We start from the raw sequence: 224,745 nt of genomic DNA, 5'->3' as shown, positions 1-224,745 counted from the left end.
GCGCCCATCGCGATCGTCGACGAGGATCATTCCCAGCTCTCCGATCGCATGGTCGGCGCGTTCTATCCCCCTTATTTCACGCCGCCGGCCGTGGTCAGTCAGGACGCGGTCGACGGCGGCATGGATGCGGGCGAATACACCTTCGCGGTCGATATCCCCCCCGATCTTCAGCGCGACGTGCTGGCCGGCCGCCGACCGACGGTGCAGGTCAATGTCGACGCCACGCGGATGAGCCAAGCGTTCAGCGGCGCCGGCTACATCCAGCAGATCCTCGGCGCGGAGGTCCTGGAGTTCGTCCAGCGTCATCGCGGCGCGACCGCGTCGCCCGTCACTCTGGCGCTGCGCGCCCGCTTCAATCCGACCCTGGCCGAGGCGTGGTTCGGCTCGGTGATGGAGGTGATCAACAACGTCACGATGCTGTCGATCATCCTGACCGGCGCGGCCCTGATCCGCGAGCGCGAGCACGGCACGATCGAGCATCTTCTGGTCATGCCGGTCACCCCGCTGGAGATCATGGTCAGCAAGGTCTGGTCCATGGGGCTGGTGGTGCTGGTGGCCTGCGGCCTGTCGTTGTTGATCATGGTTGAAGGGGTGCTGGGCGTGCCGATCGAGGGCTCGGTGGCGCTGTTTCTGTGCGGCGCCGCCCTGCACCTGTTCGCCACCACCTCGATCGGCATCTTCATGGGCACCATCGCCCGTTCGATGCCGCAGTTTGGGCTGTTGCTGATGCTGGTCCTGCTGCCGCTGCAGATGCTGTCGGGCGGCATGACGCCGCGCGAAAGCATGCCGTCGTTCGTTCAGACCGTCATGCTGGCCGCGCCGACCACCCATTTCGTCAAGCTCGCCCAGGCCATCCTCTACCGAGGCGCGGGTCTGGAGGTGGTCTGGCCGCAGTTCCTGGCCATCGCAGCCATCGGCGCGGTGTTCTTTGTCGTGGCCCTGACCCGCTTTCGCAAGGCGATCGGTACGATGGCCTAGGCTGGGACGGCCCGATCAAGGCGGTGCGCGGTCGGTGCGCGGCTATCCATCTTCCGCGGTCACTCGGTTCCGGTGGGCGCCTCAACTGGAGTTATGTGATGAAGCCCTTCAACATCGCCATGGCGGCCGTCGTCGTGTTGGCTGGCCCGGCGACCCTGGCTGCGGCCGCGCCGCGCGCCCAGCCCTCGGCTACCGCGCGATTGTCGGGGGATTCGGTGGCCTTGGGTGTCGGCTATGGCTGGGGAAGGGGGGTGTTGTCCTTCCAGGGCCGCAACACGCCCTTCACGCTCACCGGCGTGACCCTGATCGAGGCTGGCGCCGATCGCGTCGAGGGTGAGGCGGAGATCTACAATCTCAAACGCGTGGAGGACTTTCCGGGTCTCTACGCCGTCGCCGGCCGGAGCGGGGCGTTCGTGACCATGGGGGGCGGGACAGCCGTTCTGCGCAACGCCAAAGGCGTCGAAATCAGGCTCCACACCCAGAGCCAGGGCCTGAAGATCGCCCTGGCCGCAGGCGGTGTGAGCATCGCCCTGCGCTGAGCTCAAGGACGCGCCCGTGACGTCCCAAGGGGGCTTTGCGGGCGCGCCAATTTTCAGGCGAGCGTTTCGAGCGCCAGGGCGACGCCCTGGCCGCCGCCGATACAGAGGGTGACGACGCCGCGCCTTAGCCCGTCACGCTTCATGGCGTGTAGCAGGCGCGTCGTCAGGATCGCCCCGGTGGCGCCGATCGGATGGCCATGGGCGATGGCGCCGCCTTCGACATTGACGATGTCCTCGGCAAGCCCAAGCTCGCGCGTGACCGCGAGCGCGATGGCGGCGAAGGCCTCGTTGATCTCGATTCGCTCGATGTCGCCGACCGTCCACCCGGCCCGCGCCAAGGCCTGCCTGACCGCAGGGACGGGGCCGATGCCGAACAGGCCGGGCTCGACCGCCGCCACGCCATAGGAGACCAGTCTGGCCATGGGCGTTAGGCCGTGGGCCTCGGCAAAGGCGCGTTCGGCGACGATCATCGCCGCCGCTCCAGTATTGAGGCCGGGCGCGTTGCCCGCCGTGATGGTTCCATCCGTCCGGAAGGCGGGCCTTAGCCTGGCCAAGCTCTCAAGCGTGGTGTCGGGACGATTGTGCTCGTCGCGCGAAAACGGCTCGGGGCCCCTTTTGCCCTTGATATCGACGGCGACAATCTCAGCATCGAATCTCCCCGCCGCCTGCGCCTGCGAAAAGCGCTGCTGCGAGCCCGCCGCCCAGCGGTCCTGATCGTCGCGGCTGATTTGATATTTCGTGACCAGATCCTCGGTGTGCCACCCCGAATGCTGATTGGAAAAGGCGTCGTTGAGTCCGTCATGGAGCATAGCGTCGTAGATCTGGGCGTCTCCCATTCGGTAGCCCCAGCGGCCGCTCGTTATCAGGTAGGGGGCGGCGTCCATGTTCTCCATGCCGCCCGCGACGCCCGCTTCGACGAAGCCAAGCAAGACCTCTTGCGCCAGGGAAACGATCGCCTGGGCCCCCGATCCGCAAACCCGGTTGACCGTCATGGCGGGAACCTCGACCGGCGCGCCGCCAAGTATGGTGGCCTGACGGGCAGGGTTCATCCTGTTGCCGGCCTGAACGACATTACCCATGACCACGCTCTGCAGGCGGTTGGGATCGAGCTTGGACCGCTTGAGCGTTTCGCGCAGCACCGTTGCGCCAAGCTCGACGGCCGGGACGGACTTCAGGCTGCCGTTATAGGTTCCTATGGCGGTCCGGACAGGATCGCAGAGCACCACTTCTCGTCTAGCCACGTTTCACCTCTTTGCTATTGACGTCACGATCTAGAATTTCCTCCTTGCGCCAAGCAGGCCTCCCGTCGCCGCAGCTCAAGGCCACATCGCTAAGCCAGACCCCGGGCGATGCAAGCCGCCGAGATCGGAGGACTAAGGCGCTCGGCCTTGCGCGTTCAAACCCAAGGTGCTGATCGTCTGGAGGGCGATCATGCGTTCCTCGTCGGTTGCCATGACCCGCACGGCGACCTTGCTGGCCGGTGTGCTGATCAGCGCGGCGTTGGCTTGGTTGGCGGCAGGCTCGATCACGATCCCCGCCCAGGCCAGCCGCTGGCAGATCAGCGCGCGGATGGCCGGATCGTTCTCGCCGATGCCGGCCGTGAACACCAGGCCGTCGAGTTCCGGCCAGCGAGGAGATCAGGCCGCCGACTTCCCGCGCCACGCGCCAGGCGAAGAGGTCGATGGCTTCGGCGGCGCGCGGATCCTGGCTCTGGTGAAGCGTGCGCATGTCGCTCGAAACGCCCGAAACGCCCAGCAGACCACTCTGGGTGTAGAGCAGCCGTTCGACCTCGGCGATGCTCATGCCCTCTTGCGACAGCAGATGCAGCACCACGCCCGGGTCGACCGCGCCGCAGCGTGTGCCCATCACCAGACCATCCAGCGCGGTGAAGCCCATCGTGGTGTCCAGGCTTTTGCCGTCGTGCATCGCGCACAGGCTGGCGCCATTGCCAAGATGGGCCATGATCACCCGGCCGCGGGCAAGGTCCGGATCGATCTGGCCAAGCGTACGGGCGATATAGTCGTAGGACAGGCCGTGGAAGCCGTAGCGGCGCACCCCCTTGTCATGCAGCGCGCGGGGTAGGGCGAACCGCGTGGCGATCTCGGGCATCTGATGGTGAAAGGCGGTGTCGAAGCAGGCCACCTGCGGCAGGTCCGGCGCCAGGGTCTGGATGGCGCGGATGGCGGCCAGGTTGTGCGGCTGGTGCAGCGGCGCCAGGGGGCAGAAGGCGTCCAGTGCGGTCAGGACCTGATCATCGACCCGCACGGGAGCGGTAAACCGTCCGCCGCCATGCACGACCCGGTGTCCCAGCCCGACGATCTCGCGGCCTTCCAGGTGCGCGCCGGCCCAGGCGAAGAGATCCTGCAGCAGTGCCTCATGATCGAGATCCGCGCCACCGTCCCAGGTGCGATCGACCAGAACGTCGCCGTTCAGATCGCGGGCTACCAGATGGGGCGCCGTGCCGACGCCCTCCAGCTTGCCGGCCGCCACGCGGCTTGGGCCATCGCCTGTCAGGACGAACAGGGCGAACTTGATGCTCGACGAGCCGGCATTGAGGCTGACGATGGCGCGGCTCATGTCAGGCGCCCGCCGTCAGGCCCGGCGCCGCCTTGGTCGCGGCCCGAGCCATCAGCACGGCGACCGCGCAGGAGGCCAGGCGTGTGCGCAGGCTGTCGGCGCGGCTGGTGAGGATGATCGGCACGCGTGCGCCGAGCACGACCCCCGCCGCGTCAGCGCCGCCCAGAAAGGTCAGTTGCTTGGCCAGCATGTTGCCGGCCTCAAGGTTGGGAACGACAAGGATTTCCGCCCGCCCGGCGACCGGGGAGACGATCCCCTTTTCCTTGGCCGCCGCCTCGCTGATGGCGTTGTCGAAGGCCAGCGGGCCGTCCAGCAGGCCGCCGGTGATCTGCCCCCGGTCGGCCATCTTGCACAGCGCCGCCGCATCCAGGGTCGAGCGGATGGTCGGGGTCACCGTTTCCACCGCCGAGAGGATCGCGACCTTGGGCTGCTCGATGCCGATGACATGGGCCAGGTCGATCGCGTTGCGGATGATATCGGCCTTGTCCTCCAGGGTGGGCTCGATGTTGATCGCCGCGTCGGTGATGATCAGCAGCGTCGGGTGGCCCGGGACGTCCATCACATAGGCATGGCTGATGCGTCGCTCGGTTCGCAGGCCGGTCGCTGACGGGACGACCGCGCCCATCAGTTCATCGGTGTGCAGCGATCCCTTCATCAGCAGTTGGGCCTCGCCCGAGGGCACCAGCGCCACCGCCTGGGCCGCCGCCGCGTGGCTGTGCGGCGCCGCGACGATACGATAGGCCGTGATGTCCTTGCCGGCCGCCTCGGCGGCCGATCGGATCTTGGCCTCCGGACCCACCAGGATCGGCGCGATGAGTCCGGCCTCCGCAGCCTCGACGGCGGCGGTGATCGCCGCGGCGCTGCAGGGATGGGCGATGGCGGTGGGCACGGGATGGTGTCCCGTCGTCAGCGCCATCAATTGGCGATAGGCGTCGTGATCGGAAAGCTGGACATCGGGCAGAACGACGCGGGGACGGCGCACCTTCTCCGTCGGAGCGACCACCTCAGCCTGGCCAGTGATGACGTCCTGGCCATTCTGATTGGTGCAACGGCAGTCGAGCCTGACGCGATGATGCTCCGCCAGTTTTTCGACCACTGTCACCGTCGCGGTGATGGTGTCGCCCAGGCCCACGGGATGCACGAACTTCAGGCTTTGGCTGAGATAGATCGCGCCGGGGCCGGGAAGTTCGGTGCCCAGCACCGCCGAGATCAAGCCGCCGCCCCACAGTCCATGGGCGATCACGCGGTGGAACATGTCGGTCGCGGCGTAGGCGGCGTCCAGATGCGCCGGATTGACGTCGCCCGACATCAGGGCGAACAATTGGGTGTCCCGCTCGGCGAAGGTTCTTACGACGCTGGCGGCGTCACCAACGGCGATCTCGTCGAAGGTGCGGTTCTCGATCATGTCCGGAGCGCTCATGGATCAGTGTTCCAAGACGTACTGGCCTGGAGCGTCTTCCAGCGGGGCGTAGCCCTTGTCCGCCGCGCCCATTGGCGGGGGCGAGACCGGGGCGCCGGAGTGTTCGTCCAGCCACGCGCCCCAGGCGGTCCACCACGAGCCCTCCTGAACCGGCGCCCGAGCGGTCCATTCGTCCGGATCAAGGGCTGGTCCCCCGGCTTCGCGGGTCAGCAACCGGTACGAACGGTGGGCGTGGCCCGGCTCGGAGACGATCCCGGCATTGTGTCCGCCGCTGGTCAGCGCGAAGCAGATCTCGGCGCCGCACAGGCCGTGAATCTTATGGACCGACCGCCAGGGGGCGACGTGATCGCGCTCGGTGCCAACCACGAACATCGGCCCGCGCAAGGCCGACAGCGAGATGCTTCGGCCACCGACCTTGTAGTGGCCCTCGGCCAGGTCGTCTTCCAGAAACAGATGGCGCAGATACTGGCTGTGCATGGCGTAGGGCATGCGCGTGCCATCGGCGTTCCAGGCCATCAGATCCGACATCGGCTCGCGCTCGCCCATCAGGTAGGTGCTCAGCACCCGAGACCAGAGCAGGTCGTTGGAACGCAGGATCTGGAAGGCGCCGCCCATCTGCGAACTGTCCAGATAGCCCCGGGTCCACATCATGTTCTCGAGCAAATTGAGCTGGGCCTCGTCGATGAACAGGCCAAGCTCGCCCGGTTCGCTAAATTCGGTCTGGGCGGCCAGCAGGGTCAGGCTAGCCAGGCGCTCGTCGCCGTCGCGCGCCATCGCCGCCGCCGCGATCGACAGCAGGGTGCCGCCAAGGCAATAGCCGACGCCGTGAACGGCGCTCGCCCCGGTGATGGCGCAGACGGCGTCGAGCGCCGCCATCGGTCCCAGACGGCGATAGGTCTCCATGTCGAGGTTGCGATCCTCGCTTCCGGGATTGCGCCAGGAGACCATGAACACCGTATAGCCTTGGCCCACCAGCCAGCGGACCAGCGAGTTCTCCGGCCGCAGGTCGAGGATGTAGTACTTCATGATCCAGGCCGGCGTGATCAGCACCGGCTGGGGTCTCACCAGCTTGGTGCTGGGCTCGTATTGGATCAGTTCGATCAGGTCGTTGCGATAGACGACCTTGCCGGGCGTCGTCGCCAGCACCTCGCCGACGCCGAAGGCTTCGGTCCCTACAGGAGGCTCCCCCCGAACCATCCGCTGCATGTCTTCGAGCAGGTGCTTGCCGCCTTCGATCAGGCATTGGCCTCCAGACTCGATGATCCGCTTCTGCAGTACGGGATTGGTGAGGGGGCTGTTGGTCGGGGCGAAGACATCCAGGATTTGCCGGGTCGTGAACTGGACGACGTCCTGATGGTGGCGGCTGACGCCCGCCACGCCGGTGGTCGCGGCATGCCACCATTGCTGGTTTAGCAGAAAGCCCTGAGCCAGGAGGTTGAACGGAGCCTGCTTCCAGGCGGGATCGTCGAACCGATGATCCTGGGGCAGGGGGTCGATCGCGGGCGTGGCGGTCGGTTCGCTTGCGGACCGCAGCGCATAGTCGCCAAGGCGCGCGTACTTGCGCCCAGCCTTGGCCGCCAGTTGCATCTGCTTGCCCGGCGCTAGCGCCAGATGCATCGCCCAATCCGAGAAGGACTGCATCATCGTCGCTGGCGAAAGGCCGTGGAACGTTTGGGCCAGGGTCGCCGTGGCGGCCCGGTCGAGCATCTCGGCGATACCGTTCGAGGGGGTCTGGGGGCGGCAGGGGGGCGAGGGCGGCGGTCATGACCAAACTCCTGATCGGTTACCTTGGAGCGCGACCGCGAGCGGACCGCGCCCATCCTTGCATCCGTTGATGACGACCCGGCGGCGCCCTCAACTTTCTAGCTGACGTCGCTCCCGCACCTGTAAGGTAACGGTAATGGTTAGGGAAGTTATTTAGGTCCCGACGCCCTCCTGATTATCCCTTAAGGAGCGAGGGATATCGCCAGCGTCGTCGGCCGAGCACACGCATCGACCGGCCGCCTTACCGTTTGGAGCACGCATGAAAGTCGCCCCCTTGCCGGTCGCCCTCAATGTCACCGGCGTAGCGGCGGCCCTGGCGCTGCTCTATGTCTTCAGGGCCTTGTTGTGGCCGCTGGCCATGGCTTTCGTGTTGGCGGTCCTGATAAACGCCCTGGTCAGGGTGATCGTTCACGCCTGGCCCTCGGCCGGCCGGTTGACGGTCATGGTGCTGGCCAGCGCGGTCGTCGCCGGCTTGCTCATGGTCGGCGTCGTCGTCGTTGTCAGCGGCGCGGCCGAGTTGGCCGGTCAACTGCCGCAGTTGGCGGTTCGTCTCAACGCCCTGTTCGAGCGGGCCGGCCAGTTGGTGAAGCTGGAGGGGGTGAGCTTGACGAGCCTGGCGTCCGGCCTGGATCTGCCCTCCCTCGCCGCCAGGGTCCTGAGCAGCCTGCAAGGCGCGGTTTCGGGGATGCTGCTGACGGTCCTGTTCCTGATCTTTATCCTCACCTCACGACATCTGATCCGAAACAAGATGCAGATCATCGCCAGCTTCCGACGCCCAACGGGAATGCCCTCGGTGTTGGAACGAACGGTAAAGGGTGTCGAGACCTATGTCTGGATCCAGACGGTAACCGGCCTGATGATCGCCGCCGCCTCGGGGGCGATCATGGCGCTGGCGGGCCTGGACAATGCGCTATTCTGGACCTTGGCGCTCTTTATGCTCTCCTACATACCGGTGCTGGGCGTTGGCGTCGGCAGCCTCGCGCCAGCCCTATTCGCATTGCTGCAGTTTCCCACAGTGTGGCCGGCGCTCGCCATCTTCTTGGGGATACAGGCTGTCTCATTCCTGGTCGGCAATCTCGTCCTGCCCAAGATGCAGGCCGCCAGCCAGAATATCGACCCGACCATCGGACTCTTGACTGTCGGGGTGTGGAGCGTTCTTTGGGGCATTCCAGGCGCCTTCCTGGCCATTCCGCTGACCTTGGCTCTGATGCTGCAGTTGGCGCAGTTCGAGAGCCTGCGCTGGATCGCCGTCCTGATCTCCAACGACGGTCATCCGATCAGCGACACCTTGGCCGTCGAAGTCGGGAGCCGGCCTGTCCCATAGGGCGCGGCGTGAGCTCGGCTTGGCCAGACGGCCCGCAAGCGCCGCCGTCGGCCAGGGGGCAGAACGCGCGCTGACATAGCAATTTGCCTTATGGCGAAGAGTCTAGCCGGCCGCCCAGCCCCCGTCCGAAGGCAGGACGACGCCATTGATGTTTTCGGCCTCGTCGCTCAACAGCCAGAGAATATTGGCGGCCAGCGAGCCTGGCTCCGCCACGGGCGGCGCTTGGGCCTCCAGAAGCGGAGCGATCCGCGACCATCCATGGTCAGACCGACTGGCGCCGTTGATCGAGGTCCGCACGGGCCCCGGCGCGATAGCGTTTACCCTCACCCCCTTGGGCCCGTACATGAAGGCGGTGCTCTTGGTGAACCCTACCAGGGCATGTTTGGACGCGGTGTAGGCCACGCCCGCCGCCGAGCCGCGGAGCGAGGCCTCGGAGGCGACATTGACGATGGTGCCGCCACCGGCGACGAGCATCACCGGAAGGGCGGCTCGGGTCAGTCGCATGACGGCCGTGACATTGACGGCGAAAACCCGCTCCCAGGTCGCATCATCGACTTCCGCCGCGGGCAGGAAGCCGTCCATGACGCCCGCGACATTGGCCAGCCCATCAACGCGCGCCTCGCACGCGGCGAGGACGCGCTGCACGGTTTCTTCACGGGAGATGTCTCCGGCGATCGTCACGAGCGCGCTTGAGGACGTGGCGGCCGTCAAAGCCGCCAGCCGGCCTTCGGCCACGTCGCTGGCGATGACGCGCGCCCCTTCCTCCAAAAGCCGGGAGGCGGTGGCCCAGCCGATCCCAGCTCCCGCGCCCGTGACAATGACGGTCTTGCCGGCGAACCGGCCTTGGATGGGCGTCATGATTGATCTCCTTGAGTATCCCCCGCGATCGGGGATCGAGCTCCGATCGCGCGGATGGTCCCTTGCAGCCTGCCGCTAGAGTGTTCGATCTTTTCGAGGCGATGGCGGCGATGCCTTGGCCGGCGTGCAATCGATCTTGGCGCAAAACCGCCGCTCCACATCGGCGGCGACTTGCGGGGCCACGTCGTCCACCGCCTTTTCGAGCACCGGCAGCATGATCACCCGGCCTTTTTCGAGCCACGCCTTGCCCGACGAGCTGACATAAAAGCGATTGATATCTTCCAGTTCGACCTTGGTGAAGGTCAGGGCGCAGGCTTCGACCAGCTTGTCGATGACCGGAGCCTTGGCGGCCAGGAGAGCGCCCGACAGGGCGTCCCGATAGGCCGTCACCGCCGCGTCGCCCGGAGGCGACACGGCGATGAGCCGATCATAGGTTTCCTCGACCGCTTGGTTGATCTGCTTGTCCATGTCGCTTTCCAGGCCTGACAAGCTCACCGACTGGGCGCAGAGCGACCGGCGCGCGGCAAGATCGGCCGGTGAGGGGGGCTGGGCCCGCGCCGCTCCGCTAGTGATGGCGAGGAGAGCGAGCGCGCCCAGCGAAAGGCGAGCGCTGATTAAGCCAAAGCGAGGCACTGGGTTTTCCTGTCTGGATGAGAGAAGCACAGATCGGGGTCAGGACTTTGAGGGGCGGTTGGCTTCGATCCAGCGGCGTGCTTCGTCGAGCCACGCCTGGACTTGAGCGGCGGCCTCTTCCTTGCTGATTTGGTAGCGCGCCTGCAAATCGGTGATCAGATCCCCGGTGTTCGCCTCGACCACCTCGCGCAAATCTTCCGCCTTGGCGCGGCCGTCTTGCAAGCGGACGCGAAGGTCGGTCCAGCGATCCTGCAGGACATCGTTGAAGCGCAGCCACTGCGCTTCGATCAAGGCCTTGGGCTGAGCGTCCGCGCGCCAACGGTCGAGTTGTTTTTTCGCCTCGTCGAGCGTCAGGCCGAACTCGCGCTGCAGGAGGCCGGCGATTTCGGTGAGCTCGCCCTTGATCGCGCCTTCCTTGCTATTGAAAGCCTCCGACCAGAGTTGGTGAATGCGGCCCGAGATGATCTTCCACTGGCCTTCGATCTCATGCTTGTTGACCATCTTATGCTCCTGGAATGGCGGTTAGGGCGTTTGCGGGCGGTCGAGCTTCAGGGCCGACCGCGGAAAATCGATTGGCGGGCGAAGCGGTGGTCATGATCCGTCCGTGCTCGTGAAGATCATGGCGCGTGTCAGGGCGCGCCGAGTCGCTGCGCCGCAGTCGCCGCTCACGCCGCGGAGCGGCGGGGCGGCGACTGCGGTGCCCTCGGGGAGGAGGTGTTGAGCTTGTAGGATAACGGTAACGAATAGGGAAGTTATTTAGGGGTCTGGCCGGCTCAAATTCTCCCTTAAGGACATTCGAAAGGCGCCGAGGCGAAGCCGAGACGTAAAGCGCGCAGGGCAGACCCAGGACAACCACGACGGAGGCGGCGGCGGCGCAACAAGACACCCAAGCGCAAGGTCAAAGCCAAGCTGCGTGAGGACCGTCAACCGGCCTCCCGGCCCAACGACGTCTGGGCTATGGACTTCCTGTGACCTGCTCCTGAAAAACTGGACCGGTTTGAGCTAGAATTTTCTCGTTTTGCGGCATGGGCCACGGAGCGAGGAGCGACCATGAAGAGGTCGAAGTTCAGTGAGGCGCAGGTAGCGTTTATCCTGCGACACGCTGGGCGAGATCGCCAAGGCAACATCCTGCTCCATCGTTCATCTCCTAGATGCCAAGCCCGCGCCCACGGCCAATGCCGAGGTATTCCGACAGCCCCTGCCCGACGCTGCGTCCCATGTTCGAAGGCAGGCCAAGCTCGGCCCGCCGCCCGCGCAGCAGCGACTCCACCTGCGGGTCGCGCTCCAGGCTCTTGGCCATGGCGCCCATGCTTTCCTTGACCTGCCGGGCGCCGCTCATGTCGCCCTCGCGGTGCAAAGCGGTGCGCTGCCGTTCCAGGCCCTGCCAGCGCTGGACGAAGCGATCGGCCCGCAGGCTCGGATCGGACCGAACCTCCGCCTCAAGCTGAAGGACCCTGATCGCCCGTTGCGTCCGTCCCGACGCCGCCTCGTTGGCCAGATCCGGCTTTCGCATGTAGGCCCGTTCCAGATCCTTGGCCGCGTGCGGGCCGATCTTGCTCAGCGCCTCGCGCGCCTCTTCGAGCGCCCGCCGCTGGTGAGCGAGCACCGGCAGGCCGCGGTCGTTCATCCGCATGACGTCGACCGCGGCGCGGGCGTGACGCTCGATCACGCGGTGCTGGTCGAACTGGCCGACCTCCCGTGCCGGCGCCACCGGCTGCCGCGTCGGGCTGGCGGGCTTGAACCCATCGAACATCCCGCGCTGGCGCTGCGGCGGGTCTTTCGTCCTTATCGACGCTGGCACGTGGATGTCGCGCCGCTCGGCGAAGTCGCTGGCCATGTCCTTGGCTCGCTCGCGCGACAGGAGGAGGGTCAGCTTGCCCAGATCCTCGAACTCGTCGCGGCCGTAGTGGATCTGCACGCTGTCGCGGTGCCGCGAGAGGGCGACGTAGGCGCCGTGACGATCCATGCCCGGCGTCGCCAGCACATGGGTCCGATCAACCGTGACGCCCTGGCTCTTGTGGATGGTGGCGGCATAACCGTGATCGACCTGGGCGTAGTCCTTCAGGTCGAAGACGACCGATCGCCCTGCGTCGAGCCGCACGGTCATTTGGGTGGGCGAGACCTGCTCGATCTCGCCGAGCATGCCATTCTTCACGCCCAGCCCGCGATCGTTCTTCAAGAACATCAGCCGATCGCCAGTCGCGAACGCGCGGTCGCCGCGCTCGGCCTTGACCGTCACATCCTCGCCCAAGGTCCCGGCCTCACGCAGTCGCTCGCGAGCCGTCAGATTGAGCTCGCGCACTTCGTCGTTGGTGTGGGTGAGGATGATCCGGCTTTTGCGCGGCTCGGCCACGCGCTCACGGTCCCAGCGCTCGACAAGATCGTCGCGCGCCTGGTCGCGGGTCTCGGCGCCGTGGACCATGCCGCGCGTCTCATAAGCCGCCAGCGCCTCGCCAGTCCGGCCGGTCGCCAGATGCCGCGTGGCGTCGCGCTGCCAGTCCTCATTCTGGCGACGAACCTGGGTGATCTCGACGTGGCTATGACGCTCGGCGATCGACCGAAACGCCGCCCCTGCCTCGATCGCCTGGAGCTGCTCGGGATCGCCGACCAGCACCACCTTGGCCCCAGCGCTCGTGGCGGCCGACAGCAGGCGCTCCATCTGCCGCGAGCCGATCATGCCAGCCTCGTCGATCACCAGCACGTCGCTGGCGTCCAGCAGCTCCCGGCCCTGACTCCACTGATGCTCCAGACTGGCGATGGTGCGAGACGCGATGCCCGATCCGCCCTCCAGGTTCTCAGCGGCGATGCCCGACAAGGCTAGGCCCTGAACGCGATGGCCGGCGTCCTCCCAAGCCTCCCGCGCCACGCCCAGGAGCGCCGACTTGCCCGTGCCGGCGTAGCCGACGATGACGCCAAGGTCCCGGCCCTCGGTGACGTGCTGGAAGGCTGCCTTCTGTTCGCCGGAGAGGACAAGACCGCGCTGCGCGGCGCGCGCCAATGCGCGACGCTGCTCGAGGTCGCTGACGCCGTGCGCCCGACGCTGCGCCATCAATTCGCCGGCGCGATGCAGCCGGTTTTCGACGGCGATCATCTCCCGGCTGGTGAACCGATCCTGCCCGCGCCCGTCCTGGCCCAGCGCAACGAAATCGGGCGAGGCCTGCACTGCGCCCATGGCCCGATCGAACTGCTCCTTGCCGTCCGAATGTCGGTGGATGAACTTCGCCAGATCGTAGCGGGTGAAGGTCGCCTGCTGGTGGGTGATGGCGTCCAGCGCGATGCGCGGATTGGCGATGATCTTGTCGCCATTCTCACGGGCGATGCGGTGATGATCTTCCAGCCGCTCGGTCTCGACGCCTTCGCCGGCCATGCGTTCGGCGGCCGGGCCGATCTTATGCTGCGGCTCCAGGTCGATGCCTTGGTCTTCCAGGCTGCGGTGATCGATCCGCGCGTCGATGTCGAGCTGCGCCAACCGCTCGTTGACGTGGTCGGCCCAGGCCTCACGCCAGTGCTCCACCAGTTCGGTGCGGTTCCAGTCGCGGACCTTGGCGCCGAAGCCATCCTCACCCACCTCGCGCATGGTAAGCATGACGTGTGCGTGGGGCTTGGCTAGACCGTCAGGGCCGATGTCCCAATGCACATTGAGATCGGCGACCATGCCGCGATCGACCATCTCGCGCTGCACGAAATCACGGGCCAGGTCGATCCCCTGCGCCTGGTCCATCTCGCGCGGAATGGCGAACTCGACCTCTCGGGAGAGCTGGGCGTCCTTGCGCTTTTCGCCGGCCTCGACCGCGTTCCACAGCGTGGCGCGGTCGGAGAGCTGCTCGGGGGCGCCGTCCGGCAGCATGATCTCCGAGTGGACGACACCGCTCTTGTTGGTGAAGTCGTGGTCGCGATCCAACCGCTCGTCGTGCAGCCGGCTGGCGGAGCGATAGGCGGCCGAGGCCACGGCGCTGGCCCCGGTGGCGCGGCTGATGACTTTGACGCTGAAGTGGTAGATCGCCATGGCGACAGACCACTTACGCCCTCAAGCGCACGTCGGCACGACGTATAAGCGCGCCCTCCAAGATTAAAATCTCGGGAGGGACCGGACCGTCCCAATGTGTTCCGGCGACGTTACAGCATTTCCGGACGCCCTGTTCTACGATCAGCGTATCATCGAAATCTGGAGACTTGGGATGCGCAAACCACGAGACTTCGACGCTGAACTGAAGAGCCTCGAAGACAAGGCCAAGACCCTGAAGGATCGTAAGGTTCGGCAGCTTGGCGAGCTGGTGATCGCCACGGGCGCCGACGCCCTCGATATCGACACCCTGGCGGGCGGGCTTCTCGATTTGGCCGATGCTGGGAACGCCGCTCGCAAGGAAGGTTGGAGGAAGCGTGGCGCCGGATTCTTTCGCGGCGGGAAGGATGGCGCTCCGCCAAGCGCTGGCGGCCAGCAATGACGCCGAGCGCCGGGCCGGGGCCGCACGCCATCGCTTGGAGGCGCAGCGAGCCAGGCTCGATACGCGGGCGTGGGTGCTGAAACGGCGCGAGCGCACCCGCCACCTGATCGAGCTGGGCGGCCTGGTTCAGAAGTCCGGCCTCGTCGAACTGACCCGCGATGATCGCGCCGCGCTCTACGGGGCCTTCACGTTCCTGGCGACCATGTTGAAGGCCGACGACGCCGAGCACACCCTGGCGCTCTGGCGGCGCGGCGGAAAGCGGGCGTTCGAGGCGGAGGCTCGCTCCACGTCAGACACCTGCTGAGAGATCGTCAGGCCTTGTCGGCGCCTTCGTCGGCCATGGCGCGGACGAGATCGAGGACCTGACGACGGACCCGGCCCCGACCGATCTTTGGGAACGTTTCGGCCAGTTCCAGGCCTTCGGGCGTGTTAAGGAACTCGGTGACGACGCGCTCGGCAGCGGCGCCAACTTCGTCGACCTCATTGGTCATCGGGTCAGCCAGACCGTCGAAGAAGAACGACACCGGGACCTGGAGCGTCTTGGCAATGTCGTAGAGCTTGCTGGCGCTGATGCGGTTGGCGCCGCGCTCGTACTTCTGGATCTGCTGAAAGGTGAGCCCCAGCGCATCGGCGAGCGTTTCCTGGCTGACGCCAAGCATCTTGCGGCGCATGCGCACGCGGCCTCCGACATGGATATCGACGACATTCGGCGTGCGGGCTTCAGGCGTATCGGTCACGAAAGGCTCCATGGTCGGTTCGCCGGCAACGCCGACGATCCCGGAAAGTGCTTGCGGCGCAGAAACGCCTCGAAGCGTGGCTTTTCAAGGTCGTTCTCCACTCGCGCTAGTCGCGTGTGGATTCGACGTGTCCGGATCAATCGGCGATGCTGCGGGAATGTCCAAGTACGTTGGGGTGGACGGCCCCTGCACGGCATCGAAATGCTGGACCGAGGTTGTCGCCAACCTCTAGCAAAAGGAGACCGTCCATGGAGAAAATCGCCCGCATCGGCTTGGATACCTCAAAGCACGTCTTCCAACTTCACGGCGTGAACGGCGCTGAGCAGACCGTGCTGAAGAAGAAGCTCCGGCGCAGCGACCTGGCCCCATTCTTCAAGGCCCTCGCGCCCACGGTTGTTGCGCTGGAAGCCTGCGGAGCCTCGCACCATTGGGCAAGGCTGTCAAACGGCGTTGAAAATTGACCCCCTATCGGCGTCCAAAATTGACCCCTCTGTTGGTTGTCCTGGGCTGGCGGCGAGGCGCGTAGCCATCAGCTAGCGCAGCGCGTCGCCGCCGGGTGAGCCGCGTGAGATTCAGCTGCCCGGAGGGGGTCTGGGGGAGGTTGAATAGATTGTGGATCAAGCCCTGGTCTTGAGACGCCAGCTGTCGTTTCCGGTCTCGACGATGTCGCAGTGATGGGTCAGGCGGTCGAGGAGCGCCGTGGTCATCTTGGCGTCGCCGAAGACGGTGGGCCATTCGCCGAAGGTCAGGTTGGTGGTGATGATCACCGAGGTGCGCTCGTAGAGCTTGCTGATCAGATGGAAAAGGCGCTGGCCGCCGGACTGGGCGAAGGGCAGATAGCCCAGCTCGTCGAGGACGACGAGATCCAGGCGCGAGAGCTGGGCGGCCAGAGCGCCGGAGCGGCCCTGGCGGGCTTCCTCCTCGAGCCGGTTCACCAGATCGACGGTGTTGAAGTAGCGCCCGCGCGCCCCGGCCCGCACCACATTGGCGGTGATGGCGATGGCCAGGTGGGTCTTGCCGGTGCCCGTTCCGCCGATCAGGACGATGTTGCGGTGATCGGCCAGGAATGAGCCGCCATGCAGGGCGCGCACGAGGCTCTCGTTGATGGGCGAGCCCTCGAAGTTGAAGCGCGCCAGGTCCTTCATCGCCGGCAGCTTGGCGGCGGTGATCCGATATCGGATGGAGGCGGCCTGACGATGGGCAGCCTCGGCCTTCACCAGATCGGCCAGGATCTCCATGGCGGTGCGCTTGCGCTGCAGGCCCGTGGTGACGGCGTCGTCGAAGGCGCCGGCCATGCCCTTGAGGCCCAGCTCGCCCAGGGCCTGGATCATCTCATGCCGCTGCACGGGAGCCTCGCAGCAGGTCGTAGCGCGCGCAGTCGGCGATGGGCGGATGGCTCAGGGCCAGAGCCTGGGAAGTGGTGATCGCCTCGGGGCGGGGCGGTTCGCGCCGGCGGGCCAGGATGTTGAGGATTACCTCGTCGCTGGCGACGCCGGCGTCGAGCGCCTCCTGGACGGCCTGGTCGACAGCGTCGAGCCCATCGTCCAGCACCGCCGCCAGCACCCGTACGAAGCGCCGATCGGCCTCGTCGCCCGAGCCCAGCCGCTTGCGCAGCCGATTGAAGGCGGGCGGCAGCGCCCATTCCTGGAAAGGCGCGCCGTTGCGCAGCGCTCCGGGCTTGCGGGCCAGGACGGGCAGATAGTGCCAGGGATCATAGACGGTGTGGTCACGGCCAAAGCCGCGCGGGTGATCGGCCACCACCTCGCCGTCGCACAGCACCAGGATCCGGTCGGCGTAGGCGCGGATCTGGACGGCCCGACGCGCGGCCTTGGCCTGCACCGAGTAGCGGTTGCGGTCGAAGGTGATCAGGCAGGTGGCCTGGGCGACGGCCTCGATCTGGTGGAAGCCGTCAAAAGGGCCGGCGAAGGGCGCTAGGAACGGCCGCTCAGCCTCGTAGACGTCCCAGACAACGCGGTCTCGGTGCTCGGGATGGCGATCATTGCGCGCCCGGCGCACGCACTCGGCCTCCAGCCAGCCGTTGAGCTCCTCCAGGCTATGGAAGCGCAGGCGCGGCTTGAAGATGTTGTCACGGGCGTAGCCGACCTGGTTCTCCACCTGGCCCTTCTCCCAGCCCGAGGCCGGCGTGCAGGCCACCGGCTCGATCAGGTAGTGCGAGCACATCTGCTCGAAGCGCCGGTTGAAGCGGCGGGTCTTGCCGGTGAACACCGCTTCAACGGCGGTCTTCATGTTGTCGTAGATGCCTCGCCGCGTGACGCCCCCGAACGCCTGGAAGGCCCGGGCGTGAGCATCGAACACCATCTCCTGGGTCTCGCGCGGATAGGCTCGGATGTAGAACCGGCGGCTATGGCAGAGCCGCACGTGCGCCACCTTCACCGTCAGCGGCGTGCCGCCGATCTCGACCTGCTCGTGGCTCCAGTCGAACTGGTAGGCGTCGCCCGGCGCAAAGCTCAACGGCACGAAGGCCTCAACCGGAGAGCTCACGCCCCGGCGTTGGACCGACCAGCGTCCTGCATAGCGCCGCACCGCGTCGTAACCGCCGTCATAGCCCTCCCGGCTGAGCAGATCGGTGATCCGCATCAGCGTCAGCCGATCCTTGCGCGCCCCTGACGCATTGGCCTCCAGCAGCGCCTCCAGCCGCTCGATGAACGGACCTAGCTTCGGGTGCGGCTGCTCGCGCCGCTCGTACTCCGGCGCCGTATCACCCGACCGCAGGATCTTGCGCACCGTGTTGCGCGCCAGGCCCATCTCCCGCGCGATCGTCTTGACGCCCTTGCCCCGCGCGAAGTGCTCGCGCCGGATCTTCGCCACCGTCTCCACTACCAACATCCCCGTCTCGATCCGCGGCTACACAAGCCGCCGATCTGGCCATCAAAGCCTCAAGGACAGGGGGTCATTTTTGGACGCCGATATCCCCGAGATGGGGGTCATTTTTGCAAGCCGAAACACAGGCAAGGCTACTGGGTTCGCTGGGGCATGAGGTCAGACTGATCGCCCCGTTGCTGGTGCGGCCGTACGTCAAGCGCGGGAAGAACGACGCTGCCGACGCCGAAGCGATCTGCGAGGCAATGAGCCGCCCGACAATGCGCTTCGTGCCGGTGAAGAGCTCGGAACAGCAGGCCTCGCTGATGCTCGTTGGCGTCAGGCAGCAGCTGGTCAGAATGCGAACCCAGCTGGCCAACGCAATTCGCGGCTATGCTGCCGAGTTCGGCCTCATCACGCCAAGAGGCATGTGCAAAATCGAACCGCTCCTAGACCGAGTTGCGGGCGATCCGGGCATCCCGGAACTGGCGCGTGACTTGTTCGCCCTGCAGGCCCAGCAGTACGCGGCTCTGCAGGAAAAGCTGGAAGCACTCGAGGCCAAATTGAAGGCATGGCATCGCGCCAACGAATGTAGCCGACGCCTGGCGGAGATTCCTGGCGTGGGTCCCATCGGAGCGGCGCTGCTCCAAATGAAAACGCCAGCGCCTCAGCTATTCGCCTCCGGCCGGCAGTTCGCCGCTTGGATCGGACTTACACCGAGAGATCACTCGACCGCTGGAAAGGCGAGGCCAGGCGCCATCACGCGCGCCGGCGATGAAATGCTCAGGGCCAATCTCGTGTCCGGCGCCACCGCCCTATTGCGGCAAGTGCGTGCAGGACAAATCCGCGGCGCCCCTCGCTGGGTGGTTGAACTGCTCCAACGCAAGCCGCCGAAGCTGGCGGCCGTGGCAATGGCCAACAAGATCGCTCGCATAGCCTGGAAACTGATGATCAGCGGCGATCGATACGTGAGGGAGGCCGCGCCAGCTGTAGCGTCGGCTGCCGCCTAGAAGATCCGTCGACCTGGTGCGCCAAATTTCAAAGCGACCTGGTTGATCTGGTGCCTGAACTTGCAAGAACGAGGAGATGGCGTGATCGATCGATCCCTGACAGGGAGCGGCTCAAAAGAGGATCTTGGCCCGAAGAGGCCGCAAGTACGTTTGAGCACCTTGTCGCGGAGCCCATCTTGGCCAGCGTTCTACCGAGCGCACCAACAGGCCGGACATACGAACGCAAGCGATCAGATCATGTTCTCAGTCGTCTTGCAGGGAGGGGGCCGTCCACATACGATCCCCTGTCGGGTCATCTGCGTCGCCAGCGTCAAGACGAACTCGAACTGACCTTCGCCGAGATCGAGCGCATCCTCGGCGCCATGCTCCCCAAAAGCGCAGCCCGACAACAGTGGTGGGCCAACACCACCGATCCATACACCAGCCAGGTGCAGCGTAAGGCGTGGGGCGACGCTGGCTACGACGCCTTCCTCATCGCCGGCAAGGACCGTGTTCGCTTCAAGCGCGTACGCTGACGGGTCCGCTTGGCTGGGCCTATCCGGCCGGCCACCGAGCACGCGGCCACCGACCATCTTCGCTTGGAGACAAGACGCCCTGGATCGCTTGGTGGAACAAGGGCCGGACGGGCTGGTGCGCGTCAAGGGGACGCCCTGCGGGCGTCTCGCGGAGCGACGGCGAAGCCGCCCTTGACCCGCACCAGCCCGCCCGGCAGACGCTCTCCAAGCGCTCCAGGGCGAGCACCGACCGTTCCCGTCCTGGCTCTCGCAGGTTGTGGTGGGCAAGGCGGTTGCCGGAGGAGGCGCGGCTAGCGCTTGCAAACGGGCGCCCGCAGTTTGTGCAGCGCGCGGTGCGTAGCTCCTCCATCGTCGCCTTGAAGAGATCATAGCCGTCGCCCTGCTGGTGAACCATGACGCGCAGCGCCACTTCCAGCTTGGCGACGACGCCGTAGATGTCGGTGGCGCGCAAAGTGGGTAGAGCCTCCAGCCACGCCTCCCGCTTCTCGAACAGCGGTTCCATCTGCTTGTCGATGGCGGCCATCTCCTCGGAAGGCAGTAGCTCCCCGCGTTCCTCGGGCGTCATTCGTTCCCATCGCTTCTGCCGGACCAAGATGGTCTCCAAGTCCGACCAGCGCAGGCCTAGACGGTCGATCTCAGCGTCAAGCGCAGCCACTCGGCGCAGCGGGTCACGGCCGGGTCCGCGAGTGCGCCGCCGCCCGCGCCGGCAGCGACAGGTGCGGCGCTGGCGGCGCCAATCACGACACGCCGGGACACGGCGAATGGCCCCTTGTCGTCAGACATTAGGATGCTCCGCTCTGGACAGTTTGGATTGAGGACGGGCGCGCTCGATCAGATCAACCGTGCGCGAGATCTCGAAGAGCGCCTCGGCGAGCCGAGCCTGGACATCGGCGACAGACAAACCGAGGTGACGCGCGATCAGCGCGTAGTCGAGCGCCTTGATGTGGTTGAGCAGGAAAACGTCTCGCGTCTCCTGGCGAAGCCGCAAGACCGCATAGGACATGACCTGCTGGCTGTTGTGAGGATCGAAGGTCCGGCCCCGCCAGAGGCTAGGATGTCGCCAGCGCCACCACTGGCTGACGACAGAGGGCCAAGGCAGGCGAAGGCGGGCCATCACGCTGCGCCTTCTCGACGACCATCCGCCCCGGCAGCCTCGACGACGGTGCCGATGAGCGCGCCGACAGTTTCGCAAGCCTCCGCCCAGCAGACCGATCCGATGGCTTGCGGCGACATCTCTGAGATGGCGTGGACGCTATAGTAAGGGCTGAGAAGCGCGGCTAGTTCGGGCAGCTTGGCGGGAGCGTCGGTAAAGCCGGCGCGTCGTGCAAACCGGAGCACCTTGACGAGGTCGTGCCGGAGGTAGACGCGGTTCCAGTCGTCGCTGATCCCTCGGTCGAGCAGGTACGCTTTCAGCGCCAGTTCGATGGCGATGGCCAGGAAGTAGCGGGCGCCTTCGTGGTGTCGCGTCAGCACCGCCTTGGCGCCTTGGTGGAAGCCAGCGGCGTTACGGAGAAACGTTGCCGCAAGAGTGCGGTCGGTGCCGTCGCGTCGCCGGGGAACGCGGCGGGTCACTTTCCACCGGAGAAGGCGGCGAGGTCGCGGACCGCGCGGGTGATCAAACCGTGTGCCTCGGGATGATCCTCCACGAAGATCAGGCGCGCCGCCACTGACAGGTTGGCGATGACGGCCTCGACGCTTTTGGCTGGCCTCGGCCGCATGGCCTTGAGGAGGGCGTGTCCCTCGACCTCCAGCACATTGAGCCGTGCGTCGATTTCGGCGAGCCTGGTGCCTTCGCGGATTTCGGCCTGCTGGGCGGGCGCGAGTTTGTACCAGCTGCGATGGGTGATCAGCCAGCCTTCCAGCATGCCCCATTCAAGTTGGAGGCGGCGCTGTTCAGCGTCGATGGCGAGCCAGCTAGCGCACCTCGCGACCTCAGGGTCGGTATCACCGGCGGCGGCGCCAGTGACAAAGGGTGCTGCGGAGCCGCCAGCGAGCACGAAGCGCCGGGATGGTCGGCGCGCGCGCACGTCCGCACTCTCCGCCTGAAGGCGCGAGTCCATGACATCTAGTCCTGAATGTGCATTACTCCTTTAGTATCACCAACGACGCTATTCGGCAAGCGAAAAATATCGTGCGCTTTACTAATAATAAAACGACATGCTGACGGCCGCTCAAATTCGGGCCGCGCGAGCCCTAGTGGATTGGAATGGCCCAAAGCTTGCGGAGGCCGCAGGCCTATCGCTGCCGACAATCCGGCGGATGGAAAGTGCGGTCGGGCCGGGTCGTAGTTCTGTCGATAACGTCGAGGCTGTGCGCCGCGCACTTGAGGCAGCGGGCGTGATCTTCCAGATGGCCGATGAAACTGCAGGCCCTGGTGTTCGGCTTAAGAAGTAGGGCGGTAGCGCCGCAGCGAACCCCGCCCAACCTCATTGGAGTACGCAGCCGGCGTCATGGAGGTACGGTTTCACCTTCGCTAGAGGCGCCTAGGGCCTGTCTTTGTTTCCCAGAGTACGATCTGGCCCCGCGAGGCCTTGCCGCCAGAGGCAAGCAATCCAATTCTGGCCCATCGAATGCCTTCAGATCCCAGTCTGTGGAGCTTGAAACGATGGCCGACCTCGACCGCATCGTTCGCCTCAAGACCGTGCTGGCGCGCACGGGGCTGAGCCGATCGAACTCTCTACCGCAAGATCGGTGAGGGCACGTTTCCTCGCCAGGTACCGATTAGCGTCCACGGCGCGGGATGGCATGAATCCTCTATCAATCGCTGGATCAACGACCCTGCCGGTTTTCGCGTGGACGAAAGGGGAAGATAGGCGCCACGGAAATCAGGGCTGCTGCATTATCGCCGCAAGCTCCGATAGCTAATTTGACTTGGTCTTTGGGGACGTGGCCAGATAGTCAGCCCAAGCCTGCATCAGCTTGCGTCGCTTTTCGAAAAAGTCCGTCCGGCGATAGGCGGCTTCGACCCGATCTGGAATCTTGTGCGCCAGCGCCTTGTCGGCGACCTCCTTGGGGAAATCAGTCGTCTCCGACGACCAGTCGGTGAAGGCGCTGCGGAAGCCGTGAACGGTCACGTTCTCGATCTTCATGTCGCGGAGCACCTTGGACATCGTCATGTCGCTGATGGGCTTGACCCCATTTGGAGAGAACAGGAGTTCATCGTCGTCCACCCGATCATCGTGCATTCGCCGTAGGAGGGCGAGGGCGGGCTTCGATAGCGGGACGGCATGGGCCACCTTCATCTTCATGCGCTCGGCCGGAATCGACCAGACGCCCTTGTCGAGGTCAAATTCACTCCAGACCGCAAACCGCGTCTCGTTGGAGCGCACAGCCGTGTAGACGGTCAGTTGCAGAGCATCCCGACCAAGGGTTGGCGGCATCGCCGCAACTGCTTGGAGGAAGGCTGGCACATCCTGATAGGGCATCGCCGCATAGTGCGAGCCAGTGTTATTCTGGCGCGGAAGTCCCTTGCGGACCGATCGCAGGGAAACTTCATTACTAATCCAGCCCTTGATGTGCGCGAAGTCGAGAACCGCATTGATCCGCTGAAGCACCTTATTGGCGGTATCAGGCACCGTCAGCCAAATCGGCTCCAGAACATCTCGAACAACGAGCGCATCGACCGTGTCCACGGGCTTAGACCCGATCATTGGAAAAACATGCCGCTCGAAGCTGGCGATCCAAATACCCTGCCGGCTATCCTTCCAGCCCGCCTTCAAGGTCTCGTAACAGGCGCGGGCAGCGGACTCGAACGACGGAACGGACCGACGAGCGCTTCGACGTTCGGCGGCTGGGTCACCCCCGCTCCTGACTTTCCGACGCATCTCGGCCGCCGCGATCCGCGCGTCGGCGAGGCAAACGTCCCGCACGGAGCCCAAGCCGAAATCGCGACGCACCCCCTGGAACTGGATACGGAAAAGCCACGACCGCGATCCACTGGGCTGAACATCGAGATACAGGCCGCGCCCGTCGCAATGGCGACCGGCTTTCGCGTTCTTCACCTTCAGGGCTGTAAGCGACAAGTTAGAAGTCCCTGTTCTGGAGCCTCCGATTTTCCCCTCGTTTTCCCCACACTTTTGATGCGGATTTCAGGGGACAAAGTGAGATTACCTGAAACGGGAATATCGATCAACTATATGAAGATAAACATGTTTTGGGACGGAATGAGACGTCCTGGTTAGATCCCTAGATCATCCTCGGCTCCACCAAGGACTCCATTCAAGACATTGTTTTCGAGGATCTTCAGCTCGAAGCAATGTCGATCGCGCCAGGTTTTTCCTCACATTGAGCATGGACTTCGCGGGCCAAGCGAGCGGCCTCGTCAGTCAATGACCGCGCTCCTTTGCTCCTCGCCGGCGGGATTCAGCGTTTCGACCAGATTGGGGAACGAAGCCGAGGCCGCTTCCGATCGGGAGCGGCGATTTCACCGGAGCCCGAATCCGTCGTTCAGATCGGACGGATCGTCTTCTTTCCGATTCTCTATCTGTTAGCCGCCCGCAAGACCTCCGGGGCCAGGCTTGGCAGCGGCGCGATCCGATCCACGCACCCGCGCGCGATGGCTTCCTTGGGCATGCCAAACACCACCGAGGTCGCCTCGTCCTGGGCGATCGTGTAGGCGCCGGCCTGCTTCATCTCTTCCAGACCGCGCGCGCCGTCGTCGCCCATGCCGGTCATGATCACGCCCACGGCGTTGGAACCCGCCGAGCGCGCGCCCGAGCGGAACAGCACATCCACCGACGGGCGGTGGCGTGAGACCAGCGGGCCGTCCTTGACCGAGACATAGTAGCGGGCGCCGCTGCGCTCCAGCAGGGTGTGCTTGTTGCCGGGCGCGATCAGCACCCGGCCCCGGCGCACGGTGTCGCCGTCCTCGGCCTCCTTGACCTCGACCGCGCACAGGCTGTCCAGCCGCCTGGCGAACGAGGCGGTGAACTTTTCGGGCATGTGCTGGACGATGACCATACCCGGCGAGTCCGGCGGCAGCGCCTCCAAAAGCACCCGCAAGGCCTCGGTGCCGCCCGTCGACGCACCGACGCACACGACGCTCTCGGTGGTGCGCGCCATCGCCTGGACCCCTTTGGGGGGCGGCAGCATGGCGTCCGCGGTCAGCTTCTTTTCGGGTTCGTGAAGGGGCCGCGGCAGTTGCGGGATCAGGCGCTTGGAGCCCTTCAGTCTGGCGCCGGCCGCGGCCTTCACCGCGTCGCAGATGCGGATCCTGGATTCCGTCAGGTGATCAGCCACCCCGACCTTTGGCTTCAGGATGATGTCGACGGCCCCGGCCTCCAGGGCCTGGAGCAGGGTTTCCGACCCAGCCTCCGTCAGGGACGAACACATGACCACCGGGATCGGCCTTTGCGCCATCAACTTGCGCAGGAAGGTGATGCCGTCCATGCGCGGCATCTCGACATCCAGCGTGATGACGTCGGGGATTTCCTCGGAAATCCGCTTGGCGGCCACGAACGGATCCGAAGCGACCCCGATCACCTCGATCTGCGGATCAGACTCCAGGACCGCCGCGAGCGTCTGCCGCACGGTGGCCGAGTCATCGATGATCAGAACGCGAATCTTGTCGGAGCGGCGCATGGCTTCTACCGCTTCTGAAAGACGGTGTTGGCGATCTGGACGATCGGCAGATCGATGCCGACGATCGACTCCGAATGGCCCAGGAACAGATAGCCGCCGGGCGCGAGATGGCCGCACAGCCGGGTCAGCACCTGGGCCTGGGTCGGTTTGTCGAAATAGATCAGGATGTTGCGGCAGAAGATGATGTCCATGCCGGTCTCGACCGGATAGGCCTCGTCCATCAGGTTCAGGCGGGCGAAGGCCAGCTTGCCGCGCAGGTGCGGCTTGATCCGCACCTCGTTGCGCGTGGCTTCCCTGGCGCGCATGAGGTGCCGCTTGCGACGCGGCATCGAAACCGGCTCGATCATCTGCTCCGGGAAACGCCCGGCGATCGCCTGCTTCAACACCTCGGTGCAGATGTCGGTGCACAGGATCGAGTAGTCGACGCCGCGCTGGCTGGCGCAAAACTCGTCCAGGATCATGGCGATGGTGTAGGGCTCGGCGCCGGTCGAGCACGCCGCGCTCCAGATCTTGATCTCGCGCTTGCCCCTGGCGGCCAGGGCCGGCAGCGCCTTGGCGACCATGAAGTCGAAATGGGCCGGCTCGCGGAAGAACTCGGTCTTGTTGGTGGTCACCGCATCGATCAGATGGATGACCTCGCTGTCCATGCCGTCTTCCTCGAACAGGTAGTGGCAATAGGCGTTGACGTCATCAAGCCGGATGGTCCGCATGCGGCGGCGCAAACGGCCCTCCAGCATGGTGCGCTTTTGGGCCGGCATCTTGATGCCGCTGTAGTCCTGGATGAATTTGGCTAGGCGCTGAAAGTTCTCGGCGCTCAGCTGTTCTTCGGCAGGCGAGGCCTGCGTGGCGACGGCTAGAGACACGGGCTTCTCCGGTTGCGGCGCTTCGCGCCGCGCGGCGAGGGTCGGTCCTTTCCGGACCGCCCCTCGCGCTGGGTCAGGCGGCTTGGCTGAAGGCGGCGGCGTCCTGGCTGGTCAGCAGGCGCGCGAGATCGAAGATCACGACGAAACGCCCCTTCTCCGTGGCGCTGTCGCGACGCACGACGCCCTGAATGTAATCAGAGCGCCAGGGAACGCCGATGTCGGGCGAGGTTTCGATCTGTTCGGCCGTGAAGGAGACGACCTCGATGACCCGATCGGCGACCAGGCCCAGCGACAGGACCCGGTCGTCCAGCGGCACGTCGAGCACCAGGATGCGCGTCGCCTGGGTGGTCTCGATCAGAGGCAGGCCCAGCTTCAGGCGCAGGTCGATGGTGGGCGTCCCGCGCCCGCGCACGTCCGTCAGGCCCAGCAGATAGGGAGGCCCCTCCGGGATGGCGAAAGGGGCCCGATAGTCGAGGATCTCGCGCACATGCGCGACCGAGACCGCGAACACCTCATCGCCGAGGCCCAGGGTGACGAATTCTCCGTCGGAAGCCTTGCCCATCAGCCGTACTCGCGGAAATCGGCGTCCGCCGCGTCGGGCCCGCCCTGGGTGAGGTCGAGGGCGAAACCCGAGGCGCGCGCTTGTTGAGCCGCCACGGCCTGACGCTTGGGCGCCGCCGCCGGGGCCTTTCGCGGCGCGGGCGAAGCGGCGCGCTTGGCTTGAATCGGCTTGGAGACAGGCTTGGACGGCGACACGCCGACGCCGCGGCTGTCGATCCGGAAGTAGGCGATCGAGGTCTGCAGCTCCTCGGCCTGGGCGGCCAGTTCTTCCGAGGTGGCGGACATCTGCTCGGACGCCGAGGCGTTCTGCTGGGTGACCTTGTCCAGTTGCTGGATCGCCTCGTTGATCTGCGAGGCCCCGATATCCTGCTCGCGGCAGGCGGCGCTGATCTCCGAGACCAGTTCGGCGGTCTTGCGGATGTTCGGCACCAGGCTGGTCAGCATCTCGCCGGCCGACTGGGCGGCCTTGACCGTGTCGGACGACACGGCGCCGATCTCGGTGGCGGCGACTTGCGAGCGCTCGGCCAGCTTGCGCACTTCGGAGGCGACGACGGCGAAGCCGCGGCCGTGCTCGCCGGCCCTGGCGGCTTCCACCGCCGCGTTCAGGGCCAGAAGGTCGGTCTGACGGGCGATTTCCTGAACGATGCTGATCTTCTCGGCGATGGTGCGCATGGCCTCGACGGCGCGGTTGACCGCGTCGCCCGACACCTCGGCGTCCTGGGCCGACTGTCGGGCGATCTTCTCGGTCTGGGCGGCGTTGTCGGCGTTCTGCTTGATGTTGGCGGCCATCTCTTCCATCGAGGCCGAGGCCTGTTCGGCGGCGGACGCCTGCTCGGTGGCGCCCTGCGACACCTGCTCCGAAGCGGCCGAGAGCTCCTGGCTGCCGCTTGAGACATTGTCCGACGCCGAGAGCGCGTCGGCGACCACGCCGCGCAAGCGGTCGACCATGCGTTCCAGGGCGATGCCCAGGGTGTCCTTCTCGGACAGCGGCTTGGGTTGAACGGTCAGATCGCCATCGGCCACCTTGTCGGCGAGGGCCGCGGTGATCCGCAGGTTCGCCGTCATCCGGTTGACCGTGTCGACCAGATCCTTGATCTCATCGTTGGTCGTCACCACGACGTCCTGTTCCAGGTCGCCGATCGCCACCGCGTCTATGGCCACGCCAACCTTGCGCAGGCCCAAGGTGACGGTCCGGGAAATCCACAGGGCCGCGATCGAGCCGACGACCAGCGCCAGGATCACCAGTCCGATGAACAAGGTCCGCGCGTCGGCGAACACCTTGTCGCCTTCGGCGCTGGCGGCCGCGCCGCCATCGATGTTCAGATTGACCAGCTTGAGCAGGTCCGCCGACATGTCGTCGTACAGCGCCTTGTTGTCGTTCAAGGCCTGAACAGCGGCGACATTTTCATTGTTGCGCGACAGCGCGAGCATGCGCTCAGAGTCGCGGAGATACCGTTCGTACTTTCCGGAAAACTGGCCGTACAGCTCCCTTTCCTTGTCGGAGGAAATCAGCTTTTCGTATCGTGCGCGGTCTTGCTTGATCATCTCAAGCGTCGCGCTGATTTCCTTGTCCTCGTTCGCCATCGCTACCGGATCGGTCGAAGCGACGTGGACATATTGCTGAACCCGCAAGTCGGACGTGGCGGTATTGATGCTGTGAATCGCATCGATACTCGGCATCCAGTTCTCAGAAATCGTCGTCGACTGCTCGTTTATCGAGCTCATCTTCATGATGCCGACGGCGCCCATGAGCGCCAAGATCAGTAAGACGGTGGCGAAGGCGCCAGCCAGTTTCATCTTAATAGTTGCGCGCATGGAGAAAATCCTAGTTCGGCCCAGCATTGGAGCGAGGAAATTTATGTGATGGACGCGAAGGACTAGCCTCGGGTCGCGAAGATCTGCTCGAGATCGGGGATGACGATGAGATCGCCGCCTCTCCGCGCCAGCAGTCGAATGAAATCAGGCCGCCAGCTCATGCCGACGCGCGGAGCCTGTTCGGTGGTGTCGCGGGTGATGGTGGTCACCTCGTGAACCTTGTCTGCGCGCAGGCCGATGAGGGCCTGTTCGCCGTCGAGAACGTATTTGATGACGACGATGCGGCTGTCGATGGTGGGGGCTCCGGCGCTCATGTCGAACGCCAGGCGTAGATCGACGAGCGGGATCACCCGGCCGCGAAAGTTGATCACCGCGCCGACGAAGGGCCGCGCGCCGGGAACCGGCGTCTCGGGCAGCAGGTCCAGGACCTCTTGCACCAGTCCCGCCTCGAGGGCGAAGGTCTCGCCTTGCAGGTCGAAGGTCAGGGCCTCGATCGGCGCGTCGGAAGCTATCATGGTCGGTTCTCCCATCAGCCCGCCGCCCGCATTTGCGTCTCGGCGCGTTGGCCGGAGGCCACGAGGTGGCCTATGTCCAGGATGAGGGCGACGCCGCCGTCGCCCATGATGGTCGCGCCCGAGAAGGCCCCGACATCGGCGTGGAAGCTGGACAGCGGCTTGATGACCGTCTGGTGGTCGCCGAGGATCTGGTCGACGACCAGGCCCACCCGGTCCTGGCCGGTGGCGACGACGACGATCTTCTGGTGCGGATCGGGCGGGGTTCCCGTCGCGAACTGCTCGCGCAGGCGGATGAACGGCACCAGTTCGTCGCGAAGCGTGATCAGGCTGCGCCCCGTGGAGCGCAGGTCCTGGGTCGGGGTCAGCTCGACGCATTCCTCGACCGTGGCCAGCGGAATGACGTAGCGGCCCGAGCCGACGCGGACCAGCAGGCCGTCGATGATCGCCAGGGTCAGCGGGATGCGCAGCGACACAACCGAACCCTCGCCGGGCGTGCTGGCGATCTCGATTGAACCGCGCAGGCCCTCGATGGTCTTCTTGACCACGTCCATGCCGACGCCGCGGCCCGACAGGTTGGTGATCGCCGCGGCGGTCGAGAAGCCGGGGGCGAAGATCAGCTGCAGCAGCTCGTTGTCGCTCAGCGTCTGACCCGGCTGGATCAGGCCGTTCTCCTCGGCCTTGGCGCGGACGCGGGCGCGGTCGACGCCGCGGCCGTCGTCGGTGATGGTGATCACCACCTCGGCGCCGGACTGGCGGGCGGCCAGCATGATCTTGCCCACGGTCGGCTTGCCGGCGGCGGCGCGTTGCTCGGCGCCTTCCAGGCCGTGGTCCGCCGAGTTGCGGATCAGGTGGATCAGCGGATCGGCCAGGCGCTCGATCACCGTCTTGTCCAGCTCGGTGGTCTCGCCTTCGGTCGACAGCTCGATCTGCTTGCCGGTGTCGCGCTCCAGGTCGTGGATCAGGCGCCGGAAGCGGCCGAACAGCTGGGCGATCGGCACCATGCGCACGACCATCATGGTGTCGCGCATCTCGCTGGCCAGGCGCTCAATTTCCTCGGCGGCGGCGCGCAGGGCGATGTCACTGCTGGAGTTCGCCAGTTGCTTGAGGCGCGACTGGGCGATGACCAGCTCGCCCACCCGGTCCATCAGTTCGTCCAGGCGCTCGGCCGGAACGCGGACGGTGTCGCCGCTGGCCTTGGCCTGCCGACCCTCGCTGGCGACGACCGGCGCCGCATCGTTGGCGATCACGAACCGCGGCGCCGCGGCGGCGCTGTCGATGGCTTCCATGACCGCGACTTCGGTCCGCGCCGAACCGACCTCCTGGATATCCAGCGTCATCTCGTCGATCACGAAGATGAAGACATCCTCGATCGCGTCGCGGCCGTGGTTGGTGACCAAGGTCACGTCCCACGCCAGATGGCATTGGGTGGGAGCCAGGTCTTCCAAGGTCGGGACCGCGTCGGTCACGGCCACGACCTGGCAGTCGCCAAGCTCGCGCAGTTCGTCCAGCAGCGGCAGCGGGCGCAGGCCATTGACCAGCGCGTCGGTCGGCAGGCTGAACCTCACGCGCCAGACATGGGGGGCGGGCTCGGCGGACGCCTCGGCGGGCTCGACCTGGCCGGCGCTCTCCACCACCCTGTGCAGGTCGGCCAGCAGCGTCTGGCCCGTCGCTTCCGAAGCCGGACGGCCCTCGGCCAGGGCGCGCATGTGATCCTGGCAGGCCAGCACGGCGCCGACCAGTTCGGAGGTGGCGGCGACCTCGCCCTTGCGGACGCGGTCGAAGGCGGTCTCGCAATGGTGGGTGAAGGCGGCCAGGGCGTCGAAGCCGAACATGGCCCCGGAGCCCTTCAGCGTGTGGAGCCCGCGGAACACCGCATTGACCAGGTCCCGGTCGCCGGGGCGGCGCGCCAGATCAAGCAAGCCCTGCTCGATCCCCTCGAGCAGATCCTGGGCTTCCTGACGGAAGACTTCGATGGGGTTCTGACCGCTCATTTGGCGAGGACCTTCTTGACGACCCGGATCAGCTGTTCGGGATCAAAGGGCTTGGTGAGCCAACCGGTCGCGCCGGCGGCCTTGGCCCGAGCCCTGATTTCGGTGTCGGACTCGGTGGTCAGGAACAGGACGGGCGCGCCCGCACCCGCGCCGGCGGGGCGATTGCGCAACGCGCGGATCATCGCCAGCCCGTCCATGATCGGCGTGTCGACGGTGAGGAGGCTGGCCATGTTCAGGCCTCCTCGCCCAAACGCCAGAACTCCCGAAGGTCGTCGCCTTCCAGCAGGCCGCCTCGTCCAAGCAGGGTGGCGAAGGCCTCGGTCGGAGCCCTGGCCAGCGCCAACTGCTTGCCTTGCGCCGCGGCGCTAGCGCGCGCGGCCAGCAAGATCTGCACGCCCCGACAGATCGACCTCGTCGATCGCTTGGAGATCGATCTCGACCCGGGAGGCCGAAGCCATCAGTTCGAGAAGTTCGCCGCGCCGCTCGGCCGCGAACGGCAGGGTTAAGTCTCCCCGTGGAGCCCAGGTGACGGGATCCTCAGCCTCACTACGAGCGCGCATATAGCCTCCGCCGGACGCCGCGTTTTGTTTCGCGGCGCTACATGGCGAGCATCGTGGGATCCGAGGGTGAATGCAGTTTTAAGCTTGGTTGCGACAAAGTTTCACATACCGAAGGTGGAGTTTGTCTGCATTAGAGCTTTTATGATCTCATAAAGATCTGTTTATTATGGGATTGTCGATAATTTCTGAATCTTGTTCATGCATTCTAGTTATTCGAAATATATCGCGCTCAGATCTTGACCCTAGCGTTCTCTTCGGGCGCGGCTGCGGCCCCGTGTCGCAGGCGCTGCAGAGGCAGCGCCAGGTGGCTGGCCTGGAAGCCCCGTGACCGCTGACGATATCAGGCGCTCCGGGTCAGAGCGCGCGCCTCCGCTTTTGGAGCTCTTCGCGCGTGACTTCGCGCTCCAGCGGCGTGCGACGACGCGCCACAGGCCGGGTTTACCGGATGGCGCCCCTTTCCGGCGACAACGGTCCCGCCCGATCGAATGTCGGGTCAGCGGGGGCGAAAAATGCGCCAGACCACGACCAACCGATCCATTAATCTTGTGGCCGCCGCGGCGCTCGCGATCGCCGCCGGGGGCTTCGCCGCCCAGAGCGCGCGGGCCGACGGCCGCGCCTTCAAGCTGAGCGGCAGCTACACGGCCGATCTCGCCGGAACGGTGAGTGGCGGCCTGGCCAAGCGCGGTCGCGTGCTCGACGACCTGCAGGTCTTCGGCGACCTCGATCTCGACAAGGCTGTCGGCTGGAAGGGCGCCAGCGCCCACTTCGAGCTGCTGAACAACAGCGGCGCCATGCCCAATGACGACGCCGGCACGTTGCAGGGCGTCGACAACATCGAGGTCACCCGCCAGCGCGCCCGCCTGTTCGAGGCCTGGGTCGAGCAGGGCTTTGGCGACAAGGCGTCGATCCGCGCCGGCCTCTACGATCTCAACAGCGAATTCTACGCCAACGACAGCGCCGGCCTGCTGCTGGCCCCGGCCTTCGGCATCGGCTCGGAGCTGGCCGCCACGGGTCCGAACGGTCCGTCCATTTTCCCCTCCACGGCCCTGGCGGTGCGCGTGCGCTGGACGCCGAACGAGCATGTCTATGCCCAGGCGGCGGCCCTGAACGCCAATGCCGGGGTGCTGGGGGATCCGGGCGGCGTCAGGACCTCGTTCGACAACGGTCTGCTGTTGATCGCCGAGGCCGGCTGGCAGGGGCGCGGCAAGGTGGCGTTCGGGACCTGGCGCTACACCGACAAGCAGGACGATATCCGCTTCCTGGCCCCGTCCGGCGACCCCGCCCCCGGCGACGGCGCAGGGCGCCTATGTGCTGCTGGAGCGCCACCTGACCGGCGAGGTCGACGTACGCAAGACGACCGCATTCGCGCGCCTGGGTGTCTCCGACGGCGACACCACCGCCTTCAGGGGCGGCTGGCAGGCGGGCGTGCTGGTCGAGCATGTGTTCGAGAAGTCGGCCCGACAGCGCCTTTTCGATCGGCGTCAATCAGGTCTTCCTGTCGGGCAAGTACCGCGACAACGCCATCGACGCTGGCCTGGGCCTGAGGCGTTCGGAAAGCGCGATCGAAGTGACCTATTCGGACAAGATCGGGCCGGTGACGATCCAGCCCGATCTGCAATATGTGAAGGATCCGGGCGCTGACGGCGGCGTCGGCCACGCCCTGGTGGCGATCCTGCGAGTTGGGGTGGAGTTTAGGCTCCACCCCTTTCAGGATCAGGCGCTGGCGGCTTCCGCGACGGCCTCGGCGGTGATGCCGAATTCCTTGTAGAGGCGCTCGAACGGGGCCGAGGCGCCGAAGCTCTTCATGCCGACGAACTTGCCGTCCTCGCCGATGAAGCGCTCCCAGCCCGATCTTAATGCCCGCCTCGACCGCCACGCGCACCGGCGCCTTGCCGATGACCGAGGCCTGGTAGGCGGCGTCCTGCTGGGCGAACAGTTCCCAGCAGGGGGTCGAGACGACGCGGGTCGGCTTGCCCTGGGCCTGGAGGATGTCGCGCGCGGCCACGGCGACGCCGACTTCCGTGCCCGAGGCGAAGATCGTCACCTGCGCTTCACCGCCCTCGGCCGCCAGCAGTTCGTAGGCGCCCTTGGCGCAGAGGTCGCCGCCGCTGGCGCGGACATGCGGGGTCTTCTGGCGCGACAGGGTCATCACCGACGGCGTGCGCGGATGCTGCAGGGCGACCTTCCAGCACTCGGCGGCTTCCACCGCGTCGGCCGGGCGGAAGACCAGCAGGTTCGGGATGGCGCGCAGGGAGGCGACCTGTTCGACGGGCTGGTGGGTCGGGCCGTCCTCGCCCAGGCCGATGGAGTCGTGGGTCATCACGTGGATGACGCGCGTTTCCATCAGGGCGCCCAGGCGGATGGCGGCGCGGCTGTAGTCGGCGAAGGCCAGGAAGGTGCCCGAATAGGGAATGACGCCGCCGTGCAGCGACATGCCGTTCATGGCCGCGGCCATGCCGAATTCGCGGACGCCGTAGTGAACATAGCGACCGGTGTATTCCGGAGCGTCGAACGCGCCCATGCCCTTGACCAGGGTGTTGTTCGAGCCGGTCAGGTCGGCCGAGCCGCCGATCATGTCCGGGATGGCCGGGATCAGCTGGTCCAGGGCCGAGCCGGAGTGGACGCGGGTGGCATTGACCGGCTTGGTCTCCAGGGCCTTGGCGATGTGGGCGTCCAGGGCCTCGAAGGCGCCGGCGGGAAGCTCGCCGGCCATGGCGCGCTTGAAGTCCGAGGCGTGGGTCGAGGCGGCGAGCTTGGCTTCCCAGGCCTTGCGGACCTTGGCGCCGCGACGGCCGACGCTCTTCCAGGCCGTGGCGATGTCGCCCGGCACGGTGAACGGCTCGGCGTCCCAGCCCATGGCGACGCGGGCGTCGCGGATCTGGTCGTCGAACAGGGTGTAGCCGTGGCTGTGGGGGTCGCCTTCTTTCGGACCCGCGCCCTTCGAGATCAGTGTCTTGCACGCGATCATGGTCGGACGGTCCTGCTTCGTCGCCCAGCGCAGGGCGGCGGCGATCTTGCCGTGGTCGTGGCCGTCGACGACCTTCACGGCCCAGCCGGCGGCCTTGAAGCGCGCGACCTGGTCGCCGGTCTCGGCGATGGTGGCCTCGCCGTCGATGGTGGTGTTGTTGTCGTCGAACAGCACCGTCAGCTTCTTCAGCTTCAGGCGGCCGGCGATGCTGATGGCCTCGTGGCTGACGCCCTCCATCAGGCAGCCGTCGCCAGCGATCACCCAGGTGCGGTGGTCGACCAGATCCGGACCGAAGCGGGCGGCGAGGTGGGCTTCGGCCATGGCCATGCCGACGGCCGTCGCCAGACCCTGACCCAGCGGGCCGGTGGTGGTCTCGACGCCGGGGGTGTGGTGGACTTCCGGGTGGCCGGGGGTCAGCGAACCCCACTGACGGAAGTTCTCGATCTCCTTCATCGTCATGGCCTTGAAGCCGGTCAGGTGAAGCAGGGAATAGAGCAGCATCGAGCCGTGGCCGGCCGACAGCACGAAGCGGTCGCGGTCGTGCCAGTTCGGCTGGCTCGCGTCGAACTTCAGGAACTTGCCCCACAGGACCGTGGCCACATCGGCCATGCCCATCGGCATGCCCTGGTGACCGGACTTGGCCTTGTGCACGGCGTCCATGGAAAGGACGCGGATCGCGTCGGCCATCTTGATGGGCGAAACGGGCATGGGGACTTCCGTCTTTTCTATGTTTTGCGGAGCTGCGCGAGGGGCGCACTCGCATGGGTGCGCCCGGGGGTCAACCCGCGCGGGGCTTCTGGCGACATGTTGAGGACGCTATGCAACATCGTCCGGGGGCGTTATAGGTGGAGCCCGACTTATGCTCAATTTCAGCATAACCCTGAAAGGCCGGTTCCTTGGGTAGTCCGTCGTTCTTCTCGCCCTATCGCCACGGCTTCGTCCGCGTGGCCACCGCCGTACCGAAGGTGAAGCTGGCTGATCCGGCGACCAATGCGCGGAGCGTGCTGGCTCTGGCCCAGGAGGCGCACGAGTCCGGCGTGGCGGTGATCGTGTTCCCCGAGCTTGGCCTGACCGGCTATACCGTCGATGACCTGCTGCAGCAGGAGGTATTGCTGGACGCGGTAGAGGCGGCGATCGCGACCTTGGCCGAGGCCAGCGCCGACCTCGCGCCGATGATCGTCGTCGGCGCGCCGCTGCGCGATGGCGGCCGGCTCTACAACACCGCCGTGGCGATCCAGGGGGGCAGGGTGCTGGGCGTGGTCCCCAAGAGCTTCCTGCCCAACTACCGCGAGTTCTACGAGCGACGCTGGTTTACGCCCGGCGCGGGCGTGACCGGCAAGACTCTGGCCCTGGCCGGGCAAAGCGCGCCGTTCGGGACCGACGTCCTGTTCCGCGGCGAAGGGGTGACCCCGTTCACCGTCGGCGTCGAGATCTGCGAGGACGTCTGGACCCCGACCCCGCCCAGCACCGCCCAGGCGATGGCCGGAGCTGAGATCCTGCTGAATCTATCGGCCAGCAACATCACCATCGGCAAGTCCGAGACTCGCCGCCTTCTGTGCGCCAGCCAGTCGTCGCGGATGATCGCGGCCTATGTCTACGCGGCGGCCGGGGCGGGCGAGAGCTCGACGGACCTGGCCTGGGACGGCCATCTGGACATCCATGAAATGGGCGCCCTGCTGGCCGAGACCGCCCGGTTCTCCACCGGCCCGGCGTGGACCTATGCCGATGTCGACGTGGAGCGGATCCGCCAGGAACGCATGCGGGTCGGCAGTTTCGGCGACGCCATGGCGCTGAACCCGGCCAAGGTTCCGTTCCGCGTCGTCCCGTTCGTCTTCACGCCGCCGGCTGGCGATCTGGCCCTCGCGCGCGTCGTCGAGCGCTTCCCGTTCACGCCGTCGGATCCCGCCAAGCTGCGCGAGAACTGCTACGAGGCCTACAACATCCAGGTCCAGGGCCTGGCCCGGCGGCTCGAGGCCTCGGGTCTGAAGAAGCTGGTGATCGGCATCTCCGGCGGCCTCGATTCGACCCAGGCTCTGCTGGTGGCGGCCCGCGCCGTCGATCAGCTGGGCCTGCCGCGCGCCAACATCCTGGCCTACACCCTGCCGGGCTTCGCCACCTCGGATCGCACGAAGGACAATGCTTGGGCGCTGATGCGGGCCATGGGCGTGACGGCCGCCGAGCTCGACATCCGGCCGGCCGCGACCCAGATGCTGAAGGATCTCGACCACCCGTTCGGACGCGGGGAGCCCGTCTATGACGTGACGTTCGAGAACGTGCAGGCGGGTCTGCGCACCGACTATCTGTTCCGCCTGGCCAACCACAACGCCGCCCTGGTGGTCGGCACCGGCGACCTGTCCGAGCTGGCCCTGGGCTGGTGCACCTACGGCGTCGGCGACCACATGAGTCACTACAACCCCAACTGCGGGGCGCCCAAGACGCTGATCCAGCACTTGATCCGCTTCGTGGCCCATTCCGGCGATGTCGATGCGACCACGACGGCGCTGCTGGAGGACATCCTGGCCACCGAGATCTCGCCGGAGCTGGTGCCGGGCGAGGCGACCCAGGCGACGGAGAGCTTTGTCGGCCCCTACGCCCTGCAGGACTTCAATCTCTACTACCTGACGCGCTACGGCGTGGCGCCGTCCAAGATCGCCTTCCTGGCCTGGAGCGCCTGGCATGACGCGGGCAAAGGCGGCTGGCCGGCGGGTCTGCCCGATAGCGCGCGCCGCGCCTATGACCTGGCCGAGATCAAGACGTGGCTGGAGCTTTTCCTGAAGCGGTTCTTCGCCAACCAGTTCAAGCGCTCGGCCGTGCCGAACGGACCCAAGATCTCGTCGGGCGGCGCCCTGTCGCCGCGCGGCGATTGGCGAATGCCGTCCGATGTCACCGCCGACGCCTGGCTGGCCGAACTGCACGCGGGGACGCCAAGCTGACGAAAACTCTTCGTTCCATCACGCTTTGCCTTTAAGCACCCTTCGCAATAAGGCCCTATCAAGGGTCAAAGACTAAGACGTGGTGGGGTTTATCTTGGCATCGATCTATCCGGTGATCCTGTGCGGCGGCTCGGGCACGCGCCTCTGGCCGGCTTCGCGCAGCGACCAGCCCAAGCAGTTCCTGAAGCTGGTCGGCGACCGTTCGTCTTTCCAGGAGACCGTCCTGCGGGTGAAGGACATCCCCGGCGTCGCCGAGATCGTCATCGTCACCGGCGAGGCCATGGTCGGCTTCGTCGCCGAGCAGACCGCCGAGATCGGCGTCTTCGTCACCATCCTGGTCGAACCCGAGGCTCGCGACAGCGCCCCGGCCGTGGCCGCCGCCGCCGCCTATGTGCAGAGCCAGGATCCGGACGGCGTCGTGCTGATGCTGGCCGCGGATCACCACATCGCCCAGCCGGAGATCTTCGGCGAAGCCGCGGTGATCGCCGCGCGAGCCGCCGAGAGCGACCTGATCGTCACCTTCGGCGTGCGGCCGACCTCGCCGGCGACCGGCTTTGGCTACATCCGTCCCGGTGAGCCGCTGCTGGACGGCTCTGTCAACGCGGTCGCCGCCTTCGTCGAGAAGCCCGACCGCGAAACCGCCGAGCGCTATGTGCTCGAGGGCTACCTCTGGAACAGCGGCAACTTCGCCTTCAAGGCCGCGACCTTGATGGGCGAGTTCGAGGCCTTTGAACCGACCGTCGCCGAGGCCGCCAAGGCTTGCGCCGCCGCTCTGACGCTGGAGGCCGGGATCGGTCGCCTGGACCGCGAAGCCTTCGGCCAAGCCAAGAAGATCTCCCTCGACTACGCGGTGATGGAGCGCACCCAGAAGGCCGCCGTCGCGCCCGCCGCCTTCGCCTGGTCGGACCTGGGCGCCTGGGACGCGATCTGGGAAGCGTCGATCCGGGACCATGACGGCAACGCCCATGACGGCGACGTCGACCTGCACGGCGCCACGAACGTCCTGGTCCGCACCACGGGACCCTATGTCGGCGTGATCGGCGTCAGCGACATCGTCGTGGTGGTCGAGGCCGACGCGGTTCTCGTCTGCCACCGCAAGGACAGCCAAGCGGTGAAGACCCTGGTCGATGGCCTGAAGGCCAAGGGCCGTTCGATCGCCTCGCGCAAAAGCGCCGCGCCGAACGGGACCGAGACCCTGGTTTCGACCACCGGCTTCGATGTCGAGTTGCGCCGCGTCCCGGCCGGCGAGACGATCGTCGTGCCGGTCTCGACCGTGCAACTGCTGGAGGGCGTGCTGGAGATGGACGGCGACGTCTACGCCGCCGGCGCCCTGATCCCTCTGGACGCCGAGATCCGCGCGCGGGCCATCGGCGCGGCGACACTCCTGGTCACGAAGCCGCGATAGACTTGCTGGCGCGCATTCTCGCCGCCGAACTGCTCACCCTTCGGCGGGATGCGCGCTGACCGCCCGGTCGAACTCCGCGATGGCGCAGGTGATGTGATAGAAGGAGCTGGCCGGGGCCGGCTCCTCCACGAAGGTCTCGTCGGGCAGGTACTTGTCGCGCCAAAGACCGGGGACGGGCGTGCGCAGATAGGTCATCAGGCCTTCCGCGCCTGCCGCGGCCATGTCCCACCAGCGGTCTTCGCCGGTGATCTGGGCGGCCAGCACAGAAGCCTTGATCCGCTCGGTCTGGGGCCACAGGCGCGCGCTGTCGTCATGGATCGCGTAGTCGTCCAGCAGGGCGTTGATCGCCACGCCGCGCGCCAGGTCGATGCCGTGCGTCTCGCCAGCCTCGATCATCTTCAGGGCGGCGGCGATCGCGTCGTCGCGGCCCGCCAGCTTGCCCCAACGCAGCAGCAGCCAGCCCCATTCGAACTGGTGGCCCGGCTCGCAGATGCGGCCCTCGACGCCCGGCGCTGGGTTCCAGTCAAGATCGAAGAATTCGCGGATCTGACCGCTTGCCGCGTGAATGAACCTGGTCAGGGCCAGGTCGCCGATCTCGTCGGCCAGGGCGCGCCAGGCCGGATCGTCGTCGACCTCGTTCCAGGCCAGCATCGCCTCGAACAGGTGCATGTGCGGGTTCGACTGCAGCGGCGTGGTCGGCGGGTTGGTCTGGTGGAAGCCGCCCAGGGGGTGCTTGCGCTCGGCGCGGAGCTTCTCGAGCACATGGACGGCGATCGCCTTGGCCTCGGCCTTGCGGTCCGGCAGCGCCTTGGCCACGGCCGCCAGGGCGAACATGGCGAAGGCCTGGTCGTAGGGATCGGCGGTGTCGTCGAGGCTCTCGCCGTTCGGTCCGACCAGGGCGCGGAACAGGCCGTCGGGCCGGCGGTAGGCCTTCAGATAGAAGGCCAGGCCGTGCGCGACCGCCTCGCGCCACGGGCCTGTCCAGCCCAGCTCGCCGGCCAGGGCGTAGGAGAAGATCTGCCGGGGCAGGACGCGGCCGCGGCGCGGACCGTCCACCGGCTGGCCGTCGAGATCGATCTTCTCGAAGAAGCCGCCCTTCACATGGTCGGCGCCCGTCTCCCACCACAGCGGGTAGGCTGCTTCCAGAGCCCAGGTCTTCAGGCGGTCGCGCAGGCGGGCGGCGTCGGCGAAGGCGGTCATCGAGAGCTCCAGAGGATCACCTTCTTCTAGGGAGCTTGCGCGACGAGGCCAAGACGGAGGCGTGGCGTTTCGCAGCCGGTCGGGGTAGTGCTCGCGTCATGACCAGTCCTGCCGCCCTCCCTCCTCTGAAGGCCGTGTTCCTGGATCGGGACGGCGTGCTGAACGTCGACCACGGCTATGTCTCCGACCCCGCCAAGCTGACCTGGATCGACGGCGCCCGCGAGGCGGTGGCGGCGATGACCCAGGCTGGCCTCAAGGTGCTGGTGGTCACCAACCAGTCGGGCATCGGCCGGGGCTATTTCGATGAGCCGGCGATGGACCGGTTCCATGCCGCCATGCAGGATCAGTTGGCCGAGCTGGGCGGCCGGATCGACGCCTTCTACCATTCGCCGTTCCATGAGACGGCCATCGTCGAGGCGTATCGGGTCGCCGACCATCCGGACCGCAAGCCCAATCCCGGCATGATCCTGCGCGGCCTGGCGGACTGGAGCCTCGCGCCGGACGAGGCGGTGATCATCGGCGACCGCCATATCGACGTCGAAGCCGGCAACCGGGCGGGCCTTCCGGGCTACCTGTTCAGGGGCGGCAGCCTGCGAACCTTCGTGGGTCAGGTTCTGGGCGAGCGCGTCCCGGCGTTGAAATGAGGATCCTGCAGTTCGGCCGGACGGGCCAGGTCGCCACCGCCGTCCAGGCCGCCGCCGGCGGGACCGTCGAGGTCATCGCCCTGTCGCGCGCCGATTGCGACCTGCAGGACCCCGAGGCCGTCCGCGCCGCGATCCTGGCCGCCGACTGCGATCTGGTCCTCAACACCGCCGCCTTCACCCATGTCGACCCCGCCGAGGAGCGACCCGACGAGGCTTTCGCGGTCAACGCCGCCGCCCCAGGCGTCATGGCCGCCGCGTGCGCGGAACGCGACCTGCCGTTCGTGCACCTGTCGACCGACGCGGTGTTCGACGGCGTGACCGATCGTCCCTATGTCGAGACCGACGCGGCGCGGCCGATCAACGTCTACGGCCGCTCCAAGCTCGCCGGCGAGCAGGCGGTTCTGGTTCACCCCAAGGCGGTGGTCTTGAGGATCTCGTGGGTCTTTTCCCGCTACGGCCGCAACTATGTCAGCTTCATGCTGCGCCTGGCCCGTGAGCGCGAGGTGCTGAAGATCGTCGCCGATCAGTTCGGCACGCCGACCGACGGCGAGGCCCTGGCCGCCTTTCTGATCGCGACCGCGCCGCGCTGGGCCGCCGCCGCGAACGGGGATCCGGCGTTCGGCCTCTTCCACTTCGCCAACGCCGGCGAGACCAGCCGTTTCGACTTCGCCAAGGCCGCGATCGACCGCGATCCGCTGGCCAAGGCGTGCTTGGAACGGACAAGCCAGGCCGCCTTCGCCGAGCCCGCGCCGAGGCCGCCGCGCTCGCCTCTGGACACGGGCAAGCTTCAGAAGGTGTTCGGCTTCCGGCCCGAACCCTGGCGGACGGCGGTCGAGCGCACGGCCGACCGGCTTGTCGCCGACCCCGCCGCGCGGGCCTGACGAGTCTGGCGTGAAGCCGCCGCTCGGGCTAAACCGGCGCAACTCCCGACATAAAAGAGCAGCGCGAGCGACCATGCAGATCTTCCTCGACAGCACCGACACCAAGGTCATCGCCGATCTGGCCTCGACCGGCCTGATCGACGGCGTCACGACCAACCCGACCCTGATCGCCAAGTCGGGCCGTCCGATGCTGGAAGTGATCGCCGAGATCTGCGACATCGTTCCGGGCCCGATCAGCGCCGAAGTCGCCGCCACCACGGCGGACGCCATGATCGCCGAGGGCCAGAAGCTGGCCAAGATCGCCCCGAACGTGGTGGTCAAGATCCCGCTGACCCGCGACGGCCTGATCGCCTGCGCGGCCTTCGCCGACGAAGAGATCAAGACCAACGTCACCCTGTGTTTCTCGCCGACCCAGGCCCTGCTGGCCGCCAAGGCCGGCGCGACCTACATCTCGCCGTTCATCGGCCGCCTGGACGACTACGGCTTCGACGGCATGGACCTGATCCGCGATATCCGCGCGATCTACGACAACTACGGCTACGAGACCGAATTCTGGCCGCCTCGGTGCGCAACGCCGCCCACGTCAAGGAAGCCGCGATCATCGGCGCCGACGTCGTCACCATTCCGCCGGCCGTGTTCGCCGATCTCTACAAGCACCCCCTGACCGACAAGGGCCTGGAGCAGTTCCTCAAGGACTGGGCCTCGACGGGCCAGTCGATCCTCTAAGGCTGTCCTGTAAGGGATTGCGCGTTCCCGGGCGGGCTTTCACTCGCCCGGGAGGCGATCAAGTGATCACAGTTTATTTCGCAGTGGCGAAGATGGTTCGCAAACGCGAACTCGTGCGTTAAGTCTTGGTCCGTCCACAGAGGGCCACGCACATGGTTCCGACTGCCGCCGAGACCGAAGTCCGCCTGGCCGGCCCCGAAGAGGCCGACCGCTTCTCGCGATTCCTCCAGGGCTTCCTCTCCGCCAATGGTTTTCCATTCGTGATCGTGCACGACACACCCGAGTTCCTGGGTCAGCTGCGCCGGGTCGTGTTCGAGGACGTCTGTCTGTCCCGAAAGTTCGCCAGCGAATGGGTGAACCAGCGCGGCACGGCCGGGACGGCCTGACCTCAAGCCGAGAGGCGAGCTTGGACCTCGGGATGGTCCTTCCAGGCCGGCATCTTGGACATGTAGACGATGGTCTCGGTTTCAGCCTGGGCGCGCGGGCTGCCGCGCCGCTCCTGCCACTGCACCATGCGCTCGAAGCGCGTGGGGAAGTCCTGCAGCGCGCCGGCCTCGTCGACGCAGTACTGGCAATAGGGGCCGGACTCGATCGGCAGGCCGCAGCTCTCGCAAGCGTGGCTCATGGGCGGGTTCCTTTCAGGTGGGCGACGAAGTCTCGGAAATGATCGATCAGCGTCTGGCGCTGCTCGGGTGTCAGTCTGGCGCCGGCGGCGGCCAGGACATCGAGGTCCAGGACGTTGCGGCTCTCCAGCAGAGCGGCTTGGCCGGCGTCGGTCAGCCAGATCAGGCTGCGGCGGGCGTCGGCCGGATCGCGGTCGCGGGTCAGCAGGTCCTTCTCGACCAGATGATCGACCATCTCGGTCAGGGTGCTGGGCGCGCGGTCGACGTGGCGAGCGAGTTCGCCGGCGGTCAGCGGACCCGCGGCGGCCAGGTGGTCAAGCAGCGCCACGGTCTCGGGCGACAGCCGTTCGCGCTTGTCCCTCAAACGCCGGACCGCGGCGCGGTAGGTCGCGCGGAACAGGTCCTCGAAATCAGCGGCGAAGGCGTTCGTCATGAAGCGACGCTACGAGGGGGCCGATCCTTCGTAAATCCCGAACGAACACCCCATATCCGACGGCCCTGGCCCTCTTCCCTTCGTTCGTCAAACGGGCCTAGCTAGGGGAAATCGTTTCACCAGGCTGCGGAGCTGCGCCATGAACGACCCTAAATCAGGCCTTCCGAGCATCGCCGGTTCCGCTCTCGATCTGATCGGCCGTACGCCCATGGTCGAGGTCAAGCATCTCGACACCGGTCTTTGCCGGCTGTTCCTCAAGCTGGAGAACCAGAACCCCGGCGGCTCGATCAAGGACCGCGTCGCCCGCTCGATGATCGAGGCGGCCGAGGCCGACGGCCGGCTGAAGCCGGGCGGCACGATCATCGAGGCCACGGCCGGCAATACGGGCCTGGGCCTGGCGCAGGTGGCGGCCCTCAAGGGCTACAAGCTGATCCTGATCGTCCCCGACAAGATGGCGCGGGAGAAGATCCTGCACCTGCGGGCCATGGGCGTGGACGTGCGCCTGACCCGCAGCGACGTCGGCAAGGGCCACCCGGAATACTATCAGGACATGGCCCAGGCCCTGGCCCAGTCGATCCCCGGGTCGCTCTACGCCAACCAGTTCGAGAACCCGGCCAATCCGTTGGCGCACGAGACCACCACGGCGCCCGAGCTGCTGACCCAGATGGAGGGCGACATCGACGCCGTCGTCGTCGGCGTCGGCTCGGGCGGCACGCTCACCGGCATTGGCCGCTACATGAAGGCCCACTCGCCCAAGACCAGGATGGTGCTGGCCGATCCGGTCGGCTCGATCCTGCGCGACTATGTGGAGACCGGGACCTTCGGCGAGGCCGGCAGCTGGATCGTCGAGGGCATCGGCGAGGACTTCATCCCCGACAACGCCCAGATGGACCTGGTCTCCCAGGCCTATTCGATCAGCGACCGCGAGAGCGTCGACACCGCCCGACTGTTGCTGAAGAAGGAAGGGATTCTCGGGGGCTCGTCCTCGGGCTGCCTGCTGGCGGCGGCGCTGAAGTACTGCCGCGAGCAGACCGAGCCCAAGCGCGTCGTGACCTTCGTCTGCGACACGGGCGGCAAGTACCTGACCAAGATGTTCAACGACTTCTGGCTGGCGGCGCACGGCTTCGACGGCCGCGAGCTGCACGGCGACCTGCGCGACCTGATCGCCAAGCGCTACGCCGAGGGCGGCGTGATCGCCATCGGACCCGATGACACGCTGCTGACCGCCTATAACCGCATGCGCTCATCGGACATCAGCCAGCTGCCCGTGGTCGATCATGGCAAGCTGGTCGGCATTCTCGACGAGAGCGACGTGCTGGCCGCGGTGGAGGCGGGCGAGGAGGCCCCGCGCTTCAAGACCCTGGTCGGCGCGGCCATGACCCGCGCGGTCAACACCCTGCAGGCCCATCAGAGCGTCGACGACCTGCCCGAGGTGTTCGATCGCGACGAGGTGGCCCTTGTGGTCGACGGCGAGGAGTTCCTAGGTGTGATCACCCGGGTCGACCTGATCAATCACCTGCGGCTCAGCGCCTGAAGGACCTTTCATGACCGACATCCCCGGCAAGAACCGCCTGGACTTCGCCACGCGGACTATCCACGGCGGCCAGTTCCCCGACCCCACCACCGGCGCGGTCATGGTGCCGATCTACGCCACCTCGACCTACGCCCAGGCCAGTCCCGGGGAGCACAAGGGCTTCGAATACAGCCGCAGCCACAACCCGACCCGCTTCGCGTTCGAGCGCTGCATCGCCGATCTGGAGAGCGGGACGGCGGGTTTCGCCTTCGCCTCGGGCCTGGCGGCGGCCTCGACGATTCTGGAAACCCTGGACAGCGGCGCGCACGTGATCGCCAGCGACGACCTCTATGGCGGCTCGTTTCGGCTGTTCGACAAGGTTCGCAAGCGCTCGGCCGGCCTGACCTTCAGCTTCGTCGACATGGCCGATCTGGCGGCCGTTCGAGGCGGCGATCACCCCGGCGACGCGGATGATCTGGGTGGAGACGCCCACCAACCCGATGCTGCGCCTGGCGGATCTGGCGGCGATCGCGACCCTGGCCAAGACGCATAACCTCGTCACCGTCGCCGACAACACCTTCGCCAGCCCCTTCATCCAACGGCCGCTGGAGCTGGGCTTCGACATCGTCATGCACTCGGCGACGAAGTACCTGAACGGCCATTCCGATGTGGTCGCCGGCGTGGCGGTGGTCGGCGACAACGCCGCCCTGGCCGACCAGATGAGGTTCCTGCAGAACGCCGTCGGCGGGGTGCTGGGACCGTTCGACAGCTTCCTGGCCTTGCGCGGGGTGAAGACCCTGGCCCTGCGCATGCAGCGCGCCTGCGATAGCGCGCTGGAGATCGCCCGGTGGCTGGAACAGCACCCGGCCATCGAGCGGGTGATCTATCCCGGCCTGGAGAGCCACCCGCAGCACGACCTGGCGAAGCGCCAGATGACGGGCGGTTTCGGCGGCATCATCTCGGCCGAGGTGAAAGGCGGACTGGCCCCCGCCCGCAAGATGCTGGAACGCACACGCCTGTTCACGCTGGCGGAAAGCCTGGGCGGGGTCGAAAGCCTGATCGAACATCCGGCGATCATGACCCACGCCTCGATCCCGGCTGATCAGCGCGCGGCTTTGGGCATCTCGGACGGCCTGATCAGGCTTTCGGTGGGGATTGAGTTCTTGTCGGGACCTGATTTCCGATCTCGACGCGGCTTTATCAGGCTGAGCAGGTGATGGTGTTCGCCCTCGCCCGGCATGACGGGCGAGGGGTCCTTGGCCTTGGTCGGGCGGGGCGGCGGGAGATCCGTGCGCGTCGGGTCCTCGGCCAGCAGGTGAGCGGCCAGCATCAGGTCGGTCTTGACGGGGCCGAAGTCGGCTGAAGCGGTCCAGGCGCGGATCGCGGCCTGGGCGAAGGCTTCCGACAGGTCGACGACCTCGATCATCACCGCGGGCTCCTTGCGGATGCGGGCGTCGCTTTCGGCGCGCTCGCGCAGGCGTTTGAGCACCATCACCAGATCCGTCTTCAGCGGCACCTTGAACAGCACATCGGCCCGCCGGCTGCGGTGGGTCGAATAGTTCAGGATCACGTCGCCGAACACCTTGCTGTTGGGGATCATGACCTTGACGTTGTCGGGGGTGGCGATCTCGGTGAACAGCAGGTCCAGCGATTTCACCGTGCCGTTGCGGGTCGCGGTCTCGATCACGTCGCCGACCCGATAGGGGCGAAACAGCAGGATCATCATTCCGGCCGCCACGTTCGACAGGGCGCCCTGAAGGGCAAGGCCGATGGCCAGCGAGGCCGCGCCCAGCACCGCGATGATCGAGGTCGTCTGCACCCCAAGTTGCTGCAGCACCGCCACCAGGCCGACGGCGATCACCGCGTAGCGGGCCAGCGAGGCGCTGAAGCTCTCCAGGGTCGGATCCGGCGTGTTGCGATGAACCCGGGCCAGGGTCCGGCTCATGAACCGGGCGGCAAGGCCCGCCAGCCAGAAGGTCACGACCAGGATCAGGGCGGCGACCATTAGGTTCACCGCCAGCTTGCCCAGCCAGTCCAGGAAATGCCCGAGCATGGTCTCGTCGGCCTTTACGTTGGCGAGCGACGGCAGGGACGCATCCGCCGGGATGATGCTGGGCTTGGTCTTCATAGGAGTTCTCGATAGGCGCCCCGCCGTGTTCGGTCAACGACAAGGCGCGCCGACGGTTCCGCTTGACCGTCCTTGTGGCGAGGAAACAGTCGGTTACATCAATTGGCTCGAAATCGTCGCGATCGGACACTAGAGGCTGCGCTCATGAGCATGCCCTTCATCGACCTCGCCGCGCAGCAGCGCCGGATCCGCGACAAGATCGACGCCGCCATCGCCAAGGTGCTGGACAGCGGCGCCTACGTCATGGGCCCACAGGTCCGGGAGTTCGAGGCCAAGCTCGCCGAGTTCGGCCAGGCTAGGCTGGCCCTGTCCTGCGCCAACGGCACCGACGCCATCGCCCTGCCGCTGATGGCCTGGGGCGTGGGCCAAGGCGACGCGGTGTTCTGCCCCTCCTTCACCTTCGCCGCCACGCCGGAAGTCGTGCCGTGGGTCGATGCGACCCCGGTGTTCGTCGACGTGCTGCCGGACACCTACAATCTCGATCCGGCCAAGCTGGACGCCGCCATCGCCGCGGTGAAGGCCGAGGGCAAGCTGACACCGAAAGTGGTGATCGCCGTCGACCTGTTCGGCCAGCCCGCCGACTACCCGGCCATCAAGGCGATCTGCGACCGCGAGGGCCTGAAGCTGATCGCCGACAGCGCCCAGGGGTTCGGCTGCACGCTGCACGGCCATCACCCGCTGCATTGGGCCGATGTCGCCACCACCAGCTTCTTTCCGGCCAAGCCGCTGGGCTGCTACGGCGACGGCGGGGCGGTGCTGACCAATGACGCCCATCTGTGGGACCTGATGGACAGCTACCGCGTCCACGGCAAGGCGGTCGGCCCGGATCTCGAGGGCAAGACCTTCGACCACGACCCGAAGTACCTGAACACCCGTATCGGCATGAACTCGCGCCTCGACACGATCCAGGCGGCGATCCTGATCGAGAAGCTGGCGATCTTCGCCGAGGAGATCGCCCTGCGTCAGGGGGTGGCGGACCGCTATGCGCGGGGCCTCAAGGGCGCGGTGATCTCGACTCCGGCCGTAATCGAAGGCGGCGTCTCGGTCTGGGCCCAGTACGTGATCGAGCACGCCAACCGCGACGGCCTGGCGGCGCACCTGAAGACACAGGGCGTCCCGACGGCGGTCTACTATCCCGTGCCGATGCACCTACAGGCGCCGTACGCGGCCTTCCCGCGCGGCGCGGGCGGCCTGCCGGTGACGGAAGCCAAGGCCGAGACCGTGCTGGCCCTGCCGATGCATCCCTACCTGGCAGAAGCCGACCAGGCGAAGATCATCGAGGCGATCCGGGCCTTCAACGGCTGATCGAGGCCATCAGGTCTGGCGTCTCGCGCGCCAGGCCCTATATCCGGCGCACATGCGTCTCGTGGCGGGGCGTCAGTCCGCGCGAGAAAATCCATGTCCGACACCAAGCCATCGCCGCACCCCGGCATGGGCTTTGGCCAGTTCGTCGCCCTGATCGCGGCGATGATGGCCACCAACGCGCTGGCCATCGACTCCATGCTGCCGGCCCTGCCGCGCATCGGCGAGGCGCTGGGCGTTCACGATCCCAACGCCCGCCAGTGGGTGATCACCTCTTACCTGCTGGGCTTCGGCGTGGCGCAGCTGGCCTATGGTTCGCTGGCCGATCGCTATGGCCGCAAGCCGGTGCTGATGATCGGACTGACGCTCTATACGCTCTTCGCCGCCCTCTGCGCCTTCTCGACCTCGTTCGAGATGCTGCTGATCGCCCGGTTCCTGACCGGCCTGGGCGCGGCGTCCACTCGGGTGCTGTCGGTGTCGATCGTTCGCGACTGCTATGCCGGCCGCCAGATGGCGCGGGTGATGTCGCTGGCCTTCATCGTCTTCCTGGCCACCCCGATCATCGCGCCGTCGCTGGGCCAGGGGATCATGCTGTTCGCCTCGTGGCGCTGGATCTTCGGCGTGCTGTCGATCTTCGGCCTGGTCGTCATGGCCTGGGCGGCGGTCAAGCTGCCCGAGACCCAGCATCCGGAGGACCGGATCCCGATCTCGGTCGCGGGCGTCACCTCGGCCTTCAGGATCGCCCTGACCGACCGGATCGCCATGGGCTACACCATCGCCGCCGCCCTGGTGCTGAGCGGCCTGTTCGGCTTCCTCAACTCGGCCCAGCAGGTGTTCGCCGAGGTGCTGGGCGCGGGCGATCTCTTCCCGCTGATCTTCGCGGCCATCGCCGGAAGCATGGCGGTCTCGTCGCTGCTGAACTCCCGGATCGTCGGCAAGCTGGGCATGCGCAAGGTCTCGCACTGGGCGTTGATCGGCTTCATCGCCTTCGCCGCCGCCCACGCGGCGATCGCCATCACCGGCCATGAAACCCTGTTGAGCTTTTCCCTGATGCAGGCCGGCATGATGTTCTGCTTCGGCCTGGTCATGTCGAACTTCGGGGCCATCGCCATGGAGCCGCTGGGTCACGTCGCCGGCGCGGCGGCCTCGATCCAGGGCTTCATCACCACGATCGGCGGTGCGCTGTTCGGTTTCGTCATTGGCCAGATGTACGACGGCACGACCGTGCCGCTGACCCTTGGCTTCGCCGGCTTTGGCGTGGCGGGGCTGATGACGGTGCTGGTCACCGAGAAGGGCAAGCTGTTCCAGACCGGCGTGGCTGCGCCGGCTCCGGCCGTCGCTCACTAGTCAAGCGGCGGTTTTCGACCGAGCGCGGTCCAGCGCCGCGTAGAGAGCCCGGATATCCAACGGCTTGGCCAGCCAGTCGGTCATGCCGGCTTCGCGACAGGCCTGAACCTCGTCGTCCGCCACCCCAGCGCTGAAGCCGATCACCGGGGTGTCATGATTGAGGCCACGACCCGCCCGCAGGCGGCGCGTGGCCTCGCGGCCGTCGAGACCGGGCATGTTGACGTCCATCAGCACCACGTCGAAGGCCCGGGTCTCCAGCTGCTTCAGCGCCTCCAGTCCGTCCAGGGCGGTGGTCAGCTCCACCCCCAGAGGCTCCAGAACCAGGGCGAGCGTCCGGCGGTTCACCTCGTGATCGTCGACGGCGGAGGATTCGCAGGGCGCCGATGTCCGGCGTCGCGCCCTCGGGCTGGACGATGGGGCGCGGGGCCTCCTGAGCCTGGCCGGCGGGCAGGAGCAGAGCCAGACGGAAGATCGCGCCGCGTTCCGGACCAGGACGGGCGTCCAGCTCACCGCCCATCAGCCGGGCTAACTGGCGGCTGACCGCCAGGCCCAGACCCGTGCCGCCATAGGTCCGGGCCGTTTCCTGCGAGGCCTGGGTATAGGGCGTGAACAGCCGGCTCATGGCGTCCTCGGTAATGCCGGGACCGCTGTCCTCGACCTCGACAACCACCCGCACCCGACCGTCCTCGGCGGGCTGGGCGTGGAGACGCAGCGTGATCACCCCTTCCTCGGTGAACTTCACGGCGTTGGACAGCAGGTTGTTGAGGATCTGGCGCAGGCGGAAAGGGTCGCCGCGCACCCAGGCCGAGGGCTGCTCGCCGGGGGGCTCGCGCAGGGTCAGGCCCTTGGCGCGGGCGTTGGCGCTCCAGAAGCGGGTGGCGTCGCGGATCGCGCCAAGGACGTCGAAGTCGCGGTTCTCCAAGCTCATGGCCCGGGCCTCGATCTTGGCCTGATCCAGCATGTCGGTCAGCAGGCCGGTCATCAGGTGGCCGGCGTCGACGATCAGGTCGGCCGTGGCGCGCGTCTGGGCCGGAGTGGTTCCCGTGCGGATCATGTGCGCGCCGGCCAGGATCGCCGACAGCGGCGTGCGCAGCTCGTGACTGACGATGGCGGCCATGGCGGTGCGTTCCGACAGGGCCTCCTCGGTCTGGACTCGGCGGCGGTCGGCTTCCTCGCGGGCGGCGACCACGGCGCGGCGGTCGTTGTGCATCCGGCCCCAGATCGTGTGGACGGCCAGCATGAAAAAGCCGACGCACACCGCCAGGATGGTGACCTGCTCGTGGGCGGAGCTCCAGGCCAGGGCCGGCATGGCGGCCATGCTCAGCGCATAGGGCGTCGCGCCCAGATAGAACAGCGGCCGGCTGTCGACGCCCGAGGCGACATTGTTCAACGCCCCGCCGACCAGAACCATCAGGGCCAGGGCCATCAGCGGCGGCTGGCCGCTCTGCCAGAAGATCAGCACCGCGCCCGCGTGCACGGAGGCCATGGCCACCATGGCGACCAGCATCAGCACGATCCGCGCCTGAAGATGGCGCTCGGGCAAGCGGTCCTTGACGAACGGCCGGACGGCGAAGAACTCCAGCGCCTGCACCGACAGGCTGGCGGCCAGCCATAGCGGGATAAGGTCGGCGCGGCCGATCAGGCTCAACGCCCAGCTCAGCAGCGCGGTCAGGCCGACGCGGGAATAGACCTGGCGGTAGCGTTCGGTGGCGTTGACCCGCAGATGCGGCAGCAGGGACGCAAGGAAGGGGGACATCGGCGTACTCCTCGCAACCTTGCGTAGGGGTACATGGCAAACGAGAGGTGAACGCCGATCATGGATCGAGCATGGACTCCAATGTTTTGAGTTCGTCGGCCTCTCGCGAGGGCTTGTCCCAGCGGATGCGATTGATGCGCGGGAAGCGCATGGCGACGCCCGATTTGTGCCGCGTCGACCGTTGCAGCCCTTCGAAGGCGACCTCGAACACCAGGCCGGACTCCTGGTCGGCGCGGACCGAGCGCACGGGACCGAAGCGCTCGATCGTGTGGTCGCGCACGAACTTGTCGATCCGCTTCAACTCCTCGTCGGTGAAGCCGAAATAGGCCTTGCCGACCGGTGTCAGGGCGCGGCGACCCTCCTCGTCCTCGCGCCAGACGCCGAACGTGTAGTCGGAATAGAAGCTGGATCGCTTGCCGTGGCCGCGCTGGGCGTACATCAGCACCGCGTCGATCAGGTGCGGGTCGCGCTTCCACTTGAACCACGGACCCTTGGGCCGGCCCGGTTCGTAGACGCTGTCGCGGCGCTTGAGCATCAGGCCCTCGGAAAGGCGGGCGTCGCCTTCGGGCGGATCCAGGCGCAGGGCGGCCAACGTCTCCCAGGTCTCGAAGGGTTGAAGGGGCGACAGGTCGATGCGGAGTGTGGAGAGGCGCGCCACGAACGCCTCCAGCCGGGCGCGGCGTTCGACGAAGGGCAGGGACCGGACGTCCTCCTCGCCGTCCAGCATCAGGTCGTAGGCGCGGATGCCGGCCGGGAACGCCGCCAGCTGCTTGCCGTCGACCGTCTTGCGGTTCAGCCGCTGCTGCAGATCCCCGAACGGGGCCAGGGCGCCGTCGCGCAGCACCAACAGTTCGCCGTCGATCGCGCCTTCGAAGTCCAGGGCTTCGACCACGTCCGGGAAAGCCGCGGAGATGTCGTCGCCGGTGCGGGTATAGAGCCGCCGCTCGCCGCGCTCTGATACGGCCTGGACGCGGATGCCATCCCACTTCCACTCGGCGACGTAGTCGGCCGGATCCAGCTTGGCGAAGTCGACGGCCTCGTCGATCGGCTGGGCCAGCATCACCGGCCGGAAGCGGCCCGGCGCGTCGGGCGAGGGGCGCTCGGAGCGGCCTTCCAGCCAGGCGAAGAGGTCGCCATAGGGCGGCTCCATCGCGTGCCAGACCTCCTCGATCTCGCCGATCTCGACGCCGCCGAAATTGGCGCAGGCCTGCTTGGCCAGGCGCGAGGAGACTCCGACCCGCAGGCCGCCGGTCATCAGCTTGAGCAGCGCCCAGCGGCCGTCGGGGTCCAGCGCGTCCAGCCACCCCTCGATCAGCCGCTGCACCTCGGCGCGCGAGGCCGAATGCAGCGCTTCGATCACTTCGGACAGCTCCGGCGGCCGGTTGGCCCCGGGCTTCTCCGGCCAGACCAGGGCGACGGTCTCGGCGAGATCGCCGACATAGTCGTAGGACCAGGCGAACAGCTGGGCGTCCATCCGCGCTTCGACCGCCTTGCGGATGAAGGCCGGCTTGGCGGCGTTGAACGACAGCGCCCCGGTCAGGGCCGCCAGGGCGTAGCCGCGATCGGGGTCCGGGGTGTCGCGCAGGTGGTCGGCGATCAGGGTCAGCTTGGCGTTGCGCGAGCTGGTCAGGGACAGACGGTCGAGCAGGTGGGCGAAGGCGCGCATGGACATGGAATGTCGGCCGGCCCCTTTCCGTTCAGCTACGCGCCATAACGCGATGCGCCGGCCCCTCGCGCAAGGGGTCGGTCGATGCTAGATTGAAACAGCTGTTTGAAATTTCCCGAGACCAGCATGGACGAGATCCCCGAGGGCTTCGTCGCTCACAGCCGCAAGAGCCCGCTCACCGATCCGTGGGAGCCGCTCTATGCCCGCTCCATGCCGGACCGGCTGGTGCTGGGCGTGCGCGTCCGGACCGAGCACTGCAACTCGCGGAGCATGCCGCACGGCGGCTTTCTGGCCGCCCTGGCCGATAATGGCATGGGCCTTTCGGTCGGCATGAACCTGACGGCCGCGGGCCAGGCGGCAGGCGGCCTCGTCACGGTCTCGCTGGCTCTGGACTATCTGGGTTCGGCCAAGCTGGGACAGTGGCTGGAGTTCGACACCGACTTCGTCAAGCTGGGCCGCTCGATCTGCTTCGCCGAGGCCACGGTGCGCGCAGATGGCGTTCCGGTCGCCAGGGCGCGGGCGACGTTCAAGCCGCTGGAGACCAGGGCGACGCCCTGAACGAAAGCCGCCGCGAAGGCCGAAGCCCTCGCGGCGGTCTCCATTTCAGAATGTCAGGCTGATCAGGCCCGCTCGTGCACAGCTTGCTCGGACGCCAGCGGCTGGGGCAGGCGGCTGATCATTTCCTTCGGGCAGACCTGCCAGAACTGATCCCGCACGCGATCCCAGTCGCGCAGCAGGGTTTCGGCGAACACCGAATCCGTTTCACGAGCGTGCTCGGCGATCAGCGAGCGCAGCACGCCTTCCCAATAGGGCGAGGCCAGGCGCTGCACGACGATGCTGTCGGGATTGATGTTGTCCTCGAAGCGGTCGTGCTGGTCGAGCACGAAGGCCATGCCGCCCGTCATGCCCGCGCCGAAGTTGCCGCCCGTCGGGCCCAGGATCACCACCTGGCCGCCAGTCATGTACTCGCAGCCGTTGGCGCCGCAGCCCTCGACCACGGTGGTGGCCCCGGAGTTGCGGACCGCGAAGCGCTCACCGGCCTGTCCGGCCGCGAACAGCCGGCCCGAGGTGGCGCCGAACAGCACGGTGTTGCCGATCAGGGTGTTGGTTTCCGGGGCCGCGAGGCCGCGCGCCGGCTTGATCACGATCGTCGCGCCCGACAGGCCCTTGCCGACATAGTCGTTGGCCTCGCCGGTCAGTTCGATGCGCAGGCCCTGGACCGCGAAGGCGCCCAGGCTCTGGCCGGCCGAGCCCTTGAGCTGGACGGTCAGGTGACCCGCGGGCAGGCCCTTCATGCCGAACTTGCGGACGATGTGGCTGGACGTGCGCGTGCCGATGGTGCGGGCGGTGCTGCGGACCGTGTAGGTCAGCTGCATCTTCTCGCCACGTTCCAGCAGCGGGGCGGCGTCGCGGACGATCTGGGCGTCCAGCGTGTCCGGCACCGCGTTGCGGCCGACGACGGTGTTGTAGGGCTTGTTCGCGCCCGGGTCGGCGCGGACCAGCAGCGGGTTCAGGTCGAGGTCGTTCGAGGTGCTCTCCGCCGCGGCTGACCTGCGCCAGCAGATCGGTGCGGCCGACGATTTCCTGCAAGGATCGGAAGCCCAGGCCCGCCAGGATCTCGCGAACCTCCTCGGCCACGAAGGTGAAGAGGTTGATGACCTTGTCCGGCGTGCCGGTGAACTTGGCGCGCAGGGCCTCGTCCTGGGTGCAGACGCCGACGGGGCAGGTGTTGGAGTGGCATTGGCGGACCATGATGCAGCCCATCGCCACCAGCGAGGCGGTGCCGATGCCGAACTCTTCGGCGCCCATCATGGCGGCGATGACGATGTCGCGGCCCGTGCGCATGCCGCCGTCGGCCCGCAGGACGACGGAGTGGCGCAGGTTGTTCAGCGTCAGCACCTGGTTGGCTTCCGAAAGACCCATCTCCCACGGACCGCCGGCGTACTTCACCGACGTCTGGGGCGAGGCGCCCGTGCCGCCGACGCCGCCGGCGACCAGGATCACGTCCGCCTTGGCCTTGGCGACGCCGGCGGCGATGGCCCCGATGCCGGTGGCGGCGACCAGCTTCACCGTGACGCGGGCGACCGGGTTGATCTGCTTCAGGTCGTAGATGAGCTGGGCGAGATCCTCGATCGAATAGATGTCGTGGTGCGGCGGCGGGCTGATCAGCATCACGCCGGGCGTGGCGTGACGCAGGCGGGCGATCATCTCGGTGACCTTGAAGCCGGGCAGCTGGCCGCCCTCGCCGGGCTTGGCGCCCTGGGCGACCTTGATCTCCAGCTCGACGCACTGGTTCAGATATTCGGCGGTGACGCCGAAGCGGCCCGAGGCCACCTGCTTGATGGCGCTGTTGGGGTTGTCGCCGTTGGGCAGCGGCTTGTAGCGCGCGCTATCCTCGCCGCCCTCGCCCGAGACCGACTTGGCCCCGATGCGGTTCATGGCGATGTTCAGGGCGCCGTGGGCCTCCGGGCCGAGGGCTCCCAGGCTCATGCCGGGCGTGACGAAGCGCTTGCGGATCTCGTTGACGCTCTCGACGTCGTCGGTCGAGATCGGGTTGCGGTCCGAGCGCCAGTCCAGCAGGTCGCGCAGCTGGATCGGCTTCTGGGTGCGAAGGCCGTTCGACCAGCGACGATAGAGCTCGTAGTCGCCGGTGTCGCACGCTGTCTGCAGGGTGTGCATCAGGCGGGCTTCGAAGGCATGGGCCTCGCCCGAGCGGCGCGCCTTGTAGAGGCCCCCGACCGGCAGGGTGACCGCCGTCAGACCCCAGGCCTTTCGGTGCAGTTCGACCGTCTTGCTCTCGATGCCGGCCAGGCCGATGCCGGAAATGCGCGAGGGCATGCCGGGGAAGAACTCGGCGGCCAGGGCGCGCGACAGGCCGACGGCTTCGAAGTTGTAGCCGCCGCGGTACGAGGAGATGACGCTGATGCCCATCTTCGAAATGATCTTCAGCAGGCCGCCCTCGATGGCGCCCTTGAAGTTCAGGCACACGTCCTTCAGCGACTTGTCGCCGAGCAGGCCGCGCTCCAGGCGGTCCTGGAAGCTTTCCTGAGCCAGATAGGCGTTGACCGCCGTCGCCCCCACGCCGACCAGAACGGCGAAATAGTGCGTGTCCAGGCACTCGGCCGAGCGGACGATGATCGACACGTACGAGCGCAGGCCCTTGCCCACCAAGTGGGCGTGGACGCCGCCGGTGGCCAGGATCATCGGCAGGGCGACGCGGCTTTCGGCGCTGGCCTCGTCGGTCAGGACGATCGCGCCGCAGCCGCGCAGCACAGCGTCCTCGGCCTCGGCGCGGATACGGTCGAGATTGGCGCGCAGGGCGTCGCCGTCCCGGGCTTCGGGCGCGGGCAGCGGCATGGTGCAGTCGATGACCGCGACGTTCTTCTCGCCCAGCAGGCCGTGGATCCGCTCGTACATGCCGGTGGTCAGCACGGGGCTTTCCAGCACGTAGACGTCGGCCTGGGCCGCGTCCTGGGCCAGGATGTTGCCGAGGTTCTTGAAGCGGGTCTTCAGGCTCATCACCCCGGTCTCCCGCAGGGGGTCGATCGGCGGGTTGGTCACCTGGCTGAAGTTCTGGCGGAAGTAGTGGCTGAGCGGACGGTACTTCTCCGACAGCACCGCCAGCGGCGTGTCGTCGCCCATCGAGCCGACGGCTTCCTTGCCCTCCTCGACCATGGGGGCGAGGATCATTTCCAGATCCTCGAGGCTATAGCCGGCGGCGGCCTGGCGGCGGGTCAGCTCCTCGCGGCCGTACTTGCGCGGCTCGGGACCGGGGCCGATCTGCTTTTCGAGATCGACCATGTTGCCCAGCCATTCCGTGTAGGGGTGGCGTTCGGCCAGTTCGTCGATGATCTCGTTCTCGCCGTACAGGCGGCCCTCGGCCAGGTCGATGGCGATCATCCGGCCGGGCGAGATGGCCAGCTTGCGAGTGATGCGGGCTTCCTCGACGCCGCACATGCCGGCTTCCGAACCCATGATGACCAGGCCGTCGTCGGTATAGGCCACGCGTAGCGGGCGCAGGCCCGAGCGGTCCTTGCCGGCCACGACCCAGCGGCCGTCGGTGGCGCACAGGGCGGCCGGACCGTCCCACGGCTCCATCACGGCGTTGCAGTAGGAATAGAGCGCCTTGTGGGCGGCCTTCATCTTCGGATTGGCGGCCTCCGGCACCAGCAGCGCCTTGGCCATCGGCGCGTCACGGCCGGCGCGCACCAGCACCTCGAAGGTGTTGTCGAGGTTGGCGCTGTCCGAGCCGCCCGGCTGGATCACCGGCTTCACGTCGTCCCCGAACTCGCCGAAGGCCTGGGCGGCCATCTTGATCTCGTGGGACTTCATCCAGTTGACGTTGCCCTTGATCGTATTGATCTCGCCGTTGTGGGCGAGCATCCGGAAGGGCTGGGCCAGGCGCCATTGCGGGAAGGTGTTGGTCGAATAGCGCTGGTGGAAGATCGCCACGGCGGCGGCGAAGCGCTCGTCCTTCAGGTCGGGATAGAACTCGTCGATGTGCTCGGCGAGGAACATGCCCTTGTAGATCAGCGACTTGGCCGACAGCGAGCAGATGTAGAAGTCGCTGATGTTCTGGGCGTGGACGCGCTTTTCGATGCGCTTGCGGCACAGGAACAGGGCGCGCTCCAGCGCCTCGCCTTCCAGGCCGGCCGGACCGGCCAGCATGATCTGCTCGATTTCCGGACGGGTGGCGTTGGCCTTCTCGCCGATCACCGAGGTGTCGACCGGCACCTGGCGCCAGCCGTAGATGTAGAAGCCAAAGCGCAGGGCCTCGGCCTCGAACGATCGTCCGACAGGCCTCCTGGGCGCCCAGGTCGGTGCGCGGCAGGAAGATCTGGCCCACCGCGATCGGGCCCGACCGCAGGGCGTGGCCCGTGCGACGCACCTGATCGATGAAGAAGTCCTGGGGAACCGAAACCAGAACGCCGGCGCCGTCGCCGGTCTTGCCGTCGGCGTCGATCGCGCCCCGGTGCCAGAGGGCCTTGAGGGCCTTGATCGCCAGTTCGACGACCTCGCGGCGCGGCTGGCCGTCGATGGCGCAGACCAGGCCGACGCCGCACGCGTCGCGCTCGGTCGAGGGGTCGTAGGCGTGGCCGTCGATCAGGGCCTGACGGTTCTTCAGATAGAGGTCCATCTCGCTCATGGTTCTAGATCCTCTCTCTTATTCCGCCGCGATCAGCGCGGGCGCGCCGATCTTGGCCTGCAGGTAACGGTGGATGGCGTCGGCGGCGTCGCGGCCGTCCTTGATCGCCCAGACGACCAGCGAAGCGCCGCGGACGATGTCGCCGGCGGCGAACACGCCGTCCAGATTGGTCATCTGATTGCGGACGTCGGCCTTCACCGTGCCCCAGCGGGTGACCTTCAGGTCCGGGGCCGACCAGGCTTCCGGCAGGTTCTCGGGCTCGAAGCCGAGGGCCTTCAGCACCAGCTGGGCGGGGCGGTCGAAGTCGCCGCCGGGGATTTCCTCGGGGCTCTGGCGGCCCGAGGCGTCCGGCGCGCCCAGGCGCATGCGGATGGCGCGCAAGCCGGTGACGGCTTCGGCCTCGCCCGACAGGGCGCGCGGCGCGGCCAGCCATTCGAAGGTGACGCCCTCTTCCTCGGCGTTCGAAACCTCGCGCATCGAGCCCGGCATGTTGGCCTTGTCGCGGCGATAGAGGCAGGTGACCGACTTGGCGCCCTGGCGGATGGCCGTACGGACGCAATCCATGGCGGTGTCGCCGCCGCCGACCACGACCACGTCCTTGCCCTCGGCGTTCAGTTCGCCGGAACTCGTAGGCCGGCACGCTGTCGCCCAGGCCCACGCGGTTGGAGGCGATCAGATAGTCCAGGGCGGGCGCCACGCCCTTGCTGCCGCCGCCCGGAACGGTCAGGTCGCGCGCGGCGTAGACGCCGACGGCGATCAGCACCGCGTCGTGCTTTCCGCGCAGGTCCTCGAGCGTGGCGTCCTTGCCGACCTCGAAGCCCAGCTTGAACTCGACGCCGCCTTCGGCCAGGCGGCGGGTGCGGCGCTCGACGACGTCCTTCTCCAGCTTGAAGCCGGGGATGCCGTAGATCAGCAGGCCGCCGGCGCGGTCGTGGCGGTCATAGACGGTGACGTCGTAGCCAGCCTCGCGCAGCATCTCGGCCGCCGCCAGGCCGGCGGGGCCCGCGCCGATCACGCCGACCGACTGACCGCGCGCCTCGCCGGCGACCAGCGGCTTCACCCAGCCCATCTCCCAGGCCTTGTCGGTCAGGTAGCGCTCGACCGAGCCGATCGTCACCGTGCCGTGACCGGATTGCTCGATAACGCAATTGCCCTCGCACAGGCGATCCTGCGGGCAGATCCTGCCGCACACTTCCGGCATGGAATTGGTCGCCTGCGAGAGGGCGTAGGCTTCTTCCAGGCGGCCCTCGGCCGTCATTCTCAGCCAGTCGGGGATGTTGTTGTGCAGCGGGCAATGGGTCTGACAGAAGGGCACGCCGCATTGCGAGCAGCGCGAGGCCTGCTCGGTGGCTTTCGCGTCGATGAAGTCCGCGTAGATCTCGTGGAAGTCGCCCGAACGCTCAGCGGCCGCGCGCTTTTCAGGCGTCGTGCGGGCCACAGTCGTGAATTTCAGCATGCGTTCGGCCATGCGACTTCCCTCGTCTCCCTGACGGGAGAAAAATTGCTCTCGACGGCCTCATACGGACTCTTTCAGGCAAGAAGAATGTCATAGTCAAATAAATAGACTTATATATCCATGTTGGGGGTGCGGTCTTTGAGATCGACTCGCAAATCGTCCTCATAATAGTCCACTTTGTGGATTTACGACCTATTTACCGTGTCGGGCGCAGGCCAGTACGGGATTTTGGAGCCGAACGATGCCTGACTGGCTGAGCGCGATCATTCTGGGTCTGGTCGAGGGGCTGACGGAGTTCATACCCGTCTCCTGACCGGTCACCTGCTGCTGGCCAAGGAGGCCCTGAGGCTGAAGGACCCGTCCTGGGACACCTTCATCGTGCTGATCCAGCTGGGCGCGATCCTGGCGGTGGTCGCCCTCTATTTCCAGAAGCTGTGGGGCGTGCTGATCGGCCTGCCCACCAAGCCCGAGGCGCGGCGCTTCGCGCTCAGCGTCATCATCGCGGTGATTCCGGCCTTCATGGCGGGTCTGTTTCTGCACGACGTGATCAAGACGTTCCTGTTCGAGAGCCCGCTGATCATCTGCTGGTCGCTGCTGATCGGCGGGGTGATCCTGCTATTCATCGACAAGAAGGCGCCGCCGGCCGTCGATCACGACGCCATGAACCTGCCGCTGCACAAGGTGCTGATCGTCGGCCTGTTCCAGTGCCTGTCCTTGGTCCCCGGCGTGTCGCGCTCGGGTTCGACCATCGTCGGCTCCATGCTGTTCGGCATCGAGCGTCGGGCCGCCGCCGAGTTCAGCTTCTTCATGGCGATCCCGATCATGGTCGGGGCCTTCGCCCTGGACGTCTACAAGAACCGCGACGCCCTGGACGCCGGCCATGTCGGCGTGGTGGCCATTGGCTTCGTCGTGTCGTTCCTGTCGGGCCTGGTGGTCGTGAAGTACATGCTCGACTTCATCGGCAAGCGCGGCTTCGCCCCGTTCGCCTGGTGGCGGATCGTGGTGGGGGTCGGCGGCCTGGCGGTGCTTTACCTGCGCCCCTGATCCAACCGGCGACGCCGGCGAAAGAAAAAGGGCGGACGCCGCGCGGCGTCCGCCCTTTGTCGTCTTGGTGAGGCGCGTGTCGCCTAGAACGCGCCCGCGGGGGGTCTCGGCGTACTGGCCGCCCTTACGATAGCGGTAGAGATAGGTCGGGACCACGGCCTCGACGCTCGTGCCGACCACGCCGGCCTCGGCCAGGCCCGGCAGGCCGTGCTCGGCGACATTGTCGACCTTCAGCATCTCGACCTGGTCGCTGGTCAGCGGCGGCGGCAGGATTCCGGCGACCGTGTCGCCCAGCGCGCCGATCAGCGAGGCGACGGGCCACGGCAGCGGGACCAGCGGCCGGGCGCGGCCGGTCTCGGTCAGGATAAGCTGCATGATCTCGCGCATCGTGTAGACGGTCGGGCCGCCCAGTTCATAGGTCACGCCGACGGCCGCGGGGCTGGCGGCGGCCTTGGCGATCACGGCGGCGACGTCGGCGACGAACACCGGCTGGACGCGGCTGTCGCCGCCGACCAGCGGCATCACCGGCGACAGGGCGGCGATCTGGGCGAACCTGTTGAAGAACTTGTCATCGACGCCGAACACCAGCGACGGGCGGACGATGGTCGCGCCCGGGAAGGCGGCGCGGACGGCGGCCTCGCCCTCGGCCTTGGTGCGGAAGTACTTCGACTCCGACTCGGCGTTGGCGCCCAGGGCGCTCATGTGGACCAGATACTTCACGCCGGCCTTGGCGGCGGCCTGGGCCACGTTCTGGGCGGCCATGACATGGATCGACTGGAACTTCTGGCGACCGCTCTCCCAGAGCACGCCCACCAGATTCACGCACGCCTCGGCGCCGTCCAGGGCGCGGGCGATCGAGGCCGGGTTGCGGACATTGGCCTGGACCACCTCGATCTGGCCGACGTCGCCCAGCATCCGCATGCGATAGGCGAGATTGGGCTGGCGCACGGCCACCCGCACGCGATGGCCCGCCTTGGCGAGCGCCCGCACGACCTGGCCGCCCACGAAACCGGAGCCGCCGAACACCGTGACCAGACCTTGCATCTTCATTCCTCGTCGCATGCGATGACTCTACCGCGATAACGGGGGAATTAGACGACTGAGCGCGGCTTCGCAATGAAATCGCGACTTATCGATTTTTGTCTGTTGACGGCGTCAGAAGCTTTCCCTAAACGTCCCGGCCTCGCAGCGACCTACCCGGTTGCGCAGCGGGCCCAGGTGGCGGAATTGGTAGACGCGCTGGCTTCAGGTGCCAGTGACCGAAAGGTCGTGGAGGTTCGAGTCCTCTCCTGGGCACCACCCCTTTACCGAGCTTCTTTCGAGAAGCGGGGGTGGCGCCAAAAAATCCTCCGGATGCTAATTCGTTCATCGTGAGTATAAGTGTCGCGCGTTCCAATCGGGCGCGTGGTTGAACGCGCTCGCGCGGGCGCGATGTGATCGCCGGAGTTTGAGACTTGGCTAATTTCGTTCACGAGGGCGATCTGCCCGACGGCGTTTTCGCGGGCGCCGGCGTCATCGCCATCGATTCGGAGACCATGGGTCTGCGCCTGGGCCGCGATCCGTTGTGCGTGGTCCAGCTGTCGGCGGGCGACGGCGACGCGCACGTGGTGCGCCTGAATCGCGCGACCTATGACTGCCCGAACCTGAAGGCCCTGCTGACCGATCCGGCCGTGCTGAAGCTTTTTCACTTCGGCCGCTTTGATATCGCCATGTTCGAACTCCATCTGGGCGTGGTGACCGCGCCCGTCTACTGCACCAAGATCGCCTCGAAGCTGGCCCGCACCTATACCGACCGCCACGGCCTGAAGGACGTGACGCGCGAGCTGCTGGGCGTGGAGCTGTCGAAGGTGCAGCAGTCGTCGGACTGGGGCGCGCCGTCGCTGAGCGCCGACCAGGTGGCCTACGCCGCCTCGGACGTGCTGCACCTGCACGCGCTGCGCCTGAAGCTGAACACCATGCTCGAGCGCGAAGGCCGCATGGCCCTGGCGCAACACGCCTTCGACTATCTCCCCCACCGCGCCTCGCTCGACCTGGCCGGCTGGGAAGAGATGGACATCTTCGCCCACAGCTGACGGACGCGATGCAACCGACCGCGGTCATGACCGGACGAACGATGAGCGCCGACCTCGCGCGCTGGCGTCGCCGCTCGCGCCGCGTTCTGGCCGCGCGCATCATCCTGCCGGCCGCGATCGCGGGCCTGTTGCTGATCGTCGCCTCGCAGGTCGGCTGGCGAACCTACATGGCCGCCACCCACCCGCCGAGCGAGGCCAAGACCGAGATCCGCCTGATCACCCCGCGCTTCTACGGTCAGTCGACCGATGGCCGCAGCTTCATGATCACGGCGCGCTCGGCGATCCGCGACGACAACGACCCGCGCCGCATCATCCTGGACGAGCCGGCGCTGACCCTGGACCTGGGCTCGCCCACGCCGACGCGGATGACCGCCAAGCACGGCGTCTACCGCCAGGACAATTTCGGCCTGAGCCTGAAGGACGATGTCCGTCTGGACGATGGCGCCGGTTATCGCTTCGCGTCCGAGGAGTCGTTCGTCGACACCAAGACCGGCGATGTCACCGGCGAGACGATAATGAACGGCGAAGGCCCCAGCGGGCAGGTGCAATCCAACGCCTACTCCGTATATGACAAGGGCGATCGCGTCATCTTCCGGGGTGGGGTTCGCGCCCGGTTCGAACGGCAGTAAAGAAGATCAATGGCGCAGGTTCGCTTTGGATGCGGCCGCGACGGATGAGGACATGGTTCTGATGAAGCGATGGACGGCGGCGGCGGTGACGACCGCGTTGATCCTTGGTGGGATTGGGGCCAGCGGCGCGGCCTACGCCCAAGACTCGAGCACGCCGGTCGATGTTTCCGCCGACAACCAGGAAACCATCAACAGCAAGTGCATCACGATCTTCACGGGCAATGTGGAGATCCTGCAGAACCGCTCGCGCCTGCGCGCCCAGAAGGTGACGGTGTATAGCGCCCGCAAGGCCGGGACGACGGCGGACGGGGCCAACGCCTGCGGCGCGGCCCAGCGCATGGAGGCCGAGGGCGGCGTCTATATGGTCAGCGACACGCAGACCGCCCGCGGCGACCGCGCCGTCTACACCTTCGACAACAATATCGCGATCGTCACCGGCGACGTGGTGCTGGTGAAGGGCAAGGACGTGGCGCGCGGCGACAAGTTGACGGTCAACACCAAGACCAACGACGCCCGGCTGGAGTCGAACAGCGCCAGCAAGAGCCAGCGCCGGGTGCGGGCGGTGTTCTATCAGGACGACAAGAAGACCGACGCGCCGGCCGCGCCCGCCCAGCCCGCCGCCCCGCGCTAGGATCCTCCATGACCCTGACCTCCAACGACATGGACGGCCTGTTCGTCGATTCCGTGGGCAAGTCGTTCGGCGACCGTCCGGTCGTCAAGAACGTCTCCCTGCGCCTCAAGCGCGGCGAGGTCGCCGGCCTGCTCGGCCCGAACGGCGCGGGCAAGACGACCTGCTTCTACATGGTCACGGGTCTGATCGCCGCCGACTACGGCGCGATCTATCTCGACGGCGAGAACATCACCGCCCAGCCGATGTTCCAGCGCGCCCGTCTCGGCGTCGGCTATCTGCCGCAGGAAGCCTCGATCTTCCGGGGCATGACGGTCGAGCAGAACGTCATGGCCGTCGTGGAGATGCGCCAGAAGGACCCGCGCAAGGCGCGCGAGCAGGTCACCAGCATTCTGGAAGAGCTGCGCATCACCCACATCCGCAAGTCGCCGGCCGTCGCCCTGTCGGGCGGTGAGCGCCGCCGCGTGGAAATCGCCCGCGCCCTGGCCTCGGAACCGTCGTTCATGCTGCTGGACGAGCCGTTCGCCGGCATCGATCCGCTGGCCATCGCCGACATCCGCGACGTGATCGGCTATCTCAAGAGCCGCGGCATCGGCATCCTGATCACCGACCACAACGTGCGCGAGACGCTGGACATCATCGACCGCGCCTCGATCATCCACGCTGGCGAGGTGCTGTTCGAGGGCTCGCCGCGCGAGATCGTCGAGAACCCGGAAGTAAAGCGCGTCTATCTGGGCGACAGCTTCAGCGAACCCCGCCTCGGGGATTAAAAGAGACGAGGCGATCAAGGCGCGCGGGAGTTTAGGAAAGGCTTCCGTGTTCTGCCTCCGCGCCTGGGTCAAGCCCTTGGCCCGCAAGGGTTAAGGCCTCTGGCACGATATTTTCCGAGACGGAACGTCGCACCGGCCCAAGAATTGCAGGCGTTGGCGACCCGTTAACCAAACAGGCCCTTCAATGGCGATCGAAGTTTTCGATTTGTCAGGAGGGCGCATTGGCGCTCAGCCACCGCCTCGAGATCCGTCAGGGTCAGGGCCTCGTCATCACTCCGCAGCTGCAGCAGGCCATCAAGCTGCTGCAACTGTCGAACATCGAGCTCGACGCCTTCGTCGAGGCGGAGCTGGAGCGTAACCCGCTCCTGCAACGCGACGAGGGTGAGCACGAGCCGGCTGGCGAGGTCGAGGCCGTCCGCGACGCCAGCCTGACCCATGTCGACGCCGTGGCCGACACCACGGCCGGTCGCGAGATGGATACGCCGCACGAGGATGTCTCGCCGGGCGAACGCGCCACCGGCGACGGCGCGGAAGCCGGCGCCGAGCACGCCGGCGGTCAGATCGACTGGTCCCGCGCCGGCGGCGGCGGCTCCTTCGAAAGCGACGACGGCTACGAGCGCGCCCTGACCGACGTCCCGACCTTGGCCGCCCACCTGCGCGCGCAACTGGTCCAGGCGGCGCTCAGCCCGGCCCGCAACGCCGTCGCCGAGATCCTGATCGACGCCGTCGACGACGGGGGTTATCTGCGTCTGGACGTCATCGAGCTGGCCGAGCGCCTCGGTTGCCCGCTGGAGATGGTCGAGGAGACGCTCGTCATCCTGCAGGGCTTCGAGCCGGTTGGCGTCTTCGCCCGCGACGTCCGCGAGTGCCTGGCGCTGCAGCTGAAGGATCAGAACCGCTACGACCCCGCCATGGCCGCCATGCTCGACAATCTCGAGCTGCTGGCCAAGCGCGACATGGTCGCCCTGCGGCGGCTGTGCGGCGTCGACGACGAGGACCTGCGCGAGATGGTCGCCGAGATCCGCGCGCTGAACCCGCGCCCCGGCGCGGCCTATCACAGCGAACCGGCCGAGACCCTGGTGCCCGACGTCATGGTCCGCGAGGGCCTGGGCGGCATGTGGCATGTCGAGTTGAACACCGACACCCTGCCGCGCGTGCTGGTCGACCAGCGCTACCACGCCCGCGTCGCCAAGGGCGCGCGCACCGATCAGGAGAAGACCTTCGTCTCGGACTGCATGGCCACGGCCAACTGGTTGGTGAAGAGCCTGGACCAGCGCGCCAAGACCATCCTCAAGGTCTCCAGCGAGATCGTCCGCCAACAGGACGGCTTCCTGGCCTACGGCGTCGAGCACCTGCGCCCGCTGAACCTGAAGACCGTCGCCGACGCCATCGGCATGCACGAGAGCACGGTCAGCCGCGTCACCTCGAACAAGTACATCGCCACCCCGCGGGGCGTGTTCGAGCTGAAGTTCTTCTTCACCTCGGCCATCCAGTCGTCGGAAGGCGGCGAGGCCCACTCGGCCGCCAGCGTCCGCCACAAGATCAAGGGCCTGGTCGACGCCGAGAAGACGGAGGCCGACGTCCACTCCGATGACGCCATCGTCGAAATTCTCAAGGCCGCCGGGGTCGACATCGCCCGCCGGACCGTGGCCAAGTACCGCGAGGCCATGCGGATTCCGTCATCGGTGGAGCGTCGCCGCCAGATGAAGGAAGCGGTCTAGTCCCCTTCCGCGTTTACTGTCGCCTGGAAGGTTGGAATGCACGAGAAGTCGCTCGCGGATGTCATCGAGGGTTTCGGCGAGGACTGTCGGCCGGTCCTGACCGTGGGCGAGATGCTGGAGGCGTTCGACAGCCGCGCCTTCGGGGCGATGCTGCTGGTTTTCGGCCTGCTCAACACCCTGCCGCTGCCGCCAGGCTCCTCCACTATCCTGTCGCTGCCGATCCTGTTCCTGGCGCCGCAGATCGCCATGGGCGCGGATACGCCGTGGCTGCCCAGGGGGCTGATCGAGAAACCCTTGAAGCGCGACGACCTGCGCGGGCTCTTCCGCCGACTGGCGCCGATCGTGCGCAGCATGGAGCTGATCACCCGTCCGCGCCTGCGACCGATGTTCGCACCCCTGGGCGAGCGGGCGATCGGCGTGGTCTGCACCGTGCTGGCCTTGGTGCTGGTTCTGCCCATCCCGTTGGGCAACCTGGCGCCCGGCGCGACGGTCGCCGTCCTGGCTCTCGCGCTGCTCCAGCGCGACGGCGTTCTGGCCCTGCTTGGCTACCTGATGGCCATCGGCAGCGGGGCGCTTCTGTTCGTCAGCGCGCACGTCGTCGTGATGGCCGTGCGCAAGCTCCTGAGCGTCTTTTCGGGGCTTCTCTGAGGTCGTCCACAGGCCTTTAAGGCGCCGCTTGACACCCGCCTGCGACAGGCGCGTTGTAGTCACATGCAAGTCCAAGTCTCCGGCAAGCATGTCGACGTTGGTGAGGCTCTGCGAGTGCGAGTCTCCGACGAAATCGCTCTGAGCATTGGGAAATACTTCGATCGCGGCGGCAACGCCGAGGTCGTGGTCAGCAAGGATGGCTACGCCTTCCGTGTCGATTGCTCGGTAAAGCTGGCTTCGGGTCAGCAGCTTATCAGTCATGGATCGGGAGGCGACGCGCACGCCGCGTTCGACTCGGCCCTGGCCAAGATCGACACCCGCATCAGGCGGTACAAGCGGCGGCTGAAGAGCCACTCGCCGGCGGCCACGGCCAAGCAGGTCGAGAACGCCGCGATGTTCGTCCTGAAGGCCCCGGAAGTCGACGAGGGCGAAGAGCACGACTGGGAAGTTGACGCCGACCACCCGACGGGCGCGCCCGCGGCGATGGTCATCGCGGAGACCCAGGCCGCAGTGAAGACAATGACCGTTTCCATGGCTGTCATGGAACTGGACTTGACCGCATACCCGGCAATCGTGTTTAGGAACGCCGCCCACGGCGGGTTGTCCGTGGTCTATCGGCGTCCAGACGGGAATATCGGCTGGATCGACCCCGAACGCACGAAGTCGCTGAACGGGCACGGGTCAACCGCGAGCTAACCGGATCCTTCATGGTCTGGCGCCGTCGCGGCGGATTCGCGGCGACGGCGCCAAGGCGGTCGGCATCTAGCGAGCTTTGTACGTCCATGACCATTGGCGATCTTCTGGACCCCGGAGCGGTGGCGCTGCGCGCTGGCGCGCCCGGCAAGCGCCAGGCTCTTTCCCTGGTCGCCGATGTCGCCGCCCGCGTGTTGGGCGTAGACGCCCACACCACCCTTGAAGGCTTGATGGACCGCGAGGCCGCCGGCTCGACCGGCGTCGGCGAAGGCGTGGCTATTCCGCACGCGCGCGTGGACGGCCTGGATCGCGTTCGCGCGGTCGTGGTGCGCCTGGATACGCCAGTGCCCTTTGACGCCCTGGACGACAAGCCTGTCGATCTTCTGGTGGCTCTGTTCGCGCCCCGCGACGCCAGCGCCCAGCACTTGAGGGCCTTGGCGCGGGTGGCGCGGATGATGCGTCAGCCCGAAACCCGGGCGGCGTTGCGCCAGGCGCGTTCGGCCGACGCCATTCATGTGCTGCTGACCGACGAAGCGACCAGCACGGCCGCCTGAAAGGCCGCCCCGGCGGGGCGGCCCTCCAAGTCTCTAGTGGACGGACACCGGCGCCAGTTCGTGGGCGAGGGCGGCGGCGATGGCGGTGTCACGGTCGATCATCACGGCCAGGCGCGCGCCATCCGCGCGGCACACGGCATAGAGGGTCTGGTCGGGCGCCAGGTTGAAGTCCTGCACGCCCTCGGGGACGTCGGCGAGGATCTCGGCCGCCTTGATCGGCCGGACATAGACGAGGTCGGGCGCGCCAAGGGCAGCGAAAGCTTCGCTGGTGAAGAGCGGGCTGCTGTAGTGCGTGTTGGGCGTCATGATGACCACCTCCTTGATTAGGGAACGCGCCTTTCTCCGGCCGGTTCAGAGCCCAGATCGGCGGGGCGGGTTCCGCGCGGCGTTTCAGCCCGCGCTGCGAATGGGAATTCTCTTCACGAGACGCTCGGGTTCGGGCCGGGCCAGATCGATGTGCAGCAGGCCATGCTCCAGGGTCGCGGCGGTCACCTCCATGCCCTCGGCGAGGATGAAGGTGCGCACGAAGCCCCGCGCGGCGATCCCGCGATGCAGGAAGGCCCGCTCGGCCTCGCCGCGGCCGTCGGCGCTGTCGCGCTTGCCGGCGACGACAAGCTGGCCGCCCTCGACCGTCACCTGCAGCTGGTCGGGCGAGAAGCCCGCCACGGCTAGGGTGATGCGCACGCCGCCGTTGTCGGCCTGCTCGACATTGTAGGGCGGATAGCTTTCCGACGCGGCCTTGGCGGCGCGCTCGATCAGGTCTCGAGTGTGCTCGAAGCCCAGCAGGAAGGGGCTGTCGAACATGATGGTCCGGTTCATCGCGAAGTCCTCGCTCAAGCGACTTCGTTCGCGGAGATAAACCCGAGGATCGGCGCCGATCCCCACGACACGACTTCAGATGTGGAGGCCGGGGGCGATCACTTCAAGGGGAAGGGGGCCAAGGCGGCGGGGCCCGGAAATGGACAAGGCCCGGACGTTTCCGTCCGGGCCTTGATGGTGGAGCTAAGCGGAGTCGAACCGCTGACCTCTTGAATGCCATTCAAGCGCTCTACCAGCTGAGCTATAGCCCCAAATTTTTCTTCGAGAACCCGGAGGTAACTCTCGGAAATCCTTGGTCTCTTCGGCGTTTCCGACTTGCGTCGCCCCCCGAAGAGGCGCGGAAACTAGTCCGGGATTTTTTTCGGGATCAAGCCTCTTCTCGAACTTTTTTCGAGAAAAGTGTCGCACCCCGGAAAACCCCTGTGGATAGCCGGGTTCGGGGATCCGAACCCGGCTATCCATCACGTGGCCGACCTCAAGGATCAGTCGTCGTCGCCCTCGCCGGGCAGGCCTTCGATCTCGTCGTCGAGATTGTCGTCGTCGTCCTCGTCCTCCAGGAACGGAACGTCGTCGGCTTCGTCCTCGGCGAGATCCTCGTCCTCGGCGAAGTCGACGCCCAGGTCGTCACCGCCCGCGGGGGCGGCCGGGCTCGACGTCTTCGTCGTCGGTCTCGATGACGTCCGGCTCGACCTTGTCGATTTCCGGCGTTTCATCGACTTCGTCCTCGAAGCCGTCCTCGTCCTTGGGCGCGGGGGCGGGCTTCTCGTCCTCGGCGTCATAGTCCGGCGTGATCGAACGAGCGCGGACGCGGCGCGACTTCAGCGCCTCTTCCGGGTCGAACGACTCGCCGCACTTGGGACACACGGCCGGACGGCGGCCGAGATCGTAGAATTTGGATTGGCAGTTGGGGCAAATTTGTTTTGCGCCCAATTCGGGATTGGCCAAGTGGCGACCCTTTGATCCGGATGGGAAAAGCGGCCGGTCACTTGCCATGACGAGAGCCCGCTGTCAAAAGCAAACCCCTTCGCGAAAACCACCAAGCACCAAGGAGCCGGTTTCGGCATGTCGTCGGCTGGATTAAAGAGCGCACCCGCAGGCGCTCTGCGAGGGATCGTGCGGGCCCCGGGTGACAAGTCCATTTCCCACCGATCGATGATCCTGGGCGCGCTGGCGACCGGGACGACGACGGTGGAAGGCCTGCTGGAAGGCGACGACGTGCTCGCCACCGCGCGGGCCATGCGGGCCTTCGGCGCGCGCGTCGAGCAGGAAGGCGCTGGCCGCTGGCGCATCGAGGGCAAGGGCGGGTTCGAGGAGCCGGCCGACGTGATCGATTGCGGCAACGCCGGCACCGGCGTGCGCCTGATCATGGGCGCGGCGGCGGGCTTTCCGATCTGCGCGACCTTCACCGGCGACAGTTCGCTGCGCAGCCGTCCGATGAGCCGGGTGCTGGATCCGCTGGCCCGCATGGGCGCGACCTGGCTGGGTCGCGACAGGGGCCGTCTGCCCCTGACGCTGAAGGGCGGCAATCTGCGCGGCCTGAACTACACCCTGCCGATGGCCTCGGCCCAAGTGAAGTCGGCCGTGCTGCTGGCCGGCCTTCACGCCGAGGGCGGCGTCGAGGTCATCGAGCCGGAAGCCACCCGCGACCATACCGAGCGCATGCTGCGCGCCTTCGGGGCCGAGGTGATGGTCGAGGATCGGATCGTCGGCGAGAAGACCTTCCGCCACATTCGCCTGCCGGAAGGCCAGAAGCTGACCGGCGCGCATGTCGCCGTTCCGGGCGACCCCTCGTCGGCCGCCTTCCCGCTGGTCGCGGGGCTGATCGTCCCCGGCTCGGAAGTGACGGTCGAGGGCGTGATGCTCAACGAATTGCGCACCGGCCTCTTCGCGACCCTGCAGGAAATGGGCGCGGACCTGGTGATCTCGAACCGGCGCGTCGCCAGCGGCGAGGATGTCGGCGACATCACAGCCCGCTATTCCAAGCTCAAGGGCGTGATCGTCCCGCCCGAGCGCGCGCCGTCGATGATCGACGAATATCCGATCCTGGCCATCGCCGCCGCCTTCGCGGAAGGCGAGACGGTGATGCGCGGCGTAGGCGAGATGCGCGTCAAGGAAAGCGACCGCATCGCCCTGACGGCGGCGGGTCTCGAAGCCTGCGGCGTCGACGTCGAGGAGGAGCCGGAGGGCTTCATCGTCCGCGGGACCGGCCAGCCGCCGCGGGGCGGGGCGACCGTCGAGACCCATGGCGACCACCGGATCGCCATGAGCCACCTGATCCTGGGCATGGCCGCCCAGGCTCCGATCGCCGTCGACGAGCCGGGCATGATCGCCACCAGCTTCCCGGGCTTCGTCGACCTGATGCGCGGCTTGGGCGCGACCCTGGCGGAAGCCTGACGTGGCGGGCTTCGTCATCGCCGTCGACGGCCCCGCCGCCTCGGGCAAGGGCACCATCGCCGGACGCCTGGCGGCGCTTTATGGCTATCCCCTGCTCGACACCGGCCTGTTGTACCGCGCCGTGGGCGTGGGCGTGCTCGCCGGGGCGGGAGACCTGGACGACCCGATCGCGGCCGAGAGCGTGGCGCGCGCCCTGGACCTTTCGGACCTGGACCGCGCCGAGGTGCGGACCCGTGCGGCCGGCGAGGCCGCCAGCCGCGTGGCCGTGCATCCCGGCGTTCGGGCGGCCCTGTTCGACCTGCAGCGCGACTTCACCCGCCGCGAGCCCGGCGCGGTGCTGGATGGGCGCGACATCGGCACGGTGATCGCCCCCGGCGCGCCGGCCAAGCTGTACGTCACCGCGCGTCCCGAGATCCGCGCCGAGCGGCGCTGGAAGCAGCTGACGGGCCAGGGCGAGGTCGTGGATTTCGAGGACATCCTGGCCGATATCCACAAGCGCGACGCGCGAGACGGCGGCCGCAAGGACGCGCCGATGACTCAGGCGCGAGACGCCGTCTTGCTCGACACGTCGGAAATGACTATAGAGCAGGCCTTCGATGCGGCCCGCCGTATCGTCGAGGACGCGCGCGCCCATCATCGGCTCTAGCCGGTAGGGCAAATCCACCGCCGACCTCGCCGCGATAGAGAGAACGTCGCGGGACCGCAGAAAACCCACTTCATCCGGAATCCCGAGAACCGCTTTCTCCGGCGGCGCTCGCCATAGGGCTTCCCCCAACCTACGAGACTAAAGATCAGCATGGCTGACGATATGAGCTTCAACCCGACGCGCGACGATTTCGAAGCGCTGCTGAATGACTCGATGGGCGGCCGCGATTTCGCGGAAGGCACCGTCGTCAAGGGCAAGGTCGTCGGGATCGAAAAGGACTTCGCCATCATCGACGTCGGTCTGAAGACCGAAGGTCGCGTCCAGCTGAAGGAATTCGGCGTCGACGAGAACGGCAAGGCCACCATCAAGACCGGCGACACCGTCGAAGTCTTCCTGGAACGCCTCGAAAACGCGATGGGCGAAGCGGTCATCAGCCGCGAAAAGGCCAAGCGCGAAGAAGCCTGGACCCGTCTGGAAGGCGTCTACGCCCGCAACGAACCCGTCATGGGCGCCATCGTCGGCCGCGTGAAGGGCGGCTTCACCGTCGACCTGGGCGGCGCCTCGGCCTTCCTGCCGGGCTCGCAAGTCGACATCCGTCCGGTCCGCGACGTCGGCCCGCTGATGGGCAAGGAACAGCCCTTCGCCATCCTCAAGATGGACCGTCCGCGCGGCAACATCGTCGTCTCGCGTCGCGCCATCCTGGAAGAAGCCCGCGCCGAGCAGCGCACCGAACTGGTGTCGCAGCTGCAAGAGGGTGAAATCCGCGAAGGCGTCGTCAAGAACATCACCGACTACGGCGCGTTCGTCGACCTGGGCGGCATCGACGGCCTGCTGCACGTCACCGACATGAGCTGGAAGCGCGTCAACCACCCGAGCCAGGTGCTCGCCGTGGGCGACACCGTGAAGGTCCAGATCGTCAAGATCAACCCGGACACCCAGCGCATCAGCCTCGGCATGAAGCAGCTGCAGTCGGATCCGTCGGGATGGCGTTGAAGCCGAGTACCCGGTCGGCGCCAGTTCACGGGCCGCATCACCAACATCACCGACTACGGCGCCTTCGTGGAGCTGGAAGCCGGCGTCGAAGGCCTGGTGCACGTCTCGGAAATGTCGTGGACCAAGAAGAACGTCCACCCCGGCAAGATCGTCTCGACCTCGCAGGAAGTCGACGTCGTGGTCCTGGACGTCGATCCGTCCAAGCGCCGCGTCTCGCTGGGCCTGAAGCAGGCCCTGGCCAACCCGTGGGAAGCCTTCCTGGAAGCGCACCCGGTCGGTTCGACCGTCGAAGGCGAAGTCAAGAACGCGACCGAGTTCGGTCTGTTCGTCGGCCTCGACAACGACATCGACGGCATGGTTCACCTGTCGGACATCGACTGGAGCGTCCCGGGCGAAGAAGCCATGGCCCGCTACAAGAAGGGCGACGTGGTCAAGGCGAAGGTTCTCGACGTCGACGTCGAGAAGGAACGCATCTCGCTGGGCATCAAGCAGCTGGCTGGCGACCCGATGTCGGGCGACACCTACCGCAAGAACCAGACCGTGACCGTCACCGTCACGGAAGTCACGTCGGGCGGCATCGAAGTCCGCTTCGGTGAAGACGACGCTCCGATGACCGCCTTCATCCGCAAGTCGGACCTGTCGCGCGATCGTCAGGAACAGCGCCCCGAGCGCTTCGCCGTGGGTGACCGCGTCGACGCTCAGATCACCAACATCGACAAGGCGGCTCGCCGCGTGTCGCTGTCGATCAAGTCGCTGGAAATGGCCGAAGAGAAGGAAGCCATCGAGCAGTTCGGCTCGTCGGACTCCGGCGCTTCGCTGGGCGACATCCTGGGCGCCGCTCTGCGCGAGCGCGCTTCCAAGGAATAGTCTTCTTCCCCTTGTGGGTTGAAGTCAGCGGCGGCCGGAGCGATCCGGCCGCCGTTTTCTTTTGCCGGGCAGTTCGTGGTCATCCGCGCGGCGAAGGGTTGGCGAAGGGCGGCCGTTAACCGAACCCCGTTCGAGAATCTCACGCAACCCCTTGAAGACTCAGCCATCGTTGGGCAAAGGTCCGCTCGCGCCTTTCTCCTCCCAAGGGCGTTCCGGGGATATCGATGATCAAGTCTGAACTCATCGCCAGGCTCGCGAATGAAAATCCGCACCTGACGCAGAAAGACGTCGAACGCGTGGTCGGCGTGATCCTTGAGCGCATGATCGGAGCCCTGGAGGACGGCGGCCGCGTCGAGCTGCGCGGTTTTGGGGCCTTGTCGGTCCGCTCGCGCCCCGCTCGCACCGGTCGTAACCCGCGCACCGGCGAGGCGGTGGACGTCCGCGCCAAGCACGTGCCGTTCTTCAAGAGCGGCAAGGAACTGCGCGCCCGCCTCAACGCCGACGGCGACGAATAACAACAATCGTGACCCGGGGTTGACCCTGGACGGCGAACGCCTTCAGCCTTCGCGCCGTATTCGAGGCAGCGAGAGTTTTGTCATGAGCGTCGTCAAGGAATTTCGCGAGTTCATCGCCCGGGGCAACGTCATCGACCTGGCTGTCGGTGTGATCATCGGCGCGGCGTTCAACGGCATCGTCAAGAAGTCTGGTCGACCAGGTGATCATGCCGCCGATCGGGCTGCTGACCGGCGGCCTCAACTTCTCCAAGCTGGAATGGGTGCTGCGGCCCGAGGATCCGGCGACCGAGGCGGTCGAGAAGGTCTCGATCATGTACGGCGCCTTCATCAACACCCTGATCCAGTTCTTCATCGTGGCGATGGTGGTGTTCCTGCTGGTCAAGGTGGTCAATGGCATCCGCCGCCAGGACGCTGAGCAGCCCGCGCCCAGCGCCCCGCCGGCTCCGACGCCGGAAGAGAAGCTGCTGACCGAAATCCGCGACTTGCTGGCCAAGCCTAAGGCTTGAGGCTCTCGATAGCCGCCCGCGCCGCCGCCTGGCCCGTCAGCCAGGCGCCGTGGGCGGTGGAGAAGAAGTTGGGGCTGCAGGCCTCGCCGGCGAAGAACAGGCGCTGGTCGACCGGCGCGGCCAGCACGGCCCTTGCGCCGGCATGGCCGGGCAGGGCGTGGGAATAGGAGCCGCCGGCGAAAGGGTCGGCGGCCCAGTGCGTCTCGGCGATCACGTGGACCTTCGATCGGATGCCGCCGCCGTACACGCCGACCAGCCCGTCGACAGCGAAGGCCGCCGCCGCGCCGGGTCCCTGGCCCTCCAGCGCGCGGGCGTGGGCGCCGCCCAGGAACACCTCGATCATCGGCCTGTGCAGCGGCCGTAGGTGATAGGCGCCGGTCGCCGTGACGCGAGGGTCGGAATAGAGCTGGGTCTCCGGCGGGACCATGTCCGGCTCGTCCAGCTTCAGGAACACCTTGTCGGCCAGGCCCAGCGGCAGGCCGGCGGCGGCGTCCAGCTTGTCGGGCAGGGCGGGCATGAACCGCAGGGCGCCGGTGGCGAGGATCGGCGTGGGCGCGCAGACGATGACGGCCCTGGCCGAGACCGTCCCCAGCGCCGTCTCCAACTCCACCCGCGGGCCGTCGTGGCGGATCATCGAGACGGGGCAGGAGCAGGTGCGTCGGCAGATCGCCGCCCAGCCGCGAGATGGCCGTCCCGTAGCCCTCGGCCACCCGCCAATTGACCTCGGTGTCCTCATAGGCGGCGTAGTCGTGCAGCGAGACCTGGTCGAATTCCGCGCCGTTGTAGAAGGCGCTGAAGGCGTTCAGCAGCGGGGTCCAGCGACTGTCCGGATCCAACAGGTTGGACGCCGGCCGGTCGGGTCCGCCGTCCCGGGCCGCCGCCTCGATCCGCGCGTCCAGGGCCTGGAACGCCTCGCCGAATTCGGCGCGCGCCTCGCGGCTGAAGACCGGGCTGTCGGCGATATTGGCCCAGGGCGGCGGGGTCTTGTCGAGGGTCAGGCCAAGCGCTTCGACCTTGGCGACCAGCGGGTTCACGTCGGCCGAGTGTAACCACTCGCAGCCCAGGTCGATGGGGCCGAGGGCGCTCTGGATCGTATGGGCGCGCCCCCCGAGGCGGTCGCGGGCCTCCAGCAGGACGCCCCGCAGCCCGCTGGCGGCCACGGCCTCGGCGGCGGCGAGCCCGGCGGCGCCGGCGCCCACGATCGCGATGTCGACCTCGTCCATGGAGACCTCAATCGGATCGTGGGCTTTCGTCGTCGCTACTTTTGCAGGCTTGGCGCGTCGAGGTCCAGCTTGTCGGCCGGGATCACCGTGGCGTTCGGCGCGGCCTTGGCCAGGTCAGCGCCCATGGCCTTGGCGTCGCCGGCGACGATGACGCTCATCTGGGCCGGGTCCAGTTTGGCCTTGGCGAAGGCCTGGACCTCTTCCGGGGTCACGGCCTCGACCTTGGCGGCATAGCTCTGGATCTCGGTCAGCGGCACGCCATAGACGGCGTAGTTGCCCAGGATGTTGGCCAGGCCTTCCGAGGTGCCGAGATCACGCCCGAAATTGCCGACCAGCACCGATTTCCGCGCGGCCAGTTCGCCGGCCGAGGCCGGCTCGGCGCCCAGGCGGCTCAGCTCGGCGCGGGTCAGGGTGACGACCTCGCCAGCCGAGGGGTTCTTGGTCTGCACGCGCGCCGAGAAGCCGCCGAAGCGGCCTTGCGGCGTCAGGCTGGAGCCCGCCCCGTACGACAGGCCGCGCTTGATGCGAATTTCCTGGTTCAGGCGCGAGCTGAAGCCGACGCCCAGCACCGTGTTGGCGACCACGCCCTGGTAATAGTTCGGGTCGGCGCGGGTGATGGCCGGCTTGGCCAGCACCACGGCCGCCTGCCCGGTGCCGGGTAGGTCGATGACGACGTTGCGCGGCGCGTAGCCGGTCGGGGCGGCCGGCGGGGCCGGCGGCGGCGTGGCCGGCTTCTTCCACGATCCAAAGGCCTTCTCGGCCAAGGCGAAGCCGGCCTCGGGCGTCAGGTTGCCGGTCAGCACCAGCACGGCGTTGTCGGGACGCCAGTAGGTCGCATGGGTCTTGGCCAGATCCGCGCGCTTGATCTTCGGCAGCGAGCCGGGCGTGCCGCCGGCCACGTGGCCATAGGCCGATCCGGCGTAGAGCACGGGCGCGGTGGCGAAGGCGGCCAGCGTGCCCGGACGCTGGAACGAGACCGACAGGCCGTCCAGGGTCTCGGTGCGGACGCGGTCCAGCTCCTCGGCGGAGAAGGTCGGGTGCTCGGCGACGTCGGCCATGATGGCCATGGCGGGCGCGGCGTTGTTGGCCGTGACGCTGAGGGTCAGCGAGGAGGCTTCCCAGCCCGAGCCGGCTTCGAGATTGGCGCCCAGGGCTTCGGTCTCGCGAGCGACCTGGGTGGCCGAGCGCGTGGTGGTGCCCTCGGTCAGCAGCTCCGAGGTCAGGTTCGACGTACCGGCCAGACCGGCGGGATCCGAGCTGGCCCCGCCCTTGACGGTCAGGTCGGCGGTGATCAGCGGCAGGTCGCTGGACTTGGCGACGATGACCCGCAGGCCGTTGGCCAGGGTCTTCTCGGCCGGGCTGGGCATCACGGCCGGCACCGGCGCGCCGATGGCGGGCGGCGTCTCGCGTTCGCCTTCCGGCGCGAGCGTGGTGACCGCGCCGTCGAACTTGACCGAGGCGACCTTCGGGATCGGCGGCGTGGCGTCCTTCTCGCCGGCCGGGCGGTCCTTTTCCGGCAGGTAGCGGATCACCGTGCGGCGGTCGTCGGCCAGATACTTCTTCGCCACGCGCTGGATGTCGGCGGCGGTGACGGCCTGCAGCTTGGCCAGGGCGGTGTTGGCGACGGCCGGATCGCCCTCGGTCTCAAGGGCATAGCCGAGCGCGAAGCCGCGGCCGTCGATCTCCTCCCGGCGGCGGACGGCGTCGGCCAGCAGGCCGGCCTTGGCCTCGGCGAGCTCTGCGGGGGTGACCAGGCCATCGCGGACGCGGGCGACCTGGGCGCGCAGGGCCGCTTCGCCTTGGGCCACCGTCTTGCCGCCGGCCATCACCGCGCCGACATAGAACAGGCCCGGCTGGGCGTTGTTGGGGGCGCTGGAGAACACCGACTGGGCGATCTTCTGGTCGTAGACCAGGCTGTCATAGAGCCGCGAGGACTTGCCGGCCGACAGCACCGCGTCCAGCACCGTCAGGGCGGGGGGTGTCCTTGTCGGCGGCGGCCGGGGCCAGCCAGGTGATGGCCAGCGCCGGCAGCGGCACGTCGGGACCGTAGGTGTTGACGCTCTTGGGGCCGGTGCGGGGCGGCTCGACGACGGTCACCTTCGGGATCGTTCCGGCCGGCGTCTTCAGGGGGCCGAAATACTGGTCGATCATCGCGTCCAGCTTAGCCTGATCGAAATTGCCGACGACGATCAGGGCCGCGTTGTCCGGCCGGTAGTAGGTGGCGTGGAAGGCGCGGACGTCGTCGACCGTCGCCGCGTCCAGCTCCTCGATCGAGCCGATGCCGGGGCGCTGGTAGGGGTGGGTGGTGAACGACTGCTGCGGGATCGATAGCGCGAAGAAGCGGCCGTACGGGTCGGCCAGGACGCGCTGGCGCAGCTCTTCCTTCACGACGTCGCGTTCGGAGGCGAACACCGCTTCGTCGATGACCAGCGACTTGAGGCGGTCGCTTTCGGCCCAGAGCAGACGCTCCAGGTGGTTGGCCGGCGCGACCTCGTAATAGTTGGTGAAGTCGTCCCAGGTGGAGGCGTTGTTGAAGCCGCCCACGTCCTCGGTCAGGCGGTCCAGCGTTTCGCTGGGCATGTTGCGGGTGGCCTTGAACATCAGGTGTTCGAAGAGGTGCGCGAATCCCGACCGTCCGCGCGGGTCGTCCTTGGAGCCGACGCCGTACCAGACCTGAACCGAGACGTTCGGCGTGGTCGTGTCGCGCGAGGTGTAGACCTTCAGGCCGTTGGCCAGCACGCGCTGCTGGTAGACGATCGGCGGCACCGTGATCGGCGGACGCGCCGCGGCGACGGCCGGCCTCGCCTGAGGCTTGGCCTTCGTGGCCGCCATGGCCATCGGCGCCCATCCCAGCGTGGAGAGGGCCGTGGTGGAAAGGGCCGCGGCCACGAGGGCCAGCTTGGCGGTGCGGATCATGCGAGAAGATCTCCTGAACAGTCGGGCTCGACCCTAGCATCGCGCCCGACGTGGTAAACCTTACTGTCCTGTCATGTGGGCGGAACCAATCGGCGACGTCGGTGTTACGACGGATTGTGTCGCCCCTTCCGCGTGACGGGTTCGATCCGGCTGGGGGAAATTTGTCCGAAAGTTCGCTTCGCGACCGCCTGCGCGCGGCCACCTCCGAGAGCCATGCCGCTCTGGACGCCCAGGTCGCCGCCTGGCGTATCGAGACGACTGTGGGATATGGCGCGTTCCTTTCGGCTTCGGCCCTGGCCATAGCGCCGCTGGAACGGGCTCTGGAACGGGCCGGGGTCGCCGAATGGCTGCCCGACTGGCCCGGGCGCGTCCGCCGCACCGCCCTGGCCGGAGATCTCGCCGCCCTCGGCCTGGAAATCCCGCCGTTCGCCACGGCTCTCGTTCCATCGCCGGACTTCGGAGCCGGCCTGCTCTATGTCCTGGAAGGTTCGCGTCTGGGCGCCCGCGTCCTGGCCCGCCAGGTCAGCGCGTCCGGCCACGACCTGCCCCTGGCCTATCTGACCCAGGGCGAGGGCGATGACCTCTGGCGAACATTTCTTGCTTGGCTTGAGAAACCCAATGTCGGGACTCGGACAGACGAGGTAGAGGCCGGAGCGCGATATGGCTTTCAGTACTTCTCGGACGTGTTCGAGACGATAGTCCCGCCCGGAGCCCTGAATGTCCGAACCGGCGCCCATGTCCGGGTTTGAAGTCGACCTGACCAACTGCGATCGGGAGCCGATCCACATTCTCGGCTCGGTGCAGCCGTTCGGCTTTCTTTTGGCGGTCAATTCCGACTGGCTGGTGATCCATGCCTCGACCACCACCCTGCGCTATCTGGGCCTGGCCCCCGCCGACCTGATCGGCAAGCCCCTGAGCCAAGTGCTGGGCGGCCACGCCCTCCACAACATCCGCGGCCGCCTGCAGATCATGCGCGGCGCTGACGCGGTCGAGCGGATGTTCGGCCAGCCCCTGGTCGACGGCGGCGAGGACTTCGACCTCGCCCTGCACTATTCCGGCCGTCTGCTGATCATCGAGGGCGAGCCCAGCCATCCCGATGTCCTGATCGAGGCCGCCTCGGCCGTGCGCTCGATGACGACCCGCATCGCCGCGCGACCGACGTTCGAGGACTTTTGCCACGAGGCCGCCCGCCAGGTGCGGGCCCTGACCGAATTCGACCGGGTGATGGTCTACCGCTTCGCCCATGACGGCGCCGGCGAGGTGATCGCCGAGTCGGTGCGGCCGGGCATTGGCTCGTTCCTGGGCCAGCGCTACCCGGCCTCGGACATCCCCGTGCAGGCCCGCGCCCTCTACGAACGCAACTGGCTGCGGATCATCGCCGACGTCGACGCCGAGGTCTCGCCGATCATCCCGCCGACCAGCCCGGCGGGCGAGCCCGTCGACCTGTCGATGAGCATGCTGCGCGCGGTCTCGCCGATCCACATCGAGTATCTGCGCAACATGGGGGTGGCCGCCTCGCTGTCGATCTCGATCCTGCGCGACGGCAAGCTGTGGGGCCTGTTCGCCTGCCATCACTACGCGCCCAAGCACATCAGCTACGAGCGCCGCACGGCCGCCGAGCTGTTCGGCCAGCTGTTTTCCCTGACCCTGGAGAGCCGCGAGCGCGAGATCGAGACCCGGCGCATGGCCGAGGCGCGCAACCTGCACGACCGGATGATGAGCGCCGTGGTCAGCGCTCCCCAGGGGGCGGACAGTCTGATCCCGTTCCTCGAACGACCTGTGCCGCCTGGTCGGCTGCGATGGCCTGGCCCTGTGGCTCGAGGGGCGGCTGACCCTGCGCGAACTCCACGCCAGACGCCAGCGACGTCCACACTCTGCTGCGCATTCTGCGGGAAAAGGACACCCATTCGGTCTTCGCGACCAACGAGATCGCCGGCCTGCTGCCCTCGGCGACCGTCTGGTCGCAGAAGGCGGCGGGCATGATGGCCGTGCCGCTGTCGCGTACGCCGCGCGACTACCTGATCTTCTTCCGCAAGGAGGAAGCCAAGACTGTGGTCTGGGCCGGCAAGCCCGCCAAACTGGTCCAGGTCGGCCCCCTGGGCGACCGCCTGACCCCGCGCAAGAGTTTCGAGGCCTGGGAAGAGACGGTGCGCGGCCAGAGCCGGCCGTGGACCACGGTCGAACGTTCGCTGGCCGAGAGCCTGCGGGGAGCCTGCTGGAGATCGTCTTCCGCCTGACCGACCTGGCCGACGAGGAGCGCCAGCGCGCCAACCAGCGCCAGGAGCTGCTCATCGCCGAGCTGAACCACCGGGTGCGCAACATCCTGGGCCTGATCCGCGGCCTGATCAGCCAGAGCAAGGCCGGGGTCTCGACCGTCGAGGCGTTCGCCGAGGTCGTCGGCGGCCGCGTCCAGGCCCTGGCCCGGGCTCACGACCAGATCACCCGCCACCAATGGGGGCCGGGGGCGCTCAGCGACCTGATCACCGCCGAGGCCGAGGCCTATCTGTCCACCAAGGCCGACCGGGTTCGCCTCAAGGGCGCGCCGATCGCCCTGGCGCCGGACGCCTTCTCGATCCTGTCCCTGGTCATCCATGAGCTGATGACCAACTCGGCCAAGTACGGCGCTCTGTGCGACCAGCGCGGCCACGTGGCCATCGACTGGACGCGCGACGTCAAGGGCGACCTGATCATCGACTGGCGCGAGCGCGACGGTCCGCCGGTCAAGCCGCCGACCCGCCGGGGCTTTGGCTCGACCATCATCGAGCACTCGATCCCCCACGACCTGAACGGTGAGGTGGCCCTGGACTATCGGACCGAGGGTTTGCAGGCCCGCATCCGCATTCCTGGCCGCTACGTCTCCAGCGAGAGCGCGACCGCCGCCGTGAGCCAGCCGCGCCGGGCCGACACGCCGGTGCGGGCGCCCGAGCGGATGCTGGTGCTCGAGGACAACATGATCATCGCGCTGGATCTCGAGGACATGCTGGTCCGGCTGGGCGTCAAACAGGTCATCGTCGCCTCCAGCGTCGCCCAGGCCTTCGAGGCCATCAACGACGAGAAGCCGCCGTTCGCGATCCTGGATGTCAATCTGGGCCAGGAGACCAGCTTCCCGGTGGCCGAGGCCCTGCAGGACGCCGGCGTGCCGTTCGCCTTCGGCACCGGCTTCGGCGACAGCGCCGCCTTCCCGGAACGGTTCCGGGATACGCCCGTGCTGCAGAAGCCCTACAGCGCCGAGAGCGTGGCGGCGTTGTTCTAGACGACCGATTTCAGAAAAGTTCGTAGGGCCTGCCTCCAAACGACGGCGCTAAAGCCTCTAACGGGAGGAGACCGCTTTCCGACGCCGGTCGGCATGCTCCGATCATAGATCAGCGCCGGCCGAAAGGCTGGCCGATCGCTTCAGTCGTGGGGCATGCATGAACTTTCCGAGTGCGTTGACGGCCGCCTTTTTCACCGCCGCCCTCCTGTGGGGGCCCGTGGCGTCCGCCGCGCCCGTTCCCGGCCCGGAAGCCAGGGACATCGATGTCTTCACGCGCAAGGCCCTGGCGCGAATCGGCGTCGTTCCCGGCCTTTCTCTCGCCGTGGTCCGCGGCGAAGAGCCCGTGATCACCGCCGGATTCGGGGCCGCCAATGTCGAGACGGGCGTCGCGGTCGACGCCGACACCCGCTTCTACGTCGCCTCCGCCACCAAGTCGTTCACCGCGCTCGCGATCGCGGCGATGGCCGCCCGCGGCGCGGTGGACCTGGATACGCCCGTGGCGGATTGGGCCGGATCAACCAAGCTCCCGCCCGACATCGCCCGGTCCATCACCCTGACCGATTTGCTCAGCCACCGATCCGGCGTCGAGAACGATCCGATCGCCTTCCGCGCGGCGATGTCCGGCGATCATTCGCCAAGGCTGATGCAGGCGCTCCTGGCCGAGACGGTGAAGAGCGCCGACACGCCCCATGGGACGTTTCGCTACACCAACACCGGCTACAATCTCGCCACCACCCTGATCGAGCGGCGCTTCGGCCCCGACTGGCGGGCCCTGGTGAGCCGGGAGGTCTTGGTCCCGGCGGGCCTGACCCAGACCACGGCGTGGGTTTCGCGAGCGCGGAGGGGCGGCGTGGTCGCGGTGGGCCATACGCCCGGCCCCGACGGCGCCTCGTCACCCAGTTCGCTGCAGAAGTCGACGCCACGATGCAGTCGGCGGGCGGCCTGATGTCCAGCGCCAACGACATGGCCCGCTGGCTGGAGCTCCAGATCAATGATGGCGTGCTGGATGGCCGGCGCGTGTTCCCCGCCGGGCTGGTGGACGCGACGCACCGCCCGCGCGTCGCCCAGAAGGCCGTGTTCGGCCCCTATAGCCGCGACGGCTATGGCCTGGGATGGCAGACGGGGCGCTATGGCGACGACGTGCTGATCCACCACTTCGGCAACTTCGCCGGCTCAAGGACCCACGTTTCCTTCATGCCCGGCCGGCGGCTGGGCGTGGCGATCATGGCCAACGAGGACTTCATGGCCGGAGAGCTGGTCGATCTGCTGGCGGACTATGTCTATGACCGGTTCGCCGGGCGTCCCGATCTGGAGGCTCACTATGACGCCGAGCTGGCCGCTCTGGCGGCGCGCCGCGACAAGCGCCTGGCGGGCCTGTCGGCGAGCCGCGCCGAGCGCGCGGCGCGACCCTGGCCGCTCTCGCGGCCGACCAGCGCCTATGTCGGGACCTATGTCGACCCGGCCATGGGACGGATGGAGATCTCGGAGGCGAACGGCCTCATGAAGGTCCGGATCGGCGTCATGTCGGCCCTGGCCGAGGCCTTCACCAAACCGGAGACCATCCGCGTGGAGCTCTCGCCGCTTCAGGGTGAGGCGATCACGTTCGCGGGACCCGACAGCCTCGTCTTCGAAGGGCGGACCTTCCTCCGGGCGCCCCGTTAAGGACGGCTTTTCGAATCCTCCAGATCCAGCACGAACCGCCCGCGCTGCTCCGGTGTCGGAACCCTGCAGCGGTCCCTCCTGCCCGTCAGCCGGTAACGGTTGGCCGCGATCCAGTCGTAGGCCGCGTCCATCGGCCCTCTCGGCAGGCGATCGATGACGGCGAGCCAACGCCAGGGGGCGCGCAGCCGGCGCAGCAGCGCGCCGATGGCGGCGGTCTTGGTCAGGGGACGGCCGTTGTCGAGGAACAGGAAGCTCGCGGGCGTATCGGGATCCAGGCCATGCCGAGCGGCCAGCACCCGGCCATAGGGCGACTGGATCGGGGTGAAGCGGATCGCGCCTTGGCGGTCCAGGCGCAGCACCGTCCGGACGGTCCCGTCGCAGAGCGCGCAGACGCCGTCGAACAGCATCAGGCCGTCCTCGCTCATCGTCCCTCGCACTCTCGTCGCAGGGCCTTCAGGGATTGGGGCACGTCGCGGCGCATCATGGCGCTGATCAGGCCGGCGGGCGCGGCGAAGGGCGCGGTGGCCCACAGGTCGTAGGTGACGCGCGTGCGAGCGCCGCCATCCAGCGGCTCCAGCCGCCAGGCCCCCTCGCAGGCCCGGATGTCGCCGCCGATGCAGGTGAAGCGGATCAGCCGGTCGGGCTCCAGGGTGACGCGCGACGTGGAGCGCAGGCTCGGCAGGAAGAAGCTCCACTTGACCGTGTGCTCGCGGATCTCCGTCCCGTCCGCCGCGCGCGAGACGACGCGGCAGCTCTTGACGCCCGGGCTCATGCGGGCCGCGCGGTCGCAGTCCAGGATGACGCGGAACACGACGGCCGGCGGCGCGTCGATCTCGACATTGGCCCGCACCATGCCGCGCCCGTGGTTGTCGGCGTGGGCCTCGACCGCGATGCCGTCGCCCTTCGTCTCCCACTCGGCGTCGGCCCGGGCGGGCCCCGCCAGGGCGATGAAGAGGGCGAAAGGGACCAGCCGGCGCATCATGCTGAAGCTAACGCGCCGATGTGGCTTTCGTCAGGCGCCGTCACCGCCTTTTTGGCGATGACGGTCGGCTTCAGGCCCCGGCTCGATTTCTGACGAGATCATCGACGACCGACGGATCGGCCAGCGTGGAGGTGTCGCCCAGGCTGCCCAGTTCGTTCTCGGCGATCTTGCGCAGGATGCGGCGCATGATCTTGCCCGAGCGGGTCTTGGGCAGGCCGGGGGCCCACTGGATGACGTCGGGCGCGGCGAACGGGCCGATCTCGTGACGGACCCACAGGACCAGGGCCTTGCGCAGGTCCTCGGTCGGCTCGACCCCGGCGTTGAGGGTGACATAGGCGTAGACGCCCTGGCCCTTGATGTCGTGGGGATAGCCGACCACGGCGGCCTCGGCGACGGTCTCGTGGGCCACCAGGGCGCTCTCGATCTCGGCGGTGCCCAGGCGGTGGCCCGAGACGTTGATCACGTCGTCGACCCGGCCGGTGATCCAGTAGTAGCCGTCGGCGTCGCGCCGGCAGCCGTCGCCGGTGAAGTACTTGCCGGGATAGGTCGAGAAATAGGTCTCGAAGAAGCGCTGGTGGTCGCCATAGACCGTGCGCATCTGGCCCGGCCAGCTGTCGGTGATGACCAGATTGCCCTCGGTCGCGCCGTCCAGCACGCCACCCTCGGCGTCGACCAGCTGCGGCTTGACGCCGGGCAGGGGCTTGGAGGCCGAGCCGGGCTTGAGGTCGGTGGCCCCGGGCAGGGGGGTGATCAGCATGCCGCCGGTCTCGGTCTGCCACCAGGTGTCGACGATGGGCAGCTTCTCCTTGCCGACCACGCGGTGGTACCAGAGCCAGGCCTCGGGATTGATCGGCTCGCCGACGCTGCCCAGCACGCGCAGGGACGACAGATCGTTCCGGGTCACGTAGTCGTCGCCCTCGCGCATCAGAGCCCGCAGGGCCGTGGGGGGCGGTGTAGAAGATCTCGACCCTGTGCTTGTCGATCACCTCCCAGAAGCGGCTGGGGGTGGGATAGTTGGGCACGCCCTCGAAGATCAGGCTGGTCCCGCCATTGGCCAGGGGGCCATAGACGACATAGCTGTGACCGGTGACCCAGCCGACATCGGCCGTGCACCAGAACACCTCGCCCGGCTTGTAGTCGAACACCGCCCAGAAGGTCCACGAGGCCCAGGCCAGGTAGCCGCCTGTGGTGTGCAGCACGCCCTTGGGCTTACCCGTCGAGCCCGAGGTGTAGAGGATGAACAGCGGATCCTCGGCGTGCATCGGCTCGGGCGGGCAGTCGGTCGACACCGCCTCGCGGACATCCTGCCAGACGATGTCGCGGTTCTTGACCAGGGGCACGTCGGCGCCGGTCCAGCGGACCATCAGCACCTTGCCCACCCAGGGGCAGTGCTTGAGCGCCTCGTCGATATTGGCCTTCAGCGGGATGCGCTTGCCGCCGCGCTTGCCCTCGTCGGCGGTGATCACGAAGTGGGAGGCGCAGTCCTGGATGCGGCCGGCGATGCTGTCGGGCGAGAAGCCGCCGAACACCACCGAATGGACCGCGCCGATCCGCGCGCAGGCCAGCATGGCGACGGCGGCGATCGGGATCATCGGCAGGTAGATCGTCACCCGGTCGCCCTTCTGGACGCCCTGGACCTTGAGGACGTTGGCCATGCGGCAAACCTCCTCGTGCAGCTGGCCATAGGTCAGGGTGTCGGAGGTCCCCGGCTCGTCACCCTCGAAGATCAGGGCGATGTCGTCCTTCTTGGCCGGCAGGTGACGGTCGAGGCAGTTGGCGCTGACGTTCAGCACCCCGTCCTCGTACCAGCGGATGCGGAAGTCGTCCTTGTCGTAGGAGACGTCCTTGATCTTGGTCGGCGCCTTGATCCAGTCGAGGCGGGCGGCGATGTCGCGCCAGTAGCCCTCGGGGTCGGCCTCGACCTGGGCCACGGCGGCCGCATAGGCGGCGGCGTCGATGTGCGCGTGCTCCGCCAGCGCCTTTGGAACCGGGAAAACCTGTCCGTCACTCACCAGCCGCACTCCCTTATATCGTTGGTCGCCGGAATAGGCGAAGCCAGCCGCCCGGCGCAAGAAGACCATTGTGGTTTCTCGCGCTCAAGCGACTGGCGGACGGTTATTGGTCGGGATCAGAAAAAGCCCAACGCCTTGGGGCTGTAGCTGACCAGCATGTTCTTGGTCTGCTGATAGTGGTCGAGCATCATCTTGTGGGTCTCGCGGCCCACGCCCGACTGCTTGTAGCCGCCGAAAGCCGCGTGGGCCGGATAGGCGTGGTAGCAGTTGGTCCAGACGCGGCCGGCCTCGATGCCCCGGCCGAAGCGGTAGCAGCGGTTGGCGTCGCGGCTCCACACGCCCGCGCCAAGGCCGAAGGCGGTGTCGTTGGCGATGGCCAGCGCCTCCTCTTCGGTCTTGAAGGTCGTGACCGCCAGCACCGGGCCGAAGATCTCCTCCTGGAAGATCCGCATCTTGTTGTGGCCCTCGAACACGGTCGGCTCGACATAGTAGCCGTCGGCCAACTGGCCCGGCAGGACCTTGCGATGGCCGCCGGCCAGCAGCTTGGCGCCCTCGTTCCGGCCGATGTCCATATAGCCGAGGATCTTGTTCAGCTGCTCTTCGGAGGCCTGGGCGCCGATCATGGTGGCCGGATCCAGCGGACTGCCCTGGACCACGGCGTTGACGCGCTTGAGGGCCTTTTCCATGAACTTCTCGTAGATCGACTCCTGGACCAGCGCCCGGCTGGGGCACGTGCAGACCTCGCCCTGGTTCAGGGCGAACATGGTGAAGCCCTCCAGGGCCTTGTCGAGGAAGTCGTCGTCTTCCCGCGCCACGTCGTCGAAGAAGATGTTCGGCGACTTGCCGCCCAGTTCCAGCGTCACCGGGATCAGGTTCTGGCTGGCGTACTGCATGATCAGCCGGCCGGTGGAGGTCTCGCCGGTGAAGGCGATCTTGGCGATGCGCGGGCTGGAGGCCAGCGGCTTGCCGGCCTCGACGCCGAAACCGTTGACGATGTTGAGCACGCCGGCGGGCAGCAGGTCGCCGATCAGCTCGGCCCAGACCATGATCGAGGCCGGGGTCTGCTCGGCGGGCTTGAGCACCACGCAATTGCCGGCGGCCAGGGCCGGGGCCAGCTTCCAGCAGGCCATCAGCAGCGGGAAGTTCCACGGGATGATCTGGCCGACCACGCCCAGCGGCTCGTGGAAGTGATAGGCGACGGTGTCGTGGTCGATCTCGGAGATCGAGCCTTCCTGGCCGCGCAGGCAGCCGGCGAAATAACGGAAGTGGTCGATGGCCAGCGGGATGTCGGCCGCCAGGGTCTCGCGGATCGGCTTGCCGTTATCCCAGGTCTCGGCGGTGGCCAGAACCTCGAGGTTCTCCTCCATGCGGTCGGCGATGCGCAGCAGGATCCGCGAGCGGTCGGCGGCGCTGGTCTTGCCCCAGGCGGCCTTGGCGGCGTGGGCGGCGTCGAGGGCGCGCTCGATGTCGACATCCTGCGAACGGGCGATCTCGCAGATCTTGCGGCCGTGGATCGGCGAGCTGTTGTCGAAGTAGCGGCCGTCGGCCGGGGCGACCCATTGGCCGCCGATGAAATTGTCGTAGCGCGCCTTGAACGGCGGACGCGCCAGCGACTCGATGAATTCGGGTTTGGTCATGAGTTTCCTCCATGCGCCTGACGGCGTCTTGGAGGCGAGACTGGCGCGGCGCGGGCGCGATGGCGCATGCCGACCGGCGCACGGCGAGCCGAGTGTCTCAGATCTGAGACAGCTTCAGTGGAATTCCCGTCCGCGCGCCAGGTCCAGGCGCTTGAGCTTGCGGTTGAGGGTGGCGCGCGACAGCCCCAGCAGGCCGGCGGCGGCCGAGACATTGCCGCCGGCCTGGGTCAGGGCGCGGCGAACGGCGGCGCGTTCCGCCCTATCCAGATCAAGCGAGGCAAGATCGGCGGAGCGATCGGGCGAGGGCAGGCCGCGCTTCAGGGTCTCATCGGTCAGTTTCAGGGCTACGCGCGCGGCGCGGGTGGCGCCGATCACCACGTCGTCGCCGTCGACCGCCAGCATCGGGACGGACGCGCGATCGGCCGAGCTCTCGGGCAGCAGGACGATCCGCGCCTGGGGGAAGGCCTCGCGGAAGGCGCGGGCCTCGATGCGGCGGGCCGCGTCGGTGACGGCGCGCTCGACGAGGCCGGTCAGGCCCTCCAGACCCGAACGGCACGAGGAGACGTCCAGCGCCCCGGCCAGGCGTCCGGTCGGGTCGAACAGCGGCGCGACGGTGCAGGACAGGCCGATGTTGCGGGTGTGGAAATGCTGGTCGCGATGGATGGTCAGCACCCGCTGCTCGGCGAGGCAGGTGCCGATGCCGTTGGTGCCCTCGCGCGCCTCGCTCCACACCGCGCCGTTCCACAGGCCCCAGCGGCGGAACACCGGATCGTCGGCCGCCACGCCACGGCGATCGACCGGCACGCCCTCGGCATTGGTCAGCAGCACGCAGCAGCCGCCGTCGCCGACGGCCTGGAAGAGCGCGTCGAGATTGTCCTGGGCGGCGGCCAGCAGCGGGCCCATCCGGTCCTGGGCCTCGCGCAGCTCCGCGCCGGACAGGGTCTCGGGCGGCCTGCGGTTCTCGGGGTCGAGGCGATGCTGGGTCAGGCTGCGGCGCCACGAGGCGGCCAGCGGCGTCGCCGCGCCGTCGCGCAGCACTGACAGAACCCGTTCGGCATGGCCCGGTTCGGCCATCGCGCTTCCTCCACGGCCGGATTTCATCCGCCTCTTGTCGAAACATGACGCCACGACAAGCTCCGGCGCAAGTGCGGCATTTTGCGGTCGGCGCATTGAGGGTGGCGCGTGGCGAGCGCTGCGGCCGCTCACACTTTCGGCTGCCACGCTCGCGCGTTTGGGCGTAAAGCCGGGACGTTGCTGTTGAAGGAGCGTCCCATGCTGCTGGCCCTGTCCACCTGGTCCGAGATCGAAGCCCGCCTGCGGAGCAGCACGAGCGTGGTGGTGCCGATCGGCTCCAACGAGCAGCACGGTCCGACGGGTCTTCTCGGCACCGACTGGCTGTGCCCGGAGATCATCGCCCACGAGGCCAGCAAGCGGGCGAGCGACAGGATCCTGGTGGCCCCGACCTTCAACATCGGCATGGCCCAGCACCACCTGGCCTTTCCAGGCACCATCTTCCTGCGCCCGTCGACCTTCATCGCCGCGATCGGCGACTGGGTGCGGTCGCTGGGCGCGCACGGCTTCACGCGGATCTATTTCCTGAACGGCCACGGCGGCAACGTCGCCTCGATCGAGGCGGCCTTCTCGGAGATCTACGCCGAGTACAGCTTCCGGAAAGAGCGGGCGCCGTTCGCCCTGAAGCTGAAGAACTGGTGGGATCTGGCCGGCGTCAACGCCCTGGCCAACCGCCAATTCCCCGTCGGCCACGGTTCCCACGCGACGCCCTCCGAGATCGCCGTGACTCAGTGGGCCTATCCGGAGACGATCAAGACGACGGCCTATGAGCCGAAGATCGCGCCGTCGGGGCCGATCCGCGAGGCCCTGGACTTCCGCGCCCGCTACGCCGACGGCCGCATGGGTTCCGACCCGGCCCAGGCCACGCCCGAAAAGGGCGGCGAGCTGGTCGACATGGCGGTCAACGCGCTGCTGGAGGACATCGCCGCGTTCGGGGCCGAGACGGCGCCGGCCTAGGCTTCAACCGTCCGTCGCGCCAAGGCCGGTTGGCCATGCCGCGTGGCCATGATCTCGCCGATCACCGCCACGGCCACTTCGAACGGCGCCTTGCCGCCCAGGTCCAGCCCGATCGGCGCGCGCAGCTTGGCCAGGTCGCGGTCGCTCAGGCCGGAGGCCCTCAGCCGCGCGATCCGCTCCGGCAGTCGCCGCCGCGCGCCCAGCAGGCCGACATAGGGGGCGGGCGAGGGCAGGGCGGCCATCAAGGCGGCGTGGTCGATCTCCAGGTCGTGGCCGCAGACGGCGACGGCCGTCCAGGCGTCGAGGCCGATCGCGGCCAGGGCCTCGTCGACGGCCTCGCGACGATAGGCGACGTCCGGCAGGGGCGGCGGCGCGGCTGGACCCTTGGGGCGCACCAGATGGGTCTCGAAACCGGACTGAACGCCCAGGCTCGCCACCGCCAGCGCGGTGGGGTCGCCGCCCAGCACCACCAGCCGCGGGGCTGGGTCATGGGCGCGCTCGAAGGCTCCGGGCCACGGGGCCTGCGGCTCCTCGAACGCACAGCCGGTGCGCGCCGTCGCTGATCCAGAAGGCGGGCGCGCGGGCGTTGGCCAGGTCCAGCAGGGTCCGGGCGGCCGGGTCGTCGGGGGCGATCTTCTCGACCAGGATCTCGATCCGCGCGCCGCACAGCAGGCGGATGTCCGGCCAGGGACTGCCCTCGCCGTAGACGAGGCGGCGCGGCTGGCCGTCGGCCAGGCAGGCCCGCGCGTGGATCTCGACGTCCGCCTCGATGCAGCCGCCCGACAAAAAACCCGAAAGAATATTTTCGCCGAACACCATCTGGGCGCCGACCGGACGGGGTCCGCCGTCGCCCAGGGCGATGATGGTGGCCAGGGCCGCCGGCCCTCGGCAAAGCGCCGCCGCCAAGGCGGGACGGGCGTCGTCGGCCATGCCGTGCATGGGCCATGGGTCGGCATTGGCGTCGTCTGAGCGGTCGGTCGTCATCGGTGTGACTTTAACCCCTCGGCAAGGTTCCAGAAACCGGATGTTCAAACCTTGGCGCGTACCGTCGCGGTCTGTTGATGTTTTCGCGCACGGATGGCGATGTCCATTTCGGTCTCAAAACTCGGTTTGGCTGCGGCCCAGTTCGGCCTCGACGGCGGTAGCTCGTCGGCGCCGCGTGGTCGCTCGCCCGAAGCCGAAGCGCGCGACATTCTCAATATCGCCGCCCGCGCCCGCCTGTCGGTGCTGGACGCCTCGGGCCTGTTCGGCCGCGCCGAGACCCTGCTGGGCGACCTGATCCCGCGCCCAGTGCCCTTCCGCGTCTGCCTGGCCACGGCCCGCGCCGATCGCGGGCCCGACCATGTGGAGACCGAGGCTCGCGCCGCCCTGCGCCGAATCGGCGTCGAGCGCGCCGATTCGATCGTCGTCCACTCGCCCTCGGAACTGTTCGGCGCGCACGGCGCGGCCCTCTGGGATCGGCTGCTGCGTCTCAAGGACCAGGGCCTGTTCGCCAAGGTCGGCATCGCCGCCCACGCCACGGACGACCCGGTCGGCGTCGCCCGTCGCTTCAAGCCCGATATCCTGCAGGCTCCAGCCAGCCTGCTCGACCAGCGCCTGCTGGCCGACGGTTCGCTGCAACGCATCGCCGGCATGGGCGTCGAGGTCCACCTGCGCTCGATCTTCCTGAATGGCCTGCTGTTCCTGCCGCCCGATCGCGTCCCGGCCCAGCTGAAGGGCGCCTCGGGCCGTCTGTCGCGCGTGCGCCGGATGATCGCCGAGGGCCGCTCGGATCCACTCCAGGCCGCTCTGGGCTTCGCCCTGTCGCGCCCGGAAGGCTCGGCCGTGCTGGTCGGCGTCAACTCGGCCGCCGAGCTCTCGGCGGTGGTCGCCGCCGCCTCCAGCCCGCCGCCGGACCTCGACTGGGACGAGATGGCGATCGACGATCCCGTCGCGCTCGACCCGCGACGTTGGGTCGCCTGACGCCCACCCGGAATCAATCCCGACAATAGGTCATGCTCGAGGACGGGCGCGATTTCGCGCGTCGTTGAGCTTCGATTAAGCCTGCCGATTAATCTCGCGTAAGGTTCTGATTCATCGGGGTTTTATGAATATTGTCTAGTTTCCTCTCAACGAAGGGAGACGCGTCATGATCCTCGCCGTGCTTCAGGCCCGCATGGGTTCGTCCCGACTGCCGGGCAAGTCGATGGCCACCCTGCGGGGCGAGCCGATGATCGTGCGCCAGCTGGAGCGCCTTCGCGGCGCCCGCTGCCTGTCCAAGATCATCGTGGCGACCAGCAGCGAGACGGTCGACGACGCCCTGGCCGGCTTCCTCGTCTCGCGCGGCCACACCGTCCATCGCGGGGCCGGCGCCGATATTCTGGCCCGCATCGCCCGCTGCGCCGAGGCGATCAGTTCGGTCAGCCATGTGGTGCGGCTGAAGGGCGACGCGCCGTTCATGGACCCGGGAATCATCGACGACGCCGTCCGCATGGCCCTGTCCAGCGGCGCCGACTACACGTCCAACCGCGTGCATCGCACCTTCCCGGCCGGTCTCGAGGTCGAGGTGATCACGGCCGCCGCGCTGCGCGCCGCCGCCGCCGAGGAACGTGACCCGCAAGCCCGCATCTCGCCGACCGCCGCCATCCGCAACCAGCCCCAGCGCTGGAGCCAGGCCCACCTGAAGGCCCCGCGGGACTGGTCGCGCCTGGACTGGCGGGTCAAGACCGCCGCCGACCTGGCCTTCGCCCGCTCGGTCTACGACGCCCTGCACCCGGTCGACCCGGACTTCCGGATGACCGACGTGTTGGACATGGTCGAGAGCCGCCTGGACATCGCCCGCTTCGCGGCGTGATCCCAAGGCGCGAATACAGGAAGGGCGCCGTGCGAAGCCGCGCGGCGCCCTTTCACGTTCTGGACTACTTCCAGGCCCCGTAGGGATCGACCGAGGTCTTGCCCAGCGCCTCGGCCACGGCCGGATGGGTCAGTTCACCGTTCAGGACGTTGAGACCGCGCGCCAGATGGACGTTGGCCTTCAGGGCGTCCAGGCCCTTGTCGGCCAGGGCCAGGCCGAACGGCAGGGTGGCGTTGCCCAGGGCTTCCGACGAGGTGCGCGGGGCCGCGCCCGGCATGTTGGCCACGCAGTAGTGGACGACGCCGTCGACCGTATAGGTCGGTTCGGCGTGGGTGGTCGGCTTGCTGGTCTCGAAGCAGCCGCCCTGGTCGATCGAGACGTCCACCAGCACCGAGCCCGGCTTCATCTGCTTCAGGTGCTCGCGACGCACCAGCTTCGGCGCGGCCGCGCCGGCGGTCAGCACGGCGCCGATGATGACGTCCGCCTTGAGGATCTCGTCCTCGACGGCGGCGAAGGTCGAATAGCGGGTCAGGATGCGGCCCTGGTACAGGTCATCCAGTTCGCGCATGCGCGGGATCGAGCGTTCCAGCACCACGACCTCGGCGCCCAGGCCGGCGGCCATGCGGGCGGCGTTGCTGCCGACCACGCCGCCGCCCAGCACGACCACGCGGGCCGGCGGCACGCCGGGCACGCCGCAGAGCAGCAGGCCCATGCCGCCATTGTGCTTGAGCAAGGTCTCGGCCGCCGAGAACACGGCGATCCGGCCGGCCACTTCCGACATGGGGGCCAGTAGCGGCAGGCCGCCCTTGGCGTCGGTGACGGTCTCATAGGCGATGGCCGCGCAGCCGCTCTTCAGCAGGCCTTCGGTCTGGGCGGGATCCGGCGCCAGATGCAGGTAGGTGAAGAGGATGTGGCGAGGCTCGAGCTTTTCCCACTCGACCTTCTGCGGTTCCTTGACCTTCACGATCATGTCCGCGCCAGCGAAGACCGCCGCAGCGTCGGGAGCGATTGTCGCGCCGGCTTTGACATAGACTTCGTCGGCATAGCCAGCGCCCAGGCCAGCGCCCGACTGGACGAGGACGGTGTGGCCGTGGCCGACATATTCGCGGACGGCCGTGGGGGTCAGGCCCACCCGGTGTTCGCCCGGTTTGATCTCGGAAGGGACGCCTACGCGCATGGTGCTTTCCTCCAGAAGCGATTTGACGCCGGTTTACGCCTCGCGGCCCGCAGGTTCCCTGGGGATTTCATGCAGCTAGAACCGTGGTATGCAGGAATCCTGCGTGAAAGGTATGTTCAGGTGAAGAAACCTCCTGTGAACCTCGACGGCTTCGACCGGAAGCTTCTCCGCCTGCTTCAGCGGCGGGGCCGCGCCAGCTATGTGGAAATGGGTGAGGCGGTGAATCTTTCCGAGTCCGCGTGCCTGCGTCGCGTGCGGGCGCTGGAGGAGGCCGGGGTCATCGGGCGCTACGCGGCGGTGATCGACGAGCGGGCGGTGGGCCTGCCGCTCAGCGTCTTCGTCACGGTGACCCTATCGTCGCAGGCGGAGGCCGCGCTGAGCGCCTTCGAGAAGGCCATCGCCAGTGTTCGCGAGGTGGCGGAGTGCTACCTGATGACCGGCGGCTCGGACTACCTGCTGCGACTGGTGGTGCGCGACGTCGACGACCTGGAACGGGTCCACGCCCAGGAACTGACCCGGATCCCGGGCGTGGTGCGCGTCAGCAGCAGTATCGCCATGCGAACGGTCGTTAAGCGCGTCGAACTGCCGCTGTGAGACTTCGAGCTGCTGTTAATCCCGGTTAACCGAAACCGGATAGGCTCTCCGCCGACATCAAGCCACGTCGGGGGACGAAATGGTTTCGAGACGACTTCTGCTGGGCGCCCTGGCGGGCTTGGCCGCGCCGGCCCTGGCCTTCGCCGAGGGCGATGGTCCGGCCCATCCCAGTCTGCTGACCAAGAAGGGGCGCCGGACCTCCAGCGCCCTGAAGCACCAGGCCGCCGACAAGGCCGCGCTCGACAAGGCCATGGCCAGCGTCAAGCCGCTGGAGGCCGATCCCGCTCACGCCCCGGCCGCACACGCCGGGCCCGGGCAGGAGATCGCGCCCGACGAGGCGCTGGGCCGCCTCAAGCAAGGCAACGCCATCTTCGCCCGCGGCGGCGCCAATCTGATGCTGCCGACCCTGGCGCGCGTGGCCGAGCTGTCCAAGGGCCAGAAGCCGTTCGCGGTGGTGATCGGCTGCGCCGACAGCCGCGCCGCGCCGGAGCTGATCTTCGACTGCAATCTGGGCGAACTGTTCGTCGTGCGCGTGGCCGGCTCGACCGTCGGCCGCGAGGGTCTGGGCTCGATCGTCTACGCCGTCGAGCACCTGGGCGCGCCGCTGATCGTCGTGCTGGGTCACACCAAGTGCGGCGCGGTCGGCGCGGCGGTCGACGTCGCCAAGAAGCACGCCGACCTGCATGGGGCGCTGTACGAGATGGTGCTGCCGATCATCCCGGCCGTGCTCGAAGCGGACGAGACACACCCGGTCGATCTGCAGGACGCCGCCATCCGTCGGAATGTCCGCGACATCGCCGGCCGCCTGAAGGTCGCCGACGGCATCCTGGCCGAGCGGATCGAGGAGGGACGGCTGAAGGTTGTCTCGGCCTGCTACGACCTCTCCACGGGCGTGGTGGCGTTCGACGCCTAGAGCGGGGCTGGCCGCCGCTTTGGCGGAGCGAGCGACGCTGAGCGATCGCCCGCAAGCTTGAGCATCGGTCGTGACTGTCATTCGACCGCCGTTGACCCCTGATCGCGCTTAGGTTCAATTCGCCTGAACCAAGCGCAAATCAGTGGGAGACAACGGATGTCGACGGACGAGACGCCGCCGGAAGGCGGTCCCGACATCCAAGGTACCCGGCAAAACACCTGGCGCGATCGCTGGGAAGGCTTTCGTCGAACCGTGTCGGAGCGCTGGCCCGCCGCGCTGAAAGGCCCGGTGGCCATCGCCGTGGCGGGGGCGTTGGTCCTCGGTTTCGGCGGCGGCTTCGCGGTCGGCAAGGGCGGCCTGTTCTTCGGCGGCGGCAAGCCGGCTGGCGCGACGGCGGTCAAGGGCGAGGCCTGGTCGCTGTTCGGCAAGCCCCGCTCGGCCAACGCGCCCCGTCGCGGGATTTCCCAAGCCCGAGGGTTTCGCGGTCTGGCAGACCCGTGTCGACAGCAGCGGTTCCGATCCGCTGGCCTGCATCCGCATGAGCAAGGACCTGGATCCGTCCAAGGCCTATGCCGACTTCGTGCTGGTCTCGCCGGATCTCGGCCGCCAGCCCTCGGTGCGGGTGAAGGGCGACGAACTATGCCTGGGCGGGGTCGGTTTCACCGATCACCGAATCACCCTGCTCAAGGGCCTGCCCGCCAAGGGCGGCGAGACGCTCGGCGCCAATGCCGACGTCGACTTCACCTTCGGCGAGAAGCCTCCGTATGTGGGCTTCGCCGGCGATGGCGTGATCCTGCCGCGCGAGGAGTCGGACGGCGTCGGCATCGAGACGATCAACGTCCAGGCCCTGGCCATCGAAGTCTGGCGCGTGCCGGACCGCAATCTGGTCCGCAAGTCGATCACCGCGCCGGATCCGACCGGCGAGGGCGACTGGGCTGGCGACTATGGCGAGGACGCCGTGGGCGACGACGGCCGCCGGGTCTGGAAGGGCGTGGTGCAGGTCACCGGCGGCGCGACCGGCCAGAAGGCCACCACCGTCTTCCCGTTGGGCGCGGTGCTGAAGGAGATGAAGGCCGGCGCCTATGTCATCAAGGCGCGCGACGCCTCGGGCGGCCGCGACCCCGACGACAGCGAGAACAATCCGGCCCAGGCCCGCCGCTGGATCGTGTTCACCGACATGGCCATGCTGGCCTATGACGGCTCGGAAAGCCTGGATGTGGTGGTCCGTTCGCTGAAGAGCGCCAAGACCCTGTCGGGCGTGACCGTCAACCTGGTCGCCGCCGACGGCGAGCCTCTGGCCGAGGCCAAGAGCGACGCCGACGGCCGGGTGCGCTTCCTGCGTCCGCTGCTGAAAGGCCAGGGCGCCGAGCGCGCCAAGATGGTCATGGCCTATGGTCCGCAAGGCGACCTGGCCGTGCTGGATCTCGACCGCTCGCCCGTCGACTTGTCCAAGCAGGGCGTGGGCGGCCGCACCGAGGGCGGCGTCGACGGACGCAGCGTGGCGGCCGATATCGACGGCTACCTCTATGCCGACCGCGGTATCTATCGGCCCGGCGAGACCGTCCACCTGACGGCCATGGTCCGCGACCGGATGGCGAAGGCTGTCAGCGACCGCAAGGGCGAGATCCTCGTCAAGCGGCCGTCGGGCGTCGAGTTCAAGCGCTATCCGTTCAGCCAGGCCAATGCCGGCGCCGTGCTGGCCGATATCGCTCTGCCGCGATCGGCCCCGCGCGGCCGCTGGACCGCCGAGCTGCATATCGAGGGCATCGAGGAGGCGACCGGCAGCCTGTCGTTCTCGGTCGAAGACTTCGCGCCGCAGCGCCTGGCGGTCACCGCCACGGGCCAGGAACTCCGTCGCCCTTGGCGCGGGCGAGGCCCGCAAGGTCGACGTCTCGGCCCGCTTCCTCTACGGCGCGCCGGGCGCTGGCCTGCAGACTCAAGGCGAGGCCCGCCTGCGCGCCGATACCGACCCGTTCCCGGCCTACAAGGGCTTCGAATGGGGCGATCAGTCCAAGCCGTTCGACGAGAAGTATCTGGATCTCGGCTCGACCGTCACCGACGGCGAAGGCCACGCGATCCTGTCGGTGTCCACCACCGACGCCGGCGACACCGCCCAGCCGCTGGTGGCCTCGGTCACCGCCTCGGTGTTCGAGCCGGGCGGCCGTCCGGTCCGCGAGGGGCTGGAGCTGAAGGTGCGTCCGAAGTCGATCTATTATGGGGTCAAGGTCGACCAGGGCGAGGCCGGCAAGGGCGATCCGCCCGTCAGCCTCGACATCATCGCCGTCAACGCCGCCGGCCAGCGCATCGGCGCGACCGCGACCTACACCCTGGTGGCCGAGCGCTGGGACTATGACTGGTTCCAGCAGAACGGCCGCTGGCAGTGGCGGCGCAGCAGCCGCGACGCCATCGTCGCCAAGGCGCAGGTCAATATCGGCGCCGGTTCGCCGGCCAGGTTCACCCGCCGCCTGGGCTGGGGTGACTACCGCCTCGAGGTCGAGGGCGCGGACGGCGCCAGGACCGTCACCCGCTTCTCGGCGGGCTGGGGCGCTCCGGCCCGTGAAGGCGAGGCGCCGGACGTGGTCCGGGTGTCCGCCGGAACCCGAGACCTACGCCCAGGGCGACACGGTCGAGATCACGCTCAAGCCGCCCTATGCCGGCGAGGCGCAGATCGCGGTCGCCACCGATCGCCTGATCGATCTCAAGACCGTTTCGGTCGGCGAGAACGGGACCACGGTGCGCCTGAAGACCTCGGCCGCCTGGGGCGGCGGGGCCTATGTCATGGTCAGCGTCATCCAGCCGCGCGACCCGGTCGCCTCGCCCAAGCCGCGTCGCGCCCTGGGTCTGGTCTATGTCCCGATCGATCCCAAGAACCGCAAGCTGACGGTCGACCTCGGCACGCCCAGCAAGATCGACAGCAAGGCGCCGGTCGAGATTCCGGTGAAGGTCAGCGGCCTTGGCTTTGGCCAGAAGGCCAAGGTCACCATCGCGGCGGTGGACGAGGGCATCCTGCGCCTGACCCACCAGGACAGCCCCGATCCGGTGAAGTGGTACTTCGGCAAGCGCGCCCTGACCCTGAACTATCGCGACGACTACGGCCGTCTGCTCGACCCGAACCTGGGCGCGCCGGCCAATGTCAATTTCGGCGGCGACGAGGTCGGCGGCGAGGGCTTGACCACCACCCCGATCAAGACCGTGGCCCTGTGGTCCGGGATCGTGGAGACCGGTCTCGACGGCAAGGCGGTGATCAAGCTGCCGGCCGCCGACTTCAACGGCGAGCTGCGCATCCAGGCGGTGGCCTGGACCGACACGGCCGTCGGCTCGGCGTCCAAGCCCCTGACCGTGCGCCAGCCGGTGGTGGCCGACCTGAACCTGCCGCGCTTCCTGGCGCCGGGCGACCAGGCCTACGCCACGCTGGAGCTGCACAATGTCGAGGGCAAGCCGGGCGCCTATACGGCCGAGGCCTTCTCGACCAACGGGCTGAAGGTGGCCTTCAAGAAGGTGTTCCAGCTGATCCTGGGCCAGCGAATCGCCGAGAAGATCCCCTTCCTGGCCCCGGATGTGACCGGGATCGGCAAGATCGGCTTCAAGGTCGCCGGCCCGGGCTTCCAGACCCAGAAGGACTATCCGATCCAGACCCGCCTGGGCTGGGCGACATCGTGCGCACCACCACCGAGATCCAGAAGCCGGGCGAGAGCTTCACGCCCTCGTATCCGCTGCTGGCGGGCCTGGCGGCGGGCGACGTGACCCTGCAGGTCAGCTACTCGCCGATCCGGGGCTTCGACCCGTCGGCGATCGCGGTGGCCTTGCAGCGCTATCCGTATGGCTGCACCGAGCAGCTGGTCTCGACGGCCTATCCGCTGCTCTACGCCCAGACCTTCTCCAATGATCCGAAGCTGAAACGCACGCCGGCGGCTCTCGCGGGCGCAGTGGGCAAGCTGCTGGACCGCCAGACCCTGGACGGCGCCTTCGGCCTGTGGCGGGTCGGCGACGGCGAGGCCGATCCGTGGCTTGGCGCCTATGTCGTCGACTTCCTGCTGGAGGCCAGGGCGCAAGGCGTGGCCGTGCCCGACAACGCCATCGACAAGGCGGTCGGCGCCATGCGCCAGGTCAGCCGGCCCGAGGGCTTCTCGTCGGTCGCCTACCGCATGGAATATCCGGGCTGGTGGGCGAGCAACGAGGACGCCTCGAAGAAGGCGACGGAGCGCATGCGCCGCCGCGCCTCGGCCTACGCCCTCTATGTGATGGCCAAGGCCGGCAAGGGCGACCTGGCGCGCCTGCGCTGGTGGCATGACGTGCAGATGAAGGACGAGAGCCAGCCGATCGCCAAGGCCTATGTCGCCGCCGGCCTGGCTCGCATGGGCGACAACGCCCGCGCCCGCTCGGCCATGCGCCAGGCGGTGTCGAGCCTCGGCTACAGGGACGAGCAGGACTGGTACCAGACGCCGCTGCGCGACACGGCCGTGCTGACGGCGCTCGCCGCCGAGTTCCGGGATGATGGATGTGGCCCGCCAGCTGCAAGGCCGGCTGGAGAACGTCAGCAAGGATCCGGACGCCCTCAACACCCAGGAACAGGCGGCGCTGCTGCACGCGGCCAACGCCCTGATCCGGGCCTCGGGTCCGATCTCGATCACCGCGACGGGCGCCACGCCCTTGCCGCCGGCCGGCGGCGCGCCGCGCTGGGCGGTGGGCAAGCTGACCGACGCCCACTTCGTCAACGCCGGCAAGGGCGCCCTGTGGCGGACGGTCAGCGTGCGCGGCACGCCGGTCTCGGCCCCGGGCGCCTCGGCCAGCGGCCTGTCGGTGTCCAAGCGCCTGCTGTCGATGGGCGGCGGGGCGATCGATCCGGCGACCATCCGCCAGGGCGACCGGATCATCGTGCTGGTCTCCGGCCGCTCGATGCAGGCCCGCTCGACCGCCCTGGTGGTCGACGACGCCCTGCCGGCCGGTTTCGAGATCGAGACCACGCTTGGCGCCGACGACGCCCAGAACGGTCCGTTCAAGTTCCTCGGCGAACTGACCGCCGCCGACGTCCAGGAAAGCCGCGACGACCGCTTCATCGCCGCGCTGGACCTGGAAGGGAACAAGGGCTTCGCCCTGGCCTATGTGGCCCGGGCCGTGACGCCGGGGAGCTTCTTCCTGCCCGGCGCCGTGGCCAAGGACATGTACCGCCCGGCGGTGAACGCGCGCTCCGAGGCTTCGCGCGCGACCATCGCGCCGGGGCCGTGATGGCGTCGAGCTATCGAGAGGCCTTCTTCCCCCTCCGGGGGAGGAGGGCCGCCAGGCCCGGAGGGGGCCAGTAGGTGCAGGAATCCGATGTTTCCGGTGGGGCGCTAACTCGCCCCCCTCCGGATGCTGCGCATCCGCCTCCCCCGGAGGGGAAAGAAGGGCGATCACGTCCCCCCGCCTGACCAAAATCCTCGTCGGCGTCCTCGCCGCCGAGGTCGTCCTCGCCACCCTCGGCGCCGTGTTCCCGCCGGACATGACCCGCGCCCGGCACTCCTCGCCGGTCACCCTGGACCGTCGCGGCGCGTGGCTGCGGGCCCTGCCGGTCGAGGATGGCCGCTGGCGGATCCGCGCCGACCTCTCGCGAACCGATCCCACCTTCCAGAAGCGCCTGATCCGCACCGAGGACGCGAGGTTCTGGTGGCACCTGGGCGTCGATCCGCTGTCGCTGGTCCGCGCCGTCGGCTCGGCGGTGGTCCATGGCCACGCCACCTCGGGCGCCTCGACCCTGACCATGCAGACCGCGCGCCTGCTGGAGCCCCGCCCGCGCAATCTCGGCTCGAAGCTGATCGAGATGGTCCGCGCCGTGCAGCTGAAGTCGCGACTGTCCAAGCGCGAGATCCTGGCGCTGTACCTGACCCTGGCCCCCTACGGCGGCAATCTGGAAGGCGCGCGGGCGGCCAGCCTCAGCTATTTCGGCCACGAGCCGTCCAGCCTGACCGACGGCGAGCAGGCCCTGCTGATCGCCCTGCCGCAGTCGCCGGAGGCGCGCCGTCCGGATCGTCGTCCCGACGCCGCCAAGGCCGCCCGGCGCGGGGTGTTGGACAAGATGGTCCGTGCCGGGACGATCACCGAGGCCGCCGCCTTCGAGGCCGAGAACGAGCCCCTGCCGCGGCGGGCGCCGTTCCCGACCCTGGCCTGGCACGCGGCGGGCGAGTTGGCCCGCGATGCTCCGCAAGGCCAGGCCAGCGTGGTCTCGACCCTCGACGCCGACCTGCAGTCGCGGCTGGAGCCCATGGCCGCCGCCGTGGCGGGCGCTCAGGGCCCCGACGCCACCGCCGCCATCCTGGTGGTCGAGATCAGGAACCGCGCTGTCCGCGCCTCGGTCGGCTCGGCGGGCCGCGACCGGGCCGGAGGCTGGGTCGACATGACACGGGCGCTGCGTTCGCCCGGCTCGGCCCTGAAGCCGTTCATCTACGCCATGGCCATGGACGACGGCCTGGTCGCGCCCGACACCCAGCTGCAGGACAACGCCACCCGCTTCGCCGACTACCAGCCCGAGAACTTCGACCGGGTGTTCCACGACAAGGTGACGGTGCGCGAGGCGCTGGCCCACTCGCTGAACGTGCCGGCCGTCGCCACCCTGGAGAAGCTGGGTCCCGAGGCCTTCGCCGGCCGCATCGAGGCCGCCGGCGCGCATCTGGCGCGACCCAAGGCCCAGCTGAAGGAGGCCGGCCTGGCCCTGGCGCTCGGCGGAGAGGGGATCACCTGGCGCGACCTCGTCATGCTGTACGCCGCGTTGGGCGACGGCGGCATCGCCAAGCCGCTGGCCTGGACCGAGGACGAGGCCAAGGCCCGCGAGCGCTCCGGCGGGACGCGTCTGGTCCGGCCCGAGGCGGCCCGGCAGGTGCTCGATATTCTCCGCGAAGCCCCGGCGCCGAGGGGCCGCGCGCCCTCGGCCCTGACCCGCGGCGGACCGTCGATGGCGTTCAAGACCGGCACCTCGTACGGCTTCCGCGACGCCGTGGCGGCCGGGGTGGTCGGCGGCTATGCGATCCTGGTCTGGACGGGTCGGGCCGACGGCGGCGCGCGTGGCGGGTTGACGGGACGCGACGCCGCCCTGCCGCTGCTGTTCGACGTCGCCGACGCCATCGGAACCCAGTCCTCGGCGCCGCGCCCGATCGCGCCGAAGTCCGCCCCGCTCGCCTTGCGGACGTTGCGCGCCGCCGCCGAGGGGCCGCGCCTGATCTTCCCGCCCGACGGCGCCTCGGTGCAGGTCGACGCCCTGGGCGCCCGGGGGCGGGGCCTGGTGCTGGCCGCCGAGGGCGAGGGCCTGAGCTGGTACGTGGAAGGCCGGCCGCTGGGCCTGGATCCGGTCAGCGGCCGCGCGATCTGGAGGCCGGCCGCGCCGGGCTTCTACAAGCTGTCGGTGGTCGACGCGCAAGGCCGCAAGGCCCAGGCGCGGGTGCGGATCAGGGGCGGTTAGAGTCCGCCATCATCCGCTCGTAGTCCGCCAGGCTGCTGATGCCGATGTTGAGATCGTTCACCAGGCCGTCGTGCAACGAATAGACCCAGCCGTGCACCGACAGGTCCTGGCCGCGCGCCCAGGCGTCCTGGACGAAGACGTCGGCGGCCACGTTGCGCACCTGCCGGGCGACGTTCAGCTCGGTCAGGCGGTCGAGCATGGCGCGCTGCTCGGGGATCGCTTCCAGTTCGTGCTTGTGCTCGGCGTGGATCTCGCGGATCGGGTGCAGCCAGTGGTCGACCAGGCCCCGGCGCTGGCCGTCGATGGCGGCCGCCACGCCGCCGCAGCCGTAGTGGCCGACGACCATGACGTGCTTGACCTTCAGCACCTCGACCGCGAACTGCCAGCACGGACAGATAGTTGGCGTCCTGCGGCGGGGCCAGGTTGGCGACGTTGCGGTGGACGAACAGTTCGCCCGGATCCAGGCCGACGATCTCGTTGGCGGGCACGCGGCTGTCGCTGCCAGCCGATCCAGAGATATTCCGGGCTCTGCTGACCTTCCAGGCGCTTGAAGAAGTCCGGATCGACCTGGGTCTTGCGTTCCGACCAGGCGGCGTTGTTGGCTTTCAGGTCCTCAAGCATCTAGCGCTCCGGTTGGTGGTCGGGGTGGGCGGCTTCGATGGCCGGGTGCTTGGCCGCGCGGGCGGCGGCGTTGGTGATCGCCGGGAACGGCGACAGGTCGACGTTGAAGCGGCCGGCGTTGAACACCTGCCGGCACCAGCAGGCAGTCGACGAGGCCCGGCGCGTCGCCATAGGCGAAGCCGCCCGAATGCGCGGCGACCATCGGCTCCAGGGCCCGGAAGCCGTCGCTGATCCAGCGGGCGACCCAGGCGTTGCGGTCGGTCTCGCCGATCTCCAGGGCCGTCAGCTGGCGCAGGACGCGCAGATTGTTCAGCGGGTGGATGTCGCAGGCGATGATCTCGGCCATGCCGCGGACGATGGCCCGCTCATAGGCCGTGTGGGGCAGCAGGGCAGGCTCTGGCGAGACCTCGTCCAGCCACTCCAGGATGGCCAGGCTCTGGGTCAGCGGCCGGCCATCGACCTCGAGCGTGGGCACAAGGGCCTGGGCGTTGAGCGCGCGATAGCTGGCCTCGTGATGGCCGTTGGCCACCAAGTCGACGGGGCGCAGCTCGTAGGGAAGGCCCTTGAGGTTAAGGCCGATGCGCACCCGATAGGGCGCGCTGGCGCGCTTGGCGCTGTGCAGGACCAGCTTCATCGAAGCGTTCTCCTAGACGAGCGTGAACTCAAGACGTCCGACGCCTTCGACCTCGCCGACGACCTTGTCGCCGCGGGCGATGGCGCCGACGCCTTCGGGGGTGCCGGTGAAGATCAGGTCGCCGGCGGCCAGGGTCCACAGTTCGCTGGCCTTGGCGATCACCTCGCCGACGTTCCAGATCATGTCGCCGACCTCGCCGCGCTGGCGTTCCTGTCCGTTGACCGACAGGGTGACGGCGGCCTCGGGCGGCGGGGCGTCCATCACGCGGATGGCGGTGATCGGCGCGCTTTCGTCGAAGGCCTTGCCGGCCTCCCAGGGTTGGCCCTTGGCCTTGGCCGCGCCCTGCAGGTCGCGGCGGGTCAGGTCGACGCCGACCGCGTAGCCGAACACCGTCTCGAGCGCCTGCTCGACCGAAAGGTTGGCGCCGCCGCTCTTGAGGGCCACGACCAGTTCGATCTCGTGATGCAGATCGCCGGTCGCCGGCGGATAGGCGATCTGGCCCTTCAGCGGGGCCACCGCGTCGGCGGGCTTGCTGAAGAAGAACGGCGGATCGCGGCTGTCAGCGCCCATCTCGCGGGCATGGGCGGCGTAGTTGCGCCCCACGCAGAGAATCCGGCGAACGGGGAAGGCCGCGTCCGATCCCTCCACCGGAACCGTCGGAATGGCGTGCGGGGGAAAGGCGTAGGTCGTCATGGCGCCTCGTTTAGACCTAAAAGCCGCTGCCCAAAACCCCTGTGCGGCTCAAACGACGCCGATGAGCGCCAACAGCCGCAAAGTGGCCGCTGTTCAGAAATCCCGCGGTTGAACCCATGGCCTAAACGTTCTTTCACTTGCCCCAATCGTCGCCGTCGAGTCATGTCGGCGATGGGGTATTGGGCGCGTTTTTTTTCTGGGGGCTGTTCATGCTGATCATCGAGAACCTGACCCATGTCTATGGCAACGGCACGCGGGCCCTGGACGAGGTCAGCCTGACGATCCCGCGCGGCATGTACGGTCTGCTGGGGCCGAACGGCGCCGGCAAGTCCACCCTGATGCGCACCATCGCCACCCTGCAGGCCCCGACCTCGGGCCATATCCGCTTCGGCGACATCGACGTGCTGAAGACGCCCGAGGAATTGCGCAAGACGCTGGGCTACCTGCCGCAGGACTTCGGCGTCTATCCGCGGGTCTCGGCCTACGACATGCTCGACCACATGGCCGTGCTGAAGGGCATCTCCGGCGCCAAGGCGCGCAAGGAGACGGTCGAGAACCTGCTGAACCAGGTCAATCTGTGGAACGTCCGCAAGAAGGCCATCGCCGGCTTCTCGGGCGGGATGCGCCAGCGCTTCGGCATCGCCCAGGCCCTGATCGGCGATCCGCGCCTGATCATCGTCGACGAACCCACGGCGGGCCTCGACCCCGAGGAGCGCAACCGCTTCCTGAACCTGCTGGCCGAGATCGGCGAGAACGTGGTGGTGATCTTGTCGACCCACATCGTCGAGGATGTCAGCGACCTCTGTCCGGCCATGGCCATCATCTGCGACGGCCGCATCGTGCGCGAAGGCGCGCCGATGGATCTGGTCGGCCAGCTGAAGGGCCGGATCTGGAAGAAAATCATCGACAAGGCCGAGCTGGAGGCCGCCAAGGCCCAGTACAAGGTCATCTCCACCCGCCTGCTGGCCGGCCGCACGGTCATCCACATCCTGTCGGACGACAACCCGGGGAACGGCTTCACGCCGGTCGAGGGCGGGCTGGAGGATGTCTACTTCTCCACCCTCTCGACCACCCGGCGGGCGGCCTGACGGGGAGCGGCGGCATGTTTCGCAAGATCGCGGGCTTCGAGCTCCGCTACCAGCTGAAGTCGCCCGTCTTCTGGGTGGTGGCGACCATCTTCTTCCTGCTGACCTTCGGGGCGGCGACGATCGACCAGATCCGTATCGGCGGCGGCGGCAACATCCACAAGAACGCGCCGTTCGCGATCGCCCAGACCCACCTGATCCTGTCGATCTTCTACATGTTCGTGACCACGGCCTTCGTGGCCAATGTGGTGGTGCGCGACGACGAGACGGGCTTCGGGCCGATCCTGCGGTCCACGCGGATCCGCAAGTTCGACTATCTCTATGGCCGGTTCACCGGCGCCTTCCTGGCCGCCGCGATCTCGTTCCTGGCCGTGCCGCTGGCGATCTTCATCGGCTCGTTCATGCCGTGGATTGATCCCGAGCGCCTGGGTCCGAATGACCTGCACGCCTATCTGTTTTCCTATTTCGCCCTGGCCCTGCCGTCGATCCTGCTGACCTCGGCGCTGTTCTTCGCCCTGGCCACGATCACCCGCTCGATGATGTGGACCTATGTCGGCGTGGTCGCCTTCATGGTGCTGTGGATCATCGCCAACATCGCGCTGGACAAGCCCGAGTTCGAGAAGATCGCCGCCTACTGGGAGCCGCTCGGCACCGCCGCCTACGGCCTGACGACCAAGTACTGGACGGCCAGCGAACGCAATACGCTCGTCCCGCCGCTGTCCGGAGGGCTGCTGTTCAATCGCCTGTTCGCGGTGGCGCTGTCGGCCGGCTTCCTGACTCTGGCCTACAGCCTGTTCCGGTTCCAGTCGGCCGACCTCTCTGGGCAGCGCAAGGTCAAGAAGGGCAAGATCGACGACAACGCCGCGCCGGCGCCGTCGGGCGGCCCGCTGCCTCAACCGAAGTTCGACCGCGCCACGGCCTGGGCCCAACTGGTGGTCCGCACGCGCCTCGACATGGGCCAGGTGTTCAAGAGCCCGGCCTATTTCGTGCTGCTGTTCCTGGGCCTGGCCAACGCCATGGGCGCCCTGTGGTTCGCCACCGACGCCGGCCGCTATGGCGGCGTGATCTATCCGGTCACCCGCGTGCTGCTGTCGCCGCTGCTGGGCTCGTTCGGCCTGATCCCGATGATCATCGCCATCTACTATTCGGGCGAACTGGTCTGGCGCGAGCGCGAGCGCAAGACGCACGAGATCATCGACGCCACCCCCGTGCCCGACTGGGCCTTCGTGGCGCCCAAGACCCTGGCGATCTCGCTCGTTCTGATCTCGACCCTGCTGGTCAGCGTTTTCGCCGCCATCCTCAGCCAGGTCTTCCACGGCTATTTCAAGCTGGAGCTCGACAAGTACCTGATCTGGTACGTGCTGCCGCAGGCGGTGGACTGGATCCTGCTGGCGGTGCTGGCGGTGTTCCTGCAGGCGATCAGCCCGCACAAGTTCATCGGCTGGGGCCTGATGGTGATCTACCTGGTCACCACCATCACCTTCGTGAACCTGGGCTTCGAGTCCAAGCTCTACAACTACGGTTCGACCACCGAGACGCCGTTCTCGGACATGAACGGCCTGGGCAAGTTCTGGATCGGCGCCTGGTGGCTGCGCGCCTACTGGACGGCCTTCGCGGTGGTGCTGCTGGTGCTGGCCTACGGTCTGTGGCGGCGCGGAACCGAAAGCCGCCTCCTGCCGCGCCTGCGCCGACTGCCCGTTCGCCTGAACGGCGGGGCCGGCCTGCTGCTGGTCGCCGCCCTGGTCGCCTTCGTGGGCATCGGCGGGTTCATCTACGTCAACACCAATGTCTGGAACGACTACCGGACCAAGATCGACAACGAGAAGTGGCAGGCCGACTACGAAAAGACCCTGCTGCCGTTCGAGAACACGCCGCAGCCCAAGATCGTCGCCATGACCCTCGACGTCGATCTGAAGCCGCATGAGCCCAGCCTCGAGACCAAGGGCTCCTACGTCATCGAGAACAAGACGGGCGCGCCGCTGAAGGAAATCCACGTCCGCTTCGACCGCGACCTGCGGGTCAAGGGCCTGTCGATCGAGGGCGCGCGACCCAAGAAGACCTTCGAGCGCTTCAACTACCGCATCTTCGCCTTCGACACCCCGATGCAGCCGGGCGAGCGGCGCAAGATGAGCTTCATCACCCTGCGTTCGCAGCGCGGCTTCCCCAACAGCGACCAGGAAAGCCGGGTGGTCGACAACGGGACCTTCGTCAACAACCTGGAGATCGCGCCGATCCTGGGCATGGCCCGCGACGGCCTGCTGCAGGACCGCGCCAAGCGCCGCAAGTACGGCCTGCCCCCCGAGCGCCGCATGGCCAAGCTGGGCGACGTTCCGTCCCGCCAGTTCAATGGCCTGCGCAAGGACGCCGACTTCATTACCTCGGACATCACCGTCGCCACCGAGGCCGACCAGACCCCGATCGCGCCGGGCTACAAGGTCTCGGACACGGTCAAGAACGGCCGCCGCATCGCCCGCTTCGTCACCGAGGCGCCGATCATGCCGTTCGTCTCCATCCAGTCGGCCCGCTACCAGGTCGCCGAGGAGAGCTACAAGGGCGTGAAGCTGGCGGTCTATTACGACGCCCAGCACCCCTGGAACATCGAGCGCATGAAGACCGCGATGAAGCGGTCGCTGGACTATATGGGGACCAACTTCAGCCCGTATCAGTTCCGGCAATTGCGCTTCCAGGAGTTCCCGGACTACGCCCAGTTCGCCCAGTCGTTCGCCAACACCATTCCGTGGTCGGAGGGAATGTTCTTCATCTCCGACTATCGCGACCCGACCAAGATCGACATGGTCACCTATGTCGGGGCCCACGAGATCGGCCACCAGTGGTGGGCCCACCAGGTGATCGGCGCCGACCAGCAGGGCGGGGCGATGCTGTCGGAGACCTTCGCCCAGTACTCGGCCCTGATGGTGATGAAGCACACCTATGGCGAGGCTCAGATCCGCAAGTTCCTGAAGTTCGAGCTGGACAGCTATCTGCGCGCGCGCGGCGGCGACGTGATCGACGAGCAACCGCTCTACAAGGTCGAGAACCAGCCCTACGTCTATTATCGCAAGGGCTCGCTGGTCATGTACCGGCTGCAGAGCGAGATCGGCGAGGAGACGGTCAACCGCGCCCTGCGCAAGCTGATCGCCGACCACGCCTTCAAGGGCGCGCCCTATCCGATCACCACCGACTTCCTGACCGCCCTGCGGGCCGAGGCTCCGGCCGACAAGCAGGCCCTGATCACCGATCTGTTCGAGAAGATCACGCTCTACGACCTGAAGACCAAGAGCGCGTCGGTCAAGAAGCGGGCGGACGGCAGGTTCGACGTGACAATCACGGTCGACGCCCAGAAGAAGTACGCCGACGGCAAGGGCAAGGAGACCAACGCCGCCCTGAACGAGGCCATGGACATCGGTCTCTTCACCGCCAAGCCGGGCGACAAGGGCTTCGACGCCAGGAACGTGGTGCTCTACGAGCGCCGGCCGATCCGCTCGGGCGTGCAGACCTTCACCTTCACGACCGCCAAGGCGCCGACGTTCGCGGGGATCGATCCGTACAACACGGTGATCGACCGCAACGGCGACGACAACACGATCAAGGTCGGCGGGTGAGCGAACCGCTGATCCGGATGAACTCGGCGGCGCTGAACGCGTTCCTGCGCTCGGCCTTTCCGGAGGCCGACGCCGAGCACATGCCCTCCGTCGTGGAGGTCGAGGCCGGACGTGTCCTGTTGAAACTGCCGTACCTGACCCGGCAGCTGCGGCCGGGCGGGGTGATCTCGGGACCGACCCTGATGACGCTGGCGGACACGGCGGCCTATGCCCTGGTCCTGGCGCACATCGGCGAGGTGGCCATGGCGGTGACCACCTCGCTCAACATTCATTTCCTGAGAGGCTGCCAGCCCGGCGATCTGTACGCCGAGGGGACCCTTCTCAAGCTCGGCCGCCGCATCGCGACGGCCGATGTCCTGATGTGGACGGAAGGGCGCGAGCGAGCCGCCGCCAAGGCGACGGTCGCCTACGCGATTCCCTAGGGCTTACTGACGGGCCTTGGCGACGTCTTCGCCGGTGTCGAAGCCCTTCTTCAGGCCCTCGGCCATGTTCAGGTGCTCCTGGACCTTCGGCGCCGTGGCGGCGGCGAAAGCCTTGATGGCGGGAGTGTCGCCGTCCTGGGCGTAGCGTTGCAGCAGGTTCAGCGCCGCCTGGTGAGCGTCGACCATGTCGTCGGCGTACTTCTTGTCGAAGTCCTTGGCGTCGGCCTTGTTCAGGTCGTCCAGGTCGTCCTGAGCGTCCTTCGACAGGGTCGTCGGCAGGGTGATGGCCGCGCCCGAGGCGGCGATGGCCGACTTCAGCTCGGCGGTGCTGGCCATGTGGGCCTTCTCCATCGCGGCGGCGAACTTCTTCACCGAAGGATTGGTCGAGCGCGTGGCGGCCAGCTTGGCGGCGGCGACTTCGAACATGTCGCTGTCCGCGGCCTTCATGGCGAAGACGTCGGCCTTGGTCTCGTCCGCCGGGGTCGGGACCGTGGCGGCGGGGTTGGCGTCCGGGGTCGCGGCCTGTTCGGCCGGGGTGGCGGCGCCCTTGGTCTCTTCGGCCTTCTGGCCGCAGGCGGCCAGGCTGAGGGCGGCGATGGCGGCGGCGCCGAACATGATATGACGGTTCATGGCTCTGTCTTTCCCTGTGCGTTTTTCTTAGAGGTTCGTGGACAGGCGACGCGTGCGGCGCCGTGTGGACAACAAAACCTCACGGGGCCGTGAACGGTTCCGGCGAAGGTGGGGGAGAATGGCATGACGCAGGGTCCGCTGGCCGGATTGCGGGTGATCGAGATGGGCTCGCTGATCGCCGGGCCGTTCTGCGGCCAGGTGCTGGGCGACTTCGGCGCCGAGGTCATCAAGCTGGAGGATCCCAAGGTTGGCGACCCCATGCGCCAGTGGGGGCGCTCCAAGCCCCAGGGCCTGTCGCCCTGGTGGCCGGTGATCGGCCGCAACAAGAAATCTGTCACCGTCGATCTGCGTACGGACGAAGGCCGGGACATCGCCCGCGCGCTGATCGCCAAGGCCGACGTGGTGGTCGAGAACTTCCGACCCGGCACGCTGGAAAAGTGGGGCATGGGCTATGAGGCGTTGGCCGAGACCAATCCGGGCCTGGTCATGGCGCGGGTGTCGGGCTTTGGCCAGACGGGGCCCTATGCCAGTCGCGCGGGCTACGCCCTGGTCGGCGAAGCCATGGGGGGCTTGCGCCACATCACCGGCGAGCCCGACCGGCCGCCGGCCCGGGCCGGCATCTCGATCGGCGACAGCCTGTCGGGCCTGAACGCCGCGCTCGGCGTGATGATGGCGCTGCACGCCCGCCAAAGCACCGGCAAGGGCCAGGTTGTCGACGTGGCGATCTATGAGAGCGTGCTGACGGTGATGGAGAACCTGATCACCGAATACGACCTGACCGGCTATGTCCGCGAGCGCTCGGGGGCGGTGCTGCCCGGCATCGCGCCGTCGAACGTCTATCCGACCAAGAGCGGCGAGCTGGTCCTGATCGGCGCCAACCAGGACACCCTGTTCAAGCGGCTATGCGACCTGATGGGCCGGCCGGATCTGGCCGACGACGTCCGCTACCGAGATCATGCCGCGCGCGGCGCGCACCAAGCTGAACTCGACGCCCGCATCGCCGCCTGGACGGCCGACCAGGAGATCGACGACCTGCTGCCCAAGCTGGAGGCTGCGGGCCTGGCCACCGGCCGGATCTACCGCGCGCCCGACATGATCGCCGATCCGCAGTTCGCCGCGCGGGAGTCTATCGTCACCACGCCGCACCCGGTGTTCGGCCAGATCAAGATGCAGAACGCCTTCCCGAAGCTGACGGAGACGCCGGGCGGGGTGCGCTGGACCGGGCCGACGCTGGGCGAGCATACGGAGGCGGTGTTGACGCAGGTGGCCGGAATGAGCGCTGAGGCGGTGCAGGGGCTGCGGAAGCGGGGCGTGATCTAGACCCTAAGCCCGCCCCGTGACCCCCGCCACGGCCCGCGCGATCTGGTGCACGTTGTAGGGCTTGCGCACGATCGGGGCGTCGAAGCCCATCGGCGCGGCCTTGTCGGCATAGCCCGTGGCGAAGACGAACGGCCGGCCCATGGTGCGCAGGATCTCGGCCACCGGCGCCACCGACTGGCCGTTGAGGTCGGCGTCCAGCACCGCGACGTCGAAGTCCATCTCGACCATCGACAGCGCTTCGCTGAGCTCGGCCGCGCAGCCGACCACCACGACGCCGGCGTCCTCCAGGCCCGCTTCCAGCTCCAGGGCCAGCAGCAGCGAGTCCTCGAACGATCAGCACCTTGAGGCCGGCGATGGCGCCCGGGCGGACGGTCTCGTCGGCGGCGACCACCGTCTCGACGATACGCTCGGGAGCGACTTCGGCCGGCTCGATCGGCGGCGCGTCGGCCAGGGCCTCGGCCGCGCCCTGGATCATGGCGGTGACGCCGCTGGAGCGGTAGTTGATCTTGGCCGAACCGCCCAGTTCGCGGCCGGCGACGTCCTCGATCAGGGTGGCGCCGAAGCCCTTGGCGACCGGCGCGGTGGCTGGCGGGCCGCCAGTCTCCAGCCATTCGAGGGCGAAGCCGCCCTCCGGCGTGCGCCGCCAGACGACCTCGACCTTGCCGTTCTCGGTCGATAGCGAGCCGTAGCGCATCGCATTGACCGCCAGTTCGTGCAACGCCAGCGATAGCGCCGAGGCCGCGCGCGGCGTGAGGAACAGTTCCGGCCCGTCCCAACGGGTCTGGGTGGGCGCCAGACCGCCAAGTTCGGCGGCGGCGATCCGCGCCAGGGTCGCCCCGCGCCAGCGAGCGGCGGTCAGGAGGTCGTGGGCCGAGCTCATCGACTTCAGCCGCGCGGCGAAGGTCTTGAGGAACACGTCCAGCGAGGCCGACTTGCGCGCCGACTGGGCCGCCACCGACTGGACGACGGCCAGCAGGTTCTTGATGCGGTGGTCCAGTTCGGCGACGAGGTTTTCGCGCTGGTCCTCTTCGGCTCTGCGCTCGGTGATATCTTGGACGACGCCGATCAGATAGGCCGGCTCGCCATGGGCGTCGCGCACGATGACGCCCGAGCCGTGGTTCCAGATTTCGCGGCCGTCGGGGCCGTTGGGCCGGCGGTATTCGGCCTCGTAGCGATCGCTTTCCGCCAGCTGCTCGTTGATCGATTCCCTCAGCCAGTCCCGATCGTCGGGATGCAGGTATCGATAGAGGGCCTCGCCGTCCTCGGCCGGAATCTCGCCGGGCTCGATGTCCGAGATCTTGGCCAGGCGGGGGCTGATCTTGAAGACGTCGCGCTTGATGTCCCATTCGAACTCGCCGAGGCTGGCGGCCGAGATGGCCAGGTCCAGGCGTTCGCTCTCGAGGCTGCGGGCCAGGCATGGCTGGTCGGCCAGGCCTTCCGCGGCCAGGTCGGCCAGGTCTTCCAGCGCCCGCAGATCCTCGTCGGAGGCGGGGCCGCTCGCGCCCGGGCCTTCCACCACCAGGGCGCCCAGCACATGACCCTGCTTGTCGCGGATCGGCGCGCCGAGGGCGACGGGGCCGTTGGCGGTCACGATCTGGTCGGCCAGGTCGCCGGCGCGCGGGCCTTCGGGACCGGGATAACCGACAAAGGCCTTGCGCCAGACCCTGTCCTCGTCGACCAGGACGACGGCGGCCTTGGGCGTGTCGAACAGTCGGGCGGCCAGACGCGCGAGGCGCAGGAAGCGAGGCTCGTTGACCGCGCCGTCCAGGATGTTCAAGGCCTTCAAGGCGTTGAGCCGGGCGGCTTCCTGGCGCTCGTCGCTGACGATGGGGGCGTCCTCCATGATTCGACCTTAGACCCGCTTCGCGTCTAGCGCGAGCGCCTTTGGACGCTTCTTTTTCGGGCCTCTTACGCGCTCAACCGGGGATTCCACGGTGGTGAAGCTTGGGCCCTTGCGCTAACGTGGAACTCCGACGTCGAGCAGACGTTGACGAGGCGCAGCTTCAGCGCCCCAGGTCGGTCGCGTCGCGAACAGGAGATGATCATGCCCGCCAGTCCCGCCGCCGCCAAGGAAGCCGAAAAGGCCAAGTCGGCCACCCTCGAGGCTGTTGAACACGCCGAGCGGAGCTTCGCCCATGCTGCCGACGCCGCCCGTGTCTCGCTGACCGAAGCCGCCAAGCGCGTCGAGAAATCCGTCGCGGAAGGCTTCGAGACCCTGCGCGCCCAGAGCCGCACCTATACCGACACCGCCGGCCAGCAGATCGAGGACGCCCAGCGCTACGTCTCCGAGCGCGTGCGTGAGCGTCCGATCACCGCCACCCTCGCCGGTCTCGGCGTCGGCGTGCTGATCGGCCTGCTGCTCTCCGGCGGCCGCAGCAACAACCGGTGATCTTCGAAAAAACTCTGATGACGCTGGCCGCGGCCGCGGCGATCGCCGCCGCCGCCGCGGTGGCCGTCGTATCCGCCGCCTTCGCGATCTACGCCGTGCTGGTTCCGCTCGTCACGGCGGCCGGCGCCGCCGCGATCGTCTCGGCCGTCGCGGCCCTGATCGTCGCCGTCGCCGGCATGATCGCCGCCCGCAAGGTCGAAGGTCGTCATCACAACAGCCAGCAGGCCCCGCAACAGGGCTTCGACATGACCAGCAAGGTCGTCGAGATCGTGCGCGACAGGCCGCTGATGTCGATCGGCATCGGTCTGGCCGCGGGAATCTTCGCCCTGAAGAACCCTGGCCTGACCGCTTCGCTGGCCAAGGCCTTCCTGGACCCGAAGCCGCCGCAGCGCTGATCACGTCAATCTTGTTCAAGACCGACGCCACCGGATCCGTTCGGTGGCGTTTGTCTTGGAGCGTTGTTCTTCGGATTCCCGGAAACCCTAAGTTTTCAAGGGAATTTATCTCGAAAATTTGAGCACGCCTGGGCGGCTTGCGGCGGTGAAACCGCTTACGCTTTGTCCTGGCGCGCTCTAGATGCTTCCCGCGCGTTCCCTCCTCCCTGGAACGCCTTCCCATGGAGTGAACATGACGTACAAGCTGCCGGACCTGCCCTACGCGTACGACGCGCTGGAGCCGACGATCTCCGCCAACACCCTCCATTTCCACCATGACAAGCACCACGCGGCCTATGTGACCGCGCTGAACGGCCTGCTGAACGGCGACGACAAGGGTTCGCTGGAAGCCGTGATCAAGGGCGCCGGCCCGGGCAAGGTGTTCAACAACGCCGCCCAGGCCTGGAACCACGCCTTCTTCTGGGACGGCCTTTCGCCCACCAAGACCGCTCCGGGCGCCGACCTGGCCGCCGCCATCGACTCGACCTTCGGCGGCCTCGCGGCCCTGAAGGAGAAGTTCGTCGCCGAAGGCATCGGCCACTTCGGCTCGGGCTGGGTGTGGCTGGTCTCGGACGCCTCGGGCGCGCTGAAGGTTATCTCGACCCACGACGCCGAAAGCCCGGTCACCCAGGACCTGACGGCCCTGGCGGTCGCCGACGTCTGGGAGCACGCCTACTATCTGGACTACCAGAACCTGCGGAAGGGCTTCCTGGAAGCCGTGTTCGACAACCTGCTCAACTGGACCCTGGCCGACAGCCAATACGCCGCGGCCAAGTCGGGCCAGCAGGGCTGGGCCTATCCGGCTCCGGAATAGGGCCTGAATTTCCGGAACGCCCGGGAGTCGGGTGCGTTTTCTCCAAGCGGGGCCATGGGCCTTGATTAAAGACAACGCCCCGGCTCGAAAGGCCGGGCTCATCCGGAGAGACCCATGCTGAACTGGGCCGTTACCTTCCTGGTGGTCGCTCTGATCGCCGCCCTCCTGGGCTTCACCGGCATCGCCGGGACCGCGATCGGGATCGCCAAGATCCTGTTCTATGTCTTCCTGATCCTGTTCCTGGTGTCGCTGGTCAGCCACCTCTTCCGAGGCGGCCGCGGCGCGCCACGCTAGGCGTCAGCACGGCGAGACAATGAAAACGGCGCGGCCCTCGGGTCGCGCCGTTCTTGTTTGTCAGGGGACGCGCCGATCGCAGGCCCAGGTCCGCCAGACCTCGAACTTGCCGTGCGCATAGGCCAGAGCCTGCACGCGCACGCAGCCCGGCTCGACCTCGATGACGTTGAAGCCCGGCGCCGCGCCCCGCTCTCGATGCGAGAGGGTGCCCGAGCCGATCGCCTGGGTCTTGCCGTCGCCGAATGGGACGGCGGTGACGAACGGCAGGTGGATATGGCCCGACAGGATGATGTCGGCCCCGGCCTGTACGAAGCGGTTGGCCGCGTCGACCCCGCCACGGACCTTGGCGGTCATCGGTCCGCCCAGAACCTCCATGAGGGGATGGTGGCAGACCACCACCCTGAGGTCGCCGGCGGGGGCGGCCTCCAGTTCGCGGACGACGCGACGGATCTGGCCGCGCGACACCGCGCCCTTCGACCAGTTCCAGCGCGCCTGGGCGGCGCGGGCGGTGTTCAGCGAGGTCACGGTGATCCCCGGCGTCCGCCAGGCCGCGCCGTCCTCGTCGCCGAACCGGTCCCGGAACCGACGCCAGGCGCGGGTGAAGCGCTCGACGAGCTCGCCGAGACCGACGAAGGGTGTGTCGTGGTTGCCGGGCACGACGATCATCGGGTCGGGCAGGCGCTTCAGCCAGGCCGCCGCGGCGTCGAACTCGGGGACCTTGCCGTCCAGGGTCAGGTCGCCGGCGACGACCACCAGGTCGGGCCGGGCCTCGGTGATCCAGGCGGTCGCGGCCTCGACGGCTTCCTTGTTTTCGCCGCCGAAATGGATGTCGGAGAGCTGGACCAGCCTCATTCAGCGGTCTCGTCCGGCGGGACCAGGGCGCGGAAGGCCTTCGGGCGGAAGCGGATCGACACCTCGGGATCGAACCGCGCCGGCTCGCCGTCCAGGATCGCCGGGATTCGGCCATGGGCGCGGACCTTGCCGGTGCGGCAGCGCCCGGCGTTCACCGAGGGATCCTCTCGCCAATGGCCCCGGGCGGCGTTGAACCCGAGGCGGAAGACGTCGAGCGCGCTGGATGGATCGAGCGCCGCGGCCTCCAGGGCCCGCTCCTCGGCGTCCAGGGCGGTCGAGACCAGCGGGCACATCAGGGTCAGGGCCTCGGCCTTGATCTCGGGCCGCCCATCCAGCGAGAAGCGCAGGCGCCCGGAGAAGGCGTTGCGGAAGGCGCGGCGGGCGCGGGCCAGGGCGATGTTGAAGCGGCCTTCGCGGGCCGCCTCGCGCGCGGTGGCCCACAAGGCCGGGCTGCCCAGGATGGCGGCGACGAAGAACAGGCGTCCGCCGACCTCGCCGCCGGAGATGGTCCGCGCCTCGCCGCTCTCCAGGCAGGCCTTCATCGCCGCCTGCCAGTCGCGGTCGCCGTAGAGGGCGCGCGGCAGCATGTTCATGGTGCCGCCGGGCAGGGGAGCGATCAGGGGCCCCTCCGGTCCGGCCATTTCGGCGGCGGCGCGGGCCGTGCCGTCGCCGGCCAGGACCAACACCGCGTCCGGCGCGCTGTCGATCACCGTCCTCAGGCAGTCGACCAGCTCGCCCGGTTGCGGCGCGTGGACGACACCGGAGACGCCGTATTCCGCCAGCAGTTGTTCGGCGATCCGCGGCGCGTCCGGGCCAACGGATCCGGACGCGGTGTTGGCGACGACCTCGATGCGCTTCACGCGCTCCCCTTTTCTCGTCAAAACTCGCCGACGCAACGGGCGGAGCTCGGCCGTGGTTCCCCCGCCAAACGGAACCGTCGCGCTTGGGAGTCGTTTGCTGCAGCAGGGGACAGGAAGCTTGGAACGGAGAGCCAGGATGAAGATGACCATGATCGCCCTGATGGGCGTGGGCGTGCTCGCCGCGGCGTGCACCTCGACCGGCAATGTGGAGCGCAACGCCGCTGGCGGCGCGGCCATCGGCGCCCTGGCCGGCGCCGTGATCGGCAACAATGTGGGCAGCGGCAGCGCCGGCACGGGGGCCGCGATCGGCGCGGCCATCGGCGGCACCGCTGGGGCCATCAAGGGCTGCCGCGAAGACGGCGGCTGTGGCGCGACGGACACCAACCGCCGCCAGTATTATGACGAGCGCGCGGGCCGCTACTACTACTACGACTCTCGCAGCGGTCGTTATTACTGGGAAGATGGCGCGCCCCGCTACTAAGCTGGACGGGACGCGACGACGCCCAACGAAAGGCGATCGGCCCAGCCGATCGCCTTTCTTGTGTTCGCAGGTTCGAGGAGGAGGGTTCGAATGAAGACGATGAAGATCACCAACGCCGTGCAGGCCATCAGCGTGGCGGGCGTGGTCCTGGCGCTGGCGGGCTGCGCCACGTCCGAGAGCCCCTGGCGGGTGTTGCGCAAGCCCGTGGCCGCCGCGCCGCCCGCCTGCGCCGATTTCCAGTCCTCGGTCTATTTCGAGCAGGACAGCGCCGAGCTGACGAAGGAGGCCCGCATGCTGCTGTCCAACGCCCAGACCCAGGCGAGAGGTTGCGCCGTGAAATCTGTGCGGGTGACCGGCCTGGCCGACGCGGTCGGGACCTCCGAGGCCAATCTGGCCCTGTCCAAGCGTCGCGCCCAGACGGTGACCTCGGCCCTGGCCAAGGCCGGTTTCGGCAAGGTCGACATCGATACGGCCGCCGTCGGGGACGCCGGGGCCGTGGCGGCGTCGGGCGCGTCCGCGCCGCTGCGCCGACGGGCGGACATCCTGTTCGATCTGGAAAGCAAGTAGGCCGGGATGGGCGGGCCTTCCAGGCCTGTCGCACCCATCGGAAGGAAAGGCGGGCCGGTCGTCCGGTCCGCCCAAGTTCGCATCAACAAAGGGGGTGCGAAGGCGGCAGGCTGACTATCGCCAGCCTCAAGTCGGGGGGGCGTCGCCGCCTTCGCAAAAATAGAAACGACGTCCCGGGCGAACGGTTCCGGCCTCGCGCGATTTTTTTCGCGAAGGACCGAAACGGGCGGGCGGCGGGGAACGGTGGTGTCCGGAACACGTTGAAATCCCAGGCGGACATGTGGTCCGCCGGGGCAGGGAGCAACGTCGTGATCCGGACTTATCAGGCCGAACATGGCGGTACGGTTTTCGTCTCGACGCTCACGCAGCGTCAAAGAAGGGTGCGCTCGCGCGTCATGGCCTTGGTCGTGATCGCGGCGGTCGGAGCCTCCGCCGGGATGGTGCAGGCTTTCAGCGACCGCGACCGCGCGGACGCCGCCCGTATCTGGACGCCATAAGGAGGTATGACATCATGCCCGCCGACATTCATCACGACGTCGCGCCCGACACGCGCGGCCCACGTCTGAACGCCACCCGCGCCCGCCAGGGCCGTTGGGGACGCCACGTGTTCTGGGTGCTGATCATCTCCATCGTGCTCGCGGCGCTGGCCCTGTTCGGGGCCTGGACCTTCCGCGCCAACGACCTCGCCGCCGTCGAGGTCAATAACGGCGCCAAGACGCCCGCCGAGGCGCAGCGCTATGACACCCAGCAGGCGCCGGTGCGCCAGACGCCGTAACGACCGCTACGGTCCAAACGCTCACGCCTTCGCGAGAGAGCGATGGCGTGAGGGCCAAGATCAGAACCGCCGCGACAGCCTGACCGTTGTCGCGGCGGTTTCGTCTTCACGATCCCTCATCCGCCCCGGGGCGATAGGGCTCGCAAGAGTCCGACGCACCGCCAACGAAAAACGGCCCTCCTTTCGGAGAGCCGCTTCACGGGTCTATCGGGACAACCCTGAGATCAGGCCGCCTTGGCGGTCCGGCGCGGGTGGAAGAACAGCGCCTGGCCGATCGCCGCCTTCACCGTTTCCGGCTGGAAGGGCTTGGTGATCAGGAAGGTCGGCTCCGGGCGCTCGCCGGTCAGCAGGCGCTCGGGGAAGGCGGTGATGAAAATCACCGGCACGTCCATCCGGCCCAGGATGTCCTTGACCGCGTCGATGCCGGACGAGCCATCGGCCAGCTGGATGTCGGCCAGCACCAAGCCGGGCTTGCGACGGGCCACGGCCTCGACCGCCTCGCCGCGGGTGGCGGCGATGTCGGTGACCTGGTGGCCCAGTTCCTTGACCAGGGCCTCGATGTCGGCGGCGATGACCGGCTCGTCCTCGATGATCAGAACTTCGGTCGCCAGCTCGGCGTCGATCTCGGCCTGGGCGTCGGAGATCAGGCGTTCGACCTCGCCGAAGTCACAGTCGAGGATCTGGGCGGCTTCGGTCGGCGTGAAGCCCTCGAGCGCGGTGAGCAGGAAGGCCTGCCGCGAACGCGGAGCGATTCGCATCAGGCGCTGGGCGGCGTCGTCGCCGGCCGTCAGGCCTTCGTCGCGACGGGCCTCGAGTTGGGCGCCGGAACTCGAGCCAGATGGCGTGGAAGACGCGATAGAGCGCCACGCGCGGCGACAGATCGTCGTCCAGCGAACGCTCTCCGGCCGCCAGGGCCTCGAGGGCTACGCGGACATAATGATCGCCCGTCGACTGATCGCCGGTGAGGGCGCGGGCGTAGCGGCGGATGTAAGGCAGATGCGGCGCCAGCCGAGCAAGAAGACTCATGACCCCTCCCGATGCGGTGTCTTCGGAAACTAACTAACGAACGGCAAAGCTATGCCGTTCCGTCGATGGTCGATAACGCCGCCTCAACTGAGCGGTTCCGTCCGTTGCGAATTTTTGACATCTTAAGCCCAAGCTTAGGGAACCGGGCACGGAAAACCACGTTGTCGTCTGGCGGAAAGACATTCGGCCAAAGGGGGCGGACGCCGATGCACATGCACTTCGGTGTCGAGGACATGATCGAACACGTACCCATGGAAGACAAACGCAAGAGCGCCGCGGCGCTGGATGAAGCGCGTCTGCGCCAGCAGGCCATCGGCGTGAAGCTGCGTCAGATGTTCGACGAGGTCGTCAATGAGGCGGTGCCCGACGAATTCCTCGAAATTCTCCGCAAGGCCGAGCCTCCGAAGGGAGAGCGCTGAGCATGAGCGAACCGCAAGTCGGCCGCTCGCCGCCCGACCCCGTCCGTGACAACCAGTTCAAGCGCGAACTGGTCACCCTGATTCCGCATCTGCGCGCCTTCGCCCGCACCCTGACCGGCGACCCCACCGCGGCCGACGATCTGGCGCAGGACGCCATGATGAAGGCCTGGGACGCGCGCGCCAGCTTCCAGTTGGGCACCAACATGAAGGCCTGGACCTTCATGATCCTGCGCAACCAGTTCTATTCGGAAAAGCGCCGCAGCTGGCGCCAGAGCCAGCTTGACCAGGAAGCCGCCGAGCGGACCCTGGTGGCGGTCGACGATCCCGAGGCGCCCGTCGCTCTGGACGAACTCCGCCTGGGCCTTGGCATGCTTCCCGCCGAGCAGCGCGAAGCCCTGATCCTGGTCGGGGCCGGCGGCTTCGCCTACGAAGAGGCCGCCGAGATCTGCGGCTGCGCCGTGGGCACCGTGAAGAGCCGTGTCAGCCGCGCCCGCCGGGCGTTGCAGGCCATTCTCGAAGCGGGGGCCTATGATCGTGACGGCGCATCGGCGGGTGACGCCATGCATGCGATCCTCGCCGACGCGGAGCGATTGAGCTCCCCGCGGTGAAGACTTTTGCCGGCCGCGCCGAGCAGGCCGTAACATCCATCCGAGTCCGCCTGGCCTTCGCGCTGTGCGTCGCTCTGCTTCCGGTGCTGGTCATCGGCGGCGCGCAGTCGATCTTCGCCTTCCGGGCCGAGGCCGATTCGCGCCGCCAGAGCCTGGAGCTGGCGGCTGGACAGAGCGCGGCCAACGCCCGCGCCCGTATCGAGGCGGCCGGGGTGCTGCTCCAGACCCTGGGCCCCGGCTCGGTCGGGCTGGAATGCGCTCAGCGCCTGGCCGACGTACGCGCCCGCCTGCCAGGCTACGCCAATCTGATCCGCTTCGACTCGCGTGGCCGCGTGGTCTGCGCCGCGGCGACGACGCCGTTTGACGCCGAGCGGAGCCAGAGACCCTGGTTCCAGGAACTGCGCGCCGGCGCGAGCATGGTCGTGGCCTCGGCTCCCGGCGCGGTCTACGCCAACGAGCCTGCCGTCCTGGCCGCCGTTCGCGCCGGCCCGCCGGACAAGTTCGAAGGCGCGATGGCCGCTGTCCTGAACCTGCGCGACCTCAAGGTCGGCACGGTCAACCGCTTCATGCCCGATGGGGCCGAGGTGGCGCTGGCCGATTCGAACGGCGCGATCTTCGCCGCCACCGACCCTTCGGCCTTCTCGACGCCGCCGCGCGGTTGGCGCGAGCGCGCGGCCAAGAGCGGCGCGGCGATCTGGAGCCACGAGGACGCGGCCCATCACGAACGCACCTATTCGGCCGCGCCGCTGGTCAGCGACGATGTCTTCGTGGTGCTGTCGGCGCCCGCGCCCGGCCTGGTGTCCTGGGCCTGGATCAACCCGATCTCGCGCCTGCTGCTGCCGCTGCTGGCCTTCTTCCTGGCCTTGGGCGCGGTGCTGATCGTCTCCGAGCGGGAGGTGATCCGCTGGATCGTCTACCTGCAGCGCGTGGCGGCGATCTATGCGCGCGGACGCTTCACCGTCCGGCCGCTGCAGGCCGAGCGGGCGCCGCCGGAGATCCGCGAGCTGGCGGCGACCCTCGACGCCATGGCGGGCGGCATCGTCGCCCGCGACGCCTCGCTGCTGGACAGCCTGGCCGAGAAGGACGCGCTGATGCGCGAGATCCATCACCGGGTGAAGAACAACCTGCAGATCATCACCTCGCTGCTAAACATGCAGCAGCGGGCCCTGGCCGATCCCGCGGCCAAGGCGGCGATGAACGACACCCGCCAGCGGATCACCGCCCTGGCCCAGATCTACCGGGCCCTCTACCAGGGGCCGGATCTCAAGCGCGTCGATCTGCGGCCGTTCCTGGAGGAGCTGACCGCCCAGCTGCTGGCCAACGACATGTCCACCTCGCCCCTGGTGCGCACCGAGGTCCACGCCGATCCGCTGGTCATCGATCCCGACCGGCTGGCCCCGATCGCCCTGTTCGCGGTCGAGGCGATCACCAACGCCCAGAAGCACGCCTTCGGTCCGGCGGGCGGCATGCTCAGCGTCGGCTTCCACGTGCGGGGCGAGGAGGCCGAGCTCTCCATCAGCGACGATGGTCCGGGCGCGCCCGACAGCGTCGGCGGCGGCGTCGGCCGCACGCTGATGACCGCTTTCGCCCGACAGCTGCGCGGCAAGGTGACGTTCGAGACCCACGCGCCGCGCGGCCTGACCGTGCGCCTGACCTTTCCGACGCCGCAGGCCGTGATTCCGCCAACCTAGAGCGTGGGGGCCGGAACCGAGCTTCGCCGCTGACGTTCTTGAGGGGCAATCGTTGCAGCGCCCCTTCCCCATCCCTTCCGGGGGCGAACATCGGAGAAGAAAATGCGTAAGCTCGTGATTATCGCCGCCGCCCTGGCGTCTCTGTCGGTCGCCGCCTGCAATACCGTCGAGGGCGCTGGCAAGGACGTCTCGTCGGCCGGCAAGGCCGTCAGCGAGACGGCCAAGGACGTCAAGTAAGCGTTCAGACCTGATCTAGCGAAAGGCCCGCCGGTTCCGCCGGCGGGCCTTTTTCGTTTACGGCGATAAACGTCACAGTGTTGCGTCAGTGCAACCTTGAGCGGTCCCGCCGATATCCTAACGCAAGATCGCCAAGCCAGGCTCGGTCCCTGTCGAGGGGCGCGCCTGTTGTCACACACTCACACCGTCTTCGTACACAGCGGCTGGCGTTGCTCCAGCACCTATGTCTGGCATCGCTTCAGGGCGCTGGCGGGCGTGCGCGCCTATTACGAACCCTGGCACGAGCAACTGGCCCGGCTGACGGCGCGGACCATCGATGTGGAAACTCCCGAAAATAGCGGTTTGCGCCATCCGGGCGGGGACCGAGCCCTATCTGAAGGAATTCGAGGTCGTCCTCGACCCCGCGGGCGGCGTGCGGCGCTTCGAGCCCGGCTTCGCCCTCGACCGCTTCTGGATCGAGCCCGAGGCCAGCGACCTGGCTCAGCAGGCCTATGTCGAGGAACTGGTCGCCGCGGCCCGGGCCCGGGGCGAGACGCCGGTTCTGGCCTGCTGCCGGACCCTGGGCCGGGCGGGATGGCTGAAGCGCCGGTTCGGCGGCTTCCATGTGGTGCTGATCCGCGACCCGGTGCAGCAATGGCTGTCGTTCTATTCGCTGCGCAAGCGACCGCGGCCGACCTATTTCGAGCTGTGCCACTATGTTCTGCTGTCCGAAATGGCCGGCTGCGGCGATGTCGCCCGGACCTTGCTGGGGCATGAGTTCGACGGGCGTGGAACGCTCGATGATCGCGTCGCCGCCGTCCGCCGGCATCTGAAGCGCGCCCCGGCCAGCGTCTCGTTCCAGGCCTTCCTGGCGGTGTGGCTGCGCTCGTACCTGAAGGCCCTGCCGGACGCCGACCTGGTGGTCGATGTCGATCGCCTGGCCCGTGACCAGGCCTATGCCCGAGAGGTGGAGACGGCGATCGAGGCCGGCTGCGGGCTGAAGCCCGACTTCTCGGACTGCCGCGCCCCGGCCCCGCACGGCATCGCCCCGCCGATCGCGTGGCGCAAGGCCGCCCGTCAGGTGGTGGATCTGATGGACCTGCATGGCGCCATCGTCGGTCCGCAAGCGCCGCCGATCCTGTTCCGCAAGCTCGCGCCCGCCTTCGCGGCGGTGACGCCGGCGCCGGTGGGCGGATTGACCAGGCTGGGAGAGGCGCTGGGCGGTCTCGTCGGCGGGGCGGCGGTGGCGCGCGCGCCTGCCAAGGCCTACGCCGCCGCGGCGACCCGCACGGACGGATCGCGCAGATAGATGCCGGCCCCGCCCGGCGCGGCGGTCAGCACGTCGTCGAACTCCGAGACGTCGTCTTCCGGATCCAGGGCCAGCACGCCGTCGGCCGGCAGCAGCGCCACCAGGGCCTGGACCACCTTGGCCCGCAGCGAGGCGTCCATGTTTCTCAGCACGCCGCGCAGCAGGATGACGTCGAAGCGGCCCATGACGGACAGGTCGGACAGCAGGTTGATCCGCTTCCAGCGCACCATCTGCCGGATGCGCGGCGAGATCGCCCAGGTGTCGTCCTGGTTCTCGAAATACTTGATCAGCATCCGGATCGGCAGGCCGCGCTGGACCTCGAACTGGGTGTAGATTCCCGCCTGGGCCTTCTCCAGCGAGCGCTCGGAAAGGTCGGAGCCGAAGAACTCGAACCGCGTCCCGGTGGCCAGGGTCGTGGCTTCGTTGGCGGCGATGGCCAGCGAATAGACCTCCTGGCCGGTGGCGCAGGCCGCGCTCCAGAGGCGGATCGGCGCCTCGGATCGGCGATGCGACAGGGCGGGCAGCACCTCGTCGCGCAGCTGGGCGAACGCCTCGCGGCCGCGGAAGAAGGCGGTGTCGCTGCGGCACAGGGCCTCGACCACGGCCCAGATCAGCCGGTCCTCGCGCTTGGCCCGCAGGGCGGCGATCAAGGCGTCGATCGAGTCGTAGCCTTCGCGTCTCGCCAGCGGCGAGAGACGGCTTTCGACCAGATAGGGCTTTTCGGTCTCGACCCGCACGCCGGCGCGAGCGCGGCCCAGGGCCGCCAGCAGGTCCATGTCTTCGGGCGTCACAGCAGGCCGGCCTCGGCGAACTTCGCCTCGATGATGTCGCCGTCGAACGGCTTCATGATGTACTCGTCCGCCCCGGCCTCGATGGCGGCGCGGATGTGGTCGGGACCGTTCTCGACGGTGCAGAAGACGACCTTGGGCGTCGCGCCGCCGGGCTCGCGGCGCAGCTGGCGCAGGAAGTCGATGCCGTTCATCACCGGCATGTTCCAGTCGAGCAGAACCGCGTCGGGCATGGCCGCGCGGCACCACGCCAGGGCCTCCATGCCATCGGCGGCCTCGGCGATCTCGAAGCCGATGTCCTCGAGGACCCGGCGGGCGACCTTGCGGATCACCCGGCTGTCGTCGACCACCAGACAGGTCTTCACGGCATGCTCCAGTTCAGGCCGCCATCGTGGGAGCGGTCTGGTTAAGGAGCGGTTTGCCTAAACCCGGATCGGGGTGCGGCAAATGTAACTTTTATGGCGAAGATTGAGCGGCGCGGCCGTCTAGGCCGGAACCCAGGCGGCGATGCTGGCGCGATCCTCGCCGATCTCGACGGCGATCTGGCCGCCGGCCGCGCGGACCAGGGCGTTCAGATAGGCCGCCTGGACCCACGGACCGCCCAGGCCCTCGGCCAGGGGCTCGCCCTTCAGGCCGGCCAGCACTTCCGGGCGCAGGCGGGCGCGGGGACCGACCGAGTCGGCGATGATCGAGAAGCGGCCGTCGGCCGCGACGCCCTTGACCGTGGCCACGCCGCCGGCCGGCAGGGCGCTGGCGGCGATCTGGGCGATGTTGAGGATGGCGCGCGAGGACGGCTTGTTCATCGCCTGAGGCTCGATCTGCCAGTCCAGGGTCGGGCGCACGTGGGCGAACACCCCCTGGGCCAGCTTTTCCAGCTCGCGCGAGTCGAAGTTCTCGGCCGAGGCCGAGGCGCCGAACGCCACGCGGGTGAACTGCAGCAGGTCGGCCAGCTTGCGGGCCGACGAGGCGATCAGGTTCATGGCGTCGTCGCGCATGTCCTGGGCCGCCGGATCGTCCAGCAAGTCGAGGCCCGAGACGATGGCGCTGGCGGGGCTGATGAAGTCGTGGCACAGGCGCGCGGCCAGCATGGCGGCGAAGTCGGGGCCCTGGACGTCCGTTTCGGGGGACGCGGGAGCCGGGGCCGCAAGGGAGGTCTCTGGGACGATATCGGTCATGGCGGCGGACTCTGCCGTGATTTGAGGCTTTGGCAAACGGGGCCCGCCGCTCTAAACGAAGCCCGTGGTCGATCCGTTTCTAGAGCCCGGCGTTTTGGTGCGCCACCCCGGCCAGCCCGACTGGGGCCTGGGGCAGGTTCAGTCCGTGATCGGACACCGCGTGACCGTCAATTTCGAAGACGCCGGCAAGCAGACCATCGACGCCAGCCGCGTGCGTCTGGTCTTCGTCGGCGACGACCCCAGAGGATCGGGGTGAGGGGGCAAGAATGACCAGCGAAAATCTCACCGCCAAAGATCTTGCGGAGTGGGGCCGCGCCCTGGCCGGGATCACCGAAGAGGCGGCGACGGTCATCCTGCCGTTCTGGAAAACCGAACTGGCCGTGGCCCAGAAGGCCGACGAAAGCCCGGTCACCGAGGCCGACCGCGCCGGCGAGCGCCTGATCCTGCGGCGACTGGCCGAGCTCTATCCGGACGTGCCGGTGATCTCCGAGGAGCACGCCAGCGAGTTCGGGACGCCCGACGCCGTCGGTCCGCGCTTCTTCCTTGTCGATCCGGTCGACGGCACCAAGGCCTTCGTGCGCGGCGACCCCAATTTCACGGTCAATATCGGCCTGATCGACCATGGCGTCCCGGTCGCCGGCGCGGTCTGCGCCCCGGCCACGGGCGAGCTGTGGTTCACGACGGCGCAAGGGGCGGTGAAGCGCTCGGGCCCGGACGGGGCCGAGACGCCGGTCCGCGTGCGTTCCTGGCCCACGGGCGCGGCCTTGGGCCTGGTCAGCCACACCATGCGCGAGGAGAAGGCCGCCGAACTGGCCGCCCAGTACGGCTTCGACCTGCGCGCGCCCATGGATAGCTCGATCAAGATGTGCCGCATCGCCGAGGGCTCGGCCGACATCTATCCGCGCCACGGCCCGACCTCGGAGTGGGACACCGCCGCCGCCCATGCGGTGGTGGTCGCGGCCGGGGGAACCTTCACCCAGCCGGACGGCTCGCCCTTCACCTACGGCAAGGCCGACCAGGGCTTCCGCAACGGCTGGTTCGTGGTGCGCGGGGCGCCGGCGGCCTAAGGGGCGTCCTCGACCATCGGTTCGGCGGGCGTCGTCATGATCGTCCCGGCCGAGGCCGCGACGATGGCGGCGATGGCCAGCCACTGGGTCGCCGCCAGATGTTCGCGCAGGATCACCAGTCCCGCCACGGCCCCGGCCGCGGGCTCCAGGCTGAGCATCACGCCAAAGCTGCGCTTGGGGATGGCGCGCAGGGCGATCATCTCCAGCGAATAGGGGATGGCGCTGGACATCACGGCCGCCACAAGGCCCAGCGCGATCAGCCTGGGCTGGAAGAGCGCGGTCCCGGCCGAGGCGACGCCGATCGGCACGACGATCAGGGCCGCGGCGACCATGCCCAGCGCCACCGAGCGTCCGGCGTGCAGGTGGCCGGTCCGCTTGCCCAGGATGATGTAGAGCGCCCACATCACCGCCGCGACGCACGCGAAGCCGACGCCGACGGGATCCAGCGGCCTGGCGCCGGGATCGATCGGCAGCAGCAGGGCCAGGCCCAGCACCGCCAGGCCGATCCAGACGAAGTGGATCAGCTTGCGCGAGCTGGCGACGGAAACGGCCAGCGGCCCGATGAACTCGATGGCCACGGCCACGCCCAGCGGCACCGTGCGGATGGCCATGTAGAAGCTGAGGTTCAGCACGCCCATCACCGCGCCGTACAGCGCGACCCGGCCCAGGTCGGCGCGCGAGATCGGATGGTTCCAGGGCCGCCAGACCAGCATCAGGATCAGCGCCGCGAAGCCGACCCGATAGGCGCTGGTCCCCTGCGCGCCGACGATCGGAAACAGGCCCTTGGCCAGCGACGTGCCGACGCACAGCGTGACGATCGCCCCGATCAGGGCCGCATAGGGCAGGAGCAGCGGACGGGCGGCGGACATCGGCCGCTTTTAGGCGGGGAGATCGACAGACGCTAGGATTGCCGGATCCAATCTTCGCTCGCGTGGCGCACGCGCTGGATAAGGATATCCGGGCCATCGAGCCGATAGATGATGATGTGGCTTCGATAGGTATGGACGCGCGATAAACCCTTCAGTTCGGTGCGCACCGCCGCGGCGAACGGGAAATCCGACAGGAAATTGAGGGTTTGCTCCAAACCTTCATAATAGCGCTCGGCCTGGTCGACCCCAACATCTCCACGCCTGTCACGTAGATCTGAGTGATGTCGTCTTCGGCCTTGAGGCTGAGCCTATAGGCCACGCCGGCCGCCGGCCTTTTCGCGCGCCGCGGTCAGGATTTCGCTCATCGACTTGGCGCTGACGCCGCCAGCTTCGGCTTCGTCGATAAGCCGCTGCATGGTCGCGATCTTGTCGGCGCGTTCCTGATCTCGGCGGATCAGGTCGCGCACATAGTCGCTGGCGTTGCTGTAGCGACCGGTCTCAGCCTGCCCTTCAACCCATATCTTCATGGCGTCGGGAAGAGACACGTTCATCGTCGCCATGGCTCACCTCTAAAGTGAGAATGGCATTCTTTGGCAAAGATTGCCATTCAAAATGGGCGAAAGTGGAGGGGCTAGACAGTCAAGCCGCCTAGCCCCGGTCGTCGTTACTTCTTCACCCAGCCGCCATCCAGCGGCTTCCAGTACTGGCCGGGCGCCAGGCGGCTGTAGAGCTGTTTGGCGGTGGCCTGGCCGGCCGCTTCCGCGGTCACGCCGGTCTTGGCGGCGATGTCCTTGTAGGCGGCGGCGCGGCCGGTGTTGATCTCGGCCACCGAGGCGCGCAGCGACGCGTCGCCGCCGGACACGATGCCCAGATAGCCGTCGGCCTGCTCGCCGACCGTGCCAGCGGCCTTGCCGGCGTCCACGGCGGCCTTGGCGGCGGCCGATTGGGCCATGGCCAGGTTGGCGCCGGCGGCGGTCATCGCCAGGCCCAGGGCCAGAACCGTCATCGTCTTGCGGATCATGTCGGCTCTCCTTCTTAGAACAGGTTGGGGTTTTGCTGGATCAGCGACTGGACTTCCTTGTCCAGCCGCACGCGCACGTCGGCGTCCAGCTTGGCGTAGATGTTGATCGGGTCGACCTTCACGCGGACGGTAGGCGTGCAGGCGGCCGCGCCGAGCGCTCCCGTCGCGGCGAGGGCTAGTAAGAGGGCGCGCGTCTTCATGCGTGAAGTCTCCAGTTCGTATTCAGCTTGGCGGGTCAAGGTTGAACCGCGCCTGAACGGGTTTGGGCCGGCTTCGAGAAGGCGAGCTTCCAGGCGTTGAGAAGCTCGTCGAAGTTCAGCGACGTGTCGAGGGTCAGATCGACCGGCGTCTTGGCCGGCAGGGCGATACGCTTGTCGAAGGCGCGGCCGCGCAGGAGGTCCAGGATCCCGACACGGGCCTTTTCGGGGACCTTGGGATCGTGCCGGCCCTTGATGTGGAAGATCACGCCGAGGCGGCCATTGTCGGTGCTGTTCACCCCGGCCTCCAGCTGTTCGAAGGCCAGGTTCTCCATGGCCTGATAGGCGAAGTCCTGGATGGCGTTGACCTGAGCCGGCGCCGGTGGCGGCGCGCCCGGGCTGTCGGCGGGGCTGGCCGCGACCCCGGTCAGGGCGGTGCGCGACAGCTCGACCCCGGCCGGGCTGGATGGCGGTGATCCTGCCTTCGTGGAAGCGCAGGCCCTCGGGACCGAAGGTGAAGGGCAGGCGGCCGTCAACCACGGCCTGGACCTTGACCTTCTCGGCCAGGGACGTGGCGGCGATGACTTCGCCCAGGTCGAGATGCTCGATGACGATGGTCCCGCTGAGCGTCTTGTCCAGGCCCAGGGGCACGTCGATCGGCTCGATCGAGATTCGGCCCTTGGCGGCCTCGAACGTGGCCTTGGAGAGCTTCAGGCTGTCGGCGGCCAGCTGGAACTCGGATTCCACGGCGGTCAGCGGCACGATGGAGTCGATCTTGGCGATTCTCAGCGCCTGGCCGGGAGCGGTGGTCAGCGGCGCCAGGCTGTCGAAGTCGACGGCGCCGTCCAGGGTGGCGACCAGGCCGATCGGGCTGGTGAAGTCGATGTTGTCGGCGACCAGGCGGCCGCGACTGGTCGCGCCCTTGGCGTTCCAGGCGAAGACGCCGGTGAAGCTGGCCGGGCCGCGCGCGTCGGTGGCGAAGGCGGCCATCGGCGACAGGTCGGCGGGCTGCAGGCCGTCCTTGGCGAAGGCCAGTTTCGAGGCGTCGATGTCGGCCTGGCCGACGCCGGTCGCCACCACGTGGCGCAGGCGGATCTCGCCCAGCGGCGCGCCGACCGGCGTCGCGGCCTGGAAAGTTCCGTTCCACAGGCCGCCCGACAGCCCCAGTTGACCCTTGGCGAGGACGGGGTTGAAGCGGCGCTCGGGGGCGGCGTCGGTGACGGCGGCGCTGGCGACCTGAACGCTGGCGCGCTCGAACCCGTGAACGCCGCCCAGCGTCGCCTCGCCCTTGACGCCCTGGAGTCTGGCCTGGGCCACGGCCAGTTCGCCCTTGGCGTCCTGGAAGCGCAAGGCCGCGCTCCAGCCCTGGGCGCCGGCCGTGACCAGCGGGACCTTGGCCGGGCACAGGGTCGCCTGGATCGCGGTGACGGGGGCGTCGCCGAGGGCGTAGGCCTTGGCGGTGATCGGCGCGCATTTGGGCGTGGTCAGGGTGAAGCGGCCGCCGGCGATCCGCGCCTGGCCGTCGATCTGGCCGGTCACGCCCTGGATCGGCGGCAGGTCGAAGTCTTCGGTGGCGATGGACAGGGGCGAGGTCATCACCCCGCCCGAGGCGCGCCAGTCGCTGGCCGTGATCCGCACGGTGGGCAGGCGTCCGCCCGACAGCGAGGCTCGCAGCGCGCCGCGCGCGCCGTTCGGGCCCGCGTCCAGCAGCAGGCTATTCGGCGCGGCGGCGGCCAGCACGACGCCGTTGGGCGCGGACAGGCGCGCCTCGCGGGAAGGGTCATCTTCACGCGCGCGCCGCTGATCGCCAGCCCCACGGCGGGCAGGGTCAGGTCGAAGGTCCGCAGGGCCTGGCTCAGCGGCTTGCCATAGTCCGGATTGGGGATCAGGGCCGCCAGGCGCTCGGCGTCGGGGCCCGAGATGGCGCTGTGGCCGCCCGCCGAGCCGTTCAGGGTCAGGAACAGACCCTTGGCGCCCTGGTCGATGCGGCCGCTGGCGTTGAGCCGCGCCGAGGCCAGGGCCAGCGCGCCGGCGGCCAGACGGTCGGCGCCGGCCTCGATCTTCAGCGGTCCGTTGACGCTCATGCCGCTCGAGTCGGTCGCCAGGCCCAGATTGTCGGAGGTCGCTCGAGCCCGAAGCGCACGGAGCGCGGTCCCGGCGGCCACGGCCTCGCCCGTTCGCAACTCCGCGCTGGTCGCGCCGCGCAGGGTCAGCCGGCCGTCCTGGCGACCGCCGGCGACGCGGGAGAGGTCCAGGGCGAGACTGGCGTCGCGGGCGTCCAGAGACGGCGCCGACAGTCGCCCGCCGCGCAGGGCCGCGCGACCCTTGCCCAGGAAGGCGAAGCGCTCCAGCCCGCCGTCCACGCGCCCGGTCAGGGAGAGGTCGCCGGTCACCGACTCGCCCTGGGCGTCGCCGAACCGGCCGTCCGCGGCGCGCAGGGCCAGCCGCGCCTCCAGCGGGCCGTTGGCGGTCATCCTGGCCAGGTCCGGATAGGGCAGGTCGGCGGAGAGCTTGGCGGTGGCGCCGGCCAGGTCGGCGGCCTCGGCCTCCAGGCTGTCGAGGGCCAGCGAGACGTCGATGGTCAGGCGGTCGCCGCGCTTGCGCGCCGTGACCGTCGCGCCCCGGGCGTCAAGGGCCAGGTTCTGAGTGGCGTAGCGCAGCGGCGCCAGGCGGCCGTCGAAGCGCAACAGCTGGCCGTCGTCCAGGCTGGCGTCGCCGGTGATCCGCGCGCGGCCGCCGGGGGTGATCAGGTCCAGTCGCGCGTCCTCGACCAGCACGGCCGGCCCCGGAACGTTCGGTTTCCTCGGCGACTTCAGGAATTCGTCGAGCAGCGGCTGCAACGCCCCGAACCGCACCTGGCCCTTGTCGTCGATGCTGGCCAGCACGCGCGGGCGGACGAGCCGCACGGCCTTGGTCTGGATGCTGAACGCCTCGCCGTTCCACGGGGCGGACAGGTCGTAGGCCACCTCAAGCCGGTCGGCGGCGAAGACGGGATTGTCGCGCGAACCCAGGCGGACCTTGCCGGTGAAGCCCGTGGCGTCCAGATCGTCCAGTTCGACGGCGGCCTCGACGCCATGCTCGCGCAGCCAGGCCTCGGCCAGCTCGCGGCTGATTTCGCGTCGGCCGGACCAGACCACGAGGCCGGTGGCGATCAAGGCTAGCATCGACAGCGACAGCGCCTCGAGGCCGAGGTCGATCACGCGCGCGCGATCCCAGGCTTTTCGGGGCGTCTTGCTGGATTCTGGGGCGGTCGAGGGCTCGGCCATCAGGTCCTTGGCGGTTCAGATCCTACAGAAAGCCCCCCGGCCTAGCTTAGATCCCTACTTCGAAAAGCCTAGCACGTCCTGCATGTCGTAGAGGCCCGGCGGCTTGCCCTTGACCCAGACGGCGGCGGCGATCGCCCCGCGCGCGAACAGGCCCCGGTCGATGGCCGAGTGCGACAGGGTCAGGCTCTCGGACTCGCCGGCGAAGATCACGCTGTGTTCGCCGATGATTCCGCCGCCGCGCACGACCGAGAAGCCGATCGCGCCCTCCTTGCGGGGACCGGTGACGCCGTCGCGGGCGCGGTCGGCGACCTGGCCCAGGCCGACCCCGCGCCCTTCGGCGGCGGCCTCGCCCAGCATCAGGGCCGTGCCCGACGGCGCGTCGATCTTGCGCTTGTGGTGGGCTTCGAAGACCTCAATATCCCAGTCCTGCGCGGGCAGGGCGGCGGCGGCCTGGCGCACCAGGCCCATCAGCATGTTGACGCCCAGCGAATAGTTGCCCGAGCGGACGATGGCGATGGTCTTGCTGGCTTCGTCGATGCGGGCCAGCTGCTCGTCGGAGAAGCCGGTCGAGCCGATGACCAGGGCCGGTCCGTTGTTCGAGGCGGCGATTTCCGCGAGGTCGACGGAGGCTTCCGGCAGGGTGAAGTCGATCGCCACCTGGGCCTGAGACAGCGCGATCTCTCGCGAGACGAGATCAGGGGCGTCCACGCCCGGACGTTCGAAGCGCGCGGTCACGACCGCGTCGGCGCGGCCCTCCAGCGCCTTGGCCACGGCCTGGCCCATGCGGCCGTTGGCGCCGGCGATCGCGATCTTCACGGGCTGGGACAAGTCGGGCTCCAGTACAAAATGTACTTGAGGCAAATCGCCCAATCCGGCCCCTCGGGTCAACCTCTCCCGGCCTTCCCGAACGTCAGCGACGTTGACGCAAGGCCAAGTCCAACAAGCGTTTGCTGGGATTTTCGCGTCCTTCCCCGGTTGTGACGCTCGGCGCCCCTCGCTACGGTGATCTCACATAAGGGCGCGTTCGCATCGATCGGCGCGCCCCTTCTTCGACTTGCGCAGCAGGAATGGGAACGCCGGATGAGCGACGCGGAACGCAAGACCTTCACGGACGAGGAGGCCTTGGCCTTCCACCGTCACCCCCAGCCAGGCAAGCTGGAGGTGACCCCGACCAAGCCGATGGCGACCCAGCGCGACCTTAGTCTCGCCTATTCGCCCGGCGTCGCCGTGCCCGTCCACGCCATCGCCGCCGATCCGGACATGGCCTACGAATACACCTCCAAGGGCAACATGGTCGCCGTGATCAGCAACGGCACCGCGATCCTGGGCCTGGGCGACCTCGGCGCGCTGGCCTCGAAGCCGGTCATGGAAGGCAAGGCCGTCCTCTTCAAGCGCTTCGGCGACGTCGACAGCATCGATATCGAGATCAGCTCCAAGGATCCCGACGAGATCATCACGGTGGTCAAGAACATCGGGATCTCGTTCGGCGGCATCAATCTGGAGGACATCAAGAGCCCCGAGTGCTTCCGCATCGAGACCGAGCTGCAGGACCTGCTCGACATCCCGGTGTTCCATGACGACCAGCACGGAACGGCCATCATCTGCGCCGCCGGCCTGATCAACGCCTGCCACATCACCGGCAAGAAGCTGGAGGACGTGAAGGTCGTGCTGAACGGCCCCGGCGCGGCGGGCATCGCCTCGCTGGAGCTGATCAAGGCCATGGGCGTCCACCCGGCCAACGTCATCGCGGTCGACAGCAAGGGCGTGCTCTACGAGGGCCGCACCGAGGGCATGAACCAGTGGAAGAGCGCCCACGCGGTCAAGACCGACAAGCGCACCCTGGCCGAGGCCGTGGCCGGCGCCGACGTGCTGCTGGGTCTTTCCGCCAAGGGCGCCTTCACGCCCGAGATGATCGCCAGCATGGCGCCGAACCCGGTCATCTTCGCCATGGCCAATCCCGATCCGGAGATCACGCCCGAGGAGGTGCACGCCGTGCGCCCCGACGCCATCATGGGCACGGGCCGCAGCGACTATCCCAACCAGGTCAACAACGTCCTGGGCTTTCCCTACATCTTCCGCGGCGCGCTGGATGTCCGCGCCCGCCGCGTCAATCACGAGATGAAGATCGCCTGCGCACAAGCGCTGGCCATGCTGGCCCGCGAGGACGTGCCGGACGAGGTCGCCGCCGCCTATCACGGCCGCCAGCTGAAGTTCGGCCCGCAATACATCATCCCCTCGGCCTTCGACCCGCGCCTGATCTGGTACGTGCCGCCGTTCGTGGCCCAGGCGGCGATGGACACCGGCGTGGCCCGCAAGCCGATCGCCGACATGGACGCCTATCGCGCCGGCCTGGCCCAGCGCCTCGACCCGACCGCCGGCTTCCTGCAGAAGATCTCGGGCGCGGTGCTGGCCAATCCCAAGCGCATCGTGTTCGCCGAGGGCGAGGACCCCAGCGTCATCCGCGCCGCCTACGCCTATCAGACCGGCGGCTACGGCAAGGCCATCCTGTGCGGCCGCGAGAACCTGGTGCACGAGAACATGAAGCTGGTCGGCCTCGATCCCGAGACCGTCGGGCTGGAGATCGTCAACGCGCGCCTGTCCGACCGCAATCCGGACTATGTCGACGCGCTCTATCACCGCCTGCAGCGCCAGGGTTACCTGAAGCGCGACGTCCAGCGCCTGATCAACCAGGACCGCAACAGCTTCGCCGCCTCGATGGTCACGCTTGGCGAGGCCGACGGCATGGTCACCGGCGTCACCCGGAGCTTCGACCAGGCCCTGGAAGAGGTGCTGCGCGTCGTCGATCCCGCGCCCGGGGGCCGGATCATGGGCATGTCGGTGGTGCTGGCCAAGGGCCGCACGATCTTCGTGGCCGACACCAACGTCACCGAGCTGCCCGAGGCCGAGGAACTGGTCGAGATCGCCTGCGAGGCCGCCCGCGCCGTCAAGCGCCTGGGCTTCAAGCCGCGCGTGGCCTTCATGAGCTATTCGACCTTCGGCAATCCGATGGGCCTGCGCTCGGAGAAGGTGCGCGAGGCCGTGGCCATGCTCGACGAGATGGATGTCGACTTCGAGTACGAGGGCGAGATGCCCCCCGAGCTGGCCCTGGATCCGGAAAGGCGCGCCAACTATCCGTTCATGCGCCTGACCGACAGCGCCAATATCCTGATCATGCCGGCCATCCACGCCGCCTCGATCTCGACCAAGCTGGTGCAGTCGCTGGGCGGGGCCACGGTGATCGGGCCGGTGCTGCTGGGCCTGTCCAAGTCGGTGCAGATCGCCCCGCTGTCCGCCTCGGTGTCGAGGATCCTGAACATGGCGATGATGGCCGCCTACGATCAGCCGGAGGAGGACCCGGCCGAGTAAGCTTCGCCGGGCGCCGCCGCGTCAGGGCGTCACAGGGCCTTTTGGGCCCGTCTGGCGTACCCATCTTGTTCTCGTCGGCGACAGTAAGCCGACGCGTAAGCCCTCCGGCCGGCGTCATCCCCTTGCGACGCCGGCCGGCCCTTACGCGACAGCGCCCCCCGGTCGGGGGAGGGTTCACGGGGATCGAGCCCGCTCAATCCCCGGCGTTCGCGGAACCGAACCCCACGAAATCAACCACTTGTCGATTTTTCGCGCCGCTGAATGATCCGCGTTGAATCCGCCGCGATAATCAATGCATCCCCGTCGCGGGGGAGGGCGTTTGGATCCGGCCCAAAACGGCGGCGGGGGTAGGTTGAGCGGGGCCGCTGGCGGTTCCTGGAGATTCGAAAGTCGCCCCGTCCGTACTCTTCAGGCGGATCGGTCGGCGAACGGGTAGTTTCCGGGATCAAAGCCGACAGCGGATCGACAGGGCGGTGATCGTATAAGCCGCCTATCGTGGATCGTCGGGGTCGAGACGGATGTAGCCGATCGACTTGATCCGCGCCCGTCCGGGGGTAAACGGGGACCCGAGCAGACAACGCTCACGCCTCCCGACCTCACGGGCAAGAACAGCCTGGCGGAGCGGTCAGCGAGCCGAAACAAAAACAAACCTCACGGTCCCCGGGTTCGCCCGGCCGCTCCGTCGCCTCCCCACCCAAACTCGCAGCCGCTCAGGCGCGAGGACGCTGAAACACGTTCCTTCCCCCATCCAGGGGAAGGGGCCGCCATCAGAATCCCTGGGCTTGCCTCTTTCCTTCCCCGGACGTAACTCCCGCTCGATCAGCATTTCCGCCCCTGGGGCCAGATCTGCGGACTGTCGACGCCCGAGACGGTGAAGGCCGCCTTCGACGGGGGGGCGGCGTTCCTGGGGTTCGTCTTCTTCGACAAGAGCCCGCGCAACCTCGCGCCCGAGACCGCCGCGCGGCTGGTCGAGCCGGCCAAAAGCGAAATGTGGCGCGGTCGCGGCGTGAAGACGGTCGCCGTCACCGTCGATCCCGACGACGCCCTGATCGACCGCCTGATGGCCACGATGCGCCCCGACCTGATCCAGGTTCACGGCAAGGAGACGCCCGCGCGGGTCCGCGAGATCGCCGCCCGGACCGGTGTCGGCGTCATCAAGGCCTTCTCGGTGTCGTCTTCGGCCGATGTCGACCAGGCCAGGGCTTTCGACGGCGTCGTCGAGCACCTGATGTTCGACGCCAAGCCGGTGGAAGGCTCGGCCCTGCCCGGCGGCACCGGAGCCCGTTTCGACTGGGGACTGCTGGACGGCAAGCGCTTTTCCCGCCCGCATTTCCTGGCTGGCGGCCTCGATCCGTGGAACGTGGCGGACGCGATCCGGGTCTCCGGCGCGCCCCTGGCGGACGTTTCCTCTGGCGTGGAGCGCGGTCCGGGCCTAAAGGACCCGGCTCTGATCACGGCGTTCCTCGACGCCGTCAAACGCGTCTAGCTGTTGGATGAGCCTGTGAACGCCCCTTCCAAGCCCAACGATTGGTCGGCCTATCCCGACGCCAAGGGCCGCTTCGGCGACTACGGCGGCCTCTATGTGGCCGAGACGCTGATGCCGCTCGTGCTGGAGCTGGACCGCGCCTACACGGAAGCCAAGAACGATCCGAGCTTCCAGAGCGAGCTCAAGGGCTATCTGACGCACTATGTCGGCCGGCCCAGCCCGCTCTATTTCGCCGAGCGCCTCTCCAGGCATCTCGGCGGCGCGAAGATCTACTTCAAGCGCGAGGAGCTGAACCACACCGGCGCGCACAAGATCAACAACTGCATGGGCCAGATCCTGCTGGCCCAGCGCATGGGCAAGACCCGGATCATCGCCGAGACCGGCGCGGGCCAGCACGGCGTGGCCAGCGCCACCGTCACCGCCCGCTTCGGCCTGCCCTGCGTGGTCTATATGGGCGCGGTCGACGTCGCCCGGCAGAAGCCCAACGTCTTCCGCATGAACCTGCTGGGCGCCGAAGTCCGCCCGGTGACCTCGGGCGCGGCGACCCTCAAGGACGCCATGAACGAGGCGATGCGCGACTGGGTCACCAATGTCGACGACACCTATTACATGATCGGCACCGCCGCCGGCCCGCACCCCTATCCGGCCATGGTCCGGGATTTCCAGGCGGTGATCGGGACCGAGACCCGCGAGCAGATCCAGGAGATGGAAGGCCGGCTGCCCGACGCGGTGGTCGCCTGCGTCGGCGGCGGTTCGAACGCCATCGGCATGTTCCACCCGTTCCTGGCCGACGAGAGCGTCAAGATCTACGGCGTCGAGGCCTCGGGCCACGGCCTGGAGACCGACAAGCACGCCGCGTCCCTGACCGGCGGACGCCCGGGCGTGCTGCATGGCAACAAGACCTATCTGCTGCAGGACGAGGACGGCCAGATCCTGGACGCCCACTCGATCTCGGCGGGCCTGGACTATCCCGGTATCGGTCCCGAGCACTCGTTCCTGCACGACATCGGCCGGGCCCAGTACCTGACCTGCACCGACGACGAGGCCCTGAAGGCCTTCCAGCTGTGCGCCGAGCTCGAGGGCATCATCCCGGCCCTGGAAAGCGCTCACGCGATCGCCAAGCTGCCGCAGCTGGCCAGGGAGATCGGCGAGGGCGGCGTGATCGTGCTCTGCCTGTCGGGCCGGGGCGACAAGGACATCTTCACCGTGGCCGACGCGCTCGGGCGCACCATCTAGGCCATGGCGATCTAGGGTACAGACCACTTGACCAAAGACCGCATCGACCGCCGTTTCGCGGCGCTGAAGGCCGAGGGCCGCGCCGCTTTCGTGGCCTATGTGATGGCCGGGGATCCGGACGCGGCGACCGCGCTCGAGATCGTCAGGGGCCTGCCGGCCGCCGGCGCCGACATCATCGAGCTGGGCTTTCCATTCTCGGACCCGATGGCCGAGGGCCCGACCATCCAGCGCGCCAGCCAGCGCGCCCTGGCCCAGAAGATGACGCTGAACGGGACGCTGGACATCGTCCGCGCCTTCCGCGAGGGCGACCAGGACACGCCGGTGATCCTGATGGGCTATCTGAACCCGCTGGTGAACCGCGGCTTCGAAACCTTCGCCAAACAGGCCCATGACGCTGGCGTCGACGGCCTGATCGTCGTCGACTGCCCGCCGGAAGAAGCCGACCCGCTGTCGGACGCCCTGGAAGCCGAGGGGCTGGCGCTGATCCGCCTGGCCTCGCCGACCACCGACGACAAGCGCCTGCCGGCCGTGATTCGCCGCACCTCGGGCTTTGTGTACTACGTCTCGGTCGCTGGCGTGACCGGCGTGAAGTCGGCCGACGCCGCCGATGTCGCGCCCGCCGTCGAGCGCCTGCGCAAGGCTTCTGGCCTGCCGGTCGCGGTAGGCTTCGGCATCCGCACGCCCGAGCAGGCCGCCGCCGTCGCCCGCGTGGCCGACGCGGCCGTGGTGGGCTCGGCGCTCGTCGACGAAATCGAGTCGGCGGCCAAGTTGAACGAAAACGTGACCGAGAAGGTTCTTCTCAAGGCGTCGGAGCTGGCTAAGGCTGTGCGTTCGGCGCGAGTCGGGACGAAGTGAGGCTCTAAGGCTATGGCTATGGCTGAACCCCAGGACCCGAAAAAGGGCGACAAGAAAGTGGCGACGGACCGCCGAGGCGGCTGGCTGTCGCGAATCGCGCCGGGCGTGCGCGGGGCGTTCGCCAAGCGCGAGACGCCCGAGAACCTCTCGGGTCAAGTGTCCCGACACGGGCGAGATGATCTTCCGCTCCGACCTGGAGGCGGCCCTGTGGGTCACGCCGGCCGGTCGCCACATGCGGATCGGGCCCGAGGCCCGCTTCAAGTTCACCTTCGACGACGGCCAGTACGAGGCCCTGCCGACCCCGTCGGTCGCCGAGGACCCGCTGCATTTCTCGGACGGCAAGCCCTACAAGGATCGCCTCGCCGCGGCCCGCAAGGCCACCGGCGAGCCCGACGCCATGGCCATCGGCTATGGCAAGGTCGCCGGCGTCGACGCCGTGGTGCTGGTCCAGGACTTCGCCTTCATGGGCGGTTCGCTGGGGCATGGCCGCGGGCGAGGGCTTCATCGCCGCCGCCAAGGCCGCGCTCGAGCGTGAAGTGCCGATGATCGCCTTCACCGCCGCCGGCGGCGCGCGGATGCAGGAAGGCGCGCTGTCGCTGATGCAGATGGCCCGCACGACCCTGGCGATCAACGAGCTGAAGGACGCGGCCCTGCCCTATGTCGTGGTTCTCACCGACCCGACTACCGGCGGCGTCACCGCCTCCTACGCCATGCTCGGCGACATCCACCTGGCCGAGCCGGGCGCCCTGATCGGCTTCGCCGGTCCGCGCGTCATCGAGCAGACCATCCGCGAGACCCTGCCGCCGGGCTTCCAGCGTTCGGAATATCTGGTCGAGAAGGGCATGGTCGACCGCGTCACCCATCGCAAGGACCTGCCGCAGGTGCTGGGTTCGATCCTGGGCACCCTGATGATGGGCCGCAACCGCAAGGCGGCCTGAGTCTCCTTGTGAGCGACCACCTCCGCGCTCACGACGCCGCCCTGGCGCGGCTGCAGGCGCTGCATCCCAAGCTGATCGACCTGTCGCTGGACCGGATGCGGCGGCTTTGCGCGGCGCTGGGCGATCCCCAGGACCGCCTGCCGCCGGTGATCCACGTGGCCGGCACCAACGGCAAGGGCTCGACGGTCGCCTACCTCCGGGCCATGGCCGAGGCGGCGGGCCTCAAGGTCCACGTCTTCACCTCGCCGCATCTGGTCCGCTTCGCCGAACGGATCCGCCTGGCGGGGACCCTGATCACCGACGACCATCTGGCCGATGTGCTCGACCGCGTCGAGGCGGCCAATGGCGGCCTGCCGATCACCTTCTTCGAGATCACCACGGCGGCGGCCTTCGTCGCCTTCGCCGAGGTCCCGGCCGATCTGTGCATCGTCGAGGTCGGGCTGGGCGGCATCCTGGACGCCACCAACGTCATCCAGAGGCCGGCGGTCTGCGTCATCGCCCCGGTGGACATCGACCATCGCGAGTTCCTGGGCGACACCATCGCCAAGATCGCCGTCGAAAAGGCGGGGATCATCAAGCCGGACGCGCCGGCCGTCTCGGCCCGCCAAGATCCCGAGGCCGAGGATGTGATCGACACGGCCGCCGCCCTGGCCGGCGTCGAACTGACCCTGATGGGCCGCGATTTCGACGCCTGGAACGAGCGGGGCCGGCTGCTGGTCCAGATGCAGGACCGTCTTCTGGACCTGCCGGCGCCCTCGCTGCCCGGCGAGCACCAGTTCGCCAATGCCGGCCTGGCCGTCGCCGCCCTGCTGGCCCTGGCCGATCCGCGCATCGACGAAGCCGCCATGGGGCGCGGGATCGCCGGCGCGGTCTGGCCGGCCCGCTTCCAGCGCCTGACCGCCGGGCCCCTGGCCGAGCGCGCCAAGGCGGCCGGGGCCGACCTCTGGCTGGACGGCGGCCACAATCCGCACGCCGGCCGGGCCGTCTCCCCGCGCCGTCGCCGATCTGGCCGCCCGCGACGGCCGGCCTGTGGCGCTGATCTCGGGCCTGCTGGCCAACAAGGACGCGCCCGCTTCTTCGGCCCGTTCCGGGGCGTGGCGGCCAAGGTCTTCACCGTCACCTTCGAAGGCCGCGCCGCCGCCAGCGCCGCCGATACGGCCGCCGCCGCCGAGCTGGCCGGCTTGCGAGCCCGCGCCTGCGCTTCGGTCGAAGACGCCCTGGAGCGGGCGCTCGACCTGGAGCCGACGCCTCACGTCCTGATCTGCGGCTCGCTCTACCTCGCCGGCGAGGTGCTGGCGATGAGCCCAGAGACTTGGCCGACCTAAACGCGTAAGGCTGAGCCCACGCCGATAGGGCGGCGCGGCCCGCTGGACATCCTCGGCGAGCGCACCCGTCCTGGCAGGAACCGCCGATGGCCAAGGGTCAGAAGAAGTCGAACAAGGAAGTCCGCAAACCGAAGGCCGAGAAGAAGGCCCCGCCGGTCTCGGTCTCGCCGTTCATCGTGACGCCGAAGAAGTAAGGCGACACGAAAAACGCCCGCCCCGGAAACCGGAGCGGGCGTCTTCAATTCAAGGCCTGAAAGCCGTCTAGACCGGTTGAACGCCGGCCTCGTTCAGCCATTCCAGGATCTTCTGCTTGGGCATGGCGCCGACCTTCATCGAGGTCATCTGGCCATCGCGGAACAGCATCATGGTCGGAATGCCGCGAACGCCATAGCGCGACGGCGTCGTCGGGCTGTCCTCGATATTGACCTTGGCGACGGTGACCACGTCGGCCAGCTCTTCGGAGATCTGCTCCAGGGCCGGAGCGATCTGCTTACAGGGACCGCACCATTCGGCCCAGAAGTCGACCAGCACGGGCTTGCCGGCCTTCAGGACGTCGGATTCGAAGGTGGCGTCGGTCACCACAACGGTGCTCATGGCTTGCTCCAGTCTGGCGTCACGCGTTCGGCGCGGAGGACGCGATAAGGTCAATGTGCCCGGATTCGTTCCGGTCGCTTGCGAAAGATGTAGGAGGACGTTGGCCGTCCGGCAACGGGATTAGGTCAGGCGGGCCAGCGCCTGGGCCATCACCTTTTCTGGAACCGGCATCAGTTTGGGGCCGTCCGTCCAGACCAAGGCCGCTTCGACGGTCCGTCCTGGGAACACCTCGCGCAGCACGGCGGCATAGACCGCCATCTGGGCCAGATAGGCCGGGTCGGCGTCCTCGATCCGGTCCGGCGAAGGGCGATTGGTCTTGTAATCGACCACCAGCACCCGGCCTTCGTCGACCACCAGACGGTCCACGCGACCCGAGACGGCCAGCCCTTTCGGCAGATGGGCGCTGGTCCCCGCCAGGGCGACCTCGGCGCGAGAGCCGGGGCCGAACACGGCGGCGAAGCGCGAATCGTCCAGAACGCCAAACGCGGCCTCCGCCATCTCCTGGCGCTGTTCGTCGGTCAGGTCGCGCTCGGCGGCCAGCAGGCGTCGGGCGGCGGTGGAGCGTTGGTCCGGCGCGACCTCCGGCAGCAGCTGCAGCAGTTTGTGGACGATCTCGCCCCGTCTGTAGCGGCCCAGGCCCGAGACCTTGGCCAGCGGCGAGGGAGCCGGGACACGGGCGTTGTCCTCGATCCGCGACGGCGCGGCGTAGCGGGCTGCGGCGGGCTCGGGCGGGGCTTCGACCTTGATCCAGGTCGGCGCGGACGCTGAATCGCGGACGGTCTCCTCAAGGCGCGGGGCGCTGACTGGATCGGGACCGTAGCGCAAGAAGGCGGTCTCTCCCTCGCCTATCGTCCGCACCTCAGGGGCGATGTCGGCATGGCCGAAGGCGGCGCGGGCGGCGGCGTACCAGCCGCCGACCTTGTCGTCCTTGGTCCGGGCATCGATGCGGCCGCACAGGACCAGCCGGTCGCGAGCCCTGGTCAGGGCGACGTACAGCAGGCGCAGGGCCTCCTGACTTTCCTTGTCCTCGCGCAGCCTGCGGGCCTTGGCCGAGGCGTCGCAGTCGCCCTTGCCGCTCGCGCACCACAGCAGGCCGCCGTCCTCGGTCACCAGCAGCGGCGAGCCCCCGGCTCCGCGCTTCACCGTGGTCTCGGGCAGGAAGACGATCGGCGCCTCCAGGCCCTTGGACCCGTGGGCGGTCATCACCCTGACCTCGCGCCGGGCGCCTTCCATCTCGCGCTTGACGACGATGTCCAGCGCCGCGAAGTCGGCGACCAGGGCTTCCAGGTCGCGGACGCCGCGCTGCTCGGCCTCCATCACCTGGGCCAGGAACTCGTCGAGCGCCTCTTCGGCCTCGGCGCCCAGACGGGTCAGCACCTTGGCCCGGTGCGAGCGGCCGCTGGCGTCGGCTAGGCCCAACCAGCCGGCGAAGAACTCGAATGGCTGGCGCTTGCGGCCTTCCGTAAGCGCCCAGTCCAGCACGGTCCGCGCCGTGGTCCATTCCGGACGTTCCTCGGCCCGGCGGCGCAGTTCGGCCCACAGGGTGGCCCTGCGGCCCTTGGCCAGGGCGTAGACGTCCTCGTCGGTCAGGCCGCAGAAGGGCGACTTGAGCAGCGCCGCCAGGGTTAGGTCGTCATCTGGGAACAGGATGAATCGCCCGAGCGCCAGCAGATCCTCGAAGGCGATGTGGCTGGACAGCGACAGCCGGTCGGCCCCGGCCACCGGCACGCCGCGTCGCTTCAAGGCCCGGATGATCTCCTCGAACAGCACCTTGCGGCGGCGGACGAGGACAAGGATATCGCCGGCATGGGCGGCGCGATGGCGGCCAATGTCCTTGTCGAAGACGGCGTCGCCTCGAGCCAGGATCGCGGCGGTCTCGGCGGCGATGGCTTCGGCCAGCCGGCGGTTGGCGCTGCGTTCGCCTTCCGAATCGACGGGCGCCTCCCAGGCCTCGCGCTCCTCGCCGGGGAGTTCGCGGGTCAGAGGCCACAGGTCGACGCAGCCGGGATGACCGTGACGGAAAAGCTCGTGGCGGACCAGGTCCTGGCCGACCGGCGGCGGCACGCCCTCGCGGGTTTCGGGATCGGAGAACAGCGCGTCGACGAAGCTCAGCACCTCTCGGGTCGAGCGGTATGACACCGTCAGCGGCACGCCCTTGCCGACCGCGCCGACCGCTTCGATGCGAGTGATGTAGGCCTGTGTCTCCTCCAGAAGCCGCGTCGGATCGGCGCCCTGGAACGAATAGATCGACTGCTTCTCGTCGCCGACCACGAACAGGGTCCGCTCGGCCCGGCGGCCGCTCCAGCCCTCGGAGGTCTCGCCCACGAAGAAGTCGGCGGTCAGGGCTCTGAGGATTTCCCACTGCTCCGGGGCGGTGTCCTGGGCCTCGTCGAGCAGGATGTGGTCGATGCCGCCGTCCAGCTTGTAGAGCACCCAGGCGGCCTCGACCTTTTCGGTCAGCAGCACGCGGGTCTTGTCTATCAGGTCGGTGAAGTCCAGCGCGCCCCGGGCGTCCTTTTCGATGCGGTGGGACTCCACATAGAGCACCGCCAGCCGCAGGGCGTTGGCGGTGTCCTCGGCCACCTTGGCGGCGCGGACCCGCTCGCGAGCGACCTCCAGCTTGACCTGGTCCAGCAGCAGGGCCTCCCGAAGGTCCTCGCGGCTCTTCAGGCCCGACGTTTTTCCGGGCCAGGTCGCCGGCGCGCCCTCGCCGCCCTCGGTGAACAGGGCGCGCAGAGCAAGCTCTAGCGTGGCGTCCGGGTCGCGGGCCACGGCCGCCAGGGCTTCGGCATATTTGGCGTCCTGCTTGCCGCCGCCGTCGAACAGCACGGTCGCGGCGGCGCGCCAGGCTCCGAGGTCGAGCCGCGCCATCGCCTGGGCGGCGAGGTCCGCGGCCGAGGTCGGATCGTCGAAGCCGCAGCGCGTCCAGGCGTCGGCGACCGCTTCGGAAAGGCCGCCGCAGCGCCGGACATAGTCCATGATCTGCCCGCGCCGCGCCTCGAAGCCGGCGAACATGTTCTCGAAGCTCTGAAAGTCGAGCGCCACCGAGAAGCGGGCATAGGCCTCCGAGAAGGCGTCTTCGTGCGTATCGACCCATTGGGCCGTGGCGCGGCGGGCGGCGCGGGCGATGGCGGCGCCGGCCTGATCGTCCATGACCGTGAAGCCGGGCGAGACACCGGCCTCCAGAGGGAAGCGCCGCAGCAGCTTTTCGCAGAAGGCGTGGATCGTCTGGATTTTCAGGCCGCCCGGAGTCTCCAGCGCCTTGGCGAACAGGGCGCGGGCGTCGGACAGGCCCTTGGCGTCGTAAGCGGCGTCCGTTTCGCCCACGAGCTTGATCAGCTCGGCCCGCAGGTCGGCGTCGCTGGTCACCGACCACTTGCCCAGCCGCTCGAACAGGCGGCGCTGCATCTCGGCGGCGGCGGCCTTGGTGTAGGTCACGCACAGGATCGCCTGCGGCTCGACCCCGGCCAGCAGCAGGCGCGCGACCCGGTCGATCAGGGTCTTGGTCTTGCCCGAGCCGGCATTGGCGGTGACGAAGGCCGAGATCGTCGGATCGGCGGCGATGCGCTGATGATCGGGCGCGCTCATTCGCCATCCCCGTCGTCGCCGCTGGTCGACCATTCGAACACCCGCGCCAGGTGGGCGTAGTCGCCGGGATGCTCCTTGACGAACTGCGGGGCGACCCGTGAGCGGTAGGGCTCGTCCGGATCATCATAACGGGCGATCAGGGTCGAGAGGCCGTCCAGCGCCTTGGTCGCGGCGGCGGCGCTTTCCTCGCCAGCCAGAGCGCGGACCTGCTCCTCGCCCGCGGGGCGACGGCCCGTGACGCGGACATAGGTCAGGTCACCGGGCGTCGGCTTGCCCAGGTCCGGGAAGCCGCCGTGCATCAGGATCGCCGCCGTCAGGGTCAGCTGCGGCGAGAAGCCGGTGTCGACCTGCTTCTGCGACGGGGCGGCGCCAGTCTTGTAGTCGAGAATGTGGGCGGTCCCATCGGCGGTCGGCTCGATTCGGTCGGCCTTGGCGGTCAGGGTGAAGGGGCGGCCATTGATCGACAGCGACAGTTCGCCGGCCGCCTCGACCACGACCTTGCGGGCCGTGGTGCGGCGATGGCGCTCCCAGTCGGCGACCCACAGGGCGGCCTCGCGAGCCAGGGCCCTTTCGCGGGCCAGGGCGGTCGGTGGCATGCCGGCCTTGATCAGGGCGTCGATGTAGAGGCGCTCGAACACGCTGGCGGCCTCGACCGGCACGGCGTCGGGATAGGTCTCGGCGAATGTCTCGAACGCCGCATGGATGGCGGTGCCCCGGGCGCGGGCCTCGACCGGCTCGTCGGGGCGCTCCAGCGGATAGAGCTTGAGAATGTCGCGGGCCCAGACGGCGTAGGGGTCGCGGGTCAGGGCCTCGATTCGGGTGACGGCCATCCTGCGCGGACGGTCCTCGACCGGCGGCGTCGGGGCCGGGCGGCCGATCGGCGCGTAAGGGTCAGGCGCGTCCAGGGCGCGCACCCAGTCCAGTACGTCGTCGCGACGGGGCAGGGCGAGCCCCGCGCCGGCGGCCAGGGTCTTCAAGCGCCACAGCCAGCGGGACTCGACGGCCGGCGCGCCGCCGCGTCGCTCGCAGTGGACCAGCACCACGTCCGGCGCGCTGGCGGCCTGGGCGAAGTCGTGGGCCGTCAGGCCGATCTTGCGTTCTGGCGGCGGCAGGCCGAGCCGGCTCCGCATGGGGCGCGACAGGAACGGATCGATCGGCGCCCCCTGCGGCCAGACGCCCTCCTCCAGTCCCGCCAGCACAAGGCGGTCGGCGCGGACCAGGCGGGCCTCGATGGCGCCCAGGATGCGCAGGCGCGGATGGGTGGCGCCGCCGACGCGGACGGTCTCCTCGTTGACCAGTCGGTCGAGGATGTCGGCGAAGGCCTGGGGCGAGGCGTCGGGCAGGGGCTCGCCGTCCTGGATCAGGGCCGCCATCAGGGTTCCCAGGCATTCGCCCGCGCCGCCGGCCCAAAGGCGGTGTGGCGCGATCAGGCCTTCCAGCGCCTCGACCAGGGCCTGGGCGGCGCGGCAGGGCGGCGCGAAGCCGTTGGCATAGGGGCTGGCGGCATGGTCGATGGCCGCCAGCACACGGTCGCAGAGCGCGAGCGCGTCGGGCGCGTCGCTCAGCCGGGCGCGTAGTACGGCCTTCGAGCCGGGCGCGGCGCCGCGCAGTCCCTTGCGTTCGAGCACGGCGGCGGCCGGCGTTTCGTCTTCGCCCAGCACCAGCGGATGTTTGGCGAAGGCCAGCAGGCGGACGGGATCCAACGGTTCCTCGACCAGACGCGCAAGATGCAGGGCCAGGATCGCCGAGCCGGCGGCGGCCAGCGGCGCGCCGGCCGAGCTGTCGGGGATCACGCCCCAGCGTTGCAGGCGGGTCATCACCCGGCGGGCCAGGGTCTGGTCGGGCGTGACCAGGGCCGCGGTCTTGTCCGGCGTCTCCAGCGCCTCGCGCAGCAGCAAGGCGCAGGCCCCGGCGGCCTCCTCCTCGGCGCGGGCGGCGATGACCGAGAAGCCGGTCAGGCCCGCGGCCACGGGGTCGAGGTCCGGCGCCTCGGCGCGCAGGGCTGCGATCTGAGCCAGCCAGTCGGCGGTGGCCTCGGCCGGACGCAGGGCCTCGTTGACGATCCGCCGTCGCCAGCGCCCCCCGGCTGTCGACATCGGCGACCCAGGCGCGGACCTCGGAGCGGGCGACGCCAGCGCGATCCAGCAGGCGCTTCATCGCGCCTTGCGGATGCTGCTCGCCCTGCGAGCCCTCGATCTGGGTCCAGGCGCTGTCGGCCAGGTCCTCGTCGAGGCCTGGCAGCACCACGGCGCCCTTCGGGGCGGCGGCGATGACGCGCAGCAGATCGGCGGTCGCCGGCGCCGTGCCGGTCGAGCCGGCGGCGACCAGAACCTCGGTCGGCGGGTTCTCGGCCCACTGCTTTTCCAGGGCCCGCAGCAGCTTCACCCGGCGTTCGGAGACGTCGATCAGGCCCAGAGCTTCCAGGCGCTTCGGCCAGGCGGTCAGCACGCCTTTCAGGAAGCGGGCCGAGACCTGCCAGTGCTGGGCCAGGTCGCCCTCGGCAAGGCCGTCCAGCTTGTCGGCGAACGGGACCTCCTCGATCTGGCAACTGTCGAGGAAGTCCGACAGGGCCTTGGCCAGTTCCAGAGCCTGGACCGGGCCAGGCTTGAACGACAGCTTGTCGCCGTGGTCGACGACCAGCCGCGCCAGCTCGAACCGACGACGGCGCGACGAGATGGCGGGCGGGAAGTCGAGGGACAGTTCCCCGGGTTCGAAGGGCGGCTCGCCTTCGTCCAGGTCGCCCAGCGGCCGGATCTGCGGCAGCAGCAGCGCTCGCCCGCCGCCGACCGCCAGGAAGGCGTCGGCCAGGGCGCGGGCGCCGCGACGGGTCGGGGTCAGGACGGTGGCGCGGGGCAGGGCCTCGGGGCCCAGCGGTTCCAGCGTGTTCAGCAGGCCGCGCGCCAGGTCGTCGACGAACGGCCGATGGGCGGGGATCGAGAACCAGCGCGGCCCCGGTCTTTCGAAGAAGGGGGCCGGTCCGCTCATCGTTCGGCCAAATCGCCCTGGGAGAGCCTGGCTTCGGCCGCCAGCCTGGCGTCGGGATCGCCGACGTGCATCCAGAGGCCGTCTGGCGCGACGCCGTGGACGCGGTGGTCGGCGGCCAGGCGTTTCCACAGCGGCAGCAATGAGAACGGACCCTCGGGGCCATCGGCGGTGATCGCCGGCTTGCAGATATGGACGCCGACATAGACCAGCGGCGCGATCTCGCCGGGATCCTTGAAGCGCACGACGCCGTCTTCGAGAAACACGTCGCCGCTGTCGTGGAAGCCGAGTGAGCCCGAGGTCGAGGCCAGCATCAGGCAGACGTCCATGGTCTCGGGATTCCAGGCGGCGGCCAGGGCGTCGACGGCCGCGCCGCCGTGCTCGATCCAGATCGAATCGATATTGGCCACGAAGACCGGATCCTCGCCGAGCAGCGGCAGGGCGTGCTTGACACCGCCGCCGGTCTCCAGGGCCTGGGCGCGCTCATCGGAGATGACGATGCATGGGCCAAGACCCTTGGCCTCGCGAGCCTTCAGGTGGGCTTCCACGAGGTCGGCGAAATAGTGGACATTGACCACGGCCGTTTCGACCCCGGCGGCGGCCAGGCGGTCCAGCATGTGGTCGATCAGCGCCTTGCCATGCACCTCGACCAGGGCCTTGGGCCGGTCGTTGGTCAGGGGTCGCATGCGGGTGCCGAGGCCGGCGGCCAGCACCATCGCGACCTTCGGCCCGATTGGGGGGAGCGCTCATCGGCGGGCCTCGGCGGGAACGTAGCGATCGAACCAGGCCTTGAGAGCGCCCATCGCCGGATCGTTCAGGTTTCGCTCCAGGTAGCGCCAGGTGCGCGGCATGAAGGCCTCGTACTGGCGGCGACCCAGCAGGGCCTGGCGGGCGAAGACCCGGCCCAGGATGCGGGCCGCGTTCGAGGCGGCCAGGGCGCGATAGTCGGCGATAAAGGCCTCGCGCTCGACGTCGGGGCGGGCGGCCAGATAGCGGTCCAGCATGGCCGCCTCCAATTCCGGCGACACGTCGCGGCGGGCGTCCTGCAGCAGGTGGGTCAGGTCCCAGGCGGGGTGGGCGCGCAGGGCGTCCTGGAAGTCCAGCAGGCCGACGCGGGCGACGCCGTCGCGCTCGGGCAGCCACAGCAGGTTCTGGGCGTGATAGTCGCGGTGGCTGAAGACGCTGGCCCCGGCCTCGCCGCGCACCCAGACGGGCGCCCACAGCGCGTCCCATTCGTTTACGGCTTCGGGGCTGAAGGCCGGGATGCCGGCGAACTGCGGCCACCATTCCAGGAAGGTGTCGGTGGCGTATTTCAGGGCCAGGGTGTCGTAGGTGAGCAGCGGCCAGTGGATTTCGTCGACGACCAGAACGTCCGGCGGCGTCTCGGCGTGCAGGGCCACCTGCAGATCGACGGCGGCCTCGTACAGCGGGCGCTCGTCCTGGCCTTCGGCGATCAGGGTCGCGTAGAGGCCGTCGCCCAGGTCTTCCAGCACCGCCAGACCCTGGGCGACGTCATAGGCGAAGATGCGCGGCGCCGAGAGGCCGCGCTGGCGCAGATAGTCGGCGGTGGCGACGAAGGCGGCGACCGAGCCGGCGGCCAAGCGCGCGGCGGCGTTGTAGCCCAAGGCCAGGCGCTCGGCCTCGGTCGCGCCCGGCGGACAGACGACGCTTTCCAGCGCCGGCGGCTGGTCCATGAAGATGAAGCTGGCGCCGTCATTCCGGCGCAGCCGTTCATACGACCGCGTCGAGGCGTCGCCGCCCAGGTTCTCTCGGCGGACGTCGCCGAAGCCGTGGGTTTCCAGGAACGCGGCCTTCGCCGTCTCGCGCTCAGAACTCAAGATCACGTCCCTCGAAATCGCCGTGCCGTGTGATGACGGCGCGCCGTGCGTCGCCGTCGAGGGCGATGTCTATATCGAGCCGAGTCGCGGGCAAACGCCCTTCGAGCCGTTGCGGCCATTCGATCAGGGCGACGCCGCTGTCCAGGGCCTCGTCCAGCCCGATCTCGTAGGCCTCGTCGGGGTCGGACAGGCGGTAGAGGTCGAAGTGCGCCAGCGGGAAGGCCGGCGTCTCGTAGAACTGCACCAGGGTGAAGGTCGGGCTGGGCACCTCCTCGTCCGGGGTCGTCAGGGCCCTGATGAGGGCCCGGGCCAGGGTCGACTTGCCGGCTCCCAGCGGACCGGTCAGGCACACGGCGTCGCCCGCGCGCAGGGACGCGGCCAGCGTTCGGCCCAAGGCCTGGGTGGCGGCCTCGTCGGGCAAGTGGAGGATGTTCATTCTCCTCCCATAGCGCTTCGCTCCCTTGATGTTGAGAGGCGCAAGGCCCTTCCCCCCGCGCCGCTCACGCGCTAACCGCAGTCCCGATGCCGACTTCTCTTCGCACCGCCTATCGCGAGCGCCTGGCTCAGGGCGAGATCCGGCCCGACGTGGCCCAGGCCGCGGCCGTCGACGCCCTGTCGCGGCTGGAGGCCGATCTCGACAACGCTGGCGAGCCCGGGTTTTCGCTGTTCGGTCGCAAGCCCAAGAGCCAGCGCGGCGTCTATCTGTGGGGACCGGTCGGGCGCGGGAAGTCCATGCTGATGGACCTGTTCTTCGACAGCGCGCCGATCGGCAAGAAACGCCGCATCCACTTCCACGCCTTCATGGCCGAGGTCCATGCCGACATCGACGCCTGGCGCAAGGGCGACGCCGCGGCGCGCAAGGCGCGCTTCGGCCAGTCCAAGGGCGACGATCCGATCGCCCCGACCGCCGAGTTGATCGCCACGCGCGCCCGCCTGCTGTGCTTCGATGAACTGCAGGTCACCGACATCGCCGACGCCATGATCCTGGGTCGCCTGTTCGAGGCCCTGTTCGCGCGCGGCGTCACTCTGGTGGCCACCTCGAACCGGCCGCCGGACGACCTCTACAAGGACGGCCTCAACCGCCAGCTCTTCGTCCCCTTCATCGACATGCTGAAGAGCGCCATGGACGTCGTGGCCGTGCGCGGGCCGGTCGATTTCCGCCTGGATCGTCTGCGCGCGGCCCGCACCTGGCTGGCGCCGAACGACAAGGAAAGCCAGGCCGAGTTCGAGCGGCTGTGGTCCGAGATGCTGGATGGCGCGCCCGAGACCGGCGCGACGCTGGAAGTGCTGGGCCGCAAGATGCGCCTGCCCCGCGCCGCCGGCGGGATGCTGCGCTCATCCTTCGCCAGCCTGTGCCAGCAAGCCCTGGGGCCGCAAGATTACCTGGCCGTCGCCGAGCGGTTCCACACCATCTTCCTGGAAGACGTGCCACGCCTGACCCCCGCCCGGCGAGACGCGGCCAAACGGTTCAACACCCTGATCGACGCGCTCTACGAAGCCGACGCCAAACTGGTGGCCCTGGCCGACGCCGAGCCGGAACAGCTTTATCCCGAAGGCGACGGATCCTTCGAGTTCGAGCGCACGGTCTCGCGCCTGCAGGAAATGCGCTCGGCCGACTATGTGGCGCGGGTGCGGGACTAAGGAGAAGGCGATGAGCGTCAAGGATCGTGTCCGCGTCCGCGAGACCAAGCTGCTGTCCGACAATTGGTACGTCCTGAAGACGACCACCTTCGACTGGAAGCGGCGGGACGGGACCTGGCAAACCCAGCATCGCGAGCACTACGACAGGGGCAATGGGGCGGTGTTGTTGCCCTACAATCTGGAAAGCCGGACGGTGCTGCTGGTCCGGCAGTTCCGATGGCCCGCCTTCGTCAATGGCTATGACGACCTGCTGATCGAGGCGGCGGCTGGTCTTCTGGACGACGCCGAGCCGGAGGTTCGCATCCGCGCCGAGGTCGAGGAGGAGCTGGGTTACCGCCTGGGCGACGTGCGTAAGGTGTTCGAAGCCTTCATGAGTCCGGGCTCGGTGACCGAGATCCTGCACTTCTTCGTCGCGGAGTACGATGCGGCCATGCGGATCGGCGACGGTGGCGGCCATCCTGACGAGGGTGAGGACATCGAGGTGCTGGAGCCGACCATCGACGAGGCTCTGGCGATGATCGCCGACGGCCGCATCCGCGACGCCAAGACCATGATGCTGCTGCAGCATCTGGCCCTGACGGTGTTCCGCGCCTAGCTGAAATCCCGGGCTAGCGGCACGCTGAATCGGGTCACCAGTCCGGCCTCGCCATAGTCGGCGTCGATCTCACCCTGAAGCTCACCGGTGATGCTGCGCTCGATCAGCCGGGAGCCGAAGCCCCGACGCTCGGGGTGTTTGGCCGGTGGGCCGCCGGTCTCTCGCCATTCGAAGCTCAGCACTTCGCCGCCGCCGGTCAGGCTCCAATCCAGCAGCAGCCGGCCTCCCATCGAAAGAGCCCCGTACTTGGCGGCGTTGGTGGCCAGCTCGTGGAAGACCATGCCCAGCGAAAGGGCCACGCGCGCCGGCAGGTGAACGTCCGGGCCGTCCATGACAATGCGCTCCGAGCCATAGGGTCCAAGCTCCTGGATCAGAATCTGGCGCAGACCCGCTCCGGCCCACTGGCTGTCGGTCAGGGCGTTGTGCGTCTGGGACAGGGCCAGCAGCCGAGCCTCGAACGCGGCGGCGAAGGTCTCGGGCGTCGTTGCGCCGCGCAGGGTCTGCTGGGCGATGGCCTGGACCGTGGCCAACGTGTTCTTTACGCGATGGTTCAGCTCGTCGAGCAGCAGGCGCTGGCGGTTGTCCGCCTGGACCTGATCCGTCATGTCCACGCCTTCGACGAAGACGCCCGAGGCCGTCCCGTCCGCCTCGATGATCGGCTGATAGACGAAGTCGAGATAGCGCTCTTCCAGCGCCGCCCCGGCGTTGCGCTGCAAGGCGATCTTCACGCGCCGGCCCACGAACGCCTCGCGGGTCGCCAAGACCCGATCCAGCAGATTGATGAAGCCCTGGTCGACGACCTCGGGAAGAGCGCTCCGGACCGGGAGGCCGGTAACCTCGCGGTGGCCGATCAGTTGTGTGTACGCGTTGTTGGCGAGGTCGAAGACGTGATCGGGACCGCGAAGCACGGCCATGAAGCTGGGGGCCTGCATGAACAGGCTGCGAAGTTGTCGGCTCTGGGTCTGCACGGTCTGGGCCCGCCGGAGCACTTCGTCGCCGAGCATGGTCGCGGACCGCGCGCCAAAGGCCGCATCCTTGAGGCGCTGGATCGCGGTGACGTCCTGGGTGTGCTGCAGGATGTAGCGGGTGACGCCGGCTTCATCGGGGATCGGCGTGTGGGTCGCGCTCCAGATCCGGTCCTCGAACCCGCCGCCCAAGTGGGCCGGTCTTTCGATCGCGTAATGGATCAGCGGCAGTTCGGTCACTTCGCCTCGGTCACGGGCGTGGGCCAGGGAGGCTTCGAGCTGGGCTCGCGTTTCGCCTTCCGAGGGAAAGGCGTCGAAGATGTTGCGCTGTTCCAGCTCGCCCCACCCGCGCTGCACGGTGTGCAGATAGGCGGCGTTGGCGGCCACATACCGAAAGTCGCGGTCGAGCAGCATGTAGGGCGAAGGGATGCGATCAAAGATCGCGCCGAAATCGATCGGACCCGTCATGCGCACGCCTTGCTCCCCTAAGCGACAGACCGTAACGCAACCTTGGCCTTGGGAGTTCCTTAACCAACCCGGAGCGGTACTGAGAACGTTTCTCAACAGGCGTCGCTTTAATTGACACCCCCGCCCTCACGCTTAAAAGCATCCCGCAACGCACAAAGGCTACTGGGGTTGGACCTCTCATGACCGACACGAGCCGGGGGCTGCCTGAGCGCCCGATGTCGCCACACCTGCAGGTGTGGCGTTGGCATATCACCATGGCCTGCTCGATCCTCCACCGCGGCTGCATCGTCGGCCTGTGGGTCGGCGCCGTGATCCTGGCCGCCTGGGCCGCCGCCCTGGCCGCCGGCCCGGACGTCTATGCCGGCCTGCTCGGCGTGCTGGGCTCGCCGATCGGCAAGCTGGTGCTGCTGGGCGAGACCTTCGCCGTGTTCTTCAACATCGCCTACACGATCCGCCAGACCTTCTGGGACACCGGCAAGGGTTTCGCCCCGCGCATCGCCGACATGACGGGCGCCATGGCGATCGCCTTCGCGGTCGTGGCGACAATCGTCACCTGGGTCATCGCCGGCGCGAACGGAGCGTTCTGATCATGAGCAAGAACGACATCTTCCAGCCCATCCAGTTCCGCACGCCGTTGTCGCGCGCTCGCGGCATGGGCGCCTCGCGCCACGGCGTCAGCCACTTCATCACCGAGCGGGTCTCGGGTCTGGCCCTGGCGCCGCTGAGCATCTGGGGCGTGTTCGCCGCCCTGAAGCTGGTCGGCGCCGACCAGCACACCGCCGCCGCCTGGATCGGCCAGCCGGTCAACGCCGTGCTGCTGAGCCTGCTGCTGATCTCCGCCCTGATCCACCTCTCGAACGCGGTCCAGGTGGTGATCGAAGACTACATCCACCGCTTCACGAGCAAGTCGGCCCTGGTGATCGGCAATCTGTTCGTCTGCGTGCTGGCCGGCGCCGTGGGGGTCTTCTCGATCCTCAAGGTGGCCCTGACCGTGACCGGAGCCCATTGATGTCGGCCTACAAGTTCATCGACCACAAGTTCGACGTCGTCGTCGTCGGCGCCGGCGGTTCGGGTCTCCGCGCCGCCCTCGGCGCCGCACAGGCCGGTTTGAAGACCGCCTGCGTCACCAAGGTGTTCCCGACCCGCAGCCACACCGTGGCGGCGCAGGGCGGCATCTCGGCCTCGCTGGGCAACATGGGGCAGGACGACTGGCGTTGGCACATGTTCGACACCGTCAAGGGATCGGATTGGCTGGGCGACCAGGACGCCATCGAGTATCTGACCCGCAACGCGCCGGCGGCGGTCTATGAGCTTGAGCACTGGGGTGTGCCCTTCTCGCGCACGGCCGACGGCAAGATCTATCAGCGCGCCTTCGGCGGCATGACCAAGAACTACGGCGAAGGCCCGATCCAGCGCACCTGCGCGGCGGCCGACCGCACCGGTCACGCCATGCTGCACACGATGTACGGCCAGTCCCTGGCCCATGACACCGAGTTCTTCATCGAGTACTTCGCCCTCGACCTGATCATGGACGACGGCGTCTGCCGCGGCGTGACGGCGTGGAAGCTCGATGACGGCACCCTGCACCGCTTCCAGGCCCAGACGGTGATCCTGGCCACGGGCGGCTATGGCCGCGCCTACTTCTCGGCTACCTCGGCCCACACCTGCACGGGCGACGGCAACGCCATGGCGCTGCGCGCCGGCCTGCCGCTGCAGGACATGGAATTCGTGCAGTTCCACCCCACCGGCATCTACGGCGCCGGTTGCCTGATCACGGAAGGCGCGCGCGGCGAGGGCGGCTATCTGACCAATTCGGAAGGCGAGCGCTTCATGGAGCGCTACGCCCCGTCGGTGAAGGACCTCGCGCCGCGCGACATGGTCAGCCGCGCGATGACCATCGAGATCCGCGAGGGGCGCGGCGTGGGCCCGAACAAGGACCACATCTTCCTGCACCTGGATCACCTGGACCCAAAGATCCTGCACGAGCGTCTGCCTGGCATCTCCGAGACCGCCAAGGTCTTCGCCGGCGTCGACGTCACCAAGGCTCCGATCCCGGTGCTGCCGACCGTCCACTACAACATGGGCGGCATCCCGACGAACTATCATGGCGAGGTCGTCACCAAGTCGGGCGACAATCCCGACCAGGTGATCCCGGGCCTGATGGCCGTGGGCGAGGCCGCCTGCGTGTCTGTGCACGGCGCCAACCGCCTCGGCTCCAACTCGCTGATCGACCTGGTGGTCTTCGGCCGCGCCGCGGCTCTCCGCTGCGCCGAGGTCCTGACCCCGGGCGCCAAGCAACCGGAATTGAAGGACGCCTGGACCGACGGCCACCTGGCCCGTTTCGACCGCTTCCGCAACGCCTCGGGTTCGATCGGCACGGCCGAACTGCGTCTCGAAATGCAGAAGGCCATGCAGGAGGACGCCGCGGTGTTCCGCACCGGCGAAAGCCTGGTCAGCGGTGTCGAGCGTCTGGCCAAGGTCTGGGAGAAGAAGGCGGACATCAAGGTCAGCGATCGTGGTCTGGTGTGGAACACCGACCTGATGGAGACCCTGGAGTTTGACAACCTGATCGGTCAGGCGGTGGTCACGGTGAACGGAGCGGTCAACCGCACCGAAAGCCGCGGCGCCCACGCCCGCGAGGACTTCTCGAGCCGCGACGACGCCGAATGGATGAAGCACACCCTGGCCTGGCTCGATGCCGAGACCGGCAAGGTGAAGATCGATTACCGTCCGGTGCACAGCTACACGATGTCGGACGACATCGCCTACATCCCGCCGAAGCAACGGGTCTACTGAGGGTACGATGGTCGAACTCGCACTCCCCAAGAACTCGCAGGTCAAGTCGGGCAAGCACTGGCCCGCGCCGGCCGGCGCCAAGAAGGTCAAGACCTTCAAGATCTATCGCTACGACCCGGAAGCGGGCGGCAATCCGCGCTGGGACACCTACGACGTCGACGTCGACGCCGTGGGTCCGATGGTTCTGGACGCCCTGCTCTACATCAAGAACACTATCGACCCGACCCTGGCCTTCCGCCGGTCGTGCCGGGAAGGCGTCTGCGGCTCTTGCTCGATGAACATCGGCGGCCGCAACACCCTGGCCTGCACCCACGGCTGGGCCGAGGTGCCGGGCAAGGCCGTGCAGATCAGCCCGCTGCCGCACATGCCGGTGGTCAAGGACCTGATCCCGGACCTGACTCTGTTCTACGCCCAATACGCCTCGGTCGAGCCCTGGCTCCACACCGATACGCCCGAGCCGCAGACCGAATGGAAGCAGTCGCCGGAAGACCGCGAGAAGCTCGACGGCCTCTATGAATGCATCCTGTGCGCCTGCTGCTCTACCTCGTGCCCCAGCTACTGGTGGAACGGGGACAAGTATCTGGGCCCGGCGGCCCTGCTGCACGCCTATCGCTGGCTGATCGACAGCCGCGACGAGGCGACCGGCGACCGTCTCGACCAGCTCGAGGACCCCTTCAAGCTCTATCGTTGCCATACGATCATGAACTGCGCCCAGGTCTGCCCGAAGGGTCTGAACCCGGCCAAGGCCATCGCCGAAATCAAGAAGATGATGGTCGAGCGCGTCGTCTGACGGGCTCCTTGAGAAGACAAACGTGGGGCGGCTTCGGGAACCAGCCGCCCCATAGAGCCTGCATTAGCAGGCTCTATTTTGTATGGGGAGCGCGTCCGGGCGCGAAACCGCAGACACTTTCTCTGACGCGCTCTATATCCGCCTCTGTCGAAGGCGCTTGCCAATAGGTGACGCCGGCGTCATTTTTGACGAAAGGGAGGGCGTCGTTGAACGCTAACGTCAATCAGAACGCATGCGTCGTGATCGTCGGCGCGGGTCACGCGGGTGGTTCGGCCGCCGCGTTCCTGCGTCAGTATGGGCACGAGGGGCGGATCGTCCTGATCGGCGACGAGCCGCTGTTGCCCTATCAGCGCCCGCCGCTTTCGAAAGCCTGGCTGAAGGGCGAGGCCGACGCCGACTCGCTCTCGCTGAAGCCGGCCGAATGGTACGCGGAGAACAACGTGTCTCTGCGCCTCGAAGGCGTGGCCGAGCGGATCAACCGCTCCGAAAAGACGGTGACCCTCGCTTCGGGAGAGGTCATCACCTACGACTTCCTGATCCTGGCCACCGGCGCTCGCGCCCGTGAGCTGCCGATTCCGGGTTCTGACCTTGCCGGCGTCCTATCTCTGCGCACGGCCGCGGACGCCGAGCGACTCAAGCACGCCCTGGGGCCCGACAAACGCCTGGCCGTGATCGGCGGCGGCTATGTCGGTCTGGAGGCGGCCGCCTCGGCCCGGGCGCTGGGCAGCCACGCCATGGTTGTCGAGCGTGAAAACCGGGTCCTGGCGAGAGTCGCCTGCGAGACCCTGTCGCTCTTCTTCCAGGACTATCACAGCAAGCATGGCGTCGTGTTCGAGCTGAACGCCGGTGTCGCCGGCTTCGAGGGCGAGAATGGCCAAGTCACCGGCGTGAAGTTCTCGGATGGCCGCGTGGTCGCCTGCGATGTAGCCCTCGTCGGCGTCGGCGCGGTCCCCAATGACGAGCTGGCCAAGGATGCGGGCCTGGCGACGGCCAACGGCGTGGTCGTCGACCTGGAGGCGCGCACCGAGGACCCGTCGATCTTCGCGATTGGCGACGTCACCCATCGGCCGCTCCCGCTCTATGAGCGCCAGTTCCGCCTGGAGTCCGTCCCCAACGCCCTGGAGCAGGCCAAGCAGGCCGCTTCGGCGATTCTCGGACGTCCGGGTCCCGCGCCCGAGGCGCCGTGGTTCTGGTCCGACCAATATGATCTGAAGCTACAGATCGCCGGCCTGCCGTTCGAGGCCGACCGCCAGGTGGTGCGCGGCGATGTCGCCGCCGCCAAGTTCGCGGTCTTCCATCTGAAGGGCGACCTGCTGCAGGCCGTTCGAGGCGGTCAACGCGCCGCCCGAATTCATGGCGGGCAAGCAGCTGATCGCCAAACGCACGCCGGTGAGCGCCGACAAGCTCGCCGATACATCGGTGTCCATGAAAGAGGTGGCGGCTTAGGCCGCCCTGATAGAGACAGCCTTCCAGGGGTAACGGGAAACAGATGGCCAAGATCACCTACATCGAACACGACGGCGCCGAACATGTCCTGGACGTAAAGTCGGGCCTGACCGTCATGGAAGGCGCCGTGAAGAACAACGTGCCGGGCATCGACGCCGACTGCGGCGGGGCCTGCGCCTGCGCCACCTGCCACGTCTATGTCGACCCGGCCTGGCTCGATAAGACCGGCGACAAGTCGGCCATGGAAGAAGTCGATGCTGGATTTCGCCGAGAACGTCGAGCCCAACAGCCGGCTGTCTTGCCAGATCAAGGTAAGCGACGCGCTGGACGGACTGATCGTGCGGCTGCCGGAAAGCCAGCATTAATCACGGCGTCAAAAGAGCGACGTTATATTGTCGCGAGGGGCTTGCCAGTCGTCCGAGGGAGGACTAGATCACGCGCCTCGCTCGGAACGGCATCGCGACCGGACGACGCGACCCCCGAAAGGGAGTTGCATCGGTTCAGACGCTTCGCTAAACACCGCGCTCCAATCGACTCGATGACGGATCCGCAAGGGCGGCCACGGCGGCCCAGGGATCCTTCTTTTGTCTCTTCACTCCCCGGGTTTCCGGAGTTTGAAATAGCCGAAAAGAGTTGGTTGACTTCGGAGTGTCGCCTCTTTAGAAGCGCCGCTCCGGACATCGCCGCCAAGACTTCGCAAGAAATCAGCGGCGCGATGTTGGTCTAGACAAGTAATCGTTTTGAAGTTTCTTCGAAATAATTGCTTGACTGGATTTGGTGGTTTCTTTAGAAGCTGCCGGCTCCGCTGGTGACCTTGGGGTTGGTTGGCGGGTTTGTCGAAAAGTTTTGAAAAAAAACGATTTGACACGGAATTCGAGGTTCGCTAGATAGCCGCCTCCGCCGACACCGGGCGCTAAACGGTGGGGCCGCTGAGAGGCGGTTCGGGTCTTTGACATTGTTGATTTGGAAAGAGAAACGCAGGCGGCGGCGCTCTCGGCGGTTACCCTTCGAGGTAACCTTCGACGCTGACAAATGCGGTCTCTTGAAGACACCATTAATACGGTGGCTGGCCTTCGGGTTGGTCATTGTGTGATGGGAACTCGTCAAGAAACTATGCAAACCAGATACCTGATCCTGGGTTTTCCCCCCGGGATTGGAAGTCTGAAGTCAATGTCAACTCAACCTGAGAGTTTGATCCTGGCTCAGAGCGAACGCTGGCGGCAGGCCTAACACATGCAAGTCGAACGGATCCTTCGGGATTAGTGGCGGACGGGTGAGTAACACGTGGGAACGTGCCCTTTGGTTCGGAACAACTCAGGGAAACTTGAGCTAATACCGGATGTGCCCTTCGGGGGAAAGATTTATCGCCATTGGAGCGGCCCGCGTCTGATTAGCTAGTTGGTGGGGTAAAGGCCCACCAAGGCGACGATCAGTAGCTGGTCTGAGAGGATGATCAGCCACATTGGGACTGAGACACGGCCCAAACTCCTACGGGAGGCAGCAGTGGGGAATCTTGCGCAATGGGCGAAAGCCTGACGCAGCCATGCCGCGTGAATGATGAAGGTCTTAGGATTGTAAAATTCTTTCACCGGGGACGATAATGACGGTACCCGGAGAAGAAGCCCCGGCTAACTTCGTGCCAGCAGCCGCGGTAATACGAAGGGGGCTAGCGTTGCTCGGAATTACTGGGCGTAAAGGGAGCGTAGGCGGACTGTTTAGTCAGAGGTGAAAGCCCAGGGCTCAACCTTGGAATTGCCTTTGATACTGGCAGTCTTGAGTACGGAAGAGGTATGTGGAACTCCGAGTGTAGAGGTGAAATTCGTAGATATTCGGAAGAACACCAGTGGCGAAGGCGACATACTGGTCCGTTACTGACGCTGAGGCTCGAAAGCGTGGGGAGCAAACAGGATTAGATACCCTGGTAGTCCACGCCGTAAACGATGAGTGCTAGTTGTCGGCATGCATGCATGTCGGTGACGCAGCTAACGCATTAAGCACTCCGCCTGGGGAGTACGGTCGCAAGATTAAAACTCAAAGGAATTGACGGGGGCCCGCACAAGCGGTGGAGCATGTGGTTTAATTCGAAGCAACGCGCAGAACCTTACCACCTTTTGACATGCCCGGACCACCAGAGAGATCTGGCTTTCCCTTCGGGGACTGGGACACAGGTGCTGCATGGCTGTCGTCAGCTCGTGTCGTGAGATGTTGGGTTAAGTCCCGCAACGAGCGCAACCCTCGCGATTAGTTGCCATCAGGTTTGGCTGGGCACTCTAATCGTACTGCCGGAGTTAATCCGGAGGAAGGCGGGGATGACGTCAAGTCCTCATGGCCCTTACAAGGTGGGCTACACACGTGCTACAATGGCGACTACAGAGGGCTGCAATCCCGCGAGGGGGAGCCAATCCCTAAAAGTCGTCTCAGTTCGGATTGTTCTCTGCAACTCGAGAGCATGAAGTTGGAATCGCTAGTAATCGCGGATCAGCATGCCGCGGTGAATACGTTCCCGGGCCTTGTACACACCGCCCGTCACACCATGGGAGTTGGCTTTACCCGAAGGCGCTGCGCTAACCGCAAGGAGGCAGGCGACCACGGTAGGGTCAGCGACTGGGGTGAAGTCGTAACAAGGTAGCCGTAGGGGAACCTGCGGCTGGATCACCTCCTTTCTAAGGATGCTTCTCCAGCCTCTCACGAGGCTATTGAGGCTCCAATTAGTGCGCTAGACGCACACAAATGAGCGGATCGCCGCCGTCTTCGTTTCTCTTTCCACTTGTTTCGGACCGTTAGGTTCGGGACACGATCGCGAGCCCTGGAGCGGATCATCTGATCCGATCTGAGCGGCCTATGGGCCCGTAGCTCAGTTGGTTAGAGCGCACGCTTGATAAGCGTGAGGTCATAAGTTCAAGTCTTATCGGGCCTACCACTCTTTCCACATACGGACCGCAACCGACCAGCTCCCGCTGGGCAAGCAACTCACACCGAGTGTGAGGGGCCATAGCTCAGTTGGTAGAGCGCCTGCTTTGCAAGCAGGATGTCGTCGGTTCGAATCCGTCTGGCTCCACCATTTTTCCTCGCAATCCTCGCTACCGCTTCGCTGCTTGAGCGAGGCTAGCTGGTAGGGTTGGGAAAATCGCGATCGAGGAATGATCAAGTTTGCAGCGGCTTTCGAGCCGGTGCGAAATGACATTGTGAAGGCAGGGTTCCTCCGCCAACCGTAGCTCACCCCTGGGATACGGACCTGGTTTAAGGATGGACTTAAGAAGACATCATTGTCTGACTAAAGGTAGAGCTCATGCTCGAGACCTTCCCGCGTGACGCGGCTAGGTCTCAAAGCGCATGGGTTTTGCTGAGAACGATCAAGCGCATAAGGGCTTCTGACGGATGCCTTGGCATTGAGAGGCGATGAAGGACGTGGCACGCTGCGATAAGAGCCGGGGAGGCGCGAGCACCCTTTGATCCGGCTATCTCCGAATGGGGAAACCCACCTTTATGGTCACCCAACTTAGCTTCGCTTTCGGGCGGGGCCAGGATTGGTTGATCAGAAGAGGTATAATGACCTGAATACATAGGGTTCATTAAGCAAACCCGGGGAACTGAAACATCTCAGTACCCGGAGGAAAGGACATCAACCGAGACTCCCGTAGTAGTGGCGAGCGAACCGGGACCAGGCCAGTGCTGTCGTGACATAAAGCTGAATGTGCTGGGAAGCACAGCCATAGTGGGTGATAGCCCCGTAAGCGTCAAATAGCGACAGACTCGAGTAGGGCGGGACACGTGAAATCCTGTCTGAACATGGGGGGACCACCCTCCAAGCCTAAGTACTCCTCAATGACCGATAGCGAACAAGTACCGTGAGGGAAAGGTGAAAAGCACCCCGACAAGGGGAGTGAAACAGATCCTGAAATCGGAAGCCTACAAGCAGTCGGAGCCACCGCGCGTGGTGACGGCGTACCTTTTGTATAATGGGTCAGCGACTTCATGTGCCGTGCAAGCTTAAGCCGTTAGGTGTAGGCGCAGCGAAAGCGAGTCTGAATAGGGCGAATAAGTACGTCGCATGACGACCCGAAACCAGGTGATCTATCCATGAGCAGGTTGAAGGTAAGGTAACACTTACTGGAGGACCGAACCGGTGAATGTTGAAAAATTCTCGGATGACTTGTGGATAGGGGTGAAAGGCCAATCAAACCTGGACATAGCTGGTTCTCCGCGAAAACTATTTAGGTAGTGCCTCGGACGTATTCCTTGGGGGGTAGAGCACTGGATGGATGCGGGCGGCGCGAGCTGTACCAATTCTAACCAAACTCCGAATACCCAAGAGAACTATCCGGGAGACACACGGCGGGTGCTAACGTCCGTCGTGAAAAGGGAAACAACCCTAACCATCATCTAAGGCCCCCAAGTACTGGCTAAGTGGGAAACGATGTGGGTTTGCTTTGACAACCAGGATGTTGGCTTAGAAGCAGCCATCATTTAAAGAAAGCGTAACAGCTCACTGGTCAAGCGAACCTGCGCGGAAAATGTAACGGGGCTCAAGCCAGTCGCCGAAGGTATGGGTGTGCACTCTGTGCACGCGGTAGCGGAGCGTTCCGTAAGCCGATGAAGGTGAGGCGTGAGCCTTGCTGGAGGTATCGGAAGTGAGAATGCTGACATGAGTAGCGATAAAGAGGGTGAGAGACCCTCTCGCCGAAAGCCCAAGGGTTCCTGCGTAAAGCTAATCTGCGCAGGGTTAGTCGGCCCCTAAGGCGAGGCCGAAAGGCGTAGTCGATGGGAAATCAGGTGAATATTCCTGAACCAGTTGGAAGTGACGGATCTGGTAAATTGTCGGGGCTTATTGGATTGCTCCCGGCAGTGAACAGGTCCCTGGAAATAACTCCAACGGAGACCGTACCCGAAACCGACACAGGTGGGCAGGTAGAGTATACCAAGGCGCTTGAGAGAACTGTGCTGAAGGAACTCGGCAAATTGCACGCGTAACTTCGGGATAAGCGTGACTCTCTTTTGGGCAACCAGATGAGAGTGGCACAAGCCAGGGGGTAGCGACTGTTTATCAAAAACACAGGGCTCTGCGAAGCCGCAAGGCGACGTATAGGGTCTGACGCCTGCCCGGTGCCTGAAGGTTAAAAGGAGGGGTGCAAGCTCTGAATTGAAGCCCAGGTAAACGGCGGCCGTAACTATAACGGTCCTAAGGTAGCGAAATTCCTTGTCGGGTAAGTTCCGACCTGCACGAATGGCGTAACGACTTCCCCACTGTCTCCAGCACAGGCTCAGCGAAATTGAATTCCCCGTGAAGATGCGGGGTTCCCGCGGTCAGACGGAAAGACCCTATGAACCTTTACTGCAGCTTCGCCTTGGCGTTAGCAGCAACATGTGTAGGATAGGTGGGAGGCTATGAAACCGGGGCGCCAGTTCCGGCGGAGCCATCCTTGAAATACCACCCTTATTGTTGCTGACGTCTAACCGCGGCCCGTTATCCGGGTCCGGGACATGGCGTGGCGGGCAGTTTGACTGGGGCGGTCGCCTCCCAAAGTGTAACGGAGGCGCGCGATGGTGGGCTCAGACCGGTCGGAAATCGGTCGTCGAGTGCAATGGCATAAGCCCGCCTGACTGCGAGACTGACAAGTCGAGCAGAGACGAAAGTCGGCCATAGTGATCCGGTGGTCCTGCGTGGAAGGGCCATCGCTCAACGAATAAAAGGTACTCTAGGGATAACAGGCTGATTTTGCCCAAGAGTCCATATCGACGGCAAAGTTTGGCACCTCGATGTCGGCTCATCACATCCTGGGGCTGGAGCAGGTCCCAAGGGTTCGGCTGTTCGCCGATTAAAGTGGTACGTGAGCTGGGTTCAGAACGTCGTGAGACAGTTTGGTCCCTATCTGCCGTGGGTGTACGAGACTTGAGAGGATCTGTCCCTAGTACGAGAGGACCGGGATGGACACACCTCTGGTGGACCTGTCATGGCGCCAGCTGTGCAGCAGGGTAGCTAAGTGTGGAATAGATAACCGCTGAAAGCATCTAAGCGGGAAACTAACCTCAAAACAAGGTCTCGCTGAGAGCCGTGGAAGACCACCACGTTGATAGGCCGGGTGTGGAAGTGCGGCGACGCATGGAGCTTACCGGTACTAATAGCTCGATAGGCTTGATCGTTCTTCAGTCAAACCCATGCAATCGCATGGCTCTACTTCAGACACTGATGTCTTCTTCACAATCACTGCCCTCGAAAGAGGGCGGTCGATATCCTTTTCGCTGACCTGGTGGCTATGCCGGGGGTTCCCCACCCGATCCCATTCCGAACTCGGTCGTTAAGTCCCCCTGGGCCAATGGTACTTCGTCTCAAGGCGCGGGAGAGTAGGTCGCCGCCAGGTCCGCCAAAAGGATATCAACCAAACCAAGTCCAAACCCTGCCACACAATCTCACAACACCCTGACGCGGGGTGGAGCAGCCCGGTAGCTCGTCAGGCTCATAACCTGAAGGTCACAGGTTCAAATCCTGTCCCCGCACCCAAGGGTCTTTCGTAAAACAGCCGCCTTCGGGCGGCTTTTTTCGTCTCTCGCCATCGCCTCACTCGAGTTTCAGCTTCGCCGCGATCGCCGACCACGGCACGAGCTTGAAGTTCTGGTGCTCGGGCGGCGAGATATTGCGGCCATCCTGGGCGACGAAGGCGCCGGCCTCCAGGCCCGCACCGAGCGAGGCGCTGGTCACGTCCAGGCCGTCGGTCTCGGAGATTCCATCGACGCCGTTGTCGCCGTTGGCGGTGACCGCGAAACTGCCGACGTAGGCGTTGTCGCCCTCGCGACGGAACACCGCATAGCTGTTATTGCCCTGGCTGGAGATGACCAGATAGCCCTTGCCATTGGGCTGGGCGTAGAGGCCGACGCCTTCCAGATCGTCCTTCAGCGCGGGATTGTCGGCGACACGGGCGACGGCCTTGCGGGCCTGGCCAGCCTTGGCGTCGGCGCCCAGCTTCCACAACGCGGCATCTTCCTCCGCGACATAGAGCGCGCCGGTCTCGTCGTCGGCGACGCAGCCTTCCGTCTGGGTGTCGAACTTGAGGTCGCGCACGGCCTTGGCGGCGACCTTGCCTTTGGCGGTGGCGGTCAGGCTGTACTGCCGGACCAAGCCGTCGGGGTCGCTGATGAACGCGAAGATCCCGCCCTTGCGGTCGCGATATAGACACAGACCATAAGGATCCGAGAGGCCGCTGGCCTGGACGCCATCGGCCACACTGGTCAGCAGGCGGGTTTCCGGATCGATCGTGTAAAGACCAATGGCCTTGCGGGTCCGATCGCTGGCCGCGACCAGGGTCACGGTCTTGCCGCCCAGCTTGAAGCCGCCGCGCAGGTCGACATTGTTCATCTTGCCGTCGGCCAGGTACTGCAGCCGCTTGCCCGACAGGTCATAGACCAGCAGGCCGCCCTTCTTGTCGGTGGCGATGATCGCGCTGCGGGCCGGATCGGTCGGGTGGACCCAGATGGCCGGATCGTCGGCGGCGTCGCCGTCATGGCCGACCGGCTCGGTCTCCATGGTCGCCTGGACGAGCACGGTCTTGCTGGGTTCGACCGTCGGCGCGTCCTGGCCGAGCGAGAGGTTCAGCGCCGAGGCGATATCCCGCCACGACAGGATCTTGCTGCTGGCGCCCGCGTTGCGGTCGTCGGCGATCAGCAGCGCGCCGGCCGGCAGGCTGGGGCCGACGGGCGCGCGGATCCCGAACAGGCCCGACGGCCCCTCGATCGCCGCCCCGCCGTTCGCCTGGACCCTGAAGGCGCCGACGAAACGGTCGCCCGCGCTCCGGTCATAGACGTTGTAGTCGCCGGCGTCGGCATTGGCGGCGACCAGATAGTCCGCGCCCTTGCCGCCGTTGATCACCGCCAGGCCGCCGACCTCGCCGGCGATGTGGCCGAGGCGATTGATGTCGACGATGACCGGAACTGGCTCGGCCTCGGGATCGGCGTCGTAGCGCCAGACGCCGACGGCCTTCTGGGCGACATAGAGCGCGCCGCTGGCGTCGTCGGCGACGCAGAACTTGGCTTCGGACGACAGACGCAGGGTGCGGACCACGCGGCCGTCGAGCTTGCCGTCGGCCGAGGGGTAGAGCAGCCACTGATCGAGCTGCCCCTCGCGGCCCATGACGAAGGCGTAGAGCGCGCCGTCGCGGACGCTGCGATGCAGGCAGATCCCCTCCCCGGAATAGCCCAGCAACAGCGGGCGGGCGTCGATCGCGGCGGTCCCGCCGCTGGCGTGGTCGCGGCCGAACAGCCGCAGGCGGCCGGCCTGGCGGTCCAGAACGGCCAGCAGAGCGCGCGGGCCATCGTCGCGGGTGTCGACCGCATAGACTTCGCCGCCCGGGATGGCGGCGATGCGCTGGCCATCCAGGCCGTAGAGCTCGAGACCGCCCAGCTTGGCGCTGGCGGCGATCACGCCGCGCGCCGGGTCCTTCGGATCGCGCAGCAAGGCCACGCCGTTCGCGCCGCCTTGCGCGGTCGGGACGGTGGCGCCGACCACGCCCACAGTCGGCGTGGTCTGAGCCAGGGCCGGCGTCGCGGTCATCAGGGCCAGCAGACTGGCGGTGAGTCTCAGGCGGTTCATGGCTTGGGCCCCTCGTGCTCGGCGGCCCGCTCCCGCGCCCCCCGTTTCGTCCGCATACCGCGTGTCGATGACAACCGCGTGAGAACGGGTCGTGGGATCGGCTTCGCGTTCACCTCACCAGAACGGCTTGGCTTCCAGCAGCGCCTTCAGCGCCTTGCGCGCCGCGTCCACGAGGTCGTCCTCGTCGTCGGCCAGGGCCACGCGCGCGACGTCCCGAGCCTGACCGGCGTCGCCCTGGGCCACCGTCTCGACCAGGGTCTTGCGGACGCTGCGATCGTTGAGGGCGCCCAGCGTGTCCTGCACCGCCCGCGAGGCCTCCAGGAACCGTTCGACTCGATGGGGATGGTCCGGGAACAGGGGGGCGAGATCCTCGGCCGCGTAGCGCAGGGTCTTGCCCTTCAGCCGCAGGCGATGCCGCGCCTGGGCGTCGAGGTCGTCGAAATGCTTGGCGCGGGTCCTGACCTGCTTGAGGCGGTGATCCAGCACCCCCGCGGCGAAGGCGTCGGCGCGGCCGTCGCGCACATCGGCCAGGTCCGGATCGCGCGTCCAGGCGCCGGTCTCGAGCCAGGCCGCGGCCTCCAGCAGGACTTCCCGCGCCCGGGTGCTGGCCACCGCCGCCTCCATCCGCAGATAGGCGCTGGCGCGGGCGGCGTTCAGGGCGCGTTCGAAATCGTCGCGACCGTTGAAGTGAGCCCGGCGGCCGTCCTGGTCCCAGACATCGCCGATGAAGACGTCCAGATCGCGCGCCGTGTCGAACTCGGCCGCCAGCCAGTGCAGGCCTTCGTCGAGCATTTGAGCGGCGGAGTCCCGGGCCAGCGGCTTGAAGATCTTCAGCAGCGCCCGCAGCCGGCGGGTGGCGACGCGGGCCTGGTGCACGCCCTCGGGCTCCGGCCGCTCGCGCAGTGATTCCAGCGCCGAACAGAGATGGGCCAGATCCGCATGGCCCAAGGCCTGCAGCGTCTCGCCGACGGTGGCGTGGCGGTCCAGCGTCGCGGTCTGCCGGCGAGGCGAGCCGCCCTCGTTCCCGGCGGCCAGGCCGTAGCCGCGCTCGGCCTTGCTGACCAGCGACAGCCGCAGGGGCGCATGGCGGGCGACGTCGCGGGCCAGGTCGAACAAGGCGCTGGCCGGGCCGCTCTTCAATTCCAGTTCCAGCTCGCAGACCGGGGCCTTTCGACCGCCGGCGAGGAGTTCGCCCTGGTCGAGGGCCGCCTCGATCGTCGCGCCGCCCACCTCGACCAGCCGTACGGTGCGCTGGACGCGGGTGGTGAACACCGGCGCCAGGGTCTGGCCCGCCAGCATGGCCGCGGCCGGGGTGCGGGACAGGGCGTCGGGGTCGGGATCGGGACCGGCGATCTGCTCTTCCCATTCGCCGCGCGAGAACACGCCGCCGGCCGAGGCCGATTTCAGGGTCTGCTTGCGGCCGCCCTCGCCGTCGCGAACCCGCAGGCCGAAGCCCGCCTTGCGCAGGATATGGCCGGGGGTGTCGAAATAGGTGGCGTCCAGCTGGCGCACCGCGCCCTCGCCCTTCAACTGGGCCAGGGTTTCGGCCGCTGCTTCGGGCGGGATCAGGAATTTCAGCTCGATCTCGCGATCCATGACCTGACCAACTCCCGGGGGGCCCTTCCGCTCCCTTAGCGCTATGCCGCCTCGCCGACGTCTTGCCAAGCGTCATGGAGCGGTTCAAACGTGCGCGCCATGAGTAAGATCAACGCTTCGCCCGTCTCACCTGTGGCTCGTCACGACTGGACCCTCGCCGAGGTGGAGGCGCTGTTCGAACGGCCCTTCATGGAGCTGGTGTTTGACGCCGCGAGCGTGCACCGCGCGCATTTCGATCCCTCCGAGATGCAGCTGTCGCAGTTGCTGTCGGTCAAGACCGGCGGCTGCGCCGAGAACTGCGGCTATTGCAGCCAGTCGGCCCACTTCAAGACCGGGCTCAAGGCCGAGAAGCTGATGGCCGCCGACGACGTGGTGGCCAAGGCCCGCGCCGCCCGCGACGGCGGCGCCCAGCGCTTCTGCATGGGCGCGGCCTGGCGCGAGCTGAAGGATCGGGATCTGCCCAAGCTGACCGAAATGATCGGCGAGGTGAAGGCGCTGGGCCTGGAGACCTGCGCCACCCTGGGCATGCTGACCGCCGACCAGGCCAAGGCCCTGAAGGACGCGGGCCTCGACTACTACAATCACAACCTCGACACCGGTCCGGACTACTACAAGGACGTCGTCACCACGCGCACCTATCAGGAGCGCCTCGACACCCTGGCCCACGTCCGCGACGCCGGCATGAGCACCTGCTGCGGCGGCATCGTCGGCATGGGCGAGCGCCGTCGCGACCGCGCCGGCCTGCTGCACCAGCTGGCCACCCTGCCGGCCCATCCCGACAGCCTGCCGATCAATGGCCTGGTGCCGGTCAGCGGCACGCCGCTGGGCGACAAGGTGCTCGCCGAGGGCAAGGCGATCGACGCCATCGAGTTCGTCCGCACCATCGCCGTCGCCCGCATCGTCTGCCCGAAATCCATGGTCCGCCTGTCGGCCGGCCGCGAGGGCATGAGCCGCGAACTGCAGGCCCTGTGCTTCCTGGCCGGCGCCAACTCGATCTTCGTCGGCGGCAAGCTGCTGACCACGCCGCTGCCGGGCCAGGACGAGGACAGCCAGCTGTTCCAGGACCTGGACCTGCGCCCGATGGGCGGCGCGGTGCGGGTCGAGGCGCATCACCACGATCACGAGATCGTCGCGGCCGAGTAGGCCTTAGCCACGCGGATTCAGCAGGATATCGCGGCGCTGGGCCTCGAGCTCACGCCGCGTCTCGGCTGCGTCCGCGAGGTATCCGGCCAGGATGTGGGGCGGATAGTCCCGGGTCATCGCGCGCATGTCATGCTCGGCCTCGTCCAGGATCGTCGTCACCCTGTCGATCAGCTCCAGCCAGATGTCGTCGCTCTTCCGAAGGCGACGCTTGCGATGGCGTCCCTTGCCGAACATGCGCGTGTGACGGGCGTGGATCAGGGATTGGGTCATTCTCTCTCCTGCTCCCATCCAGGGGGAAGGAACGTGTTTCAGCATCCTCGCGCCTGAGCGGCTGCGAGTTTGGGTGGGGAGGCGACGGAGCGGCCGGGCGAACCCGGAGACCGTAGGGTTTGTTTTTGTTTCGGCTCGGACGACCGCTCCGCCAGGCTGTTCTTGCCCGTGAGGTCGGGAGGCGTGAGCGTTGTCTGCTCGGGTCCCCGTTTACCCCCGGACGGGCGCGGATCAAGTCGATCGGCTACATCCGTCTCGACCCCGACGATCCACGATAGGCGGCTTATACGATCACCGCCCTGTCGATCCGCTGTCGGCTTTGATCCCGGAAACTACCCGTTCGCCGACCGATCCGCCTGAAGAGTACGGACGGGGCGACTTTCGAATCTCCAGGAACCGCCAGCGGCCCCGCTCAACCTACCCCCGCCGCCGTATTGGGCCGGATCCAAACGCCCTCCCCCGCGACGGGGATGCATTGATTATCGCGGCGGATTCAACGCGGATCATTCAGCGGCGTGAAAAATCGACAAGTCTTTGATTTCGTGAGGTTCGGCGCCGCGAACGCCGGGGATACAGCGCCCTCGCCGCCGCCCGACCCCCGAGGTCGGAGCCATCCTTACATCTCACGGCGAGACGATCGCAGGGCTGTCCAGGTCACTCAAGGACCGCCCTCCGGGCGGCCGCGCGCGGCGGCGAAGCCGTCCTTGACTGACCTGGACAGCCCTGCACGCTGCAGCCTCCAAGAGATTTAAGGATCGCACCGACCAAGGTCGGCTTTCGCCCCATAGCGGACCCTGCAAGCTCCTTTTGGTTCCGATGATTTCGGAGTTGCCGCGTGCTGCTGACGCGGTAAAAATTGCACCGCTTCTCGATCTGAACGAGAGGTTGTGACCGTATCGGGGGCGGGACATTGAAAAAACTCGGACTTATCGCAGCGCTCGGTGCGGCCGTGATGGCGCTGGCGCAACCTGCGAACGCCCAGGATCATATGGGCAAGACAATTTGGACAAACCTAAACTTCGGTATGAGTCCTGCAGAAGTTTTGGCCCTGCAGCCGACAGCGACAAAACCGAAGAAACCCCCAGTGCTGGGTGATGAGGTTTGCTCTCTGGAAATTGAAGACTACAGGGTTATCTCCTTTGGCTTCCATGTCTGTTTCTATTTTGCCAATAATAAACTCAACAGAGTTTGGCTGGAGCGCAAAACGTCAACTAACGACGATTTCGTCAGCATTCGCAATCAGCTGCGGACCAAGTACGGCCCCGAGACAGAGTCCAAGGGAGGCAGCTCGCCGCTGGACTTACAAATGGCCAGGTGGCATCCAGAGACGAACACCGTCAGCCTTCTGTTGACCAAGAGCATGTGGGACCCTCGGTTCGGCACGATTATCTGGGTCTATCGCGAGCCATCTGCCCCGGAGAACGACAAGCTCTAGAGAATACTTAGCTCCAACCCGCGCGCGAGCTGCGCTTTGGGTCGAAAGCGGTCGCTGAGAAATTGTCCGGGACTGTAGTTGGCCTATCAGCCTTCCCGCGCCGGTTTCAATGGCCGCCTTCCCACCCTTAGCGGTCGTCCCGCCCGCCTCACGGCAGGCCCGCGCCGCTATCGCTCCTCGTCGAACCGGTTGGCCACCAGCTCGCACAGCGCTTCCACCGCCGAAGCGGCCTCGGGGCCTTCCGCGCTGATGTCGATGGTCGAGCCGATGCCGGCGGCCAGCATCATCAGGCCCATGATGGACCGGGCGTCGACGGAGGCGCCGTCGCGGCTGACGGTCACTTCGGCGTCGAAGCTGGACGCCATCTTCACGAACTTGGCCGAGGCGCGCGCGTGCAGGCCGCGCTCGTTGACGATCTCGACCGTGCGTGAAGCCATGCCCTACTTTTCCCCCGCGAGCACGTAGGAGGCCACGGAGATGTACTTGCGTCCAGCCTCCTGAGCGTGGGCGACGCAGGCCTGCAGGGTTTCGCGCTGGCGTACGCTGGCCAGCTTGATCAGCATGGGCAGGTTCAGGCCGGCGATGACCTCGGCCTTGGTCTGCTCCATGACCGAGATGGCCAGGTTGCTGGGCGTGCCGCCGAACATGTCGGTCAGCAGGATGACGCCGTCGCCGTCGGTGTCGACCTCGGCGCAGGCCTTCAGAATGTCGGAACGGCGGCGTTCCATGTCGTCCTCGGGGCCGATGCAGATCGCCTTCACGGCGGCCTGCGGCCCGACCACATGTTCCATGGCGGAGATGAACTCTTCCGCCAGACGCCCGTGCGTCACGATCACGAGCCCGATCATGCCTTGTATCTCAACAGGGATCCCCATTCCCGTGGCGACGGGGAGAACGTCGCGCGGGCGGCCTTGATACGCTCGTTAGGAGGCGACTCCAAGAGACTGCATCATGCGGCCTATTTTCGTCGGGGCGGCGGGTTCTCGCGGCCACAGGTCGAAAACGGGAACGGAAACGCCCTTGATCGTCGCGGATCGCGGATCGGGCAGGCGTTCGACGGCGGCGGGGTCGGCGACGCAGCGGATGACCAAGGCCACCTGGCAGAAGGGCAGGGCGGCGGCGTCGATCACGCCCAGGCCGCGCACCTCGATAAGCCCGGCCAGGGTTTCCGGCGCCTTGCCGTAGAGGCGGCCGGCCGCGGCGAACATCAAGACCCGGTCGTCGGCCACCAGCCGGAAGCCGGCGTCGAGGGCTCGCAAGGCCAGGTCGCTCTTGCCGATCCCCGACGGGCCCTCGATCAGGGCTCCGCGCCAGAAGCCGTCCTGGCGGCGGGCGATCAGGCCGGCGTGACGGATCTCCGGCGGGGCTTCGGGGCGAATCACTCCCGGACTTCCGGCAGCTCGACCACGAAGCGGGCGCCGATCACGGCCCCGGCCTCGTCCTTGCGGTTCTCGGCGTGGATCTGGCCGCCGTGGGCCTCGACGATCTGCCGGGCGATCGAGAGACCCAGGCCCGAATTGCCGCCGAACGCCCGGCCCTTGGGACGCGAGGTGTAGAAGCGCTCGAAGATGGTCTCCAGGTTCTCGGCGGGGATGCCGGGGCCGTCGTCGTCGACGATCACGGCCACGGTCGACTTGCCGCGCGGGCGGATCACGAACACCCGCACCTCGCCATCGTCCTGGCTGAACGAGCGGGCGTTGTCGATCAGGTTGCGGAACACCTGGCCGATCGGGGTCTCGCGGGCCAGCACCAGGATGGGGCGGGGGATCTCGGCCCCGAATCGCACCCGCACGCTGCCCGGCGCCGGACCGGGGCGCAGCTGGGCCTCGTACAGACTGGCGACCTCGGCCAGCAGCTTGGAGAGGTCGATGGCCTTGGGATGCTCGCGCGACAGCTCCGCGTCCAGGCGCGAGGCGTTGGAGATGTCGGTGACCAGGCGGTCCAGGCGGTTGACGTCGTTCTGCAGGATGGCCAGCAGCCGCGCCCGGGCGGCGGGGTCGGTGACCAGGTCCAGGGTCTCGATGGCCGAGCGGATCGAGGTCAGGGGGTTCTTGATCTCGTGGGCCACGTCGGCGGCGAAGCGCTCGATGGCGTCCATGCGCTCGGACAGCGAGTGGGTCATGTCCTCCAGCGAGCGCGACAGGTCGCCCAGCTCGTCGCGGCGTTCGGACAGGTCCGGCAGCGAGATGGCGCGCGCGCCTTGCAGGCGCACATGGTCGGCGGCCCGCGCCAGGCGCAGCACCGGCACGGCGATCAGGCGGTGCAGCAGGACGCTGGAGAGCACGATCGCGACCATGGCCACGACGATGAACGGCAGCAGGGCCTTGCGCTCGGCCGAGATGATCTCGTCGACATCGCCGGCCTCCAGGGTCAGCACGCCCAGCACCGCGCGGACGTGCTGGATGGGGATCGACACCGAGACCACCCGCTCGCCATCCTCGGCAATGCGGGTGCCGGCGACGGGGCGGCCCTTCATCGCCTGGGCGATCTCGTCGGCCAGGGCCTGACGGGCCTTCTCCGCGCGGGCCTGGGCGGCGGGGGTCAGGTGCGGGGGGGCGTCCTTGTCGCCCGGCTTGCGCGCGGGCGGCAGCACCTTCCAGTCGACGCGGTCGGCGACCACGAACGAGTCGGCCAGGGCCTTGCCGTGGGCGTCGAACAGGCGGGCCCGCTGGTTGCGCGGGATGAACAGCACCTGCAGCAGCTGGCTGGCGACATAGGGATCCAGCGCCGGCTCGGGCTCGCCGACCGTGGCGGTCTGGTCGATGACGTTGGCGATCAGCTCGCCCTGGGTGGACAGGCTGTCGATGCGGGCGGAGATCAGGCCGCTGCGCAGTTCGTTGAGCACCAGGGCCCCGACGACCACGATCGCCAGGGCCAGCACGTTGAGGACGATGATCAGCCGGCCGAGCCTGGACCCGCGCGGCCAGACGAAGCGTCGCCTGGCCTTGGGGGTTTCGCTTTGGCTCTCCGCCTCAGGACTCGCGGTAACGGTAGCCAACGCCGTACAGGGTCTCGATGGAGTCGAACTCGGGATCGACCTGACGGAACTTCTTGCGCATGCGCTTGATGTGGCTGTCGATCGTGCGGTCGTCGACATAGACCTGATCGTCGTAGGCGGCGTCCATCAGGTTGTCGCGGCTCTTCACGAAGCCGGGGCGCTGGGCCAGGGCCTGCAGCAGCAGGAACTCGGTGACGGTCAGACGCACCGGCCGGCCATCCCACAGGCTGTCGTGGCGGGCCGGATCGAGGGTCAGCTTGCCGCGCTTCATGACCTTGGAGCCCGCCGCCGCGGCGGCCGAGCCGGCCATCGGCGCCAGGTCCTCGTCGTCCGGACGGGCGCGGCGCAGCACGGCCTTGACCCGCTCCAGCAGCAGGCGCTGGCTGAACGGCTTGTGCATGTAGTCGTCGGCGCCGAGGTTGAAGCCGAGGATCTCGTCGATCTCGTCGTCCTTCGAGGTCAGCATGATCACCGGGATCTCGGACGTCTGGCGCAGGCGCCGCAGCACCTCCATGCCGTCCATGCGCGGCATCTTGACGTCGAGAATGACAAGATCGGGCGGGTTGGCCTCGACGGCCTCGAGACCCGAGGCTCCGTCGTAATAGGCCTTCACCGCGTGACCGTGGCTTTCCAGGGCCAGCGAGACCGAGGCGACGATGTTCTCGTCGTCGTCAATGAGCGTGATGGCGGCCATATGGTCGTTCTTGTCCTTAGCCTTTTCTTGCGTCGGCCGATCCTATCGGTCGAACGTCCTGGCTTCAACGCGTGGCGCGGTAAAGCTTTCCCTGCTTCTTCCTGGGCTTTACGGCTCCAGAAAGGCGCGATTGCGGCGCGGACGGCCGTCATGGGCGGGTTCCCTCAACCTCACCTTAAGGTCTGAACACCCATAGTGGGGCCTCCTGAAGCGGGGCGGGCATGAGCCAAGTCCATTACGAGTTGTTTGTCCGGCGGAAAGTCGGGGCCCAGTGGACGCTGGAGATCGCCTCGGAGAACCGCGCGCACGCGCTGCAGGTCGCCGAGGACGTCCTCGTTCAGAACCGCGCCGTCGCCGTGCGCGTCAGCAAGGAAACCCTCGACGAGGCCACCGGCGAATACAAGTCGATCGCCATCTTCACCAAGGGGCTGGTCGACGGCGGCAAGCCCAAGAAGGAGGTCGAGGATCGCGACCCCCTCTGCGTGCAGCCGGCCGACCTCTACACCGCCCACGCCCGTGACCGCATCGGCCGCCTGCTGGAAGGCTGGCTGGCCCGGCACAAGGCCACGCCGTTCGAACTGCTGCACCGCCCGGATCTCGTCGAGAAGCTCGAGGCGTCCGGCACCGACCTGCAGCACGCGCTGCAAAAGATCGCCATTCCGGAAGCCGAGGCGCGCGGCCAGTCCGTGCACGAGGTCATCCGTCACTTCCAGGGCCTGGTCGAGCGCACCGTCGCCAACCTGATGAAGGCCTTCAAGAAGGGGGCCCTGCCGGATCTCGACAAGGAAGGCTTCGCCAAGGCCGCCGAGCGCCTGGTCGCCGATCCCGACCGCGCGTTCCTGCTGGGCGCCGGCGTCGCCGCCTCGATCGCCCCGGCCGTCAGCTGGTCGGCCAAGATCGCCCGCCTGCTGGACCTGGCCGACGCCGCCCCGGAGGAGCCGCGCGCCCGCTTCGCGGCCCTGCAGGCCATCGAGCAGCCTCTGGCCGAGATCATCGGCTCGCGGGCCGGCATGGCCGACCTGCTGGACACCACCAACGAGGACCTGGGCGTCACCCTGGCGGCCATGACCCGGCTGACCGGCGGCGTCGCCGTCGAGGCCCTGATCAAGATCGAAGCCAGCGTCCGCGGCTGCATGCCGGAGCTTTCGGGCACGGCCCGTCGTCTCGGCGACTGGCTGGCCGGCGACAACTTCCCGTCGGTGCGCAAGGCCATCGCCGAGCGCGTGCTGACCGAGCTGAACGGCGTGCGCCGCCTCAAGCCCAACGACGCCGAGGCCGAGATCGAATATCTGCGCGCCCTGGCCATGAGCCTGACGGCCGCCGCCGGCCGGATTCTCCAGGCCGAGGACATCCAGGGCGCTTTCACGACCCGCTCCAAGACCCTGCTGAACGGCGACTTCATCGAGGCGCTGCTGGGCCGCGACCGCTCGGCCCACGAAGAGATCAAGATGCTGATCCGCCTGGCCGAGAACGTCATGGGCGCGGTCAACAAGCGCAACGCCGCTCGCTGGCTGAACGCCAATATCAGCGCCATGCGTTTCGAGAAGGAGCTGCGCGCCGGCCCCGACTCGCCGGTCGCCAAGCTCGGCAACCTGGCGGGGCTGCAGCGTCAGCTGGTCCGCTCCGGCCTGGTGCGCGAGGACTTCGAGCCCCTGTGCGCCAAGCTAGGCGAGATCGGCGCGCTGATCGAAGGCGACTCGCGCCTGCTGACCATGCTGGTCCGCGCCCCCGCGCCGCTGCCTCATCGTCTGCAACTGCTGGCCAAGCTGGCCCTTGGCGAGGCCGGCCCGACCGGCCCGGTCGCCGACAAGGCCCGGGTCGAGGCCCTGAAGCTGGCCCGCGACCCGACCTCGCGCGAACAGCTCCAGGGCTCGCCTCAGACCATGGACCTGCTGAAGACCCTGCTGGCGCAGGCGGCTTAGGGGGCGCTTGCCACCGGAGGACGGTCAGGCCGCCGCCGGAGCTATCCGCCTCACTTCAGCACCGCGTCCGAGCTCACCAGCCGCACGTCGTGCATCTGGTTCAGATAGGCCTCGTAGTAGCCCTTGTGCGACGCCCCGACGATGGCGAGCATCCGCATGCCGGGGTGCTGGCCCAGCACGTCGCGGATGTTGCCGACCATGCGCAGGTTGCGGGTCTCCCAGTAGCCGAGATATTGCCGGCCAAAGCCCTGGGGCGAGGGCTCGACGAACGCCGCGCCGAAGTCGCCCTTGAAGGCCATCAGCTGGGCGTCGGCTGTGTTGTAGGCCCGGTAGAGGTTCAGGACGCCGTCCGGCTTGGAGAGGTTCGCGCGCAATGCCTCGTCCTGGGCCCGGCGGGCATGGCTGACGGGGTTATCCCATGCCTTCATGATCGCCGCTTCGTAGGCCTTCTGTTCCTCCGGGTCGCCGCTATCGGGGGTGTCGGCCGAGTGGTCGTCGACGCTCCACAGCCGCTCATGGCCCAGGCGCGCGGCCAGCACGGCGGCGATCACGGTGGTCTCGTTGCGGCGGGTCTTGAACGAATTTCCAGAAAGGCGGCCTGTTCGTCGTTCAGGCTATCGCCAGCATGGCGCTCGGCGTCTGGCAACCGCAGCCACTGCACCAGGGCAGAGTTGCGCTCGCCCGCCGCGATGAACACCGCCGCCAGGCGCCGGCGCTGGGCGGCCGTGGGCTGGGTCGGCCAGGCGGCCAGCAGGCGCTCGGCCTCGGCATTGGCCGCCGGCACGTCGAGACCGATCGCTTGGCCCGCCTTGCCGGGGTCGTAGCAATAGCTCTTCACGGTCGCTGCGTAGCGGGCCGGATAGCGGCGCAGGGCGTCGCACTGCAGGCCCGACAGGTCCTCGGTGGCGATGCCGGTCGGCTTCCAGGCGGCCAGGCGGTCCACCAGCGGCGCCAGCAGCGCCATGTCGAAGGTCTTGGGCAGGCCCGACAGGTGCGCCGTGCCCAGCACCAGCACCTCGTTGGCCTTGCCGGCGGGCGGCCCCTTCAGCGTCTCGGGATGGAAGGTGGGCTTATAGTCCTGCGCCTGGGCGGCGCCGGCCAGCAGGGCCAGCGCCCCAACGCCGGCGACGAGAATACGAACGGTGCGAAACATAAAGGCCCCTCGGACAGCTGCTCAAGCTTAGAGGCCCGGGGACAGGCGAACGGAGGCGCCTGACTTTTATTTAATGATCGCTTCGCCGCGTGGATGAGCGGAGAGGCGGCCTTGCCGCGCTACCCCAGGATCCCCGCCAGGGCGTCCACCACGCGCTCGACGTCGCCGTCGGTCATGGTCGGATACAGCGGCAGGGTCAGGCAGCGCGCGTACCAGGCGTCGGCGCCGGGCAGGTCGGCCAGGCCCTGGCGGTTCACGTAGTAGGGCTGGCGGTGCACCGGAATGTAGTGGACCTGGGTCCCGATCCCCTGGGCCTTCAGGCTCTCGACGACGGTGCGGCGAGAAATGCCTTCGGCCTCGAAGTCGATCAGCACGGTCAGCAGGTGCAGGGCCGGGTGCGAATGGGCCGGGCTGGCGGCCAGGCGCACGCGTGGCGCGCGTTCGGCCAGCAGCGTGGCATAGAGCGCCGCCAGTTCCCGCCGGCGGGCGACGAAACGGTCCAGTTTTCTCAGCTGCGACAGGCCCAGCGCGCAGAGCACGTCGGGGATGCGATAGTTGAAGCCCAGCTCCGGCATCTCGTACCACCAGGGATCGCCGCCGGGCTCGCGGACCATGCCGTGCGAGCGCAGCAGGCGGGCCTTGGCCGCCAGGGCCGCGTCGTTGGTGGTCAGCATCCCGCCCTCGCCCGTGGCCAGGGTCTTGACCGGATGGAACGAGAAGCTGGCGAAGCTGGAGAAGGCGCAGTCGCCGACCGGGTGGGCGGTTCCGCCGAACGTTCCGATGGATCCCAGGGCGTGGGGCGCGTCCTCGACCAGCACCGCGCCGGAGGCGCTGGCCATGGCCTTCAAGGCGGGCAGGTCACAGACGTCGCCGCGCAGATGAACGGGCAGCACGGCCTTGACCCGCTTGCCGGGCGCGCTGTTCAGCGCTTTGGCAAGGGTGTCCGGCGTCATCAGACCGCTGTCGGGATCGACGTCGGCGAACACCACCTCGGCCCCGACGTAGCGGGCGCAGTTGGCGGTGGCCAGGAAGGTGATCGACGGCGCGATGCAGACGTCGCCCCCATCCTCGTTATTGGCGCCGACGCCCAGCGCCAACATCGCCAGGTGCAGGGTGGCCGTGCCGTTGGAGACGGCGATGGCGTGCTCGGCGCCCACCTTGGCGGCGAAGGCGGTCTCGAAGGCCTCGACCGTCGGGCCGGTGGTCAGGAAATCGCCGCGCAGGGCTTCAGCGACGGCCGCGACGTCGTCGTCCTCGATCGTCTGCTTGCCGTAGGGGAGGAAGCCGCTCATCGCGCGGCCTTCTCCTCCAGCATGTCCAGCAGGCCCTGCGGGGTCAGCCAGTCGTGGTTGTTGTCGCTGCTGTACGAGAATTCCTCGGCCACGCGCCTGGCGCCGTCGGCTTCCGAATAGGGCGTGCGGCCGAACTCGGCGAAGTTGGGCTCGATGGCGTAGCGGTCCTCGAACTCGACGGTGGCGCGCGCGTCGTCGGCGCTGATCATGATCTCGTGCAGCTTCTCGCCCGGACGGATGCCGACCACCTTCATGCCGGCGTCCGGCGACATGGCCTTGACCAGGTCCGGCATGGCCATGGACGGGATCTTCGGCACGAAGATCTCGCCGCCGCGCATCATGGTCAGGGACGACAGCACGAAGTCGACGCCCTCGTTCAGGGTGATCCAGAAGCGGGTCATGCGCGGGTCGGTGACCGGCAGCTCGGTCGCGCCTTGGCTCAGCAGGCGGCGATAGAGCGGCACGACGCTGCCGCGCGAGCCCACGACGTTGCCGTAGCGCACGACGCAGAACCGCGTGCCGATGTCGCCCGACAGGTTGTTGGCGGCCACGAAGGTCTTGTCCGAGGCCAGCTTGGTCGCGCCATACAGGTTCGTCGGGTTGCAGGCCTTGTCGGTCGATAGGGCCACCACCTGCTTCACGGCGTTGTTCAGGCTGGCCCAGACCACGTTCTCGGCGCCCATGATATTGGTATGGATGCATTCCGACGGATTGTATTCGGCCGCCGGGACCTGCTTCAGGGCCGCGGCGTGGATGACGATGTCGACCCCGCGCAAGGCCAGGGTCAGGCGCTCGCGGTCACGCACGTCGCCCAGGAAGAAGCGCAGCTTGCCGTAAGTGGCCTCGTCGAACTGCTCGCGCATTTCGAGCTGCATGTCGCTCTGCTTCAATTCGTCGCGGGAGTAGATGATCACCTTCCGCGGCGTGTAGCGGCGCAGGACGGTCTCGATGAACCGCCGGCCGAACGAGCCGGTGCCGCCGGTGACCAGGATCACCTTGCCGGTCAGGTCGAGGGATTTGGGGGAAAAACGGCCCAAGGTCTGCCTCCTGCGACGTCCGCCCGCCCCAGAGGCGCCCTGAGCGGGCGTGGCGACGAATCGTGGTTAACCCCCTGTGTGCGCTCGCAGGCGTAAAGAGGACGTCAACCACGGTGCGGTAGCAAGGCGACATGCGCCGAAACCGCCTCCTTCCGATCGCCCTGATCGCCGCCCTCGCCGGCGGCTCCCTGGCCGCGCCGACGGTCGCCTTCGCCAGCGCCCATGGCAAGGAAGAGAAGAAAGGCGCCGCCGACCTATTTCGCCCTGGATCCGATCAACGCGGTGGTCCTGCGCCGCGATGGCCGCCGGGGCGTGATGACCGTCGAGACCGGCATCGAGGCCAAGGATCCCAAGCTGATGGAGCGCGCCCAGGCCTCGACGCCGCGCCTGCGGGCGGCCTTCGCCCAGGTGCTGATGGTCTATGCCGCCGGCCTGCGCGGCGGGGCGCCGCCCGACCTCGACTATGTGGCGCGCGAGCTGCAGAAGGCCTGCGACCAGGTGGTCGGCAAGCCCGGCGCCAAGGTCCTGCTGGGCTCGACCCTGCTCAGCTAGATTTTCCTGCGCCTGGCGCGGAAGAACCCCCGCAGCAGATCCGCGCTCTCCTCGGCCAGGACGCCGCCCGTCACTTCAGGGCGCCAGTGGCAGGTGGGTTGAGCGAAGAATCTCGGGCCGTGGACGACCGCGCCGCCCTTCGGGTCCTCGGCCCCGAACACCACCCGGCCGATCCGCGCGTGGCTGATCGCGCCGGCGCACATGGCGCAGGGCTCCAGGGTGACGACCAAGGTGAGGTCGGTCAGCCGATAATTCTCGAGCTTGGCGGCCGCCGCCCGCATAGCCGCGATCTCGGCATGGGCCGTGGGGTCGTGGGCGGCGATCGGGCCGTTGCCGGCCGTGGCGATGACCTCGCCGGTCCTGGGGTCGAGGATCACCGCGCCGACGGGCGTCTCGCCGGCCTCGGCCGCCGCGCGGGCGGCCTCGAGGGCCAGGCGCATCATGCGCCGATCCTGCTCCAAGTCTTGATCGTCGGCGAGATCGGTGTGCATTACCTGAACCTGAAACAGCCCATCGAGAGATGCGCCCAGCCCGAGAAGGACGCCGAAAATGACCAAGCCGCACGATCCCCTGTACGAGCCTGAACTCGACGGTCAAGACGGCGATCTCGACGGCGGTCCCGGCGAGCGCGTCGCCAAGGCCCTGGCGCGGTCCGGCGTGGCCTCGCGGCGCGAGGTCGAGCGGCTGATCGAGGCCGGTCGCGTGGCGATCAACGGCAAGGTGCTGACCACCCCGGCGGTCAAGGTCCAGCCCGGCGACTTCCTGACCGTCGACGGCCAGCTGGTGGCCGAACGCGAGCCGACCCGGCTCTTCCGCTACCACAAGCCCACCGGGCTGATGACCACCCACAACGACCCCAAGGGCCGGCCGACGGTGTTCCAGTCGCTGCCCAAGGAGCTGCCGCGTCTGATCTCGGTCGGCCGCCTGGACCTCAACTCCGAGGGCCTCTTGCTGCTGACCAATGACGGCGAGCTGTCGCGCGCCCTGGAGACGCCCAGCAACGCCTGGGTCCGCCGCTATCGCGCCCGGGCCTTCGGCGACACCACCCAGGCCAAGCTCGACACGCTGAAGGACGGCATCACGGTCGAGGGCGTCAAGTACGGCTCGATCGAGGCCAAGATCGACAAGGCCCACGACAAGGCCGGCGGCGGCAAGAACATCTGGATCACGGTCAGCCTGTCGGAAGGCAAGAACCGCGAGGTCCGCAAGGTGCTGGAAGCCCTGGGCCTGAAGGTCAACCGCCTGATCCGCATGTCCTACGGCCCGTTCGCCCTGGGTCCGCTGGAAGCCGGCCAGATCGAGGAGGTCGGGCCCCGGGTGATCCGCGAACTGCTGGAAGGCATCGTCTCCGAAGAGAACATGCCGACCGGCGATCGTCCGAAGTTCAACGGTATCGCCAGCGCCGTGAAGGCCCCCGGCACGCCCGGCGGCGGCGACCTGCAGCGCCGGGGCGTTCCGCGCGCCGACCGGGCGGTGGTGATCGACGCGCCGCAAAAGTCCGAGAAGCCGGTCTACAAGGCCGGCTGGGCCAAGCCGAAGAAGAAGGTCTCGCCCCACGCGCCGGCCAAGGGCGCCAGCAAGGGCATCGCCGCGCCGAAGGCCAAGCGCGCGCCCAAGTCGATGGAGAGCAAGTTCATCGACATCGGCAAGCCCGCCGCGCGCGGCAAGCCGGCGGCCAAGTCGCCGGGTAAGCCAGTGGACGGCGCGGCGCGGCGTGTGTCGGAGAAGCCGGGCAGGGCGGCCCCGCGTCCGGCGGCGGCCAAGCCCTCGCGGGGCGTTGGACCCTCGCGCGGTCCGGCCCCGCGCGGCGGTCCCGGCAAGCGCTAGGCCGCCGCCGGGCTCGAGCCGCCGGTCCAGCGGCGCAGGGCCGGCCAGCGCACCGACAGCTCGGCGACGCCGATGAAGCCGGCCAGCACCACCAGGGCGCTGGCGATCAGGCCGGCCTTGAACTCGTGCGGCGAGTCCGGGCGGGTGGTCATCGGCCGGATCAGCAGCAGGATCACGGCGTTGTTGGCCGCGTGAGCCCCGATGCCCAGCTCGATGCCGCCCAGGCGCAGCGCCATCCAGGTCAGGCCCGCGCCCATGGCCGCGCGGACCAGGAAGGCGTCGATGTTCGGGTCGAAGTGGATGGCCGCGAACAGCAGGCCGTTCAATGCCATCAGCACGATGGGGTCGCGGACATAGGCCGCGCTCTGCTTCAGCAGCCAGCCGCGGAACACCAGCTCCTCGGCGGCCGCGGCCAGGATCAGCAGGGCGATGGCCATGGCCGCGTAGAGCGCGCGGCCCACGAGGTTCGGCGAGACCTTCCACAGCGGCGGATCGAGGGACTCGCCCAGGGCGGCGGCGACGCCGGTGACCGCGATCATCACCCCGCCGACCAGGACGAGGCCGCCCAGCAGCAGGCGCCAGCGCACGGGCTGGCCGCGATTGATGTAGTCGGTGATGCGGCGGTGGTGGATCGCTCCGGCCGCGAACACGAAGCCGACCGCCGCGCCCAGGTTCACGCCGGCCAGCACGGCCAGGAAGAACAGCGACTGCCGCGCCGTCGGCTCGGTCAGGTTGGGATCGGAAAAGACGCTGAACAGGTCGCCGGCCGCCGGCGCGCCGTCCAGGCCGCTGACCACCAGCAGGCTGATCAGGGTGGCGGTGATCGCGCCCAGCAGGCCCGCCACCGCTCCGGCCAGCATGCCCACCGGCACGGCGAAGACCGTCCGCCACGGGTCGCGGTCATAGGGCGACAGGTCGGCCAGAAAGCGCGAACGCTTCACCGCCTCCATCAGCTCGCCCATGCGCATCACTCGATCGCCTCTCGCTTCCGGGCCGACTAAGAGGGAAGGGCCGCGATCTTGTAAAGCGGGTGCTTGCCGTGGCGCGCGGGGGACGGCACACATCCGGTTACGAGTTGTAAGGGGGCAGGCATGGGTGACGGGGTTTCGGGCAAAGGCGAGACGGGCGCGGGGCATCTGCATCGGCTGGTGCTGTTTTCGGACGCCGTCTTCGCGATCGCCATCACCCTGCTGGCCATCGAGATCCATCCGCCCGAGCACTGGCGGGGCGTGGCGGACCTGTTCCATCAGATGGGCCACAAGCTGACCGCCTACGCCGTCAGCTTCGCGGTGGTGGGGGTCTGCTGGTTCAGCCATCGCCGGGTGTTCGCCCGCCTGGTCCGGGCCGATGGCGGCCTGGACGTGTTCAACTTCGTGGTGCTGGGCCTGATCGCCCTGCTCCCGCTGAGCACCGAACTGTTGTGGGAGGGCGGCGGACAGGTCGTGCTGGTCTATGTCGGCCACGTGGCGGTGATCGGCCTGGCCATGGGTCTGGTCTGGGCCTACGCGGCCTTCGTCGGCAAGCTGACCGAGCCCATGCCCGTGGGCGAGGCCGTGTTCGTGCTGCTGCGCGTGGCGCTGCTGCCCGGCCTGATGTGCGGGCTGACGATCTTCAGCCTGGTCAAGCCGTGGGGCTGGGCCCTGCTGGCCGGGCTGATGCTGGGCCTGAACTGGATCGGCCGCCGGCTGGGCGCCGCGCCGAAGGCCGCCTGATGCGCATCGTCTCCGGCCAGTATCGCGGCAAGGCCATCGTCGCCCCGCCGGGCGAGGCCACTCGCCCGACGTCCGACCGCGCCCGCCAGGCGGTGTTCAACATCCTGGAGCACGCCGCCTGGGCGCCGGAGCTGCACGGCGCGCGGGTCATCGACGTGTTCGCCGGTTCGGGCGCTCTGGGGCTGGAGGCCCTGTCGCGCGGCGCGAGCTTCTGCCTGTTCGTCGAGACGGACGACGCCGCGCGCGGCGCGATCCGCGAGAACATCGACGCCATGCACCTGTTCGGGGTCACCCGCGTCCACCGCCGCGACGCCACCAACCTTGGACCCCGCCCGGCCAGCGCCGGGACGCCGTTCGACATCGCCTTCCTCGACCCGCCCTACGCCAAGGGCCTGGGCGAAAAGGCCGTCGCCGAGCTGCGCGCCCACGGCTGGCTGGCCCCCGGCGCGATCCTGATGTTCGAGCGCGGCCGGGGGGAGATCGACCCGGTTCTGGAAGGCTTCGAACAGATCGACGCGCGCGACTACGGCGCCGCGCGCGTGCTGTTCTACAAGCTTCTGTAGCTCACCAGCCCTTCGCCCCCACCCGGTTGTCCAGTTGGGACCGGAGAAGGCCCAGCCCCAGCCGGGTGATCCGGTAGGGGCCGCCGTCCTGGCTGGCGATCAGCCGCTTGCGTTTCAGCGACTGGAAGACGCCGACCGTGCAATCGGTCAGGGCCCAGCCGTCGCGGGTGATGCAAGGCGCCGAGACGATCTTGCCGTTGTCGTCGCGTTCGAGTTCGATCCGGCCGCCCTGGGCCAGCGCGTGCAGCGTCCTTTGCTGCGGTTTGGAGATGTTCAAGGGATTGTCCGAGAGATCGAGGCATACGATCGCGCGCCCACCTGCGGGGACGCGCGGGCGGATAGCGGGCCTCTAGACTTTCGAACCGAAGCTCGGAGCCTGTTAGGCCCGCGCCTCGCGCACAATCTCGGACATGAACCACACAAGAGAGGTTGATGACGGGAAGATGGGGGAAAGTTCGGCGAAGCTCAAGCATCGACGCCTCCCCCGGTCCTTGGTGACCGGTTGCGATGATTTCGTCGGCGGGCTTACCGTGCTGGCATGTCGTTGCTTCCAGGCCTGTCGATCCGCCGTGCGACCTTGTTCGACTCCGCCGTGCTGCGGGAGATCCTGCATGACACCTACGCGAGCACTTGGCTTCCTCAGGTGACAGCCGAGGCGGCGCGCGCCTTCCGCGACGAGGACCGCCCGGCCCGATACGTCGCCGAGCGCGGCGCCCTGTTCTGGGTCGCGGGGCGGGAGGGTGAGGTCGTGGGGTTCGTGGATTGGGAGGCGGACTTCGTAAACGCGCTTCACGTGCGGTCCAGCCATGCGCGCCTGGGTGTCGGCGCACGGCTGATGGACCAAGCTGAGGCAGAGATCGCAGGCTTGGGTTTCTCCGAAGTTCGTCTGGAGACGGATAGCTTCAACACGCGCTCGCAGGCGTTCTATGCGTCCAGAGGCTATCGGGAGGTCGACCGCTATCCGGACAAGGAATGGAACAGCGGCCTGACCACGCTGCTGCTGGTCAAGGCGTTGCGCTAGCCAAACCTACTTTTTGACCTTGGCCGCCGTCGTCTGCCCTACCTTCACCGGCGCGCCCTGCTGACGCGCCTCGCTGACGAGGCCGGCGCAGTCGGCGTCCTTGGCTTCGCCCGTGGTGACGAAGGGCAGGAGGGCCGCCAGCGGGTTGATCAGCGAGCCCAGCGCCGTGGCGACGCCGCCCTGGCCCAGGGTCTTGCTGACGTCGAGGCCCGGCTTGGGGGCCATGATCGGGCCCTTGATGGTGATCGGGATGAACAGGCGCAGCAGGCGCGGCTTCTTGCTGTCGCCCTCGATGCGGAAGTCCATGCGCTCGGTCGCGAGGTTCACCGTGCCGCGGCCCTTGGCCAGCACCACGCCGGTGTCCGCGACCAGGGTGGTGGTGGTCATGACGCCGTTCCGGACGTCGAAGTCGGCGACCGCGCAGCGCACCGGCGTCTCCTTGTCGCTCTTGGACAGCAGCAGGAGCAGCCCCTTGGAGGCGTTGACGCCCAGCAGTTCGGCGAAGGCCTGGCGCATCTGGCCGCGCGGGGCGACCAGGGTCACCGACCCGTCGGCCGAGGCGGCGGCGCGATGGACGCTGTTGCCCGTGCCGGTCAGCTTGGCGCGGGCCATGACCGCGCCCTCGATGGCCGGCTTGCCGTCCGACTTGAAGGGGATGAAGTCCTCGAGGCGGCCGTTCAGCAGGCGCACGTCGATGTCGGTCTTCGGCGTGGCCGGACGGGCGTCCAGGCGAACCTTCCCTTTGAGATCGCCGCGCGAGAAGGTCAGGGCCAGCGGGTCGACGGTCAGCACGCCTTTCTCCAGGACCACCTCAGCGCTGACCTTGCGCAGCGGCAGATCGGGGGCGTTCACGGTCTCGGCGCGGTAGCTGACCTTGGCGTCCATGGCGCGGATGCGGTCGACCTGCAGGGTGGCGTCGGGCAGCAGGCGCTGGGTCGCGTCACGTTGCGCCGCCTCGACCTTCTGGCCGGCCGAGGCGGTCTCGCCGCGACCGGTGGCCGGGCGGCGCCGAACAGGCTGCCCAGGTCGTCGAAGTCCAACCGGCGCGAGCGCAGGTCGGCCTCCAGATAGGGCCGTTCGCGTCCGGTCAGCACGAAGAGGTCGCCGGAGAGATCGCTGTCGCCGACCCGGCCCGACAGCTTTTCGAAGTCGTACCGGTCGCCCTTGCGGACCAGATGGCCCGAGACCTTGTAGGGCGGGGTGTTGGGCAGGGTCAGGCCGGTCAGGTCGTGCAAGCGGTTCAGGTCCGCGCCGGACACGGTCAGCTGGGTCTCGAAGCGACCCAGATCGAACGGCTTGATGACCTTGCCCTCGGCCGTGATGCGGGTCGAGCCGGCGCGGATGTCGGCGTCGAACGGGTAGGGGCGGCTGGGCGAGATGTTGAGTAGCGGTCCGCCCGTGACCTGGGCCACGAAGGCGGACCTGTTCAGATCGCCCTTGCCCTCCAGCACGAAGCGTCCGCCCTTGTCGCCGGCGCGCTCCTGGGCGTTGACCGTGCCGACGAAGAGAGCCCCGCGCTGGCGGTCGTCGACCCGCAGCCGGCCCTCGTTGATCACCAGGCGCTGGACGGCGGGCAGCTTCAGCGGCTTGTCGCTCTTGCGCGCGCCGAAGGTCCAGTTGGCCCGGCCCTCCTTGTCGCGCAGCAGGCGCACGTCGGCCCTGTCGATGGCCAGGAACGGCAGGACGATCTGGCCGCGCAGCAGCGGCAGGATCTTGATCTGCACCGCGATGCGCTCGACCCGCGCCATCTGGCCGGCTTGCGGATCGACGGACTTGGCCCAGGCCGGCTGGCCGATCCGCACGCCAAAGGCCTCGGCCTTGGGCGAGAACGACCAGGGGTGGACGCGCAGGTCGCCGGTGATCGCCACCTCGCGCTGAAGCTGGGCCGAGGCGTAGCGGCCGATCGGCCCGCGCAGCCAGTTCCAGTCGAAGATCACGAGGAAGGCGATGATCGCCGCGACCAGGGTCAGGGCCGCGCCGATGCCGATCCGCGCGCGCCGAGACAGGCCGCGAAACGGGTTCCGGGGCGGTCTGGGCGCGGGCGTGACGTCGAGCGTGGACAGGATCGTGGCTCCGGTTGAACCCCCACAACGCGTGAGGCCGGCGATCGTGTTCCAAATTGAAGCGAATGGCCTTCGGGCCGTCCCTTGGATCAGCCCGTCAGTAGACGAGGCCGATCCGGCAGACGACTACCCCCGCGACGATGAAGACGGCGATAGCCACGAGTTCATAGGCCTTGAAAAACGGCCGGCTTGGCGTGCGCATGATGGAAAGTTCCCCCGTCCCATTTTGGTGCAAGTCGACGCTTCCGGCGCAAGGGCGGCGCCACCCACTTTGGGGTTTCAGGGCGTCTTTCCGGGCCAGATCAGATAACCGGCCTCGTCGCGCCCGGCGGCGACGTAACCGTATCCATACGGCGGCGGATAGCTCACGCCCGGGCCCCCACGGCCATAGGCGTAACCGCCGCTGTATGAACTGCTTTCGTAAGCGTACTGCGACTGTGAAGAGCGGCTGTCATAGCGGCGCTCGCCATAGCGATCGCCGGCATAGTCGCCGCCATGGGCGTAACCGTCCTGATAGCCGCCGCAGCCGCAATCGGGCGCGTAGCCGCCCTGGTAGCCGTAGCCATGGCTGGGCGCGGCCTGTGTCTGGACGTCCAAGCGACCGCCATGGCCATAGCCATAGCCGTAACCGCCATAGGCGCTGTCGCACTCGACGCGGTCCCAGCGATAAGCCCCGCCCGGACCGGTGACCCGGCGCGAGAAGCACTGACCGGGCGCGGCGTTGGGCGGCAGGATTTCCGGACCCGGAGGGCCGCCGACGCCGCCACGGTTCGAACCGGCCAGCGCGGGCGCGGCCGTCAGGACGGCGGCCGTGGCGAGAGCGATCGTGGTCAGGCGGCGAAGGGCGATCATGGGCGACTCCGGATGGTGGTTAACAAAACATTTCCGGAGCGGCCGTGACTCTCCTTTCACCCAATGCGCGAGCGTGGCCGTGGCGGGGTTCCCCTCGCGGCGTGGGGCGGGTAGCGTTTGCCTCGAACATCTGTTTGAGGGCGACATGGCGATCGAGGCGGTGATCTGGGATTTCGGCGGGGGTGTTCACGACCTCGCCGTTCGAGGCTTTCCGCCGCTACGAGACCGAGCGCGGTCTGCCCAAGGACTTCATCCGCACGGTCAACGCCACCGATCCGGACGTGAACGCCTGGGCGCGCTTCGAGCGGGCCGAGATCGACGCGGCCGCCTTCGACGGCCTCTTCCTGGAGGAGGCGACGCGCTTGGGCCATGCGGTGCGCGGGGCCGAGGTTTTGCCGCTGCTCCATGGCGATCTGCGGCCTCGGGTGCTGGAGGCGCTGAAGGCCTGCAAGGCCAGGTTCAAGGTCGGCTGCATCACCAACAACGTGCCGACGGGGCACGGCCCCGGCATGGCCCAGAGCCCCGAAAAGGCCTTGGCCGTCGGCGAGATCATGGCCCTGTTCGACGCGGTGATCGAAAGCTCCAAGGCCGGGGTGCGCAAGCCGGATCCGCGCATCTACCAGATGATGTGCGAGCGGCTAGGCGTCGCGCCGGAGGCCTGCGTCTATCTCGACGACCTGGGGATCAACTGCAAGCCGGCGGCGGCCCTGGGCATGACGGCCATCAAGGTCTCGACCGAGGCTCAGCTGCTGAGCGACCTTGCCGAAGCGACCGGATTGGCGTTCTGAGGGGGAAACCCCGGAAGCCCGCGCCCCACGGGCTTTTCTTCATCGTCGGAAGAGGAATCCCATGTCCCGTCCCAAGATCGGCGCAGACGCCGCGCTGGCCCAGCTTTCCGGCTGGAGCGCCGCATCCGACAAGGACGCGATCACCAAGACCTTCAAGTTCGTCGATTTCAACGAAGCCTTCGGCTTCATGACCCGCGTAGCGCTGATGGCCGACAAGCTCGACCATCACCCGGAATGGTTCAATGTCTACAACCGCGTCGAGGTGCTGCTGACCACCCATGACGCCGACGGCGTGACGGAACTGGACGTTGAACTCGCGAAGTTCATGGACAGCGCCGCCTGAAGAATTCAAACTCCCGTTTGAATTATAACCGGGAGGACGCCGCATGGCGCAGAGCACGGGCCGGGTCGCCGGCAAGAAGGCCTTCATCACCGGCGGGGCCCAGGGCCTGGGCGCGGCGGCCGGGCGGATGCTGGCCAAGGAAGGCGCCAAGGTCGCCCTGGCCGATCTCAACCTGGCGGGCGCCCAAGCCGTGGCGGACGAGATCAACGCCGCCCACGGCGCCGGCACGGCCTTCGCGTACCTGCTGGACGTCACCCAGGAAGACCAGTGGATCGAGGTGCTGGAAAAGGCCGCCGGCGACATGGGCGGCCTGTCGGTGCTGGTCAACAACGCCGGCATCGGCGGCGACGGCCCGATCGAGACCCTGGATTTCGATCTCTGGAAGAAGGTGATGTCGGTCAATGTCGACTCGGTGTTCCTGGGCGCCAGCACGCCCTGACCCACATGCGGGCGCATCAACCGGGTTCGATCATCAATCTGAGCTCGATCGCCGGCCTGATCGCCAACGGCAATTCGCCGGCCTACAACGCCTCCAAGGCGGCGGTCTGGCTGCTCAGCAAGAACATCGCGCTCTACTGCGCCAAGATGAAGCTCGACATCCGCTCGAACTCCATCCACCCGACCTTTATCGACACCCCGATCCTGGACGGCTTCTCGGCCCGGTTCGGCAAGGAAGAGGCCTTCGCCAAGCTGGCCCGCCAGGTGCCGCTGGGCCGTATCGGCGAGCCGAACGACATCGCCAACGCCGTGCTCTATCTGGCCAGCGACGAGAGCCGGTTCATGACCGGCGCCGAGATCAAGGTCGACGGCGGCATTTCGGCGATGTGACGAGTGGAGGCTCTCCCGCGGCGCGGGGGAGCCTCCGGTCTCTTATCGCGGCGCGCGTTTGGCCAGGATCCGCTGCCAGCGTCCGCCGGTGCATGTTCAGCCGGCGCGCCGTCTCCGACACGTTGTGGCCGCACATCTCGTAGACGCGCTGGATGTGCTCCCACCGCACGCGGTCGGCGCTCATCGGGTTTTCCGGCGGCACGGGGGCGGCGTCCTTGGCGGCCAGCAGGGCGCGGGCCACGTCGTCGGCGTCGGCGGGCTTGGAGAGGTAGTCGACAACCCCCGCCTTCACCGCCGCCACGGCCGTGGCGATGTTGCCGTAGCCGGTCAGCATGATGACCTTGGCGTCGGCGCGGGCGTCGCGCACCGCCTCGACCACCTTGAGGCCCGAGCCGTCCTCCAGCCGCATGTCCAGCACCGCATGGGCTGGCGCGTGGTTGCGCAGGATCGTCAGGGCCTCGGCCACGGAAGCGGCCAGCGTCACCTCGAACCCACGCTGCTCCAGCGCTCGACCCAGCCGGGTCCGCAGCGGAGCGTCATCATCCAACAAGAGCAGCGTCTTGTCCGGCAGCGCCGAAACCAGCTCACCGATATCCGCCATAGAAGTCCGCGCCTCCCCAGCGCCAATACTCAACAGGCCAAATAACAACCCATACTTTCGTGCTTCCGCGCCTTACTCAAGCCCCCGTAAAACCCGGAGCTTCCAAGGCCGCCCGAGGCCAGCGCGCCGAAACGACCGCTCCACCCCGGCGACCATTACGGAAATCGACGGTCGCGCCGGTTCGTTCCAGCAAGGTCTTTGCGATAAAGAAGCCCAGACCCATGCCGATATGCCCCGTTCGCGACCCTTCCGCGCCCGGACGTGTCGTGACGTACGGCTCGCCCAGCTTGGCCAGCACCTCCGGCGAGAAGCCCGGACCGTCGTCGCGGGCCTCGATGACGATGTAGCGGGCGTCGAAGCGGGCGATGACGATGACTTCGCCCCGCGCGAAGTCGACCGCGTTCTCGACGATCGAGGTCATGGCGTGGATGATTTCCGGCCGCCGCCAGACGTCCGGAGCGGTCTCGCCGGAAGGGCCGTTGACGACCGCCTCCACGCGCACGCCATGCACCAGGTGCGGCTCGATCACGTCCTGCACCAGCTGGACCAGGCTCATGCGCTCGTGCACGGCGTCCTGGGCCTCGGGCATTTCGGTCAGGCGCTGGAGGATCTCGCGGCAGCGCGCGGCCTGGCCGATCAGAAGCTCGGCGTCCTCGCGGGTCTGGTCGTCGGGCGCGCCGCGCGCCATTTCGCGGGCCACGACCGAGATCGTCGCCAGCGGCGTGCCCAGCTCGTGGGCCGCCGCCGCCGCCAGGGCGCCGAGGGCTGACAGGCGCTGCTCGCGGGCCAGCACGGTTTCGGTGACGTTGAGGGCCAGCTCCATCCGCGCGGACTCGCTGGCCGCCTGCCAGGCATAGGCGGCGGTCAGGATGATGCCGACGATCCGCGCCGACACGATGGTCCACAGCATCAGCGGGTTGGGCTCGAACGGCCAAGGACGACCGCTTATGGTCGGCAGCGGCATATGGAACAGCGCCAGCAGCACGGAGGCGACGATGGCCAGGGCGCCGAGCCCTATGGCGTAGCGCGCCGGCAGGGTCGCCGCCGCCAGGGTGACCGGCGCGATCAACAGCAGGGCGAAGGGGTTGTGCGCGCCGCCGGTCAGGTAGATCAGGCCCGACAGCTGCAGGATGTCGAAGGCGATCTGGGCGGTGGCCTCGCCGTCGCGGGCCAGGCGCTGGCCGCTGGAGGCCAGGCCCAGCAGCACGTTCAGCCAGGCCGACAGAGCGATCAGGGTGAAGCACAGCGCCCATGGCACCTGAAGCTTCAAAACCAGGCCGGAAATCAGCAGGACGGCGGTCTGGCCGACCACCCATAGCCAGCGCTGCGCCAGAAGGGTTCGCACCCTTAAGCGTCCGCGGCGCAGTCCTGGAGCCGTCCAGGACCAGGCGTCGTCTTGCGCCGGTTCGTCGCCCGGCTTATCGAGCCCTTTGTGACGTTGATCGTCGGGCGCTCTCGCGAACGATACGTCAGTCATGGTCGCAGGATTGTCCAGAATTGCGCGCTTTGCGAGAGCAAAAGGACAAGCGGCAAGAAAAGGATGAAAAGCACATGCCTCGCCACCGCCTTGTCCTGATCCTGGCCTGCGTCCTGGGCCTCGCCGTGACGGCGGGGCTGGCGTGGCGCGCCGGCGTGTTCAAGTCCCAAGCGTCCGCCGCGGTCGGCGGGCCGTTCCAGCTGGTGAACCAGGACGGCGTCCCGACCACCGAGAAGGCGCTGAAGGGGAAATGGAGCGCGGTGTTCTTCGGTTTCACCTACTGCCCCGACGTCTGCCCGGGCACGCTGCAAGGCCTGTCGGCGGCGACCGACCAGCTGGGTCCCAAGGCCAAGGACCTGCAGATCGTCTTCATCTCGATCGACCCGGCCCGCGACACGCCCGAGCAGATGAAGACCTATCTGTCGGCCGACTACGTGCCGAAATCCACGATCGGCCTGACCGGAACCCAGGAGCAGGTCAAGGCGGCCGCCAAGGCCTACAAGGTCTACTACGCCAAGGTCGGCGACGGCCCCGGCTACACCATGGACCACTCCACGGCGATCTACCTGATGGACCCCAAGGGGCGCTTCAAGACAGTGATCCCGTACAACCTGCCGCCGGCCGACATTGCACGCCGGATCGGCGACGCGATGCGCGAGGGCTGAGAGCGCTACCACTCCGGCGCGAGGCGGCGCGATGACGCGGCGCAAATCGCCGTGAAAGGTAGACTCTCTTAGGCTTTGGCGTGCTATGTTGCGTTGCAACATCGCGAGTGCGCCATGCTCTACGCTCTACATGAGGCGGCTTATTACGCCTCCACGCCGATGCGCCTCGCGGCGCGGGCGGCCCGGGACTTCTGGGGATCGCCGCTTAATCCCGCCGCCGACTCGGCCGTCGGTCGACATATGCACGCCGGCGCGGACCTGTTCGCCAACGTCACGCGGCGCTACGGCAAGCCCAAGTGGAACCTGGACACGATCCGGATCGGTCAGGTCGACGTCCGCGTCCGTGAGACCGTGGTCTGGCAAAGCCCCTGGGCGCGGGTGATCCAGTTCGACCGCGACATGGCCGACATGCGCCGGGCGGGGAAGTTCTCGCTGGATCCCGCCGTGCTGATCGTCGCGCCCCTGTCGGGCCACTACGCCACCCTGCTGCGGGGCACGGTCGAGGCCTTCCTGCCCGACCACTCCGTGTTCATCGTCGACTGGGTCAACGCTCGCAACGTCTCGGTGCTGGAAGGCCGCTTCGACTTCCACGACTATATCGACCACATCATCGAGATGCTGGCCGTGCTGGGGCCGCGCCCGAACGTCGTGGCCGTCTGCCAGCCCGGGCCGCCGGTCCTGGCCGCCGCCGCCCTGATGGCCGAGCAGAATCATCCGTCACGGCCGGCCAGCATGACCTTCATGGGCTCGCCGATCGATGCGCGCCTGTCGCCGACCGTGACCAACCAGCTGGCCGAGGAAAAGCCGTTCACCTGGTTCCAGTCGAACATGATCTACACGGTGCCGCCGCCCTATCCGGGCGCGGGCCGGCGCGTCTATCCGGGCTTCGTCCAGCTGGCCAGCTTCATGAGCATGAACGCCGAGCGCCACCAGGAGGCCCACCGCCGCTACTTCAACGACCTGGTGAAGGGCGATGGCGACAGCGCCGACAAGCACCTGGAGTTCTACGACGAGTATCTGTCGGTGCTGGACCTGACCGAGGAGTTCTATCTCCAGACCATCGACATCGTCTTCCAGCAGTACCTGCTGCCCAAGGGCGAGCTGATGCATCGCGGGACCCGGGTGAAGCCCGAGACCATCAGCGACATCGGCCTGATGACGGTCGAGGGCGAGAACGACGACATCTCTGGCATCGGCCAGACCCAGGCCGCCCATGGCCTGTGCGCGAACATCCCCGAGGCGCTGAAGCTGGACTATGTGCAGCCCGGCGTCGGCCACTACGGCGTGTTCAACGGTCGTCGCTTCCGCGAGGAGATCTATCCGCGCGTGCGCCGGTTCATCCGCAAGTGCGACCCGCACTTCGAGGAAGAGGCGTAACGTCGGGTCCATCTTGCGGCGCGGCCCTGGTCACGCGATCTAAGGGCGGATGTTCGCGCTCAAGGCCCAACGTTTTTCCGACGGCGATCGACTGGAGATCGGCGGCTGGCCGGTTCGCCTGCGGGTGGACGGCCGGGCGCGGCGGATTTCGCTGCGCGTCGACCGCGCCAAATCCGAGATCGTCGCCCTGGCCCCCAACCTCAAGCGCCTGAACGAGGCGGTCGCCTTCGCCCAGGAGAAGTCCGGCTGGATCGCCAAGCAGCTGGCGGCCCTGCCCGAGCGGATGAACCTGGCGCCCGGCGGGATCCTGCGGCTCAACGACAAGGCCTATCGCCTCGAGGTCGGTCCAGGGCGGGCTCGCCTTGACGACGCCCATGGCGACGGCCCTCGCATTGTCGCGCCCGACGACGCCAACTGGGGGCTGAAGGTCATCCGGCTGGCCAAACGCGAGGCGCTATCCGTCCTGACCGAGCGCACCGCCGTCCACGCCGCCGCCCTGGGCCGGCCGATGCCGTCGGTGGCGGTGGCCGATCCCAAGGCCCGCTGGGGGATCCTGTCGCCCGGCGACGTCCCGGGCTCCGGCGGCGATCCGCTACAGCTGGCGGCTGATCCTGGCGCCGGCGGCGGTGGCCGACTATGTCGCCGCCCACGAGTGCGCCCATCTGATCGAGGCCAATCATGGCCCGAGGTTCTGGGCGCTGTGCGAGCAACTGGCCGGCGATCCCGCGCCCCACCGCGCGTGGCTAAGGGCGCACGCGGCGGAACTGCACGCGATCGGGGCTTAAGATGCTCCCCCGCGATGCGGGGGAGCTGTCGCGGAGCGACTGAGGGGGGCGAGCTGGACGCACGCCGCGTTCGCCCCCTCCGGCCCTCTGGGCCACCTCCCCCGCATCGCGGGGGAGGATCTATCAGTAAGGCAGCTGATCCGCCGGCGGGGCCGCGCCGGCCGGGGTTTCCGCCGCCGGGCCTTCCGGACCCGGCGTGGTGTTCATCAGGTCCCCGATCGGGTCGGTGTTCTCGATCGGCGGGGGCTCGACGACGCCGCCCGGGATCGGGGTGGCCTTCAGGCGGGGCAGGGCGGCGGCCATGAAGGTGCGCCAGATTTCGGCCGGGGCGCCGCCGCCGGTGACCCGCTTCATCGGGGTGTTGTCATCCTTGCCGGTCCAGACGGCGGTGACGAAGCCGCCCGTGTAGCCGACGAACCAGGCGTCCTTGTAGTCGCTGGTCGTGCCGGTCTTGCCGGCGATGTCGTAGCCTGGGACCCTGGCGCGCGTGCCGGTGCCCGAGGCGACGACCTGGCGCATCATCTGGTTCATGTACTGCAGGGCCGGCGAGCCGATCACGGCCGAGCGGGCCTGGCGGTCGACGCTGTGGTCATACAGCACCTTGCCGCTGGCGGTGCGGATGCGCTCGATGCCGTAGCCCTTGGCCATGAAGCCGCCGTTCGAGAACGGGGCGTAAGCCTGGGCCATCTCCATCGGCGAGACCTCGACCGCGCCCAGGGCCATCGACGGGTCCAGCTGGATCTTGCTGGTGATGCCGAGGCGACGGGCGGTGGCGGCGACGTTGCTGGTGCCGACCTCGTTGGCCAGCCGCGCGGCGACGGTGTTGATCGACTGGGCCAGGGCCGTCTGCAGGGTGATCGGGCCCAGATACTTGTTGGTGTAGTTCCTCGGTTCCCAGTTGCCGATCTTGACCGGCTCGTCGACGACCATGACGGCGGGCGTGCGGCCCTGCTCCATGGCGGTCAGGTAGACGAACGGCTTGAAGGCCGAACCGGCCTGGCGGCGCGCGGTGGTGGCGCGATCGAACTGGCTGTCGGCATAGTCGGCGCCGCCGACATAGGCGCGGATGCGGCCTTCGCCGTCGATGGCGACCAGCGCCGCCTGCTGCACGCCCTGGGCCGCATGGCCGTCGACGCCCAGCTTCACGGCGCGCTCGGCCGAAGCCTGGATCGGCAGGTCCAGCGTGGTCTCGACCACCAGGTCCTCGGTCGGTTCGCCGACCAGAGAGCGAACCTGGGCGTCGATATAGTCGGTGAAGTACTGGGCGCGCTGGTTGGCCAGGGTGGCCGAGACCTGAACCGGCGTCTTGAAGGCCTCGTCGCGCTCTTCCGGCGTGATGGCCTTGATGCGCACCATTTCGTCCAGGACGATGGTGGCGCGGCGTGCGGCGCGCTCCTTGGCCGAGACCGGCGAATAGCGGGCGGGGCCCTTCATCATGCCGGCCAGCAGCGCGGACTCGCCAATGGTGAGCTCCTTGGCGGGCTTGTTGAAGTAGCGCTGCGAGGCGGCCTCGATGCCGTAGGCGCCAGCGCCGAAATAGACCCGGTTCATGTAGAGGGCCAGGATCTGCTTCTTGCTGAACTTCATCTCCAGCCAGACGGCCAGGATCAGCTCCTGGGCCTTGCGGCGATAGTTCTGGGCCGGGCTCAGGAACAGGTTGCGGGCCAGCTGCTGGGTGATGGTCGAGCCGCCGCGCTGCGGGCCGTCATGGGTAGCGTTCCACGCCACCGACCGCATGATGCCCCAGGGGTTGAAGCCGAAGTGATGATAGAATTGCCGGTCCTCGATCGCCACGAAGGCGGCCGGCACATATTTCGGCAGGGCGTCGATATCGACCGGCGGCGCGTACTGGCTGCCGCGCACCGCCAGCAGGGCGCCTGAGCGGTCCAGATAGTTGATCGAGGGCTGGCGCTTGACGTCGTAGAGCTTGGAGGTGTCCGGCAGGTCGCTGGCGAACACCGCGAAGAAGGCGACGATGAAGATCAGGCCCCAGACGCCCAGGACCGTGCCCCAATAGACGAGGGCCTGGAGCGGGGTGCGCTGCGGTCTGGCCGCCTTGTTCCCGCCGAAGGGTCCGTTCGCCATGGTCGTCCTGTTCCAAGATGCGGCCGCGAGAAGGCCCACGCTAGCGCGTGTTCCGTTTAGCCCAAGCCCACAGAACGCGCGACAAGATTGACGAGCGGTAAACGCCGCCTGAGGCGCCCTTGTGGCGCTCGGCCGATCACGGCGATAGGCGAGCGGGACTTGATGGGGTGAGTGGATGACGTCCTGGGTCCCAACACTTGGCCTGCCGGCCGGACGCTGCCAAAAGAGCGCCCGTGTACGTTCCTCCCCGAATCCCCCGAACTCGATCACGCCCGTGACGTCCTGCGGCGCACCTTCGGCCATGCCGATTTCCGGGGCATGCAGGCCGGGGTGGTCAACGAGATCCTGGCCGGACGCAGCGCCATGGCCGTGCTGCCGACCGGGGGCGGCAAGAGCCTGTGCTACCAGATCCCGTCGCTGATCCGGCCCGGGGTGGGCCTGGTGATCTCGCCGCTGATCGCTCTGATGGCCGACCAGGTCCAGGGCCTGCGCCAGGCCGGCGTGGCGGCCGAGCGGCTGGACAGCAATGTCTCTATGGACGAGCGTTCGGATATCTGGCGGCGCATCGACGCCGGCGAGGTGGACCTGCTCTACCTGTCGCCCGAGGGCCTGATGCAGCCGTGGATGCTGGATCGCCTCTCACGCACGCCGCTGGCCCTGGTCGCCGTCGACGAGGCTCACTGCGTCAGTCAGTGGGGGCACGACTTCCGGCCCGAATACCGGATGATGGGGCGGCTGGCGGAGCTGTTCCCGAATGTGCCGCGCCTGGCCGTCACCGCCACCGCCGACGCCCGGACCCGTGACGATATCCGCGCCGAGCTCCGACTGCAGGGCGCGGCCGAGTTCGTCGACAGCTTCGCGCGTCCCGAGCTTGCGCTCTCCGCCGAGCGCAAGCGGGGCAAGGGCCATGATCGGGTGGTCGAACTGGTGCTGGAACGCCCGGGCCGGGCCGGCGTCGTCTATGCCGGCAGCCGCGACAGCACCGAGAAGCTGGCTGAGAAGCTGAACGCCGAGGGCGTCCCGGCCGTGGCCTATCACGCCGGACTCGACAAGGCCGTCCGCGCCAAGCGGCTGGAGGACTTCCTGGAGGCCGACGCCGCGGTGATGGTGGCGACGATCGCGTTCGGCATGGGCGTCGACAAGCCCGACGTCCGTTTCGTGATCCACGCCGACCCGCCGGCCGCCATTGAGGCCTATTGGCAGGAAGTCGGCCGCGCCGGACGCGACGGCCAGCCGGCCGAGGGCATCACCCTTTACGGTTCGGCCGACATGGCCTGGGCGGGGCGCCGCATCGAGACCAAGGACGCGCCCGACGAGGTCAAGCAGGCGCAAGGCCGCAAGCTGCGCCAGTTCTATGCGATGCTGGAGGGCGTCACCTGCCGCGCCGCCGCCGTCCGCCGCTATTTCGGCGAGGAGGGCGTGGCCCGCTGCGGGGTCTGCGACATCTGCGTCTCGCCGCCGACCGGCGTCGACGCCACCGAGGCGGCCCAGAAGGCCCTGTCGGCCGTCCACCGCATGGGCGGGCGTTATGGACGCGGCCGGATCATCGAGCACCTGATGGGCAAGACCAAGGATGTCACGCCCCAGGAGGCCCAGCTGCCGACCTTCGGCATCGGCCGCGAGTTCAGCCAGCCGGTCTGGCGCGACCTGTTCGACACCCTGATCTTCGAAGGCCTGCTGCGCGAGGACCCCAATGACGGCCGGCCGCTGATCGGCCTGGGCGACGTCGAGGGCGTGCGCCAGGTCTATCGCGGCGAGCGTCGCGTGGCCCTGCGTCAGACGGCCGAGGCGCCGGAGACCGGCCGCGCCACGGGCGCCCGCAAGCGCCGCGAGGGCAAGGCGCTGACCATCCCGCTGGAAAACCAGATGCTGTTCGAGGCCCTGCGCGCGTGGCGCAAGGAGCAGGCGCAGGCCCAGCACGTGCCGCCCTATGTCATTTTCCATGACGCCACCCTGGCCGAGATCGCCGCCGCCCGCCCGGCCACCCTGGCGGCGCTCGGCAAGTCGGGGGGCGTCGGCCAGGGCAAGCTGGATCGCTACGGCGAGGCGGTTTTGAAGGTCGTGCGGGAGAACTAGACGGCTCCCCGCGCGTTAGGTCTCGGTCAAGCCGAGGAGCCTCCCCCCATGACCGACGTCAGCAGCTTTATTCCGAACGACGCCTCGTCCGCCGCCGCTTCGGCGCTGGACGGCGCCAAGAAGACGACCTCCGAAAAGACCAAGCGCGCCAAGGAGGCGGTGACCAAGGCCGTCAAGTCGGCCCGCGAGACCGCCACCGAAGTGGCCCAGCAGACCCGCACCTTCGCCGAGCAAAAGGCCAAGGTCGGCGCGGCCTGGACTCGCGACAAGGCCCAGGTGGCGCATCACGCCGCCGAGGAACATCCGATCGGTGTCGCCTTCGGCGCTTTCGCCATCGGCCTGGGCGTGGGCTTCCTGATCGCGCGCAATCTGGACTAGCTGGAGACGCCCTCTACAGGCTCAGGCGCTCGGCGTTGACGCCCGCGGCCCTCAGGGCCGCGAGGCGGGCGAACGCGAGCGTCAGGGCCTTGCGTCGCGCCGGCGCCAAAGGCGTCAGCGGCGACTCCCGCACCACGGCGCCGCCGAAACCGTCGGCGACGACCAGCCCCGGCTCATCCGGCAGGACGCCCTCCGGGAAATGCGGTGCGACGGCGAAATAGAACGCGTCGCAATAGGGCGCGTACTCGCCCCACTTCCGGTCGACCCGGAAATCCTCCAATCCCGACTTCACCTCGACGATCAGCACGTCGCCCTTAGGGCCTAGCGCCATCAGGTCGGCGCGGCGACCGTTGGGCAGGGTGACTTCGGCCAGCGGCGCATAGCCCAGGTCGACCAGCAGCCGCGCGGCCCCGCGGGTCACGGTCAGGGTGGTTTCGGGGCGGCTCTTGAGTTCGATGATCACGTCCATCGCCGTGATCATGTTCCAGCTTTGTTCGTGGATCAAGTCTGCGAGCGTTCGGTTCAGCCCGGCTATTGCTGATGCGCCGACGCCGTGCTCAAGATGTAATTACAATTGTAGTCTTTGCGGGGCGGTCGTGAGTTTCGTGGGTCTTTTCGGAATGCTGGCTCTTATGGCCGGCCAGAGGGGGCCGGAGGCCTATGTCGGCGTTCGGGACTTGGGGCCTGATTTCTACGCTCAGGTTCATCAGGCGGTGGCCGTGGAGCCGGGCCGACATCTCAACCTGGTGTGTCTCGGCAAGGGCGCGCCGACAGTGTTGCTGGAATCGGGCTGGGGCGGGGACAGCCTGGGCTGGCCCAAGGTTCAGGCGCGCATCGCGACCTTTACGCGAGCTTGCGCCTACGACCGTGCGGGCTATGGCCTCAGCGATGAAGCGCGTCGCGCTATGGACGCGGACAATACCGTGGAAGACCTGGCCCGGCTGCTCGACAAGGCGCCAATCGAAGGGCCCCTCGTGCTGGTCGGCCATTCCCTGGGCGGGCTCTACGCCATCCACTTCACCAGCCTGCATCGCGAGCGCGTCGCCGGTCTGGTGCTGATGGACCCAGCCATACCCGGCGACGGCCGCGCCTATGGCGCTCTGCGGGACAAGGGCCGGAAGCTCTTCGCTGACGGCCTCGTCACGAGCGAGGCCTGCCTGAAGGCGGCGCGCGTAGCGGACCTGACCCCCGCGAACAGTCCACCCGATTGCCTGGAGGAGCCGCCCGGCTCGGTTTCCTCGCTGCATGACGAGACGAACCGGCGTATGGGCAAGGCCAAGTTTATCGCCGCCTACATTTCGGAGACCCGCAGCATGCTGGACGATGACAAGGGCGACAGTATCGATACACGCCAGGCCGAGCCTCGCCAGAGCAGTCTGGGAGACCTGCCGCTGGTGGTGCTGGTCTCGTCTCCAAACAGGCCCGAGGACGCGCCGCCGACCTGGGATCAGGGGCGGGCGATCAAGCACATGTTGCACCAGGCGCTCGCCAAGCGGTCGACGCGCGGGAAGTTCCAGCTGGTTCCTGGGGCGAGCCACATGATCCAGGACGATGCGCCGGACGTGGTGATTGAGGCCATCCGCTCCGTTGTGGAAGCGGCCCGAGCGCCCTAAGGCGCCGGCTGCTTCGTCGGGCGCAGCATCGTGACGTCATAGCCCAGCGCCTTGGCGCGCGCGGTCAGGGCCGCCCGGTCGGCGTCGGTCGGAAGCCCGCGCGACAACAGCCACAGGTACTTGCCCGAGCCTTCGCCGACGATGGACCAGCTGTAGTCGTCGGCGTGGTCCAGGACCCAGTAGTCGCCAAAGAACGGGCCGAAGAAACTGACCTTCAACTTGGCGTTGGTCGCCGTATCGACGACCTTGGCCTTGCCCTCGGCGACCTTCACGGGACCGTCCACCGCGCCCTGGCGGCACGTGTTGAGCACGCGGATCAGGCCGTCGGGGCGCTTGGAATATTCTGCCGTGACGCCTTCGCAGCCCTTCTCGAAGCGCATGTCGTAGCGCGCGACCTCGTACCATTTGCCCAGATAGCGCTCGAGCTCCACGGCCTTGGCCGGCTGCGGCGGATTCGGGATTGCCGCTTGGACCCGACACGCAGGCGCCGAGGGTCAAAACGAAAGGCAAGGCGAGCAGGGCGGCGCGCATGGGAGACTCCGTGGGGAACGGCCAGAAACGACGACCGCCCCGCCGGAGTTCCGGCGGGGCGGTCCGCGACCAACAGGAAGGTGGGATTCCTATTCGGCCGCGATGCTGACGGCGCCGACCGGGCGGTCCTTGAAGTTGATGGCCTGCAGGTGGCGGATGCCTTCCTCGGCGATGTCGTCGCCGACCATCCGGTCGCCCTCGGCCTTCAGCTCGTCGATGTCGACATACATGGCGTAGAAGGCGCGGGTGCGGTCGGTGATGATGCCGGCGTTGAGCAGCGTCTTGACCAGCACCCGGAAGATGTTGGTCTGCTCCTTCATATTTTCCCGACGCACGTCGTCGGTCATGATCTTCCCGTACTCCTCGACCACCTTGTCGGGGTCCAGGCCGAACGCGGCGTACAGATCCAGCTGCTGGTGCGGCGAGACGAGGTTGAACAGCAGGGTCTGGAAGCAGTGCGCCGCCCAGTCCTCGATGATGGCGTGTTCCTCGGGGCTCAGCTTGGGCACCGTGCGGTCGGCCCAGATCTTCCCGAACTTGTGGTGGAAGGCCTCGTCGGTCATCACCAGTTGAAGCAGCTTCTTGCCGACCGGATCGTTGATATTGTTGTAGAAAGTGGCGAAGGCGCCCATGGCCAGGCCTTCGACCAGCATCTGCATGCCGATGATCTTCTTGTAGACCTCGGGCGCGCCGATGATCTCGACCAGCAGGGTCTTCAGGGCCGGGCCGCACTCGACCGGCTTGCCCCAGCGGGCCTTGATATATTTGGCGAAGGCCGTGACGTGGCGGGCCTCTTCGCGGGTCTGGTTGGCGGCGTATTCCTGGGCGCCCTGGTCCTTCAGCACGTGGCACAGGCTGGCCGACAGGTTCAGCGCGCCCTGCTCGCCGTGCAGGATCGACGAGAAGCTGCGTAGCACCGACTGGTTGATGAAGCGGATGCGCGTCTTCGGATCGGACAGGTGGTTGGAGACGTAGTCGGTCGACAGGGCGATGACCATGTCCTCGGGAACCAGCGCCTGGTTCTCCATGTCGAACGGCTCGTCGAAGTCGATATAGGTCTTGTCCAGCGGATCCCAGAAGTGGTCGTGGGTCGCGGAAATGATCTTGTCGAAGGCGCTGGAGCGGTTGCCGTAGCGGTCGAGTTCGAGCATCGACTCGAAGTCGTCCGGCGCGACCGCGTCGTACATGGCGTCCTTGGTGATGTTCCGGTCTTTGGAAATTGGGTCGGTCATGTCGGCGCTCCCTATCGGCCGTGCGATGTCCATCGGGCGGGCTCCGTCTTGCGCGGATCTCGGCCCATCTGAACACTGTCAACTCATGTGAGCGGACGGGTCAAACAAAAAATGACGGCAGCGTCAGGTTTGGCGACGGGAGCCGGGCGGCGACGCCCATCCTCTGGCTCGCCGCGCCCCGCTCGCACCAGCCCAGCGGACGCGGAGCCTTGTCGAGATAGAAGCGGTGGTTCTCGTCCAGGCGGAAGCCGGCCGCCTCGACCGCCGCCGAGACCGGCCGGGTCAGGTGGCAGCCGCCCGCCAGGCGCTTCCACAGCGGTTCGATGCGTCGCTGCCAGCGCGCCGTGCCGGCGTCGGGCGACAGGCCGTGCTCGCAGAACAGGAACCGGCCGCCCGGCCGCAGCACCCGGCGGGCTTCGGACAGCACGGCGGCGGGCGAGCGCACCGAGCACAGGGTGAAGGTGCACAGCACGGTGTCGAAAGCGGCGTCGGCGAACGGCAGGCGCTCGCCCTCGCCGGCGACGATCTCGACCGCCAGGCCTTCGGGGCGCGGGGCGGCCTCGGCGAGGGCGCGCAGCTCCGCGGAGGGGTCGACGCCGGTGACGCCGGTCACCGCGACCGGGTCGTAGAAAGCCGATTCAAGCCGCCGCCGACGCCGAGCTCCAGCACCTCGCCCCTGGCCTGGGGCACGAGGCTGGTCCGCTGCGCGCGGAACGCCGGCGCGCCGCAAGCGCAGCACAGCAGCTTGGGCAGGATGTAGCGCTCGTACAGCGTCGCCATGGCGTTTTCCCCAATTGTATCCGGCAGCAGAGCGGCGCGGGTCGGGCGCGGTCAAGGCCGCCTGCTGTCAGATCTGGCAGCAGTGCGCTCTATTCGGAAATGGCCAGTCGCTTCGGAGTTCTCCCCATGCCCAAGCCCCTCAAACCGCCCGCCGAGGAAGCCGAGGGCGCCTGTGCGTGCGGGGCGGTGCGGGTCGCTATCGGCGTGCCGGCGCGGTGGGCGTTCCACGATCACTCGGCCGCCAGCCGCCGGGCCCAGGGCTGCGCCTATGTCACCTACACGGCCAGCTATCGCAGCCGCTTCCGCTGGCTGGAGGGCCAGGACCTCGTCACCCGCCACGAGCATGAAGGAACGACTCGCGGCTTCTGTTCGCGCTGTGGGACGCCGATCTTCATGGAGCGCAAGCGGCGCCGACCATGATCAACCTGCCGCGCGCCCTGTTCGAAACCCGCACCGGCCGCGAGCCGCGCTATCACACGTCGCTCGACCAGGCCCCGGACTGGGCCTATGGCGGCGGCAAGCTGGTCCCGCTGAAGGGCTATCCGGGCGTGATGTGGGAACGGCCGAAGTCGAAGGTCAGGCGCAAGGCGCCGATCGACGACTTCCTCTAGCGCCCCTCCAGCGCCGCCAGCACGGCCGGCTGCGTCCGCGCGAGTTCGGCGAGGCGTTCGATCAGGGCGTCCTTGCCGTCGAGGGCCAGGCCGTCGCGCAGCTTGGCCATCCGCTCGCGGACCTTGGTCAGGTCGGCGGCGTTGGCGGCGGTGACCACGGCCGCCTGGTGCTTGCAGGCCCCGAACTTCTCGAAGCCAGGACAGGTGCACAGGCCTTCGCCGGCCGGAGCCCAAAGCTGCACGACATAGAGGTCGCCGACGCTGCCGGTGACGTGGGCGGTGACCTTCTCGTCCTCGATCGCCACTAGGTCGACGGCGCCGGCCTCGGCCATGGCCGCGCCGGTGTCGAACCAGCGCTCATCCATGCGCTCGCGCCAGGTTTCGGTATCGAAGAGTTGGCTGGGATTGGGGCTCATGCCTCGTCCTCGATGCGGTGGATGTCGTCGTCCGACAGGCCGAAATGGTGGCCGATCTCATGGACCAGCACGTGGGCGATCAGGTCGCCCAGGGAGACGTCGCCGCGTTCGGCCCACTCGTCCAGGATGGGGCGACGGTAGAGAAACACCCGCGACGGCTCGGTCCCATAGTCCAGCACCGAGCGGCGGCCCAGGTCGACGCCCTGATAAAGGCCGGTCAGCTCGAAGGCGTCTTCGATGTCCAGGCTGTCCAGCACCTCGTCGGCCGCGAAGTCGTCGACCCGGATGACCACGTCGCCGGTCAGCGCGCGGAATTGGTCGGGCAGGGCGTCGAAGGCCTGTCGGGCCAGGACGGCGAAGTCGTCGAGCGACGGGGCGAGGCGGTCGGACCAGGTCATGGTCTCCAAATAGAGCGATTCGGAGCGTTAAGCCACCGGGTGTGGCGACGAAATCGCGACAGACAGTCACGCTCCCCCTGATCGCGCTCTGGTCACGGCCCGACTAATCTGGGATTCTGATTCGACGACCCGCTGGGGTAAGCGACGCGCCTTATGACTTCGTACGACCTGATCCTCGCGGCGGTGGCCGGCGCGGTTTGTCTCGCCATTTGCGTCACCCTGTGGTCGCTGGGGCAGCGCCGCGGCTACGAGGCCCGCATCGCCGCCCTGAAGGCGCGCCTTGGCCTGCAAGGCGGCGAGCCCCTGGACGCGCCCGCCTGGGTCGAGGCCTTCGACACCGCCGTGATAGCCGTCGAGGGCGGCCGGGCCGACCTGGCCGCCGGGGCCGAGGGCCTTTCGGCCTGCGCGCGGGTGCTGGGCGTCGAGGCCAAGGTCGAGGCGGTGATCGCCGCCCTGAGCGGGGCCGATCCCGATCATGCCCACAAGCTGGCGGCGCTGTTCGAGCGCGGCGAGGCTTGCGTCTTCGAGGTTCGCGGGGGCAATGGCTGGGTTTCGGTCGAGGGCCGCGCGGTCGGGGCGCTGGCCTGGCTGCGCCTGATGCCCGGCAGCGGCGGTGATTCCGGACTGCCGTCGGCGACCCGATTCGCCGCCTTCGTCGACAGCGTGGCCGAGCCGGCCTGGATCGCCGGGGCCGATGGCCAGGCCGTCTGGGGCAACGCCGCCTTCGTTCGCGCCGTCGGGGCCAGCGTCGCCTCTGCCGGCGCGCTGGCGGGCAAGAGCTTCGACCGGTCCGCCGACGCCCTGGTCGTCGAGGCCGTCGAGAAGGGCGAGCGCCGCGAAGCCGTGCGCTGGATCAATCTCGAAGGCCGCCGTCGCGCGTTCCGGCTTTCCGCCCAGCCGCTGGAAGGCGGCGGGGTGGGGGTGTTCTGCGCCGACGTCACCGAGATCGAGGACGTCCGCGACGCCTTCAAGAAGCACGTCGAGGCCCACGACGAGACCCTGAACCATATCGCCGAGGCCGTGGCGATCTTCAGCGCGACGCGGCGGCTGTCGTTCCACAACACCGCCTTCGCCGAACTGTGGGGCCTGGAGCCGGCCTGGCTGGCCGACCGTCCGACCCATGGCGAGATCCTGGACCGCCTGCGCCAGCGCCGCCGCCTGCCCGAGACCATCGACTACGCCGTCTGGAAGGCCGCCGAGCTGGCCCGCTACGAGGACGTGGGGCCTCAGGCCGACGACCTCTGGCACTTGCCCGACGGCCGGACGCTGAAGGTTGTGCGCCAGCCCCACCCGCTGGGCGGCATGCTGCTGATCTATTCCGACATCACCGGCGAGCTGCGCCTGAAGGCCCAGTACAACGCCCTGATCCAGGTGCAGCAGGCCACGCTGGACAAGCTGAACGACGCCGTCGCGGTGTTCGGCTCGGATGGCCGCCTGCGCCTGCACAACGAGGCCTTCGAGACCTTCTGGAACGTCAGCGCCTTCGCCCTGGAGGCGGCCGGCGACTTCGAGGGCGTGGTCGAGCTGTGCGTGCCGCGCCTGCACGACCTGGCCTTCTGGCGCGAACTGAAGGGCCGGGTGGCCGATCCCGATCCGCAGATGCGCGCCCCGACCTCGGGCGAGGTCCGCACCTCGGACGACCGCATCGTCGTCTATCAGAGCCGGCCGCTGCCGGACGGCGCGACCCTGATCGCCTTCGCCGACGTCACCGACACCCGCGACCTGCAATCGGCCCTGGCCGATCGCTCCGCCGCCCTGGCCGAGGCCGAGCGCCTGAAGCGCGATTTCGTCGGCAATGTCAGCTACGAGCTGCGCACGCCGCTGACGACGATCATCGGCTATTCCGAGCTCCTGGAACGGGCCGACGGCATCTCCGAGCGCGGCCGCAACCACGTGGCCGCCGTCCGCGCCGCCGCCACCCAGCTGGCCCGCTCGATCGACGACGTGCTGGACATGGCCCAGATCGACGCCGGCGAAATGGCGCTGGAGATCGGGGACATCCGCGTCTCCGACCTGCTGCTCAACGCCCAGGAGCACGCCCTGAAGGACGCCCAGCTGGGCGCGGTGACCCTGGCGGTCGAGTGCGAGGAAGACGTCGGCCTGATCCGCGGCGACGGCAAGCGCCTGGCCCAGACTCTGGACCACCTGGTCGAGAACGCCCTGCGCCAGACCCCGCCGGGCGGCCGCGTCACCCTGTCGGCCCGCCGCGCCCTGGGCGAGGTGCGACTCGATGTCTCGGACACCGGCCGCGGCGTGCCGTTCCACGTTCAGGCCCACATCTTCGACCGCTTCGTCGGCCGCGATCGCGGCGGCCCGGGGCTGGGCCTGGCCCTGGTCAAGGCGCTGGTCGAGCTGCACGGCGGCTGGGTGGCCCTGGAGAGCGAGCCGGGCGCCGGCTCGACCTTCACCTGCCACCTGCCCGAGACCCAGCAGCCCGGCGCGATGCAACCCGAACTGAGCTTCTGACGAGCGCCGGCGCGCCCGCCCGGCCGTCGGACATAAAGATATCTTTATGCGTTAATTGCTAGGAAGGGTCGGGCGCGCTATAAGCCCCGCAAGATCTCACCCGACCGCAGGAGCCCGACCGTGGCCGACTATATCGTCAAGGACATCTCGCTCGCCGATTTCGGCCGCAAGGAAATCGCCATCGCCGAGACCGAGATGCCGGGCCTGATGGCCACGCGCGCCGAGTACGGCCCGGCCCAGGTCCTGAAGGGCGCCCGCATCGCCGGCAGCCTGCACATGACCATCCAGACCGCCGTGCTGATCGAGACCCTGACGGCGCTGGGCGCCGAGGTCCGCTGGGCGTCGTGCAACATCTTCTCGACCCAGGACCACGCCGCCGCCGCCATCGCCGCCTCGGGCGTGCCGGTGTTCGCCTTCAAGGGTGAAAACCTGGTCGAGTACTGGGAATACGCCCACAAGATCTTCGAGTGGCACGACGGCGGCTACCCGAACCTGATCCTCGACGACGGCGGCGACGCTACCCTGCTCTGCGTGCTGGGCCCGAAGGCCGAGAAGGATCCGTCGATCCTGAACAACCCGCAGAACGAGGAAGAAGAAGCCCTGTTCGCCGTGATGAAGAAGTACCTGGCCGAGAAGCCGGGCTTCTACTCGGCCATCCGCGCGGCCGTCGGCGGCGTGTCGGAAGAGACCACCACGGGCGTGCACCGTCTGTACCAGATGGCCGCCAAGGGCGACCTGCCGTTCCCGGCCATCAACGTCAACGACAGCGTCACCAAGTCGAAGTTCGACAACCTGTACGGCTGCCGTGAATCGCTGGTCGACGCCATCCGTCGCGGCACCGACGTCATGCTGTCGGGCAAGGTCGCGGTGGTCTGCGGCTACGGCGACGTGGGCAAGGGCTCGGCCGCCTCGCTGCGCCAAGGCGGCGCCCGCGTGATCGTCACCGAAATCGACCCGATCTGCGCCCTGCAGGCGGCGATGGAAGGCTATGAGGTCCAGACCCTGCAGGACGTCGCCGACAAGGCCGACATCTTCGTCACGGCGACGGGCAACAAGGACGTCATCACGGTCGACGACATGCGCCGGATGAAGAACAACGCCATCGTCTGCAACATCGGTCACTTCGACTTCGGAAATTCAGATCGCCGGCCTGCGCAACTTCAAGTGGGACGAGATCAAGCCGCAGGTCCACCACGTGGAATTCCCGGACGGCAAGAAGATCATCGTCCTGTCGGAAGGCCGTCTGGTGAACCTGGGCAACGCCACGGGCCACCCCTCGTTCGTGATGTCGGCCTCGTTCACCAACCAGACGCTGGCTCAGATCGAGCTCTGGACGAACAAGGACGCCTACCAGAACCAAGTCTACACCCTGCCCAAGCACCTGGACGAGAAGGTCGCCTTCCTGCACCTGGAAAAGCTGGGCGCGAAGCTGTCGACCCTGCGCAAGGATCAGGCCGACTATATCGGCGTGCCGGAAAAGGGTCCGTTCAAGCCGGACCACTATCGCTATTAATAGCGACACCCGCGGCGCCAGTTTCCGCTGCGGAAATCTTTTGAAACCAAGAAGAAAGGCCCGCCGGTGACGGTGGGCCTTTTCTTTTGGGTCTCGGGCCGGGACGCCCTATTCAAGTCCGCCTTGCTCGGCTAATCGCTTTGCCATGCCGTTAGCCTTGATCATCTCCAGCCACGTCGCCGGCAGCCAGGTGGGCGCGACGGCGCAAGCCACCGCCCTGGCGCAGTTCCGCATCGACTCGATGGTCGTGCCGACCGTGCTGTACGGCCGCCATCCCGGCTGGGGCATTCCCGGTGGAGCGCCCGTGCCGATCGAGGTGTTCGAGGGCATGATGGACGGCATCGAGGCCAACGGGCTGTTCGGCCTCGTCGATCTCGTGATCACCGGCTACTTCGCCACCGCCGCCCAGGCGCGGGCCGCCGCCCGGGTCATCGACGCCGTGCGCGAGTCGCCCCGTCCGAACGGCGCGGCGACCCGGCGGCCGACCGTTGTCGTCGACCCGACCATGGGCGACGCCGGCAAGGGCCTCTACATTCCGGCCGAGACCGCCGACGCCATCATCGCCGACCTGATCCCGCGCGCCGACGTCGTGGCCTGCAACAGCTGGGAGCTGCAGAAGCTGACCGGCACGGACACCCGCGACCCCCAGGCGGCCATGCGCGCCGCGCGCCTGCTGGGCAAGACCACCCTGGTTTCGTCCGTGCATCGCGGGACCGAGATCGGCGCGGTGCTGGCCGACAGGAAGGAAGCCTGGCTGGCCGCCCACGCCAAGGCCGAGCGTTCGCCCAACGGCACGGGCGACCTGCTGACCGCCCTCTATGCCGCCTCGATCCTGGAGGGGCAGACCTTCTCCTACGGCCTGGCCCGCGCCGTCGGCGGGGTGGCCGAGACGGTCACCGCGGCCAACATCTGGAATGCGCCCGAGCTGCCGATCGTGGCCATGGGCGCGCGGATCAAGCAGACCTCGCCGACGGTCCGCATCGAACGGCTGGCTTAGGATGATGGGCGAAATCACCGGCCTCTGCCCTGATCGCTTCGCCCGGGTGCGCGAGGCGTTCGAAGCCAATTTCGCCGACCATGGCGAGCTGGGCGCGCGCTTTTCGTTCGCGGTCGATGGCGAGATCGTCGTCGACCTGATGGGCGGCTTCGCCGACCGCAAGCGCGAGGTCGCCTTCGGTCCCGACACCCTGACGGCGCTCTTCTCGACGACCAAGGCCGTGGCGGCCCTGATGGTCGCGCGTCTGGTGGACGAGGGGCGCCTGGCCTACGACCAGCCCGTCGCCGACGTCTGGCCGGAGTTCGCGCAAGCGGGCAAGGGCGAGGTCACGGTCGAGCAGGCCCTGTCGCACCAGGCCGGCCTGTCGGGCTTTCCGGACGAGACCGATCCGGCCATCTGGTTCGACTGGGACGCCACCTGCGCCAAGCTGGCGGCCATGGCCCCGCTGTTCCCGATCGGCTCGGCCAGCGGCTATCACCCGGTCACCTACGGCTACATCGCCGGCGAGATCTTCCGCCGCGTCGACGGCAGGACCATGGGGACGGCGCTGCGGGAGGACATCTGCGCCCCGCTGGGCCTGGATCTCTGGATCGGCCTGCCCGACAGCGAGCACGGCCGCGTCGCCGACCTGATGCGTCCGACGGCCCTGCCCAAGTTCGGCGAGATCAACGCCGCCGTGACCGCCGCCTTCCTCAAGCCCTGGTCCTCGCCGGGCGGGCGCGGCGCGGCCGAGTGGCGGCGGGTCGAGATCCCCTCGGCCAACGGCCACGCCACCGCGCAGGCCCTGGCCCGGCTGATGAGCGCCCTGGCCACCGACGGAACCCTGGGCGGCCGCTCGATCATCACCCCGGCCGGGATCAAGGCCGCCAGCGCCCAGCGCATTGTCGGCCAGGATCTGGTCCTGCCCTACGTGATCAGCTGGGGCGCGGGCTTCATGCGCAACACGCCGAACATGTTCTACGGCCCGACGCCGGACGCTTTCGGCCACTCGGGCTGGGGCGGCTCGTGCGCCTTCGCCGACCCGACGCGGGGCGTCTCCGGGGCCTATGTGATGAACAAGCAGGGCTCCGCCCTGATCGGCGATCCCCGCGCCGTGCGCCTGATCGAGGCGGCCTACGCCTCGCTCTAGGCGAGCGCCCTGGTCCTTTTCCAGGCTCCATAGGCGAAGGTCGCCACGCCCAGCCAGATGAACACGAACGACAGCGCCCGCAGCGGCGTGAACGCCTCGCCGAACGCCACGCCCAGCAGGAACTGGAGCGTTGGGGCGATGAACTGCAGGAAGCCCACGGCGCTGAGCGGCAGGCGGCGGGCCGACCAGGCGAACAGGGCCAGGGGGATGACCGTGGCCGGACCGGCCAGGGCCAACAGGCCCGTGACGGCGGCGCCGTGGCCGAAATGGCCCTGTCCCGTCGATTGCAAATACAGCACATAGGCCAGGCCCGGCAGCGCCAGATAGGCGCATTCGATGAACAGGCCCGTCTGGGCGTCGGCCTTCACCTGTTTGCGCAGGATGGCGTAGGCGCAGAAGGTGGCGGCCAGGCCCAACGACACGATCGGCAGGTGGCCCAGGGCGATCGTCTGGATGGCGACGCCGACGGCCGCGAAGCCGATGGCGACCTTGCCCTCGCCGGTCATGCGCTCGCGGAACAGCAGGGCGCCGGCGGCCATGTTCATCAGCGGGTTGATGTAATAGCCGAGGCTGGCCTCGATCACGTGGCCGGCGTTCACCGCGAAGACGTAGATCGTCCAGTTGCCGAAGATCGCCGCCGTCGACAGCAGCAGCATCCCCAGCGTGCGCGGCTGGCGCAGCACCTGGGCCACCTGGCCGCCCTGCCTGGCGATCAAGACGAGGCCGCCGGCCCACAGGACCGACCACAGCGTCCGGTGGGCGATCATCTCCCAGGAGGTGGCGCCCAGGTTCGACAGCAGGTGGAAGTAGAGGGGCAGGAAGCCCCAGAGCGCGTAACAGCCGACGCCGGCGACATAGGCCGGGCGACTTTCGGCGTGGGGTTGGTTCACGCTCGCCGACATGGCGTCGTCCTTCTGAACGCGGAAATGAAAAGGGCTCCCGGGAGGTCTGCCCCGGGAGCCCTGATTTCCACCCGCTTATTGCGGATCGCGGCTTAGGCTGGGGTCTTCTGCTTGATCAGGCCCTTGTCGTGCAGGAGCTGGGCGATCTGTACGGCGTTCAGCGCCGCGCCCTTGCGCAGATTGTCCGCCACGCACCACAGGGCGATGCCGTTCTCCACCGTCGGGTCGGTTCGGATGCGCGAGACGTAGACCGGGAATTCGCCGGCGCTTTCCTTCGGCGTCATGTAGCCGCCGTCCTCGCGCTTATCGATGACTTCCACGCCCTCGGCGTCGCGCAGGATCTCGCGGACGTCGTCCTCGTCCAGCGGGGTCTCGAACTCGATGTTCACGGCTTCGGCGTGGCCAACCATGACGGGCACGCGCACGCAGGTGGCGGTCAGCTTGATGGACGGATCCAAGATCTTCTTGGTCTCCATCATCATCTTCCACTCTTCCTTCGTATAGCCGTCCTCCATGAACACATCGATGTGCGGGATGACGTTGAAGGCGATCTGCTTGGTGAACTTCTTGGGCGGCGGCGCGCCCAGGACGAAGACGCCCTTGGTCTGGTCCCACAGCTCGTCCATGCCTTCCTTGCCCGCGCCCGACACCGACTGGTAGGTCGAGACGACGACGCGCTTGATCTTGGCTTCGGCGTGCAGGGGGGCCAGCACCACCACCAGCTGCGCGGTCGAGCAGTTGGGGTTGGCGATGATGTTCTTCGGCAGCTTGTCGACGGCGTTCGGGTTCACTTCCGGCACCACCAGCGGCACGTCCGGATCCATCCGGAAGTGGCTGCTGTTGTCGATGACGATCGGACCGGCCGCGCCGATCTTCTCGCCCCAGGCCTTGGAGATCGCGCCGCCGGCGCTCATCAGCACGATGTCGACCGTCGAGAAGTCGAACGTCTCCAGGTCCTCGCAGTGCAGGATCTGGCTGCCGAACGAGACTTCGACGCCGATGGATTTGCGGCTGGCGATGGCGTGCATCTTGTCCACGGGGAATTTGACTTCCTCGAGGATGTTGAACATCTCGCGGCCCACATTGCCCGTCGCGCCGACCACGGCGACCCGGTAACCCATCGCGCTCTCCTGAAACTGTGCCCGCGTACCGCGCGGAGCGAGGTTCCCGTACGCTTCATGGTCCCGGCGCGCAAGGCGAGGAAAGCTGGCGGGGCGATCAGCCCGGCTTGCCAGCCGGAGCGGCGGGCTCGTCCTGGGCCTTCACGTCCAGGGTGAACTGCACCGGGATGGTGACGGTCAGGCCGTCGACGGTGTCGCCTTCCCGCGTCCAGGGGTTCATGCGCATGAGCTTGACCGCCTCGACCGCGGCCGCGCCGAAGCCGAGGCCGGCCGGGGTCTCGCGCGCGGGCTTGCAGTCGGCCAGCTCGCCGGTGGCGGTGACCGCGCACGTCGCCGCGCCCAGTCCCGAGGCGACTCCCGCCTTCGCGGCCGCTTGCGGATAGACCTCCGCCATGCCCTCGGCCGACAGGGTGCGGATCCAACGCGGCTTGGTCAGCTTGCGGGCCTCGGGCGCCGCCGGATCACGGAAGCGGAAGGGCAGGTCGATCTTGTAGTCCTTGAAGGTCTTGGCGTCGGCCGGACCGATATTGACCATGAACAGTTTCGAGAGGTCCTGGGCGGCCTTGCCGAAGCCCTTGCCGCGCGGGTTTTCGGAGATCACGTCGCAGCTGCGCAGCTGGCCGGTCTTCATGAGGACGCAACGCAGGGCGGCCTGACCGAACGGCTCGCCGGCCGCGGCCTTGGGCCAGGCGGCGGCGAGCTCGGCCTGGGTGGGGACGCGGCTCCAGGGCGGGTCCAGCACGATGGAGGTAGTGTTGATCGGCGCGGCGCCGCGCGGCTCCTCCCAGGTGATCGGGATGGTGACCTCGCCGCCCGCCACGGCGCGGCCGCCGCGGATCTTGGGCGACATCCGAAACTGCGGCGCCAGCTGCAGACCGGCGCCGCCGAAGTCCATGCCTTGGGGCGATTCCGACAGCACCCGGCAGGCCTCGAGAAAACCCTCGACCGTGGCCTTGCAGCGGATCGTGGCCTTGCCGCCGACGCGCCTGTCCAGCGCCTTCTTGGGGAAGACATTGGCGATCTCGGCGCCGTTGGGCTTGCGGACCCAGTCCGGATTGGCGTCGCCGGGGGCCAGGAACTCCAAGGTGGTGCGGACCGGCCGGCCCTCGACCGAGGCGCCCTGGGCGTCCTTCGTCGCGATCCGCTCATAGCCGACCACCGACAGGGCGGCTTCGCCGAAGCCCTGGCCGACGGGATCCTCGCGCAGCACCTTGCAGTCGACCAGGCGTCCGCCCTTGTCGGCGACGCAGCCCAGCATGGCCTTGCCGGTGACGGTCGCGCCCTTGGGGAAGGCGGCCTTCATCTTGCCCTGGGGCACGCGGGTGACGAAGTTCGGCCGCCAGCCCGAGGGCGGGGCGTCGTCTTCGGCCTGGGCCAGGGCGACCGTCGACAGGGCGGTGGCGAAAAGGCCGGCCGTGAGCATGGCCAGCAGGAGGGAGCGCGACACGGGAAACCCCTGGAACCAGCCGGCGCACGACCCCTTCGCGGCTCGACCTTAGGTGGAGCCTAAGCGATCCATTTGCGCGCCGCCAGAGGGTTCCCGACGCCCCTCGCGCCCCCTATGTTGCCGGCCATGACCGACGCCGCCGCGCCCCCGCTTCCGAACGTTTCCGATCTGACCCAGGACGGCCCCGCCGTCCGGCTCTTCCTGGTCGACGGCTCGGCCTATCTGTTCCGCGCCTATCACGCCCTGCCGCCGCTGACCCGCAAGAGCGACGGCCTGCCGGTAGGCGCCGTCCAGGGCTTCTGCAACATGCTGTGGAAGCTGATGCGCGACATGCAGGGCGACACGCCCACCCATCTGGCGGTGATCTGGGACCACTCCGAGAAGACGTTCCGCAACACCCTCTACGACAAGTACAAGGCTCACCGTCCGCCGCCGCCGGAAGACCTGATCCCGCAGTTCCCGCTGGTGCGCGAGGCCACTCGGGCGTTCGGCGTGCCGGCCATCGAGCTGCCCGGCTACGAGGCCGACGACCTGATCGCCGCCTATGCCTGCAAGGCCCGCGAGATCGGCGGCGAGGCGGTGATCGTCTCGTCCGACAAGGACCTGATGCAGCTGGTCGGCGACGGCGTCTCGATGTTCGACCCGATGAAGGGCGTGCGGATCGAGCGCGAGCAGGTGTTCGAGAAGTTCGGCGTCTATCCGGACAAGGTCGTCGACGTTCAGGCCCTGTGCGGCGACAGCGTCGACAACGTCCCGGGCGCGCCGGGGATCGGGATCAAGACCGCTGCTCAGCTGATCACCGAATATGGCGACCTCGACACGCTGCTGGCCCGGGCCGGCGAGATCAAGCAGCCCAAGCGCCGCGAGACCCTGATCGAATTCGCCGACCAGATCCGCCTGTCGCGAGCCCTGGTCAAGCTGGACTGCGACACGCCGCTGCCCCAGCCGCTGGACGAGCTGACCGTGCGCGAGCCGGACAAGGAGGTCCTGGCGGCCTTCCTCGAACAGATGGAGTTCCGCACCCTGGCTCGCCGGGTCGGCGACGGCTCGGCCGCCGCGGCGCCGGGCACGCTCGAGCGGGCGCCGGCCCAGCCCAAGGCGCCGGTCAGCACGGTGTCGTACATGGGCGCGGCCGCGCGCGCCGCCGCCAGCGCGGTGGCCGAGCCGATCAGCATCGACCATGCGTCCTATGTCCGCATCCAGGATCTCGACACCCTGAAGGCCTGGGTCGCCAAGGCCACGGCCAAGGGCGTGGTGGCCTTCGACACCGAAACCGACGCCCTGTCGTCGGCCACGGCCGGTCTGTGCGGCGTGTCCCTGGCCATCAACGCCGGCGAGGCCTGCTATATCCCGGTCGGCCACTGCGAGAAGGACGGCCTGGCGCTGGAAGCCGCCGCCGACCTGGTGCAGATCCCGCTGGAGGAGGTCATCGCGACCCTGAAGCCGCTGCTGGAGGATCCGGCGGTGCTGAAGGTGGCGCAGAACGCCAAGTACGACATCGCCGTCCTGGCCCGCCATGGGATCCAGGTCGCGCCGATCGACGACACCATGCTGATCTCCTACGTGCTGGAGGCGGGCCTGCATGGCCACGGCATGGACGAACTGTCGGAGCTGCACCTGGGTTACAAGCCGATCCCGTTCAAGCAGGTGGCCGGGACGGGCAAGGCCCAGATCAGCTTCAAGCATGTGGGGCTGAACGAGGCGACCGCCTATGCCGCCGAGGACGCCGACGTCACCCTGCGCCTTTGGCAGACGCTGAAGCCGCGCCTGGCCCGCGGGGGCCTGGCGACCGTCTACGAGACGCTGGAACGGCCGCTGCCGGCGGTGCTGGCGATGATGGAGAACAACGGGGTCAAGGTCGATCCCGAGGCGCTGCGCCTGCTCTCCAACGAGTTCTCGCTGCGCATGGCCAAGTTCGAGGCGCGCGCCCAGGAGATCGTCGGCCGGCCCTTCAACCTGGGCAGCCCCAAGCAGATCGGCGACGTGCTGTTCGGCGAGATGAGCATGAAGGGCGGCAAGAAGACCGCCACCGGCCAATGGTCGACCGACAGCGACGTGCTGGAGAGCCTGGCGCTTGAGCACGAACTGCCGCGTGTCCTGCTCGACTGGCGCCAGCTCTCCAAGCTGAAGGGCACCTACACCGAGAACCTGGTCGCCGCGATCGCCGAGTCCACGGGACGGGTCCACACCTCCTACGCCCTGGCGGCCACGACGACGGGCCGCCTGTCCTCGTCCGACCCGAACCTGCAGAACATCCCGGTCCGCACCGAGGAAGGCCGCAAGATCCGCAAGGCGTTCATCGCGCCGCCGGGCAAGGTGCTGATCAGCGCCGACTACAGCCAGATCGAGCTGCGCCTCCTGGCCCATATCGGCGACATTCCGCAGCTGAAAAAGGCGTTCCAGCAGGGCCTGGACATCCACGCCATGACGGCCTCGGAGATGTTCGACACGCCGATCGAGGGCATGGATCCCATGATCCGCCGCCGGGCCAAGGCGATCAATTTCGGCATCGTCTACGGCATCAGCGCCTTCGGTCTCGCCAACCAGTTGGGCATCGGCCAGGGCGAGGCCGGGGCCTATATCAAGACCTATTTCGAGCGCTTTCCGGGTATTCAGGCCTATATGGACGCGACCAAGGCCTTCGTGCGCGAGCACGGCTACGTCTCGACCATCTTCGGCCGCAAGATCAACATCCCGGAGATTCAGTCCAAATCGGTCGGCCAGCGACAGTTCGCCGAGCGCGCGGCGATCAACGCGCCGATCCAGGGGGCGGCCGCCGACGTCATGCGCCGGGCCATGATCCGTATGCCCGCCGCCCTCGAGGCGGCTGGTCTCGAGGCGCGGATGCTGCTGCAGGTGCACGACGAACTGGTCTTCGAAGCGCCCGAGGCGGAAGCCGACCGCGCCTGCGCGGTGATCAGCGAGGTCATGGAAAAGGCCGCCGAGCCGGCGGTGGCCCTGTCGGTGCCGCTTACGGTCGAGGCTCGCGCCGCGCTCAACTGGGATGAGGCTCACTGATCAAAATGAGGGCGAAATGGTCGTTTGTGCGACATTCCGCCACGCGACGGTTAATGCCCCAGCAAGGGTTCCGGGCTCACTGCTATCCGTGACGCCCGCGAACCGTAGTGCAGTTTCAAAGAGTAGCGTTATCTGAGGTTTAGCGGTCGCCGCCCCATTTCGAGGAGCCCGGCCGGTGTCTTTTGGCGATCTGAAAATTCCGCACAAGCTGATGGCGGTGTTCGCTGTCATGCTCACGACCATCGTTGTGATGGGCGTGTCCCTCTACGCCAACAAGGTCGCCCTCGCTCATTCCGTGGAACGCACCGAGCGCGCCTATGAGATGCTGCGCCAGGCGGATACGGCGGCCTTCCGCCTGACCCGTCAGGAGAATTCGCTGCGCGGCTTCCTGCTGTCGGGCGACAACTACTACGTCCAGCGCCTGGAAGAGGCGCACAAGCCGAAGTTCCTGAAGGCGCTGGACGAGATGCGCACCCTGGCCGCCGGCGACCAGGAAGACCTGGCCCGCATCGCCGCCGTCGACGCCGCCTACGCCAACTATCGCAAGATGGCCATCGAGCCGGGCGAGCGGCTGGGCGCAGATCCGGCCACTCGTCCTCAGGCGGTCGAGCTTGTGCGCAACGACGGCGTCGCCGACAAGGCGGTCGAGCCGGTCGAAAACGCCATCGAAGCCATCACCAAGAACGCCGAGGCCGAACTGGCGACGGAGGCCGCCGCCCAGAAGAAGGCCTCGCTGGAATCGACCCTGGCCCTGGCCATCGGCATCCTGATCACGGCCGGCATCGCCATCGCCGGCGGCCTGCTGCTGACCGGCGCCATCGCGGCGCCCGTCACCGCCATGACCAACGCCATGCGCCGGCTCGCCTCGGGCGACAGCACGGTCGAGGTGCCGGCCCAGGGCCGCAAGGACGAGATCGGCCAAATGGCCGCCGCCGTCGCCTACTTCAAGGATTCCGAGGCCGAGAAGGTCCGCATCGAGGCCGCCGCCGCCGAGCATCGCCGGGCCGCCGACAACGAGCGCGCCGCCAACGAGGCCGAGAAGGCCGAGATCGCCCGCAACGACGCCATCGCCATCGCCGCCCTCAACGAGGCTCTGGACCACATGGCCGGCGGCGATCTGACCCACCGCATCACCACGACCTTCGATCCCAAGGCCGAAAGCCTCAAGGCCAACTTCAACGCGGCCGCCGACCGCATGCAGCAGGCGATCCAGTCGATCAACATGGCTACCGGCGGCGTCAACAGCGGCGCCGACGAGATCGCCGAAGCCTCTGACAATCTTTCGCGCCGGACGGAACAGCAGGCCGCGAGTCTGGAAGAGACCGCCGCCGCCTTGGACCAGATCACCGCGACGGTCCGCAAGACCGCCTCGGGCGCCAAGGAGGCCTCGCAGGTCGTGGCCAACGCCCGGTCGGACGCCGAACGCTCGGGCCGGATCGTCGGCCAGGCCGTCGCGGCCATGACCGAGATCGAGACCTCGTCCAATCAGGTCAGCCAGATCATCGGGGTGATCGACGAGATCGCCTTCCAGACCAATCTTCTGGCCCTGAACGCCGGCGTCGAGGCCGCTCGCGCGGGTGAAGCCGGCCGCGGTTTTCGCGGTCGTCGCCCAGGAAGTGCGGGCCTTGGCCCAGCGCTCGGCCGACGCCGCCAAGGAGATCAAGACCCTGATCTCGACCTCGACCCAGCAGGTCGAGACGGGCGTGGACCTGGTCGGCCAGACCGGCGAGGCGCTTAGCCGCATCGTCGAGCAGGTCGCCTCGATCGACGCGCTGATGAAAGAGATCTCGGCCTCGACCACCGAGCAGGCCACGGGCCTCAACGAGGTCAACGGCGCGGTGAACCAGATGGACCAGGTCGTCCAGCAGAACGCCGCCATGGTCGAGGAGGCCACCGCCGCCTCGCACTCGCTGAAGAACGAGGCCAAGGCCCTGATGGAGCTGGTTGGCCGCTTCCGCGTGGCCGAGAGCGCCGCCCCGGCCACGTCGCGTCCGGCTCAAACGACCTATCGTCCGCCGGCTCAGGCCCAGGCTCGGCCTGCAGCCCGGCCCGCGCCCGCGCGACCGGCGGTCACGGCTCGCCCAGGGCGCGGTTCGGCCGCCGTGGCGGTCAGCGAGGATTGGGAAGAGTTCTGATCGTCCAAAGATCGGCGGACGATCGGGAGGCTCTCCGGGAAACCGGGGAGCCTTTCGGCTATCCGCTTCAGCCGCGGTTCAGCGCGATCGTCTCGAACGACGATTGAGTGGTCCGGGGGCCGTGGCTCGGGTTCGGCGTCGGCAGGGCCAGGCCGATCGCGGCGGCGATCAGCAGGGCGACGGTGAAGAAGGCCTTGGCAGCCATGTCCTATCTCGGGTCTGACGTCTTGAAGCGACAATTCGCAGGCGTCGACGAGGGCCTAGATGGCCCCGCCGCCGCCAGGTTCAAGGCCCGGGTTCCTGTGGCCCCGAAGCGTCCTGATCCAATAGGAAAGGCCGGAAACCCGCTTGTGGGTTCCCGGCCTTTTTAGGATCGATGCGCTGCGAAGCGGACCTAGAAGACTTCGAACAGGCCGGCGGCGCCGCGCTGAGATCGCGAGGAGCGATCTCAGCCACTCTTAGTGATGGGCGCCGTCCTCCGTCCTGATCGAAATCAGAAGATTTCGAACAGGCCGGCGGCGCCGCGCTGAGATCGCGAGGAGCGATCTCAGCCAATCTAGTGATGGGCGCCGTCCTCCGTCCTGATCGAAATCAGAAGATTTCGAACAGGCCGGCGGCGCCCATGCCACCGCCGATGCACATGGTCACCACGCCCAGCTTGGCCTTGCGGCGCTTGCCTTCCAGCAGCAGGTGGCCCGCGCAGCGGGCGCCGGTCATGCCGAAGGGGTGGCCGATCGCGATCGAGCCGCCATTGACGTTGTACTTCTCCGGATCGATGCCGAGGCGGTCGCGGCTGTAGAGGCACTGCGAGGCGAAGGCCTCGTTCAGTTCCCACAGGTCGATGTCGTCGACCTTGAGGCCGTGGCGTTCCAAGAGGCGCGGTACGGCGAAGACCGGGCCGATGCCCATTTCGTCGGGCTCGCAGCCGGCGATGGCGAAGCCCTTGAACAGGCCCAGCGGCTCCAGGCCGCGCTTGGCGGCTTCCTTGGCTTCCATGACCACCACGGCGGCGGCGCCGTCCGACAGCTGGCTAGCGTTGCCGGCGGTGACGAAGTTGCCCGGACCCTTGACCGGCTCCAGCTTGGCCAGGCCCTCGAGGGTGGTTTCCGGACGGTTGCACTCGTCCTTGGTGACGACGTAGTCGACCAGGCTCTCTTCCTTGGTCTCCTTGTTGACCACCTTCATCTTGGTGGCCATCGGCACGATCTCGTTGTCGAACAGACCGGCGGCCTGGGCCGCGGCGATGCGCTGCTGGCTGCGCAGCGAATATTCGTCCTGGTACTCGCGGCTGATGTTGTAGCGCTTGGCCACGATGTCGGCGGTGTCGATCATCGCCATCCACAGGGCCGGCTTTTCCTTCATCAGCTTGTCTTCGGTGATGTGGAAGCGGTTCATGTGGCCGCCGCCCTGCACCAGCGAGATCGACTCCACGCCGCCGCCGATGGCGACCGGTGCGCCGTCGTTGCGGATGTAGTTGGCCGCCGTGGCGATGGCCTGA

At 67.9% G+C, this 224,745-nt stretch carries 178 protein-coding genes, 5 tRNA genes, 3 rRNA genes and 40 pseudogenes (2 of these 226 only partly in view); 117 read left to right on the top strand and 109 right to left on the bottom strand.

The genetic code is table 11. The features are described 5' to 3' along the window. Window positions 1–978, top strand: partial view of an ABC transporter permease gene (locus tag ACHMW8_RS06960; protein WP_012285996.1) — the 3' portion only. It extends 144 nt beyond the left edge of the window; the window shows 978 of its 1,122 coding nt (coding positions 145–1,122); its start codon lies beyond the left edge, outside the window; it ends in the stop codon at window positions 976–978. 98 nt (window positions 979–1,076) lie between these two features. Continuing rightward, on the top strand, window positions 1,077–1,517 hold the full coding sequence (locus ACHMW8_RS06955; protein WP_066681810.1) for a hypothetical protein: 441 nt from the start codon (window positions 1,077–1,079) through the stop codon (window positions 1,515–1,517). A gap of 53 nt (window positions 1,518–1,570) precedes the next feature. On the opposite strand, the gene ACHMW8_RS06950 is transcribed toward ACHMW8_RS06955, so the two are convergent. The 5 genes and pseudogenes from ACHMW8_RS06950 to ACHMW8_RS06930 all read right to left on the bottom strand — a co-directional run bounded on the left by ACHMW8_RS06950 (window position 1,571) and on the right by ACHMW8_RS06930 (window position 7,221). Next, the gene (locus ACHMW8_RS06950) at window positions 1,571–2,743 is read right to left on the bottom strand and encodes a thiolase family protein (RefSeq protein ID WP_395445117.1); all 1,173 of its coding nucleotides are present in this window, start codon (window positions 2,741–2,743) and stop codon (window positions 1,571–1,573) included. Window positions 2,744–2,890: 147 nt separating this feature from the next. Further along, window positions 2,891–3,124 carry a hypothetical protein gene (locus ACHMW8_RS06945; RefSeq protein ID WP_395445915.1) on the bottom strand — a complete coding sequence of 78 codons (234 nt, stop codon included), beginning with the start codon at window positions 3,122–3,124 and terminating at the stop codon, window positions 2,891–2,893. A 76-nt stretch (window positions 3,125–3,200) separates the two neighbouring features. Continuing rightward, a pseudogene (locus ACHMW8_RS06940) lies at window positions 3,201–4,094 on the bottom strand (acetate/propionate family kinase); the annotation flags it as partial. A 1-nt stretch (window position 4,095) separates the two neighbouring features. After that, the gene (locus ACHMW8_RS06935) at window positions 4,096–5,514 is read right to left on the bottom strand and encodes a bifunctional enoyl-CoA hydratase/phosphate acetyltransferase (protein ID WP_066681817.1); all 1,419 of its coding nucleotides are present in this window, start codon (window positions 5,512–5,514) and stop codon (window positions 4,096–4,098) included. 3 nt (window positions 5,515–5,517) lie between these two features. After that, window positions 5,518–7,221 (bottom strand): PHA/PHB synthase family protein, encoded by a 1,704-nt coding sequence (locus tag ACHMW8_RS06930; RefSeq protein WP_395445116.1) that lies wholly within the window; start codon window positions 7,219–7,221, stop codon window positions 5,518–5,520. A gap of 316 nt (window positions 7,222–7,537) precedes the next feature. Here ACHMW8_RS06930 and ACHMW8_RS06925 point away from each other — a divergent pair, with 316 nt between their 5' ends. Beyond that, complete coding sequence (locus tag ACHMW8_RS06925) at window positions 7,538–8,602, top strand: AI-2E family transporter (protein ID WP_066684320.1); 1,065 nt, start codon at window positions 7,538–7,540, stop codon at window positions 8,600–8,602. A 102-nt stretch (window positions 8,603–8,704) separates the two neighbouring features. Here ACHMW8_RS06925 and ACHMW8_RS06920 read toward each other — a convergent pair whose 3' ends face one another. The 4 genes from ACHMW8_RS06920 to traA form a co-directional block, all read right to left on the bottom strand. Then, window positions 8,705–9,460: an SDR family NAD(P)-dependent oxidoreductase gene (locus ACHMW8_RS06920; protein ID WP_066684318.1), complete on the bottom strand. Its 756-nt coding sequence runs from the start codon at window positions 9,458–9,460 to the stop codon at window positions 8,705–8,707. Window positions 9,461–9,535: 75 nt separating this feature from the next. Further along, a complete protein-coding gene (locus ACHMW8_RS06915; RefSeq protein WP_066684316.1) occupies window positions 9,536–9,928 on the bottom strand; it encodes a DUF2059 domain-containing protein in 393 nt (130 codons plus the stop codon). A gap of 204 nt (window positions 9,929–10,132) precedes the next feature. After that, window positions 10,133–10,594: a hypothetical protein gene (locus tag ACHMW8_RS06910; RefSeq protein WP_066684314.1), complete on the bottom strand. Its 462-nt coding sequence runs from the start codon at window positions 10,592–10,594 to the stop codon at window positions 10,133–10,135. A 646-nt stretch (window positions 10,595–11,240) separates the two neighbouring features. Further along, window positions 11,241–14,099: a Ti-type conjugative transfer relaxase TraA gene (gene traA, locus ACHMW8_RS06905; RefSeq protein ID WP_395445115.1), complete on the bottom strand. Its 2,859-nt coding sequence runs from the start codon at window positions 14,097–14,099 to the stop codon at window positions 11,241–11,243. 172 nt (window positions 14,100–14,271) lie between these two features. Between traA and ACHMW8_RS06900 the strand changes: the two genes are divergently transcribed. Both ACHMW8_RS06900 and ACHMW8_RS06895 read left to right on the top strand, forming a co-directional pair. Continuing rightward, on the top strand, window positions 14,272–14,538 hold the full coding sequence (locus ACHMW8_RS06900; protein WP_066684308.1) for a conjugal transfer protein TraD: 267 nt from the start codon (window positions 14,272–14,274) through the stop codon (window positions 14,536–14,538). Beyond that, on the top strand, window positions 14,504–14,842 hold the full coding sequence (locus tag ACHMW8_RS06895) for a conjugal transfer protein TraD (protein ID WP_082769443.1): 339 nt from the start codon (window positions 14,504–14,506) through the stop codon (window positions 14,840–14,842). The genes ACHMW8_RS06900 and ACHMW8_RS06895 overlap by 35 nt, the downstream gene beginning before the upstream one ends. 7 nt (window positions 14,843–14,849) lie before the next feature. Here ACHMW8_RS06895 and ACHMW8_RS06890 read toward each other — a convergent pair whose 3' ends face one another. Then, a complete protein-coding gene (locus ACHMW8_RS06890) occupies window positions 14,850–15,287 on the bottom strand; it encodes a helix-turn-helix domain-containing protein (protein WP_395445114.1) in 438 nt (145 codons plus the stop codon). A 236-nt stretch (window positions 15,288–15,523) separates the two neighbouring features. On the opposite strand from ACHMW8_RS06890, the pseudogene ACHMW8_RS06885 reads away from it, so the two are divergent. Continuing rightward, a pseudogene (locus ACHMW8_RS06885) lies at window positions 15,524–15,715 on the top strand (IS110 family transposase); the annotation flags it as partial. A 177-nt stretch (window positions 15,716–15,892) separates the two neighbouring features. On the opposite strand, the gene istB reads toward ACHMW8_RS06885, so the two are convergent. Together istB and istA are read right to left on the bottom strand one after the other, a co-directional pair. Beyond that, window positions 15,893–16,621 carry an IS21-like element helper ATPase IstB gene (istB, locus tag ACHMW8_RS06880; protein WP_395444914.1) on the bottom strand — a complete coding sequence of 243 codons (729 nt, stop codon included), beginning with the start codon at window positions 16,619–16,621 and terminating at the stop codon, window positions 15,893–15,895. Next, a complete protein-coding gene (gene istA / locus ACHMW8_RS06875) occupies window positions 16,608–18,122 on the bottom strand; it encodes an IS21 family transposase (RefSeq protein WP_395444915.1) in 1,515 nt (504 codons plus the stop codon). The genes istB and istA overlap by 14 nt, the downstream gene beginning before the upstream one ends. A gap of 122 nt (window positions 18,123–18,244) precedes the next feature. Here istA and ACHMW8_RS06870 point away from each other — a divergent pair. Beyond that, window positions 18,245–19,105, top strand: a pseudogene (locus ACHMW8_RS06870) (IS110 family transposase); the annotation flags it as partial. A 176-nt stretch (window positions 19,106–19,281) separates the two neighbouring features. Beyond that, on the top strand, window positions 19,282–19,620 hold the full coding sequence (locus ACHMW8_RS06865; RefSeq protein WP_395445113.1) for a hypothetical protein: 339 nt from the start codon (window positions 19,282–19,284) through the stop codon (window positions 19,618–19,620). Between the two features lie 19 nt (window positions 19,621–19,639). Here ACHMW8_RS06865 and ACHMW8_RS06860 read toward each other — a convergent pair whose 3' ends face one another. The 4 genes from ACHMW8_RS06860 to ACHMW8_RS06845 form a co-directional block, all read right to left on the bottom strand. Continuing rightward, window positions 19,640–20,212, bottom strand: a complete 573-nt coding sequence (locus tag ACHMW8_RS06860; protein WP_395445112.1) for a hypothetical protein — start codon at window positions 20,210–20,212, stop codon at window positions 19,640–19,642. 183 nt (window positions 20,213–20,395) lie between these two features. Continuing rightward, complete coding sequence (locus ACHMW8_RS06855; RefSeq protein ID WP_395445111.1) at window positions 20,396–20,623, bottom strand: sigma factor-like helix-turn-helix DNA-binding protein; 228 nt, start codon at window positions 20,621–20,623, stop codon at window positions 20,396–20,398. Window positions 20,624–20,733: 110 nt separating this feature from the next. Next, window positions 20,734–21,192 (bottom strand): hypothetical protein, encoded by a 459-nt coding sequence (locus tag ACHMW8_RS06850; RefSeq protein WP_395445110.1) that lies wholly within the window; start codon window positions 21,190–21,192, stop codon window positions 20,734–20,736. Further along, a complete protein-coding gene (locus ACHMW8_RS06845) occupies window positions 21,189–21,680 on the bottom strand; it encodes a hypothetical protein (RefSeq protein WP_395445109.1) in 492 nt (163 codons plus the stop codon). The genes ACHMW8_RS06850 and ACHMW8_RS06845 overlap by 4 nt, the downstream gene beginning before the upstream one ends. 627 nt (window positions 21,681–22,307) lie before the next feature. Here ACHMW8_RS06845 and ACHMW8_RS06840 point away from each other — a divergent pair. Then, the gene (locus ACHMW8_RS06840; protein ID WP_395445914.1) at window positions 22,308–22,433 is read left to right on the top strand and encodes an AlpA family phage regulatory protein; all 126 of its coding nucleotides are present in this window, start codon (window positions 22,308–22,310) and stop codon (window positions 22,431–22,433) included. A gap of 48 nt (window positions 22,434–22,481) precedes the next feature. Here the strand turns inward: ACHMW8_RS06840 and ACHMW8_RS06835 are convergent, their stop codons facing one another. The 9 genes from ACHMW8_RS06835 to ACHMW8_RS06795 all read right to left on the bottom strand — a co-directional run bounded on the left by ACHMW8_RS06835 (window position 22,482) and on the right by ACHMW8_RS06795 (window position 31,339). Next, on the bottom strand, window positions 22,482–23,642 hold the full coding sequence (locus ACHMW8_RS06835) for an integrase arm-type DNA-binding domain-containing protein (protein WP_324110065.1): 1,161 nt from the start codon (window positions 23,640–23,642) through the stop codon (window positions 22,482–22,484). Window positions 23,643–24,099: 457 nt separating this feature from the next. Continuing rightward, a complete protein-coding gene (locus ACHMW8_RS06830; RefSeq protein WP_395445108.1) occupies window positions 24,100–25,200 on the bottom strand; it encodes a chemotaxis response regulator protein-glutamate methylesterase in 1,101 nt (366 codons plus the stop codon). A gap of 5 nt (window positions 25,201–25,205) precedes the next feature. Continuing rightward, a complete protein-coding gene (locus ACHMW8_RS06825; RefSeq protein WP_395445107.1) occupies window positions 25,206–26,063 on the bottom strand; it encodes a CheR family methyltransferase in 858 nt (285 codons plus the stop codon). A gap of 73 nt (window positions 26,064–26,136) precedes the next feature. Then, window positions 26,137–26,625: a chemotaxis protein CheW gene (locus ACHMW8_RS06820; RefSeq protein WP_395445106.1), complete on the bottom strand. Its 489-nt coding sequence runs from the start codon at window positions 26,623–26,625 to the stop codon at window positions 26,137–26,139. Beyond that, window positions 26,625–28,439, bottom strand: coding sequence for a methyl-accepting chemotaxis protein (locus ACHMW8_RS06815; RefSeq protein ID WP_395445105.1), 1,815 nt, complete (start codon window positions 28,437–28,439; stop codon window positions 26,625–26,627). The genes ACHMW8_RS06820 and ACHMW8_RS06815 overlap by 1 nt, the downstream gene beginning before the upstream one ends. A gap of 62 nt (window positions 28,440–28,501) precedes the next feature. Next, a complete protein-coding gene (locus tag ACHMW8_RS06810) occupies window positions 28,502–28,954 on the bottom strand; it encodes a chemotaxis protein CheW (protein WP_395445104.1) in 453 nt (150 codons plus the stop codon). Between the two features lie 14 nt (window positions 28,955–28,968). Further along, window positions 28,969–30,945 (bottom strand): chemotaxis protein CheA, encoded by a 1,977-nt coding sequence (locus ACHMW8_RS06805; RefSeq protein ID WP_395445103.1) that lies wholly within the window; start codon window positions 30,943–30,945, stop codon window positions 28,969–28,971. Further along, a complete protein-coding gene (locus tag ACHMW8_RS06800; RefSeq protein ID WP_395445102.1) occupies window positions 30,942–31,175 on the bottom strand; it encodes a response regulator in 234 nt (77 codons plus the stop codon). The genes ACHMW8_RS06805 and ACHMW8_RS06800 overlap by 4 nt, the downstream gene beginning before the upstream one ends. A 2-nt stretch (window positions 31,176–31,177) precedes the next feature. Continuing rightward, the gene (locus ACHMW8_RS06795) at window positions 31,178–31,339 is read right to left on the bottom strand and encodes a hypothetical protein (RefSeq protein ID WP_395445101.1); all 162 of its coding nucleotides are present in this window, start codon (window positions 31,337–31,339) and stop codon (window positions 31,178–31,180) included. 651 nt (window positions 31,340–31,990) lie between these two features. Here ACHMW8_RS06795 and ACHMW8_RS06790 point away from each other — a divergent pair. The 3 genes and pseudogenes from ACHMW8_RS06790 to ACHMW8_RS06780 all read left to right on the top strand — a co-directional run. Next, window positions 31,991–32,704: pseudogene (locus tag ACHMW8_RS06790) on the top strand (carbohydrate porin); the annotation flags it as partial. Window positions 32,705–32,813: 109 nt separating this feature from the next. Continuing rightward, window positions 32,814–32,894, top strand: a pseudogene (locus tag ACHMW8_RS06785) (hypothetical protein); the annotation flags it as partial. A 49-nt stretch (window positions 32,895–32,943) separates the two neighbouring features. Next, entirely contained in the window at window positions 32,944–33,273 is a 330-nt protein-coding gene (locus tag ACHMW8_RS06780) for a carbohydrate porin (protein WP_395445100.1), read from the top strand. Here the strand turns inward: ACHMW8_RS06780 and tkt are convergent. Then, window positions 33,219–35,181, bottom strand: a pseudogene (tkt, locus tag ACHMW8_RS06775) (transketolase). The gene ACHMW8_RS06780 and the pseudogene tkt overlap by 55 nt on opposite strands. Before the next feature lie 188 nt (window positions 35,182–35,369). Between tkt and ACHMW8_RS06770 the strand changes: the two are divergent. Further along, window positions 35,370–37,406 carry an NAD(+) synthase gene (locus ACHMW8_RS06770; RefSeq protein ID WP_395445099.1) on the top strand — a complete coding sequence of 679 codons (2,037 nt, stop codon included), beginning with the start codon at window positions 35,370–35,372 and terminating at the stop codon, window positions 37,404–37,406. A 94-nt stretch (window positions 37,407–37,500) separates the two neighbouring features. Further along, window positions 37,501–38,811 (top strand): mannose-1-phosphate guanylyltransferase, encoded by a 1,311-nt coding sequence (locus ACHMW8_RS06765; RefSeq protein ID WP_395445098.1) that lies wholly within the window; start codon window positions 37,501–37,503, stop codon window positions 38,809–38,811. 33 nt (window positions 38,812–38,844) lie between these two features. On the opposite strand, the gene ACHMW8_RS06760 is transcribed toward ACHMW8_RS06765, so the two are convergent. Next, window positions 38,845–40,011: an AGE family epimerase/isomerase gene (locus ACHMW8_RS06760; RefSeq protein ID WP_395445097.1), complete on the bottom strand. Its 1,167-nt coding sequence runs from the start codon at window positions 40,009–40,011 to the stop codon at window positions 38,845–38,847. A 98-nt stretch (window positions 40,012–40,109) separates the two neighbouring features. Here ACHMW8_RS06760 and ACHMW8_RS06755 point away from each other — a divergent pair, with 98 nt between their 5' ends. From ACHMW8_RS06755 to ACHMW8_RS06740, 4 genes and pseudogenes are all read left to right on the top strand, one after another. Next, on the top strand, window positions 40,110–40,655 hold the full coding sequence (locus ACHMW8_RS06755; RefSeq protein ID WP_199743609.1) for an HAD-IIIA family hydrolase: 546 nt from the start codon (window positions 40,110–40,112) through the stop codon (window positions 40,653–40,655). Beyond that, on the top strand, window positions 40,652–41,536 hold the full coding sequence (gene rfbD, locus ACHMW8_RS06750) for a dTDP-4-dehydrorhamnose reductase (RefSeq protein ID WP_395445096.1): 885 nt from the start codon (window positions 40,652–40,654) through the stop codon (window positions 41,534–41,536). Before ACHMW8_RS06755 ends, rfbD begins: the two co-directional genes overlap by 4 nt. A 73-nt stretch (window positions 41,537–41,609) precedes the next feature. After that, window positions 41,610–42,262 (top strand): annotated as a pseudogene (gene fsa / locus ACHMW8_RS06745) (fructose-6-phosphate aldolase). 152 nt (window positions 42,263–42,414) lie between these two features. Beyond that, window positions 42,415–42,648: a hypothetical protein gene (locus tag ACHMW8_RS06740; RefSeq protein WP_125159618.1), complete on the top strand. Its 234-nt coding sequence runs from the start codon at window positions 42,415–42,417 to the stop codon at window positions 42,646–42,648. A 2-nt stretch (window positions 42,649–42,650) separates the two neighbouring features. Here ACHMW8_RS06740 and ACHMW8_RS06735 read toward each other — a convergent pair whose 3' ends face one another. Both ACHMW8_RS06735 and ACHMW8_RS06730 read right to left on the bottom strand, forming a co-directional pair. Continuing rightward, window positions 42,651–42,887 carry a hypothetical protein gene (locus ACHMW8_RS06735; protein WP_125159617.1) on the bottom strand — a complete coding sequence of 79 codons (237 nt, stop codon included), beginning with the start codon at window positions 42,885–42,887 and terminating at the stop codon, window positions 42,651–42,653. Further along, window positions 42,884–43,318, bottom strand: coding sequence for a MarR family winged helix-turn-helix transcriptional regulator (locus ACHMW8_RS06730; RefSeq protein ID WP_125159616.1), 435 nt, complete (start codon window positions 43,316–43,318; stop codon window positions 42,884–42,886). Before ACHMW8_RS06730 ends, ACHMW8_RS06735 begins: the two co-directional genes overlap by 4 nt. Window positions 43,319–43,457: 139 nt before the next feature. Between ACHMW8_RS06730 and ACHMW8_RS06725 the strand changes: the two genes are divergently transcribed. Genes ACHMW8_RS06725 through ACHMW8_RS06715 form a run of 3 tightly spaced genes read left to right on the top strand, consistent with a single transcriptional unit; the run spans window position 43,458 to window position 46,048 of the window. Next, window positions 43,458–44,852, top strand: a complete 1,395-nt coding sequence (locus ACHMW8_RS06725; protein ID WP_395445095.1) for a pyridoxal-phosphate dependent enzyme — start codon at window positions 43,458–43,460, stop codon at window positions 44,850–44,852. Between the two features lie 10 nt (window positions 44,853–44,862). Beyond that, complete coding sequence (locus ACHMW8_RS06720; protein WP_395445094.1) at window positions 44,863–45,384, top strand: PLP-dependent transferase; 522 nt, start codon at window positions 44,863–44,865, stop codon at window positions 45,382–45,384. Continuing rightward, complete coding sequence (locus ACHMW8_RS06715) at window positions 45,302–46,048, top strand: trans-sulfuration enzyme family protein (protein ID WP_395445093.1); 747 nt, start codon at window positions 45,302–45,304, stop codon at window positions 46,046–46,048. Before ACHMW8_RS06720 ends, ACHMW8_RS06715 begins: the two co-directional genes overlap by 83 nt. On the opposite strand, the gene ACHMW8_RS06710 is transcribed toward ACHMW8_RS06715, so the two are convergent. Then, complete coding sequence (locus ACHMW8_RS06710) at window positions 45,934–46,959, bottom strand: mechanosensitive ion channel family protein (protein ID WP_395445092.1); 1,026 nt, start codon at window positions 46,957–46,959, stop codon at window positions 45,934–45,936. The two genes, ACHMW8_RS06715 and ACHMW8_RS06710, sit on opposite strands and share 115 nt — an antisense overlap. A gap of 144 nt (window positions 46,960–47,103) precedes the next feature. Between ACHMW8_RS06710 and ACHMW8_RS06705 the strand changes: the two genes are divergently transcribed. Together ACHMW8_RS06705 and ACHMW8_RS06700 are read left to right on the top strand one after the other, a co-directional pair. Next, window positions 47,104–48,264, top strand: coding sequence for a DegT/DnrJ/EryC1/StrS family aminotransferase (locus ACHMW8_RS06705; protein WP_395445091.1), 1,161 nt, complete (start codon window positions 47,104–47,106; stop codon window positions 48,262–48,264). Between the two features lie 126 nt (window positions 48,265–48,390). Continuing rightward, window positions 48,391–49,608, top strand: a complete 1,218-nt coding sequence (locus ACHMW8_RS06700) for a multidrug effflux MFS transporter (protein WP_395445913.1) — start codon at window positions 48,391–48,393, stop codon at window positions 49,606–49,608. Here the strand turns inward: ACHMW8_RS06700 and ACHMW8_RS06695 are convergent, their stop codons facing one another. The 3 genes and pseudogenes from ACHMW8_RS06695 to ACHMW8_RS06685 all read right to left on the bottom strand — a co-directional run bounded on the left by ACHMW8_RS06695 (window position 49,609) and on the right by ACHMW8_RS06685 (window position 53,036). Then, window positions 49,609–49,911: a response regulator gene (locus tag ACHMW8_RS06695; protein WP_395445090.1), complete on the bottom strand. Its 303-nt coding sequence runs from the start codon at window positions 49,909–49,911 to the stop codon at window positions 49,609–49,611. Between the two features lie 205 nt (window positions 49,912–50,116). Next, window positions 50,117–50,725 (bottom strand): annotated as a pseudogene (locus ACHMW8_RS06690) (sensor histidine kinase); the annotation flags it as partial. 697 nt (window positions 50,726–51,422) lie between these two features. After that, window positions 51,423–53,036 (bottom strand): cisplatin damage response ATP-dependent DNA ligase, encoded by a 1,614-nt coding sequence (locus tag ACHMW8_RS06685; RefSeq protein ID WP_395445089.1) that lies wholly within the window; start codon window positions 53,034–53,036, stop codon window positions 51,423–51,425. Window positions 53,037–53,156: 120 nt separating this feature from the next. Here ACHMW8_RS06685 and ACHMW8_RS06680 point away from each other — a divergent pair, with 120 nt between their 5' ends. Then, on the top strand, window positions 53,157–53,588 hold the full coding sequence (locus ACHMW8_RS06680) for a PaaI family thioesterase (protein WP_395445088.1): 432 nt from the start codon (window positions 53,157–53,159) through the stop codon (window positions 53,586–53,588). 62 nt (window positions 53,589–53,650) lie between these two features. Here ACHMW8_RS06680 and gltB read toward each other — a convergent pair. Both gltB and ACHMW8_RS06670 read right to left on the bottom strand, forming a co-directional pair. Further along, a pseudogene (gene gltB / locus ACHMW8_RS06675) lies at window positions 53,651–58,176 on the bottom strand (glutamate synthase large subunit). 18 nt (window positions 58,177–58,194) lie between these two features. Next, window positions 58,195–59,644 (bottom strand): annotated as a pseudogene (locus tag ACHMW8_RS06670) (NAD(P)-dependent oxidoreductase). A 229-nt stretch (window positions 59,645–59,873) separates the two neighbouring features. On the opposite strand from ACHMW8_RS06670, the pseudogene ACHMW8_RS06665 reads away from it, so the two are divergent. After that, window positions 59,874–60,676: pseudogene (locus ACHMW8_RS06665) on the top strand (undecaprenyl-diphosphate phosphatase). A 93-nt stretch (window positions 60,677–60,769) separates the two neighbouring features. Here the strand turns inward: ACHMW8_RS06665 and ACHMW8_RS06660 are convergent. Continuing rightward, window positions 60,770–61,720, bottom strand: a pseudogene (locus tag ACHMW8_RS06660) (complex I NDUFA9 subunit family protein); the annotation flags it as partial. A 168-nt stretch (window positions 61,721–61,888) separates the two neighbouring features. Here ACHMW8_RS06660 and ACHMW8_RS06655 point away from each other — a divergent pair. The 9 genes from ACHMW8_RS06655 to ptsN all read left to right on the top strand — a co-directional run bounded on the left by ACHMW8_RS06655 (window position 61,889) and on the right by ptsN (window position 68,391). After that, window positions 61,889–61,975 (top strand) — tRNA-Leu (locus tag ACHMW8_RS06655). A gap of 155 nt (window positions 61,976–62,130) precedes the next feature. After that, on the top strand, window positions 62,131–62,748 hold the full coding sequence (locus ACHMW8_RS06650) for a ribonuclease D (RefSeq protein ID WP_395445087.1): 618 nt from the start codon (window positions 62,131–62,133) through the stop codon (window positions 62,746–62,748). Next, a complete protein-coding gene (lptC, locus tag ACHMW8_RS06645; RefSeq protein ID WP_395445912.1) occupies window positions 62,715–63,377 on the top strand; it encodes an LPS export ABC transporter periplasmic protein LptC in 663 nt (220 codons plus the stop codon). The genes ACHMW8_RS06650 and lptC overlap by 34 nt, the downstream gene beginning before the upstream one ends. Window positions 63,378–63,438: 61 nt before the next feature. Then, the gene (locus ACHMW8_RS06640; protein ID WP_199743614.1) at window positions 63,439–64,008 is read left to right on the top strand and encodes an LptA/OstA family protein; all 570 of its coding nucleotides are present in this window, start codon (window positions 63,439–63,441) and stop codon (window positions 64,006–64,008) included. 8 nt (window positions 64,009–64,016) lie between these two features. Beyond that, on the top strand, window positions 64,017–64,775 hold the full coding sequence (gene lptB / locus ACHMW8_RS06635) for an LPS export ABC transporter ATP-binding protein (protein WP_125159602.1): 759 nt from the start codon (window positions 64,017–64,019) through the stop codon (window positions 64,773–64,775). Window positions 64,776–64,996: 221 nt separating this feature from the next. Continuing rightward, complete coding sequence (gene rpoN / locus ACHMW8_RS06630) at window positions 64,997–66,496, top strand: RNA polymerase factor sigma-54 (RefSeq protein WP_395445086.1); 1,500 nt, start codon at window positions 64,997–64,999, stop codon at window positions 66,494–66,496. 36 nt (window positions 66,497–66,532) lie between these two features. Then, complete coding sequence (locus ACHMW8_RS06625) at window positions 66,533–67,144, top strand: exopolysaccharide biosynthesis protein (RefSeq protein WP_125159600.1); 612 nt, start codon at window positions 66,533–66,535, stop codon at window positions 67,142–67,144. A 63-nt stretch (window positions 67,145–67,207) separates the two neighbouring features. Further along, window positions 67,208–67,840, top strand: coding sequence for a ribosome hibernation-promoting factor, HPF/YfiA family (gene hpf, locus ACHMW8_RS06620; protein WP_125159599.1), 633 nt, complete (start codon window positions 67,208–67,210; stop codon window positions 67,838–67,840). An 86-nt stretch (window positions 67,841–67,926) separates the two neighbouring features. Then, window positions 67,927–68,391: a PTS IIA-like nitrogen regulatory protein PtsN gene (gene ptsN, locus ACHMW8_RS06615; protein WP_395445085.1), complete on the top strand. Its 465-nt coding sequence runs from the start codon at window positions 67,927–67,929 to the stop codon at window positions 68,389–68,391. Window positions 68,392–68,424: 33 nt separating this feature from the next. Here ptsN and ACHMW8_RS06610 read toward each other — a convergent pair whose 3' ends face one another. From ACHMW8_RS06610 to ACHMW8_RS06595, 4 genes and pseudogenes are all read right to left on the bottom strand, one after another. After that, on the bottom strand, window positions 68,425–68,697 hold the full coding sequence (locus ACHMW8_RS06610; RefSeq protein ID WP_125159597.1) for a DUF1150 domain-containing protein: 273 nt from the start codon (window positions 68,695–68,697) through the stop codon (window positions 68,425–68,427). A gap of 84 nt (window positions 68,698–68,781) precedes the next feature. After that, window positions 68,782–69,210, bottom strand: coding sequence for an Hsp20 family protein (locus ACHMW8_RS06605; protein ID WP_395445084.1), 429 nt, complete (start codon window positions 69,208–69,210; stop codon window positions 68,782–68,784). A gap of 175 nt (window positions 69,211–69,385) precedes the next feature. Then, window positions 69,386–69,461: transfer RNA gene (locus ACHMW8_RS06600), tRNA-Ala, on the bottom strand. A gap of 231 nt (window positions 69,462–69,692) precedes the next feature. Next, window positions 69,693–70,155: pseudogene (locus tag ACHMW8_RS06595) on the bottom strand (TIGR02300 family protein). A 117-nt stretch (window positions 70,156–70,272) separates the two neighbouring features. Between ACHMW8_RS06595 and aroA the strand changes: the two are divergent. The 5 genes and pseudogenes from aroA to mscL all read left to right on the top strand — a co-directional run bounded on the left by aroA (window position 70,273) and on the right by mscL (window position 75,131). After that, on the top strand, window positions 70,273–71,604 hold the full coding sequence (gene aroA, locus ACHMW8_RS06590) for a 3-phosphoshikimate 1-carboxyvinyltransferase (protein WP_395445083.1): 1,332 nt from the start codon (window positions 70,273–70,275) through the stop codon (window positions 71,602–71,604). Between the two features lies 1 nt (window position 71,605). Further along, complete coding sequence (gene cmk / locus ACHMW8_RS06585) at window positions 71,606–72,250, top strand: (d)CMP kinase (RefSeq protein WP_395445082.1); 645 nt, start codon at window positions 71,606–71,608, stop codon at window positions 72,248–72,250. Window positions 72,251–72,400: 150 nt separating this feature from the next. Beyond that, window positions 72,401–74,110: pseudogene (gene rpsA, locus ACHMW8_RS06580) on the top strand (30S ribosomal protein S1). 224 nt (window positions 74,111–74,334) lie between these two features. Next, a complete protein-coding gene (locus ACHMW8_RS06575) occupies window positions 74,335–74,625 on the top strand; it encodes an integration host factor subunit beta (RefSeq protein ID WP_010921415.1) in 291 nt (96 codons plus the stop codon). 82 nt (window positions 74,626–74,707) lie between these two features. Then, window positions 74,708–75,131: pseudogene (mscL, locus tag ACHMW8_RS06570) on the top strand (large-conductance mechanosensitive channel protein MscL). Here mscL and ACHMW8_RS06565 read toward each other — a convergent pair. The 3 genes and pseudogenes from ACHMW8_RS06565 to ACHMW8_RS06555 all read right to left on the bottom strand — a co-directional run bounded on the left by ACHMW8_RS06565 (window position 75,121) and on the right by ACHMW8_RS06555 (window position 79,270). Beyond that, on the bottom strand, window positions 75,121–75,741 hold the full coding sequence (locus ACHMW8_RS06565) for a flavin monoamine oxidase family protein (protein WP_395445081.1): 621 nt from the start codon (window positions 75,739–75,741) through the stop codon (window positions 75,121–75,123). The pseudogene mscL and the gene ACHMW8_RS06565 sit on opposite strands and share 11 nt — an antisense overlap. A gap of 157 nt (window positions 75,742–75,898) precedes the next feature. Continuing rightward, window positions 75,899–76,354 (bottom strand): annotated as a pseudogene (locus tag ACHMW8_RS06560) (FAD-dependent oxidoreductase); the annotation flags it as partial. Window positions 76,355–76,389: 35 nt separating this feature from the next. Continuing rightward, a pseudogene (locus ACHMW8_RS06555) lies at window positions 76,390–79,270 on the bottom strand (M16 family metallopeptidase). Window positions 79,271–79,431: 161 nt separating this feature from the next. Here ACHMW8_RS06555 and ACHMW8_RS06550 point away from each other — a divergent pair. From ACHMW8_RS06550 to ACHMW8_RS06525, 6 genes are all read left to right on the top strand, one after another. Further along, window positions 79,432–80,019 (top strand): biliverdin-producing heme oxygenase, encoded by a 588-nt coding sequence (locus ACHMW8_RS06550; RefSeq protein WP_125159588.1) that lies wholly within the window; start codon window positions 79,432–79,434, stop codon window positions 80,017–80,019. Beyond that, on the top strand, window positions 79,988–81,253 hold the full coding sequence (locus ACHMW8_RS06545; RefSeq protein WP_395445080.1) for a GAF domain-containing protein: 1,266 nt from the start codon (window positions 79,988–79,990) through the stop codon (window positions 81,251–81,253). The genes ACHMW8_RS06550 and ACHMW8_RS06545 overlap by 32 nt, the downstream gene beginning before the upstream one ends. Beyond that, window positions 81,145–81,507, top strand: coding sequence for a hypothetical protein (locus tag ACHMW8_RS06540; protein ID WP_395445911.1), 363 nt, complete (start codon window positions 81,145–81,147; stop codon window positions 81,505–81,507). Before ACHMW8_RS06545 ends, ACHMW8_RS06540 begins: the two co-directional genes overlap by 109 nt. Beyond that, a complete protein-coding gene (locus ACHMW8_RS06535; RefSeq protein ID WP_395445079.1) occupies window positions 81,438–82,523 on the top strand; it encodes an HWE histidine kinase domain-containing protein in 1,086 nt (361 codons plus the stop codon). Before ACHMW8_RS06540 ends, ACHMW8_RS06535 begins: the two co-directional genes overlap by 70 nt. A gap of 157 nt (window positions 82,524–82,680) precedes the next feature. Then, window positions 82,681–83,469 (top strand): serine hydrolase domain-containing protein, encoded by a 789-nt coding sequence (locus ACHMW8_RS06530; protein ID WP_395445078.1) that lies wholly within the window; start codon window positions 82,681–82,683, stop codon window positions 83,467–83,469. Next, window positions 83,448–84,185, top strand: a complete 738-nt coding sequence (locus tag ACHMW8_RS06525) for a serine hydrolase domain-containing protein (protein WP_395445077.1) — start codon at window positions 83,448–83,450, stop codon at window positions 84,183–84,185. The genes ACHMW8_RS06530 and ACHMW8_RS06525 overlap by 22 nt, the downstream gene beginning before the upstream one ends. On the opposite strand, the gene ACHMW8_RS06520 is transcribed toward ACHMW8_RS06525, so the two are convergent. The 5 genes and pseudogenes from ACHMW8_RS06520 to ACHMW8_RS06500 form a co-directional block, all read right to left on the bottom strand. Continuing rightward, window positions 84,182–84,610, bottom strand: a complete 429-nt coding sequence (locus ACHMW8_RS06520; protein WP_125159585.1) for a thiol-disulfide oxidoreductase DCC family protein — start codon at window positions 84,608–84,610, stop codon at window positions 84,182–84,184. The genes ACHMW8_RS06525 and ACHMW8_RS06520 overlap by 4 nt on opposite strands. After that, on the bottom strand, window positions 84,607–85,167 hold the full coding sequence (locus ACHMW8_RS06515; RefSeq protein WP_370450258.1) for an SRPBCC family protein: 561 nt from the start codon (window positions 85,165–85,167) through the stop codon (window positions 84,607–84,609). Before ACHMW8_RS06515 ends, ACHMW8_RS06520 begins: the two co-directional genes overlap by 4 nt. Before the next feature lie 70 nt (window positions 85,168–85,237). Next, window positions 85,238–87,182: pseudogene (gene acs / locus ACHMW8_RS06510) on the bottom strand (acetate--CoA ligase). A gap of 113 nt (window positions 87,183–87,295) precedes the next feature. Further along, window positions 87,296–88,816 carry an aldehyde dehydrogenase gene (gene adh, locus ACHMW8_RS06505; RefSeq protein WP_395445076.1) on the bottom strand — a complete coding sequence of 507 codons (1,521 nt, stop codon included), beginning with the start codon at window positions 88,814–88,816 and terminating at the stop codon, window positions 87,296–87,298. Between the two features lie 114 nt (window positions 88,817–88,930). Then, a complete protein-coding gene (locus tag ACHMW8_RS06500) occupies window positions 88,931–89,890 on the bottom strand; it encodes a GAF domain-containing protein (protein WP_395445075.1) in 960 nt (319 codons plus the stop codon). 198 nt (window positions 89,891–90,088) lie between these two features. On the opposite strand from ACHMW8_RS06500, the gene ACHMW8_RS06495 reads away from it, so the two are divergent. Beyond that, the gene (locus tag ACHMW8_RS06495) at window positions 90,089–90,844 is read left to right on the top strand and encodes a creatininase family protein (RefSeq protein WP_395445074.1); all 756 of its coding nucleotides are present in this window, start codon (window positions 90,089–90,091) and stop codon (window positions 90,842–90,844) included. On the opposite strand, the pseudogene ACHMW8_RS06490 reads toward ACHMW8_RS06495, so the two are convergent. Beyond that, window positions 90,841–91,935 (bottom strand): annotated as a pseudogene (locus ACHMW8_RS06490) (XdhC family protein). The gene ACHMW8_RS06495 and the pseudogene ACHMW8_RS06490 overlap by 4 nt on opposite strands. Here ACHMW8_RS06490 and ACHMW8_RS06485 point away from each other — a divergent pair. Then, complete coding sequence (locus ACHMW8_RS06485; RefSeq protein ID WP_395445073.1) at window positions 91,928–92,806, top strand: bifunctional regulator KidO; 879 nt, start codon at window positions 91,928–91,930, stop codon at window positions 92,804–92,806. The pseudogene ACHMW8_RS06490 and the gene ACHMW8_RS06485 overlap by 8 nt on opposite strands. A gap of 166 nt (window positions 92,807–92,972) precedes the next feature. After that, a complete protein-coding gene (locus ACHMW8_RS06480) occupies window positions 92,973–93,677 on the top strand; it encodes a glycosyltransferase family protein (RefSeq protein WP_125159579.1) in 705 nt (234 codons plus the stop codon). Between the two features lie 64 nt (window positions 93,678–93,741). Here the strand turns inward: ACHMW8_RS06480 and ald are convergent, their stop codons facing one another. Then, window positions 93,742–94,854, bottom strand: coding sequence for an alanine dehydrogenase (gene ald / locus ACHMW8_RS06475; RefSeq protein WP_395445072.1), 1,113 nt, complete (start codon window positions 94,852–94,854; stop codon window positions 93,742–93,744). A gap of 120 nt (window positions 94,855–94,974) precedes the next feature. On the opposite strand from ald, the gene ACHMW8_RS06470 reads away from it, so the two are divergent. The 4 genes and pseudogenes from ACHMW8_RS06470 to pbpC all read left to right on the top strand — a co-directional run bounded on the left by ACHMW8_RS06470 (window position 94,975) and on the right by pbpC (window position 103,790). Next, entirely contained in the window at window positions 94,975–95,448 is a 474-nt protein-coding gene (locus ACHMW8_RS06470; RefSeq protein WP_125159577.1) for an Lrp/AsnC family transcriptional regulator, read from the top strand. 79 nt (window positions 95,449–95,527) lie between these two features. Continuing rightward, window positions 95,528–96,361 (top strand): carbonic anhydrase, encoded by an 834-nt coding sequence (locus ACHMW8_RS06465; protein ID WP_125159576.1) that lies wholly within the window; start codon window positions 95,528–95,530, stop codon window positions 96,359–96,361. 156 nt (window positions 96,362–96,517) lie between these two features. Beyond that, a pseudogene (locus ACHMW8_RS06460) lies at window positions 96,518–101,587 on the top strand (alpha-2-macroglobulin family protein). An 87-nt stretch (window positions 101,588–101,674) separates the two neighbouring features. Then, window positions 101,675–103,790 (top strand): annotated as a pseudogene (gene pbpC, locus ACHMW8_RS06455) (penicillin-binding protein 1C). On the opposite strand, the pseudogene ACHMW8_RS06450 reads toward pbpC, so the two are convergent. From ACHMW8_RS06450 to ACHMW8_RS06440, 3 genes and pseudogenes are all read right to left on the bottom strand, one after another. After that, window positions 103,777–104,411, bottom strand: a pseudogene (locus tag ACHMW8_RS06450) (carbonic anhydrase). The pseudogenes pbpC and ACHMW8_RS06450 overlap by 14 nt on opposite strands. Then, window positions 104,412–105,045 (bottom strand): annotated as a pseudogene (gene maiA / locus ACHMW8_RS06445) (maleylacetoacetate isomerase). 12 nt (window positions 105,046–105,057) lie between these two features. Next, on the bottom strand, window positions 105,058–105,738 hold the full coding sequence (locus ACHMW8_RS06440) for a fumarylacetoacetate hydrolase family protein (protein ID WP_395445071.1): 681 nt from the start codon (window positions 105,736–105,738) through the stop codon (window positions 105,058–105,060). A 209-nt stretch (window positions 105,739–105,947) separates the two neighbouring features. Between ACHMW8_RS06440 and ACHMW8_RS06435 the strand changes: the two genes are divergently transcribed. The 3 genes from ACHMW8_RS06435 to ACHMW8_RS06425 are packed head-to-tail and all read left to right on the top strand — an operon-like array spanning window position 105,948 to window position 110,847. Beyond that, window positions 105,948–106,826, top strand: coding sequence for an ABC transporter ATP-binding protein (locus tag ACHMW8_RS06435; protein WP_125159570.1), 879 nt, complete (start codon window positions 105,948–105,950; stop codon window positions 106,824–106,826). Window positions 106,827–106,840: 14 nt separating this feature from the next. Next, entirely contained in the window at window positions 106,841–110,425 is a 3,585-nt protein-coding gene (locus ACHMW8_RS06430) for a M1 family aminopeptidase (RefSeq protein ID WP_395445070.1), read from the top strand. Window positions 110,426–110,442: 17 nt separating this feature from the next. Continuing rightward, window positions 110,443–110,847, top strand: a complete 405-nt coding sequence (locus ACHMW8_RS06425; protein WP_395445910.1) for a PaaI family thioesterase — start codon at window positions 110,443–110,445, stop codon at window positions 110,845–110,847. Window positions 110,848–110,850: 3 nt separating this feature from the next. On the opposite strand, the gene ACHMW8_RS06420 is transcribed toward ACHMW8_RS06425, so the two are convergent. Next, on the bottom strand, window positions 110,851–111,477 hold the full coding sequence (locus tag ACHMW8_RS06420) for a DUF4142 domain-containing protein (RefSeq protein ID WP_395445069.1): 627 nt from the start codon (window positions 111,475–111,477) through the stop codon (window positions 110,851–110,853). 123 nt (window positions 111,478–111,600) lie between these two features. On the opposite strand from ACHMW8_RS06420, the gene ACHMW8_RS06415 reads away from it, so the two are divergent. Beyond that, complete coding sequence (locus ACHMW8_RS06415; RefSeq protein WP_395445068.1) at window positions 111,601–112,797, top strand: CaiB/BaiF CoA transferase family protein; 1,197 nt, start codon at window positions 111,601–111,603, stop codon at window positions 112,795–112,797. A gap of 3 nt (window positions 112,798–112,800) precedes the next feature. Here the strand turns inward: ACHMW8_RS06415 and ACHMW8_RS06410 are convergent. Then, window positions 112,801–114,640, bottom strand: a pseudogene (locus ACHMW8_RS06410) (HWE histidine kinase domain-containing protein). 201 nt (window positions 114,641–114,841) lie between these two features. Here ACHMW8_RS06410 and ACHMW8_RS06405 point away from each other — a divergent pair. The 4 genes from ACHMW8_RS06405 (at window position 114,842) to ACHMW8_RS06390 (ending at window position 116,728) form a co-directional block, all read left to right on the top strand. Then, on the top strand, window positions 114,842–115,186 hold the full coding sequence (locus ACHMW8_RS06405; RefSeq protein WP_125159564.1) for a hypothetical protein: 345 nt from the start codon (window positions 114,842–114,844) through the stop codon (window positions 115,184–115,186). Further along, complete coding sequence (locus ACHMW8_RS06400) at window positions 115,183–115,581, top strand: hypothetical protein (RefSeq protein ID WP_125159563.1); 399 nt, start codon at window positions 115,183–115,185, stop codon at window positions 115,579–115,581. The genes ACHMW8_RS06405 and ACHMW8_RS06400 overlap by 4 nt, the downstream gene beginning before the upstream one ends. Before the next feature lie 232 nt (window positions 115,582–115,813). Then, window positions 115,814–116,434: a superoxide dismutase gene (locus tag ACHMW8_RS06395; RefSeq protein WP_125159562.1), complete on the top strand. Its 621-nt coding sequence runs from the start codon at window positions 115,814–115,816 to the stop codon at window positions 116,432–116,434. Between the two features lie 114 nt (window positions 116,435–116,548). Continuing rightward, window positions 116,549–116,728: a DUF1328 domain-containing protein gene (locus tag ACHMW8_RS06390; protein ID WP_125159561.1), complete on the top strand. Its 180-nt coding sequence runs from the start codon at window positions 116,549–116,551 to the stop codon at window positions 116,726–116,728. Between the two features lie 60 nt (window positions 116,729–116,788). On the opposite strand, the gene ACHMW8_RS06385 is transcribed toward ACHMW8_RS06390, so the two are convergent. Continuing rightward, a complete protein-coding gene (locus ACHMW8_RS06385) occupies window positions 116,789–117,580 on the bottom strand; it encodes a metallophosphoesterase (RefSeq protein ID WP_125159560.1) in 792 nt (263 codons plus the stop codon). Beyond that, complete coding sequence (locus ACHMW8_RS06380) at window positions 117,577–118,440, bottom strand: diacylglycerol/lipid kinase family protein (RefSeq protein ID WP_395445067.1); 864 nt, start codon at window positions 118,438–118,440, stop codon at window positions 117,577–117,579. Before ACHMW8_RS06380 ends, ACHMW8_RS06385 begins: the two co-directional genes overlap by 4 nt. Before the next feature lie 136 nt (window positions 118,441–118,576). Here ACHMW8_RS06380 and ACHMW8_RS06375 point away from each other — a divergent pair, with 136 nt between their 5' ends. From ACHMW8_RS06375 to ACHMW8_RS06360, 4 genes are all read left to right on the top strand, one after another. Beyond that, window positions 118,577–118,921, top strand: coding sequence for a YMGG-like glycine zipper-containing protein (locus ACHMW8_RS06375; protein WP_125159558.1), 345 nt, complete (start codon window positions 118,577–118,579; stop codon window positions 118,919–118,921). A gap of 90 nt (window positions 118,922–119,011) precedes the next feature. Beyond that, window positions 119,012–119,488: an OmpA family protein gene (locus ACHMW8_RS06370; protein ID WP_395445066.1), complete on the top strand. Its 477-nt coding sequence runs from the start codon at window positions 119,012–119,014 to the stop codon at window positions 119,486–119,488. Between the two features lie 260 nt (window positions 119,489–119,748). Then, the gene (locus ACHMW8_RS06365; RefSeq protein ID WP_395445065.1) at window positions 119,749–119,985 is read left to right on the top strand and encodes a hypothetical protein; all 237 of its coding nucleotides are present in this window, start codon (window positions 119,749–119,751) and stop codon (window positions 119,983–119,985) included. 14 nt (window positions 119,986–119,999) lie between these two features. Further along, complete coding sequence (locus tag ACHMW8_RS06360; RefSeq protein ID WP_395445064.1) at window positions 120,000–120,263, top strand: hypothetical protein; 264 nt, start codon at window positions 120,000–120,002, stop codon at window positions 120,261–120,263. Between the two features lie 224 nt (window positions 120,264–120,487). On the opposite strand, the pseudogene ACHMW8_RS06355 reads toward ACHMW8_RS06360, so the two are convergent. Beyond that, window positions 120,488–121,289: pseudogene (locus tag ACHMW8_RS06355) on the bottom strand (response regulator). Between the two features lie 233 nt (window positions 121,290–121,522). Between ACHMW8_RS06355 and ACHMW8_RS06350 the strand changes: the two are divergent. The 5 genes from ACHMW8_RS06350 to ACHMW8_RS06330 all read left to right on the top strand — a co-directional run bounded on the left by ACHMW8_RS06350 (window position 121,523) and on the right by ACHMW8_RS06330 (window position 125,532). Beyond that, window positions 121,523–121,708, top strand: coding sequence for a NepR family anti-sigma factor (locus ACHMW8_RS06350; protein WP_199743613.1), 186 nt, complete (start codon window positions 121,523–121,525; stop codon window positions 121,706–121,708). Window positions 121,709–121,710: 2 nt separating this feature from the next. Continuing rightward, window positions 121,711–122,316: a sigma-70 family RNA polymerase sigma factor gene (locus ACHMW8_RS06345; RefSeq protein WP_125159553.1), complete on the top strand. Its 606-nt coding sequence runs from the start codon at window positions 121,711–121,713 to the stop codon at window positions 122,314–122,316. Next, window positions 122,313–124,007, top strand: a complete 1,695-nt coding sequence (locus ACHMW8_RS06340; RefSeq protein ID WP_125159552.1) for a sensor histidine kinase — start codon at window positions 122,313–122,315, stop codon at window positions 124,005–124,007. The genes ACHMW8_RS06345 and ACHMW8_RS06340 overlap by 4 nt, the downstream gene beginning before the upstream one ends. A 102-nt stretch (window positions 124,008–124,109) precedes the next feature. Beyond that, window positions 124,110–124,244 (top strand): entericidin A/B family lipoprotein, encoded by a 135-nt coding sequence (locus ACHMW8_RS06335; protein ID WP_125159551.1) that lies wholly within the window; start codon window positions 124,110–124,112, stop codon window positions 124,242–124,244. 316 nt (window positions 124,245–124,560) lie between these two features. Then, window positions 124,561–125,532, top strand: coding sequence for a hypothetical protein (locus ACHMW8_RS06330; protein ID WP_395445063.1), 972 nt, complete (start codon window positions 124,561–124,563; stop codon window positions 125,530–125,532). Here ACHMW8_RS06330 and ACHMW8_RS06325 read toward each other — a convergent pair. The 3 genes from ACHMW8_RS06325 to chpT all read right to left on the bottom strand — a co-directional run bounded on the left by ACHMW8_RS06325 (window position 125,490) and on the right by chpT (window position 127,495). Further along, window positions 125,490–126,323 (bottom strand): protein-glutamate O-methyltransferase CheR, encoded by an 834-nt coding sequence (locus ACHMW8_RS06325; RefSeq protein WP_125159549.1) that lies wholly within the window; start codon window positions 126,321–126,323, stop codon window positions 125,490–125,492. The two genes, ACHMW8_RS06330 and ACHMW8_RS06325, sit on opposite strands and share 43 nt — an antisense overlap. Then, on the bottom strand, window positions 126,320–126,697 hold the full coding sequence (locus tag ACHMW8_RS06320) for a response regulator (RefSeq protein WP_199743612.1): 378 nt from the start codon (window positions 126,695–126,697) through the stop codon (window positions 126,320–126,322). Before ACHMW8_RS06320 ends, ACHMW8_RS06325 begins: the two co-directional genes overlap by 4 nt. A 108-nt stretch (window positions 126,698–126,805) precedes the next feature. Then, a complete protein-coding gene (chpT, locus tag ACHMW8_RS06315) occupies window positions 126,806–127,495 on the bottom strand; it encodes a histidine phosphotransferase ChpT (protein WP_125159547.1) in 690 nt (229 codons plus the stop codon). 64 nt (window positions 127,496–127,559) lie between these two features. Between chpT and ACHMW8_RS06310 the strand changes: the two genes are divergently transcribed. Together ACHMW8_RS06310 and cysQ are read left to right on the top strand one after the other, a co-directional pair. Further along, on the top strand, window positions 127,560–127,751 hold the full coding sequence (locus ACHMW8_RS06310) for a DUF3553 domain-containing protein (protein WP_125159546.1): 192 nt from the start codon (window positions 127,560–127,562) through the stop codon (window positions 127,749–127,751). A 10-nt stretch (window positions 127,752–127,761) separates the two neighbouring features. After that, window positions 127,762–128,562, top strand: a complete 801-nt coding sequence (gene cysQ, locus ACHMW8_RS06305) for a 3'(2'),5'-bisphosphate nucleotidase CysQ (protein ID WP_125159545.1) — start codon at window positions 127,762–127,764, stop codon at window positions 128,560–128,562. On the opposite strand, the gene ACHMW8_RS06300 is transcribed toward cysQ, so the two are convergent. The 8 genes and pseudogenes from ACHMW8_RS06300 to dapB all read right to left on the bottom strand — a co-directional run bounded on the left by ACHMW8_RS06300 (window position 128,559) and on the right by dapB (window position 134,743). After that, a complete protein-coding gene (locus tag ACHMW8_RS06300; RefSeq protein ID WP_395445062.1) occupies window positions 128,559–129,431 on the bottom strand; it encodes an EamA family transporter in 873 nt (290 codons plus the stop codon). The genes cysQ and ACHMW8_RS06300 overlap by 4 nt on opposite strands. A 32-nt stretch (window positions 129,432–129,463) precedes the next feature. Continuing rightward, the gene (locus tag ACHMW8_RS06295) at window positions 129,464–129,646 is read right to left on the bottom strand and encodes a type II toxin-antitoxin system RelE/ParE family toxin (protein WP_395445061.1); all 183 of its coding nucleotides are present in this window, start codon (window positions 129,644–129,646) and stop codon (window positions 129,464–129,466) included. 93 nt (window positions 129,647–129,739) lie between these two features. Continuing rightward, entirely contained in the window at window positions 129,740–129,991 is a 252-nt protein-coding gene (locus ACHMW8_RS06290; RefSeq protein ID WP_395445060.1) for a type II toxin-antitoxin system ParD family antitoxin, read from the bottom strand. 104 nt (window positions 129,992–130,095) lie between these two features. Next, complete coding sequence (locus tag ACHMW8_RS06285) at window positions 130,096–130,452, bottom strand: YdbL family protein (protein WP_125159542.1); 357 nt, start codon at window positions 130,450–130,452, stop codon at window positions 130,096–130,098. Window positions 130,453–130,466: 14 nt separating this feature from the next. Continuing rightward, window positions 130,467–130,652: a YnbE family lipoprotein gene (locus tag ACHMW8_RS06280; RefSeq protein ID WP_099575348.1), complete on the bottom strand. Its 186-nt coding sequence runs from the start codon at window positions 130,650–130,652 to the stop codon at window positions 130,467–130,469. 507 nt (window positions 130,653–131,159) lie between these two features. Continuing rightward, a pseudogene (locus ACHMW8_RS06275) lies at window positions 131,160–131,639 on the bottom strand (YdbH domain-containing protein); the annotation flags it as partial. 605 nt (window positions 131,640–132,244) lie between these two features. Then, entirely contained in the window at window positions 132,245–133,915 is a 1,671-nt protein-coding gene (locus ACHMW8_RS06270) for a hypothetical protein (protein ID WP_395445059.1), read from the bottom strand. Between the two features lie 54 nt (window positions 133,916–133,969). After that, window positions 133,970–134,743, bottom strand: a complete 774-nt coding sequence (gene dapB, locus ACHMW8_RS06265) for a 4-hydroxy-tetrahydrodipicolinate reductase (RefSeq protein WP_395445058.1) — start codon at window positions 134,741–134,743, stop codon at window positions 133,970–133,972. A gap of 252 nt (window positions 134,744–134,995) precedes the next feature. Between dapB and ACHMW8_RS06260 the strand changes: the two genes are divergently transcribed. From ACHMW8_RS06260 to ACHMW8_RS06230, 7 genes and pseudogenes are all read left to right on the top strand, one after another. Next, entirely contained in the window at window positions 134,996–137,281 is a 2,286-nt protein-coding gene (locus ACHMW8_RS06260; protein ID WP_395445057.1) for an NADP-dependent malic enzyme, read from the top strand. Window positions 137,282–138,099: 818 nt separating this feature from the next. Further along, window positions 138,100–138,767, top strand: a pseudogene (locus ACHMW8_RS06255) (phosphoribosylanthranilate isomerase). 15 nt (window positions 138,768–138,782) lie between these two features. Continuing rightward, window positions 138,783–140,003, top strand: a complete 1,221-nt coding sequence (gene trpB / locus ACHMW8_RS06250) for a tryptophan synthase subunit beta (protein ID WP_199743608.1) — start codon at window positions 138,783–138,785, stop codon at window positions 140,001–140,003. A 27-nt stretch (window positions 140,004–140,030) separates the two neighbouring features. After that, entirely contained in the window at window positions 140,031–140,858 is an 828-nt protein-coding gene (gene trpA / locus ACHMW8_RS06245; RefSeq protein WP_395445056.1) for a tryptophan synthase subunit alpha, read from the top strand. Window positions 140,859–140,870: 12 nt separating this feature from the next. Further along, window positions 140,871–141,796: pseudogene (locus ACHMW8_RS06240) on the top strand (acetyl-CoA carboxylase carboxyltransferase subunit beta). A gap of 8 nt (window positions 141,797–141,804) precedes the next feature. Then, window positions 141,805–143,121 (top strand): bifunctional folylpolyglutamate synthase/dihydrofolate synthase, encoded by a 1,317-nt coding sequence (locus tag ACHMW8_RS06235; RefSeq protein ID WP_395445055.1) that lies wholly within the window; start codon window positions 141,805–141,807, stop codon window positions 143,119–143,121. 86 nt (window positions 143,122–143,207) lie between these two features. Continuing rightward, window positions 143,208–143,315 carry a hypothetical protein gene (locus tag ACHMW8_RS06230; protein ID WP_082009057.1) on the top strand — a complete coding sequence of 36 codons (108 nt, stop codon included), beginning with the start codon at window positions 143,208–143,210 and terminating at the stop codon, window positions 143,313–143,315. Window positions 143,316–143,382: 67 nt separating this feature from the next. Here the strand turns inward: ACHMW8_RS06230 and trxA are convergent, their stop codons facing one another. The 6 genes and pseudogenes from trxA to tsaE form a co-directional block, all read right to left on the bottom strand. Beyond that, window positions 143,383–143,715 carry a thioredoxin gene (gene trxA / locus ACHMW8_RS06225; RefSeq protein WP_125159533.1) on the bottom strand — a complete coding sequence of 111 codons (333 nt, stop codon included), beginning with the start codon at window positions 143,713–143,715 and terminating at the stop codon, window positions 143,383–143,385. A gap of 120 nt (window positions 143,716–143,835) precedes the next feature. Continuing rightward, complete coding sequence (gene addA / locus ACHMW8_RS06220; RefSeq protein ID WP_395445054.1) at window positions 143,836–147,303, bottom strand: double-strand break repair helicase AddA; 3,468 nt, start codon at window positions 147,301–147,303, stop codon at window positions 143,836–143,838. Further along, window positions 147,300–150,288: pseudogene (gene addB, locus ACHMW8_RS06215) on the bottom strand (double-strand break repair protein AddB). The gene addA and the pseudogene addB overlap by 4 nt, the downstream one beginning before the upstream one ends. Next, window positions 150,285–151,001, bottom strand: a complete 717-nt coding sequence (murU, locus tag ACHMW8_RS06210) for an N-acetylmuramate alpha-1-phosphate uridylyltransferase MurU (RefSeq protein WP_395445053.1) — start codon at window positions 150,999–151,001, stop codon at window positions 150,285–150,287. The pseudogene addB and the gene murU overlap by 4 nt, the downstream one beginning before the upstream one ends. A 30-nt stretch (window positions 151,002–151,031) precedes the next feature. Further along, a complete protein-coding gene (gene amgK, locus ACHMW8_RS06205) occupies window positions 151,032–152,123 on the bottom strand; it encodes an N-acetylmuramate/N-acetylglucosamine kinase AmgK (protein WP_395445052.1) in 1,092 nt (363 codons plus the stop codon). Beyond that, window positions 152,113–152,559, bottom strand: a complete 447-nt coding sequence (tsaE, locus tag ACHMW8_RS06200) for a tRNA (adenosine(37)-N6)-threonylcarbamoyltransferase complex ATPase subunit type 1 TsaE (protein WP_395445051.1) — start codon at window positions 152,557–152,559, stop codon at window positions 152,113–152,115. The genes amgK and tsaE overlap by 11 nt, the downstream gene beginning before the upstream one ends. Window positions 152,560–152,645: 86 nt before the next feature. Here tsaE and zapE point away from each other — a divergent pair, with 86 nt between their 5' ends. Both zapE and ACHMW8_RS06190 read left to right on the top strand, forming a co-directional pair. Next, complete coding sequence (gene zapE, locus ACHMW8_RS06195; RefSeq protein ID WP_125159527.1) at window positions 152,646–153,764, top strand: cell division protein ZapE; 1,119 nt, start codon at window positions 152,646–152,648, stop codon at window positions 153,762–153,764. A 10-nt stretch (window positions 153,765–153,774) separates the two neighbouring features. Beyond that, window positions 153,775–154,359, top strand: a complete 585-nt coding sequence (locus ACHMW8_RS06190; RefSeq protein WP_395445050.1) for an NUDIX domain-containing protein — start codon at window positions 153,775–153,777, stop codon at window positions 154,357–154,359. On the opposite strand, the gene ACHMW8_RS06185 is transcribed toward ACHMW8_RS06190, so the two are convergent. After that, window positions 154,356–155,792 carry a sensor histidine kinase gene (locus ACHMW8_RS06185; RefSeq protein WP_395445049.1) on the bottom strand — a complete coding sequence of 479 codons (1,437 nt, stop codon included), beginning with the start codon at window positions 155,790–155,792 and terminating at the stop codon, window positions 154,356–154,358. The genes ACHMW8_RS06190 and ACHMW8_RS06185 overlap by 4 nt on opposite strands. 179 nt (window positions 155,793–155,971) lie before the next feature. On the opposite strand from ACHMW8_RS06185, the gene sdhC reads away from it, so the two are divergent. The 12 genes and pseudogenes from sdhC (at window position 155,972) to ACHMW8_RS06125 (ending at window position 167,323) form a co-directional block, all read left to right on the top strand. Continuing rightward, window positions 155,972–156,379, top strand: a complete 408-nt coding sequence (gene sdhC / locus ACHMW8_RS06180; protein ID WP_125159525.1) for a succinate dehydrogenase, cytochrome b556 subunit — start codon at window positions 155,972–155,974, stop codon at window positions 156,377–156,379. After that, complete coding sequence (sdhD, locus tag ACHMW8_RS06175; RefSeq protein WP_395445909.1) at window positions 156,346–156,801, top strand: succinate dehydrogenase, hydrophobic membrane anchor protein; 456 nt, start codon at window positions 156,346–156,348, stop codon at window positions 156,799–156,801. Before sdhC ends, sdhD begins: the two co-directional genes overlap by 34 nt. Continuing rightward, window positions 156,801–158,588: a succinate dehydrogenase flavoprotein subunit gene (sdhA, locus tag ACHMW8_RS06170; protein ID WP_395445048.1), complete on the top strand. Its 1,788-nt coding sequence runs from the start codon at window positions 156,801–156,803 to the stop codon at window positions 158,586–158,588. Before sdhD ends, sdhA begins: the two co-directional genes overlap by 1 nt. A 7-nt stretch (window positions 158,589–158,595) precedes the next feature. Next, complete coding sequence (locus ACHMW8_RS06165; protein ID WP_395445047.1) at window positions 158,596–159,378, top strand: succinate dehydrogenase iron-sulfur subunit; 783 nt, start codon at window positions 158,596–158,598, stop codon at window positions 159,376–159,378. Between the two features lie 206 nt (window positions 159,379–159,584). Next, window positions 159,585–160,824: pseudogene (locus ACHMW8_RS06160) on the top strand (NAD(P)/FAD-dependent oxidoreductase). A gap of 43 nt (window positions 160,825–160,867) precedes the next feature. Next, window positions 160,868–161,189, top strand: a pseudogene (locus tag ACHMW8_RS06155) (2Fe-2S iron-sulfur cluster-binding protein). A gap of 814 nt (window positions 161,190–162,003) precedes the next feature. Next, window positions 162,004–163,487: ribosomal RNA gene (locus tag ACHMW8_RS06150) — 16S ribosomal RNA — on the top strand. Window positions 163,488–163,667: 180 nt separating this feature from the next. Further along, window positions 163,668–163,744 (top strand) — tRNA-Ile (locus ACHMW8_RS06145). A 65-nt stretch (window positions 163,745–163,809) separates the two neighbouring features. After that, window positions 163,810–163,885: transfer RNA gene (locus ACHMW8_RS06140), tRNA-Ala, on the top strand. A gap of 290 nt (window positions 163,886–164,175) precedes the next feature. After that, window positions 164,176–166,965: ribosomal RNA gene (locus ACHMW8_RS06135) — 23S ribosomal RNA — on the top strand. A gap of 103 nt (window positions 166,966–167,068) precedes the next feature. Then, window positions 167,069–167,183, top strand: a 5S ribosomal RNA gene (gene rrf, locus ACHMW8_RS06130). The 16S, 23S and 5S rRNA genes sit together here with 3 tRNA genes alongside, the layout of an rRNA operon. A 63-nt stretch (window positions 167,184–167,246) precedes the next feature. Then, window positions 167,247–167,323 (top strand) — tRNA-Met (locus ACHMW8_RS06125). A 57-nt stretch (window positions 167,324–167,380) separates the two neighbouring features. Here the strand turns inward: ACHMW8_RS06125 and ACHMW8_RS06120 are convergent. After that, entirely contained in the window at window positions 167,381–169,405 is a 2,025-nt protein-coding gene (locus ACHMW8_RS06120) for a phytase (RefSeq protein ID WP_395445046.1), read from the bottom strand. Between the two features lie 114 nt (window positions 169,406–169,519). Then, the gene (locus ACHMW8_RS06115; RefSeq protein WP_395445045.1) at window positions 169,520–171,001 is read right to left on the bottom strand and encodes a CHAD domain-containing protein; all 1,482 of its coding nucleotides are present in this window, start codon (window positions 170,999–171,001) and stop codon (window positions 169,520–169,522) included. 99 nt (window positions 171,002–171,100) lie between these two features. Between ACHMW8_RS06115 and bioB the strand changes: the two genes are divergently transcribed. Further along, window positions 171,101–172,144 (top strand): biotin synthase BioB, encoded by a 1,044-nt coding sequence (bioB, locus tag ACHMW8_RS06110; RefSeq protein ID WP_395445044.1) that lies wholly within the window; start codon window positions 171,101–171,103, stop codon window positions 172,142–172,144. Between the two features lie 3 nt (window positions 172,145–172,147). On the opposite strand, the gene ACHMW8_RS06105 is transcribed toward bioB, so the two are convergent. Beyond that, entirely contained in the window at window positions 172,148–172,414 is a 267-nt protein-coding gene (locus ACHMW8_RS06105; RefSeq protein WP_395445043.1) for a hypothetical protein, read from the bottom strand. 910 nt (window positions 172,415–173,324) lie between these two features. On the opposite strand from ACHMW8_RS06105, the gene ACHMW8_RS06100 reads away from it, so the two are divergent. Next, a complete protein-coding gene (locus ACHMW8_RS06100; RefSeq protein ID WP_395445042.1) occupies window positions 173,325–173,849 on the top strand; it encodes a hypothetical protein in 525 nt (174 codons plus the stop codon). A gap of 167 nt (window positions 173,850–174,016) precedes the next feature. Here the strand turns inward: ACHMW8_RS06100 and ACHMW8_RS06095 are convergent, their stop codons facing one another. The 5 genes from ACHMW8_RS06095 to ACHMW8_RS06075 all read right to left on the bottom strand — a co-directional run bounded on the left by ACHMW8_RS06095 (window position 174,017) and on the right by ACHMW8_RS06075 (window position 177,541). Next, window positions 174,017–174,286: an HPr family phosphocarrier protein gene (locus ACHMW8_RS06095; RefSeq protein ID WP_125154932.1), complete on the bottom strand. Its 270-nt coding sequence runs from the start codon at window positions 174,284–174,286 to the stop codon at window positions 174,017–174,019. Window positions 174,287–174,289: 3 nt separating this feature from the next. Further along, on the bottom strand, window positions 174,290–174,697 hold the full coding sequence (locus ACHMW8_RS06090; RefSeq protein WP_125154933.1) for a PTS sugar transporter subunit IIA: 408 nt from the start codon (window positions 174,695–174,697) through the stop codon (window positions 174,290–174,292). 75 nt (window positions 174,698–174,772) lie between these two features. Next, the gene (locus ACHMW8_RS06085; protein ID WP_233586425.1) at window positions 174,773–175,204 is read right to left on the bottom strand and encodes an HPr kinase/phosphorylase; all 432 of its coding nucleotides are present in this window, start codon (window positions 175,202–175,204) and stop codon (window positions 174,773–174,775) included. A 23-nt stretch (window positions 175,205–175,227) separates the two neighbouring features. After that, window positions 175,228–176,847 (bottom strand): ATP-binding protein, encoded by a 1,620-nt coding sequence (locus ACHMW8_RS06080; RefSeq protein ID WP_395445041.1) that lies wholly within the window; start codon window positions 176,845–176,847, stop codon window positions 175,228–175,230. After that, window positions 176,822–177,541, bottom strand: coding sequence for a response regulator transcription factor (locus ACHMW8_RS06075; RefSeq protein ID WP_125154936.1), 720 nt, complete (start codon window positions 177,539–177,541; stop codon window positions 176,822–176,824). The genes ACHMW8_RS06080 and ACHMW8_RS06075 overlap by 26 nt, the downstream gene beginning before the upstream one ends. Before the next feature lie 221 nt (window positions 177,542–177,762). Here ACHMW8_RS06075 and ACHMW8_RS06070 point away from each other — a divergent pair, with 221 nt between their 5' ends. Next, on the top strand, window positions 177,763–179,463 hold the full coding sequence (locus ACHMW8_RS06070) for a hypothetical protein (RefSeq protein ID WP_395445040.1): 1,701 nt from the start codon (window positions 177,763–177,765) through the stop codon (window positions 179,461–179,463). 50 nt (window positions 179,464–179,513) lie between these two features. On the opposite strand, the gene ACHMW8_RS06065 is transcribed toward ACHMW8_RS06070, so the two are convergent. From ACHMW8_RS06065 to pseB, 4 genes are all read right to left on the bottom strand, one after another. After that, window positions 179,514–180,014, bottom strand: coding sequence for a DUF5694 domain-containing protein (locus ACHMW8_RS06065; RefSeq protein WP_395445039.1), 501 nt, complete (start codon window positions 180,012–180,014; stop codon window positions 179,514–179,516). Next, window positions 180,011–180,616 carry a hypothetical protein gene (locus ACHMW8_RS06060; protein ID WP_395445038.1) on the bottom strand — a complete coding sequence of 202 codons (606 nt, stop codon included), beginning with the start codon at window positions 180,614–180,616 and terminating at the stop codon, window positions 180,011–180,013. Before ACHMW8_RS06060 ends, ACHMW8_RS06065 begins: the two co-directional genes overlap by 4 nt. 119 nt (window positions 180,617–180,735) lie before the next feature. After that, window positions 180,736–181,908: a UDP-4-amino-4,6-dideoxy-N-acetyl-beta-L-altrosamine transaminase gene (pseC, locus tag ACHMW8_RS06055; RefSeq protein WP_395445037.1), complete on the bottom strand. Its 1,173-nt coding sequence runs from the start codon at window positions 181,906–181,908 to the stop codon at window positions 180,736–180,738. Beyond that, the gene (pseB, locus tag ACHMW8_RS06050; RefSeq protein ID WP_395445036.1) at window positions 181,905–182,945 is read right to left on the bottom strand and encodes a UDP-N-acetylglucosamine 4,6-dehydratase (inverting); all 1,041 of its coding nucleotides are present in this window, start codon (window positions 182,943–182,945) and stop codon (window positions 181,905–181,907) included. The genes pseC and pseB overlap by 4 nt, the downstream gene beginning before the upstream one ends. A gap of 222 nt (window positions 182,946–183,167) precedes the next feature. Here pseB and ACHMW8_RS06045 point away from each other — a divergent pair, with 222 nt between their 5' ends. After that, window positions 183,168–183,497 (top strand): hypothetical protein, encoded by a 330-nt coding sequence (locus ACHMW8_RS06045; protein WP_395445035.1) that lies wholly within the window; start codon window positions 183,168–183,170, stop codon window positions 183,495–183,497. Here the strand turns inward: ACHMW8_RS06045 and tadA are convergent. Then, window positions 183,494–183,988, bottom strand: coding sequence for a tRNA adenosine(34) deaminase TadA (tadA, locus tag ACHMW8_RS06040; RefSeq protein ID WP_395445034.1), 495 nt, complete (start codon window positions 183,986–183,988; stop codon window positions 183,494–183,496). The two genes, ACHMW8_RS06045 and tadA, sit on opposite strands and share 4 nt — an antisense overlap. A gap of 58 nt (window positions 183,989–184,046) precedes the next feature. On the opposite strand from tadA, the gene ACHMW8_RS06035 reads away from it, so the two are divergent. Beyond that, window positions 184,047–185,324, top strand: coding sequence for a pseudouridine synthase (locus tag ACHMW8_RS06035; RefSeq protein ID WP_395445033.1), 1,278 nt, complete (start codon window positions 184,047–184,049; stop codon window positions 185,322–185,324). On the opposite strand, the gene ACHMW8_RS06030 is transcribed toward ACHMW8_RS06035, so the two are convergent. Continuing rightward, complete coding sequence (locus tag ACHMW8_RS06030; protein WP_395445032.1) at window positions 185,321–186,286, bottom strand: lysostaphin resistance A-like protein; 966 nt, start codon at window positions 186,284–186,286, stop codon at window positions 185,321–185,323. The two genes, ACHMW8_RS06035 and ACHMW8_RS06030, sit on opposite strands and share 4 nt — an antisense overlap. Window positions 186,287–186,415: 129 nt before the next feature. Here ACHMW8_RS06030 and ACHMW8_RS06025 point away from each other — a divergent pair, with 129 nt between their 5' ends. Both ACHMW8_RS06025 and rsmD read left to right on the top strand, forming a co-directional pair. Further along, a complete protein-coding gene (locus tag ACHMW8_RS06025; protein WP_395445031.1) occupies window positions 186,416–187,036 on the top strand; it encodes a TMEM175 family protein in 621 nt (206 codons plus the stop codon). Further along, window positions 187,036–187,599, top strand: a complete 564-nt coding sequence (gene rsmD / locus ACHMW8_RS06020) for a 16S rRNA (guanine(966)-N(2))-methyltransferase RsmD (protein WP_395445030.1) — start codon at window positions 187,036–187,038, stop codon at window positions 187,597–187,599. The genes ACHMW8_RS06025 and rsmD overlap by 1 nt, the downstream gene beginning before the upstream one ends. Before the next feature lies 1 nt (window position 187,600). On the opposite strand, the gene ACHMW8_RS06015 is transcribed toward rsmD, so the two are convergent. Then, window positions 187,601–187,876: a YjhX family toxin gene (locus ACHMW8_RS06015; RefSeq protein ID WP_395445029.1), complete on the bottom strand. Its 276-nt coding sequence runs from the start codon at window positions 187,874–187,876 to the stop codon at window positions 187,601–187,603. 300 nt (window positions 187,877–188,176) lie between these two features. Between ACHMW8_RS06015 and ACHMW8_RS06010 the strand changes: the two genes are divergently transcribed. Beyond that, complete coding sequence (locus tag ACHMW8_RS06010) at window positions 188,177–188,620, top strand: GNAT family N-acetyltransferase (protein ID WP_395445028.1); 444 nt, start codon at window positions 188,177–188,179, stop codon at window positions 188,618–188,620. A 6-nt stretch (window positions 188,621–188,626) separates the two neighbouring features. Here the strand turns inward: ACHMW8_RS06010 and ACHMW8_RS06005 are convergent, their stop codons facing one another. The 4 genes from ACHMW8_RS06005 to ACHMW8_RS05990 all read right to left on the bottom strand — a co-directional run bounded on the left by ACHMW8_RS06005 (window position 188,627) and on the right by ACHMW8_RS05990 (window position 191,535). Then, a complete protein-coding gene (locus tag ACHMW8_RS06005) occupies window positions 188,627–189,529 on the bottom strand; it encodes an AsmA family protein (protein ID WP_395445908.1) in 903 nt (300 codons plus the stop codon). After that, entirely contained in the window at window positions 189,469–190,557 is a 1,089-nt protein-coding gene (locus ACHMW8_RS06000) for an AsmA family protein (protein ID WP_395445027.1), read from the bottom strand. The genes ACHMW8_RS06005 and ACHMW8_RS06000 overlap by 61 nt, the downstream gene beginning before the upstream one ends. Before the next feature lie 223 nt (window positions 190,558–190,780). Further along, entirely contained in the window at window positions 190,781–190,885 is a 105-nt protein-coding gene (locus ACHMW8_RS05995) for a hypothetical protein (protein ID WP_233586391.1), read from the bottom strand. Window positions 190,886–190,962: 77 nt separating this feature from the next. Then, window positions 190,963–191,535: a hypothetical protein gene (locus ACHMW8_RS05990; protein WP_395445026.1), complete on the bottom strand. Its 573-nt coding sequence runs from the start codon at window positions 191,533–191,535 to the stop codon at window positions 190,963–190,965. A 145-nt stretch (window positions 191,536–191,680) separates the two neighbouring features. Here ACHMW8_RS05990 and ACHMW8_RS05985 point away from each other — a divergent pair. The 3 genes and pseudogenes from ACHMW8_RS05985 (at window position 191,681) to ACHMW8_RS05975 (ending at window position 193,494) form a co-directional block, all read left to right on the top strand. Then, a pseudogene (locus tag ACHMW8_RS05985) lies at window positions 191,681–192,323 on the top strand (HAD-IA family hydrolase). Window positions 192,324–192,384: 61 nt separating this feature from the next. Beyond that, on the top strand, window positions 192,385–192,666 hold the full coding sequence (locus ACHMW8_RS05980) for a 4a-hydroxytetrahydrobiopterin dehydratase (protein ID WP_395445025.1): 282 nt from the start codon (window positions 192,385–192,387) through the stop codon (window positions 192,664–192,666). A 43-nt stretch (window positions 192,667–192,709) separates the two neighbouring features. Then, a pseudogene (locus ACHMW8_RS05975) lies at window positions 192,710–193,494 on the top strand (SDR family oxidoreductase). A gap of 42 nt (window positions 193,495–193,536) precedes the next feature. Here ACHMW8_RS05975 and spdR read toward each other — a convergent pair. Together spdR and ACHMW8_RS05965 are read right to left on the bottom strand one after the other, a co-directional pair. Continuing rightward, a pseudogene (spdR, locus tag ACHMW8_RS05970) lies at window positions 193,537–194,095 on the bottom strand (stationary phase response regulator transcription factor SpdR). A 76-nt stretch (window positions 194,096–194,171) separates the two neighbouring features. Continuing rightward, window positions 194,172–195,572, bottom strand: coding sequence for an ActS/PrrB/RegB family redox-sensitive histidine kinase (locus tag ACHMW8_RS05965; RefSeq protein WP_125154954.1), 1,401 nt, complete (start codon window positions 195,570–195,572; stop codon window positions 194,172–194,174). A gap of 74 nt (window positions 195,573–195,646) precedes the next feature. On the opposite strand from ACHMW8_RS05965, the gene ACHMW8_RS05960 reads away from it, so the two are divergent. The 3 genes and pseudogenes from ACHMW8_RS05960 (at window position 195,647) to ACHMW8_RS05950 (ending at window position 198,399) form a co-directional block, all read left to right on the top strand. Next, window positions 195,647–196,237: an SCO family protein gene (locus ACHMW8_RS05960; RefSeq protein WP_395445024.1), complete on the top strand. Its 591-nt coding sequence runs from the start codon at window positions 195,647–195,649 to the stop codon at window positions 196,235–196,237. 114 nt (window positions 196,238–196,351) lie between these two features. Beyond that, the gene (locus tag ACHMW8_RS05955) at window positions 196,352–197,614 is read left to right on the top strand and encodes a polyhydroxyalkanoate depolymerase (RefSeq protein ID WP_199743327.1); all 1,263 of its coding nucleotides are present in this window, start codon (window positions 196,352–196,354) and stop codon (window positions 197,612–197,614) included. A gap of 49 nt (window positions 197,615–197,663) precedes the next feature. Next, a pseudogene (locus ACHMW8_RS05950) lies at window positions 197,664–198,399 on the top strand (SprT family zinc-dependent metalloprotease). Between the two features lie 123 nt (window positions 198,400–198,522). Here ACHMW8_RS05950 and ACHMW8_RS05945 read toward each other — a convergent pair. After that, window positions 198,523–200,484 carry a transglycosylase domain-containing protein gene (locus tag ACHMW8_RS05945; protein WP_125154958.1) on the bottom strand — a complete coding sequence of 654 codons (1,962 nt, stop codon included), beginning with the start codon at window positions 200,482–200,484 and terminating at the stop codon, window positions 198,523–198,525. 233 nt (window positions 200,485–200,717) lie between these two features. On the opposite strand from ACHMW8_RS05945, the pseudogene recQ reads away from it, so the two are divergent. Beyond that, a pseudogene (recQ, locus tag ACHMW8_RS05940) lies at window positions 200,718–202,560 on the top strand (DNA helicase RecQ). A gap of 48 nt (window positions 202,561–202,608) precedes the next feature. Then, a complete protein-coding gene (locus ACHMW8_RS05935) occupies window positions 202,609–202,938 on the top strand; it encodes a hypothetical protein (protein ID WP_395445023.1) in 330 nt (109 codons plus the stop codon). A gap of 13 nt (window positions 202,939–202,951) precedes the next feature. Here the strand turns inward: ACHMW8_RS05935 and mmcB are convergent, their stop codons facing one another. Further along, complete coding sequence (gene mmcB / locus ACHMW8_RS05930; protein WP_395445907.1) at window positions 202,952–203,407, bottom strand: DNA repair putative endonuclease MmcB; 456 nt, start codon at window positions 203,405–203,407, stop codon at window positions 202,952–202,954. Between mmcB and ACHMW8_RS05925 the strand changes: the two genes are divergently transcribed. Then, window positions 203,394–204,551: an alpha/beta hydrolase gene (locus ACHMW8_RS05925; RefSeq protein ID WP_395445022.1), complete on the top strand. Its 1,158-nt coding sequence runs from the start codon at window positions 203,394–203,396 to the stop codon at window positions 204,549–204,551. The two genes, mmcB and ACHMW8_RS05925, sit on opposite strands and share 14 nt — an antisense overlap. On the opposite strand, the pseudogene ACHMW8_RS05920 reads toward ACHMW8_RS05925, so the two are convergent. From ACHMW8_RS05920 to ACHMW8_RS05910, 3 genes and pseudogenes are all read right to left on the bottom strand, one after another. Continuing rightward, window positions 204,548–205,082, bottom strand: a pseudogene (locus ACHMW8_RS05920) (lipocalin family protein). The gene ACHMW8_RS05925 and the pseudogene ACHMW8_RS05920 overlap by 4 nt on opposite strands. An 89-nt stretch (window positions 205,083–205,171) precedes the next feature. Then, window positions 205,172–206,314: a ferritin-like domain-containing protein gene (locus tag ACHMW8_RS05915; protein ID WP_125154963.1), complete on the bottom strand. Its 1,143-nt coding sequence runs from the start codon at window positions 206,312–206,314 to the stop codon at window positions 205,172–205,174. Between the two features lie 169 nt (window positions 206,315–206,483). After that, window positions 206,484–207,094, bottom strand: a pseudogene (locus tag ACHMW8_RS05910) (class I SAM-dependent methyltransferase); the annotation flags it as partial. A gap of 126 nt (window positions 207,095–207,220) precedes the next feature. Between ACHMW8_RS05910 and ACHMW8_RS05905 the strand changes: the two are divergent. Together ACHMW8_RS05905 and ACHMW8_RS05900 are read left to right on the top strand one after the other, a co-directional pair. Continuing rightward, window positions 207,221–207,514: a GFA family protein gene (locus tag ACHMW8_RS05905; protein WP_395445021.1), complete on the top strand. Its 294-nt coding sequence runs from the start codon at window positions 207,221–207,223 to the stop codon at window positions 207,512–207,514. Continuing rightward, complete coding sequence (locus ACHMW8_RS05900) at window positions 207,511–207,705, top strand: hypothetical protein (protein ID WP_395445020.1); 195 nt, start codon at window positions 207,511–207,513, stop codon at window positions 207,703–207,705. Before ACHMW8_RS05905 ends, ACHMW8_RS05900 begins: the two co-directional genes overlap by 4 nt. Here the strand turns inward: ACHMW8_RS05900 and ACHMW8_RS05895 are convergent. Beyond that, window positions 207,702–208,121 carry an SWIM zinc finger domain-containing protein gene (locus tag ACHMW8_RS05895; RefSeq protein WP_125154966.1) on the bottom strand — a complete coding sequence of 140 codons (420 nt, stop codon included), beginning with the start codon at window positions 208,119–208,121 and terminating at the stop codon, window positions 207,702–207,704. The genes ACHMW8_RS05900 and ACHMW8_RS05895 overlap by 4 nt on opposite strands. Further along, window positions 208,118–208,519 (bottom strand): metallopeptidase family protein, encoded by a 402-nt coding sequence (locus tag ACHMW8_RS05890; RefSeq protein ID WP_125154967.1) that lies wholly within the window; start codon window positions 208,517–208,519, stop codon window positions 208,118–208,120. Before ACHMW8_RS05890 ends, ACHMW8_RS05895 begins: the two co-directional genes overlap by 4 nt. 153 nt (window positions 208,520–208,672) lie before the next feature. Here ACHMW8_RS05890 and ACHMW8_RS05885 point away from each other — a divergent pair, with 153 nt between their 5' ends. The 4 genes and pseudogenes from ACHMW8_RS05885 to ACHMW8_RS05870 all read left to right on the top strand — a co-directional run bounded on the left by ACHMW8_RS05885 (window position 208,673) and on the right by ACHMW8_RS05870 (window position 214,624). After that, the gene (locus ACHMW8_RS05885; protein ID WP_395445019.1) at window positions 208,673–210,985 is read left to right on the top strand and encodes an ATP-binding protein; all 2,313 of its coding nucleotides are present in this window, start codon (window positions 208,673–208,675) and stop codon (window positions 210,983–210,985) included. 120 nt (window positions 210,986–211,105) lie between these two features. Then, a pseudogene (ahcY, locus tag ACHMW8_RS05880) lies at window positions 211,106–212,498 on the top strand (adenosylhomocysteinase). Window positions 212,499–212,643: 145 nt separating this feature from the next. Beyond that, window positions 212,644–213,495, top strand: coding sequence for a bifunctional hydroxymethylpyrimidine kinase/phosphomethylpyrimidine kinase (locus ACHMW8_RS05875; RefSeq protein WP_395445018.1), 852 nt, complete (start codon window positions 212,644–212,646; stop codon window positions 213,493–213,495). Window positions 213,496–213,499: 4 nt separating this feature from the next. Continuing rightward, window positions 213,500–214,624, top strand: coding sequence for a serine hydrolase domain-containing protein (locus tag ACHMW8_RS05870; protein WP_395445906.1), 1,125 nt, complete (start codon window positions 213,500–213,502; stop codon window positions 214,622–214,624). Here the strand turns inward: ACHMW8_RS05870 and rarD are convergent. From rarD to ACHMW8_RS05855, 3 genes are all read right to left on the bottom strand, one after another. Beyond that, window positions 214,621–215,526 (bottom strand): EamA family transporter RarD, encoded by a 906-nt coding sequence (rarD, locus tag ACHMW8_RS05865; RefSeq protein WP_395445017.1) that lies wholly within the window; start codon window positions 215,524–215,526, stop codon window positions 214,621–214,623. The genes ACHMW8_RS05870 and rarD overlap by 4 nt on opposite strands. Before the next feature lie 92 nt (window positions 215,527–215,618). After that, the gene (locus tag ACHMW8_RS05860; RefSeq protein WP_395445016.1) at window positions 215,619–216,647 is read right to left on the bottom strand and encodes an aspartate-semialdehyde dehydrogenase; all 1,029 of its coding nucleotides are present in this window, start codon (window positions 216,645–216,647) and stop codon (window positions 215,619–215,621) included. 97 nt (window positions 216,648–216,744) lie between these two features. After that, window positions 216,745–218,094, bottom strand: a complete 1,350-nt coding sequence (locus ACHMW8_RS05855; protein WP_395445015.1) for a hypothetical protein — start codon at window positions 218,092–218,094, stop codon at window positions 216,745–216,747. Window positions 218,095–218,220: 126 nt separating this feature from the next. Between ACHMW8_RS05855 and polA the strand changes: the two genes are divergently transcribed. Together polA and ACHMW8_RS05845 are read left to right on the top strand one after the other, a co-directional pair. Further along, window positions 218,221–221,112 carry a DNA polymerase I gene (gene polA / locus ACHMW8_RS05850; protein ID WP_395445014.1) on the top strand — a complete coding sequence of 964 codons (2,892 nt, stop codon included), beginning with the start codon at window positions 218,221–218,223 and terminating at the stop codon, window positions 221,110–221,112. A 175-nt stretch (window positions 221,113–221,287) separates the two neighbouring features. Next, window positions 221,288–223,247: pseudogene (locus ACHMW8_RS05845) on the top strand (methyl-accepting chemotaxis protein). Between the two features lie 67 nt (window positions 223,248–223,314). Here the strand turns inward: ACHMW8_RS05845 and ACHMW8_RS05840 are convergent. Next, entirely contained in the window at window positions 223,315–223,452 is a 138-nt protein-coding gene (locus ACHMW8_RS05840; RefSeq protein WP_199743329.1) for a hypothetical protein, read from the bottom strand. 386 nt (window positions 223,453–223,838) lie between these two features. Further along, on the bottom strand, window positions 223,839–224,745 hold the 3' portion of the coding sequence (locus ACHMW8_RS05835) for an acetyl-CoA C-acyltransferase (protein ID WP_395445013.1). Its footprint extends 281 nt past the window's final position; only the last 907 of its 1,188 coding nucleotides appear in the window; the start codon falls outside the window, past its right edge — the gene reads right to left on this strand; the stop codon is at window positions 223,839–223,841.

The organism is Caulobacter sp. UC70_42, from assembly GCF_044056025.1.
Lineage (GTDB): Bacteria > Pseudomonadota > Alphaproteobacteria > Caulobacterales > Caulobacteraceae > Caulobacter.
The sequence above is the reverse complement of the archived record's forward strand: the minus strand, read 5'-3'. Positions and strand labels throughout refer to the sequence as shown.

What these genes read in the sequence shown, in the direction of transcription:
- ACHMW8_RS06485 (WP_395445073.1), top strand. Translation starts at nt 91,928, where the DNA reads ATGTCCATTTCGGTCTCAAAACTCGGTTTGGCTGCGGCCCAGTTCGGC.
- bioB (WP_395445044.1), top strand. Translation starts at nt 171,101, where the DNA reads ATGAGTAAGATCAACGCTTCGCCCGTCTCACCTGTGGCTCGTCACGAC.
- ACHMW8_RS05890 (WP_125154967.1), bottom strand. Translation starts at nt 208,519, where the DNA reads ATGACCTGGTCCGACCGCCTCGCCCCGTCGCTCGACGACTTCGCCGTC.
- ACHMW8_RS06270 (WP_395445059.1), bottom strand. Translation starts at nt 133,915, where the DNA reads ATGGCCGAGCCCTCGACCGCCCCAGAATCCAGCAAGACGCCCCGAAAA.
- ACHMW8_RS06925 (WP_066684320.1), top strand. Translation starts at nt 7,538, where the DNA reads ATGAAAGTCGCCCCCTTGCCGGTCGCCCTCAATGTCACCGGCGTAGCG.
- ACHMW8_RS06805 (WP_395445103.1), bottom strand. Translation starts at nt 30,945, where the DNA reads ATGAGCGGTCAGAACCCCATCGAAGTCTTCCGTCAGGAAGCCCAGGAT.
- ACHMW8_RS06500 (WP_395445075.1), bottom strand. Translation starts at nt 89,890, where the DNA reads ATGGCCGAACCGGGCCATGCCGAACGGGTTCTGTCAGTGCTGCGCGAC.
- ACHMW8_RS06165 (WP_395445047.1), top strand. Translation starts at nt 158,596, where the DNA reads ATGGTCGAACTCGCACTCCCCAAGAACTCGCAGGTCAAGTCGGGCAAG.
- ACHMW8_RS06955 (WP_066681810.1), top strand. Translation starts at nt 1,077, where the DNA reads ATGAAGCCCTTCAACATCGCCATGGCGGCCGTCGTCGTGTTGGCTGGC.
- ACHMW8_RS05875 (WP_395445018.1), top strand. Translation starts at nt 212,644, where the DNA reads ATGCCGTTAGCCTTGATCATCTCCAGCCACGTCGCCGGCAGCCAGGTG.
- rarD (WP_395445017.1), bottom strand. Translation starts at nt 215,526, where the DNA reads ATGTCGGCGAGCGTGAACCAACCCCACGCCGAAAGTCGCCCGGCCTAT.
- ACHMW8_RS06285 (WP_125159542.1), bottom strand. Translation starts at nt 130,452, where the DNA reads ATGATCCGCAAGACGATGACGGTTCTGGCCCTGGGCCTGGCGATGACC.
- ACHMW8_RS05870 (WP_395445906.1), top strand. Translation starts at nt 213,500, where the DNA reads ATGGGCGAAATCACCGGCCTCTGCCCTGATCGCTTCGCCCGGGTGCGC.
- ACHMW8_RS06105 (WP_395445043.1), bottom strand. Translation starts at nt 172,414, where the DNA reads ATGACCCAATCCCTGATCCACGCCCGTCACACGCGCATGTTCGGCAAG.
- ACHMW8_RS05895 (WP_125154966.1), bottom strand. Translation starts at nt 208,121, where the DNA reads ATGAGCCCCAATCCCAGCCAACTCTTCGATACCGAAACCTGGCGCGAG.
- ACHMW8_RS06780 (WP_395445100.1), top strand. Translation starts at nt 32,944, where the DNA reads ATGTGTTCGAGAAGTCGGCCCGACAGCGCCTTTTCGATCGGCGTCAAT.
- ACHMW8_RS06350 (WP_199743613.1), top strand. Translation starts at nt 121,523, where the DNA reads ATGATCGAACACGTACCCATGGAAGACAAACGCAAGAGCGCCGCGGCG.
- polA (WP_395445014.1), top strand. Translation starts at nt 218,221, where the DNA reads ATGACCGACGCCGCCGCGCCCCCGCTTCCGAACGTTTCCGATCTGACC.
- ACHMW8_RS06700 (WP_395445913.1), top strand. Translation starts at nt 48,391, where the DNA reads ATGGGCTTTGGCCAGTTCGTCGCCCTGATCGCGGCGATGATGGCCACC.
- ACHMW8_RS06190 (WP_395445050.1), top strand. Translation starts at nt 153,775, where the DNA reads ATGAGCGTCAAGGATCGTGTCCGCGTCCGCGAGACCAAGCTGCTGTCC.
- ACHMW8_RS06290 (WP_395445060.1), bottom strand. Translation starts at nt 129,991, where the DNA reads ATGGCGACGATGAACGTGTCTCTTCCCGACGCCATGAAGATATGGGTT.
- ACHMW8_RS05860 (WP_395445016.1), bottom strand. Translation starts at nt 216,647, where the DNA reads ATGGGTTACCGGGTCGCCGTGGTCGGCGCGACGGGCAATGTGGGCCGC.
- ACHMW8_RS06440 (WP_395445071.1), bottom strand. Translation starts at nt 105,738, where the DNA reads ATGACGACCTACGCCTTTCCCCCGCACGCCATTCCGACGGTTCCGGTG.
- ald (WP_395445072.1), bottom strand. Translation starts at nt 94,854, where the DNA reads ATGCGCGTAGGCGTCCCTTCCGAGATCAAACCGGGCGAACACCGGGTG.
- ACHMW8_RS06910 (WP_066684314.1), bottom strand. Translation starts at nt 10,594, where the DNA reads ATGGTCAACAAGCATGAGATCGAAGGCCAGTGGAAGATCATCTCGGGC.
- ACHMW8_RS06345 (WP_125159553.1), top strand. Translation starts at nt 121,711, where the DNA reads ATGAGCGAACCGCAAGTCGGCCGCTCGCCGCCCGACCCCGTCCGTGAC.
- ACHMW8_RS06715 (WP_395445093.1), top strand. Translation starts at nt 45,302, where the DNA reads ATGATCTGGGTGGAGACGCCCACCAACCCGATGCTGCGCCTGGCGGAT.
- ACHMW8_RS06915 (WP_066684316.1), bottom strand. Translation starts at nt 9,928, where the DNA reads ATGGACAAGCAGATCAACCAAGCGGTCGAGGAAACCTATGATCGGCTC.
- aroA (WP_395445083.1), top strand. Translation starts at nt 70,273, where the DNA reads ATGTCGTCGGCTGGATTAAAGAGCGCACCCGCAGGCGCTCTGCGAGGG.
- adh (WP_395445076.1), bottom strand. Translation starts at nt 88,816, where the DNA reads ATGACCAAACCCGAATTCATCGAGTCGCTGGCGCGTCCGCCGTTCAAG.
- ACHMW8_RS06425 (WP_395445910.1), top strand. Translation starts at nt 110,443, where the DNA reads ATGAACTCGGCGGCGCTGAACGCGTTCCTGCGCTCGGCCTTTCCGGAG.
- ACHMW8_RS05990 (WP_395445026.1), bottom strand. Translation starts at nt 191,535, where the DNA reads ATGATCGCCCTTCGCCGCCTGACCACGATCGCTCTCGCCACGGCCGCC.
- traA (WP_395445115.1), bottom strand. Translation starts at nt 14,099, where the DNA reads ATGGCGATCTACCACTTCAGCGTCAAAGTCATCAGCCGCGCCACCGGG.
- ACHMW8_RS06375 (WP_125159558.1), top strand. Translation starts at nt 118,577, where the DNA reads ATGAAGATGACCATGATCGCCCTGATGGGCGTGGGCGTGCTCGCCGCG.
- mmcB (WP_395445907.1), bottom strand. Translation starts at nt 203,407, where the DNA reads ATGGACGTGATCATCGAACTCAAGAGCCGCCCCGAAACCACCCTGACC.
- ACHMW8_RS06465 (WP_125159576.1), top strand. Translation starts at nt 95,528, where the DNA reads ATGGTTTCGAGACGACTTCTGCTGGGCGCCCTGGCGGGCTTGGCCGCG.
- ACHMW8_RS06385 (WP_125159560.1), bottom strand. Translation starts at nt 117,580, where the DNA reads ATGAGGCTGGTCCAGCTCTCCGACATCCATTTCGGCGGCGAAAACAAG.
- ACHMW8_RS06725 (WP_395445095.1), top strand. Translation starts at nt 43,458, where the DNA reads ATGAACGACCCTAAATCAGGCCTTCCGAGCATCGCCGGTTCCGCTCTC.
- ACHMW8_RS06415 (WP_395445068.1), top strand. Translation starts at nt 111,601, where the DNA reads ATGACGCAGGGTCCGCTGGCCGGATTGCGGGTGATCGAGATGGGCTCG.
- ACHMW8_RS06755 (WP_199743609.1), top strand. Translation starts at nt 40,110, where the DNA reads ATGACCAGTCCTGCCGCCCTCCCTCCTCTGAAGGCCGTGTTCCTGGAT.
- ACHMW8_RS06625 (WP_125159600.1), top strand. Translation starts at nt 66,533, where the DNA reads ATGCACGAGAAGTCGCTCGCGGATGTCATCGAGGGTTTCGGCGAGGAC.
- trxA (WP_125159533.1), bottom strand. Translation starts at nt 143,715, where the DNA reads ATGAGCACCGTTGTGGTGACCGACGCCACCTTCGAATCCGACGTCCTG.
- hpf (WP_125159599.1), top strand. Translation starts at nt 67,208, where the DNA reads ATGCAAGTCCAAGTCTCCGGCAAGCATGTCGACGTTGGTGAGGCTCTG.
- ACHMW8_RS06920 (WP_066684318.1), bottom strand. Translation starts at nt 9,460, where the DNA reads ATGACGCCCATCCAAGGCCGGTTCGCCGGCAAGACCGTCATTGTCACG.
- ACHMW8_RS06530 (WP_395445078.1), top strand. Translation starts at nt 82,681, where the DNA reads ATGAACTTTCCGAGTGCGTTGACGGCCGCCTTTTTCACCGCCGCCCTC.
- addA (WP_395445054.1), bottom strand. Translation starts at nt 147,303, where the DNA reads ATGAGCGCGCCCGATCATCAGCGCATCGCCGCCGATCCGACGATCTCG.
- ACHMW8_RS06420 (WP_395445069.1), bottom strand. Translation starts at nt 111,477, where the DNA reads ATGAACCGTCATATCATGTTCGGCGCCGCCGCCATCGCCGCCCTCAGC.
- murU (WP_395445053.1), bottom strand. Translation starts at nt 151,001, where the DNA reads ATGGTGCTGGCCGCCGGCCTCGGCACCCGCATGCGACCCCTGACCAAC.
- ACHMW8_RS06810 (WP_395445104.1), bottom strand. Translation starts at nt 28,954, where the DNA reads ATGATAGCTTCCGACGCGCCGATCGAGGCCCTGACCTTCGACCTGCAA.
- ACHMW8_RS06260 (WP_395445057.1), top strand. Translation starts at nt 134,996, where the DNA reads ATGAGCGACGCGGAACGCAAGACCTTCACGGACGAGGAGGCCTTGGCC.
- ACHMW8_RS05885 (WP_395445019.1), top strand. Translation starts at nt 208,673, where the DNA reads ATGACTTCGTACGACCTGATCCTCGCGGCGGTGGCCGGCGCGGTTTGT.
- ACHMW8_RS06800 (WP_395445102.1), bottom strand. Translation starts at nt 31,175, where the DNA reads ATGGCCAGCCTCCTCACCGTCGACACGCCGATCATGGACGGGCTGGCG.
- rsmD (WP_395445030.1), top strand. Translation starts at nt 187,036, where the DNA reads ATGCGCATCGTCTCCGGCCAGTATCGCGGCAAGGCCATCGTCGCCCCG.
- istA (WP_395444915.1), bottom strand. Translation starts at nt 18,122, where the DNA reads ATGTTGGTAGTGGAGACGGTGGCGAAGATCCGGCGCGAGCACTTCGCG.
- ACHMW8_RS06330 (WP_395445063.1), top strand. Translation starts at nt 124,561, where the DNA reads ATGTGGAAACTCCCGAAAATAGCGGTTTGCGCCATCCGGGCGGGGACC.
- ACHMW8_RS06845 (WP_395445109.1), bottom strand. Translation starts at nt 21,680, where the DNA reads ATGGACTCGCGCCTTCAGGCGGAGAGTGCGGACGTGCGCGCGCGCCGA.
- ACHMW8_RS05905 (WP_395445021.1), top strand. Translation starts at nt 207,221, where the DNA reads ATGCCCAAGCCCCTCAAACCGCCCGCCGAGGAAGCCGAGGGCGCCTGT.
- ACHMW8_RS06890 (WP_395445114.1), bottom strand. Translation starts at nt 15,287, where the DNA reads ATGGAGCCTTTCGTGACCGATACGCCTGAAGCCCGCACGCCGAATGTC.
- ACHMW8_RS06740 (WP_125159618.1), top strand. Translation starts at nt 42,415, where the DNA reads ATGGTTCCGACTGCCGCCGAGACCGAAGTCCGCCTGGCCGGCCCCGAA.
- ACHMW8_RS06120 (WP_395445046.1), bottom strand. Translation starts at nt 169,405, where the DNA reads ATGAACCGCCTGAGACTCACCGCCAGTCTGCTGGCCCTGATGACCGCG.
- ACHMW8_RS06070 (WP_395445040.1), top strand. Translation starts at nt 177,763, where the DNA reads ATGAGCCAAGTCCATTACGAGTTGTTTGTCCGGCGGAAAGTCGGGGCC.
- ACHMW8_RS06300 (WP_395445062.1), bottom strand. Translation starts at nt 129,431, where the DNA reads ATGTCCGCCGCCCGTCCGCTGCTCCTGCCCTATGCGGCCCTGATCGGG.
- ACHMW8_RS05955 (WP_199743327.1), top strand. Translation starts at nt 196,352, where the DNA reads ATGCTCTACGCTCTACATGAGGCGGCTTATTACGCCTCCACGCCGATG.
- ACHMW8_RS05995 (WP_233586391.1), bottom strand. Translation starts at nt 190,885, where the DNA reads ATGCGCACGCCAAGCCGGCCGTTTTTCAAGGCCTATGAACTCGTGGCT.
- ACHMW8_RS05965 (WP_125154954.1), bottom strand. Translation starts at nt 195,572, where the DNA reads ATGACTGACGTATCGTTCGCGAGAGCGCCCGACGATCAACGTCACAAA.
- ACHMW8_RS06735 (WP_125159617.1), bottom strand. Translation starts at nt 42,887, where the DNA reads ATGAGCCACGCTTGCGAGAGCTGCGGCCTGCCGATCGAGTCCGGCCCC.
- ACHMW8_RS06855 (WP_395445111.1), bottom strand. Translation starts at nt 20,623, where the DNA reads ATGTCCTATGCGGTCTTGCGGCTTCGCCAGGAGACGCGAGACGTTTTC.
- ACHMW8_RS06185 (WP_395445049.1), bottom strand. Translation starts at nt 155,792, where the DNA reads ATGACGGGTCCGATCGATTTCGGCGCGATCTTTGATCGCATCCCTTCG.
- ACHMW8_RS06525 (WP_395445077.1), top strand. Translation starts at nt 83,448, where the DNA reads ATGCAGTCGGCGGGCGGCCTGATGTCCAGCGCCAACGACATGGCCCGC.
- ACHMW8_RS06060 (WP_395445038.1), bottom strand. Translation starts at nt 180,616, where the DNA reads ATGTTTCGCACCGTTCGTATTCTCGTCGCCGGCGTTGGGGCGCTGGCC.
- ACHMW8_RS06280 (WP_099575348.1), bottom strand. Translation starts at nt 130,652, where the DNA reads ATGAAGACGCGCGCCCTCTTACTAGCCCTCGCCGCGACGGGAGCGCTC.
- ACHMW8_RS05960 (WP_395445024.1), top strand. Translation starts at nt 195,647, where the DNA reads ATGCCTCGCCACCGCCTTGTCCTGATCCTGGCCTGCGTCCTGGGCCTC.
- ACHMW8_RS06360 (WP_395445064.1), top strand. Translation starts at nt 120,000, where the DNA reads ATGCCCGCCGACATTCATCACGACGTCGCGCCCGACACGCGCGGCCCA.
- ACHMW8_RS06435 (WP_125159570.1), top strand. Translation starts at nt 105,948, where the DNA reads ATGCTGATCATCGAGAACCTGACCCATGTCTATGGCAACGGCACGCGG.
- ACHMW8_RS06035 (WP_395445033.1), top strand. Translation starts at nt 184,047, where the DNA reads ATGACCAAGCCGCACGATCCCCTGTACGAGCCTGAACTCGACGGTCAA.
- tsaE (WP_395445051.1), bottom strand. Translation starts at nt 152,559, where the DNA reads ATGAACATCCTCCACTTGCCCGACGAGGCCGCCACCCAGGCCTTGGGC.
- ACHMW8_RS06515 (WP_370450258.1), bottom strand. Translation starts at nt 85,167, where the DNA reads ATGATGCGCCGGCTGGTCCCTTTCGCCCTCTTCATCGCCCTGGCGGGG.
- ACHMW8_RS06090 (WP_125154933.1), bottom strand. Translation starts at nt 174,697, where the DNA reads ATGATCGGGCTCGTGATCGTGACGCACGGGCGTCTGGCGGAAGAGTTC.
- ACHMW8_RS06760 (WP_395445097.1), bottom strand. Translation starts at nt 40,011, where the DNA reads ATGACCGCCTTCGCCGACGCCGCCCGCCTGCGCGACCGCCTGAAGACC.
- ACHMW8_RS05945 (WP_125154958.1), bottom strand. Translation starts at nt 200,484, where the DNA reads ATGGCGAACGGACCCTTCGGCGGGAACAAGGCGGCCAGACCGCAGCGC.
- ACHMW8_RS06095 (WP_125154932.1), bottom strand. Translation starts at nt 174,286, where the DNA reads ATGGCTTCACGCACGGTCGAGATCGTCAACGAGCGCGGCCTGCACGCG.
- ACHMW8_RS06730 (WP_125159616.1), bottom strand. Translation starts at nt 43,318, where the DNA reads ATGACGAACGCCTTCGCCGCTGATTTCGAGGACCTGTTCCGCGCGACC.
- ACHMW8_RS06680 (WP_395445088.1), top strand. Translation starts at nt 53,157, where the DNA reads ATGGACGAGATCCCCGAGGGCTTCGTCGCTCACAGCCGCAAGAGCCCG.
- ACHMW8_RS05935 (WP_395445023.1), top strand. Translation starts at nt 202,609, where the DNA reads ATGACCGACGTCAGCAGCTTTATTCCGAACGACGCCTCGTCCGCCGCC.
- ACHMW8_RS06820 (WP_395445106.1), bottom strand. Translation starts at nt 26,625, where the DNA reads ATGGGCAAGGCTTCCGACGGAGAATTCGTCACCCTGGGCCTCGGCGAT.
- zapE (WP_125159527.1), top strand. Translation starts at nt 152,646, where the DNA reads ATGCCGACTTCTCTTCGCACCGCCTATCGCGAGCGCCTGGCTCAGGGC.
- cysQ (WP_125159545.1), top strand. Translation starts at nt 127,762, where the DNA reads ATGACCAGCGAAAATCTCACCGCCAAAGATCTTGCGGAGTGGGGCCGC.
- ACHMW8_RS06495 (WP_395445074.1), top strand. Translation starts at nt 90,089, where the DNA reads ATGCTGCTGGCCCTGTCCACCTGGTCCGAGATCGAAGCCCGCCTGCGG.
- ACHMW8_RS06370 (WP_395445066.1), top strand. Translation starts at nt 119,012, where the DNA reads ATGAAGACGATGAAGATCACCAACGCCGTGCAGGCCATCAGCGTGGCG.
- ACHMW8_RS06705 (WP_395445091.1), top strand. Translation starts at nt 47,104, where the DNA reads ATGAGCATGCCCTTCATCGACCTCGCCGCGCAGCAGCGCCGGATCCGC.
- ACHMW8_RS05980 (WP_395445025.1), top strand. Translation starts at nt 192,385, where the DNA reads ATGTCCCGTCCCAAGATCGGCGCAGACGCCGCGCTGGCCCAGCTTTCC.
- ACHMW8_RS06640 (WP_199743614.1), top strand. Translation starts at nt 63,439, where the DNA reads ATGAAGCGATGGACGGCGGCGGCGGTGACGACCGCGTTGATCCTTGGT.
- ACHMW8_RS06900 (WP_066684308.1), top strand. Translation starts at nt 14,272, where the DNA reads ATGCGCAAACCACGAGACTTCGACGCTGAACTGAAGAGCCTCGAAGAC.
- ACHMW8_RS06935 (WP_066681817.1), bottom strand. Translation starts at nt 5,514, where the DNA reads ATGAGCGCTCCGGACATGATCGAGAACCGCACCTTCGACGAGATCGCC.
- ACHMW8_RS06030 (WP_395445032.1), bottom strand. Translation starts at nt 186,286, where the DNA reads ATGGGCGAGCTGATGGAGGCGGTGAAGCGTTCGCGCTTTCTGGCCGAC.
- ACHMW8_RS06335 (WP_125159551.1), top strand. Translation starts at nt 124,110, where the DNA reads ATGCGTAAGCTCGTGATTATCGCCGCCGCCCTGGCGTCTCTGTCGGTC.
- ACHMW8_RS06395 (WP_125159562.1), top strand. Translation starts at nt 115,814, where the DNA reads ATGACGTACAAGCTGCCGGACCTGCCCTACGCGTACGACGCGCTGGAG.
- ACHMW8_RS06430 (WP_395445070.1), top strand. Translation starts at nt 106,841, where the DNA reads ATGTTTCGCAAGATCGCGGGCTTCGAGCTCCGCTACCAGCTGAAGTCG.
- pseC (WP_395445037.1), bottom strand. Translation starts at nt 181,908, where the DNA reads ATGAGCGGCTTCCTCCCCTACGGCAAGCAGACGATCGAGGACGACGAC.
- ACHMW8_RS06405 (WP_125159564.1), top strand. Translation starts at nt 114,842, where the DNA reads ATGCCCGCCAGTCCCGCCGCCGCCAAGGAAGCCGAAAAGGCCAAGTCG.
- ACHMW8_RS05915 (WP_125154963.1), bottom strand. Translation starts at nt 206,314, where the DNA reads ATGACCGACCCAATTTCCAAAGACCGGAACATCACCAAGGACGCCATG.
- ACHMW8_RS06815 (WP_395445105.1), bottom strand. Translation starts at nt 28,439, where the DNA reads ATGCGCGCAACTATTAAGATGAAACTGGCTGGCGCCTTCGCCACCGTC.
- ACHMW8_RS06575 (WP_010921415.1), top strand. Translation starts at nt 74,335, where the DNA reads ATGATCAAGTCTGAACTCATCGCCAGGCTCGCGAATGAAAATCCGCAC.
- ACHMW8_RS06115 (WP_395445045.1), bottom strand. Translation starts at nt 171,001, where the DNA reads ATGGATCGCGAGATCGAGCTGAAATTCCTGATCCCGCCCGAAGCAGCG.
- ACHMW8_RS06045 (WP_395445035.1), top strand. Translation starts at nt 183,168, where the DNA reads ATGGCAAGGAAGAGAAGAAAGGCGCCGCCGACCTATTTCGCCCTGGAT.
- ACHMW8_RS05925 (WP_395445022.1), top strand. Translation starts at nt 203,394, where the DNA reads ATGATCACGTCCATCGCCGTGATCATGTTCCAGCTTTGTTCGTGGATC.
- ACHMW8_RS06480 (WP_125159579.1), top strand. Translation starts at nt 92,973, where the DNA reads ATGATCCTCGCCGTGCTTCAGGCCCGCATGGGTTCGTCCCGACTGCCG.
- ACHMW8_RS06895 (WP_082769443.1), top strand. Translation starts at nt 14,504, where the DNA reads ATGGCGCTCCGCCAAGCGCTGGCGGCCAGCAATGACGCCGAGCGCCGG.
- ACHMW8_RS06025 (WP_395445031.1), top strand. Translation starts at nt 186,416, where the DNA reads ATGGGTGACGGGGTTTCGGGCAAAGGCGAGACGGGCGCGGGGCATCTG.
- ACHMW8_RS06685 (WP_395445089.1), bottom strand. Translation starts at nt 53,036, where the DNA reads ATGTCCATGCGCGCCTTCGCCCACCTGCTCGACCGTCTGTCCCTGACC.
- ptsN (WP_395445085.1), top strand. Translation starts at nt 67,927, where the DNA reads ATGACCATTGGCGATCTTCTGGACCCCGGAGCGGTGGCGCTGCGCGCT.
- rfbD (WP_395445096.1), top strand. Translation starts at nt 40,652, where the DNA reads ATGAGGATCCTGCAGTTCGGCCGGACGGGCCAGGTCGCCACCGCCGTC.
- ACHMW8_RS06075 (WP_125154936.1), bottom strand. Translation starts at nt 177,541, where the DNA reads ATGGCCGCCATCACGCTCATTGACGACGACGAGAACATCGTCGCCTCG.
- ACHMW8_RS06605 (WP_395445084.1), bottom strand. Translation starts at nt 69,210, where the DNA reads ATGAACCGGACCATCATGTTCGACAGCCCCTTCCTGCTGGGCTTCGAG.
- ACHMW8_RS06710 (WP_395445092.1), bottom strand. Translation starts at nt 46,959, where the DNA reads ATGAAGACCAAGCCCAGCATCATCCCGGCGGATGCGTCCCTGCCGTCG.
- ACHMW8_RS06545 (WP_395445080.1), top strand. Translation starts at nt 79,988, where the DNA reads ATGTCCGAACCGGCGCCCATGTCCGGGTTTGAAGTCGACCTGACCAAC.
- lptB (WP_125159602.1), top strand. Translation starts at nt 64,017, where the DNA reads ATGACCCTGACCTCCAACGACATGGACGGCCTGTTCGTCGATTCCGTG.
- tadA (WP_395445034.1), bottom strand. Translation starts at nt 183,988, where the DNA reads ATGCACACCGATCTCGCCGACGATCAAGACTTGGAGCAGGATCGGCGC.
- sdhA (WP_395445048.1), top strand. Translation starts at nt 156,801, where the DNA reads ATGTCGGCCTACAAGTTCATCGACCACAAGTTCGACGTCGTCGTCGTC.
- ACHMW8_RS06520 (WP_125159585.1), bottom strand. Translation starts at nt 84,610, where the DNA reads ATGAGCGAGGACGGCCTGATGCTGTTCGACGGCGTCTGCGCGCTCTGC.
- sdhC (WP_125159525.1), top strand. Translation starts at nt 155,972, where the DNA reads ATGACCGACACGAGCCGGGGGCTGCCTGAGCGCCCGATGTCGCCACAC.
- ACHMW8_RS06830 (WP_395445108.1), bottom strand. Translation starts at nt 25,200, where the DNA reads ATGCGCCGCTCCGACAAGATTCGCGTTCTGATCATCGATGACTCGGCC.
- ACHMW8_RS06720 (WP_395445094.1), top strand. Translation starts at nt 44,863, where the DNA reads ATGACCGACATCCCCGGCAAGAACCGCCTGGACTTCGCCACGCGGACT.
- chpT (WP_125159547.1), bottom strand. Translation starts at nt 127,495, where the DNA reads ATGACCGATATCGTCCCAGAGACCTCCCTTGCGGCCCCGGCTCCCGCG.
- ACHMW8_RS06610 (WP_125159597.1), bottom strand. Translation starts at nt 68,697, where the DNA reads ATGACGCCCAACACGCACTACAGCAGCCCGCTCTTCACCAGCGAAGCT.
- ACHMW8_RS05840 (WP_199743329.1), bottom strand. Translation starts at nt 223,452, where the DNA reads ATGGCTGCCAAGGCCTTCTTCACCGTCGCCCTGCTGATCGCCGCCGCG.
- ACHMW8_RS06230 (WP_082009057.1), top strand. Translation starts at nt 143,208, where the DNA reads ATGGCCAAGGGTCAGAAGAAGTCGAACAAGGAAGTCCGCAAACCGAAG.
- ACHMW8_RS05900 (WP_395445020.1), top strand. Translation starts at nt 207,511, where the DNA reads ATGATCAACCTGCCGCGCGCCCTGTTCGAAACCCGCACCGGCCGCGAG.
- ACHMW8_RS06930 (WP_395445116.1), bottom strand. Translation starts at nt 7,221, where the DNA reads ATGCTCGACCGGGCCGCCACGGCGACCCTGGCCCAAACGTTCCACGGC.
- ACHMW8_RS06390 (WP_125159561.1), top strand. Translation starts at nt 116,549, where the DNA reads ATGCTGAACTGGGCCGTTACCTTCCTGGTGGTCGCTCTGATCGCCGCC.